The following is a 226,161-nucleotide window of genomic DNA, read 5'->3' on the forward strand; positions in this document are numbered from 1 at the left end:
CTGCCCGACGATCCACCCGGGCGGCGCCGGGTGGCGATGCTGCGCGACTGGCTGGACGCCGAGCTCTCCGAAGCCAGCGTGAACATCCTCGAAGCGGGTAGTCCCGACCTGACGGTGGCGACCTCGAAGACTTTCCGCTCGCTGGCGCGGCTCACCGGTGCGGCGCCGTCGGGCGCTGGACCAAGGGTCAAGAGGACGCTCACAGCAAACGGCCTCAGGCAACTCATATCTTTCATCTCTAGGATGACGACCGCTGACCGGGCAGAACTGGAAGGAGTGAGCGCCGAGCGGGCACCGCAGATCGTTGCGGGTGCTCTGGTGGCGGAGGCAAGCATGAGAGCGCTGTCGATCGAATCGGTGGATATTTGCCCGTGGGCATTACGGGAAGGTCTCATCTTGCGCAAACTCGACAGCGAAGCCGACGGATCGGCCCTCATGGAGCCTTCGGTGCGTAATGCTGGAGGTCAGGTAGTTGATCGGAATCAGAACCGATCGAGAGGCGACAAACCATGACCGGACCGCACTCCGAGACCGAGAGCCCCGGCACTCGGCCCATCTCGGTTGCCGAATTGCTGGCCAGAAACGGAACCATCGGCGCCCCCGCGGTCACCCGGCGGCGTCGCCGCCGGCGCGGCGACAGCGACTCGGTGACCGTCGCCGAGCTGACCGGCGACCTGCCGGTGATCCGCGATGACGACGACGAACCCGGACGCAACGCCAACGAAGCCACGGACACGATCGACGCAGTCGACGCGGCCCCGCCCGCCGAGCCTGCCGCCCGGGAGGCTGCCGCCGAACCGGTGACCAAAGCCCAGCCCAATGCGCCCTACTGGTCCGAGCCCGAGCCGCGCTGGCCCAAGTCACCGCCGCAGCCCAAACGCGCGGCGGGGCCCGAGCGCAGCGAATACCCGCGGCCGTTGCCCGACGCCGGCCCGTCGGGCGCGTCCGCTAATGGCACCGGCCAGGCCGGCTCCGGGGCCGAGGACATGAGCTTCGACCCGCTGGACCACTACGCCGACGTCCCGGTGGATGTCATGGACTCCGAAGTGCGCGAGGCCGAACCGGCGCTGGAGGACTCCGCCTACGTGCGCTCCTTCCTGCGATCCGGGGATGCCGAGGACGACGAGGACGGCTCGGGGCCGCTGCCGGCCCGCGTGCTCGGCGACGACGAGCACCTCGAGCTCGAGGACCGGCACGCGGACGCCGCCGCGGACGCTCACCCGGAGCAGGGCAGATTCGACGCGGTGTGGCGCGGCGGCGTGGTCGTGCTGCAGTCGATGCTGGCCGTCGCGTTCGGCGGTGGGCTGTTCGTGGCCTTCGACCAGCTGTGGCGCTGGAACAGCCTGGTGGCGTTGGTGCTATCGGTGCTGGTCATCCTCGGTCTGGTGGCCGGGGTGCGGGTGGTCCGCAAGACCGAGGACATCGCCAGCACGTTGATCGCGGTCGCGGTGGGTGCGCTGATCACCCTGGGACCCTTGGCGCTCTCGTTGCAATCGGGCTAAGCGGCACCGTAGACAGTGCGCCCCGCCATCAAAGTCGGCCTTTCCACGGCTTCGGTGTACCCCTTGCGGGCCGAGGCCGCCTTCGAGTACGCGGCCCGGCTCGGCTACGACGGTGTCGAGCTGATGGTGTGGGCCGAATCGGTCAGCCAGGACGTCGCCGCGGTCAAGAAGCTGTCGCGGCACTACCGCGTCCCGGTGTTGTCGGTGCACGCGCCCTGCCTGCTGATCTCGCAGCGGGTGTGGGGCGCCAACCCGGTGCCCAAGCTGGATCGCAGCGTGCGTGCCGCCGAGCAGCTGGGCGCGCAGACCGTGGTGGTGCACCCGCCGTTTCGCTGGCAGCGGCGCTACGCCGAGGGTTTCTCCGAGCAGGTGGCGAAGCTGGAAGCGTCCAGCGACGTGATGGTCGCGGTGGAGAACATGTTCCCGTTCCGGGCGGACCGCCTCTTCGGAGCCGGCCAGTCGCTGGAACGGATGCGCAAACGCGGGGGCGGGCCCGGCGCGGCGATCTCGGCGTTCGCGCCCTCCTATGACCCGCTCGACGGCAATCACGCGCACTACACGCTGGACCTGTCCCACACCGCGACCGCGGGCACCGACTCGTTGGACATGGCACAGCGGATGGGGTCGGGGCTGGTGCACTTGCACCTGTGCGACGGCAACGGCCTGCCCGCCGACGAGCACCTGGTGCCGGGCCGCGGCACGCAGCCGACCGCCGAGGTGTGCCAGATGCTGGCCGGCAGCCATTTCGCCGGGCACGTCATCCTGGAGGTGTCGACGTCCAGCGCACGTTCCGCCAACGAGCGCGAGGCCATGCTCGCCGAATCGCTGCAGTTTGCCCGCACGCATCTGCTGCGCTGACCAAGCCAGGAGAAATCCAGACAACATGACTGCGTTATTCACCACCGCGATGACGTTGCGGGAGGTCGGTTCGGGCGTCTTTGAGGGCGAGCTCGACAAGCGCTGGACCATCGGCCCGAAGGTGCACGGCGGCGCGATGCTGGCGCTGTGCGCCAACGCCGCCCGTACCGCCTGCGGTGGCCACCCGGACGGCCCGGAATCGGTCCAGCAACCCGTCGCGGTGTCGGCCAGCTATCTTTGGGCGCCCGATCCGGGGCAGGTCCAATTGGTGACGTCGATCCGCAAGCGGGGGCGCCGGATCAGCGTCGTCGACGTCGAGCTCAACCAGGGCAACCGCACCGCGGTGCACGCCGTGGTGAACCTCGGCGAGCCCGAGCACTTTCCACCCGACGGTGCGGTCAAGCCCTTGCTGTCGGCCAATCCGGTGGCCGGCCTGATGGCGCCCGAGCCCCCCGACGACATCGAGCCGATCGGGCCGGGTCATCCGCTGGCCGGCCTCGTGCACCTGGGGGAGGGCTGCGACGTGCGGCCGGTGCTGTCGACGATGGCGCTGCGCAGCGACGGGCGGCCGCCGGTGATCCAGATGTGGGCGCGCCCCCGTGGGGTGGCCCCGGATGCGCTGTTTGCGCTCATGTGCGGCGATCTGTCGGCGCCGGTGACCTTCGCCGTGGACCGCACCGGCTGGGCGCCCACAATCCAGCTCACGGCGTTCCTGCGGGGCCTGCCGGCCGACGGCTGGCTGCGCATCGTCGCGACCTGTACCGAGATCGGGCAGGACTGGTTCGACGAGGACCACACCGTCGTCGACAGCCTGGGCCGCCTGGTGGTGCAGGCCCGCCAATTGGCATTGGTCCCTGCCGCTCGCTAGAGCGCGGTGTCTGCGATGCTGTCCGGCATGGCAAGAATCGCGATCATCGGTGGCGGCAGCATCGGGGAGGCACTGCTGTCGGGTCTGCTGCGGGCGGGCCGGCAGGTCAAGGACCTGGTGGTGGTCGAGCGGGTTCCCGAGCGCGCCAAGTACCTGGCGGACACCTATTCGGTGCTGATCAGCTCGGTGTCCGACGCGGTGGAGAACGCGTCCTTCGTCGTGGTCGCGGTCAAACCCGCCGACGTCGAGTCAGTGATGGGGGAGATCGCCCGGGCGGCAGGCGCCGCCGAGAGCGACACCGCCGAGCAGGTGTTCGTCACCGTCGCGGCCGGGATCACCATCACCTACTTCGAGGCCAAACTTCCCGCCGGGACGCCGGTGGTGCGGGCCATGCCGAACGCGGCGGCCCTGGTCGGCGCCGGGGTCACGGCCCTGGCCAAGGGCCGGTTCGTCACCGCGCCGCAGCTCGAGGGCGTCTCGGCCCTGTTTGACTCCGTAGGCGGCGTGCTGAGCGTCCCGGAGGCCCAGATGGACGCCGTCACCGCGCTGTCGGGCTCCGGACCGGCGTATTTCTTCCTGCTGGTCGAGGCCCTGATCGACGCCGGCGTCGCGGCGGGTCTGAGCCGTGAGGTGGCCGCGGACCTGACCGCGCAGACCATGGCCGGCTCGGCCGCGATGCTGCTCGAGCGCATGGACGCCGATCGGCAGCTGGGCGAGGCCGAGGCTCCGGGGCTGCGGGTGGACGCCACTGCGACGCAGCTGAGGGCGACGGTGACCTCGCCTGGCGGTACCACCGCGGCGGGCCTGCGTGAGCTGGAACGGGCGGGCCTGCGAGCGGCCGTCGACGCCGCCGTTCAGGCCGCCAAAAAGCGCTCTGAGCAGCTAAGAATTACATCAGAGTAATCCAAGTTTTTTGAACTGATTGTCCCCCACCAGTACCAGTAACCCCATTAGTCCCGCTATTCTCCTTGTGTAAGCACGTGTGGGTGCCAGCGGAGGGGAAGCCGCTGGCATGCGCGTGCCTGACACGATTGGGTTGCGATGACGTCTAGTAACGGGCCATCAGCGCGAGATGCTGCAGGTAAGCCACGGGACGCCAGTTCCGTTGATCAGGGCAGGACGCAGTTTCTCACCGTCGCTGAGGTAGCGGCGTTGATGCGGGTCTCCAAGATGACGGTGTATCGGCTTGTGCACAACGGCGAGCTGCCCGCGGTCCGGGTGGGCCGGTCCTTCCGGGTGCACGCCAAGGCCGTCCACGACATGCTGGAGACGTCATACTTCGACGCCGGCTGACCTGAAGCGCGGCCGCTCGCGGGCGGCACCCAGGCTCCGCGGTTGCGTGGCGATCGGCCGACGCCGTTTGGTGTTCGGTGCGTTCCGCCAGGTAAAGTGTCCGGGTCCAATCTTTGAAGCAGATCACGGTCAGATAGCGGAGTTCATGGGTTCAGTAATCAAGAAGCGGCGCAAGCGTATGTCGAAGAAGAAGCACCGCAAGCTGCTGCGTCGCACCCGGGTGCAGCGCAGAAAACTCGGTAAGTAACCCCGTCCGCGGCATAGTGCCGCCGTCTCGCCTGGCCGCTAGGCTGTTCGGGTGGATCCGTCGAATGGGGAGAACGCCGGGCCGGGTGACACCCCAGGCAACACGGTGCATTACCCGAAAATCGTGCTGGTCACTGGTGCCTGCCGGTTCCTGGGCGGCTACCTGACGGCTCGGCTCGCGCAGAACCCGATGATCAAAGGGGTCATCGCGGTCGATGCGATAGCGCCGAGCAAGGACATGCTGCGCCGGATGGGGCGCGCCGAGTTCGTCCGGGCCGACATCCGTAATCCCTTCATAGCCAAGGTGATTCGCAACGGCGATGTCGACACCGTGGTGCACGCGGCGGCCGCGTCGTATGCGCCGCGATCCGGCGGCACCGCGGCGTTGAAAGAGATCAACGTGATGGGCGCGATGCAGCTGTTCGCGGCCTGCCAGAAGGCGCCCTCGGTGCGCCGGGTGGTACTCAAGTCGACGTCCGAGGTGTACGGCTCGAGCGCTCACGATCCGGTGATGTTCACCGAGGACAGCACCAGCCGCCGACCGTTCCGCAACGGTTTCGCCAAGGACAGCCTCGACATCGAGGCGTACGCGCGCGGTTTGGGACGGCGCCGGCCGGACATCGCCGTGACGATCCTGCGGCTGGCCAACATGATCGGCCCGGCGATGGACACCACGCTGTCCCGTTATCTGGCCGGGCCTTTGGTGCCGACCATGTTCGGCCGAGACGCACGCCTGCAACTGCTGCACGAGCAGGATGCGCTGGGCGCATTGGAGCGTGCGGCGATGGCCGGCAAGGCGGGAACGTTCAACATCGGCGCCGAAGGCATCATCATGCTGTCGCAGGCGATTCGGCGGGCAGGCCGGATTCCTTTGCCAGTACCGGGTTTCGGCGTGTGGGCCTTGGATTCGTTACGGCGCGCAAACCGTTACAACGAGATCAGTCGTGATCAGTTTGATTACTTGAGTTATGGCCGAGTCATGGATACCAGTCGAATGCGATCAGAACTTGGCTATCAGCCGAAATGGTCGACGGCAGAGGCCTTCGACGATTACGTTCGCGGCCGAAGCCTAACTCCCATTATCGATCCACATCGGGTACGCTCCTGGGAGGGTCGCGCCATATCCCTGGCTCAGCGCTGGGGTAGCCGAAATCCAATTCCGTGGGGTGGGGTCAGGTAGGTATCGTGGCGGGTGAAACCAGAGCGAATGTCATTCCACTGCATACGAATCGGGGTCGGGTAGCTGCGCGTCGGCGAGCCGATCAAAGAGCAGAGTCATCGCGCCAGCATCCGTCGTTACTGTCTGATCCGAACGGCCGTGGCTCGGCCGAGCAGATCGCCGCGGTGGTCCGCGAAATCGACGAGCACCGCCGTGCCGCGGGATCGACGCCCGCCGACGCACCACTGAACGACCTGGCGCAGCGCGTCGCCTCGGTGGCCGGATTCCTGCGCCAGCGGATCACCGGCGACTACAGCGTCGACGAGTTCGGCTTCGACCCGCACTTCAACAGCGCGATCGTTCGGCCGTTGCTGCGGCTGTTCTTCCGGTCCTGGTTCCGGGTCGAGGTGAGCGGGATCGAAAACCTGCCGGCCGACGGCGCCGCGCTGGTGGTCGCCAACCACGCCGGTGTGTTGCCGTTCGACGGGTTGATGCTGTCGGTGGCGGTCCACGACGAGCACCCCGCGCACCGCGAGCTGCGACTGCTCGCCGCCGACATGGTGTTCGACCTGCCGGTGGTGGGCGAGGCGGCGCGCAAGGCCGGCCACACCATGGCCTGCACGACGGACGCGCACCGGTTGCTCGCCGCCGGCGAGCTCACCGCCGTATTCCCGGAGGGCTACAAGGGCCTGGGTAAGCGGTTCGAGGACCGCTACCGGCTGCAGCGGTTCGGCCGTGGCGGATTCGTCACCGCGGCGCTGCGGACCAAGGCGCCGATCATTCCCTGCTCGATCATCGGGTCCGAGGAGATCTACCCGATGCTGACCGACGTCAAGCTGCTGGCGCGGCTGTTCGGGCTGCCGTACTTCCCGATCACGCCCCTGTTCCCGCTGGCCGGTCCCGTGGGCCTGGTACCGCTGCCGTCGAAATGGCACATCGCGTTCGGTGAGCCGATCTACACCGACGACTACGCCGCCTCCGACGCCGACGACCCGATGGTCACCTTCGAGGTGACCGACCAGGTGCGCGAGACCATCCAGCAGACGCTGTACCGGCTGCTCGCCGGACGCCGCAACATCTTCTTCGGCTGAGCCGCGCAAAAGGAAACGCCACCGCGGATTTCCGCGGTGGCGTTGACCCTTCGAAAGCCGACTACTTGACCATCGTGAATTGGCAGACGTTGGTGTAGCCGTCCCGGAACAGGTCCGAGCAGCCACGCAAGTACTTCAAGTAGATGTCGTAGGTCTCCTGCCCCTTCAGGGCGATCGCCTCGTCCTTGTGCGCCTCGAGGGCATCCCCCCAAGCCGTCAGCGTCGGCACGTAGTTCTTGCCGATGAAGTGGTGCCGCTCGATCTTGAAACCCGCGTCGGTCGCGTACTTATCGACCAGGTCGACCTGGGGCAACTTTCCGCCCGGGTAGATCTCCTTCAAGATGAAACTGATGAACCGCAGCAGCGTCATGTTGATCTGCAACCCGAGCTTCTTGCCCTCCTCGGCACTGGGCACCACGATCGAGTGCAGCAGCATGCGGCCGTCGTCGGGCAGCAGGTCGTAGTACTTCTTGAAGAAGGTGGCGTAACGCTCGTACCCGGCGTCACCGGCGCCGTCGGCGAAGTGCTCGAACGCGCCCAGCGACACGATGCGGTCGATCGGTACGTCGCCCGGGAACTCCTCCCAGCCCTGGATCCGCACCTCCTTGCGGCGGGGGCTGTCCATCTTGTCGAACTCGGCCACGCAGTGGGCGTACTGGTTCTCGCTGAGCGTCAGGCCGATGACATTGACGTCGTACTCGGCGACGGCATGCCGCATGGTCGAGCCCCAGCCGCTGCCGATGTCCAGCAGCGTCATGCCCGGCTCGAGGTTCAGCTTGTCCAAGGCGAGCTTGCGCTTGGCGTACTGCGCCTCTTCTAGCGTCTTGGTCAGATTCTGCGGGTCTGGGTTTTCGTCGAAGTAACCGCAGCTGTAGGTCATCGACGGGTCAAGCCAGAGCTTGAAGAACTCGTTCGATTTGTCGTAGTGCGACCGGACTTTCTCGACCGGCGGCTTCAGCTGCGTGCTTGCCGTTTCCCCGTGTGCAGACATTTACAACGCCCCTAACTTCCCTGCGGATATGGATGCGACGGCCGCCGCGGTAGCTTCAACGTCCGCTTGGTTTGACGACTCTCCCAACATCGTGACGACACTCGTGACGATCGGCTTTCCATCGGCATCGGTCACTTCGCTGCGGATCTCTGCCAGCACGGTGCCGTGGGACTCAATCACCGAATCGAGATATGTGTCGAAGTACAGCCTATCGTGGGCCAGGATCGGCCGGTGGAACTTGAATTTCTGGTCGCGGTGAATGACCCGGGCGATGTTGATCGGGATGCTGAACTTGGTGAAGATCTCCAGCTGCACGCGGCGCCCTGCGATCGCGAGGAACGTCAGCGGCGCCACCATGTCCGAGTACCCAGCATTTTGGGATTCACGCTCGTCGAAGTGGGCCGGGTGGTCGTCCTTGATCGCCAGCGCGAACTCACGGATCTTCTCGCGACCGACCTCGAAGTAGTCCGGTGCGCGGTAATGGCTGCCGATGAGTCCTTCGGCTTCCTTGGGGACTGTCATGGCGTATGCCCTCCGGTCAAATGTGTCTCAGCGGCGCAGCCTATCAGCGTGATTGCCGCCGAGAGGCCAGCGCCGCCAGCGCACCGCCGGCCGCGCCCAGCGCCAACGCCGACGGCACCCCGATCCGAGCCGCTTTACGAGCGGTGCGGAAATCGCGAATTTCCCAGCCTCGCTCCCGCGCCAGGGCGCGCAGGCGGGCGTCGGGGTTGATGGCGACCGCCGTACCGACCAGCGACAGCATGGGGACGTCGTTGAAGCTGTCCGAGTAAGCGGTGCAGCGTTTCAGGTTGAGCCCCTCGCGAATTGCCAGCGACCGCACGGCGTGCGCCTTGCCGGTGCCGTGCAAGATATCGCCGACCAGCCTGCCGGTGAACACGCCGTCGACCGATTCCGCGACCGTGCCCAGCGCGCCGGTCAGGCCCAGCCGTCGCGCGATGGTCGCGGCGAGTTCGTAGGGCGTGGCGGTGATGAGCCACACCTGCTGGCCGGCGTCCAGATGCATCTGCGTGAGCTCGCGGGTGCCCGGCCAGATCTTGTCGGCGATGATCTCGTCGTAGATCTCCTCGCCCAGGGTGATCAGTTGTTCAACCGATCGGCCCTCGATGAAGGCGAGCGCCTTGCGCCGGCCGGCGGCGACGTCGTTGCTGTTTTCCGTCCCGAGAATCTGGAATTTGGCCTGCGCGTAGATGAATCCGACCACGTCGCGATAGGTGAAGTAGTTGCGCGTGGCCAGACCGCGCCCGAAATGCACCGCCGACGAGCCCTGCACGAGCGTGTTGTCCACGTCGAAGAAGGCGGCGGCGGTCAGGTCGACGGGGGGCTGCGGGCGGTCTTCCGAGGCGGCGGCTTCCTGCATGCCCTCGATCGCGCGGGCGGCGCTGGCGTCCGCGGCCAGCGACTCCAGGTCGACGTAACCGGATTGGTCCGCGTTGACCGGGTCAGAGGAAGTCATCGTCAAACCTCCTAGATCGCTGTGTTGCCTGGCGACCCAGCGGGTGCCCGATCTCCAACCCTATCGGGCAGATGGCGTGCGGGCGTTGACGTGTCCCGGGCTGGAGCAGGCCGGAGCTTTTGGTGCAGGCGCGATCGCCTAATCGCCTCGGATATTGATTGTGAACCAGTCCGCCGGAATCCCGTCGCGAAGGACGGAGTCAAGTTGCTCGAAGCTAAGGACTAAGACATGAGAAGCTGCGGGAGCGTCAGTCTCGCCCATCCAACCTCGATCTATAGGTTCTTGATCCACTCTCAAACTGACTCGTCCGGGAAAATTTACCGGGTCCGGGTTGGTCAAGGTGACCCGCGGATTTAACCCTTCTTGATACCAGCGGTAAGCGGGGCTGTCGGTGTATTGACCCGGGCGAGCGGCCTGACTTATCAGAAACAAGAGGTATTTTTCAGCATCTTCGAAACGCCTGAACATCCAGTACCTGTCTCGTGAACCGCGTTCCTGGGAATCAATGAAGAAGCTATCGTCTTCGCATACCAAATAAAAGGAAACATCCGCGTCGTCAATAAGAGCTAGTTCGTGTCTGGCGGTCATTTCGGGTGGGCGGCGGCCCCAATAGACTTGCTCGCGAGTCTCGCCGAGTTTCGGCTCACGGTGAGCCTGGCCAGGAATCCGGTTGCGGCCGCGAAGGTAAACCTCCTGCCACACGTACCAGGATTTAACAATACGATGGAGGAATACAGGAAAAGGGGTGAGGTCGAGATGGTAATCGGTCATATGACTCCTCATGCTATTAAGGCGGATTAAGGAAATGTCTGTCAATCAAGGCCTGAACACTGGGCCGCACACCGTTAGGGGCCAGTAGGAGGAATTGCGGTTCACCGCCCGGATGGCCGAACCAAGGCGCCGCTCTTGAAAATTCTATTTTCCAACCAGGAGGAAGTCCTGCCGACACGTCAACTTTGTAGGCGTTATACGGTTCGTCGAGACTAGTGTGAGGAAGCGAACGCCCTTCGAATGGTGTCCCTTCGAAAGCGAGCCACCTTCCGCGCGTACTGCCGATGCGATCTAGCCATTGGCCGTTCAACGACGCAATATCGTCAGCCGTATAAATTCGGACTGTACCCGGAATAGCGTATGGCTTCGCAGGGTCATCCATATCAGGGTATCTGAGTTGGCCATTTTGGTCTTCAAAGAGCTCTCGGTACTGTTCTTCGGAGAGCTCACCAAATTCTTTTGCGTCAGGGAAAACGTCTCTCGCCTTGGGAGGCCCGTTAGCGCTGCCGTCGCCGTGGTGGTGATCACCGGGTGTGTCACCGCCATCGCCAGGGTGGGGCTCGTGCGGCCCGTTGCCGTCGCCAGCGGGATGGCTGTCACCTGGCTGGTGCGGTCCGTTTCCATCGCCGGGAGGAGGACTGTCACCGGGTGGATGTGGACCGCCGTCGCCAGGCGGGTGGGGATCCCCGCCGTGCGGCTCGCCAGGATGGGCGCCCGGTTCACCGCCGTGGGGAACCTCACCCATTCCGGGAGGTGCTTCGGCGGGGATCCCGCCGGCCATGGGGGCAGACGGCGGCGTCGGCAGGTGCGGAGCCGCCGGAGTCGCGGGTGCGGACCCCGGTGCCGGACCGGCGTGGGGCGTCGGCGCGGCCGGGGGCTCGCCGGGAGATGCCGGCGCGTGGAAGGGGACCTGCTCGTGCGGCTGGGGATGGGGTGGTGTGCCTTCCGCGGGGGCCGACACCGGTGGCTTGGCCCCCGATTCCGGCGAGACCCCAATTGGTTTCGGTTCGCCGCTGCGGGGCGCCCCGCCGACCGGCGGTGGCTTGGATTCGGTGGGGCTGTGCGGCAGCGGACCGTCCGCGGGCCCCGGCGCCGGCTTGCCGGAGGGTGCCGGCTTGCCCGGGGGCGCTGGTGCCGGTTGGCCCGATTCCGGCGGCTTGGGCGCGACCGGGGGCGGCTCCGCCGGAGGCTTGACCGACGGTGGCTTCGGAATTTCGGGCGGCTTCTTCAAACCTTTCAGCACATCGGCTGCCCGGCTCCCCGCCTTGCCGACCTTGGAGAGTGGGCCGCCCGGCAACGCCAAGGTCGCCACGTCGAAAATGGATTTGCCGAGGGCCTCGGCGGGATTGGTGCCCCACTCGTCCCAGTGAGTGACGTCTTTGCCCAATGCCTTCCATGACTCGGCGACTCCAGGCCCACCGTCGGGGCCCAATCCGACGAGAGGCAACTCCCCGGAGACCATGTCGGCCACGTCCTTGGCGTAGCCCAACGGGTCGCTTTGGAGCCGGCTTGGGCTGAATTTCGCGAGCATCTCAAGGAAATCCCAGCCCTCGACGCCGACGCCTTTGACGGTCTGGCCCACCTGATTGAGGGCCCTGCCGACCGGCGTTCCGTGCAAAAAGTGGTCCCACTCTTTATCCGCCCAGTGCGCCATATCCTTTGCGGCGGTGGCCGCCTCGGACATGGTGGTCTTGATCTGGCCGGCAAGCGTTTCGGCTTCCTGGGAGAAGTTGTCGACCACCGTTTTGATGTCGTCGGCGATTCTTTTGATCTCGTCTTCGTCTTCGTCGGTCAGGAGATCCCAGACCTCTTTGATCCCGGTCAGCGGATCGCAGATGCGGGACAACAGATCCAGGATCGCCGCGTGGACCTTGTCGATCTTGGCTGCGTAGCTGTTCAGTTGCGCAGCGATCGTTTGGCATTGCCGCGCAACGGTGGTCGTGGCGCAGGACCCATCAGCCAACGCTTTGTTGATGGCCGCGGCCTCGGGAATCTGCTGCCCGGCAATGCCGGCCATCGTGGCGCCGCCGGCCGCGATCTCGGTCGTCATGAAGTTGACACCCGCGGTCGTCCACGCCGCCGCGGCGGCGCGCAGCTTCGCCGAATCGCCAGTGGGCCAGATCATTCCGATATACGGCGCGACCCAGCTCCAGCCCGCCGGGGCGCTACTACCGGCACCGACGGCCGACGGCGGCGAAGCCTTGCCGGTCAACGGCGCGGTGACCGGCGGTGTCGGCAGACTCCCGGCCCGGCCCGCGACATCCGACATCGCCTCGGCGAGTGCGTAGTTGTGTGCCGACATCCGCACGCCGTCGCCGATGCTGCACAACCCGTTGCGGGTTTTGGTCATCGCTTCGATCACCTTGGCCGCTGCGCCGTCATATGCGCGGCCGAGCGCCGCTCCCACCGGATCGTCACCTGCCATGCGCGCACTGCCGGCCAGTGCCGTGGTCAGGGCCGAAATCACCGATCCCAGCGAAACGCCGGTGGCCAGCACGGTGGCACCGGCGCGGTCTAGGGCAGTCGGGTCACACGCCAGCGGCGCCATGTATTCACGACCACATGCCGAGATTCGTCGACACCGCGCCGGTGTAGTTGCCGTGCGCGGTCGTGGCCACCTTCTGCAGTTGCGCCAGCGCTTCGCGCATCATCGCCTCGCCGCGAACCCAGTGCTGATGTGCCTCGGCATGAGCCGCCGCGGCAGCACCGGTCCACGATGCGTGCAGACGCGTTACGCGAGAATCGATTTCGGCGATCATGTCTTCGGCATAGCGTTGAAACGCCACCATCCGCTGCACCGCGTCGGCCAACGCCTGCGGATCAACCCGAAACGCCTCAGCCACCGCGCACCGCCCGCTCCGCCTGCGCTGACCCGGCCTCGTTGCTCTGATACGCCCCGCCTGCCTGGTCGACCAGATGCGCCAGCATCGACAACCCAAGCTCCACCTCGCGGGCACCCTTATGCCACAGCTCCCACGCGGATCCGTACGCGGTGCCCGCCGCACCCTGCCAACCGCCCAACATCTGACCCACCTGATCGTCGAGCTGGGACAGCTGGGCCGAGAGCTGCTCGGCCGCACCGCTGAGCGAGACGGCAGCGCCCTGCATGACGACGGGATCGACCCGCAGCGTTTCGTCGGCCATAGTCGGAACATAACGCCTGGTAGATGGCCCCACAAGTCACCGATGACACACTGGGGCCATGACTGAGGCGACCGACCTGCCCCAGGTGGAGCTGTTAACCCGCGACGGGTGCACCATCTGTGAGCGCGTGCATGCCCGGTTGGTCGAACTGGCCGGTGAACTGGGCTTCGAGTTGTCGACGACGGACGTCGACGCCGCGGCCTCGGCGGGCAACACCGCGCTGCGGGCCGAGTTCGGCGACCGGCTGCCGGTGGTCCTGCTCGACGGCCGCGAACACAGTTACTGGGAGATCGACGAGCCCCGGCTGCGGGCCGATCTCGGCCGCTGACCAGTGCGGCGGCGCCCAGCCGCCCAGCGCGGGGCAATTATTTGGTAGCCCAGCTGATAAACGTTTACCGTGGACAGCAGTTCAGTTACTGGAGGAAGCAAGGGAGCTGGCCAGGTGATGCTGCCGTGAGCGTCTTGCTCTTCGGGGTTTCGCACCGTAGTGCGCCGGTCTCCGTCCTGGAACAACTCAGCATCGACGAGTCCGATCAGGGCAAGATCGTCGACCGGGTGTTGCAGTCGCCACTGGTGACCGAGGCGATGGTGCTGTCGACATGCAACCGGGTCGAGGTCTACGCGGTGGTGGACGCGTTCCACGGCGGGTTAGCGGTGATCGGGCAGGTGCTGTCCGAACAGTCCGGGATGTCGATGACCGACCTCACCAAATACGCGTACGTCCGGTACAGCGAAGCCGCCGTCGAGCACCTGTTCGCGGTCGCCAGCGGGCTGGATTCCGCGGTGATCGGTGAGCAGCAGGTGCTCGGTCAGGTCCGCCGCGCCTACGCCAACGCCGAGACCAACCGCACAGTCGGCCGGATACTGCACGAGCTGGCCCAGCGGGCCCTGTCGGTGGGCAAGCGGGTGCATTCCGAAACCGCCATCGACGCCGCCGGCGCCTCGGTGGTGTCCGTCGCCCTGAACATGGCAGAACGCCGCCTGGGCAGCCTGTCGGGCAAGACCGCCGTCGTGGTCGGCGCCGGAGCGATGGGCGCCCTGGCCGCGGCACACCTTTCTCGTGCCGGCATCGGGCAGGTGCACGTGGTCAACCGGTCGTTGTCCCGGGGCCAGCGCCTGGTCCGCAAGATCCGCGACGCCGGCGTGCCGGCCGACGCCGTGCCCCTGGAGCGCTTGGCCGACACCTTGGCGGGCGCCGATGTCGTCGTCAGCTGTACCGGCGCGGTGACCCCGGTGGTCTCGCTGGCCGACGTGCACCACGCGCTGGCCGCCGCGTACCGCGACGAAGAGAAGAACCCGCTGGTGATCTGCGACCTGGGCATGCCGCGCGACGTCGACCCGGCGGTGGCGGGCCTGCCCGGCGTCTGGGTCGTCGATGTGGACCGTGTGCAGCATGAGCCCTCGGCCCACGCCGCGGCCGCGGATGTCGACGCCGCCCGCACCATCGTCGCCACCGAAGTTGCCGCCTATCTGGCCGGACAGAAGATGGCCGAGGTCACGCCGACGGTCACCGCGCTACGCCAGCGCGCTGCCGATGTGGTCGAAGCGGAACTGCTGCGCCTCGACAACCGGCTGCCCGGGCTCGAGAGCGCCCAGCGCGAAGAGGTGGCCCGCACCGTGCGACGGGTGGTGGACAAGCTGCTGCACGCACCGACCGTGCGGATCAAACAGCTCGCCAGCGCGCCCGGCGGCGACAGCTACGCAGAGGCGTTGCGCGAACTCTTCGAACTCGACCAGACCGCCGTCGACGCCGTGGCCGCGGGCGAATTGCCAGTCATTGCAAACGCATTCGACGCGGGTACCCCGCAGCAAAACGCCGAGTAGGCGATTGGCGAACGTGATCCGGATAGGCACCCGGGGCAGCCTGCTGGCCACTACCCAGGCCGGGTTAGTAAGAGACGCTTTGATCGCGCTGGGACACCCGGCGGAGCTGGTGATCATCAGCACGGCCGGGGACCGCTCGTCGGGCCCCATCGAGTCGCTCGGCGTGGGTGTCTTCACCACCGCACTGCGCGACGCCATGGAGGAGGGCCGAGTCGACGCTGCGGTGCACTCCCATAAGGACCTGCCGACCGCCGACGACCCGAGGTTTGCTGTGGCGGCCATACCGGTGCGCAATGATCCACGCGACGCGGTGGTCGCCCGCGACGGACTGGTGCTCGCGGAGTTGCCAGCCGGTTCGCTGGTGGGTACCTCGTCGCCGCGGCGGGCCGCGCAGCTTAGAGCATTGGGTCTCGGTTTGGAAATCCGCCCCCTACGAGGCAACCTAGATACCAGGTTGAACAGGGTAAGCAGTGGTGATCTCGACGCGATCGTGGTAGCCCGGGCGGGACTCGCCCGGATCGGTCGCCTCGACGATGTCACCGAGACGCTAGAGCCGGTGCAGATGTTGCCAGCACCGGCTCAGGGCGCGCTCGCCGTCGAATGCCGTTCCGGTGACAGCCGGTTAGCGGCAGTGCTGGCGGAACTGGACGACGCCGACACGCGTGCGTCGGTCACCGCGGAGCGAGCCCTGCTGGCCGAACTGGAGGCCGGTTGCTCCGCACCGGTGGGCGCGATCGCCGAAGTGGTCGAGTCCATCGATGAGGAAGGCCGGATCTTCGAAGAGCTGTCGCTGCGCGGTTGCGTGGCGGCGCTGGACGGGTCCGACGTGATCCGCGCGTCCGGTATCGGCAGTCCCGATCGGGCACGAGAGCTTGGGCTTTCGGTGGCCGCGGAGCTGTTCGAGCTGGGCGCCCGAGAGCTGATGAGCGAAGCGCGGCAAGACCCGGCGCGAGGAAGTTAAATGCGAATTACTGGGAGCGACAATGACGACGCGAGGGCGTAAGCCGACACCCGGCCGCATCACGTACGTGGGCTCCGGCCCGGGTGACCCGGGGTTGCTGACGACCCGGGCCGCGACGGTGCTGGCGAACGCCGCTTTGGTGTTCACCGACCCCGACGTGCCTGAGCCGGTGCTGGCCATGATCGGCAAAGACCTGCCACCGGTGTCCGGCCCGGCTCCGGCCGAGCCGGCCGCCGCCAACGGCGACGGCGATTCCGACCGGGGCAAGGCGCAGCCTGCGGTGATCTCCGGCGGTCCCGATATCCGCCCGGCGCTGGGTGACCCCGCCGAGGTGGCCAAGACGCTGACCACCGAGGCGCGGACGGGCGTCGACGTGGTGCGGCTGGTGGCCGGCGACCCGCTGACGGTCGACGCGGTCATCACCGAGGTCAATGCCATAGCCCGGAGCCACCTGCACATCGAGATCGTGCCCGGCCTGGCGCCCACCGATGCCGTCCCGACGTATGCGGGGTTGCCGCTGGGCTCCTCGCACACGGTTGCCGACGTGCGCGACCCACATGTCGATTGGGAAGCTTTGGCCGCGGCGCCCGGCCCGCTGATTCTGCAGGCCACGTCGTCGCATCTGGCCGACGCGGCGCGCACCCTGATCGAGCACGAGCTCGCCGAGAACACCCCGTGCGTGGTGACCGCGCAGGGCACCACCTGTCAGCAGCGTTCCATCGAGACCACGCTGCACGGCTTGACCGACTCGGCGGTGCTGGGCGGTACCGACCCCGCCGGCCCGCTGACCGGTCCGCTGGTGGTGACCATCGGCAAGACGGTGGCCAGCCGAGCGAAGTTGAACTGGTGGGAGAGCCGCGCGCTGTACGGCTGGACCGTGCTGGTGCCCCGCACCAAGGACCAGGCCGGCGAGATGAGCGAGCGGCTGACCTCCTACGGCGCGCTGCCGATCGAGGTGCCGACCATCGCGGTCGAGCCGCCGCGCAGCCCCGCCCAGATGGAAAGGGCCGTCAAGGGTTTGGTCGACGGCCGCTTCCAGTGGGTGGTGTTCACCTCCACCAACGCGGTGCGCGCGGTGTGGGAGAAGTTTGGCGAGTTCGGTCTGGACGCGCGTGCGTTCTCCGGAGTGAAGATCGCGTGTGTGGGAGAGTCGACCGCCGACCGGGTCCGGGCGTTCGGGATCAGCCCCGAACTGGTGCCGGCCGGCGAGCAGTCGTCACTGGGTCTGCTCGACGACTTCCCGCCCTATGACAGCATTTTCGACCCGGTCAACCGGGTGTTGCTGCCGCGCGCCGACATCGCCACCGAGACGCTGGCCGAGGGTCTGCGCGAACGTGGTTGGGAGATCGAGGATGTCACCGCCTACCGGACGGTGCGGGCCGCCCCGCCGCCGGCGGAAACGCGGGAAATGATCAAGACCGGTGGGTTCGACGCGGTGTGCTTCACATCCAGTTCCACGGTGCGAAACCTGGTCGGAATCGCCGGCAAGCCGCACGCGCGGACCATCATCGCCTGCATCGGTCCCAAGACCGCGGAGACCGCAGCCGAATTCGGTCTGCGGGTGGATGTCCAGCCCGAAACCGCCGCTGTCGGCCCGTTGGTCGACGCGCTGGCCGAACACGCCGCGCGGTTGCGTGCCGAGGGTGCGTTGCCGCCGCCGCGCAAAAAGAGCCGCAGGCGCTAGATGGCCTTCCCGCGGCAGCGTCCGCGCCGGCTCCGCACCACCCCGGCCTTGCGCCGTTTGGTGGCGCAAACGTCCTTGGAGCCAAGGCATTTGGTGCTGCCGATGTTCGTCGCCGACGGCATCGACGAACCACGGCCAATCACGTCCATGCCGGGCGTGGTGCAGCACACCCGTGATTCGTTGCGCAGCGCGGCCGCCAGTGCCGTCGCCGCCGGCGTGGGCGGGTTGATGCTGTTCGGTGTGCCCCGGGATGAGGACAAGGATTCGATCGGATCGGCCGGGACCGACCCCGATGGCATCCTCAATGTGGCCCTGCGGGATTTGGCCAAGGATCTCGGGGAGGCCACCGTGTTGATGGCCGATACCTGCCTGGACGAGTTCACCGACCACGGACACTGCGGCGTTCTCGACGCCCGGGGTCGGGTCGACAATGACGCCACCCTGGCACGGTATGTGGATCTCGCTGTGGCGCAAGCTGAATCGGGCGCTCACGTGGTGGGGCCGAGCGGCATGATGGACGGACAGGTCGGCGCCATTCGCGACGGGCTGGACGCCGCGGGCTTCACCGACGTGGCGATCCTGGCCTATGCCGCCAAGTTCGCCTCGGTGTTCTACGGCCCGTTTCGTGAGGCGGTCGGTTCCAGCCTCTCCGGCGACCGGCGCACCTATCAGCAGGAGGCGGGCAACGCCCGCGAGGCGCTGCGCGAGATCGAGCTCGACCTTGACGAAGGCGCCGACATCGTGATGATCAAGCCGGCGATGAGTTATCTCGACGTGGTCGCGGCCGCGGCGGACGTCTCACCCGTTCCCGTCGCGGCCTATCAAGTGTCGGGGGAGTACGCGATGATTTGCGCTGCAGCCGCGAACAATTGGATCGACGAACGCGCCGCGGCGCTGGAGTCGCTGACCAGCATCCGGCGCGCCGGAGCCGATATCGTCCTCACCTATTGGGCCGCGGATGCGGCAGGGTGGCTCTCGTGAGACGGGGCTTGCGATGACCACCGACGGCGACACCGAACCCAAGCGGTTGTTCTACGAACCCGGCGCCAGCTGGTGGTGGCTGGCGTGCGGTCCGGCCGCGGCGGTGGCCATGGTGCTGATCGAGATCTGGAGCGGTGCCCCGGTGTCGCTGGTGGTGCCCGCGATCTTCCTGGTACTCGTATCGGCGTTCCTCGCGATACAGGTGATGGCCGCACGGATCCACGTCTCGGTCGAGCTTACCGACGATGCCCTGCGCCAGGGCACCGAAACAATCCTGGTCCGCGAAATCGTCAAGGTGTATCCCGAGCCCGAGAACCACGAAGCGTCCGGGAAAGATCTGGCCCGCTGGCAGTCGTCCCGGGCGCTCGGCGAACTGGTCGGCGTGCCGCGCCGGCGCGTCGGCATCGGGCTCAAGCTCACCAACGATCGCACGGTCCAGGCCTGGGCGCGTCGCCATCGTCGGCTGCGCGCCGCACTGACCCCACTGGTCCAGGAGCGCGTCGATCCCACCCGATCCGACGTCATCGACGGCGAGTGGGACGACGACACCGGGATGGCGCGATGAACGCCCGCCCGCGCGCGGTGGTCGAGCTCGGTCTGGCCTGCGTCGCGTTCGTGTGTTCGGGACTGGCGTGGTTTCACTCGCATCACACGGTGATCGTGGCGCCGATCGCCGACGGCCAGCCCTCCACCACGTCGCTGTTGTACGACCCGCAGCTGCTGCTGCTGACGCTGGTGCTGTTGACGAGCGCCGGGGTACTGGCGGTCATCGGGACTGCGAGGCTGCGGCGCGTACGGTCGCGCGCTAAGTCGCCTTCTTGACGAGCGGCAGCGCCATGCGGCGGCGAAGCACGATGGCGTCGGCCCGATCCTGGAGCGCCTCGTGAACCGAGCGCATAATCGGAAAATTGGCGTCATGACCGGTGTCATCCAGCATCTGGGTCACCGCTGAGCTGGCGACCAGGGTCCAATCCACCCCGGCTGCACGACATTCGGCGTCGAACGTGTACAGCAGCGAGATGCCGGCCTCAGCAAATTCGTTGACATCGGCCACGTCGAGCACCACGGGGTTTTCTCCGAGCGTGAAGCGCGCAATGTGGTGGCTGATCCGGTCTACATTCAAGTCGTCGATTTCGCCGCGAATGTGCACCACGGTCGCCAGGTGGCGGTAGTGCGCCCGGACTTGAGCGCCGTCGCAGTCAAACACGCAATTGTCGTGGCCAGCCGGGCTGCCTGCGATCGTCATGACCCCTCAACTCTCCGTGCCGCTCGCGGGGGCGCCTTCACGCTCACCGAAGGGCACTTATGACGCTAGCCCGCAAGCCTAAGGGGACCGGAAGCCGTGTCTAACGCTTTGCTAAGAAGCGGTTGTGTGCCCACCGCGAACCGGAGGCTGAGCAAACGCTCAGCGGGCTGTCGGGCTAGCGGATTACCCCGGAACGCCGTTTGCCACACCACAACCGTCCCCGCATGCCGCCGATTGCGCTGCTAGGCTGCCAAGGCTGCCGGTTGCTGGTCGGGGGGCTTGTGAAAAGGCGAAATGTCCCGCTCAACCGAAGTAGCAGGAGAACCAAACAGCAGGATTCGGACGGGAAGAGCAGCGTGCGGGGCGGAGAGATCAGGGGCGAGATCACCGCCCTGACGGGGCTCCGCATCATCGCCGCGCTCTGGGTGGTGCTCTTCCACTTCCGGCCGATGCTCAGCGACGTGTCGCCCGACTTCCGCGACGCCCTCGCGCCGGTGCTCAACTGCGGCGCCCAAGGCGTCGACCTGTTCTTCATTCTCAGCGGGTTCGTGCTGACGTACAACTATCTCGACCGCATGGGCCGGTCCTGGTCGACCCGCGCCACCCTGCATTTTCTGTGGCTGCGCCTGGCCCGGGTATGGCCGGTGTACCTGGTCACCTTGCACCTCGCCGCACTGTGGGTGATCTTCACCCTGCACGTCGGTCATGTGCCGTCGCCGGATGCCGCCTCGCTCACCGCGATCAGCTACGTGCGCCAGATCCTGTTGGTGCAGTTGTGGTTTGTGCCGTTCTTCGACGACTCGAGTTGGGACGGCCCGGCCTGGTCGATCAGTGCCGAATGGCTGGCCTATCTGCTCTTCGCCGTCCTGGTGCTGGTCCTGTTGCGGATGAAGCAGGCGACCAGGGCGCGCAGCCTGATGGTCCTGGCCTTCGCGGCGTCGTTGCCGCCCGTGGTGATGCTGCTCGCCAGCGGCCATTTCTACACGCCGTGGAGCTGGCTGCCCCGCATTGTCACGCAATTCACGGCGGGCGCGCTGGCCTGTGCCGCGGTGCGCAGGCTGCGGCTGAGCGATCCTGGCCGCCGCGTCGCCGGATACGTCTCCCTGCTGCTCCTGGCCGCGATGGTCGGTGTGCTGTATTGGTTTGGCGCGCACCCGATATCGGGAGTGGTGGAGAACGACAGCGGCGGCGTCGTCGACGTGTTATTCGTTCCGCTGGTGATCTCGCTGGCCATCGGGCTCGGCAGCCTGCCGCGGGTGCTGTCGACGCGCGTGATGGTGTACGGCGGCAAGATCTCGTTCTGCCTGTACATGGTGCATGAGCTGGTGCACACCGCCTGGGGCTGGGCCGTGGAGCAATTCGAGCTCCCGACCCTGGACAACCCGTGGAAATGGAACATCATCGGCCTGCTCGCGATCGCCCTGGCCTTCTCCGTGCTGCTGTATCACGGTGTCGAAGAGCCCGCCCGCCGTTGGATGCGAAAGATGGTCGACGTCAGGGCCGTCAGCGCGCGAAGCGATCCCGGCGATTCAAACAGTAACTTGCATCCGATCGACCGTCCGCTGGAAGCGGTTTCGGCCCGCGCGATGTGATGGCCGTTTCAGCGGCCCACCGCGACTCACGGGGAATACTTGATGAGGACGCGGCCGCCCCCGGCGATGCCCTTGACAGTGGAGGTGAGAGTGAGTCGTCTGACCACCTTTCTCATTGGGTTGAGTTTTCTGGTCGGCGTGACCGTCACCTACCCGGCGCAGGTGCGCACCTACGAGACGTTGACGCTGGACTTCCGGCTCAATCATGTGGCGGTGGTGGGGGATTCGTATACCACCGGCACCGATGAGGGCGGCCTGGGTTCGAGATCGTGGACGTCGCGCGCCTTCCAGGTGCTCGGTTCCCGGGGGTCACGGATCTCGAGCAGCGTGGCGGCCGAGGGCAGAGCCGGTTATGCCACACCCGGCGACCACGGCAGCATCTTCGAGGACCTGACCGCCAGGGCGGTGCAGCCCGATGACGCGCTGGTGGTGTTCTTCGGTTCCCGCAACGACCAGGGTGTCGATCCCGCGACCCTGACCGTAAAGACCAACGCCGCTTTGGATGTGGCGCGCCAACTCGCGCCGGCGGCGCGGTTGTTGGTGATCGGACCGCCGTGGCCGACCGCCGACGTGCCGCCGTCGATGTATCTGATTCGCGACGTCCTCGCCGGCGCTGCCGGGGCCGCGGGGGCGACGTTCATCGACCCGATCGCCGAACACTGGTTCGTCGGCCGCCCCGACCTGATCGGTGCCGACGGGGTGCATCCGAATGACGCGGGGCATCAATACATGGCGGACAAGATCGCGCCGCTCATTCGCACGCAGCTGTCGACCTGACTCAGGTGTGGCGGGCGGCTTTCCGGGCGTGCTGAACCCGTGATGACACAGCGAGTTTGGCGTGGACGTGTGGTCTCAGTCGTTGGCGTGCCGCTCGTAGTCCCAGCGCTCCAAACGATCTTGTACGTGCAGGAAGGCGATCCCGGCGAAGGGCGCGCCTAGTGCGATACAGACCAGCAACAGCGGAGACATAACCCTAAAACCTCCAAATACCCTTCACTGATCTGACGTTGGTCAGCCATGAGAAGTTCATTCGCCACTCACCCGTTCACCAGGGCGCGGTCCGCGAGCGCACCCATCAGCGGTGCGACCAACTGCGCGTATTCGGTTGTCACATGGTTGTCGTCGCGGAATACCAGGGTGTTGCCGACAATGACGGGGCAGCGGTCGGGGGTGCAGAACATGTCGGTCAGGTCGGCGTAGTGGCCGCCGCTGCGGGCCGTCACCGCCTGCTCGGCGGCGATGCCGTCGCCGTCCACCGCCGCGGGTTTGCCTGGCGTACAGGCGTTCACGTCATCGAGGTGGGCGGACAGGCACGCCGGCGCGGACGAATGCGGGTCGGGGGCGGGCCCCAGCACCAGAACCGTCGCGCCGGTGCCGCGCAACTGCGCCACGGTGCGTCCCAGGGTGTCGATCCACGCCGGGTCGTACGAGGTGAAGCCGAAGTCCCCGCCGTAGCGCCGGCTCATGTCCAGCACGATCAGGCGTGGGTGTTCGGCGTTCATCCGGGCCACGATCTGGGCGCGCCACTGTTCGCATTCGGTGTACTCGCGGCCCAGATACGGGCTGGTGATGTGCAGGTCCTGCAGCGGGCAGGTCACCTTGGCCAGCGTCTCGAGTCGCCAGTGCCGTTGCTCGGCGAGTTGCTCGAAGGCGGGGTTCCACATGGCGGCGTGCGAGTCGCCGATCAGGGCGACGGTGGTCGGCGAGGCGGTGTCGCCCGTCGCGCATTCGCTCTGTCCGACGTCGCGCCAGGAACGTACGCAGCCGTTGACGAAGACGGCGGCCTTGTCTGCGGGCGCCTTGGCCAGCGGCGGGTCCAGGTTCGACGGGACCGCGCGCAGGCCGACGGCGGCCGCGAGCGCCACGCGCGCCTGGTCGAACCCCTGTCGAACCGCCGCCTCCTGGGGACTGACGGCGGGGACGCCGGCCGGGGGCGTCGCGATGATGTTGGCGCGCGGGGCGGCGACGCCGTGGCCGACCGGGGCCGGGATCACGTTGAGCAGCAGCATGCACGCGCACGCGGCGGCGGCGCTGGCGCCGCCCGCCACGACCAGACTGACTTTCGCCGACCGGCGCAGTGCCGCGGCGAAACGGCCCGGGTTCTCCACCAGGTGCAGGGTGATCACGGCGAGCCCGGCGGATACGGCCGTGGCGCTCAGCCTGGCCGGCAGCCCCGCCGGCTCGCCGAGCAGCGCCGGCATCAGCAGCAGCACCGGCCAATGCCACAGGTACCAGGAGTAGGAGATCCGGCCGATGGCGCGCATCGCCGGGCGGCACAGCAGGCGACCTGGTCCGAGCCCGCCGGTGACGGCGCCGCCGCCGATGATCAGCGCGGTGCCCAGCACCGGCAGCAGCGCCTCGGTGCCGGGATACGGGGTGTGGGAGTTGAGCTGGGTGCAGGTCAGCAGGATCAAGGCGAGGCCGCCCCAGCCGGCGATCGACGCGGTCCGCAGCGACAGCCGGCGCCACTGCTGCAGCGACAGGGCCACCAGGCCACCGGCGGCCAATTCCCAGGCGCGGGTGGGCAGCGAGAAGAACGCCCACGACGGCGATGTGCGGGTCAACAGTGCGCCCGCCGTCAACGACGACGCGGCGACCAGCGCGAGGACCGCCGCATACGGGGCCGCGCGCGTCGCGGTCCGGCGAAGGAGCCCGATGCGCCCGACCGACCAGGCGACGGCGATGATCAGCACCGGCCACACCAGGTAGAACTGTTCCTCCACGCCGAGCGACCAGTAGTGCTGGAAGGGCGACGGGGCGTCGGACGTCAGGTAGTCGGTGCCCCGCTGCGCGAACCGGTAGTTCCCGACGTACAGGGCGCTGGCGATGCCGTCGAGAAACACGGTGCGCGCCTGCAGCGGGGGCAGCACCGCGGCCGCACCGATTGCCGTGATGGTGCCGACGATGGCCGCGGCCGGCAGCAGCCGGCGGGCGCGCGCACCGTAAAACCGGCCGAGCCGAACGGTATTCGTGGTGCTCGCCTCGCGAAAGAGCAGCCCGGTGATGAGGAACCCGGAGATCACGAAGAAGACGTCCACACCGATGTAGCCGCCGGTGATTCCCGGGATGCCCGCGTGGTAGAGCACGACGGCGATCACCGCGACGGCGCGCAGCCCCTCGATGTCGGGCCGGAATCCGCTTCGGGAAGTCCGCCGCGCAGGTGTGTGTGGGCTGCCGGCGACTGATTCCTCCCGAAGTGTCATCTGCGTGGCTAGGTCGCCATCCAGGCCAGTTCACCGGGCAGTTGGCTGCGCCAGTAGGCGACGTCGTGTCCGCCGAGGGAGAAGCTGCCGGCCGGTTGCGTCTTCAACTGGTAGACGAATTGCTTTGTGGCGAAATAGAAGCGGTCGAAGTTGCCGCAGTCCACGCGCAGCGGAATCGCATTCAGCGCCGGCAGGCCCAGCACGCTGTTCTGCACAAAGTCGTCGTTGCTGTCGAACGCCCCCGGCGCACTCAGCGGATACGAGGTGTACAGCGCCGGGCTGATCGCGCAGATGCCGGCGGTCCGTGCCGGCCCCAGCTTGGCGCCCAGGCGAAGCGCCCCGTATCCGCCCATCGACCACCCCATGAAACCGACCCGGGAGGTGTCGAAGCCCATGGTGGACAGCATCGGCAGCAGCTCGTCGAGCACCATGGCGCCGGAGTCCTCGCCGGAGGTCCTCTTGTGCCAGTACGTGTTGCCGCCGTCGACGCCGACCACCGCGAACGGCGGCTTGCCCTCCTTGGCCAGTTGGGCCAGCCCGTCCGGGACGCCCATGTCCAGCATCTGGTTGGCGTCGCCGTCCACGCCGTGCAGGGCGATCACCGGGCGCAGCGAACCGGTCTGGCCCGGGGGCATGGCGATCACGTAGTTGGTCTTGATCCCCCCACGGGCCGCCGACACGAACGACCCGGTGAGCCGGGTCGGCAGGGTCTTGCCCGCCGTCGGAGGCTCGAACGGCGCCGGCGCCTGCGGCAGCGTCGCGGCGCCCGAAGCGGCCCCAGCCAGCAGGGAGCTGAAGGTGAGCACGCCGGCGGCTCCGAGGCTGGCACCGGCGCCCATCCGGAGCACCGCTCGGCGTGTGAGGTCAGGCATGATCGCAATAATGCCGCGCTGAGCGGGGATTACCCGCCGAGCCACGCCGTATTGGAAGCATTGTGTGATCTGGCGTGATCTTCCGGTGCCGCAGCGGTGATCTTTCGGCCGCCCTCCGGCTCCGCCGATGCCGGCGCCGAGTTGCGGCATCGCACAAGATCGTGATCATCGTAGCGCCGAATCCGCCGGTTGCCGCCGCCCGAATTATTGCGATCGTATTGCCTTCTGGGACAGCGCGAGACGCGGTCATGCCGGCAACCCACCCGGCGCCTCGCTGTCGTCGTGCGACGCGCGCGCCGCCGGCTACCGCGGTGATGGCGGTGCGCGGACGGGGATGCAATCTCGCAGGTTTCAAACCTCCCTCGCCGGCGCCGACTTCAGCAGGATGGAGTCCCTGTGCACAGGGGCGACAGCGGAGCGAAAGAGGATTGTGAATTGAGTCTCGCGTTTCATTGGTTTCTGCCGACCTACGGCGATTCGCGGAATCTGGTCGCGGGCGGACACGGCACGGCGATGTCCGGCGACCGGCCGGCGACGCTGAAGTATCTGCACCAGATCTGCACGGCCGCCGAGGACAACGGTTTCGAAGCCGTCCTCACACCCACCGGATTGTGGTGTGAGGACGCATGGTTGACGACGGCGATGCTGGTCGAATCGACCGAGACCCTAAAGTTCTTGGTTGCGTTCCGTCCCGGGATGCTGAGTCCGACCCTGGCCGCGCAGATGGCCGGCACTTTCCAGCGGCACTCGGCGGGACGGCTACTCCTCAACGTCGTCACCGGCGGCGAACCGCACGAGCAACGCGCCTACGGAGATTTTCTGGACAAGGAGGCGCGGTACGCCCGCACCGCCGAGTTTCTGCACGTGGTGCGCCAGCTATGGACCTCCAGGGAGCCGGTTAGCTTTGCGGGAGAACACATTCAGGTCGAGGGTGCACAGCTGAACAACGCGCCCGACCCGATCCCTGCGGTGTTCTTCGGCGGGTCCTCGGCGGCGGCCGGACCGGTGGCGGCCAAGCACTCCGACGTGTATCTCACCTGGGGTGAACCACTGACCGCGGTCGCCAAGAAGCTCGACTGGATCCGCGGACTGGCCGTCGATGCCGGCCGGATCCTGCAGTACGGCTTGCGGATTCACGTGATCAGCCGCGACACGGCGGCCGAGGCGTGGGCCGAGGCCGACCGGTTGCTGGCCGCGATCGATCCGGCGGACGTCGAGCGGGTGCAGGCCAGCCTGGCGCGCAGCGAATCCGAAGGCCAGCGCCGCATGCTGGACCTGCACGGCGGCAGCAGCGGCAAGCTGCTGGTCGCTCCCAACCTGTGGGCCGGGGTGGGGCTGGTTCGCGGGGGAGCGGGTACCGCCCTGGTCGGGTCGCACGCCGAGGTCGCCGAGCGGCTGGCCGAATACGCCAAGCTGGGCATCAGTCACTTCATCTTGTCGGGTTATCCGCACCTGGAGGAGGCCTACTGGTTCGGTGAGGGCGTCCTGCCGCTGCTCGAGCGGATGGGCTTGTGGCGGCACCCCAACCGCCAGTCGCACCCGGCAGCGGCGACGCCGTTCGCGGTCGCCTCGGCGCACTGACGGCCATGGCAGCGACCTTGCCCGCGTCCGCGCCCGACGCCGGGATCGCCACCCCCGCGGCCGATGCGGCGCCACCTTTCAATGAATCCGCCGAGCAGCAGCGCCGACGGTTGCGCATCGTGGTCGCGGCGAGCCTGCTGGGCACCACGGTCGAGTGGTACGACTTCTTCCTGTACGCTACCGCGGCCGGCCTGGTCTTCAACAAGGTGTTCTTCCCCAACGAGAGTTCTTTGGTGGGAACACTATTGGCGTTCGCGACCTTCGCCGTCGGGTTCGTCATGCGGCCCATCGGGGGCCTGGTATTCGGCCACATCGGCGACCGGATCGGTCGCAAGCGCAGCCTGGCGTTGACCATGCTCATCATGGGCGGCGCGACGGCGCTGATCGGGGTGCTGCCGACGGCCGCGCAGATCGGCGCGTGGGCGCCGGTGCTGTTGCTGGTCCTGCGGGTGCTGCAGGGTTTCGCACTCGGCGGTGAATGGGGTGGGGCGGTACTGCTGGCCGTCGAACACAGTCCCGGCGACCGGCGGGGACGCTTCGGGGCGATCCCGCAAATCGGTTTGGCGCTGGGCCTGGCATTGGGCACCGGCATATTCGCCTTCCTGCAAGTCGTTTTGGGGCCGGCGCGGTTCCTGTCCTACGGCTGGCGCATCGGCTTCCTGCTGAGCCTGCTGCTGGTCGTGATCGGCATCGTGGTCCGGCTGCGGGTCGACGAGACACCGGCGTTCCGCGAATTGCAGGACCTGCAGGCCGCGTCCACCGTGCCGATCCGCGACATCGTCCGCGAGCCGCGGTCGCGGCGCAACACCGTGTTGGGCCTGCTGTCGAGGTGGGCGGAGGGCTCGGCGTTCAACACCTGGGGTGTTTTCGCCATCAGTTACGCCACCGGCGCCCTGGGCCTGAATCGGGTGTCGGTGCTGGTGGTGGTGACCATCGCCGCCCTGGTGATGGCGGTGCTGCTGCCGGTATCGGGTCGACTGACCGAGCGCTTCGGTGCGCGGCGGGTATATCTGGCCGGCATCGCCTGCTACGGCCTGGCGGCGTTTCCTGCGTTCGCCCTGTTCGGCACCAGAGACCTGGTGTGGTTCGGGCTGGCGATGATCGTCGTGTTCGGAGCGGTGCACGCGCTGTTCTACGGCGCACAGGGGACGTTGTACTCCGCGCTGTATCCGACGAACACGCGCTACACGGGATTGTCGTTCGTCTACCAGGTCTCGGGCGTCTACGCCTCCGGGGTCACCCCGATGATCCTGACGGCGTTGATCGCGGCACTCGGCGGCGCGCCCTGGCTGGCGTGCGGGTATCTGGTTGCGACAGCGGTCATTAGCGTGGTCGCCACGGCCCTGATCCGCGATCGAGACCTCTACCTGTAAGTCGTTGTTGCTGCAAGCCGTGAAGCCCGATAGCGTCCGGGCATGCGGCGCACGCAACGCCAGGTGAGTTCCGGTTCTGCGGGTGACGGTCCCTGCACGCCGGATGGCGGTGTTAATCCGCAACTGCGCCAAGGACTGTCACAGCGGCAGCTCAGCATGATCGCCCTCGGTGGCGTGATCGGTGCCGGCCTGTTCGTCGGGTCCGGCGTGGTGATCAAGGACACCGGCCCGGCCGCGTTTCTCACCTACGCCCTCTGTGGCCTGCTCATCGTCCTGGTGATGCGGATGCTGGGCGAGATGGCGGCCGCCAACCCGTCGACCGGATCGTTCGCCGACTATGCGGCCAAGGCGTTGGGCGGCTGGGCGGGATTCTCGGTCGCCTGGCTGTATTGGTACTTCTGGGTGATCGTGGTGGGCTTCGAGGCGGTCGCCGGCGCAAAGGTGCTCAACTACTGGTTCCATGCGCCGCTGTGGCTGCTGTCGCTGTGCCTGATGCTGTTGATGACCGCGACCAACCTGTTCTCGGTGTCGTCCTTCGGCGAATTCGAATTCTGGTTCGCCGGAATCAAAGTCGCGACGATCGTGATCTTTCTGGCCGTGGGGACGGTGTACGTCCTGGGCTTGGTGCCAGGCCATCACGGGGGTCTGGCCAATCTGGGATCACACGGTGGTTTCTTTCCCCACGGGGTTGGCGCGGTGTTCGCCGCCATCGTGGTGGTGATCTTCTCCATGGTGGGCGCCGAGATCGTCACCGTCGCCGCCGCCGAAAGCCGCGACCCCGAGCTCGCGGTGCAGAAGGCGACCCGGTCGGTCGTGGTCCGCATCGGGATCTTCTTCGTCGGTTCGGTCTTCCTGCTTGTGGTGCTGTTGCCCTGGGACTCCGTCGAACTCGGCACCTCGCCGTACGTGGCGGCGCTCAAACACATGGGGCTTTCCGGCGCGGATCAGGTGATGAACGCCGTCGTCCTGACCGCGGTGCTGTCCTGCCTGAACTCCGGTCTCTACACCGCGTCGCGCATGCTGTTCGTGCTCGCCGAGCGGGGTGAGGCGCCGAGCCGGTTGGTCAAGCTGAGCGGGCGCGGCGTTCCCCACTTCGCGATCTTGTGTTCGTCGGCGGTCGGGTTCGGATGCGTCGTCATGGCGCGGGTCGCGCCGAACACGGTGTTCCTCTTCTTGCTCAACTCGTCGGGCGCCATCATCCTGTTCGTCTATTGGTTGATCGCCCTGTCGCAGATCATCCTTCGCCGACGCACCCCCGCAGAAAAGCTGACGGTGAAGATGTGGTTCTACCCGGTGCTGTCCATTCTCACGCTGACCGGGATCACCGTCGTGCTGGTGCAGATGGCGTTCGACCACACCGCGCGCAGCCAGCTATGGCTGAGCCTGCTGTCCTGGGCGGTGGTGATCGGGCTGTACTTCCTCGCGCGATCGCGCGGCGGTGTCCGGGAATCAGGGCCCTCTCAGAAGCGTTAGCGCCGGCGCTAGCGAATTCCGAACTCACACAACGGCTGAAGTCTCGCTACCGATGCTTGCCGGTGCGCATCCCGGCCGCCGCCATCAGCTCCATCGCCTTTCGATCGACTTGATCAGCGCGGTCAGGGTCGCGTTCACCGGTGCCGCAACACCGACCCGGGCGCCCTGGCGCGGGACGGCGCCGTTGATGACGTCGATCTCGCTGACCCGGTGCGCCTCGTGGTCCAACAGCGCCGATGGTTTGGCGTCGGGCATCTGTGCGCCGAAGGCGCGAACGTGTGCGACGGCATCGGTGACGGCAACCGCGATGCCCGATGCCCGCGCGACCGTCCACGCCTCCGTTGCGGCCGCCTGGCTGACCGGCGCCATCTCCGGGTCGTCCATCACCTGGCCCACGGTCATGCCGGTCAGCGCGCACGGTGCGCTGTAGGCGGCGTTGCAGATCAGCTTCTCCCATTGCATGGCGGCGATGTCGGTGACCGCGGCCGCATCGAATCCGGCGTCGCTCCACGCCCGCGCGATCGATTCGACCGTCGCGAGCGGCAGCGACAAATAGGCCCCGAACCGCATCGCTTTCATCGCGTTGTGACGGACATGCCCGGGGGCCAGGGTCGCCGCGCCGAATCCGCTGGCGATTCCGACCGCGACCCGCTCCTCACCGACGATGCCCGCGACGGTTTCCGCCGATCCCAGGCCGTTCTGGATGGTCAGCACCGGGGTGGTTGCACCCAGCATCGGAATCGCCCGTTGCGCACCGGTTTTCACGTCGGCCGCCTTCACGGCGAGCACGATCAGATCCATCGCCTCGTCCGGCGCGGTGGTGCTCGCCCGCAGTGGCACCACCCGGTCGTAACCCGGGCCGGTGACCCGCAGCCCGTGTTGGGCGATCTGATCGACGCCGGGCTGGTAGCGGTCGATGGCCAGCACGTCGTTGCCCGCGGCGGCCAGCCTGGCGGCATAGATGGACCCCATTGCACCGCAACCGATTACCGCGATCTTCATCCCTGCGCTCTCCCGTCGGTCAGCTCGGCGATCAGTTCGGCCAGGCCGGCCTTCTGCTCGAGCCCGAAGCCCGCGGCGTCGGTCGGCGAGATTCGGGCCGCCGACAGCGCGCAGACATCTGGGTAGCCGCCGAACGGTGCGAACACGCCGGGGTATGCCTCGCAGCCACCCAGGCCCAGCCCGGCCGCGATGTGCAGGTTGATCAGATGACCGCCGTGCGGGAACGCGAAGCGCCGATCAAAGCCATGATCTTCCAGGACGTCCAGCATCCGGATGTACTCGGTCAGCCCGTAGCTCAGGCCCGGATCCATCTGGAAGACATCATGATTGGGCCGCATGCCGCCGTGGCGCACCAGATTCGTCGCATCCGGCACCGAGAAGAGGTTTTCCCCGGTGGCCACCGCACCGTCATAGCGCTCAGCTACCGCCCGGTTCAGCGCGTAATCCAGCGGGTCGCCCGGCTCTTCGTACCAGCGCAGGCCGTAGGGGGTCAGCGCGTCCGCCCAGCGGGTGGCCTCGGCCCGGTCGAACCGGCCGTTCGCGTCGACTGCGACCCGTTTCGCGTCGCCGACGACGTCGACGACCGCCTCGATCCGCGCGAGGTCCTCGCTAGCCGCGGCGCCGCCGATCTTCATCTTGACCGCGTCATAGCCAGCCTCGAGATACCCGCGCATTTCCGCGCGCAGCGAATCGACCCCGCCGCCGGCGTAGTAGTAGCCGCCGGCGGCGTACACCGGCACCGACGCCGCGGGGTCACGCCCGGCGTGGCGGGCGATGGTGACGTAGGCCGGTTCGTCGCGCAGTTTGGCGTTCAGGTCCCAGCAGGCCAGTTCGAGCGCGGCCGCGGCCGCCGCCCGGTCGCCATGGCCGCCGGGCTTTTCATCGACGAGTGCGCACGCCAACACCGCGGCGGGATCGACGCATCCGGACTCGTCCAGCAGCGCGGCGGGGGACGCGGCCAGCACGCGCGGGATCATCCGGTCGCGCAGGATCCCACTCTGGGCGAACCGCCCGATCGAATCGAAAGCCACGCCCACTACGGGCCGTCCGTGCCGGATCACGTCGGTGATCACCGCGACCAGAGAGACGGTGTGGCGGGAGAAGTCGACCACCGCATTGGCGGGCCCGCCGCGCCGACCGCCGTCTAGGCCGACCGATCGTTCGACGATCGACGTGATCCGCATCACCCGGTGGTCAGGAAGTCCGCGTGAGCAACAACGCCTGCTCGAACGGCAGCCTCGCGAAAACTGGTCGCACCCTGCGTGTTACGTGCGTCGCGGCCTCGTCCTTGGTGACCACGCGCGGATCGGCGATGCCGAATTCCTTGCCCTTGGTGCGCAGCCGCCCGCCGCCCGCGGCTTTGAGATTCTTCAGCCAATCCCGGTCCGGGCCATAGGTCAGCAAGATGGCCACCCCGGGTTTGCCCTCGACGGTGGTGTTGAACACGTTGACTGGTGTGCGGTACGGCTTGCCCGAGCGCCGCCCGACATGCTCGACGATCCCGAACGGCGGGAGCCAACCGGCCCACATCCGCTGAATCGGGTTCGTGACGTGACGGTTGAACCGGGCAAGTCCTTGTGGGAGTTGCATACCGCTATCCAACTCGCGGCGCCGGGCCAGGACAACCCCGCTTCGTCGCCGCCAGGAAGGCAGCCGGCAGGACGCCGATTAACCCGGGCACCGCGTGCGCGCCGCCTCCCATTAGCACGATCTGCTACACCCTGTAGTGGAAAGGTCCGCGCGGGCTGGGACACTAGTGGTCATGGGAAGCAGTGATCAGGCGACCGCGCACGCCACCGGGGCCCCCAGGGCCACGGCGGCCTCAGCCCGGTTGTTCGAGGATGCCTGCGCCGTCATTCCCGGTGGGGTGAACTCGCCCGTCCGCGCGTTCAGTGCGGTGGGCGGGACGCCGCCGTTCATCACCGAGGCGCGCGGGTGCCGGCTGACCGACGCCGACGGCAACCGTTACGTGGACCTGGTCTGCTCGTGGGGCCCGATGATCCTCGGTCATGCGCACCCCGCCGTCGTCGAGGCCGTCGCCAAGGCCGCCGCTTCGGGCCTGTCCTTCGGGGCGCCCACGCCGGCCGAGAGCGAGCTGGCCGCCGAGATGATCGGGCGGGTGGCACCGGTCGAGCGGATCCGGCTGGTCAACTCCGGCACCGAGGCCACCATGAGCGCGGTCCGGCTGGCCCGCGGCTTCACCGGCCGCGCGAAGGTGATCAAGTTCTCCGGCTGCTACCACGGCCATGTCGACGCGTTGCTCGCCGACGCCGGCTCCGGGGTGGCGACGCTGGGCCTGCCGTCCTCGCCCGGCGTCACCGGCGCCACCGCGGCCGACACGATTGTGTTGCCGTACAACGACGTCGACGCCGTGCGACAGAGCTTCGCCCGGTTCGGCGACCAGATCGCGGCGGTGATCACCGAGGCCAGCCCCGGCAACATGGGCGTGGTGCCGCCCGCGGCCGGCTACAACGCGGCGCTGCGTGCGATCACCGCCGAGCACGGCGCGCTGCTGATCATCGACGAGGTGATGACCGGCTTCCGGGTCAGCCGAAGTGGTTGGTACGGAATCGATCCCGTCGACGCCGACCTGTTCACCTTCGGCAAGGTGATGAGCGGCGGCCTACCCGCCGCCGCGTTCGGCGGCCGAGCCGACGTGATGGAGCGGCTGGCCCCGCTGGGCCCGGTGTATCAGGCCGGCACGCTGTCGGGGAACCCGGTGGCGATGGCGGCCGGGCTGGCCACGCTGCGCAACGCCGACGCCGCCGCCTATGCCGCGTTGGACGCCAACGCCGATCGCCTGGCCGGGCTGTTCTCCGATGCGCTCACGAATGCCGGTGTGGCGCACCAGATTCCGCGAGCAGGCAACATGCTGAGCGTGTTCTTCTCCGAAACCCCGGTGACGGACTTCGCGTCCGCACGGGCCACCCAGACCTGGCGGTATCCCCCGTTCTTCCATGCGCTGCTGGACGCGGGCGTCTACCCGCCGTGCAGCGCCTTCGAGGCGTGGTTCGTCTCAACCGCGCTCGACGACAGCGCGTTCGACCGGATCGCCGACGCCCTGCCCGCCGCGGCCAGCGCCGCCGCGCAGGCCGAGGAGGGGAAATCCTGATGGCCGAGCACACCCGGGTGCACGTCGTGCGGCACGGCGAGGTCTACAACCCGAGCGGCATCCTCTACGGGCGGCTGCCCGGCTTTCACCTGTCCGAGAACGGCCGCGCGCAGGCGGCCGCGGTGGCCGACGCGCTGGCCGACCGCGACATCGTCGCGGTGATCGCCTCGCCGCTGCAGCGGGCGCAGGAGACCGCCGCACCCATCGCCGCCAAGCACGGCCTCGCCGTGGACACCGACCCGGACCTGATCGAATCGGCCAACTTCTTCCAGGGCAGACGGGTCAGCCCGGGCGACGGCGCCTGGCGCGACCCGCGGGTGTGGTGGCAGCTGCGCAACCCCTTCCGGCCGTCCTGGGGCGAGCCGTACGCCGAGATCGCGGCCCGGATGCAGACGGCCGTGGACAAGGCCCGCGCCCGTGGCGCCGGCCACGAGGTGGTGTGCGTCAGCCACCAACTCCCGGTGTGGACGCTGCGGCTGCACGTGACCGGCCGGCGGCTGTGGCACGACCCGCGGCGGCGGGAGTGCGGGCTGGCCTCGGTGACCACCCTGGTCTACGACGGCGACCGGCTGGCCGACGTCGAGTACTGCGAACCGGCGGCGCGTTGATCGGCTGGGGACGACGGGCGCTGGTCGGGGCCGTGCTGGCGGGGCTGCTGCCCGGCCTGGTTGGCTGCTCCTCCGGGCACGACGCCGTCGCCCAGGGCGGCACCTTCGAATTCGTCTCACCCGGCGGCAAGACCGACATCTATTACGACCCGCCGTCCAGCCGAGGCCGCCCCGGCCCGCTGGCCGGGCCCGACCTGGCCGACCCCGCGCACACGCTGTCGCTGGACGACCCGATCTTCGCCGGCCGGGTCGTGGTCATCAATATCTGGGGCCAGTGGTGCGGGCCGTGCCGCGCCGAGGTCACCCAGCTGCAGCAGGTGTATGACGCCACCCGCGGTGCCGGGGTGTCCTTCCTGGGCATCGACGTCCGGGACAACAACCGGCAGGCCGCGCTGGACTTCGTCAACGACCGCCAGGTGACGTTCCCGTCCATCTACGACCCGGCGATGCGCACGCTGATCGCGTTCGGCGGCAGATACCCCACCACCGTGATCCCGTCCACGCTGGTCCTGGACCGCCAGCACCGGGTCGCCGCGGTCTTCCTGCGCGAATTGCTGGCGACCGACCTGAAGCCGGTGGTGCAGAAGGTGGCCCAGCAGTGACGGGCTTCACCCAGATCGCCGCCGCCGGACCGCTTCTGGTGGCGCTCGGCGTGTGCCTGCTGGCGGGACTGGTGTCGTTCGCTTCGCCGTGCGTGGTGCCGCTGGTGCCCGGCTACCTGTCGTACCTGGCCGCCGTGGTCGGCGTGGACGAACAGCCGCCGGAGGGCGCAATCAAGGCCCCACCGGGCGCCCGCTGGCGGGTCGCGGGATCCGCGGCGTTGTTCGTCGCCGGGTTCACCACCGTGTTCGTGCTCGGCACCGTCGCCGTCCTCGGCATGACGACCACGCTGATCACCAACCAACTGCTGCTGCAACGGGCCGGAGGAGTGCTGACCATCGTGATGGGGCTGGTGTTCGTCGGCCTCATCCCGGCCCTGCAGCGGCAGGCCCGGTTCAGTCCGCGCCAGCTGACCACGGTCGCCGGGGCGCCGCTGCTTGGCGCGGTGTTCGCGCTGGGCTGGACGCCGTGCCTGGGGCCGACGCTGGCCGGCGTGATCACCGTCGCCTCGGCCACCGACGGCGCCAGCGTGGCGCGCGGAATCGTGCTGGTGATCGCCTACTGCCTGGGTCTGGGCATCCCGTTCGTGCTGCTGGCGTTTGGCTCGGCGGGCGCGGTAGGGGGCCTGGGCTGGCTGCGCCGGCACACCCGGGCCATCCAGGTCTTCGGCGGCGTGCTGCTGATCGGGGTCGGCGCGCTGCTGGTCACCGGGGTGTGGAACGACTTCGTCTCCTGGCTGCGCGACGCGTTCGTGTCCGACGTGAGGTTGCCGATTTGAGGCACTTATTCGCCTGGAGCCGCAACACCTGGCGCGCGCTGACCTCGATGGGCACCGCGCTGGTGCTGTTGTTCCTGCTGGCGCTGGGCGCGATACCGGGGGCGCTGCTGCCGCAGCGCAACCTCAACGCCGGCAAGGTCGACGACTACCTGAAGGCCCACCGGGTGATCGGGCCGTGGCTGGATCGGTTGCAGGCCTTCAACGTGTTCTCCAGCTTCTGGTTCACCGCCATCTACGTGCTGTTGTTCGTGTCTCTGGTCGGCTGCCTCACCCCACGGATGATCGAGCACGTCCGCAGCCTGCGGTCCACCCCGGTAGCCGCCCCGCGCAACCTGGCCCGGCTGCCCAAGTACGCCAGCCGTCGGGTCCAGGCCGGACCCGACGAGCTGAACGCCCTGGCCAACACGCTGGCCGAACGGCTGCGCGGCTGGCGCACCGCCATCCGGCACCAGGACGGCGCCGAGCCGGCCGATGCCGAAGTCGCCGAGGTGTCCGCCGAGAAGGGCTACCTGCGTGAGTTCGGCAACATCGTCTTCCACTTCTCACTGCTTGGCCTGCTGGTCGCGGTGGCCGCCGGCAAGCTGTTCGGCTACGAGGGCAACGTCATCGTCATCGCCGACGGCGGACCCGGCTTCTGCTCGGCCTCGCCGGCCGCGTTCGACTCGTTCCGGGCCGGCAACACCGTCGACGGCACCTCGCTGCACCCGCTGTGCATCCGGGTCGACGACTTCGCGGCGCACTACCTGCCGTCGGGACAGGCCACCTCGTTCGCCGCGAACATCGACTACCAGTCCGGCGAGGATCTGACCGCGAACACCTGGCGGCACTACCGGCTGGAGGTCAACCACCCGCTGCGGCTCGGCGGCGACCGCGTGTACCTGCAGGGGCACGGCTACGCGCCCACCTTCAGCGTCACCTACCCGGACGGGCAGATCCGCACCGCGACCGTGCAGTGGCGACCCGACAACCCGCAAACCCTGCTCTCGTCGGGCGTGGTGCGCATCGACCCGCCCGCCGGCAGCTATCCCAACGCCGCGGAGCGCCGCAACCACGAGATCGCCATCCAGGGCCTGCTGGCCCCGACCGAGCAGCTGGAGGGCACGCTGTTGTCCTCGCGCTTCCCGGCGCTGGACGCCCCGGCGGTGGCCGTCGACGTCTACCGCGGCGATACCGGGCTGGACACCGGGCGGCCTCAGTCGCTGTTCACCCTGGACCCCCGGCTGATCGAGCAGCACCGGTTGACCAAGGAGAAGCGGGTCAACCTGCGTGCGGGCCAATCGGTCCGGATCGACCAGGGTCCCGCGGCCGGCACCATGATCCGTTTCGACGGCGCCGTCCCGTTCGTCAACCTGCAGGTCTCGCACGACCCGGGCCAAACCTGGGTGCTGGTCTTCGCGATCACGATGATGGGCGGTCTGGTGGTGTCGCTGCTGGTGCGCCGCCGCCGGGTGTGGATCCGTCTGACGCCGGACACCGGAGGGTCGCCCGGTACGGTGAACGTCGAACTGGGCGGCTTGGCGCGCACCGACAACTCCGGTTGGGGCGACGAGTTCGAGCGACTGTCCGAGCGGCTACTGACCGGGCTTGGCGACCCGGCGGCCGTGAAGAGGAGTTCTGAGGTGGACGTCAAATGAACACGGTGCACGTCAACATCGAGCTGGCACGCTACTCCGACTGGGCGTTCACGTCGGCGGTGGTAGCCCTGGTCATCGCGCTGCTGTTGCTGGCCTTCGAGCTGGCCTACGCCGGCGGGCGCCGCGCGGATCAGCGCGCCCGGGTGCTGGCCGGTGCCGTCAGCGCCGACTCCGTCACCCCCGGGGTCGTGGAAGAGGCCACCCAGCGCCCGGTCGACGAGCGCGTCGGCAGGGCCGGGCTGTGCGTGGTGTACCTGGGCATCGGGCTGTTGCTGGCCTGCCTGGTGCTGCGCGGCCTGGCCACCCTGCGGGTGCCCTGGGGCAACATGTACGAATTCATCAACCTGACCTGCCTGTGTGGGTTGGTCGCCGGGGCGGTGGTGCTGCGCCGCCCGCAATTCCGCCCCTTGTGGGTGTTCCTGCTGCTGCCGGTGCTGATCCTGCTCACGGTGTCCGGGCGCTGGCTCTACACCAACGCGGCGCCGGTGATGCCCGCGCTGCAGTCCTACTGGCTGCCCATCCACGTGTCGGTGGTCAGCCTGGGATCGGGCGTCTTCCTGGTCGCCGGCATCGCCAGCATCCTTTTTCTGCTGCGGACGTCGCCGCTGGGCGATCCGGACCGCACCGAGCACAGCGCGCTGAGCCGGCTGGTGCAGCGGTTCCCGGACGCGCAGACCCTGGACCGCATCGCATATCGAACGACGATTTTCGCCTTTCCGGTGTTCGGTTTCGGTGTCATTTTCGGGGCCATCTGGGCCGAAGAAGCCTGGGGCCGATATTGGGGCTGGGATCCCAAGGAGACCGTGTCATTTGTCGCCTGGGTGATTTACGCCGCGTATCTGCACGCCAGGTCTACGGCGGGATGGCGGGACAGGAAAGCCGCCTGGATCAATGTCGCAGGGTTTGTGGCCATGGTCTTCAATTTGTTCTTCGTTAACCTGGTCACTGTGGGCCTGCATTCTTATGCGGGCGTCGGGTGACCGTGCACAACCGGCCCGAATAACGCACAACACCGGAAAAACGCACGACAAGGGGGAGTGCAGTGACCGAGCATCCGACGACGGGCGCGGGGGCGCCCGAACAACCGACCACGCAGATACCCCCACAGACAACATCGCCGGCGGGCCACCAGCACGAGGCAGCGGAGCCGCAGGCCCAATCGGGCGGCGACGACGCCCCCACCCGCGCCTTCGCCGGATTCCGCACCGAACGCCGCGTCCCCGCGCCGGAGCGCCAGCAGGCCGCACCGCCCGTGGCGTCGCGGCCCGGGGGGATGCCGCCGTGGGACCCCACGCCGATGACCGGCATCCCACGTGTCGACCCGACCGCGTACGGCGCCTACTACGACGGTCAGGAGGCACCCCCCACCCAGATGCAGGGGCCCCCGCAGCATCGTCCGGAGCACCTGCCGCACACGCCGTACCCGGAGCTGTCCACCGGCATGCTGCTGCGGCCGGTCGCCCCGCCGCCATCGGACGGCTGGCGGCTGCTGCTGTTCAAGTTGTCCGGCGGCCTGATCAACCTGGGCGAGAGCCCGCGGGCCACCCGGTACAACAATCTGGTCGCCCAGGTGAACCGGCCCCTGCGGGGTTCCTACCGGGTGGCGTTTCTGTCGCTCAAGGGCGGCGTCGGCAAGACCACGATCGCCGCGACGCTGGGCGCCACCTTCGCCTCCATCCGCGGTGACCGCGTGGTGGCCGTGGACGCCAACCCCGACCGCGGCACGCTGAGCCAGAAGATCCCGCTGGAGACGGCGGCCACGGTGCGCCAGCTGCTGCACGACGCCGGCACCATCGAGCGCTACAGCGACGTCCGCCGCTACACCTCCAAGGGCCCGAGCGGTCTGGAGGTGCTGGCGTCCGAAACGGATCCCGGCATCTCGGACGCGTTCGGCGCCGAGGACTACGCGCGAATCCTGGACATCCTGGAACGGTTCTACGGCCTGGTGCTCACCGACTGCGGGCCCGGCCTGCTGCACTCGGTGATGAGCTCGGTGCTGGACAAGGCCGACGCCCTCGTCGTGGTCAGCTCGGCGTCCATCGACGGCGCGCGCAGCGCCTCGGCGACCCTGGACTGGCTGGACGCGCACGGCCACGAGGACCTGGTCCGCAATTCCATCGCGGTGATCAACGGGGTGAAGCCCCGCCCGGGCAAGGTCGACATGAACAAGGTGATCGACCACTTCTCCCGGCGCTGCCGCGCGGTTCAGCTGGTGCCGTTCGACCCGCACCTGGAAGAGGGCGCCGAGATCGAGCTGGACCGGCTACGCCGCGGGACCCGCGAAGCGCTCACCGAGCTGGCCGCCATCGTCGCCGACGGGTTCCCCGGCGACCAGCACAACCCGGGAGTGCTCGGCTAGCCAGCCATCGAGCTAGCGCGGGTTGTTGTCGCCATGACCCAACCGCCGCAAGAAGTCTGGGTCGTCGTCGGGTCCGATGACGCGCGTCTTCGGCCGGTGGGCCTGCGACCGCGCCGCACGCCAGCCGACGTAGATCAGCGTCCCCAAAATCACGACGAGCAGCAGGTAGAGCACCAAACACCTCCTTGGGGCGAATATACCCGCGCCGTAGGCTCAGGCTGTGTCACAAGAAGCTAGCGACGACAGCACCGGAGACCGCGCCGCGGATGAGGGCACGGCGCAACGGACCGGAAACCACGTCGCCGTCCACGTCGCGGCGTACATGGCGGCGCGGGTGCTGCTGGCGGTGGCGCTGACCGGCGTGATCTACGGTGTCGCGCGCCTGGCGGGAATCGCGCAGTTCCCGATCGTGGTGGCCGTGCTGTTCGCCCTGATCATCGCGATGCCGCTGGGCATCTGGGTGTTCGCCCCGTTGCGCCGCCGGGCCACCGCCGCGCTCGCGATCGCCGGGGAGCGGCGGCGCAGGGAGCGCGAACTGCTCCAGGCCCGACTGCACGGGGACGCCGCCCCCGACGAGGGGGGCGAGCAAGAATCAGGGCGCGGTTAGCCGTTCGGCAGCCGCACGACCTGAGCGGCGTAGCTCAGGCCCGCGCCGTAGCCGAGCAGCAGGGCCAGGTCGCCGGCCTTGGCCGCGCCGGTCGCCAGCACTTCGGCCATCGCCAGCGGGATGGACGCCGCCGAGGTGTTTCCGGTGTGCTCGATGTCGTTGGCGACGACCGCATCCGGGCGCAGCTCGAGGCTCTTGGCCAGCACCTCGTTGATCCGGCTGTTGGCCTGGTGCGGCAGGAACACGTCGATCTCGTCGGGCCGGATGCCCGCCGCGTCCATCGCCTGCCGGCCGACCTTGCCCATCTCGAATGCCGCCCACCGGAACACCGCGCTGCCTTCGAGCCTCAGGTACGGGCGCTCGCCCGTCGGGTTCTCGGTGTAGTCGATCCACTCGATGTCCTGGCGGATGGCGGTGGCCTGCGCGCCGTCGCTGCCCCAGACGGTGGGGCCGATGCCCTGGTCGGGCGTCTCGCCCACCACCACCCCGGCGGCGCCGTCGGCGAAGATGAAGCAGTTGCTGCGGTCCTGCATGTCCACGGTGGGGGACAGCTTCTCCGAGCCGAGCACCAGCACCTTGGCGGCGGTGCCGCCGCGGACCATGTCGGCCGCCACGCCCAGCGCGTAGCCGAAGCCGGCGCACCCGGCCGACACGTCGAACGCGGGCACGCCGGTGGCGCCCACGGCCGTCGCGACCGCCGGCGCGCACGCGGGGGTCTGCAGGAAATGCGTGCTGGTGGCGACGATGACACAGTCGATGTCGGATCCCTCGAGGGAGGCCTTGGCGATCGCCTCCTGCCCGGCCGCGATCGCCATCGAACCGGCGGATTCGTCGCGCCTGGCGAATCGGCGGGTTTTGATGCCGGTTCGCGAGTAGATCCACTCGTCGGACGAGTCGATGTTCTCGCAGAGCTCGTCGTTGGTGACCACCCGCTCGGGCCGGTACGACCCGACGCTGAGCAAGCCGATGTTCTTGGGCCCGCTGGTCGCGGCAATCTGCTTCATTGCGGTCCTTCGCTATCGCCCGAGCCGACGCAAAAGTACCCCAAGCGGGGCGCCCTCGGAGGCCTTTGCCTGCACTATAGGTAACCCAACCGCGGCGTCAGGTCGCCAGCGCCAACGCCGCGGCCACCGCGACCGCCCACGCCACCATCGCCAGGCCGGTATCGCGCAGCACCGGGATCAGCTCCGGGCCGCCGCGGCCGGAGCGCACCGGTGCCGCCGCGCGCAGGGCCAGCGGCGCGGCCACCAATCCGGCGGCACACCACGGGGTCGCCAGCATCAGCACCAGGGTCAGCACCCCGGCGGTCCCCAGCAGGGCCTGGTACAGGATCCGGGTGCGGGCATCGCCCAGCCGCACCGCCAGCGTGACCTTTCCCGAGCGCGCGTCGGTCGGGATGTCCCGCAGGTTGTTGGCCACCAGCACCGACGACGACAGCGCCCCGATCGACACCGCCAGCACCAGGCCCACCCAGTCCACCCGCAGCGCCTGGGTGTACTGGGTGCCCAGCACGGCGACGAGCCCGAAGAACAGGAACACCGCGACCTCGCCAAAACCGGCGTACCCGTAGGGTTTCGACCCGCCGGTGTACAGCCAAGCGCCGGCAATACAGGCCGCTCCCACCGCGATCAGCCACGGCGCGCTGAACAGCGCCAGCGCGAGGCCGGCGAGCGCGCCGACGGTCAGGCTGGCGACCGCGGCGGCCAACACCGCCCGCGGCGCCGCCAGCCGCGAGCCGACCAGGCGCACCGGGCCGGCCCGGTCGTCGTCGGTGCCGCGGATGCCGTCCGAGTAGTCGTTGGCGTAGTTGACGCCGACGGTCAGCGCGAGCGCGACGGCCAGCGCCAGCAGCGCCTTCCACCACACCGCGGAATGCAGCCACGCGGCCGCACCGGTTCCCGCGACTACCGGTGCCACCGCGTTGGGTAACGTCCGCGGGCGCGCACCGGAAACCCACTGCCCGAAATTGGCCACACGAACATCCTGCCAGGATGCGGGCCGTCGATCTGCGGGCCCGCACCCGCGATCAGCCCGGCGTCATGCACCACAATGGTCGGATGCTCGGAGTCATCGGCGGCAGCGGCTTCTACACCTTCTTCGGATCCGACTCCCGCGACGTCGCCGTGGACACCCCGTACGGGCCGCCCAGCGCCCCGGTCACCGTCGGCGCCATCGGCGACCACGAGGTGGCGTTCCTGCCCCGCCACGGCGCCAGACACGAATTCTCCGCGCACACCGTGCCTTACCGCGCCAACATGTGGGCGCTGCGCAAGCTCGGCGTGCGGCGGGTGCTCGCGCCGTGCGCGGTCGGGAGCCTCACCCCCACACTCGGACCCGGCACCGTCGTGGTGCCCGACCAACTCGTCGACCGCACCCGGGGCCGCGCCGACACCTACTTCGACTCCGGCGGCATCCACGTCGATTTCGCCGACCCGTACTGCCCGACGCTGCGCGAGGCGGTGACCGGCCTGCCCGACGTGGTCGACGGCGGCACCATGGTGGTGATCCAGGGGCCGCGCTTTTCCACCCGCGCCGAGAGTCAGTGGTTCGCCTCCGCCGGCTTCTCGCTGGTCAACATGACCGGTTATCCGGAGGCGGCGCTCGCCCGTGAGCTTGAAATATGCTATGCGGCAATCGCTTTGGTGACCGATCTGGATGCAGGTGTGAGCGCCGGTGAGGGCGTGAAGACCGTCGACGTGTTCGCCGAATTCGAGAAGAACATCGAAGTTTTCAAAACGCTGGTCCGCGGCGCCATCGGCCGGGTCGCCGCCGACCGCACCTGCACGCACTGCCTGCCGCACGCCGGAGTCACCCTGCCCATCGAGCTGCCGTGAGGGTGCTGCTGACCGGGGCGGCCGGCTTCATCGGTTCACGGGTGGACGCCGCGCTGCGCGCCGCGGGGCACGAAGTGATCGCCCTCGACGCGTTGCTGCCCGCCGCCCACGGCCCGAACCCGTTGCTGCCGCAAGGATGTCACCACGTCGACGTGCGCGACGCCGACGCCCTGGCGCCGCTGCTGGCCGGCGTGGACGTGGTGTGCCATCAGGCGGCGATGGTGGGCGCGGGCGTGGACGCCGCCGACGCCCCCGCCTACGGCGGCCACAACGACCTGGCCACCACGGTCTTACTGGCGCAGATGTTCGCCGCCGGGGTGCGGCGCCTGGTGCTGGCCTCGTCGATGGTGGTGTACGGCCAGGGGCGCTATCACTGCGAACAACACGGATTCGTTGATCCGCTACCGCGGCGCCGCGCGGACCTCGACGCCGGAATCTTCGAGCACCGGTGCCCGTTCGGCGGGGAGGAACTGCACTGGCGCCTCGTCGGCGAGGACGCCTGCCTGCGGCCCCGGAGCCTGTACGCCGCCAGCAAGACCGCCCAGGAGCATTACGCGCTGGCCTGGTCGGAGGCCACCGGCGGTTCGGTGGTGGCGTTGCGCTACCACAACGTCTACGGCCCGGGAATGCCGCGCGACACCCCGTACTCCGGGGTGGCGGCGATCTTTCGGTCCGCGCTGGAAAAGGGTGATCCGCCAAGGGTTTTCGAGGACGGCGGGCAGATGCGAGACTTCGTCCACGTCGACGACGTGGCCGCCGCCAACGTCGCGGCGACACAATGGGACGAGGGTTTCACCGCGGTCAATGTCTGCTCGGGACAACCTATTTCGATCTCGGAGGTGGCCGGCGCGCTCTGCGACGCGCGCGGCGCTTCGTTGTCCCCGGTGGTCACCGGGCAGTACCGCAGCGGCGACGTGCGCCACATCGTCGCCGACCCGTCCCGGGCCGTCGAGGTGCTCGGTTTCCGCGCGGCCGTCGCACCGGCCGACGGGCTGCGCGAGTTCGCGTTCGCGCCCCTTCGCTAACCCTGCGGGGGCCGGTAGATCTGCGGCTTCTGCACGGGTACCTGGCGCGTGCCGGAGTCGTCGCCGCGGAAGATCCGGGGCGCGTTGGCCAGCGGCGCTATCTCCGTGGTGGGCGGTTCGTTGTCCCCGCCGGGGACGCCGGCCGGGATGCGGGTGGTCGCCGCGGCCGACGGACCCGCGCCCTGGCCCACCGGGACCCGGGTGGTCGGCGCCGCCGCATTCGCCGCCGCGGCGCGCCTGCGGGCGGCGCGACGGGCCCGCCGTCGGCCGCTCAGCTGCCCGGCGACGATGGCCGCCACCAGGATGCCCAGGGCCAGCCCGCACAGCGTCACGTCGAAGGTGCTGGTGATCTGCTGGGCCAGGTTGTTGCCGTAGACCGGATGCAGCGCAGGCGAATTGGGCGAGTCTTGGAACCGCGGCGCCAGCTCCAGGCCGACGACGACGCGGGCGACGCTGAGCGTGGCGACGAGCCCGCACAGCGACGTGACCATTCTCGGCGAGAGGGTGGCCAGCCTGCGGCGCAGCCAGATCGCCAGCACCGCGGTGGCCAGATCGAACGCCGCCAGCACGATGCTGGAGTATCGGGAGAACGGGTAGTTCAGGATCACGCCGACGACGAGGTCGGTGATCCGCATCGCCACCGATCCCACCGACCAAACGGCGATGAGCAGCAAGCCATTTCGGGTCGTCGCGCGCCACGCGGACTCCTCGGTCGGCGAAGCGTTGCGGTGACCGAACAGGGCCCGCGGCGCGAACAGCGCCGCGCCGGCCGCCCATGCCAGGTAGCCCTCGAACCCGACGCCGGCGGTGGACGTGTTCTGCGCGATGCCGTGGAACGCGTCGATGTCACGACCGGCGGGCAGGAACCACACCAGGACCCCGGCGGCCAGCGTCGACGCGCCGAGCGCGACGGTGGTCAGTCGGCTCTCCCGCGCGCTGCGCAGCAGCCACCGCGCGGCGACCAGCACCGCGACCAGCGCCACCACGCCGTACACCACCGCGGTCGCGATCACGGCGATGTTCTGCTTGCCGAATTCCTCGGCGCCGCCGGTGCTTTGCAGCGCGTATCGCACCCGCCAGTACAGGTTGAAGCCGAAGCTGAGCACCGCTGCGAGCATCGACACCGAGCCGATCACCCGCGCCGACCGGTGCCACCCAGTGGATTCGTCGCCGGCCGGAACCGGTCCGGCAAGCGCGCCGGCCGGCACCGCCTGGGCGCTCAGCAGCGAGCCGGCGATCCCGGCCCAGGCGCCCGGACCGACACCGCCCGGCACGTTGACGGTGCCACCGAAACGGACGGTCTCGTACGCGTCGAACACGACGAAGGCGAGCACCAGCAGCAGGTAGGGGACGTTTAGCGCCAGGCGAAGCCGGGCGGCTCGTCCGGGGTTGAACCGCGCGCCTGCCGACCGCCAGGAACCGGCGACCACGACGGCGACGACGGCCAGCGCCGTCACGGCGATCAGCACCCCGAACAGCGTCGTGCTGCTGTTCGGGATCCCGAGGCCGAAGTAGAGGTTCCATGGCAGGAACACCGCGAGGACCAGCAGCGCCACCGCGGTCAGGTCACCGACGACGTGGCGGTACCGCTTCATCCCGGGCGCGGCCGCGGCGCCGCCCGTCGCGTGCGGGCGGATGATGCGCGGCGCCGGTGCCTGCTGCGTCTGACCGCGGATCGGGCCGGTCGGCGTCTCGTCGCTGCTCTGGCTCACCATGCCCCCCGGGATTCAAGGACGGATATTCTTGGCGCAGCTTCGGGTGTTCGGCGAGGGACTACCCTGCCGAGGGAAACGCACTGCTTGCTTGCGAACATATTCTCCGTTCGGATGCCGTGGCAGTGGCTGTGGCCGGTTGCTGGGCGGAGATGATTCCGCGGTGAGGCGTCCTGTCGTTCGAAAAGCTGGTTACGCTGCGCTAGTAGACGAAGCTTGTTGCCTGAATGACTGATACTGGCAACGGTATCGCAAGTGTAATGATGCCGGGACATTGCTGGTTGTGGGGTAGCCGGCGCGAAGGAGAACCGGGATGGACGTCGTTTTGGGGGTTGCGGTCACCGGACCCGTCGCGCGGTTGGCCCTGGTCGGGTCGGGCGCGCAGGGGGCCGACGTGATCGACCAATCCGTCGTCGACCTTGCCGACAATCCGATCGGCACGCTGACCGAGACCGTGGTCGGAACCAACCGGCTGCTGGCCGGTGAGAATCACCGGCTGGTCGGCACCCGGCTGTGCTGGACCGACCATCCCGCCGCCGACCAGCTGCGGCGGGCGCTGGAGGACTCGGGCGTGCACAACGTCGCGGTGCTCTCGGAATCGCAGGCGGTGGCCGCCCTGATGCGCGCGGCCGGCCGGCCCGGCGCGGCGCTGGTGATGGACGACGCGACCGCGACGCTGTCGATGGTGGGTTCGGGCGACGGCGACCCCGACGCGCCGCCGACCGTGTTGGCCAGCCAGCCGCTGGCGGGTGCGTCGGGCGGCGATGCGACGGCGGCGTTCCACACCATGATGGCGAACCTGAGCGCCCACCCCGACGCCCCGCAGGATGTCTATCTGCTCGGTGCGTCGCCCGATCTGAACCGGGTCGCCGACGAGCTTCGCGACGCGTCGACCATGCGGGTGCGGGTCGCCGAGGATCCCACCTTTGCGCTCGCGCGCGGCGCTGCGATCGCCGCCGCGCCGGCGGCGGTGCTGGGAGCCGGGGGTGCGACGGCGATGGCACCGGCGCTCGGTTTGACGGGTGACGAGACCGCCATGGCCCCGGCGGCCGGGGACGCCACCGCGATGGCGCCGGCGTTCGGGGAAGCCACCGCGATGGCCCCGGCGGCGGGGCTCACCGGGGACGAGACGACCGTGGTGCCGGCATCGGAGTTCGCGGATCCGAACGCTGAAGACCACCAGCTGGCCTATTCAATGGCCGACGAGGGCGAGCAGTACCCGGGCGAATTCGACGAGTACGACCCCGAATTCGACGACTACGAGTACGGCGACGCCGACGAGGAGGCGCCGACGAAGTTGTCGCGGCGATCGCTGATGGTCGGCAACGCCGTGGTCGCCTTCGCGGTCATCGGATTGGCGTCGCTGGCCACCGCGATCGCGGTCGCCGTTGAGCCGACCGCCAGCCGGCAGCCGGTGGTGGGCGTCCAGAACGGCACCCCGGGCAAGTTCATGCCGATCCTGCCGAGCCAGCAGCAGGCGCCGCTGCCCCCGCCCCCGGCCGATGCGCCCAACGCCGGATTCCAGGGCGGCACCGTCCCGGCCCCCAACAACGTCCCGGCCCCCCAGCAGGTCGCGCCCCCGGCGGGAGGCGGCGTGCCCGCCCCCGTCCCCGAGGCCCCGGTCAACCCCGGTGTCGTGCCCAATCCCGATCCTGGTTGGGCGCCTCGCCCGAATCCCATTGTGCCGGTGCCCATTCCGATTCCCATTCCGATCCCGGGGTGGGGGCCGAACTACCCGCCGTACAACCCCCCCTACAACCCGCCTTACACGCCGCCGACGACCCCGCCTTACACGCCGCCGACCACCACGTACCAGCCGCCGACGACGACGTATTCGCCGCCGAGCACCACCCACGAGCCCCCGACGACGACGTATTCGCCTCCTACGACGACGTATTCGCCGCCGAGCACCACGCACCAGCCGCCGACGAGCACCTATTCGCCGCCGAGCACCCGGGAAACCACCCAGGCGCCGCCGCCGACGCACACCCAGCAGACCCTGCCGCCGACCCACTCGCAGCAGACCGTGCCGCCGACGCACTCGCAGCCGATATTCCCCCAGGAGCCACACCCCCACCGCGGGTTCTGAGCGTGCCCGACGCCGACGGTCTGGTGACGGTCGTCCTGCCCTGCCTCAACGAAGAGGAGTCGCTGCCCGCGGTGCTGGCCGCCATCCCGGCCGGCTACCGGGCGCTGGTGGTGGACAACAACAGCACCGACGACACCGCCGCGGTCGCGAGTCGGCACGGCGCCCGCGTCGTCGCCGAACCGCGGGCCGGATACGGCTCGGCCGTCCACGCCGGCGTGCTGGCCGCCACCACCCCGATCGTGGCGGTCATCGACGCCGACGGCTCGATGGACGGCGGCGATCTGCCCCGGCTGGTCGCCGAGCTGGAGCGGGGCGCCGACCTGGTGACCGGCCGGCGCCGGCCGGTACCCGGGCTGCACTGGCCGTGGGTGGCCCGGGTGGGCACCGTCGTCATGAGCTGGCGGTTGCGCACCCGACACGGCCTGCCGGTGCACGACATCGCGCCGATGCGAGTGGCCCGGCGCGAAGCGCTGTTGCAACTCGGCGTCGCCGACCGGCGATCGGGTTATCCGCTGGAATTGCTGGTGCGTGCCGCGGCCGCCGGCTGGCGCGTCGTCGAACTCGACGTCAGCTACGGCCCGCGGACGGGCGGCAAGTCGAAGGTCAGCGGTTCGCTGCGGGGCAGCATCACCGCGATCCTGGACTTCTGGAAGGTGATCTCGTGAGCGAGCTGCCGGTGACCCTGCTGGTGGTCGCCAAGGCGCCCGAGCCGGGCCGGGCCAAGACGCGGCTCGCGGCGACCGTCGGCGACCGGGTCGCCGCCGAAATCGCCGCCGCCGCACTGCTTGACACGCTCGACGCGGTGGCGGCCGCCCCGGTGGCCGCGCGGGTGGTGGCGTTGGCCGGCGACCTGGACGGCGCGGCGAACGCCGCCGAGATCCGGCAGCGCCTGGCGTCGTTCACGGTGGTCGCCCAGCGCGGTGCGGATTTCGCGGCCCGGCTCGCCAACGCGCACGCCGACGCGGCCACCGGGTTTCCGGTGCTGCAGATCGGCATGGACACCCCCCAGGTGAGCGCGGATCTGTTGGCCGGGTGCGCGCGCCGGCTGCTCGAGACGCAGGCGGTGCTCGGGCCGGCCCGCGACGGCGGCTGGTGGGTGCTCGGCGTGGGGGAGCCGGCGATGGCGCAATGCCTGCGTACCGTGCCGATGTCCGCGCCCGACACCGGTGATCTGACCCTGAAAGCATTGCGCGACAACGGCATTGACGTAGCGACCGTTGAAGCGCTGGCCGACGTGGACTTTATCGACGACGTCGCGGTGGTGCGCGACGCCTGCGCACCCACCAGCCGGTTCGCGTGCGTCACCCGCGCTGTCGGCCTCTAGCCGGGCTACCAGTTCGTCAGGATGATCGTGTTGAGCGCCAGCGCGCCGACGGCGTTGAGCGCCAACCAGATCCGGTGTGAACGCACCGGCAGGAGTGCGGCCGCCGCGGTGAGCCAGACGGTGAACGGCAGCCAGATGCGTTCCACCTCGGCCTTGCTGAGCATGCTCAGGTCCGCGAAAACGATGGCGGCCAGCATGCCCAACAGCAGCAGGTGAAAGCCGGAGCGGCGGCGGATGGCGGGCCAGTCGAACACCCTGCTGATTCCGGCGACGCCGCCCAACCCGATCGCGCACACGACGCACGCCAGGTTCGCCCAGCTCCAATACTGGAACGGTCGGAATTTGGCTATGCCCTGCCAATAGCGTTGCTGCACCAGGGTATAGCCGTCGAACCAGAAGAACCCCGCGACGGCGAAGGCGACCGCCACCGCGATCGCGGCCAGCGCCGCCGGGCCCAGGGCCCGCAGGATCGCCCGCCAGTCCGCCCAGCCGTTGGCCGTCCTCTGGGCCGAGGCCAGCACCGCCAACGCCGGGAACCCCATCAGCATCAGGCCGTAGTTGCAGAACACCCCCCAGCCCAGCAGCAGGCCCGCCCCCGCGGCCGTCAACGCGGGGAAGCGGACCGGGCGGTGCACCGCCACGGCCAGTAGCGCGATGCCCCACGCCGCCACCCCGGCGAAGTAGCCGTCGGCCGACACCGCCACCCAGATCGCCGTCGGCGCCAGGGCGACGAACGGGGCGGCGCGCCGCGCGGTCTGCTCGTCGGCCAGCGCGCGCACGGCGATCACCACCGCGGCGGCCGCGCTCGAGCCGGCCATTAGGCACAGCAGTCCGGCCCAGGCGCCGCCGTGCAGGCCGAGCCGGTCCAGCCAGGCGAAGGTCAGCAGCGCGCCGGGTGGATGCCCGGACACGTGGGTGGTCCACGAGTTCGGCTGGTAATCCACGATCCGGCTGGCGAACGTGCGCAGGGTCGCACCGATGTCGGTGACGCCGGGCACCTGCGACAGGTATTCGTCGCGGGTGGTCAGCCGGCCGGCGAAGCCGCGCTGCCAGCCGTCGATCATCGCCAGCGCGAATGCCCATCCGCACGCGGTGGCCCAGCTGCCCAGCGTCAACGCCCGCCACGAAAGGCGTTGCGCCAGAATCGGCCCCCACGCGACAACGGCGATTGCGAGGGCGATGGCCGGCCCGGTTCCCCAGCCGGCGTGGATCAGCCAGTCGCCGAAGATCGGCGCGGCGCCGGCGTGGGTGGCGAACTTCTCGGCGCCGACGTCCAGCCGCGGCCGCACGCCTACGTTCATCCGCGGCAGCACGAACGCCGCCGCCACCAGCACCACCCCGACCGTGACCGCTACCGCCTCGCGCACTGCCTCCCGTCGAGCGATCCTCACGGACGAACAGCCTATTGATGGCTCGGGCCGGCGAACCGGCGCACCAACGCCGTCCGGTCGACCTTGCCGATGCCGCGGCGCGGCAGGGTGTCGACGATGTGCAGCTCGCGCGGTGCGGCGGTGGCGTCCAGAGTGCGGGTCACCTGCGCGCGCAGCGCGTCCAGGGTCGGCGCGGCCGCCCCGTCGCGCAGCACGATCGCGGCGACCACCCGCTGCCCCAGCCTGTCGTCGGCCACCCCGAATACCGCGCAATCGCTCACGGCCGGATGGGTGCACAGCGCCGCCTCGACCGGCTGCGGCAACACGGTCAGCCCGCCGGTGCTGATCGCGTCGTCGGCGCGGCCCAGGACGGTCAGCACGCCCTCGTCGCTGACGGCGCCGAGGTCGTCGGTCGCAAACCAGCCCGGCTCGGCGAACGGATCGGGGTCGACCGGGTTGCGGTAGCCCTTGGCCAGCGTCGCGCCGCCGATGACGATGCGCCCGTCCACCGTGCGCAGCCGCACCCCGTCCAGCGGGACACCGTCGTACACGCAGCCCCCGGCGGTCTCGCTCATCCCGTAGGTGCGGACCACGGTGATGCCCGCCGCGGCCGCGTCGTCGAGCACCGGGCGTGGCGCGGGTCCGCCGCCGAGCAGCACGGCGTCCAGTTCGGCGAGGGCGGCCGCGGCGGCCGGGTCGCCGAGCGCCTTGGCCAGCTGCGCGGCGACCAGCGAGCTGTAGCGCCGCCCCGAGCCCAAGGCCCTTATCGCACCGGGCAATTCGGCGACGTCGAATCCGGCGGAGACGTCCATCTCGACCGGTGCCGAGCCGGCGAGCAGGCTGCGCACCAGGACCTGTATGCCGGCGATGTGGTGGGGCGGCAGGGCGAGCAGCCAGCTGCCCGGCCCGCCGAGGCGGTCATGGGTGGCCACCGCGCTGGCCGTCAGGGCGGCGGCGGTCAGCAACGCGCCCTTGGGAATTCCGGTGGTTCCCGAGGTCGCCGCGACCAGGGCGACGTCGTCGTCGATGGCCTCCCCGACGCGCAGGCCCGCCCGCAGCGCATCCGACTCACGGTTCTCGCCCGCGGGCAGGGCGACCAGTGCGGGCTCACGCCCGTCCAGTACGCGCCCGAGCGCCGGCAGCAGTGACGATGCCGCCGAACCCGGCGGGACGTACAGCGCGCGCAGTACGGCTATGCGGGGTCCCCGGCCTCGTCGGCGTCGTCGAAGGGCCAGCCTTGGGCCGCCAACCGCATCCGCACCCGCTCGACGTCGGTGGGTGACGGCAACTCATCGGTGATCTGGGTGATCAGCACGCCGATGTCGACATCGTCGAACTCCCCGCGCCGAACCAGCTCGCAGGCCACCTCCTTGGCTTCGTCGTTGGACAGCCGGCGGGCAAGCAACGCGAGCACCGGGAAGGTGTCGGTCGCCGGAACGCCTTCCGGATATCCCGCGCGGAGCCAGGAGACGATCGAGTTGAGGAATCCGTTCACGCTCTGACAACACCCCCCGGTGTTTGGCTTAGCAAATCCGTGGGCATCAATCGATGCTACTTCGCTTTGGCTCCGAGGAACGGGTAGCCGGTGTGATGCGCGACGAAGTCCCGGGAGATGTAAGCCAGCGCGAAGGCGATCACCAATAGCACCACCGCATAGATCGCGTACGCGACCGCCAGCAGCGCCGGGTTTCTCTGTGGCGAGCTGCCATCGGTGCCGGCCTGTCCGGCGCTGACCGCGTGGAATCGGAGCCCCAGGGCAAACAGTCCCGGCAATGCGGCACCGGCCAGCATGCTGAAGATCAGGATCTTGAGGGAGGCCTGGTAGTTGAACCAGTCGCTGAAGTGACTCATCAGGCGTTCGCCTTAATCGTGGGGTCGTCGGAGTCGGACCGGGGAGACGTGCCGGCGGGTGTGGGTCCGGCGCCCGAGGGCGGGTGCTGATCGTCGGCATCTTCGAGTCCAGCGGTCAGGCCGCCCTTCCATTCGGCGTTGACGTTGCGGTGGTCGACCTTGACCTTGCGCGACCGGATGTAGATGGTGGCCGAAACCGCGATCAGCAGCGCGAAGCCCACGATGGCGCCGGGGTAGCCGCCGATCAGGTGCACGATCCAGTACGTGACCGCACCGACGAGCCCGGCCAGCGGAAGCGTGACCAGCCACGCGACGCCCATGCGACCGGCGACGCCCCAGCGGACCTCGCCGCCGGGCTTGCCCAGCCCGCTGCCGAGCACCGAACCGGTGCAGACCTGGGTCGTCGACAGCGCGTAGCCGAAGTGGGTGGACAGCAAAATCACCGCGGCCGAAGAGGATTCGGCCGCCATGCCCTGCGGCGACTGGATTTCGACCAGTCCTTTGCCCAGGGTGCGGATGATCCGCCAGCCGCCAAGATAGGTGCCGAGCGCAATCGACACCGCGCAAGCGACGATGACCCAAAGCGGCGGCGTGGCCTCGTTTTTGCTGATCGAGCCGTAGGACATCAGCGCCAGGAAGATGATGCCCATCGTCTTCTGCGCGTCGCCGGTCCCGTGCGCCAGCGAAACCAGCGACGCCGAGCCCCACTGGCCATAGCGGAACCCGGCCTCGGTGCGACCGGTCTCCAGACCGCGGGTGATCCGGTAGACGAGCCAGGTCGCGATCGCCCCTACGGCGATGGCCAGGATCGCGGCCACCACGGCCGGGATGAGTACGTGGGACACCAGGCCTTTCCAGATCACCCCGTGCCCGCCGACGGCTGCGATGGTGGCGCCGACGATGCCGCCGATCAGGGCGTGCGACGAACTCGACGGGATGCCGAGGAGCCAAGTCAGCAGGTTCCACACGATGCCGCCGACGAGGCCCGCGAAAACCAGCTCCAGCGTCACGATGTGCCCGTCGATCAAGCCCTTGGCGATCGTCGCGGCGACGGCGGTGGACATGAACGCGCCCACGAGGTTCAGCACCGCGGATAGCGCGACCGCCGCTTTGGGCTTGAGCGCACCACTGGCGATCGAGGTCGCCATCGCGTTGCCCGTGTCGTGGAAGCCATTCGTGAAATCGAAAGCCAATGCCGTGATTACGACAATGATCAAGAGGAACAATTGGATGTTCACAGCGCCTGATTCTGGTGGTAGGAGGTTTCCATTGTCGAATGCTGCGGCAGCCGAAACGCGGGTGTACCTTGAACCGTCGCCATATGTTACCTGTCAGTTAACCGGCGTTTCCCTCTCGTTCACCTCGCGTGTCGCGCCGTAGCGGGTGCTCCGGCGGCACCTCGACGAAAATGAGCGTTAGGCCGTCCGGGTCGGTCACGTGCATCTCTTTCAAACCCCATGGTTCCTGGCGAGCTTCGCGCGCGATCGACACCCCGCGGTCGGCCAATTCAGCTTGGGTGGCCTCGATGTCGCGGACCTGTAGCCACAGCGCACCGGGAAAGGTCGGCTGAGAGGGGCCCGGAGCGCCGTAACCGGCCAGCTCCAGCAAGGACTGGCCCGCGAAAAACACCGTCCCAGCGCCGTAGTCGCGCCAAATAGCCAGCCCGATCTCGTCGCGGTAAAAGGCTAGCGACCGTTGATAGTCCGACGGTCGCAGCAGCATCCGGCTGGCCAGGATCTCCATGAAATCGTGTCTAGCACGTCTCTAGCCCGCCTGGGCGCATCGGCTGCGAAGCGTCGCCACGCCGGGCCCGACGAGATCGTCGCAAGCCGCGCCCCGGCCGGTCATGGCGAGCAACAATGCCAGCAGCGGGCCCTCTACCGCTTCACCCTGTCCGTGTTGCCAGTCGTCGTCGGTGGCGGACAACGCCAGACCGGCGACGCGGTTCTTGGAGCCGAGCAGCATGTTGGAGCCCTTGTAGAAGTCCACCGCTTGGCGGACGGCGCCGGGCGGATAGGCGTGGGGGATGCCCAACGGACGGCGAACGTCTGCGCCGTGCACCACCACCTCACCCAACCAGGAGGTTTTGGGGCCCGGCGGTGCGGAGGTGGAGTTCTGCAAGCCCCGGAACTCGGCCAGCGTCGCGGCCGGGTCGGCTCCCAGGTGCTTGGCGATCTGGTCGTTGGCGAACTTGTCGAAGTTGAACTTGACCTTGGCAATCCCGAAGAAGAACGTGGCCGGATTCAGCGAGGCCGTCGCCGACAGGTGCGCGACGATGTCGCGGACCGTCCAGCCCGCACAGAGCGACGGCGTATCCCATTGCGCCGGGGTGAGGCCGGCGAGGTCGTCGGCAAGCGCGCCGCGCTCGGCGGCGATGGTAGCCCACAGATCGGACATGGCAACTCCCGAAGGTTCAGCGGGTCGCAGCTCAGCTATCGCGATTGGGCTGGACGCGTTGACGCTGCATGAGTGTATTTACCCACCGCGGGCCGAAGGTGTCCAGCGCCTTGGCGGCGATCGCCATCCGCGGTGCGATGCGCACCGGGCGGGTGCGGGCGGCGGTGATCATCCACTCGCCGGCCTCCTCCGATGTCAGCGCCGGCATTCCCTCGTAGGCCTTGGTCGGGGCGATCATCGGGGTGGCCACCAGCGGGTAGTACAGCGTGGTGGAGTGCACGCCCTTGTCGCCCCACTCGGTTTCCACCACCCGGCTGACCGTCGACAGCGCGGCCTTCGAGGCGTTGTAGACCGCGAACAGCGGCGAGGCCTCCGACAGCACCCCCCACGTCGAGACGTTGATGATGTGGCCGTCGCCGCGCTCGATCATCCCCGGCGCCAGCCCGCGGATCAGCCGCAGCGGCGCGTAGTAGTTGAGCACGATGGTCCGCTCGACGTCGTGCCAGCGTTCCAGCGACTCGGCCAGCGGCCGGCGGATGGACCGGCCGGCGTTGTTGATCAGGATGTCGATTCCGCCGAGACGCTTTTCGACGTCGGCCACCAGCGCGTCGACGGCGTCCATGTCCGAGACGTCGCACGGGATCGACAGCGCTTCACCGCCGGCGCCGGTGATTCGCTCGGCCAGCGCGTCCAGCAGATCCTGGCGGCGCGCGACGACGACCACGGTGGCGCCCGCCCGGGCGAACTGTTCGGCCGCGGCCTCGCCTATCCCCGACGAGGCCCCGGTAAGCAGGATGCGCTTGCCGGTCAGCTCGATCGGCTTGATCAGCGGACGGTTGACCAATACCTGCGGCGCCATGGGGGGACGCATGGTCGCCAGCACGAACTGGTCGGCGATCCGGCGGAGGGGACTCTTGCTCACGTGACGCGAGTCTAGGCGGTGGCGCCGGCGCGCCCGCCGCTAGAAGTAGCGGGGGAACCGGCTCCAGTCCGGGTCGCGCTTCTCCAGGAAGGCGTCGCGGCCCTCGACGGCCTCATCGGTCATGTAGGCCAGCCGGGTGGCCTCGCCCGCGAACAGCTGCTGGCCCACCAGGCCGTCGTCGAGCAGGTTGAACGCGAACTTCAACATGCGTTGCGCCTGCGGCGATTTTGCGTTGATCTCGCGCGCCCACTGGATTGCCTCCGACTCCAGCGCCGCATGATCGACGACGGCGTTGACCGCACCCATGTGATGCATCTGCTCGGCGGTGTAGGGGCGGCCAAGGAAGAAGATTTCGCGGGCGAACTTCTGGCCGACCTGGCGGGCCAGGTACGCGCTGCCGTAGCCGCCGTCGAAGCTGCCGACGTCGGCGTCGGTCTGCTTGAAGCGGGCGTGCTCGCGGCTGGCCAGCGTGAGGTCGCAGACGACGTGCAGGCTGTGCCCGCCGCCGGCCGCCCACCCGTTGACCAGACAGATGACCACCTTGGGCATGAACCGGATCAGCCGCTGGACCTCGAGGATGTGTAACCGGCCGGCCCGGGCGGTGTCGACGGTGTCGGCGGTGTCGCCGCTCGCGTACTGGTAGCCGCTGCGGCCGCGGATGCGCTGGTCCCCGCCGGAGCAGAACGCCCAGCCGCCGTCCTTCGGCGATGGGCCGTTGCCGGTGAGCAATACGACGCCGACGTCGGGGGACATCCGGGCGTGGTCGAGCACTCGGTAGAGCTCGTCGACGGTGTGCGGCCGAAACGCGTTGCGGACCTCGGGCCGGTCGAACGCCACTCGCACCGTGGCATCGTCGACGTGCCGGTGATAGGTGATGTCGGTCAGGTCGCCGAACCCGTCCACGGGTCTCCAGGCCTGCGCATCAAAGGGGTTGTCACTCAATCTGTTTGAACTCCTATGCCGGGTCCAGCCGAAATACCGGACACACGCCGGCCAGCGCCTCGAACTCCTCGGGGCGACCGTCGACGACCAACCCAGAGCGTTTCATGAACCCGACGCCGGTGGGCACCTCGGTGGGGAACGCCCGCAACAACGGCCGCGCCGCGTCGGCCGACAACTCCACCATCCGCACCCGCTCGGAGTTCCGGCCGCGGGCCAGCGTCGCGTATTCGGCGGCGCGGACGTTGCGGATCCAATCCGCACCCGGGAATCCGCCCACCACATAGCGTTTGCCGTCCACCGTCATCGGTGTCACCGGCGTCGAGCGGGGTGCCCCGGACTTGCGTCCGGGCACGGTCAGCACCACCGGGCTTTCGCCGCCGAAGCTCAGCCCGAGCCGCGACATCCGGATGACGACCTTGTTCGCCGGCTTCAGCCACCACGGCGGTTTGAGGGACGGCTTGTGCCCGTCGGGCGTACCCATGCCTGACACAGTAGTCAGGTTCGGGGCGCCTCCAGGAAGGGTTCGGCACCGTGCGCCCAGGGATCGGCGCCGGGTGCGGCGACGGCCTCCAGCCGGGCGATCGCCTCGGCGCTCAGCGTGACGCCGGCCGCGCCGATGTTCTCCTCGAGGTGGGCGATCGACCGGGTGCCGGGAATCAGCAACGTGTTCGGCGCGTGCGCCAAGATCCAGGCCAGCCCGACCTGGGCGCCGGTAACGCCCAACTCGCCGGCGATGTCGACGACCACCGGGTTGTCGGCGACCTTCGGAAACCCGGGGAAGGCCGAGCCGAGCGGGAAGTACGGCACCCACGCGATCCCCTCGCCCACGCACAACTCGAGCGTGGCTTCCTGGGAGCGGTCCAGCAGGCTGTAGGCGTTCTGCACGCAGACGATGCCGGCGGGCAGCGCTCGCCGCAGCACGTCGAGCGACACACTGCTGATCCCGATCGCGCCGATCTTGCCCTCGTCGCGCAGGGCGATCATCTCGGCGAGCTGGTCGTCGAGGTCGACGATCTGATCGCCCTCGGCGGCCATACCGATCCCGGAGTCGAGCCGGCGCAGGTTGACCACCGGGACGCGGTCCAGGCCGAGCTGACGCAGGTCGTCCTCGACGGCGGCGCGCAGCTCGGCGGGCCGTTGTGCTGGAGCCAGCGGGATCGGTTGTTCGCCGGTGTAGCGCGCCCCGACCTTGCTGACGATGACGAGGTCGTCCGGGTAGGGCGCCAGCGCCGCGTGGATCCGGCGGTTCACCTCGCCGGGGCCGTAGAACGACGCGGTGTCGATGTGGTTGACGCCGAGCTCGAGGGCGCGGCGCAGCACCGCGACCGCGTCGTCGACGGTGGTTTCCTCGAACAGTTGCATGGCGCCGTAGCCCATGCGGGCGACGGGGGCCGTGCCGATCCTGCCGGTACCGCCGGGCTGTGGCTTGTCGGTCATGATGCTCCTTGGCTCGTGACACACTGGTGAAAATGCGGAGGAGCCTCCGCTTCGGTCAGCGTAGCAGAAACGGAGGAACCTCCGCTTTGGTTGGAAGGTCGGACGCGCGGCGCAATCGCGAACGGCTGCTGCAGGCGGCCACCGCGGCGTTCACCGCGCACGGCGGCTCGGCGTCGCTCGAGGCGATCGCCCGCGACGCGGGGGTGGGGATCGGCACGCTCTACCGCCATTTCCCCAACCGGGAGGCTCTCGTCGAGGCCGTCTACCGGGCCGAGCTCGCCGAGGTGGCCGCGGCGGCCGAGCAGCTGCTCAAGCGCCATCCACCGAAGACCGCCCTGCGACGCTGGATGGACCGTTACGCCGGCTTCGTGGCCGCCAAGCGCGGCATGGCCGAGTCGCTATCCGCGATCTTCGCTTCCGGCGCTCTTGCGCCCAGCCAGACGCGGGACAGCATCATCGGCGCGGTCGACATGTTGCTGCGGGCCGGCGCCGACGACGCGACCCTGCGCGCCGACGTGCAGGCCGACGACGTGGTGTCGAGCCTGATCGGAATCTTCCTGGCCAGCGGTTCACCGGAGCAGACCGGCCGCATGCTCGACCTGCTGGTCGCCGGCGTCACGGCGTAGGTGTCAGCGCCGAGTCCCATCCCCCGCCGAGTGTGAAACTAGTTTCACGTTCGGGCGCGAGTGTGCAGTTAGTTTCACGCTCGCCCGCAACCACTCAGCCCACGGAGCGGGCGGCGCCCTCCCAAAACTGCGCGCGCACGGCCTTCTTGTCCGGCTTGCCCAGCCCGGTCAACGGCAGCGAGTCGGCGAGCACCACGCGCTTGGGCGACTGCACCGAACCCTTGCGGTCCTTGACCGCGGCCTGGATCTCGGCGGTCATCTTCTCGATCGCGGCGTCGTCGCGGGGCGCGTCGGAGCGCAGCACCACGACCGCGGTGACGGCCTCGCCCCACTTCTCGTCCGGCGCCCCGACCACGCACACCTGGGCGATTGCCGGGTGCTCGGCGACGACGTCCTCGACCTCACGCGGGAAGACGTTGAAACCGCCGGTGACGATCATGTCCTTGACCCGGTCGACGATGAAGTAGAAGCCGTCCTCGTCCTCGCGGGCCATGTCGCCGGTGTGCAGCCAGCCATCCTTGAACGTCTCGGCCGTCGCCTCGGGCAGGTTCCAGTAACCGCCCGCCAAAAGCGGTCCGCTGACACAGATTTCACCCGGCTCGCCCTGCGGCACCGGCTTGCCGTCTTCGCCGAGCAGCGCCACCCGCGCGAAAAGCGTTGGGCGCCCGCAGGATGTCAGCCGCTTCTCGTCGTGCTCGCCCTTGGCCAGGTAGGTGATGGCCATCGGCGCCTCGGACTGCCCGTAGTTCTGGGCGAAGATCTGTCCGAACCGGCGGATCGCCTCGGCCAGCCGCACCGGGTTGATCGCCGACGCGCCGTAATAGACGGTCTGCAGTGACGACAGGTCGCGGGTGTGCGAATCCGGGTGGTCCATCAGCGCATATAGCATCGACGGCACCAGGAACGTGGCCGTAATCTGCTTCTCCTCAATGGTTTTCAGCACGTCGGCGGGGTCGAACTTGGGCAGCACATGCATCTCGCCGCCCTTGATCAGCGTGGGCAGGAAATACGCCGCCCCGGCGTGCGACAGCGGGGTGATCATCAGAAACCGCGGTTCCTCGGGCCACTCCCATTCGCTGAGCTGGATCTGGGTCATCGAAGAGATCGACTGTGCGGTGCCCATCACGCCCTTGGGCTTGCCGGTGGTGCCGCCGGTGTAGGTCAGGCCGATGACCTGATCGGGCGGCAGGTCCGCGGCGGTCAGCGGCTGCGGGTCGTACTTGGCCGCCTCGGCCGCCAGGTCCACCGCGACGCCGCTGAGCGCCTCGGGCACCGGGCCGATGGTGAGGATCTGCTTGAGCCCGGGCACCTTCTCCAGCAACGCCAGTGCGCGCTCGACGAACATCGGGTTGGGGTCGATGATCAGCGAGCTGATGCCTGCGTCGTTGAGCACGTAGGCGTGGTCGTCCAGCGAGCCCAGCGGGTGCAGGGCGGTGCGGCGGTAGCCACGGGTCTGCCCCGCGCCGATGATCAACAGGACCTCGGGCCGGTTGAGGGACAGCAGGCCGACCGCCACACCGGTGCCCGCGCCCAGCGCCTCGAACGCCTGGATGTACTGGCTGATCCGCTCGGCCATCTGACCACCGGTCAGCGTGGTGTCGCCGAGGAACAGCACCGGCTTGGTCTTGTGGCGCTTGAGCGCGCCGACGAGCAGGTGGCCGTTATGGGTCGGGTTGCGCAACAGATCGTCACTCATGTGGTCAGACTAGAACGTGTTGCAATTTGGGTCAGCCGCACCCTCGGCGACGCCGCCGATCATGGCCTGACCCGTGGCGACCCCACTAGGATCCCTCCCCATGGGGCTGGCAGATCTCGTCGTTACCGGAACCATCCTGACCGTCGACGAGGCGCTGCCCACGGCCGAGGCGTTTGCCGTCGCCCACGGCAAGATCATCGCCGTCGGCACCCGCGCCGAGGTCGCCGGGTTCGCCGGCCCCGACACGCAGACCGTCGACGTCGGTGACGGCTGCGTCATGCCGGGCTTCGTTGAGGCACATGGGCATCCGCTGATGGAGGCGGTCGCGCTGTCTGACCGCATCGTCGACATCCGCCCGGTCACCATGCGCGGTGCCGACGACGTCGTCGCGGCGATCCACCGCGAGGTCGCCCGGCGGGGATCCGACGGCGCCTACCTCAACGGCTGGGATCCGCTGCTGCAGAACGGCCTTCCGGAACCGACGCTGGGCTGGCTCGACGACGTCGCGCCGGACAGCCCGCTGGTCATCCTGCACAACTCCGGGCACAAGGCGTACTTCAACTCGCGCGCGGCCAAGCTGCACGGGCTGAACCGCGACACCCCCGACCCCAAGGGCGCCAGGTACGGCCGCGACGCCAACGGCGAACTCGACGGCACCGCCGAGGAGACCGGCGCGGTGTTCCCGCTGCTGGGCGGGGCCATCGATCTCGCCGACTACCCGCGGATGCTGCTCGCCGAATGCGCCCGGCTCAACCGCGCCGGCCTGACCACCTGCTCGGAGATGGCCTTCGACCCGAACTTCCGGCCGGTGGTCGAGCAACTGCGCGAGCGGCTCACGGTACGGCTGCGCACCTACGAGATCTCCAATCCGCAGATGTCCACCGCTGCCACCCCCGGGCAGGGTGACGACCTCCTGCGTCAGGTGGGCATCAAGATCTGGGTCGATGGGTCGCCCTGGATCGGCAATATCGACCTCTCGTTCCCCTACCTGGACACCGAGGCCACCCGGATCATCGGCGTGGTGCCGGGCTCCTGCGGCTGCGCCAACTACACCGCCGAGCAGCTGCATGAGATCGTCGGCGCCTACTTCCCGCTGGGCTGGCCGATGGCGTGCCACGTGCAGGGCGACGCCGGCGTGGACACCATCCTCGACGTCTACGAAGAGGCCCTCAAGCGCCATCCGCGCGACGACCATCGGCTGCGGCTCGAGCACGTCGGCGCCATCCGGCCCGAGCAGCTGCAGCGCGCCCACGACCTCGGCGTCACCTGCAGCATCTTCGTCGACCAGATCCACTACTGGGGTGATGTCATCGTCGACGGGCTGTTCGGCGAGGAACGCGGAACCCGTTGGATGCCGGCGGGATCCGCGGTGGCCACCGGGATGCGCATCTCGTTGCACAACGACCCGCCGGTGACGCCCGAGGAGCCGCTGCGCAACATCAGCGTGGCCGTGACCCGCACGGCGCCGAGCGGCCGGGTGCTGGGCCCCGAGGAGCGGCTGACCGTCGAGCAGGCGATCCGCGCGCAAACCATCGACGCAGCCTGGCAGCTGTTCTCCGACGACGTGATCGGCTCGCTGGAGGTCGGCAAGTACGCCGATCTGGTGGTGCTGTCGGCCGATCCGCGAACCGTTCCGCCCGAGCAGATCGCCGACCTCGAGGTCCGGGCGACGTATCTGGCGGGTCGCCAGGTCTACGGCGCGTGACACCGACGCTCGAGGACCTGCTCGACCGCCTGCACGTGGTGGCGCTGCCGATGCGGGTGCGGTTTCGCGGCATCACCATCCGTGAAGTCGCGCTTATCGACGGCCCGGTGGGCTGGGGCGAGTTCGGCGCGTTCGTCGAATACGAGCCACACGAGGCCGCGCACTGGCTGGCGTCGGGTATCGCGGCCGCCTACCGGGATCCACCGCCGACCCACCGCGACCGCGTGCCCATCAACGCGACCGTGCCGGCGGTGCCCGCCGCGCAGGTGGCCGAGGTGCTGGCGCGCTTCCCGGGGGCCGGCACGGCAAAGGTGAAGGTCGCCGAGCCCGGGCAGACGCTGGCCGACGACGTCGCGCGGGTCGACGCCGTGCGCGAACTGGTGCCGACCGTGCGGGTGGACGCCAACGGCGGTTGGAGCGTCGAGGAGGCGGCCGCGGCGGCCGCCGCGCTGACCGCCGACGGCCCGCTGGAATACCTCGAACAACCCTGCGCTACGGTCGCCGAGCTCGCGGCGTTGCGTCGGCGGATCGAGGTGCCGATCGCCGCCGACGAAAGCATCCGTAAGGCCGAGGACCCGCTGGCCGTGGTCCGCGCCGGCGCCGCCGACATCGCGGTGCTCAAAGTCGCTCCGCTGGGCGGGATTTCGGCCATGCTCGAAATCGCCGCGCAGATCGATATCCCGGTCGTGGTCTCCAGCGCGCTGGATTCGGCGGTGGGCATCGCCGCCGGGCTGACCGCCGCGGCGGCTTTGCCGCAACTGCGGCACGCCTGCGGGCTCGGCACCGGCGGGCTGTTCGTCGAGGACGTCGCCGAGCACGCCGCGCCCGTCGACGGCTGCCTGCCGGTGGGCCCGGTCACGCCCGATCCGGGTCGGATGTACGCGCTGCGCGCGGCGCCGGAGCGGCGGCAGTGGTGGATCGACCGGGTCAAGGCCTGCCATCGGTTGCTTGTACCGTCGACCGAGTGATCAACCTGGCTTACGACGACCGCGGCTCCGGTGAGCCCGTGGTCTTTATCGCCGGCCACGGCGGCGCCGGACGGACCTGGCACCCCTACCAAGTGCCCGCGTTCCTGGCGGCCGGATACCGCGTCATCACCTTCGACAATCGCGGGATCGGCGCCACGGAGAACGCGGACGGCTTCTCGACCCAGACCATGGTCGCCGACACCGCGGCCCTGATCGAGGGCCTGAACGCGGCCCCGGCCCGCATCGTCGGGATGTCGATGGGCGCATACATCGCCCAGGAACTCATGCTGGCCCGGCCCGAGCTGGTCAGCTCGGCGGTGCTGATGGGCACCCGGGGCCGCATGGACCGGGCCCGGCAATTCTTCCGCGACGCCGAGGCCGAGCTGGCCGACGCCGACATCGCGATGCCGCCCGCGTATGAAGCCAAAATCCGCCTGCTGGAAAACTTTTCCCGCAAGACGCTCAACGACGACACCGCCATCGCCGACTGGATCGCGATGTTCTCCACCTGGCCCGTCAAGTCCACTCCCGGCATGCGCGCCCAGCTGGATATCGCGCCGTATACCAGCCGATTGACCGCCTACCGCAGCATCGCGACCCCGGTGCTGGTGATCGGCTTCTCCGACGACGTGCTCACCCCGCCGTATCTGGGCCGCGAGGTCGCCGACGCGCTGCCGAACGGCCGCTACGTGCAGATCCCCGACACCGGCCATCTCGGTTTCTTCGAGCGGCCCGACGCGGTCAACGCCGCCATGCTCAAGTTCTTCGACGAGGCCACGGGCTGAGCTCGGTTCACCAGCTCTGAGTGCGGTTCCTGCTGCCTGTGACAGGCTGTAGGAGTGAACCCCTCGACGACACAGGCTCGCGTCGTCGTTGACGAGCTGATTCGCGGCGGCGTCCGCGATGTGGTGCTCTGCCCCGGTTCGCGAAACGCCCCGCTGGCCTTCGCGTTGCAGGACGCCGACCGCTCCGGCCGCATCCGCCTGCACGTCCGCATCGACGAGCGCACCGCCGGCTACCTGGCCATCGGCCTGGCCATCGCCGCAGGCGCGCCGGTGTGCGTGGCCATGACGTCGGGCACCGCGGTCGCCAACCTCGGCCCGGCGGTGATCGAGGCCAACTACGCCCGGGTGCCGCTGATCGTGCTCTCCGCCAACCGGCCCTACGAGCTGCTGGGCACCGGGGCCAACCAGACCATGGAGCAGCTGGGCTACTTCGGCACCCAGGTGCGGGCTACCATCAGCCTCGGCCTGGCCGAGGACGCCCCCGAGCGGCTGGATGCCCTCAACGCCACCTGGCGATCGGCCACGTGCCGGGTGCTGGTGGCCGCCACCGGCTCTCGCACCGCCAACGCCGGCCCGGTGCAGTTCGACATCCCGCTGCGCGAGCCCCTGGTGCCGGATCCCGAACCTCAAGCGCCGACGCCGCAGGGCCGCCCGGGCGGGCGGCCGTGGACCTACACGCCGCCGGTCAGCTTCGACCAGCCGCTGGACATCGACCTGTCACCCGACACGGTCGTGATCGCCGGACACGGGGCGGGTGTGCAGCCCAACCTGGCGCAGCTGCCGACCGTCGCCGAGCCGACTGCGCCCGCCCCGGCCAACCCGCTGCACCCGCTGGCGCTGCCGCTGCTGCGGCCCAAGCAGGTGATCATGCTCGGCCGCCCCACCCTGCATCGCCCGGTGTCGGCGCTGCTGGCCGATCCGCACGTGCCGGTGTTCGCGCTGACCACCGGGCCGCGCTGGCCGGACGTCTCGGGCAATTCGCAGGCCACCGGGACGCGTGCGGTCACCACCGGCACGCCAAGCCCGGCGTGGCTGCGGCGCTGCGCCGACACCAACCGGCATGCGCTGGCCGCCGTGCGCAGCCAGCTCGCGGCGCACCCGCTGACCACCGGCCTGCACGTCGCGGCGGCCGTGGCCGAAGCACTGGCGCCCGGCGATCAGCTGGTGCTCGGGGCCTCCAACCCGGTCCGCGACGCGGCGCTGGTCGGCCTGGACACCCGTGACATCCGGGTGCGGTCCAACCGCGGTGTGGCCGGGATCGACGGGACGGTCTCCACGGCCATCGGGGCGGCGCTGGCCCACGAACGCGACGGCGGCCCGGACGGTCCGGCGCGGACCGTCGCGCTGATCGGGGACCTGACGTTCGTGCACGACAGCTCCGGGTTGCTGATCGGCCCCACCGAGCCCACGCCGCGGCGGCTGACGATCGTGGTCTCCAACGACAACGGCGGCGGCATCTTCGAACTGCTCGAGCAGGGCGACCCGCGGTTCTCTGACGTGTCGTCGCGGGTGTTCGGCACACCGCACGACGTCGACGTGGGCGCGCTGTGTCGCGCCTACCATGTCGAGAGCCGCCAGATCGAGGTCGGTGAATTGCCCACGGCCCTCGACGAACCCGCGCCGGGGATGCGGGTCCTGGAGGTCAAGGCCGACCGGTCGTCGCTGCGGCAGCTGCACGCCGCCATCAAGGCCGCGCTGTGAGGCGCACCTAGATGGCGGTATCTCCAAAAGTGCTGCTGCGCATCCTGATTCATGGGCGTAGTGACGAACGGCCGAAAACACGGACTCGGATTGCGTTGCGGTGGGCCCGCATTGCGGTGCTGATCGTGGCCGGCCTGGTCACGCTGCAGTCGATGCTGCTGGTGGCCGGCGCCTGGCGCGACGACATCGCGATCACCCACAACATGGGCGTCGCGCAGGCCGAGGTGCTCAGCGCCGGGCCGCGCCGCTCCACCATCGAATTCGTCACCCCTGAGCGGGTCACCTATCGCCCCGAGCTCGGCGTGCTCTACCCGTCCCATCTGGCGACCGGGATGCGCATCTACGTCGAGTACAACAAGAACGACCCGAACCTGGTGCGCGTGCAGCACCGCAACGCCGGGCTGGCGATCATCCCGGCCGGATCCATCGCGGTGGTGGGCTGGCTGGCCGCGGCGGCGATGCTGGTCGCGCTGGCGCTGTTGGACAAGTGGCTGGACCGTCGCGACGCACCGGCGAGCCCGGCCGAAAAAAGTGTCGGACCTGCAAATTTCGCGTGACGTATACACACAGGCAACCTTGTCGACAGGCGACCCTGACACGGTAGTGATGTGCGCGTTGCCATCGTCGCGGAATCATTCCTGCCCGAAGTCAACGGTGTCAGCAACTCGGTGATCCGGGTGCTCGAGCATCTGCGCCGGACGGGTCACGAAGCCCTCGTCATCGCCCCCGACACCCCGCCCGGACAGCCCCGGGCCGATCGCATCTACGACGGGATCCGGGTTCACCGGGTGCCGTCGCGGATGTTCCCCAAGGTGACCACCCTGCCGCTCGGCGTGCCGACGCCCCGGCTGGTGAAGGTGTTGCGCGGATTCGATCCGCACGTGGTGCATCTCGCTTCGCCGGCGCTGCTGGGCTATGGCGGGGTGCGGGCGGCGCGGTGGCTGGGGGTGCCGACGGTCGCGGTGTATCAGACCGACGTCCCCGGCTTTGCGGCGAGCTACGGCATTCCGATGACGGCCCGGGCCGCCTGGGCCTGGTTCCGCCATCTGCACAATCTCGCCGACCGTACCCTGGCGCCGTCCAGTGTGACGATGGAATCGCTTGTCGCTCATCGATTTCCGCGGGTGCACCGGTGGGCGCGCGGCGTCGACGTGCTGCGGTTCGCGCCGTCCGCGCGCAACGAGGCGCTGCGCGCGCAGTGGTCGCCGCAGGGCAAGCCCATCGTCGGATTCGTGGGCCGGCTCGCGCCCGAGAAACACGTCGAGCGACTCATCGAGCTGGCCGCCGGTGGCGCGGTTCAGCTCGTCATCGTGGGCGACGGTGTCGACCGCGACAAGCTGCAATCGGCAATGCCGACAGCGGTTTTCACCGGCGCGCTATACGGCGACGAACTCGCCGCGGCGTACGCGAGCATGGACGTGTTCGTGCATCCCGGTGAGCACGAGACGTTTTGTCAGGTCGTGCAAGAAGCGCTGGCGTCGGGGTTGCCGGTGATCGCCCCCGACGCCGGCGGCCCACGTGACCTCGTCACCCCTTGGCGAACCGGTCTGCTGTTGGCCGTCAACGAGTTCGAGTCCCGGTTGCCCGACGCGGTCGCACATTTGATCGCCGAACGGTCGCGCTACGCGCTGGCCGCCCGGCGCAGCGTGGTCGGCCGGAGCTGGCCGGTCATCTGCGACGAGCTCCTCGGCCATTACGAAGCGGTGCTGTCGCCGTTCGTCCGGCGGCAACTACTGTCCACCCGTTTCGCGCAGGGGCAGTAGCGTATGAAGTATGCCGAGGCGTGGTAGCCGCAGCCGTGCTCGCGGGCGTTTCTCGGCTACACCTGTCGACGCCGCCGGGGCCGGAAGGCGTCTTTGACCTTTTCGCCGGCGTCCCTGAGATGAGCCGCCCGCTGGTCCGCCCTGCCCTCGGCTCCCAGCGCCGGATCCTGGATCACGTGTCCGGTAGCCGTTTTGATCTTGCCCGTCAGCAGCCGCAGCTTGTTTCGGGCTTTATCCGCGCCGCTCATAGCGTGTCCTTTTTTTCGTTCAACTCAACCGCAACGGCCGGTTACCCTTTTTGTCGGCGAGCCACGCGCCTGCGCGGGACTCGGCTTCACGTTGCGGGATCGAATTCGATCGGCAGGGTGGTCGGCCCGCTCAGCCCGGTGAGGGGCTTCCATGGGGCGGGCCCGGTGCGATGGGCGTTGGGCATGCGCTGCGCCATGATCGCCAAGGCTTCGGCGAGCTCGAGTCGGGCTAGGTTGGCGCCCAGGCAATAGTGCATGCCGGCGCCGAACGTCTGCATCGCCGGGGCTCCGACGCGGGTGATGTCGAGTCGGTCGGGGTCGTCATAGACGGCGGGATCGCGGTTGGCGGCGGCGGTGTTCGCGATAACCACTGTGCCCGCAGGGATTGTCACCCCGGCGATTTCGACGTCTTCGAGGGCGATGCGCAAGGTGGCGGCTGCGATCGGTGAATGCCGCATCGTCTCTTCAACCGCCCTGCTGGCGAGGTCCGGGTGCTCGGCCAGCAACTTCCACTGGTCGGGACGGTCGCACAGCGCGTGCACGGAGGCGGCCAGCTGGTTGCGGGTGGTGTCGGTGCCGGCCATCAGCAGGCCCGCGGCGAGCATGCGGAGTTCGTCGGCGCTCAGGTGATCGTCGCCATCTTCGGCACGGATCAGGTCAGAGATGAGGTCGTCGGTCAGCCTGTGGCGTCGCTGTTCGACCATGTCGTCGACGTAGGCGTCGAGCTCATCCCACGAGGCGAGAATGGTTCGCTGGTGGGCGGCGACCTCCCAGCTGAAGGCCTTGAAGATGTCATCGGTCCATTCCGAGAACAGCTTCCAGTCCTGGGCCGGGGCCCCCAACAGCGCACAGATGATCGGGATCGGATATTGACGTGCGATGTCGGTAACCACCTCGCAGCGCCCCGACGCTGTGTGGTGGTCCAGCAGTTCGGTGATCACCTCGACGATCGTCGCGTGCAGCCGGGCGGTGGCTCGTGGGGTGAAGGCTTTGGACACCAGTCGGCGCAGCCGGTGGTGCTCGGCCCCGTCGAGACTGATCAGGTTCGTGGCGACGCGCGCCCACAGTGGGCCGGTGGTGATGCCCTGGGAAGCAAGGAACATCCCTTGGGGCACGCGGAATCGCGGGTCGCGCAGCACGGTTCGAACCAGTTCGTACGTCAGCAACTCCGGCCCGTGGGGGCCGATGGCGATCGACGCCTGTTGTCGCGCCTGGCGGATGATCTGGTGGGCCTCGTCGAGGCTCTGGCAACGCTCATAATCGATCGCCGGAAGGCCGGCATCAAAGACGCTCGGGCAGGTCGACGCGTCAATCGTGATAGTCATCTTGCACCCCGAAGCTGATCGGTGAAGTACTCTCGCCGCCAAGTCTTATCGGCGCGAGGACGCAGCACATGCGTAGCCGACTACCTGTCTTGCGGCCGTCCCCACGGGGTCACTGAGCGCCCACGGGGCAGCCGGGCGTGAACCGGACCGGCATCGAGTGAATGCCGTTGATCAACGTCGGTGTCATCCGCTGACAGCCCCGGCCAAAGCCATTTCTCATCCGTGTCGACACCGAGGTGGCGATCGACCGGTCGGCGGTCGCGGCGGCCGATGAGGGTCTGCTGCTGCGCGACCTTTGGTGGTTGCGGCTGCGAGCGTTACTGGCCCGCGCCCGGGGTGACGGCGTCGCTTACACGCGATTGCGGGGTGACTACCGCAGCATGGCGAAAACGCTTGGCTACGAAGGACATATCGCGTGGGCTGAGACGTTGCGTTGACGTTACATTGTGGTGGCGCCGGGTACCAGCTGTGCGCCCAGTGGGCCGCAACGGATTTGGAAGCGTTCCCGGACTGTGTCGAGAACACGGCGCTGGCGCTGGCGTTCCCGGCGGTGCGTGAGCATGAACCGTGCCAGGCTCGGCAGGCGGCGCGGTAGTGGGTACCACTTGTCGAAATCGAGGCCGTTCTGGTTGAACACGCGACTCGGGACGTTGTCGTAGATCAGGCTGAGGTTGTGCTGGACGAGCGCGAAGAGCACGTACGGAAATGCCATCGGCGCCTTCTGCCGCAGTGCCTGCCAATCGATTTCGTACAGCGGCACCTCACTGAGCTTGCCCAAGAACATCAGGTGTCCCAGGAAATACCCCATGAACGCGGGCAAGTGCAGTATGGACGACCGCACGTTGATGGAAACGACTGCGCCACTGGGCGAAACGTACGGCTCGTACGGGTATTCATCGGGGAATTTGACGTATCCGGTGCAGTTGACGACCCAGCTGCCCGGTTGGATGGTCTTCGTCGATCCGCTCCGGAACACCAACTCGGTCGTGCCATTGCGGTCGACTGCATCCTCGAAATAGTCCATCACGAGATCGTTCAACCCGGCGGAGATCGTGCGGTTCTCGGCCTCGGACAACACTCCCAGCACAAAGTTGTCTGCCTGGGGGGTCAGGAACGTGCCATGGGTGGCGCGGAACCAATCTTGCACTTGTGATTCGTTCGTGCCGTCGTACCGGCGACTCAGCTGTGCGGCGAGGGCACTCGGCGGTGTGCCCGTCCACCACCGCCGGGCGCCGCTCGGCAACAGGGTGTCGCGGTTGGAGAAGAAGGTGCCGCGGCCGGCGACGAGGTTGACCTCGCGACCGGGGTAGGTCGTGATCAGTGCGTGTGCGGTGTCCATCGCGGTCTTCCCGCCGCCGATGATCCACACCGGCGCATCGCTTTCCTCGATGTCGCCTTCCCGAACATCGCAGTAGTCGGGCGACACCGAATGGACGCGCGTGCTGGAGATGTCGAGCGGTTCGTTGGGCGTGACTCCCAGGCCATAGGCTTTGATCAATCGCTTGGCCTCGATGACAAGCCGCCGGCCGTCGGCAGCACCAGCGGTGACCCGCACGATTCCGTTCGCTTCTTCTTCCGACTCGAAGTTCCAGCCGTAATACTCGTCGACCTGGACGCGCTCCCTCATCACGTCGAGGCAGTGCTGAAAATGGTCAAGCACCTCGCACTTGGTAGCCAGGTAGCTGCGGTCCTCGCCGAGCGTCCACTCGATGTTGCCCGCGGTGAACATGGGGTGCGGTTGGTGCAGCCGGACGTAGGAGTACACATCGACCCACATGCCGCCGACGCGTGCCCGCCGATCGATCAGAATCACCTTCTGATCCCGCGACAGGTATCGGCTGGCGGCAAATAGGGCGTTCAGCCCGGCGATGCCGGCTCCGACGATGCAAACGTCGCAGGTTTCCACGGGTCGGTGCTGGGGTGCGGACATCGGGAGCGCCTTTCCTCGCAGAGACCCAATTGTGCGTCCACACCGTGCTGCCTGGGATGAGTAATCGACTACTTCATTAATGGCGACTGATGTTCCGCGGCGGTTTGCCGACTAGACCTGTCGGCGCCGGCGGGGCCGGAATGCGTCTTTGACCTTTTCACCGGCATCTCTCAAATGGCCCGCCCGCTGGTCCGCCCTGCCCTCAGCTTCCAACGCCGGGTCGTTGGTGGCGCGGCCGGTTGCCGCCTTGAGCTTGCCCGTGACCTGCCGCATCTTGTTTCGGGCCTTATCCGCGGCGCTCATAGCGTGTCCTTCAATTCCGTTCTGGGTGGTACTACAGCGCTTACCCCTTTTCCTGCCGGGCCATGCCCCTCCTCTTCAGGCTTCGTGGTTTGCGGTGTGTCGCTGAACCCCGCCTGACCCGTCGCCTTCGAAAGTCGGTCGCGCTTTGCTGGATGGTGGTGGGCTCCTTGTGAAATCCTGTGAGCGTGTCCGCGGTACCCACCCCCTCTGGGGTGGTGACGTTCCTATTCACCGATATCGAGGGTTCGACCCGTCGGTGGGAGTCAGACGCGGACGGGATGCGTGTGGCGCTGGCAGCACACGACGAGGTGCTGCGCAATGCGATCGAGAAGCACGACGGCTTCCTGTTCAAGCACACCGGCGACGGAATGTGCGCGGCATTCGCGTCACCACGGTCGGCCGTGGATGCTGCCGTGGCTGCACAGCGGGCGCTGGAGTTGCCGGTCCGGATGGGGCTGGCGACTGGCGAAGCCGAGCTGCGCGAGGGGGATTACTTCGGTGTCGTGCTCAACCGGGCCGCGCGAGTAATGGCCGCGGGCCACGGCGGCCAGATACTGCTGGCCGAGTCCACAGCGAGCCTGCTCAGCGGAGTGGACCTTATCGAACTGGGCCTGCGGCGCCTGCGGGACGTACCAATGCCGGTTGCTCTGTTTCAACTACGAGCAGACGGACTGCGCACAGACTTCCCGCCTCTGCGGGCACTCGACACGACGCCGGGAAATCTGCGGCCCGCGACCACCAGCTTGATCGGACGCGAATCCGAGATCGGCGAGGTCGAAGCCGCAATCAAGGCCCATCGGTTGGTGACGCTGACCGGGGTTGGCGGAGTGGGCAAGACTCGGCTGGCGGTGGAGGTCGCGACGCGGCTGGCCGATGAATTCTTTGACGGTGTTTGGCTTTTCGAACTCGCGGCGGTCTCCGATCCTGCCGCGGTGCCCGCTGCGGTGGCAGCCGTGCTGGGCACGACGCAGCAACCCGGGAAGAGCATCGGGGATTCCGTGGCCGCCGCTATGGAGGGCCGAGTGCGGTTGCTGGTATTCGACAACTGCGAGCATGTGCTGGATGCTGCAGCGGATGTCATCGACGTCATCATTGCGCACTCCTCAACCGTCAAGATCCTCGCGACCAGTCGCGAAGGACTCGGATTAACCGACGAGCAACTGTGGCCGGTGCGCCCGCTGGACGTCGACGCGGGTGCCGAATCCGATGCGGTGAATCTGTTCGTCGAACGCGCGCAAACTGTTTCTCCGCGCTTTTCGATAGTCCATGCGGGTGAGGCGGGCGCGGTATTAGAGATCTGCCGCCGCCTGGATGGGATCCCGCTTGCGATCGAACTGGCCGCCCCTCGGATGGTGTCGATGACCGCCAGCGACGTGCGTGACCATCTCGATCACCGGTTCCGGTTGCTGGTCGGGCCGAGGCGCGGCCTGAAACATCACCACACGCTGCGACAGGCCGTGGCCTGGTCCTACGATCTTCTGGACGATGCAGAGAAGGCTCTGTTGGAGCGGTATTCGGTGTTCGTCGGTGGATTTGATCTCGAAAGCGCCTGCGCGGTTGGGCGATTCGAGAACCTCGACGACTACGCCATCATTGATCTGCTGGACGCCCTGGTGCGCAAATCGCTGCTGGTCGCCGATCGGTCATCCGGGCGGATCCGATACTCGATGCTGGAGACCATTCGCCAGTTCGCCGCCGAGCAACTCGCCGCGAGCGGTGCGGCGACCGAGGCCCGGATGGCACATGCGCGCCACTTCGCCGGACGCGAGGCCGATCTCCTGGCCCTGTGGGACAGTCCCCGGCAGAGGGAGGCCTATACGTGGTTCACGGCCGAGCTGGCCAACCTACGTGCGGCGTTTCAATGGGCCGCCGACCAGGGTGATCTCGACCTTGCCGCCGCCATCGCGACCTACGCGGCGTTTCTCGGCGTCTGGATCGAAAACTACGAGCCGGTCGCCTGGGCCGAACAGCTCATCGAGCCCGCCAGAGCTGTCGACCATCCCCGACTCGCTTTCCTGTACGTCCTGGCGTCGCAGTCCTTCCACCCCGGACGAGTCAAGGCGGCCGTCCGCTACAGCGACGCCGGGGGGCCGGTGATTGCCGATGGTCGCCACGAGGTGCCATTCGGCGTTGACGGCTGGCTCGGCGCTGCGTACATGGTCGCCGGCCAGCCCCAACGATATGTCGAGTGGTGCCGCGCGCAGCTCGCACGCGGTCGCGACGCCAGGGTGATCACTTGGGCAATCTTCGTGCTCGCCCTGACCGCTACCGGCCGCGGTGACGAGGCAAGGGCCGTTTCGAACGGCCTGATCGACGCCGCCGAAGCAACGCGCAACCCCTGTATGCTCTCGTACGCGCTTTGGGCCCACGGCTACGCGTTTCACGGCGCGGATCCCGTTGTAGCGCTGGAATCTCTACGCCGGGGACTGGCGATCGCCCAGGAAAGCGGCAACCGTGGCCACGAGACGACCCTGGCGGCCAGTGTGTCCCGCCTGGAGGCCGAGTATGGGGACCCGGTGGCTGCGCTCAATTACCTGATGGTGGGGATCCGCAACCTCCACGACGCGGGCAACACCACCCTGATCCACGCCACCCTGGCTATCCTCGCCGCCCTCCTCGACCGACTCGGGCGTTACGAACCAGCGGCCACCATCGCCGGCTTCGCCTTCAGCCCCATCACCGCGGCGATCTCCCCCGAGATCAATACCGCGATCGCCCACCTACGCGAAGTCCTCGGCGGTCTGGTCTACGAATCACTCGCCCGCGAGGGCGAGACGATGACCACCGCCGCGATGGCGATGTACGCCTACGACCAAATCGACCAGGCCCGGACCGAATTGGACGCCGTCGCCCAATAGCGCAGCGGGCGTTGCAGTTTCCGCCGCGAATGGTGATGGACCATCGGCGGCCCGAACGCCGTCTAGCCCTGCGCCAGCTCCGCGACGGGCTGCCATTCCTCCCAGTTGCGCAGCCGGCTCTGGTAGTCGGCCTTGGCGGTTTCCAGCGGCGAAGCGCCGAAAAAGACTCGCAGCGGCGGCTTTTCGGCGTCGATCACCTTCAGCAGCGCGGCCGCGGACGCCGACGGGTCACCCGGGCTGGCCCACCGGCGGCTGCGCTCGGCCTGGACGGCGGCGCGGACGTCGTCGTAGGCCGGGATCGGATCGGCGTGCCTGGCGGAATCCCCGGCCCAGTCGGTGTCGAAACCGCCCGGCTCGATCAGCGTGACGTGCACGCCGAACGGCGCGACCTCCTGCGCCAGCGCCTGGGAGAAGCCCTCCAGCGCCCACTTCGACGCGTGGTACATGCCGACCAACGGGAAGGCGGTGATGCCCCCGATGGAGGACACCTGGATGATGTGGCCGCTGCCCCGCTCGCGCAGATAGGGCAGCGCCGCCTGCGTGATCCACAGTGCCCCAAAGACGTTGGTCTCTATCTGGTCGCGTGCGTCCTGCTCGGAGAGCTCCTCGACGAAACCGAATTGCCCGTATCCTGCGTTGTTCACCACGATGTCGAGCCGGCCGAAGTGGTCGTGCGCCTGCTGGACCGCCGCAAAGTCGGCCGCCCGGTCGGTGACGTCGAGCCGAATGGGTAGCAGCGCGTCGCCGTACTTCTGCGCCAGGTCGTCCAGCGATGCGGTGTTGCGCGCCGTGGCGGCCACCTTGTCGCCGCGCTCCAAGGCCGCGATCGTCCACGCCCGTCCAAAACCTCGCGATGCGCCGGTGATAAACCAAACTTTTTCAGTCACGTCCTCCTACAACGCCGTCCGCGCCGCCTCATTCCCGCAGCAGGTAGCGTCTCTGTGGTGAGTCGTGCGGAGTTGGACAAGGATCCCCGGGATGTCGCGTCGATGTTCGACGGCGTCGCCCGCCGGTACGACCTGACCAACACCGTGCTCTCGATGGGCCAGGACCGGTACTGGCGCAAGGCCACCCGGTCGGCGCTGGCCGTCGGGCCCGGTCAGAAGGTGCTGGACCTCGCCGCGGGCACCGCGGTGTCCACCGTGGAGCTGGAGAAATCCGGGGCGTGGTGTGTGGCCGCCGACTTCTCCGTCGGCATGCTGGCGGCGGGTGCGGCGCGCGACGTGCCGAAGGTCGCCGGCGATGCCACCAGGCTGCCGTTCGGCGACGACGTATTCGATGCCGTGACAATCAGTTTCGGGCTGCGCAACGTCGTCGACACCCAGGCCGGGCTGCGCGAGATGGCCCGCGTCACGCGCCCGGGCGGCCGGTTGGTGGTGTGCGAGTTCTCCACGCCCAGCCACGCGCTGTTCGCCACCGTCTACAAGGAGTACTTGATGCGGGCGCTGCCGCGGGTGGCGCGGGCGGTGTCCAGCAATCCCGAGGCATACGTGTACCTCGCGGAATCGATCAGGGCGTGGCCCGATCAGGCGGCGCTGGCGCAGCAGATAACCCAGGCCGGCTGGTCCGGGGTGCGCTGGCGCAATCTGACCGGCGGCATCGTCGCGCTACACGCGGGCTACAAGCCCCTGCGCTGAGACGGTTCTAGTGATTGCCGGCGGCTTGCACGAAGCCGACCTGGTCGGGGCAGTAGTGGTCAACCGCGGCACCGAGGAACTGGAACGCCTGGCCCTGAGTGGTGCCGCGCGGCAGGTTGCGCTGGATGAACGTCGCCGACTTGTAGGCGTCGCCGTCCACGCCCCGGCCAATCCGCTCGCAGGTGATCTTGCCCAACCAGGCCAACTGGTCCTGCGGCTGGTAGATGCCGAAGCCGTTGACGGTGTTCTTGAACGGCGCGTCGTAGTCGCTCGGGGGCGACGGCGTCCGCGGGGTGGGGTACGGCGCCGTCGGCGGCGGATCCGCCTGCGCCGGCACGGAGAGCTGCGCCGGCATGGCCAGCGCGGCCAGAGCGATTGCAGCGGCGGCTCCGATAGTAGCCAGGCTCGTTCCCTTCATTAGCTGGACTATACACGCCTCGCTGTGGGTGCGCGGACGAAAGTCCATCGCCGATCGACGGCCCCGCCGGGAGCCGCGGAACCCGTCGACCTGCGACGATGGGGACGCTCGGTCAGCTGAACGGCGTGCGACGGTCGAGCAGCCGGGACAGCCGGCCGCCGCCGCGCCAGGCGCGCGCCACCCAGTCCGCGTCGTCGTCGGTGACCAGGTTGGCCATCACCCGCACGGCTATGGTCATCAGCGTCGTCGAGCGCATCGCGATCGGTCCGGTCGACGGCAGAAACCGCTGGAACGTCAGCAGCAGCGCCAGCCGGCGCGCCACCGAGAAGCCGCGACCGTAGTGCTGCTGCAGCAGCGACGGCCACACCTGCGACAGGTCGGGGCAGTCCAGTAGCGCCGCGGCCAGCCGCCCGGTCTCGAGGCCGTAGTCGATGCCTTCGCCATTGAGGGGGTTCACACAGGCCGCGGCGTCGCCGATCAGCATCCAGTTGGCGCCGGCCACCCCCGACACCGCGCCGCCCATCGGCAGCAGCGCCGAGGCCACCGCCCGCGGGTGGCCGGTGAAGCCCCACTCGTCGCGGCGCAGGTCGGTGTAGTAGTCGATCAACGGCCGCAGGGCCAGGTCGGCGGGCCGTTTCGACGTCGACAACGCACCGACGCCGATGTTCACCTCGCCGTTGCCGAGCGGGAAGATCCAGCCGTACCCGGGCAGCACTTTGTCCTTGGAGCCGTCGGGTCCGCGCAGTTCCAGATGTGACGTAAGCCAGGGGTCGTCGGCGCGCGGTGTGGTCAGATACCCGCGCGCGGCGACGCCGTACACCGTTTCCTGGTGCCAGCGCCGGCCCAGCTTGCGGCCCAGCGACGAGCGCGCGCCGTCGGCCACGATCAAGTGGCCGCAGCTCACCTCGGTGCCGTCGGCCAGCGTCACCGATGTCACCCGGCCCGATGAATCATGTTGCGCCGCAACGGCCTTGGTCCCGAGCAGCATCCGCGCCCCGGAATCCTCGGCGACTTTGCGGATCCGGTCGTCCAGCTCGAAGCGGGCCACCGCGCTGCCGGTCGACGGGAACGACGGGCCGGGCCAATCGACCTCCACCTCGCCGCCGAACCCGCTCATCCGCAGTCCCCGATGCCGGATCCGGGTGTCCAGCCAGTCGCGCAGCCCCAGCCGTTCCAGCTCGGCGACCGCGCGCGGGGTCAGCCCGTCGCCGCAGGCCTTGTCGCGGGGAAAGCTCGCCGAATCGATGACCAGGACGTCGTTGCCCGCGCGGGCGGCCCAGGCCGCCGCCGCCGAACCCGCGGGTCCTGCGCCCACGACCACCACTTGGGCCTTGAGGGCTCGGGTCGCTCCCGTCTTCATGCACACCAGTATGTTTGGTCGCGTGAGTACTCCGGCGACGGTGGTGGCGGGCGTTGACTTCGGTGACCCCGGCTTCGCGGCGACCGTACGAGACGGTGTCGGCCGCATCGAGCAGCTCATGGAAGCGGAATTTCGCAGCGCCGACGACATCATGACCGAGTCGCTGACGCACCTGTTCAAGGCCGGCGGCAAGCGGTTCCGGCCGCTGTTCACCGTGCTGTCGGCGCAGATCGGGCCCGACCCGGACAGCGTGGACGTGACCATCGCCGGCGCCGTCATCGAGCTGGTGCACCTGGCCACGCTGTACCACGACGACGTGATGGACGAGGCCGAGGTTCGCCGCGGCACCCCCACCGCCAACGTGCGCTGGGGAAACAACGTCGCGATCCTGGCCGGCGACTACCTGTTCGCCACGGCATCCCGGTTGGTCTCCCGGCTGGGGCCCGAGGCGGTGCGGCTGATCGCCGAGACGTTCGCCCAGCTGGTGACGGGGCAGATGCGCGAGACGCGCGGGTTCGTCGAGGGATCCGACCCGATCGAGCACTATCTGAAAGTGGTGTACGAGAAGACCGCGTGCCTGATCGCCGCGGCGGGCCGGTTCGGTGCGATGTTCTCGGGCGCCGACGCCGATCAGGTGGAGCGGCTGAGCAGGCTGGGCGGCATCGTGGGCACCGCGTTCCAGATCTCCGACGACATCATCGACATCGACAGCGACTCGCACGAGTCCGGCAAGCTGCCCGGTACCGACGTGCGCGAAGGCGTGCACACCTTGCCGATGGTCTACGCGTTGCGCGAACCGGGGCCCGAGGCGGCGCGGCTGCGCGAGCTGCTGGTCGGGCCCATCGACGACGAGGCGGCGGTGGCAGAGGCGCTCAGGTTGTTGCGGGCATCCCCGGGCATGACCAAGGCCAAGCATTCGCTTCAGGAGTATGCCGAGCAGGCCCGCCAGGAGCTGGCCCTGCTGCCGGATGTCCCGGGCCGGCACGCCTTGCAGACGCTGGTCGACTACACCATCAGCCGGCACGGCTAGCGCGGCCCGTAACGGCCCTGCGGAACCAACGGGGCCGTCTCGGGCGTTCAATGAGCTGTAATCGGCAATAACGCGTGCACCCGAGTGTTCGCAAGGAGGACACCGATGACCTGGCATCCGCATCACAACACGTTCAAGACGTTCGCGTTGTTGGTTGGCATGTCCGCGTTGATCGTGTTCGTTGGTTCGCTGTTCGGCAGGACCGCGATGTTCCTCGCGGTGCTGTTCGCGATCGGCATGAACGTCTACACGTACTTCAACAGCGACAAGCTGGCGCTGCGGGCGATGCGCGCGCAGCCGGTCTCGGAGGTGCAGGCGCCGGCGATGTACCGGATCGTGCGTGAGCTGGCCACCGCCGCGCACCAGCCGATGCCCCGGCTGTACATCAGCGATACCAACGCACCCAACGCGTTCGCGACCGGGCGCAACCCGCGCAACGCGGCGGTTTGCTGCACCACCGGCATTCTGGACATCCTCACCGAACGCGAGCTGCGCGCCGTGCTGGGGCACGAGCTTTCGCACGTCTACAACCGCGACATCCTGATCTCGTGCATCGCCGGCGCGCTGGCGTCCGTGATCACCGCGCTGGCCAACATGGCCATGTTCGCCGGCATGTTCGGCGGTAACAACCGCGATGGCGAGAATCCCTTTGCGCTGCTGCTGGTTTCGCTGCTCGGTCCGATCGCCGCGACCGTGGTGCGGTTGGCGGTGTCGCGGTCACGCGAATACCAGGCGGATGAATCGGGCGCGGTGCTGACCGGTGACCCGCTGGCGCTGGCGTCGGCCCTGCGCAAGATTTCCGGTGGCGTCCAGGCGGCCCCGCTGCCTCCGGAGCCCCAACTGGCCAGCCAGGCGCACCTGATGATCGCCAACCCCTTCCGGGCGGGCGAGCGGATCGGGTCGCTGTTTTCGACACACCCGCCGATCGAGGACCGTATCCGTCGGCTGGAGGAAATGGCCGGGCGCTAAACCCGCGTTCGCAAGTACCATCGAAGTTGGATGTGATTAGCGATGACTGAACAAAACTCGATGGATATCCATGAAGCCGGGCTGGCGCTGGATCTGCCCGACTTGATCTTCGAAACGCGTGCCGGTGCCGGGATGAATCAGGCGCAACTGGCCGAGGCGCTGGGCACCACCCGCGAGGCCGTCGCCGCGTGGGAGGACGGGACCGAGGTCCCCCGCGTCGATGTGCTGCAACGGCTGGCGCAGGTGTGCGGCAAGCGTCTGCACATCCGCATCGAGGTGGACTGACCGCCCGAGCCGGGTCACGCCCGAGTCCAATTACGCTGCGGCCTCGGGCCTTTGCGCTTCGACCAGTGGCTCGTGCGTGTCGCGCTGACCCGTCTCCATCATGCCCTGGATGTGAACCGTCCCGTCCGTCGCCTCATGCTGTTGCTGCCAGTCGGTAATCGCCTGGTGCGCAGCGTGATCGAGGTAGTGGACGGCAATGGCCACCGTCGCCGTCGCGCCCTGCGGAACCGACGCCAGCATCCGCGTCAGCCTCGGCAGCGCCAGGAAGGTGCAGGCCGCGCCCTGGATGCTCACCCGCCATTCGTCGTCCACCGGCGTGGCTTCGATCTTGGCCCGGATCACCCTCCAGCCGGTCAACGTGATGGCCAGCGCGAGGCCGATGATGACCCCGTGCAGCAGGTTCAGGAAGATGACGCAGGCGGCCGTCACGACGTACACCGCGAGATCGCCTTGCTTCATTGCGGTTTCAATGTGCGCAGGCTTCAGCAGCTGAATCCCGATGACGATGAGCAGACCGGCGAGGGCGGCGGTGGGGATCTCCTCGACCAGGCCGGCGAACGGGATGGTGAACAACAGGATCCAGACTCCGTGCATGATCGCCGAGGCGCGGGATTTGGCCCCTGCGTTGACATTTGTCGAGCTGCGGACGATGACCCCGGTCACCGGGAGCCCGCCGACGGCGCCCGACACGATGTTGGCGGCGCCCTGCCCCACCAGCTCGCGGTTGAAATCGGTGCGTGGCCCGTTGTGCATCCGGTCGACCGACACCGCCGACAGCAGGCTCTCGACGCTGGCGATGAGCGCCACCGTGATCACCCCGATCGCGAACGCGCCCCAGTTGCCGTGGGGAAGATCGGGCAACCGCAGCGCGTCCAGTGGTGATCCCTCGAGGTTGATCCGGCGCACGTGGAACGGAAAGACCACCGAGATCACCGTCACTGCCACGATGGCGATCAGGGGACCGGGAACGCGGCGGACCTTGGCCGGCACCCATCGCCACGCCACCAGGATGACGATCACCAGCACCCCCAGGATCACGCCCGGACGGTGCGCGCCGATGATCTGGCCGGGCAGCCCGATCAGGTTGTGCCAGGCCGTGCTCTTGGATTTCCCGCCTAGCAACACGTGCGCCTGCTGCAGGGCGATCGTAATGCCGATGCCGGCCAGCATCGCGTGCACGACCACCGGTGAGATCGCCAGGGCGGCACGCGCAACCCGGCTGAGCCCTAGCAGAACCTGCACGGCTCCGGCGGCAACGGTGATCAAGCACGTTATGCCCCAACCGAAGTCGGAAACAAGCCCGGCGACAACCACCGTCAACCCGGCCGCGGGACCACTGACCTGCAGCGGGGACCCACCCAACGCGCCGACGATGATTCCGCCGACGATCGCGGCGATCAGGCCGGCGAGCACCGGCGCGTTGGACGCGATCGCGATCCCGAGCGACAGGGGGAGCGCGACCAGGAACACCACCAGGGATGACGGCAGGTCGTGCCGGATGACGCCGCGCAGGCGATCGATACGCGGTTCGGGCCGTTCCTGTTCACGGGTTCGATCACCCGCCTGTTCAACGTTGTGCATCGGTCGCGTCCCTCGGTAGGTGTTAGCGGGGGATGTTCCGATATCCGCCCCATCGTGCGCTCATTACCTCTTCGTAACGCGCTGGCGTACAAACGATTACGACCGGACCGACCCGAAAGATCGCGCCCGGAAACCCCTGGCCGCCTGGATCGAACGTATTTTGCTGGCAAAGGCCGGTCAAGCCGACGGGCCCTGCCCATAGAGAACACAAAGATTTGAATTACCCGGCGTTAACCAACCGGGTCAGAAGCCGGAGCCGTGCACCTCATGGCCGGGGACCTCGGCGATCAGGCCCCGATAGGCCTGCTCGACGGACGAGCCGTGGTTGATCACGGCGTCGACCTCCCGGGCGATCGGCATGGTGAGGCCGAATTCGTTGGCAAACTCCATGATCACGCTGGCGGCCTTGACGCCCTCGGCGACCTGGTTCATCGAGGCGATGATCTCGTCGATCGGCTTGCCCGCCCCCAGTTGTTCACCGACGTGCCGGTTACGGCTGCGCTGGCTGGTGCAGGTGACGATGAGGTCGCCCAGGCCGGCCAGGCCCGGGAAGGTCTCGGGATTTCCGCCCAGGGCGACGCCCAGCTTGGTCATCTCGCGCAGCGCGCGGGCGATCACCAGCGCGCGAGTGTTTTCCCCGATGCCCAGCGAGTAGCCCATCCCGACCGATATGGCATAGACGTTCTTCAACGCGCCGGCCATCTCCACCCCGACGACGTCGTCGGTGGTGTACACGCGGAAGCGCCGGGTGCGGAACAGGCCCGACAGCCGGGTCGCCAGGTGCTGGTCGGGCATCGCCAGCACCGCCGCGGCCGCGTAGCCCTCGCCAACCTCGCGGGCGATGTTCGGTCCGGCCAGGATGCCCGCGGGATGCCCGGGCAGCGTCTCCTCGATGATCTGCGACATCCGCATGTTGGTGCCCTGCTCGAGCCCCTTGACCAGCGACACCACCGGCACCCACGGCCGCAGTTCCTTGGCCAGCTCGCTCAGCACGCCCCGAAAGCCGTGCGAGGGAACGCCCATCACGACGACGTCGGCGGAGTTCGCCGCCTCGGCGAAGTCGGTGGTGGCGCGCAGGGTGTCGCTCAGCACGACGTCGTTGCCGAGGTAGCGACTGTTGCGGTGATTGTCGTTGATGTCGGCGGCAGTCTCCTCGGAGCGCACCCACTGCAGCGTCGGCCCGCGACGCGCGCAGATTGAGGCCACGGTGGTGCCCCAGGAACCGCCACCGAGGACAACGACTTTGGGTTCGCGCTTCTCAGGTGCCATGGCGATCAGCGTATTGCGGACACCTGCGATTTAGTAGCAGTTCAACAACACCCGCCCGCGCTAGCCCGCCAGCGGCGCCCGGTCGTCGACCCGGCCGAACACCATCGCCTCCTCGATGCGGTCGAAGCGGTAGTCGAGGGCGTCGGCGAGGTAGTTCTGCCGCACGTTCCACGGCCGCTTGGTGCCCGACTTCGGCAGCATGTGCACCGAGCGCAGCACGTAGCCGGCGTTGATGTCCCACGACGGCTTCTCGGTCATCGGCTCGTCGCCGCGATGCGGGGCGGCGTGAGTGTAGCCGTGAGCGGCCATGTGCTCCATCAGCTTTGCCGTGGCGCGGGCGGTGATGTCGGCGCGCAGCGTCCACGACGCATTGGTGTAGCCCACGCACCAGAACAGGTTCGGCACGTCTTCGAGCATGTGCGCTTTGTAGACGAAGCGGTCGCTGGTCTTGATCTCGGTGCCGTCCAGGCTGATGGCGGCCCCGCCCAGCGCCTGCAGTTGTAGCCCGGTGGCCGTGACGATGATGTCGGCGTCGAGGTGCCCGCCGGATTTCAGCGCGATGCCGGTCGCGTCGAAATGGTCGATGTGGTCGGTGACCACCTCGGCGCCGCCCGCGGTGATGGCGTTGTACAGATCGGCGTCGGGGATCAGGCACATCCGCTGGTCCCACGGGTTGTAGCGCGGCTTGAAGTGGGTGTCGACGTCGTAGCCTGCGGGCAGGCTGCTGATCGCCTTGCGCCGCAGCAGCCATCGCACCAGCCCCGGCGCCTTGCGGGACAACGCGAAGAACACCGCCTCGGTCAGGGCGCTGTACATACGGATGACCAGATGCGCGGGCTTGCGGGGCAACAGCTTTCGAGAGATCGCGGCGACGGCGCCATACTTGGACGCCGAAATCAGATACGTCGGCGAGCGCTGCAGCATGGTGACTTTCGCGGCGCGGTCCGACAACGACGGCAGCAGCGTGACCGCGGTTGCCCCGCTGCCGATCACCACGACCCTCTTGCCGGTGTAGTCCAGGTCTTCGGGCCAGTGCTGCGGGTGCACCACGGTGCCGTCGAACTGCTCGATGCCGGGGAAGTCGGGGGTGTAGCCCTCGTCGTAGTTGTAGTAGCCGCTGCCGAAGAACAGGAAGCGGCCGCGGTACAGCATGCGTGCGCCGTCCTGCTCGACGGTGACCGTCCAGGTGTCGGTGGCGGAGTCCCAGTCGGCCGAGCGCACGTGGCTGTTGAACCGGATGTGCCGGTCGATGCCGTACTTGCGCGCGGTGGCGGCCAGGTACTCGCGGATGTGCACGCCGTCGGCGACGCCCTCTTTGCGCGTCCACGGCTCGAACGGGAAGGACAGCGTGAAGATGCTGCTGTCGGAGCGCACCCCGGGGTAGCGGAACAGGTCCCACGTCCCGCCGATCTGGGCGCGCCGCTCCAGGACGGTGTACGTCATGTGCGGATTGCGCTCGATGATCCGATAGGCCGCGTCGATGCCCGAGATGCCGGCACCGACGATGATCACGTCGGAATATCCGGCCTCGGTCGCACCGCTGTCGGCGGCTTCCTGGGGAGTCACGGGCATCGTGAACCTCGCTCAAATTGTGGGACTCGTCACCAGCCTAGAGACCCACCGGTTGGTCGGGCCAGTAACGCGCGAATCCGTGCCACACGGCCGGCCAACCGCGCCGGTCAGCGGTAGTTGACGAACTGCAGCGCGACTTCCAGGTCGGCCTGCTTGAGCAGCGCTTGGACGGCCTGCAGATCGTCGCGCTTTTTGCTGGTGACCCGGATTTCGTCGCCCTGGATCTGGGTCTTGACGGACTTGGGGCCGTCGTCGCGGACCAGCTTGGTGATCTTCTTGGCGTTCTCGCTGCTGATGCCCTGCTTGAGGGTGCCGCTGATCTTGTAGGTCTTGCCGGAGGCCTGCGGTTCGCCGGCGTCGAAGGCCTTCATCGAGATGTCACGGCGGATCAGCTTCTCCTTGAAGACGTCGACCGCGGCCTTGACGCGTTCCTCGGTGGACGACGTCAACTCGATCGCCTCGTCGCCCTTCCAGGCGATTGTGGTGTCGGTGCCGCGGAAGTCGAATCGGGTGGCCAACTCCTTGGCGGCCTGGTTGAGCGCGTTGTCGACCTCCTGGCGATCCACTTTGCTGACGATGTCGAACGATGAGTCCGCCATGCATTCGGTCCCTTCACTCGGTGATAGGCGTTTGTGCTTTGTCTACTCGCTCGTTGTAACCTGTCTGGCGGCAGGTTGCCCGAGCGGCCAATGGGAGCGGACTGTAAATCCGTCGCGAAAGCTTCACAGGTTCGAATCCTGTACCTGCCACCAAAGGTTTGTAGGCCACGGGACGTCTTCAGGTTCCGGTGCGGATGTCGTCCGCATGCTCGCCGCATCGTAGCGCTCGGTGCGTCGGTCGGTGGCCGGCCGGGCAGGGGCCCACCGACACCGCCAGCGCGCGTAAGCCTCAATGCGCCCAATCGCAGCGCCACGGTCGCCGGCACGGCAGCTGAACCCCAACCGAGGGCTGGGTGGCGGCAACGTTGTGTGCCGGGAAGCGCTCGTGGTCGCCCCGGTGCAAACGCAGGCACCTGGCTGCAACTGGACGGTGCGATCATCGCGTCGAATCATGGCCGGAACACTGCCGACGCTCGCCGGCGCGCCCTGAGGACGAAATACAAGGCGGGAAAACAGATTAGGGCTTTCGAGCTTTCTTCGGACCGACCCGGCTCCGGGACATCTGTCCGGCCGCCCTCGGGGCTTGCCGGGCGCCGCCGGAAAGCCCGGTCTAATATACGGATGTCAAACAAACCGGCTGAAACCCGCACGGCCGCAATCCTCCCCACCACGTGTTTTCGCGCGTAGCGTTGTATCTACCTGGGAAAGGTCGTTGCCCATGAGCGTCACATCTGACATCGGCAAGGCCACCGGACTGTTCCAACACGGCGTCGAGCTGATGGATTCTGTAGATAGCGTGGGCGGCCTCGAAGCCGCACGAAACACGCTGCAGGACGCTATGTTCGAACTACTAGACGTGAAAGTTGCTCTTCCGCCTAGCGATCCTATGGTGAGGCGCCTGGATGAAACCGTGCGGCGCGGGAACGACCACCTCGATCGCCTCGACATTTTCATCTCCGAAGCGACGGGCTGAGCTCTTTCGACGGGCTCCCCGACCGAGACGGCACCCCGGCGCTGACTCCTCCCAACCCAACCCAGGCGTCGGGGTGCCCCACTGTCCGAGTTACCGACACTCGTTGTGTCCGAGGCGTTCCGATCGTGGCCGCCGCAGCCGCCACCGTTGGACGCAACCGCATGCCGCGTGAATCAGCCCCACGAACCGAGCCCGTCCACCGACGCCGCCAACGCCCCGGCAACGCTGAAATCCCCGCCGTCGTTCGAGGACACGCAAACCCAGGTGCAGCCCAGGATAGCCGAAATCGCCTCGGCCACAATCAAATTGATATCCGCGATCGCCTGGGAGATACCCCACGGGGGCTACGGCCCGAATGGAATCTTCATCAAGGTGGGCTGCCGGGGCAACCTCGTCGCGTCGGGCTATACCGGCTGCGGCGCGACAAGAATTAGCTTCGGACGTCACTCGAGGCGATCGCGCCCGCCCGCGGGGCTGCCGCCCGCCCCGACGGCCGCCAGCGCGGCCTCGTCCCGGCCCGAGCACACGCTCGGTGCCTCATCCGGGGCAGCGCCATTTTCGATCGCCTGGCTGCGGCCCAGGGCGACGGTGGCCGCCGCCATCGCCGCAACCGCGACGGCAAGCATGAGCGCCGTCAGGCCGCCCACCGCCAGGTGCTCACCGAGCACGACGACCCCGAGCAGGACGGCGACCACCGGTTCACCCACCAGCATGATCGGTACCGACGCCTGCAGCGTGCCCGCGTGAAACGCGGAGTTCTGCACCACGGTCACGGTCACCGCCAGCGCCACCAGCACATACGGGGCGGGAACGGTCATGAGCGCATGCCATCCGCCGACCGAGTAGCGGTGGGTGCAGACCTTTGTGACGACCGCGATCATGCCGAGCAGGATCGCCACCGCGACACCCAGCAGCGAGGCACGCACCCGGCCCGCGGCGCGATGGGCCGCGATGACACAGGCGATCACCGATGGCACGGTGATCGCCAGCGCCAGCGTCCACGCTGGAATCGGGGGACGGCTGTGGCCCTCGCGTGGCTGGCCCACCAGCAGGAAGACCGCCAGCGCGACCGTCAGCAGCATCGCCCAGCCCCACTGGACCCGACTGATGCGCTGGTGGCATAGCGCCGCGCTCAATGGCAGCGCGAACAGCAACGACGACACCAGTAGCGGCTGGACGAGCAGCAGCGACCCGTGCGCCAGCGCCACGGCCTGAAACGTGTAGCCGGCGAACGCGGCAAACGTCCCCGCCCACCACAGCGGCTGGCGGACCAGCGTCGTAGCCATCGCCGCGGACATGGCCTCATCACCCGGAACGCGCTGGGTGGCCCGCTGGCGGACCACGATGCCCACCGCGGCCCAGAATGCGGAAAGCAAAGCCGACAAGATCGCGACCGCGTGCGTCGTCACCCACCCCATGCCCTGAGGGGTACCCCTGACCTCGGCGCGGTTAACTCGCTCTTTCGGCGCCGGCCCGTCCCGCCTTACCCTGGGTGGCCGGCGGGAAGTTCGTCCCGATCGGCCGATCGAAAGGAAACATGCTGCGTACCAAGGTAATCACCATAGTGGCAATCGTCGCTGCCATTGCGTCAGCGGCGCTGACCCAGCTGCCCTGGATCGACCTGAGCCACTTGGGTTTTCCCATCCGGTGGAATGGCCTCGGCATATACGACGGAGAGGATGCCGATCACTATGGCGCCTTGCTCAGCGGCATGGTGAACAGCGCGCCGGGTTGGATTGTGCTGGTCGCCGCGCTCGGGGCCGCCGCCGCGTTGCTGGCCGCACTGCGGGTGCGCTGGCTCGGCCTCGTCGCGTGCGGCTGTGCTGCGGTCGCATTCGTCACCGCCGTCCTGTGCTGGGTGTATCCGGCATTGCTGGTCGACGGCACCAAGCACGAGATGGGGGCGTCCGGGCTGGCGGACCGGGAGTTTGTGAACTCCGGCGCACTGCTCGCCGAGGCCGCGGTCACCGCCGTGCTGTTGGTCTGTACCGTACTCGCCGTCTTCAGAACGAAAAGCGGTGTCAGCGAGGATGATTGAGGGATCGCGTTAGGCGGGGTGCAGGCTGACGGGTATGCCGGAATAGCGCACCATGCCGGTCACCACGTCGATGTCGTCCTTGTTGGTCAGGCGGTTGACGTTGGCCACGTGGTGACCGTGCGGGATCGACACCGCGCCGCGCCGGATGGAGGCGTCGACCTTCGCGATGCCGGTCAGTTCGCCGCTGGTGCTGCGGACGGTGACCTTCTGGCCGTCGACGACTCCCGCGGCGGCGCCGTCGTCGGGATGGATGAGGATCTCGGGGGCTTCGCCGAGAAAATCGAGCTGCCCGTTGAGCTTTCGGCGCTGCCGGCGCGGCACCATCACCAGCGGCGCGGGCGGTCGTAGGGCCGCGAGCTGGTCGACCAGCAGCGGGGGCGCCAACCGCCAGCCGCCCATTCGCGCGATATGGTCGTCGACCCAGGCCGCCGGTAGTTCGCGCGGCGCCTCGGCCCAGCCCACGGCCGCCACCTCATCGAAACCCGTTCGCGCGCCGGCCAATAGGACGGACAGCACGTCGTCGTCGGTGCTGGTGTCGGGGTTGCCGAGATTGCCGAGGTCGTAACCCAGCCGGCGACCGAGTTCGGCGAACACCCACCACATCGAGCGCCGTTCGCCGACCGGCGCGACGACGGCCGGGCTGTACTGCACCGACACATGCGAACTCAGGATGTCGTGGATGGTGATGTCGGGGCGCTCCAACGGATCCTTGGTGGGCAGCACGTGCGTGGCCAGTTCCGTGGTCTCGTTATTGATGATCTCGGTGGTGGCGAACACCTCGAGGTTCTGCAGCGCCGGAATCAGCTTGGCCGTCTCGGGAAACGAGGTGACCAGGCTGCCGCCGACGTTGATCAGGGCGCGGATGTTGCCGGCGGCGATTTCGTCGGGCAGCACCGCGCACGGCCACTCGTTGATGAAGGCCTGCGCCTCGGGACGGCTGCGCGGCCCGGGGCCGAAAGCCCCCTCGATCGGCGTGACGGGCAGGAACTCGCCGAAAGTTTCCAGCTGGTAAGCGAATCCGGGATGGAACCAGGTACCGCCGGGCCGGTTCATCGCGCCGGTGAGGATCATCAGCACCCAGGCGAGCCACTGAGTGACGTTGGCGCGCTCGGCCGTCATGGTGACGCCGGTGCCGGTCTCGACCGCGACGCACTTGGCGGCGCGCACCGCCTCGCACAGCCGGACCAGGTCGACCTCGGCGACGTCGGCGAGCTGCGCGGTGTGCTCGAGTGTGAACGGTCGCACCGCGGCGACCAGCGCCTCGATGCCCTGCACCGGCACATCGGTTTTCATTCCGTCGCATAGGATTTCGCGAACCAGGTAGGCCAGCACCGCGTGGTCGGTGCTGGGTCGCGGCGCCAGATGGGCGGTGGCCAGCCGCGCGGTCTCGGTGCGGCGCGGGTCGATCACCCAAACCTGTCCGCGCCGGGCGATTTCACGCACCGTGCCGGTCGGGTTGGGCATCGAGATCGCATGGCCGTGCGACACAACGGGATTGACACCGACGAGCAATAGAAAGTCGGCGTTGTCCAGGTCGGTTCGGCCGGACAACCCCATGAATCCGCCGACCAGGTCAGAGACCAGGGGTTTGGCGGTGCCGTCGATGGTCAGCGGGCTGAACTTGGCCGGTGTGCCGATCGCGGCGTGCAGGGCCTCGGCCATCCGGAAGCCGGCGCTTTCCATGGTGGAGAAGTAGAACGCAACCGACTCGGGTCCGTGCCGGTCGATGATCTCCTTCAGCCGGACGCCCAGGTCGTCCAGGCAGGCGTCCCAGGTGGCGTCCTGCAGCCGGCCGACCACCCGCATCCGCGGACGCTCGAGCCGGTCCGGGTGATGGTGCAGCTGCGGTAACGCGCGACCCTTCGGACAGGTGTAGCCGTGCGAGAAGGGATGATCCTGATCGCCGCGGACGCGGACCACCTCGTCGCCGTCGACGTCGACGAGGATGCCGCAGACCGAGGTGCAGACGCGGCAGAAGCTACGCACCGTTTGCATACTCCGGTAACGTACTCTCGCCATTCGAGAAGGCCTATCGCATTTTCGAGAATGGCCATGTCGTTTTGGCTAATGGGGCTCTCCGAGCAGTGCCGGATGCTGCACAAGTACCTCACCCGCGCGCTGTGCTTCGTGACCATCGGCTTCGGCCTCTACATGGTTCCGCAGGCCCTCGGCTTGTTCTGAGCGCGAGCCAGCCTCAGAACCAGGGCCCGGGGTAGTGGCCGTCCTGGTCCTGCACCATGACGATCTCCTTGCACTCGCCATTGGACCCCGGTGCGGTCTCGCCGCGGCACACCAGGGTCCATCCGGAGATGCGCTCGAAGGGGCGTAGTGACCAGTTCGGTGCTACGGGATCGGTTGCGGGCAAGGCGATTACGGAGAATGTGCCGCCGGTGCCGGTGGTGTAGAGGTGGTCTTCGAAAAACGCCAGCTTGGCGATCGAGAGCTTCTTGGCGTCGTCTCGGCTCTTCTGGAAGTCCCACTGCTGGCTGCGCAGGTTCCACACGCCGAAGCCGAATTGGGAGCTGTCCGAGCCGTGGCCGTCGACGAACAGTTTCCCATCGGACAGCTCCGCGGTCAGTCCGCCGCCGGAGATCCGGTCGGAATCGCCGATCTTGATGATGGACTTGGCGTTGAGGTCGTAGAACATCGTCGACAGCACCGGGGGGCTGTAGGAATCCCAGTGCGTGATCTTCACCAGTTTGTTTGGGCCGTCGGTCAATTCGGCGTCGACGGATTGCACGTCGTTGTCCTGGTAGATCGCCTCCCCGCTGGGCCGGCGCAGCTCGGCGCCGGATGTCTTGGGAGGCTCGGTGTTGCGCGCGAACGCGAGAACGTCCTGCCAGACCCGGCCGGGCTGGGGGTCGTTCCATATCATCGACAGGTCGGCGCCGGACAGGACCACGGTGCGGGGCGGCGTCGCGGCGCCGTGGCCGTCGGTGAAGGCGTTGAGCCACGCCACCCCCGATGCGGTCGAGGCCAGCGCCCAATCCTTCGGCACGGCCGGCTTCAGGTCGGGGGCGGGCGGCACCAACTCCTTGGTGGCCACCTGCTGGCCCGACTTGGAGTCGAACAGGTAGGCGGTGGTCGCGGTGACTTCGGGGGACGGGGCCTGCGCCGGCGCGACGGTCGTGACGAGGTACACGACCTTCATCTCGTCGGCGGTGCCGGTCAGGGCGCAGATGCCGCCGGTGATGTTCTGCCCGGCCGGGATGGTGGGGATGGCGGGCGCGACGTATTGCCCGGTCTTCGGGTCGAAGATCTTCGGCCGGATGTCCTCGAGCGCCGTTTTGCCGGCCGAGAACTTCTCCGGGCAACCGAAATACGCCGTTCCGCCGTAGCTTTTCCAATCCTTCTGCAGCGGACCGGTGATCGGGTTGGGCGGGGGAGCCGCGCGGGCACTGGTTTTCGAGACCGATGTCGAGGTGGTGGCGGTGAGCGGGGGCGGCGCCGCGGTCTCCGAACAGGACGCCATGGCCAGGCAGCCGACCGACGCGACCGCGGCACGCCCGTAGGTGAACAGGCGGTGCCGGGACGCATGCACCCAGGCTGCACGCATTGAAAACCCCCGTTAAGTTCGTGTAACCAAGGAGCGTACGGCCGCCCCGATGCGACCGCGACTCGGGCGCATAGCGGCCTTTGTCACAGCAGCCGCCGGCGATACCTATCGGTCGAACTCGATGGGCAGGCTCGTCGGCCCGCTGAGGCTCACCATCGGCTTCCACGGCGCCGGCCCGGCCATGCGCGGGTTTCGCAGCCGGTTCGCGAGGACATTCAGCGATTCGGCGATCTCCCGCCTGGCCAGGTTGGCGCCCAGGCAGTAATGCACGCCGCCGCCGAAGGTCAGGATGGGCGGCGCCGCATCACGGGTGATGTCGACACGGTCGGGGTCGTCGTACACCGCCGGATCACGGTTGGCCGCAAAGGTATTCACCAACACCGCGGTGCCGGCGGGGAATGAGTAGCCGTCGAGCTCGGCATCCTCGACCACCAGCCGCAGGGTTCCGCACGCGATCGGCGAGTGCCGCATCGTCTCCTCGACGGCACGCATCGCCAGCTCGGGCCGCTGCCGCAGCAGCTCCCACTGCTCCGGATGTTCGCACAGCACCTGCACGGAGGCGGCCACCTGGTTGCGGGTGGTGTCCGTCCCCGCCAACAGCAGGCCACCGGCCAGCATGCGCAGCTCGGCGGCATCCAGGCGGTCGCCCTCGTCCTCGGCGCGAATCAGGTCGGAAAGCAGGTCTTCGGTCAGACTGTGCCGGCGGCGCTCGACCATCTCGTCGACGTAGTCGTCGAGCTCGCGCCACGCGCGCATCACGACGGGCTCGACCGCGCTGAGGTCCACGCTGAAGCTGAAGGCCTTGAACACGTCGTCGGCCCATAGGGAGAACTGTTGCCAATCCTCGCGCGGTGCGCCGAGCAGCGCGCAGATGATCGGCACGGGGTAGGGGCGCGCGATGTCGGTGACGACGTCGCAACGGCCCGCGTCGGCCACCGCATCGACCAACTCGTTCATCACGCCGGCCATGGTGTCGTGCAGGCGCGCGACCGTTCGCGGGGTGAACGCCTTGGAGCACAGGCTGCGCAGCCGATGGTGCGCGTCGCCCTCCAGGCATAGCAGGCTGTTGGTGACCTTGTCCCACAGCGGGCCCGAGTCGATGCCCTGCGCGAGCAGGTTGATGCCGGGCGGGATCTGGAACCGGGGATCGCGAAGGACGGAACGGACCAGGCGGTAGGAGAGCACCTCGGGACCGTGGGGCCCCATTGCGACGCGGGCCTGCCGCTGCGCCTCCCGCAGCCGCGGGTAGACCTGCGCGGGTGGTTCTTCGGGGTCGTACGAGAGCGTCGGCAGTTCGGCCTCGAAAACGCTTGGAGGAGCGGCACCGACGGTCATGACGGTCTCCTTGGTTCCGCAGCCGGCTGCGGACGACTTTCAGACAATGTATGGCCAGGGCTGGGGAGTGTCAACGACATCGCCCATCACTCGGCGTCGGCGCCATACACCAAATAGAAAACGCATTGCCGCGGCGGACGCACGGCGTGGCTCAATCGTGCGCGCGCAGCCGCACCATCCGCGTCGTCGACGTCTCGTCCAGCTCGACGACCTCAGAGCGCGAGCGCAGGAAGTCGCTGAATGAGCGGAATCCCAAAGACCTTTCGCTGAACGACGGGTCCATCCGTTTCATCTGCGCCTTGACGGCGGAGTTGTGCAGCCAGTCGACGTCGTCCTTCTCCAGGCCGATCTGCAGGGCCCGCGTCAGCAGCGCGGTGGCGGCGGCCTGCGGGTCGGGCTGCTCGTCGGGCTCGTCCCGCTTGGCCGACTCGGCGCGGCTGGCCCCTTTTTTCGGCTTGGTCGCGTCCGCGTCGGCCGGCTCCGGCACCGGGACCCCGGGCAGCGCGTCGTAGATGACGAAGTCGTCGCAGGCGGCCGCGAGCGCGCGGCTCGACGCGCCGGCCACCCCGATGCCCACCACGTACCGGCCGAGCCTCTTGCAGCGCTGGGCCAGCGGAATGTAGTCGGAGTCACCGGCCACGATCACCACGTGGGTCAGGTCGGGCAGCCGGAACATGTCCTCGACCGCGTCCACGGCCAACCGGATGTCGGCGCCGTTCTTGCCGTAGGCCGCCGCCGGGAACAGCTGCACCAGGTCGACCGCGCGGGCCACCAGCTGTCCGCGATACCCGGCGTTGATATCCGCCGACCAGTCGGCGTAGGCGCGGGTGAGCACCAGGGTTCCGAAGGACGAGGCGAAGTCGAGGATCGCGGCGACGTCGACCGTCGCCTGGTCCAGCCGCTCGGCGTGCTGCTCGAGCCCCTTGGCCTTGTCCCGCTGGAACGAATTCCGCCCGTGGATCTGGTCGTACCGGGAGATCACGATGTTGTCGAAGTCGAGGTAGACGGCCACTCGGGTCGAAACCGGTTCGGTCATGCCTTCGATCATTGCGGAGCGGGGCCAAAGCGGGTACCCAGACCCACATGAATGAAGTGAAGGTTCTCGAACTACACGGCGATCGCGTCGCCTACCGCGACGAAGGGGAGGGCGACGTCCTGCTGCTAATCCACGGCATGGCGGGCAGTTCGGAGACTTGGCGGTCGGTGATCCCGCCGCTGTCGAAGAAGTTCCGGGTCATCGCCCCGGACCTGCTCGGCCACGGCGACTCGGCGAAACCCCGCACGGACTACTCGCTGGGCGCGTTCGCGGTGTGGCTCCGTGATTTCCTCGACGAGCTCGGCGTCAGCCACGCCACCGTCGTCGGTCACTCGCTCGGTGGTGGGGTGGCCATGCAGTTCGTCTACCAGCACCCCGACTACGCCCAGCGGTTGATCCTGATCAGCAGCGGCGGCCTGGGTCCCGATGTCGGATGGGTGTTGCGGCTGCTCTCGGCGCCCGGGGCGGAGCTGGTGTTGCCGATCATCGCGCCGCAACCCGTCCTGTCGGTCGGCAACAAGCTCCGGTCCTGGCTGCGAAGCGCCGGCATCCAGTCGCCGCGCGGCGCCGAGCTGTGGAGCGCCTACTCGTCCCTGTCCGATGGCGAGACGCGGCAGTCGTTCCTGAAGACGCTGCGATCGGTCGTCGACTATCGCGGACAGGCCGTCAGTGCGCTCAATCGGCTGCGGCTGCGCGACCAGCTGCCGGTCATGGCGATCTGGGGGGAGCGCGATGGCATCATTCCCGTCGCGCACGCCTACGCCGCGCACGAGGCGCGCACCGATGCCAGGCTCGAGGTGCTGCCCGATGTGGGTCACTTCGCGCAGGTGGAGGCGCCCGGCCGGGTAGTGGAGTTGATCGAGGACTTCATCAACACGGGCGAGCGGCGCGATACGCAGAGCCCGCAGCCGTCCGGGCCGAGCTAACGCTCCGCCGGGCACGCCCGCCGATAGTCGACCTGCCAGTGCTTGATGCCGTTGATGAAGGATGACCGCAGCCGTTCGGGGTCACCCGCCGAGCGCAGATCGGGCATGTGGTCGGCGATCGCGTTGAACATCAGGTCGATCGTCATGCGGGCCAGGTTGGCGCCGATGCAGTAATGCGCTCCGGTGCCGCCGAATCCGACGTGCGGATTGGGGCTGCGCAGGATGTCGAATGTGAACGGGTCGTCGAAGACCTCTTCGTCGAAGTTCGCGGACCGGTAGAACAGCACCACCCGCTGGCCCTTCTCGATGTGCACGCCGCCGAGTTCGGTGTCCACCAGCGCGGTGCGCTGAAACGCCGTGATCGGGGTGGCCCAGCGGATGATCTCGTCGGCAGCGGTTTTCGGTCGCTGCGCCTTGAACAACTCCCACTGCTGCGGGTGGTCGGTGAAGGCCATCATGCCCTGGGTGATCGAGTTGCGGGTCGTCTCGTTGCCGGCCACGGCCAGCGTGACCACGAACATGCCGAACTCGGCGTCGGACAGTCGCTGCTCCTCGGAATCGGCCTCGATCAGCGTGGTGACGATGTCCCGATCTCCGGATCCCGGGTCCTCGGCCTTGCGTGCCGCTAATTGCATGGCGTACCACATCAATTCGCCCGCCGACGTCAGCGCGTCATGGCCGGCGAACTCCGGGTCGTCGCTGCCGATCATGTTGTTGGTCCAGTCGAACAGCTTGTCGTAGTCCTCCGCCGGTACGCCGAGCAGGCCCGAAATGGCTTGCAGCGGAAGCTCGCACGCCACCTGGCGGACGAAGTCTCCCGAACCGTGCGCGGCGGCGTCGGCGGTGATGCTTCGCGCGCGTTCGGTGAGTTCGGGGCGCAACCGCTCGACCGCGCGAGGCGTGAAAACACGCGAGACGATCTTGCGCAGCCGGCTGTGCTCGGGGTCGTCCATCATGATCATCGACGCCCGTCCCGCCTCGATCTGGCCCTGCGCCAAGTCTTCTCGATAGCGGGGCACGATCGACTTGGTGGCCGACGAGAAGACGTCGCTGCGCAGCGATACCTCACGGATGTCGCGGTGCTTGGTCACCACCCAGTAGCCGCCATCGCCGAAGCCCCCTTGATCGAGGGGCTGTTCATTCCACCAGATGGGTTCCGTGGTGCGCAGTTCGGCGAACTCGTGCACCGGAAGCCGATGGGCGTAGATGTCGGGGTCGGTGAAATCAAAGCCCGGCGGGAGGTTCGGTGTCGCCATGGGATTTCTCCTGACGGGCTTCAACAGATCGGTTAGGGGAGATGCTAATGCTCTGCCGAACGTGGGCATACACCTACGGTGAAATTGATCAGTCGAACTCTCGTCGGGCATTCGGTCGGGCTCCCCGCATCCCCGGCATTTCGCGTCAGGCCGAAACCGGCTAGCCTCAAGTGAGGAACGGTAGATAACCGTGCGTCGCGCTCATCAGCTTCGAGAGGTCTCATTCTGGGCCGCCTGGGTCCGCCTCGCTTTGCCCGCGGACATTAAGGCGCGCCATGGACGATGACGAGTTTGCGAACTTGCTTCGCCAAACGATGGTCGATCTCACTGAAAGATACTCCCACCCAACAGAATTGAATATCACGCTGATGGGAGTCACCAAAGCTGCGGTGCAGCTCGTTCCGGGCGTCGAATGCGCAGACATTCTGATGATCTGCGCTCCGGACGGGTTCGAGTCGCTGGCTGCGACGTCACCTTTGGCGCAGCAGATCGACGCGTTGCAGCGCGAGTTTCACGAGGGTCCCTGCGTGGACGCCGCCGATGGACAGCCGTTGGTGCGATGCGACGATCTCGAAAGCGATAGTCGGTGGACCAAGTTCGGCGGGTCGGCGGCCGCAGTTGGAGTCCACAGCATCCTGTCTTTCCAGCTCTATACGCACAATCGTGGCCGGGCCGCGTTGAATCTGATGGGGTTGCAACGAAACACGTTCACGATGGAAGCCGAAGCCATAGCCGGAGTGATCGCGACCCATGCGGCAACTGCGCTGATAGCCCACAACAAGGAGCTTCAGTTTCAGTCTGCGCTCGCCAGCCGCGATGCCATCGGCCAAGCCAAAGGCATGATCATGGAACGATTTGGCGTAGGGCCGGTCCGAGCCTTCGAGCTGATAATCCAGATTTCGCAGAATTCGAATTTGCGAGTCGTCGACGTGGCGGCAGAGATTGTGGCACAAGGCCCAGACCAATCCATCCGGGTCGGCCAACCCGACCTGACGATCCGGGGTTGCGCGGACCCCCGGAAAAGGGACTAGCCTTGTGTCAAGCGCGGGATTGGGGCAGGTTGCGTCCTCTGGACATGTCACGTTGAGTCCGCTTCCCCTGCTAGACGGCCGTTGGTGCAACTGTGGTGTTAAGCAGTCAGCACCAGGCTGGCCGCCGTCGAACTGCTGTGTGCACAAACGCAGCCCATTGGACCATTCGGCGACACCCTCGCCGATGTGCCAAAGCAACAAGACCCAGCCGGGCGGCATCGCCACCAGGTCCAACGAACAAAGGCTGTGGTCATGACGCCGCTCGGCTTCCCCCACTCCCTGCGCTTCGACTGAATATGTTGATGCGGGAGCGGCTCCTCACGGCCGTGGACGGTTACCGCGGGGTAGCGGCTGCGGACCGTTTGTGTGCGGCCTGCGCGGTGCTGCTCGAGATGGACGCCGCGGCCATTTCGCTGATCTTTGACGGCGCGCCCACCGGGACGCTCGGGTCGAGCAGTGCACTGGCTCGCACGTACGACGAGCTTCAGTTCACCCTCGGTGAGGGCCCATGCCTCGACTCCATCAGCGGGCGGATTCCTGTTCTCGCCGTCGATCTCGCCGATCCCGCCGACCGTCGCTGGCCCGCATTCGGTCCGGCGTTGCTCGCCCACCGTATCCGCGGCGTCTATGCGATCCCGGTCGTCATTGCCGGCGAATATGTCGGCGCACTAGACCTTTTCCGGCGCGCGCCCGGGCGGCTCGAGGGTGAGCACCTGTCCGGCGCCATCGTCGCGGCCGAACTCGCGTCCGTCCCCCTCCTCGACCTTCTGGACGCCGACCTGCAGGCCGCCGTCGCTGACCCGAACAGCAACGCCTGGGCCGAGTTCAATGCGCTGTCGCGCACCGAGGTCAGCCAGGCCACCGGCATGCTCGTCGCGCAGCTCGATGTCGAACCCGCCGAAGCCCTGGTCCGGCTCAGGGCCCACGCCTATGCCACCGGACGTAACGCCACCGATGTCGCGCGCGACATCCTCGCGCGCCGGCTGAAGCTGGACAGCGACTGATGCGGGTACTCGAACCCAGGACCGAACGGAGGCCAAAATGAGTGAGACCGCCCGAGAAGCCCGCGTCCTCGACGCCGTGGTCTCGCTCGTCGACAGCCTGCTCGACGATTTCGACGTCGTCGACTTGCTGACCGAGCTCACCAAGCAATGCACCGAGTTGCTGGGCGTCGCGGCCGCCGGCTTGTTGCTCGCCGACCCGCTCCAGCAGCTCCGGCTGCTGGCCGCCACCTCCAATCAAGCTCGAGATCTGGAACTTTTCCAGGTGCAGGCCGACGAAGGGCCGTGCGTCGAGTGCTACCTCACCGGCCGACCGGTTTCCATCGCCGACGTGGGCGCCGAAGCCGGCCGATGGCCCCAGTTCGCGTCCGCGGCGTCCGACGCCGGGTTCCGTTCGGTGCACGCGATGCCCATGCGTGCCGCGGGCCTCGTCCTGGGTGCGCTGGGCCTGTTCGGCGATCGCCCGGGCGCGCTGTCCGACGCCGACCTGCTTGTCGCCCAGACACTGGCACATATCGCCAGCGTCGCGATCCTGCAGGAACACCCCCCGACACCGTCGACGGTCTTGCCGCAACTTCGCACAGTCCTGGCCAGCCGCGTGACGATCGAGCAGGCCAAGGGCTTCCTTCGGGAGCGTCTCGACGTCCCGGTGGACGAGGCCTTCACGCTGATGCGGACCTACGCCCGCAAGAGCGGCGAACACCTGAGCGACGTGGCCCGTCGGTTGATCACCGAGCGTCATGGCCGTCCGAGTCTGCTCGAAGCGTTGAGCGAGCTCGCCGCGCCGTCGGAGTGACCGTCAGCGCTGCCGTGCCCGGGCGCGTCGCACGGCCTCATCCACCAGCCGCTCGGCGACGACGTTCAGCTTGAGGTTTTCCTCTTGACTGATGTGGCTGAGCCGATCGAAGGCCGCGGTCGCACTCAGACCGCTTCTGCTTCGGATGATGCCGATGGCCTGATCGATGACCGCTCGGCTCTTCAGCGCCCGCTGCAGTCGATCGGTGCGCTCTCGGGCGCTGGCCAAGAGCTGCGCGTGGTAGACCGACACCGCCGCGGGAACGGCGAATTGTGAACCCAATTGCACGGCGTGCTCGGTGAAAGCGTCGCGGCGGTGCGCGTAGGAATTGATCGCGCCGATCACCCGGTCGCCGACGGCCAGCGGCAACGCCAGCGCGGAATGCACGCCCATCCGGGCCACCCGGCCTCCGAAGTGCGGCCACCGGCTGTCGCTTCCCAGCGATCCACTGACCGCGGGCCGCCGCGAGTCCATGCAGGTGATGCACGGTCCCTCGCCGAGGTCCCGGTATTGGACGACATCGATCTCTGCGACGAATTCCGCCGTCACCGCCCAGGTTTGGACCCGCGGCACATCATCGCCAGAGCTGATCAACGTCACCCCGGCGCCGTCGGCGCCCGGTATGGCGCGCTCCGCGAATTCAGCTACCTCGGCGAGGATTTCGTCTACTTGGCGTGCGTCGGCCACGATCCCGGCCACTCCGACCAACCCGGCATGCAGATCGACCTCGTCGGCTTCCATCTGTGCGGGGGACGGTTCGGGTTGCTCCGCCGGGGTCCTGCCGGGCTGAGCGTCGTAGTTGGCCATGATCCACCCCATTCTAGGTAGCCCGGCGCGTTGAGCCGACTAGTTCACCAGTGCCAACGCAAGAGCGCGCTGCAACTTTCCGGACGGAGTCTTCGGAATCGTGCCCGGCTCAAGTACCACGACATTGCGCGGTCGCATGTTCACCTCGGCCAACACCTCGCGTGCGACCTGCCGCTGGATGCGGTGTACTTCGGGGGCTTCCTGCCAAACCTTCGACTCGACCGCCACGGCGAAGCTTTCGCGGGACAGGCCGGCGTCCAGGCGCACCGCCGCGGCGCATCCCGGCCTAACCCCGGATACCCGGACGGCGGCGCGTTCGATGTCGGTGGGGTAGATCTTGCGACCGGCCATGATGATGACGTCCTTGACCCGGCCGCACACCACGATGTTGTCTGTCTCGGTCAGGTAGCCGAGATCGCCGGTGTCGAACCAGCCTTGCTCGTCTTGTGCGGCAACGAAACCGGAATGAGCGTTATAGCCATCGGACACCGCCTGACCGCGTACCTGGATGACGCCGACGCCGCGTGCGGACAGCACGTTGCAATTTTCGTCGACAACGCGCACGTCTATGCCCCCCAGCGGCCGGCCGAGGCAGACCAGTCTCCGGGTGTGCCCCCTGCTGGCCGGGACGGCCCGGTGCAGCCCTGCGAGCAGATCGGCGTGCACCTCGTCGACGACCATGCCGTCCCCGCACTCGGTGAACGACACAGCCACCGTCGTCTCGGCCATGCCGTAGGCGGGCACCATGGCCTCCGGTTTCAACCCGAACGGCGCGCCGGCGTCGCAGAGGTCTTCCACAACGGTCGGGTCGACCGCCTCGGCCCCCGACAACGCCCACCGCAGCGAGGACAGGTCGAACTGGAGGGGCGTCGCCTGTCGGCGGAGGCGTCTGGCCAGCATGCTGTATGCGAAGTTGGGCGCAGCGGTCATGGTGGCCCGGTACTTGTCAATGAGCCTGGCCCACAACAACGTATCGCGCAGGAAGTCGGCCGGGGTGATCTTGACGAGCTCAACGCAGTAGTACATCGGCACGGTCAGGTAACCGGTCATGCCCATGTCGTGGAAACACGGCAGCCAGCTCACGATGACGTCGGAGTCGATATCAACGTTGGCGGCGGCGAACATCGCCTCGGCATTGGCGACGAGATTTGCGTGGGTGATTCGGACAGCCTTGGGCGCACCCGTCGAGCCCGAGGTCAACTGCATGAAAGCCAAGTCGTCTTCGTGTGGGTCAAGGGGGTCGATCGGGCGGCCCTCGAGCAGTTGCTCGATGGTCAGCACCCGGATGCCCCACTGGGAGAGCAATGGCACCGCGGTCATGAATGGGTCGGAGACGACGACAACGTGAGCGCCGATCATCTTGACGACGTTCGTGGTCTCCTCGGCCCACCGCTGCAGATCGGTGCGCGGGGTGGGGTGATGCAGCATCGTCAGGCTTGCGCCGCGCATCCAGATCGCCTGTGCCGTCGGAGCGATTTCGGCCGGGGCGCCGGCCAACACTGCGACTGCGTCCCTGTGGCCGATGCCCGCGGAAGCCAGCCCGCCGGCAATATGCCGGGCTCGCGCATGGATCTCGAGCCAGGTGTGCCGTACGGGAGCGCCGGGCTCACCGGTGGTTATGCCGTTGAAACTCCACTGGGCATTGGCGAACATTCCTTTGGTAAATCTGCTCACGGGAATCCCTTTGACCGACAGCGCGCCCTGTTAAGACTCCGCCGCGTACCGCGCACCACAACGTCCCAATCGACGTGACTGGGAGCAGAGGAGCCGAATCCGCAGGCGGCCGAATCCATCAGTAGGTAAGAAACCTGAATCTGTCGGCTTACGTCTGGGTAGAGGCTCGAACGGCGGGGAAGTTCAGGTCGCCGCCGCGACGTTTCCGTAAGGCTGGGAAATCAACCGCTTAGCACCCTACCTCTTGGGGGATTGGTGTGCAGTAAATCTCGCGGTCGGGCTGGGTGCCTTACGGCCGTCGCGCGCGCCGAGGTTTGTTGCCGCGGTCACGATGGCCCGCTCGATCTGGCGAAGGGCATGTACGGCGGTGAGAAAGCGGCGAGTTTCGAGCTGCGCCGGCCCGTCGCCGCCAAACTGGCGGGCGAGGGTTTCAGCGGCATCGAGCTCGTCGGTCGCCGAGACCAGGGTCGGTCCGTGGCCGCCCTCGATGGCTTCCTGCAATGCGTCGATGTTGCGTCGCGTCTGGTCCGCGGCCGCCGTAAAGGCTTGCGCCAGTTCGGAGGCCAGCGAGGTTGACCCGACCGGATCCTGATACTGCTCGGCGCTGCGCGCCAGGCTCCGGCCGTACCGGTCGCAGGCGGTGAAGATCCGCAGCGCGCGCCGGATGCTGCGCCGGCCGGCAAGTCCGGCGACGCCGGCCAGCAACGGTTTGGCGGTGACCCGGAATTGCTGCAGATCCCGATCGAGCTGACGCGCCTGCTCCGACGGGCTGGCGCCGTCCTGGGCACCGATCATGGTCGCGGTGGAGATCTCGATCAGGGCGGAAAGACTCGTCAAGAAGGCCCGGGTGTCGCTGCGGATCGCCGTTCTGGTGTTGGTCGGCAGCACCACGACCGCGACGGTCACCCCGATGACGGCACCGATCGCGGTCTCTTCGATCCGCAGCATCAGCACGCCGAACGAGAACTGGCCGAGCAGCCCGTATAACAGCGCCAGCATCGTGGTGATCCAGAAGGTCATCAGGCTGTACGTGACCGTCATGAAGTAGAAGGCGCAGAACAGGCACACGAAGATGCCGGCCAGCGCGGCGGTCTTGTGGCCGGTCAGCAGCGTCGCCACCAGCACGCCGCATGGCACGCCGAGCAGCGTCCCGAGCAGGCGTTGCCAGCCCTTGGTCAGGGTTTCGCCCCAGGAGTTGGTGCCGGCGAAGATCACGAACGCCGCGATCACCGCCCAATACCAGCGCGCCGGCGAGACCAGCTCGCCGACGACGATGGCCAGGGATGCGGCGACGGAGACCTGGACGGCCTGCCGGGTGGTCGGCCGCAGCCCGGCGGCCGGCTCTTCCTCGGCGGCCTCGTCGGGGACGGCGTCCCCGAGTGGCTGGGGGCGCTCGCCGTCGCCGTCGTCGAGGGGCCGGCCGGTCGCCACCCGGTCGACGATCGCCCGCACGTCGGACGTCGCCGACGCGGCGTTGATGATCGCCAGCGCTAGGCGGCGCACGGCCGCGCTGCCCTCGTCGTCGCCCGCGGGCTCGCGCTGCTCGTCGAGCAGCCGCTGCGCGCGGTCGGCGGCCCGGCGCAGCCCGTCGGGTTCGGGAAGCCGGATGGCCCGCGACAGTTGGGTGAGCGCGTCGACGAGCGCGACCCGGGTGGGCGCGGGCATGGAATCCGGGTCCTCGCAAGCGATGACGGCCGCCCGCCGGCCGGCGGTGGCGACCCATTCGATGGCCAGCTCCGCGTCCAGCAGCCAGGGGGCAAGTCGTTCGGCGGTGACGCCGGGCCACAGGGTGCCGGGGTCCGCGTTGTCCTCGATCTGGCTCTGCACCATCAGGGCCGTCTCGTTGAGCCGGATGGTGCGGGCCCGCATGCGGCGGCGCCGCCGTTCGTCGAGGCGGCCCGTGCGCACCGCCTCGGCGGTGACGTCCAGGACGATCGCCATGCGGGCCCGCAGCGCCCGGATGGTGGCACGCAGCACCCGCTCGGGCCGATCGGGCATTAGGTAGGCGCTCATCACGTACGTGCACACGGTGCCCACCGCGACCGCCCCGATCATCCAGGGCAGCTCCGCGAGCCGGGCCCGCAGATACAGCGTGAAGAAGTAGGACATGAACGCGACCATGCCCAGCGCCCTGCCCCGTGCACCGTAGCGCCGGATGTATGCCGCGGTGAACACGACGATCACGAAGACGACGTCGCTGGCCACCGTGTGCGGCGCCAGCACCGCGGCGGCCGTGATGGACACCGCGGCGGGCAGGGGTAGCAGGGCCATGGTGATCCGCTGCTGGCGCGGGTCGGGTTCGTTGACGGAGCGGGACGCGACCATGGTGATGACGACGCCCAGCAGAGCGACGGTCAGCGGTTGTCCCGTCGCCCGGGTGAGGATGAAGAGCGCCAGCAGGGAAAGGCCGAGCGCGGCCGTCGTCCGGGTGGCCATTCGCAGCCGAAGCAAGCCAGGGTCGGAGCCGATCACCCAGTTGCGGGCGCGCTCGTAAAGAACAGTTATCGGCAGACCGCCTTTCTTGCGCTCACTCAGACATGGTTACCCGAACCGCGACGCGGCGACCAAGCTAGTCTTCGACATCGTGACCCCGCCCACGCTCGCGAAGCTGGCTGACGGTCGTGACCTGCTGTTCTTCGCGCTGCCCGGGCACCGTCCGGCGCCGGTCGAGGACCGCAGGCCGCTGGCGGCGCGTGAGCCCTCGGCGCAGTCGCAGTTGCGGTTCGACCGGTCCACCGGGCAGTGGGTGATCATCGCAGCGCTGCGCCAGGACCGCACCTATAAGCCGCCACCGCAAGCGTGCCCGCTGTGCCCGGGCCCGACCGGGCTGACCAGCGAGGTGCCCGCCGCCGACTACGACGTCGTCGTGTTCGAGAATCGGTTCCCCAGCCTGTCCGGGGCGCTGCCGTCACTGCCCGCCTCGGCGCTCGTGCCCGCCGATGAGGGCTTCGTGACCGCGCCCGGGCACGGCCGCTGCGAGGTGATCTGTTTTTCCGCCGACCACACCGGGTCCGTGGCCCAGCTGGAGCCGGCGCACGCGCGGCTGGTGGTCGAGGCGTGGCGGCATCGCACCGCCGACCTGATGGCCAGGCCGGGCATCGAGCAGGTGTTCTGTTTCGAGAACCGCGGTGAGGAGATCGGGGTGACGTTGACCCACCCGCACGGTCAGATCTACGGCTACCCCTATCTGACGCCGCGCACGGCCACCATGCTGGAGCGGGCTCGTCAACACCGAAACCGGCACGGCGGCAATCTGTTCGGCGACCTGCTGGCCCGTGAGGTCGCCAACGGCAGCCGCATCGTCGCGCGCAACGAGCTGTTCACCGCCTTCGTGCCGTTCGCGGCGCGCTGGCCCGTCGAGGTGCACATCTACCCGAACCGGTTCGTGCACAACCTGACCGAACTCGACGAGGACGAGATGGATGCGTTCGTGGGCGTGTACCTCGACGTGCTCGGCCGGTTCGACCGGATGTATTCCACGCCGCTGCCCTACATCTCGGCACTGCACCAGTACGCCGACACCGCCGCCCAGGCCGAGGGCTACTTCCACGTCGAATTGATGTCCATCCGGCGCAGCGCCACCAAGCTCAAGTACCTGGCGGCCTCCGAGTCGGCGATGGACGCCTTCATCGGCGACGTCACACCGGAAAGCGTGGCCCAGCGGCTGCGAGAACTGCGATGAGGATCCGCTACGCCGCACCGGGGCGGATCAATTTGATCGGCGAACACACCGACTACAACCTGGGTTTCGCGCTGCCCATCGCGTTACCGCAGCGAACCATCGCGACGTTCACGCCCGCTGACGACGATGCGATCACCGTGGTCAGCGACCTCGCGGACGCCCCGGTGCGCGTCCGGCTCGGCACCGCTCCCCGTGAGGTGACCGGCTGGGCGGCCTACGTGGCCGGCGTGGTGTGGGCGCTGCGCCAGGGCGGTCACCCGGTGCCCGGCGGCACCATGTCGATCACCAGCGACGTGGAAATGGGATCGGGCCTGTCGTCCTCGGCGGCGCTGGAATGCGCGACGCTGGGCGCGATCGCCTCGGCCGCCGGCGTCCGCATCGACGTCAAGGAGCAGGCCCGCCTGGCCCAGCAGGCCGAGAACGAGTATGTGGGCGCGCCAACGGGTTTGCTCGACCAGCTCGCCGCGCTCTTCGGCCGGGACGCGACCGCGGTGCTGATCGACTTCGCCGACCTGACCGTCACGCCGGTGGTTTTCGACCCTGAGTCCGCCGGCGTCGCGTTGCTGCTGATCGACTCCCGGGAGCGGCACAGCCACGCCGGCGGCGATTACGCGGCGCGGCGCGCGTCCTGCGAGCGGGCTGCCGGCGACCTGTCGGCGCCGTCGCTGCGGGTGGTCGCCGATCGCGGGACGGCCGACCTGTCGGTCGTGCGTGACCCCGTCGACGCCCGCCGCGCCCGTCACGTGCTCAGCGAAAACCAGCGGGTCATCGACTGCGTTGCGGCGCTGAGAAATTCGGACTATCCCGAAGCCGGGCGGATTTTCACAGCCTCGCACGCCTCCATGCGCGACGATTTCGAGATCACCACCGAACGCATCGACCTGATCGCGCGCACCGCGGTGTGCGCGGGCGCGCTGGGCGCGCGGATGACCGGCGGCGGCTTCGGCGGCTGTGTGATCGCGCTGGTGCCGCTGGACCGTATCGAGAAGGTCGGCGACGCGGTGCGGCGCGCCGCGATCGACGCCGGCTTCGAGCGGCCGACCGTCACCCGGACCCGCGCGGCCGCGGGCGCGGAGCTGGTGTGAGGAGCACCCGAACTTACTTGCTCGGCAATTTCGCCATTCTGCCGATGACCACTGGTCACTAAATGTAACGTGAACCCCCATGGGGGTATCTCAGTCCTGCATGTGCAGTACGGGTTTTCCCGCCCGATCGGTAGCGATCGCTGCGCGATCGCTACCGATACCTGCCGCCCATTTCGTCGCCGTCCACGCGAAACATTCACCGTGGCTTGGGATTTAGAAGGCCAAGCCGCGGCGATCGAGCGGGGGCTGGCCGGCGCCACCCCGCAGTCTGCGGGCTGGTTCCGCTTCTACTTCGAAGGCCACCGCTGGGTGTGGTCCGACCAGGTCCAGCGCATGCACGGGTACGAGCCGGGCACCGTGACACCCACCACCGAGTTGGTGCTGTCGCACAAGCATCCGGCCGATCGTCCCCAGGTGACCGACGGGATCAATGACATGATCAGGCGCCGTCGGGCGTTCTCCACGCGGCATCGCATCGTGGACACCGGCGGGATGATTCACCACGTCCTGGTGGTGGGCGACCCGTTTTGCGATGAGAGCGGGAAAGTCGTCGGCACCCACGGCTTCTACATCGAACTCACACCGGCACCCGTCCGCGCCCGGGAGGACTCCATCAGCGCCAAGGTCGCCGAAATCGCCGGGCGCCGCGGCGTGATCGACCGCACCAAAGGCATGCTGATGCTGATCTACGGCATCGACGAGGACGCCGCGTTCAACATGCTCAAGACGCTGTCCCAGTCGGGAAACATGAAGCTGGGACTGCTCGCCCAACGGATCGCCGATGACTTCGCCGCGCTGGGCAAAGAGGTCATCACCGCGCGCTCGCGCTTCGACCAGCGGCTGCGCGAAGCGCACCTGCGGTCGCCCAGCACCGGCGGCGACGGCGGCTGAGCGGGCTCGGTTCTATTCCGCCGGACCGAGCCGGACCGCACCCAGATGCAGCCGATCGACCGCCTCGGCGAACTCATCGCGTGTCGGGATGCGCTGGTCGCGAAACTTCAGCCCGATCATGCGTTGTGCGCGCTGAACTCCGTAGAACTCGGCGCAGCGCAACAACAGGTCCGAGACCACACCCCGGTCTCGGATCAGCTCACCGCGCATCGCCGTCGCCTTGCCGTCGTACACCACCTGGACCGGCCCGCCGTCGCGGAAGTTCTGCTTCCACGGGTTGCCGGTCAGCGCGTAAAGCTGGCCGTCAATCAGGTGGGCGCTCAACGGAATTGAATACGGCCGTCCCGTCTTGCGCCCGGTGAAGCTCAACACCATGAACTGATTGCGGGCGAGCCCGGCGAGCGGACTGCGTAGCAAGAATCCCATTGCCGGGTTGACCAGACGCATCAGCGCCGACGGCGGATGCCCGGCGTCCACCGCATACGACTGCTCTGTCATGCGTTCACCGTAGAGCCAACCGGGGTCGGTGGCCTAGAAATTCAGCCGGTGATGGTGGTCTTTTCGTCGATGACGTGGGTGGCGTCCATCAACGGGAGTTGATCGGCCTCCAGCCCGTCGGCGTTGAGCTGCAACACGTAAACCGCGTCCTGGCTGGAGATCACCACCGTCTTCTGCGCGATGACGCGGGTCTGACCGCCCCGCTGGTACGTGCCGCCCACCTGCCAGGCCTGGAAACCACCGAGCGTGGACGCGGATCCGTCGCCCCCACCCCCGCCCTGGTATCCGGGCAGGTTCTGCACCTCGCCCGGCGCGTACTGGATGAGCTTGGCCGGGTCGACGTTGCCGGTCAGCCTGGAGAACAATGCCGAGACGGTGGGCGGATCCGAGGGATTAGCGGGCTGACTCTGGATGATGCCGCCGTAGGAGGTGCCCGAGTTCTGGTTGAGCTGCCAGCCCGCGGGCACCGGCAGGTCGACATTCGGGCCCGGATCGCCGTGGTGCACGGGCGTTTCGGAGATGTTGTTGTCCTTCACGTAGTCCGCGATGGTGTATTTGGCTTTCGCCGCCGGTGGCGCGCTCGTTTGCGGCGACGTTGCCGAGGTCGGCGACGTCGTCGAAGTGGACGTCGAGGTTTTATCGCCCGATTTGTGTTCATGGCCGCAACCGACGAGCGCCAAACTCAGCGCCATGGAAATGGTTGCTAGCGTCAAATGTTTCATCGACCAATCTCCCGAAAATTGGGCCGGTACCAGCGCCAGCCATGCTGGGCATGACAGTAACCGAAATAGCTCGCCACTTTGCCAGAATCTTTTGGGCTTTTTCCCGGCTCCCGGCCGGCCGCCAATCGTTATCCAATTCGTCGGCCAAAACGCCACGCGAATACGCCGTTGTGCAGTCGTTTTCCAGTATTAGACAGGTATGCGGTCGCGGCGGGCCCTCATTGCGGTAATCGCGGCGTCGGCCGTCTTCATGGTCTTCATCGCGGCGGCCCCGCCGAGGGGATACGACGGCCCGCCCGTGTTCGTGGCCAATCCCGTCGACCACGTCGTGACCCTCATCGGCACCGGGACGGGCGGCGAGACGGTGGGGGAGATCAACAACTTCCCGGGTGCCACCGTGCCGTTCGGCATGGTGCAGTACTCGCCGGACACCGTCGGCAACTACGCCGGCTACAACTACGACAACCCGCGCGCCACCGGATTCAGCATGACCCACGCCTCGGTGGGATGCGCTGCATTCGGCGACATCTCGATGCTGCCGGTCACCGGTGAAATAGGCCCGCAACCCTGGAACACCACCGAGAGGATCGCCCACGACGATACCGAGCAGGGCGTGCCCGGTTACTACACGGTGCGGTTCCCCGGCACCGGGCTAAAGGCCGAACTCACCGCCACCGCGCACACGGGTGTCGGGCGTTTCAGCTACCCGCGCAACGGACGGCCCGCGCTGTTCCAGGTGCGCTCCGGCTCGTCGCTGGCGGGCAATTCGCGCGCGACCATCCAGATCGGGGAGGACAACACCACCATCACCGGGTGGGCCACCAGCGGCGGATTCTGCGACAAGCCGAACGCCTACACCGTGTACTTCGCGATGAAGTTCAGCCAGCCCTTCACCTCGTACGGATCCTGGGACGGCAGTGCGGTTTACGCCGGCGCCCGCAGCGCGAACGCGCCGTACAGCGGCGGGTATGTCGAGTTCCCGCCCGGCTCGACGCTGCAGGTGCACACCGCGATCTCCTACGTCGGCATCGAGGGTGCGCGGGCGAACCTGGCGGCCGAGGGCGGGGCGGGCTTCGACGATGTTCGCGGGGCCGCGTCGAGGGAATGGAACGCCGCACTGTCGCGCGTGTCGGTAGCCGGCCGCAACGTCGACGATCTGACCACCTTCTACACCTCCCTGTATCGATCGTTGTTGCACCCCAACATGTTCAACGACGCCGACGGGCGCTACGTCGGGTTCGACGGCTCCATCCACACGGTGGCCGCCGGCCACACCCAGTACGCCAACTTCTCCGACTGGGACACCTACCGATGCCTGGCGGCGCTGCAGGCCTTGCTGTTCCCGGAACGGACCAGCGACATGGCCCAATCGCTGGTGAACGATGCCGACCAGAGCGGTGCGCTGCCCCGCTGGGCCTTCGCCAATGCCGCGACGGGTGAGATGAGCGGGGACAGCGTGGTACCGCTGATCGTGAACCTTAACACGTTCGGGGCCAACGACTTCGACACCAAAACGGCGCTGCGCTACATGGTGGACGGGGCGACCAAAGGCGGTGTGGGTCTGGGCGGTTACATCGAGCGCCGCGGCATCGCCACCTACCTGCGGCTCGGCTACGCCCCGTTCACGTTGGAATTCGGCCGCAACGGCTGGATCGCCGACGCGTCCATCACCCTCGAGTGGTCGATCGACGACTTCACCATTTCCCGATTCGCCGAGTCGCTGGGCGATGCCGCGACCGCCGCCGAATTCGCGAACCGGGCGCAGTATTGGCAGAACCTGTTCAACCCGACCACGCGATACGTCTTGCCGCGCAGCTGGACCGGCTTCTTTCGGCAGGGTCCGGGATTTGTGGTGGTCCCGGAAAACTTCGGTCAGGTGGGATACGACGAGGGCAACGCCGAACAGTACGTCTGGTCGGTGCCGCACAATGTCGCCGGCCTGGTAACCGCGCTCGGAGGGCGCGCGGCCGTGGCCGACCGGCTCGACCGCTTCACCGAGAAGCTCAACGTCGGGCCCAACCAGCCCTACCTGTGGGCCGGCAACGAACCGAGTTTCGGTGTGCCGTGGCTGTACAACTACATCGGCCAGCCGTGGAAGGCACAGCGCACGGTCGACCGGGTGCGCGGACTCTTCGCCCCGACCGCCGACGGCGAGCCGGGCAACGACGACCTGGGGGCCCTGGCCGGCTGGTACGTGTGGGCGGCGCTGGGCCTGTACCCGGCCACTCCCGGAACGCCGATCCTGACGGTGGGCGCGCCGTTATTCGATCGCATCGAAATCGCGCTTCCCGCAAACAAATCCATCCGTATCGCCGCCCCGGGCGCATCCGGACCGCACCACCTCAAATACATCAGCGGCCTGAAGATCGACGGCCAGGAAACCGACCGCACCTCGCTGCCCGAGTCGATCATCCGCACCGGCGGCACGCTGGGCTTCTCGCTGGCCGCCTATCCCGACAAGCACTGGGGCACAGCCGAAGCGGATGCGCCCCCGTCGTTCGGGGCGGGCAGTTCGGCGGTGGCCGTCAACGTCGATCAGCCCGTCGTCACGATCGCGCCCGGGCGCACGGGCAGTGTCACCCTCGATGCGCAACGCATGACCGACGGCGCCGACGGCTACGCCGTCACGGGCACCTCGTCGGATGCAGGGATCGGCGTGAAGCCGGTGTCGGGTCGATTCGCCGCCGACGGATCGGCCAGCGTCACCGTCCCGATCACGGTCGCGCAGTCGGTGCCCGAGGACTACTACCTGGTGTCTTTGACCACCACGGTCGGCCAAAGCGTGCGCACCTCAACGGTTCTGGTGGTCACACAGACCGAATCTGAGAGCTAGGCTTCAGACCATCTCGTTGGTGGTCAGCCACCGCATCACCGGCCAGCCGACGAACACCGGTAGCCAGCAGGTCAGCACCCGGTACAGCAGGACCGACGGCACGCCGACGGCCGCAGACACGCCGAACGCGGCCAGCCCACCGATCAGCGCCGCCTCGACCGCCCCGACACCGCCGGGCGTGGGCGCCGCGGACGCCAACGTGCCGCCGACCATGGTGACCACGGTGACGGCGACGAAAGTCGTTCCGCCACCGAAGGCCTCGATGCTGGCCCACAACGCCAGCGCCGCACCGAGCGTGGTGCCCGCACAACCCAGCAGGATCAGGGCCAACCGCCGCGGTTCGCGCGCCAGCTTGACCAGATCGGTCACCACCTCGTTCAGCTTGGGGCGCACCTCGGTCGCCAGCCACTTGCGTAGCGTGGGCACGAACAGGAAGGTGCCGACGATGCCCAGCGCGATCCCCGCGATCAGGTAGAGCAGCGTCGCGCTCGGGACGAAATGCCGCAGGTTCATCGAGGCGCCGGCCGCTGCGCTGAACAAGACCAACAGCGCCAGATGCGCGATCACCTGTACCGATTGTTGCAGCGCCACCGCCGCGGTCGCCCGCATCGCCGACAGGCCGCTCTTCTGCAAGAACCGGGTACTCAGGGCCAGCCCGCCGACGCCCGCCGGGGTGGTGGTCGCGGCAAAAGTGTTGGCCACCTGGGCGATTGACAGTGTCCAGAAGTTCACCATACCGTCGGCAGACGCCCACAGCGCGGCGGCCGCACCGACGTAGGTGAGCGCCGACACCAGCAGGCCGAGCAGCGCCCACCACCAGTTCGCGGTCCTCAGCTGGGAGAAGAACGTCGGCGCCGTGCTGATGAAGGGGTACGCCACATAGACCAGCGCGCCGAAGAGCACCAGCTGGACGAGCTGGCTGCGGGTGAATCTGGTGATGGTCTGCGGCTTGATCTGATCGGCACCGGTCTGGCGTTTGACCTCGGCCCGCGCGCCGGAGATGATGGCACCGGCGTCGGGCACCGAACGCCGAATATACCGTGGCACAGCGACTTTCGTGAGCCGACGGGATGCGCTCAGGATGGTGTCCTTGCCGAACACCTCGATCGCCGCGCGCACCGCCGACTTCGGGTCGTAGAGGGCGGAGGCGGTCACCAGCAGCTGGGCGATGTCGGATTGCAGCTGGGCGTCGGTCGCCCCGTATTCGGCGCTGCCGAACCCGCCGAACATCACGGTGTCGTCCTCCACCGTGATGTGGTGGCTGCGCAGGTCACCGTGGGCGATCTGGCGGTCGTTGAGGACTCGCAGCGATTCCCACAGCCGGGCAACGGGAGTCGTCTTCGCGCATTCGTCGACGGGCGTGCCGAGAGGGGGCCGGTGCGAGTAGAGCATCCACCCGCGGTCCAGCGGGGCGACGGCGACCGTCGCCGTGTTGGCCAGGCCCGCATCACCGATGGCGATGGCCATCAACGCGCGATGCTCCACCGCCCGCCGCATGGAGGTCACCAGGGGCGCGGTCTCGACGTCGCGCAGCCGCAGCTTTCCCCAGAGCTGGCGCAGCGCGCCGCCGCTGCGCTGATGCGGGCCGTACAGCTCGATCAGCGCCGTCTCCCCGAGGTGTTCGCCGTCGGCCGACAGAATCAGCGGGCCGCGGCCGGCCGGCCGAACCACGGTGAGCCGCGAGACGGCGAAGCCGGCCTTGGCCAGGGCACGCACCGCGGCATCCAGCGGCACCTCGAGCGCGGGAGTGCCGACCACCAGCACCACCAGCGCGCCGACGACCCACCCGACCGCCAGACCGACCAAGGAGCGCGCCGGGACGATGGCGCTGACCACCAGATGGATGGGGACAAACGCCAGCAGCAGCGCCCACCACCAGCGCCGCCAGCGCGCCGGCAACCAGGGCCCCGACACCGTCAGCACCGCCGCCAGCATCCCGATCCACCGGGGGTCGTCGAGAAATTGCGCCGGCAGAGTGGTCAGCCGGTCGAGGGCTTCGAAGTGCCACCGCGGCGCGGCGAGGCCGGTGCCGCTGATCGACAACAGCACGATCGCACTCAACCCCGCGGTGGCATAGGCGCCCAGCAGTTTCCACTGCCCGGCCACGATCAAGCCGATGAGAATCACGAACGGCAATGCGACGATGGCCAATCCGTAGATCAGGTACGCCACATCGGACTGCGTCGGCGACAAGACGCCGACGATCTGCGAAACCGATTTCTCCAGCGCGATCCATTGCGGGCGGGTGATCACCGAACCCGTGATCACCACCGCCAGGAACAGCAAGGCCAGCACCAGCCGCAGGATGTCGTTGGTCCGCCGGGTCAATGGCTGCAGCAAGTTGCCGGAGACGACGATGTCGCGCCCGTCAACTCGCATGTACATCCTTCGGATTCGCGCTGACACGGTGCCTTGGGCCTGCTGAACGGCCCGCCGACAAGTTAACTCAATACCCGGTTCGTTGACAGCTCCCACTCATCCGGCGCGCGTAGGGTCTGGTACGTAGGCGTGCTAGCGAATTGGGGAGGCATCGGCGTGGTCAGGACGGACAACGACAGCTGGGAGATCACCGAGAGTGTGGGGGCGACGGCGCTCGGTGTGGCGGCCGCCCGGGCCGCGGCGACCGAAAGCGAGAATCCGCTGATCAGCGACCCGTTCGCGCGGGTGTTCCTGCGGGCCGCCGGGGAAGGCATGTGGGACTGGTTCGCGGCCCCCGACCTGCCCGCCCAAGTCGCCGAGATCGATCCGGACCTCAGGCCGCGGATGCAGGGCATGGTCGACTACATGGCCTCGCGGACGGCCTTCTTCGACCAGTTCTTCCTCGACGCCACCGGCGCCGGCGTGCGGCAGGTGGTGATCCTGGCGGCGGGGCTGGACTCCCGGGCGTGGCGGCTGCCCTGGCCGGACGGCACCACGGTGTACGAGCTGGACCAGCCCCGGGTGCTGGACTTCAAGGCGTCGACGCTGCGCGATGAGGGCGCCCAGCCGACCTGCGAGCTGGTCAGTGTTCCCGTCGACCTGCGCCACGACTGGCCGTCCGCTTTGCAGCGGGCCGGATTTGACGCCGAAGCGCCCAGCGTGTGGTCGGCCGAGGGGCTGTTGCCGTTTCTGCCTGCGGCCGCCCAGGAACTGTTGTTCGAGCGGGTGCAGGCGCTCGGCGCGCGCGGCAGCCGGATCGCCGTGGAGGCACCGGGACCCGACTTCCTCGACGAGGACGCTCGCGAGCGGCAGCGTCAGACCATGCAGCGGGTGCGCGACCTGATGGCCGAACTGCAGCCCGACCGTGACATCCCCGACGTGCAAGACCTCTGGTACTTCGAGGAACGCGAAGACGTGGGGGACTGGCTGCGCCGGCACGGCTGGGACGTCACGGTCACCCCGGCGCCGGAACTGATGGCCGGCTACGACCGCCGACCACCGCAGGACATCGAGGGCGCCACGCCGCAGACGCTGTTCGTATCGGCAAAGCGGACGGGAAGGGACTGAGGATGGCGAGGACCGACAACGACAGCTGGGAGATCACCGAAAGCGTGGGAGCGACCGCGCTGGGGGTCGCCTCGGCCCGCGCGGCGGAGACCCGCAACGAAAACCCGTTGATCACAGACCCGTTCGCCCAGGTGTTCCTCGACGCCGCGGGCGACGGCGTGTGGAACTGGCACGCCGGCGCCCAGCTGCCGGACGAGGTGATCGAGGCCGAACCGACGTTGCCGCTGCAGATGCAGTCGATGGTCAGCTACATGGCTTCGCGCACAGCATTTTTCGACAGGTTCTTCCTCGACGCGGTCGGCGCGGGCATCCGCCAGGCGGTGATCCTGGCGGCCGGCCTGGACGCGCGATCCTGGCGGTTGCCCTGGCCGGCGGGCGTCACGGTCTACGAGCTCGACCAGACCCGGGTGCTGGATTTCAAGGCCGCCACGTTGGCCGAGCACGGGGCGCAGCCCGCGTGCAACCGGGTGGCGGTGCCGGTGGACCTGCGCCAGGATTGGCCGGCCGCGTTGCGGCAGGCGGGTTTTGACGCCTCCGCGCCCAGCGTCTGGTCGGCCGAGGGGCTGATGCCGTATCTGCCCGCTGCCGCCCAGGACCTACTGTTCGAACGCATTCAGGGACTGACCGTTCCCGGCAGCCGGGTCGCAGTGGAGGCGCTGGGTCCGACGTTCCTCGACCCGCAGTTCCGCGCCAAGCGCCGTCAGCGGATGGACCGGATCCGCGGGTTGATGGCCGGCGTGGATCCGGACCGCGAGATCCCGCGGACCGACGAGCTGTGGTATTTCGAGGAACGCGAGGACGTCGGCGAGTGGTTCGGCCGGCACGGCTGGGACGTGACGGTGACACCCGCCGACGAGCTGATGGCCGGCTACGGGCGCTCGGCGCCCGAGGAGGTCCGGGACTACGTGCCCGGGAATCTGTTTGTGGCGGCGCAACGCTCGGCGAAATAGCGACATCAAATCCCTTGTGCCGCTCAAGCTTCAGTGGCCGACGGGTGGGCGTCAGCCGGTAGTGTGAACGAATTCCTTTGTACACCAGTATGTTTGCAGTTCCGGTGGCGACTGGTCCCGTGTCGAGTTAGTTGTTTGTCGGTGGTGGTTGGGGTTGGAAAGGTGTGTACCACCACCAGTCGGCGCGCTCGCCGGTCGGTCCGGGACACGGCGGCACTGCGGGCGGGGGCCCGGTTGGTGGGCGCGCCAGCGATCCCGGGCTCAGCACTCGGCCGGTGTCGTCGGTGACCCTAAGTGCACCTGCGGATCCGGTGATATTGAGGATCCCACGATGGTGCAATCGGTGATGATAAGGGCAGAGCAGCACCAGGTTGGTTAACTCGGTGGGGCCGCCGTCTTCCCAGTGCCGAATGTGATGGGCGTGCAGACCACGGGTGGCACCACAACCGGGGACCGCGCAGGTGCCGTCGCGATGCTCCAGCGCGCGGCGCAGCCGCCGGTTGATCAGCCGCGTCGACCGGCCAGCACCGATGACCTCGCCGCGCCGCTCGAACCAGACCTCACAGGTGGCATCACAGGTCAGGTATCGGCGTTCGGCGTCACACAGCAGCGGACCCAGATGCAGTGCCGCAGCGCGCTGCTCGACGTCGAGGTGCACCACCACCGTGGTGTGCTGTCCGTGTGGCCGCCGGGCCGCCTCGGCGTCCCATCCAGCCTCGACCAGCCGCATGAACGCCTCGGCGGTGCCAGGCAACGGGGGCCGCTGCTCGGACGCGTCCGCGCCGTCGCCGTGCTCGCGCTGGTACTCGGTGATCAGCGCATCACGATGAGACGCCAACGCGGCGTCGAACTTCGCGGCATCATGGTGACCCAAACTGATCCGGTAGCAGCTGCCCCGCTCGGTGGCGGTCGCAGTGATCGAGCGCTCCAGCTCGGGCCGGGATTCGGGTCCGGGTCGGGGCTCCAGCTTGACCGCGGTGCGCAGCTGCGTGACCGTGGCACTACGCGCCAGCTGCGCATAGTGCTCATCGGACCCCTCGCCGGCCCGCGCCGCGATGATGCCGACCTGATCGGCCGACAGCCGGCCCTCCCGCAGGCCTTGGGCGCAGCGCGGGAACTCCTGCAGCCGGCTCGCAATCGTGGTGATCGTGTGCGCGTTTGCCGGCGAACAGCCGGTCTTCCAGGCCACCAACGCCGGCACCGACCGCGCGCCGGTCACCCCGCACAACTCGTCGCGCTCGATCTCGGCCACGATCTCTACGATGCGCCCATCAATCGCGTTGCGCTGACCGGTCAACTCCGCCAACTCCTCGAACAACACCTCAAGCCGCTCACTAGGACTCACCACCAACGCGCCTGCGGATGCGGTCGAAGACATAACCTCATCATCGCAGCCACCACCGACAAATCCAGGCCACCCGATCCCCAGCACACGCCGTGAGCCAAGTGAGCCGCGCGCTGCACAGTGGCCTGACGATGAACCCGGTTGAGAATGGAACAGAACGGTTTTCGGCGCCGCTAACCACCAGGGTTCGCTAGGGGGCGGCGGAATCCGACTCTGTCGAGCCGGACGCATCGTCGTGTTTCGCGTGCCCACGCCATTTCCGGTACCCGCGATGCGCGGCGAACGCGCCGACGATCGCGCTGACGCACCACACCGCTATCGCGGCATAGGCCAATGGCGAGGACCGGTTCCCGATCGAGGCGCCCAGCGCAGTGTAGGCGAACGCGCGCGGGGCCGAGCCGATGAACGCGCCAACGGCCATCTGCCACACCGGAACTCCGAACGCACCGAACGCGTACGAGGCCAGCGCATCCGAGATGCCCGGGACGAAGCGCTGCCCGACGACCGCCCACAGGCCGCCGCGTCCGATCAGCGCGTCCATGCGATCGGCCCGCGTCGCGCCCAGCAGCGCGCGTGCGCTGTCGCGGCCGGCCCGCCGGCCGACGAAACTCGCGACGATCGCGGTGCCCACCGTCGCGCCCAGTGTCACGAAAACGCCCAGCAGCGGACCGAACAGCAACCCACTGCCCGCGGCCAGAATCGAGCCCGGCACGAACAAGGCGCCCACCACCGCCGAGACCACCACGTAGGTCAGGGGCGCCGCCGGCCCGGTCGCCGACACCACGCCCCGGATCTCGTCGATGTTGATCACCCGCGCGACGGCCACCAGATAGAAGACCACGGCCAGAAACCCGGCGAACACGGCGAGCCGCACGATGTGGCCCCGTCGCGATGCCGGTGCGGGAGCGTCGTCGTCGTCCATGTTGACGGTGATTCTTCCGCACCGCCGCGCGCTGTCCCCACCCGGCTATTTCCAACACGCCGCGGTGCGCGCGCGTGATCGCCGTAGAGTACTGCATGTCAGGGAGCTGCATACCGTGAGAGGCCTTCCCCGATGACCGAGTCGGCGATCATGCACTTGAAGATGGTGATCATCGACGGGGTCGACGTCATCACCGGTTCCGCAAACTCGTCCACTGGCGGAGAATCCAAGCAGGACAACCAACTCACCGTGATGGAACCCATACGTATGCGCGGAAGCGCTCCAGGGCGGTCCCGCTACTACCTGACCGACCGCAGCCGCTGCCGCAACCCGGTGGCCCGCACCGCCCGGCGTTCGATCGCCGCGCGCACGGACGCCTCGGGGCCCACCACCCGCACCTTGGTCTTCGCTCGGGTCACCGCCGTGTAGAACAACTCCCGCGTCAGCAATCGCGAATCTTCCGGCGGTATCAACACCGTCACCTCGTCCGCCTGGCTGCCCTGGCTCTTGTGGATGGTCATGGCGTGCATCGTCTCCACCTCGCCGAGGCGGCTGGTCGCGAAGTCCAGCGGTCCGGTCGCGCCGGCGACGACCGCACGCAGGCCGTCCACACCCGCCACCGCCACGCCGGTGTCGCCGTTGTAGAGGCGCAGGCCGTAGTCGTTGGCGGTCACGAGCAGGGGACGCCCGGCGTACCACTGCGACCAGGCCGGCTGGTCCGTCGCTTCGCCAATCCACTTCTGCACCAGCGTGTTCCAGTGCGCGGCGCCGTAGGGTCCCTCGCGGTGCGCACACAACAGCCGGTGCTCGTCCAGCGTGGCCAGCGCCTCGCCGACCGCGCCAAGCAGCGCGGCCGAGCGCAGCCGCAGTGCGTGGGCAACCAGCACCTCTCGCAGCCGCTCGGCCGGGCGCTCGGCATCCACCCACTCGATGTGTTCACCGCCGGCCGTCAGCAACTGCACGACGCGGCCGGAGTCGCCGACCCGGATCGCCTCGGCCAGGGCGCCGATCGACGTGCCGAATCGGTGTGGCGTGCGCAGGGCCGCCACCCGCACGTCGCCGCGGGCGGCCAGCCCGTCCACCAGGTCGGCCAGCACCGCGCCCGCTTCCACCGAGGCCAGCTGGTCGGGGTCACCGACCAGGATCAGCCGGGTGTCCGGTCGCACTGCTTCGACCAGCCGCGCCATCATGGTCAACGACACCATCGACGTCTCGTCGACCACGATGACGTCGTGCGGCAGGCGATTGCCGCGATTGTGCTTAAACCGCACCGACGTATCCGGGCGAGGTCCGAGCAGGCGGTGCAGCGTGGTTCCCGATAGCCCGGTCAGGCGCGCCCTGTCCACCGCGGTGAGCTCCTCGCTTCCCGCGGCCACCGCCTCGGCCAGCCGCGCCGCCGCCTTGCCGGTCGGCGCGGCCAGCGCGATCCGCGGTCGCGGCAGACCGGCGCGCTCCGCCTGTTCGACCAGCAGGGCGAGCAGGCGGGCGACCGTGGTGGTCTTGCCGGTGCCGGGCCCGCCGGTCAGCACGGTCAGCGCCTGCGCCACCGCGACCTCGGCGGCGGCCCGCTGTTCCTCGTAGCCGGACGGGAAAAGCCTTTCGTAGCTGGATGATTCGACGGTCACCGGGGCCGCCGACAGGGCCAACAGGTCGGTACACACTTGCTCTTCCTCGAGCCAGTACCGATCGAAGTAGAGCAGGTCGCCCAGCAGCCGCAGCACCGGCGGCGTCCGCAGCAAGGCGCTGGCCCGCACCGCCGCCATCCAGTCGTCGGCGCCGGGCCAGGGTAGGTCGTCGTCCGCGTCGGCCTGGGCTGGCGCCGCGCGCAGGTCGACGCAGACCGAACCGCCCCGCAGCGCCCGCACCACCAGGGCGACCGCCAGCGCCACCCGCTCATCGGTTTCGCCGGTGAGCGAGGTAAGCCGTTGCGCCACATGGACATCGGCGGGCTCGAGCACACCGGCATCGCTGAACGTGCGCAGCAGTCCGGTCGCGGACATGACTTCCACCGTCACGCGGCCACCCCCTGGGCGTCGAGCAGGTCCGACAGGGCCGCGATCAGCGACCAGGGCGGTCGCCAACCGAAGACACCCGCCGGGTGGCCGTCGAGCACCGGGGTCTGCGCGCCGCACATGCCCCGCAGGAACAGGTAGAGCACGCCGCCGAGGTGCCGGCTCGGGTCGTAGTCGCGTAGCCGCCAACGCAAAAACCGATGCAGCACCGCGCAGTACAGCAACGCCTGCAGCGGATAGTCCGAGTGCAGCATCGCCTCCGCCATCCGTGACCGGTCGTAGTCGGCGGCGGTCAGCGGTCGTTCCAGGTCGCCGAGCCGGTTGGTCTTGTAGTCCACCACCACGAAGCGGTGCCCCGCGCCGTCGGGGACGCGGAGCACGGCGTCGATCGAGCCCGTGAGGTAGCCGCGCAGCGACTGATCGCCGAGCCCGTGCCCGGCCAGCCGGTCGGCATACGATGCCAGCACGTCATCGGCCGGCAGGTGCTCGCGCAACAGCGGCGCCAAATCCGCCAGCCGAACCTGCGGCGCCGTCGAACGGCGATCACCGCCGGCCAGCGGGATCTCAAAATCCAGTTCGCGCAATCGGTCTGACAATCCGATCTGGCGCAGCGTCATACCGCCCGTCAACGGGCCCAGCGGCGTGTCGTGCATCGGCACCATCGCCGCGGCCAGTTCCTCGGGGGTCGCGGCGACCGGCCACCACGCGGCATGCGCCCGGATCTGCGTCTGCAGCTCGGCGGCCAGGTCCGGGGCGAACGGGTCGGCCGTCTCGAGCACGGCGTGCACCAGCGTCCCGAACGTGGCCCCGGCCGGCAGGTCCGCCATCGGTGAGGGCACGTCCGGCCCCGATGCCGCGGATACCAACGGAATGTCGCCGGCCTCGTCGTCGAGTTCGCCGACTTCGGGTTCGCTGCCCACCCCGCTGGTCTGCGCCGCCCGGATCAGACCGGAATAGGAGGTGCGCCGCCAGCCGGTGTCGATGCCGCGATGGAAGTGGCGATTCGCCAGGCCCCCGGGCACCGGCTCGGCGGGCAGCGCCGGGGCCGGCGCCACCAGCGATTCCTCGATGACCGGCCCGCCTGCCGCCTCCCACTCGCGCAGCCGGGCCATGGCGGCGTCGTCGGAGACCTTGGCGGGTTCGCATCGGTCCGGCACCACCGGCTCGCCGGGCCGGCGGCCGCGCAGCAGCCGCGACAGGCCGCCGTTGGGTTCGTAGTACGCCGGTGACCACCACGCCACCACCTGGGCCTGCGCCCTGGTCAGTGCGACGTACGTCAGCCGGCTGTCGTCGCTGGCATCCTCTTTACGCCCCAGGCGCTCAACGGCTTTGAAGTCGGGGCTGTCCTTGCCGCCGACGTGCAGGCAACGCGTGCCGTCCTCGTCGTGGAACAGCACCACATCACTGTCCTGGGTGTTTCGGTTGAACGCGAACGGCAGATACACGATCGGATACTGCAGGCCCTTGCTGACGAACACGGTCATGATCTGCACGGCCGCGGCGTCGCTGTCGAGCCGGCGGTTGCGTTCGGGTGCGCCGCTGCGCTCGTCACGCTGCCGGCGCAGCCAATCGCGCAGCGCGGGCAGGCTGTAGTGCTCGCGGTGCGCGACATCCTGCAGCAGCTGGGTGAGGTGCGCCAGGTCGGTCATGTGCCGCTCACCGCCCCGCCAGCCGAGCACGCGATTGCCCATGCCCAGCAATTGGGCGGCCTCGAAGATGGCCGCGACACCGCGTTCGCGGGCGTGACCGGCCCACTCCCGCAGGGTCTTCGCGATCCGGTCGGTGAGCGCGTCGCCGCCGGCCGCCAGCGTTTCGGCGGTCTCGCCGAAGAACATCGTCGCCGCGGCCGCGCGCACCATCCCGGGCCGGTGCGGCTGATCGAAGGCCTCCAGCAGGCACAGCCAATCCTCGGCGGCCTCGGAGGTGAACACATCTGAGTTGCCGGTGTAGACCGCGGGCACGCCCGCGGCGCAGAGCGCCTTGAAGCACGCGTGCGCATCGCGGTGCTTCTCCACGATCACGGCGATATCCCGGGCCTGCAGCCGTCTACCGGCGAACGTCGCACCGCTGGCCAGCAGCGCGCGGATGTCCGACGCGAGGTCGGCACCGATGTGCTCGCGCACCTGGTCGATCGGCAGGTTCTGAACACCGCGGCGGCCCAACGTCTTCCGTGCGACCACCCGCAGCCGGAACGGGCCGTTGTGCGGCGCGCCGCCGAGGCGATGCCCGCGGTGGTGCGCGTCGACGTCGTTCACCACGATCGCCGGGTCACCGAGTTGGGCGCCGCGCAGCACCACCTGCAGCCGCTGCAGCAGCGCGGAGTCGCTGCGCCAGTTGGTGTCCAGCGTCTTGCGCACACCCGCCGTCTCGGCCGCGCGCAGGTAGGTCACGATGTCGCCGCCGCGGAACGCGTAGATCGCCTGCTTCGGATCGCCGATGAGAATGACGGTGGAGCGCCCACTGAACGCGCGGTCGATCACCTGCCACTGCACCGGGTCGGTGTCCTGGAACTCGTCGACCATCACGATCGGCCAGCGTTGATGCATGCGCAGCCGGGCGGGGGAGTCGTCGGTGGCCAACGCGTCGGCCAGCCGGATCAGCAGGTCGTCATAGTCGAGTACACCGAGCCGGCGTTTGCGCGTATCCAGCTCGACCAGAACATCATTGGCGAACCTGACGCTGGCGGCGGCGCGCGAGTCGGGATCCGGGTCGAGCGGGCGCAGCTGGGTCGACGGATTCTTGACGACCTCGCGGGCGAGACGCAACGCTTCGCGGTAGTGCAGCGGCGGGTCGTCGCGCTCCTGACCGAAGTGGGCCAGGTACAGATCGTCGACGATCTCGGTCACCAGGTCGTCGAGGCTGTCGAGCAGCGTCACACCGGCCGCGGTGTCTCCGGCGACGCCGAGCGAGCGCAGCACCAGCTGGCAGAACTGGTGGGTGGTGGCGATCGTCGCCGCATCGAAACCTGCCAGCGCGTCGCGAAGGCGCTGCCGGCGCGCCGCGCGCTGTTGGTCGGTGCCGCCTAGCAGGTAGGCCACCACCTGATTGTCGCCGACGGTCGACGGGTCCGCGAAAGCCTTTACGGCATCCACCATTTGGCAGCGGACGCGTTCGCGGAGCTCCTGGCTGGCCGCCCGGCCGAACGTGATGAGCAGCATCTGGTCCAGCGTCGCGGCTCCGTCGGCGATGTATCGCGTGACGAGCCCGGCCAGCGCGAAGGTCTTGCCGGTTCCCGCGCTGGCCTCCAGCACTGTGGTGGAGCGCGCGGCCGGCAGCGCACCCAACAGGTCGAAGCGTTCCATCAGACCGGCTTCCGCTCGGCGCGCAGCATCGGCAGCCAAACCCGCGCGGCGTAGGCGCCGAGCCGGTTGTCCTCGCCGTCGCACTCCTCGCCCGGGCGCACGGGCTGCATCAGCTCCTCCAGCGGCGCGCCGTTGCCCCACGCCCGCGCGTGCGCCGGCGCCTGGTCCTCGCCCGGGAAGCGGTCGCTGGATTTCCATCGGTACCGCGCCTCGGCCACCGGGTCCTCGCCGCCGTAGCGGGCGGCGGCCCAGGCGTAGGACGTCTTGATGGGCAACGGAATCGGCTCTCGCCGTCCGGCGTCGTAGATCGCGACCAGCTCGCGCAGCACCTCGACGGCCTGCTCACCGTCGTGCGGCGGACCTAGCCCCTCCGTCCGGGTGCTGGCGCCCCGGCGCATGCGGCCGATGCACACCGCCGAGAAGTCCCGGCCGGGATCGTGAGCGACCAACGCCAGCAACGGGATCCACGATTCGAGTAGATGCTTGCCGTCCAGTCGCGAATACGTCACCGACACCAGCCGGTCGTCATACACCGGCGACACCGTGCCGGTGAGGCGCCGCCCGCCGCCGAGGTCGACGTCGACGTCGTACGCGGACGCGTCGGCCGGGCGGTGCCGGTGCATGTGACGAAGCGCTTCGCTCGCCAGCAGGGCGGCCTGGTCGCGGATCTCGGTGACCTTGCGCCAGCCCAGCTGACCCGGCGGCAGCGTGCCGCGCCGCCACTCGGCTTGCCGCGCGTCGTCGGGAGTCATCCCGCGCAGGATGTCGCCCAGCATCCTGTCGCCGACGGTCCACTCCTCGAGACCGTCGATGTCGACGGGCATCGCGTCCTGCACGCCGTCGACGTCGTAGGGCAGGATGAATTCCAGTGCGCGGAAGAAGCCCTTCACCGGGTCTTTGAAGAAACCGACCAGGTCGGCAAGGATGATGTCGCCGGCCGGCGGTGGCGGCAGCGGTGCCGAGATGAATTTCGGCTGTTCGCCGTGGTCGCCGGTGGTCGCGCGCGCCGCGCGCAGCACCGTGGGGTCGAAACTGAACGGCACGTCCGGGACGAGGCCACCGGGAATGACGTTGCGAATGTCGAACGGCTGCAACGGATGTCCGACGACGATGCTGTCCCGCACCTCGGCCATGGTGGTGGCGTCGAGGGTGTCCAGCAGTTCGGCCAGCGGCACCGCCGGCGGGCGCGGCTGCCCCGAATACTCGTTGGCGCCGGTGTAGGTGATCACCAGCTTTTCGGTGGCGGCGCCGATCGCGTCGAGAAGCAATTGCCGGTCCTCGGAACGGATGTCGCGTTCCCCGGTCATCGGGCACCGGGCCAGCGCGTCGTCACCGTCGACGATGCCGAGCCGTGGGAACAGCCCGTCGTCGAGGCCGACCAGGCAGACCACCCGGTGCGGCACCGAGCGCATCGGCACCATGGTGCACACCGTCAGGGTGCCGGTGCGGAAGTTGGCCCGCGTCGGGCGACCGGCGAGGCGCTGGGTGAGCAGCGCGCGAATGTCGGGCAGCCGCAACGCGATATCACCGCGGGGCCCGGCCTGGCCCAGCGTCTGAGTGAACTCGCGTTGCATCTGACCGGTCTGCCATTCGTCCGCATCGCGGACCCGCGTCAGCAGCGCGATGCCCTCGGTGAGGGCGGCCAGCCACTCGGTCAGTGGTCTGGTCCCGGTGAGCGAGTCGAGGGTGTGCTGCAGCCGGGCGACGAATTCGGCGAACTGGCCGGCCAATTCGACTCGGTTGCTGCTGACGTCGTCGAGCGGCAGTGTCGCGTCTATCCATGCGTTCGAATCGTCGGACATCGCGACGCCGGCGAGTATCCGGTCGATGCCGAAACGCCATGTGTTGTGCACGAAGTCGACGTGGTAGGGCCGCCGATGCTCCTGGTCCAGGCCCCACCGGATGTTCGCCTGCCGGACCCAGCGGGTGATGGCCTCCAGATCGTCGTCGGTGAATCCGAACCGGGCGCGCACCGGCGGGGCCTGGGCCAGGTTGAGCACTTCGCTCGCCGTCACCCGACCCGCCGCCAGGGCCAGCAGTTGCGTGGCCACACCCAGCAGCGGATTGGTCTGGATCGGCGAGCGGTCCGCCAGCCGCACTCGCAGCTGGTGTGCGGGATGGGCGCCGTGCACGACGTCGCCCAGGCCGAAGTCGGCCATGATCAGCGGCGCATAGGTCTCGATGTCCGGGCACATCACCAGGATGTCGCGCGGCTCGAGCGTCGGGTCGTCCTGCAACAACCCGAGCAGCACCTCGCGCAGCACGTCGACCTGGCGGGCCGGGCCGTGGCAATTGTGGATCTGCACCGATCGGTCGCCGGCCGCCATCGTGCGGCCAAGTGGGCGAACGGCATCGGCGGCGATGTCGGACTGCAGCCAGCCGAGCAGCGTGTCCGGGCGCGCGGTACCGGCCAGATACTCGTCGGTCACCGGATCCGCCGGCAGGCCGCGTTGCAGTTCGCGCAGGTCTCGTCCGAGCGTCGCGAGCAACGGATGCGACACCGCGCGATGGCTGACGTCCTCGCGCCGGGGGATAGCGCCGCGGGTGCCGGCCAGCGCGCGCCACAGCACCTCGCTCGGGTGCGGTAGCCACAGATGCAGGTCGTGGTGGGTGGCCACCGCCTCCAACAGCTCGATATCGGTGCGGGTCAATCGGGTGTGCCCGAACAGCGACAGCCGGGGCGGCAGCTCGCTGGGCGCCTCGCGCAGCCGCGCGATGGTCTTGGCGTGGCGGACATGCGGCGGGTCCACGGCGACCCGCACGACCAGCGCCCGCCACAGCTCGGGCTGCCAGCGCAGGTCCTCGTCGAGATCACCGGGGTCGCCGTCGCCCCAATCGACGAGCAGCTGCGGGCGCTGCCGCGCATAGGAGTCGAACAGCCCGGCCAGCCGGCGCGCCACCTCGTATCGGCGGCCCTGCCGCAGCTCGGCCTCCGCGCCGGTGTGGAAGTGGCCCACATGCATGGCCAGCGCGCGGCACCACGGCTCGTCCAGCGAGCAGTCGATCGCCTCCAGCAGCGGCCAGGCCATGGCGTCAGGTGACCACGGATCGTTGTCGGCCGTGCCGGTGATCTCGGCGATCAGCGAGCCGGGGCTGCGAAACGCCACCCCGGCGCACACCCCGTCGCCGTCCCGCCCACCGAGCACATGCGACAACCGCTGGCTGAGCCAGCGTTCCACGCCGCGCGCCGGAACCACGACGAGTTCGGTGGCGAACGGGTCGGTCAGCGGGTTGGCCAGCAGAGCGCCGAGACCATCGGCCAACAGATCGGTGCGCTCGGCACGGTGCAGATGAAGCGGCATTGCGCTGTCACGATAAACCCCAGCGCCCGGGGCGCGGTGCTACTTGGCCAGCGTGAACTGGTTGACGTCGATGTATCCGACGCGGAATGCGTTGGCGCAGCCGGTCAGATACCGCATGTAGCGCTGGTAGACCTCTTCGGACTGGATCTCGACGGCCTCGCTGTGGTGCGCCTGCAGGGCCTCCGCCCAGCGGTCGAGGGTCCGGGCGTAGTGCAGCTGCAGCGACTGCCTGCGCTTGAGGTTGAAGCCCATCTTCGAGGCGTGGAACTCCACGATCTCGATGGCAGGCAACTGGCCGCCCGGGAAGATCTCGGTGGCGATGAACTCGTTGAAGCTCGTCTGCTCCTCGGTCATCGGCAGACCGCGCTCGACGATCTGCTGCGGCGTCAGCATGGTGATGGTGTGCAGCAGCATCACCCCGTCCTCGGGCAGGGTGCGGTGGGCCATCGCGAAGAAGTCGTCGTAACGGTCGTACCCGAAATGTTCGAACGCGCCGATGGACACGATCCGGTCCGCCTGTTCGTCGAACTCTTCCCAGCCATGCAGCAGCACCCGCCTGCTGCGTTCGGTGTCCATCGCGTCGAAGAGCCGCTGCACGTGCGCGGCCTGGTGTTCGGACAGGGTCAGACCGACGACGTTCACGTCGTAGTTTTCGATCGCGCGGCGCATGGTGCCGCCCCAGCCGCACCCGATGTCCAGCAGCGTCATGCCCGGCCGCAGACCCAGCTTGCCAAGCGAGAGGTCCATCTTGCGCAGCTGCGCCTCTTCCAGCGATATGTCCCGGTTGCGGTCCCAATACGCGCAGCTGTAGGTCATGGTGGGGTCGAGGAACAACCGGAAGAAGTCGTCGGACAGGTCGTAGTGGGCCTGTACCTCTTCGAAGTGCGGCGTCAGGTGCTCTGCCACGGCGGGTACCCGCCTTTCTGACTTGGGGCCATTCGGTTGTTCACGAGTGGGCCGGTCAATTGGTTCACCCCGACTTCCCGGAAAGGCGGTTGTCGAACCCAAACCGACCCGCCAGGCATTGTGTCGTCCGGCGCTGGATGGCAACCGCGGCGGTGGCCGCGCAGGGCGCGCGTGTTTAACTGTGGCCCAAGGTGTTTGGCTGCGTTGGCACCCGTCCACTCACACTTACCGGGGCTAGACTACGGGCGAACGCGCAATCGCTACCTGGGAATCCAGCCGATCCTACGCCGCTTGACCCGGGAAAACAGTCACTGGAGGGAACCAGATGGAAGCTTGGGACGCGATCTGCGCGCGTCGCAATGTGCGCGAGTACCAGCCGAAACCGATACCGGCAGACGATCTGGACCGCATTGCCGAGGCCGGCTGGCGCGCGCCGTCGGCGAAGAACCGCCAGCCATGGGACTTCGTCATCGTCACCGACCGCAACCAGTTGCAGGAGCTGTCCACGGTCTGGCGGGGTGCGGGCCACATCGCCGGAGCCGCGGCCGCAATCGCCATCGTGGTCCCGGTGCCGCCCGACGAGCGGCGGGTCATCACCGACAACTACGACGTCGGCCAAGCCACCATGGCGATGATGATCGCCGCCACGGACCTGGGCATTGGGACCGGTCACTCGTCGGTGGGGGACCAGGACAAGGCGCGCGCGATCCTCGGGGTGCCCGACGAATACCTGGTGGCCTTCTTGCTCGGCGTCGGCTATCCCGCCGATCGCCCGCTCGCCCCGATCCGCAAGCCGAACCGGCGGCCGTTCGCCGAGGTCGTGCACCACGGCCGTTGGTGATCGCCACCGCGAAAAACCTTCGGCGACTTGTCCAGTCGTAAGGTGATGGGCGTGCATGACCATCAGGGCGATTACGGGGTCGACGGTTCCTTTCACACCGTCTCGGCACGCGCGCAGGGGATAGGCATCGGCGCTCAAGCCGCCGCCCTGGCCGTGTTCGCGGGAATCAGCTGGGCGCGCGGCAGGCGGCTTCGCGCGGCGCTGGCCGCGGTGTCCTCCGCCGGGGTCGCGGGTGCGGTGATCCTGTACGTGTACGCCACCCGGGCCGGGAAATTTGTTGTCTGGGAACGGGTTCTGCGTGACCTGCGGCTCGTGGGCGACGAAACGGTGCTCGACCTCGGCTGCGGGCGCGGCGCGGTGCTGCTGGCGGCGGCCAAGCGGTTGCCGCGCGGGCGCGCGATCGGCGTCGACCTGTGGCAGGCCGACCAGACCGACAACTCCGAGCAGGCCACGCTGGCAAACGCGGTGGCCGAGGACGTCGCCGATCGCATCGAGTTGCACACCGCCGACATGACCGCGCTGCCGCTGCCCGACGAGAGCGTCGACGTGATCGTGAGCAACCTGGCCATCCACAACATTCCAGGTCACGCCGGTCGCCGCCGCGCGCTCGACGAAGCCGTGCGCGTGCTGCGGCCGGGGGGCCGGCTCGCCATCGCCGACCTGTGGGAGACGCGTCAACACGCCGCCCGGCTGCGCGAACTCGGCTGGCGCGACGTGCGCCGGCGCAACCTCGGCTGGCGGATGTGGTACGGCGGCCCCTGGTTCTCCACGCGCCTGGTCACCGCAACCAAGCCGGAATGAGACCCGGCAGGCATGCTTGGGGCCATGAACCGAACCGAAATCACCGAACAGGTCGTCATAGCCCGGCTGCGCGAGGGGCTGACGTGGCAACAACTGGCCGATGCGATCGACAGGCCGCTGATGTGGACCACGGCGGCGCTGCTCGGCCAGCACCCGATCCCGGTGGAGCAGGCCAAGGTTCTGGCGGAGAAGTTGAAGCTGGACGACTCCGTGGTGCCGGTGCTGGCCGCCGCCCCGATGCGTGGCGGCCTACCCACCGCGGTCCCCACCGACCCCACCGTCTACCGCTTCTACGAAGCCCTGCAGGTGTACGGCGGCGCCCTCAAGGAGGTGATCGCCGAACAGTTCGGCGACGGCATCATGAGCGCCATCAACTTCAGCCTCGACGTGCAGAAGAAGCCGCACCCGTCTGGTGACCGGGTCGTGGTGATGTTCGACGGGAAATTCCTTCCCTATCAATGGGTCGAGGCGCAGGACTGAAACGAGGTCGCCCGAGTGAAGTGACGACACGGCGCGCCAGTGCCAGACTGGCCTTTGAGGAGGCGAAGGGAACGCGGTGGCGGCCAGTGGCGGCCACCGCGTTCGCCGTCTCAGTTCATCAAGACTTGCGGCGAAAGCTCCGAAGGGGGTTCATCGAGCGATACTCGTCGGGCTGCAGTGGCGCCCCGGTGATCATGTCCTCGCCGTATGCCTCGCAGTAGTCGGGCGCCGCCCAGAATTTCGCGTCGGCATAGAGGGGTTCGGTGCCATCGGGACGCTCTGCGTTGCAAGGCCATTGGATGCCGCTGGGCGCCCGCAGCTTGTTATAGGTCAGTCCCGTGGTGCGGTCTGACTTCCCGGGCAGCGGCCTGCGAAACCGGCTCGGGCGGACGCCCTCAGCGGCTCACACCCCGAATTCGGCTTCGATCCCGTCGATCCCGGCGCGGATGGCCGCCAGGCCGTCGGCGCGGGTGCGCAACTTGGTGGCGGCGTGCGCGCGCTGATGCAGGCCGGCGAACTCTCGCGCGGCCTCTTGGGCGCGGTCGACCACCACCTCCGGAAGCACGATCTCGTCGATAAAGCCTGCGGCGAGCGCGGTTTCACCGAAGAAGGTCTTGGCCAGCCCGCTGGCCTGCTGATAGGCCGACGGCGTCAAGCGCAGCTTCATGATCTCTAGGGCGGCATGGGGGATCACCATGCCGATCGCGACCTCGTTGGCCTGGATGTTGTAGGCGTGCGCGGCCACCCGGTGATCGCCCGCCGACAACAGGAACGCCCCCATCGCGATGGCATGGCCGGTGCACGCCATCACCACCGGCTTGGGGAAGGACAACAGGCGATACGCCAGCTCGAACCCGCCGCGGAGCATGTCGATCGCGGGCTGCACCTCACCGGAGGTCAGGATCTTCAGGTCGAAGCCGCCGCTGAACACCCGATCGTTACCGGTGATCACCAGCGCACCGGCGTTGTCCGCCTCGGCCGTGTCGATCGCGTCGTTCAGGGCCTGCTGCATGGTGGGGCCCAGCGCATTGACCTTGCCGTCGTCCATCTTGATGACGGCTATGGAGTCCTTGATGCTGTAGTGGACCGGGGCGCTCATCGGTTGCTCCTTGCCGTCAGGCGGGCTGGCTGTGGTGTTTACCCAGGTCGTCTTCGGCGTTACTCCAGCGCAGGCTCACATCGGTGGGTTCGTCGAGTTCGCGGGTGCGCCATCTGTCTTGGGTCTCCCGGACCGCGGCGTTGATCCGTTCGATCTCGCTGCGGAACACCTCGGGGCGGGTTTCCTTGCTGGCGTAGTGGAAATAGGTCAGCAGGCCGCGCAGCAGCTCCAGCTTCTCCTTCTCCCGCTTCGCCAGGTCATGGGTGGTCATCAACTCGATGCGCTGTACGGGCGGCAGGGCGTCCCAGTCCAGCACGACGTCGGTGTGCAGCGGGGAACGCTCGCGCTCCCAGAACCGCCGGCCGCGTGCACGATCGGGCCGGTCGTAGTAGGTCAGGGTGCCGGTGAAGCGGGATTCGATGCCGCTGCCGATCTCGGCGCGGTCGAGCGCGGAATCCCACACCATGCGCCACTCCTGGCCGGGCGCCAGCATCGGCAGCTCGCGGGGGAGCCGCAGTTCGATGACGTCGGCGTAGCCGTCGCTGGCGTTCTCGTATTCGGCCACCGTGGGGGGATTGGCGAAGGAGAAGCCGATGTCGTAGGCCGCGGTGCGGCCGAAGTTCCGGACGACGAGTTCGATCACATGCCAGTCGGCGGAATGCGGCTCCATGAACATCGCGACCTGTGGGCGCGTCTGCTCGGCCGCCGCGCGGCGATTCCGGTTGATCTGGCTGTTGGTGAAGACCAACGTGACGATCGCCAGGACGATTGCCGCCCACGCTGCCCACGCTATCCAGGTGCCGGACCCGACGTGCGTGACATCATGCCAGCTGTCCTGGACCCAACCCATGGAATCCACCCTCCGCTTATATCACAGGGCGGTCGCCGGAGGGTGGTGACCGAGCGATCGCTGGGGAGCTCAGCCGCCCATCAGCATCCGCCATTGATCGAGGTCCGAGGCCCGGTACACGTAGTTGGAACGCTTGACCTCCGAGAGCGAGGCGCTGGGCTCCGCCGAATACCAGTGGCCGGGAAAAACCGTCGGGTCACCGGGCAGGGTGGCGAGCCGCTGCAGGCTGCGGTACATCTCGTCGGAGTCGCCGCCGGGGAAATCGGTGCGCCCGCAGCCCTCCAGGAACAGCGTGTCACCGGCGACAAGGCGCCCGTCGAGCAGAAAGCACTGGCTGCCCGGCGTGTGGCCCGGGGTGTGCAGCAACTCGATCTCGATGTCGCCGATGCTGACCTTGTCATGGTTCTCATGCGAGGTCAGGTCGCCCAGGCTTATCCCGGTGACGCGCGAAACCCACAGTGCCTCATGGGTGTTGACGTGGACCGGCACCGGCGCCCGCTCCAGCAGTTCGGCCAGGCCCGCCAGCGCGAACCCCATCATCGATCCACCCACGTGGTCGGGGTGGTGGTGGGTCACCAGCACGCCGGACAGGCGCATGCCGTCGGCCTCGAGCGCGTCGAGCAGATCGCCGGCGGCGTACGCCGGGTCGACGACCACGCAGTCACCGGTTTGCCGGTCGCCGATCAGGTAGGCGAAGTTGCGCATCTGCGTCGCGAGCATGTCGCCGGCGGCGAAATCGCGGCCGGAGAGCAGTTGACGAAAGTACAGCCGATCCTCGGGCACGTGACCAGACTAGGACGCTGCCCGACACCGCCGTTTCGGGCCCGGTTCGGCCGGTATCCGGTGGGTACTGTTGGCGCATGAAGAAGAAGGTCGAAATCGAGGTCGACGTCGATCTGGTCGACGAGGCTATCCGCCGGTTTCATCTCCTCGATGCGCGCGAGGCCGTCAACCTCGCGTTGCGGACCCTGCTCAACGAGGGCGATTCCGTGGGACAGGACGATGCGTACGACGAGTTCAGTGACCTCAGCGCCTGGCAGCCGCGGCGCAACGGTGGCGGAGCTCCCTGATACCCGTTGGTTTGGTTCCGCTGCGAGCCAGGCTGTACCCTCTTTTAGGCCCGCGCGGAGGAGATCGCTTCGGGTGAACGGCCCCCTTAGCTCAGTCGGTAGAGCGTTTCCATGGTAAGGAAAAGGTCAACGGTTCGATTCCGTTAGGGGGCTCGGCGGACGCCGAGCAGGCGTGGCGGCCCCGACCCAAAATGGGGTGGCCAGAGGCGATGTAGCTCAGTCGGTTAGAGCGAACGACTCATAATCGTTAGGTCGCCGGTTCGAGTCCGGCCATCGCTACAGCACAACAGCACAACAGCACAGCTTTTTGAAGAATCGAGAGAGAACATCATGGCTTCCAGTACCGACGTACGGCCGAAGATCACCCTGGCATGCGAGGTGTGCAAGCACCGTAACTACATCACCAAGAAAAACCGCCGGAACGACCCGGACCGAATGGAGCTGAAGAAGTTCTGCCCCAACTGCGGTAAGCACCAGGCGCATCGGGAGACACGCTAGCGGCCACCCGCGAGCGTTTACTCCGATTGACTAGGTAGTTTAAGAACCGTGCCGTTAACCGAAAGCATCGTGGGGATGCACTACCGCTACCCCGATCATTACGAGGTGGAGCGGGAGAAGATCCGCGAATACGCGGTGGCCGTGCAGAACGACGATCCGTCGTTCTTCGCGGAGAAGGCGGCGGCCGAACTCGGCTACAAAGGCCTGCCCGCCCCGCTCACGTTCGTCTGTGTATTCGGCTATCAGGCGCAGACGGCATTTTTCAAGTACGCCAATGTCGCCGTCCAGGACGCACAGATCGTCCAGGTCGACCAGGTGCTGAAGTTCTTCGCGCCGCTGGTGGCCGGGGACAAGCTGTACTGCGACGTCTATGTGGACTCGGTGCGCGTATCGCACGGCACCCAGATCATTGTCACTAAGAATGTCATCACCAACGAGGCCGGTGACGTCGTGCAAGAGACCTACACGACCCTGGCGGGCCGTGCCGGTGATGATGGAGAAGAGGGATTTACTGATGCCACTGCGTGAGTTCAGCTCCGTGAAGGTGGGTGACCAACTTCCTGAGAAGACGTATCCGTTGACTCGACAGGATCTGGTGAATTACGCGGGCGTTTCCGGCGACTTGAACCCCATCCACTGGGACGACGAGATCGCCAAGGTCGTCGGCCTGGACACCGCGATCGCGCACGGCATGCTGACCATGGGTATCGGCGGTGGCTATGTCACTGCGTGGATCGGTGACCCCGGTGCGGTCACCGAGTACAACGTGCGGTTCACCGCGGTGGTGCCGGTGCCCAACGACGGCAAGGGCGCCGAGCTGGTCTTCAGCGGACGCGTGAAGTCTGCCGATCCCGAGACCAAGTCCGTGACCATCGCGCTCACGGCCACCACCGGCGGCAAGAAGATTTTCGGCAGGGCGATCGCGTCCGCGACTCTCGCGTAGGCCATGGCACTCAAAACAGATATCAGGGGAATGATCTGGCGCTACCCTGACTACTTCGTCGTGGGGCGGGAGCAATTGCGCCAGTTCGCGCTGGCCGTCAAGAACGACCACCCGGCCCACTTCGAGGAAAGCGTGGCCGCCGAGCTCGGCCACGACGCGATTGTCGCGCCGCTGACCTTCGCGACCATTCTCGCCAAGCTGGTCCAACTGGATTTCTTCCGGCACGTCGACATCGGCATGGAGACGCTGGTGATCGTTCAGGTCGACCAGCGGTTCGTGTTCTCCAAGCCGATCAAGGCCGGCGACAAGCTGTGGGCCCGGATGGACGTCTACTCGGTTGAAGAGCGCTTCGGCGCCGATATCGTCGTCACCAAGAACACCTGCACCAACGAGCAGGGGGAGGTGGTCTTGGACTCCTACACCACGTTGATGAGCCAGTACACCGACGGGTCCGCGAACCTGCGCTGGGACCCGGACTCCGGCCAGGTCGTCAGAACGGCGTAATCGGTATTGGATTTCCCGCGCTTAGGGGCAATCAAGTACACTCGGTCGTCGGGGTTTTCCCAGCATTAGCGCGCTTTCCGTGAGTCGAGCGATCGGAAGGCGCGCGTGTCATGTAGGCCCCGGTAGGTAAGCGCAGGTTGGCCTGCCAACCGCGAAGGGGCGTAGCTCAACTGGCAGAGCAGCGGTCTCCAAAACCGCAGGTTGCAGGTTCAAGTCCTGTCGCCCCTGCTGAAGACGAAGGCGTGCCATGGTGGACACTGGAAGTATGTGCCGCCACAAATGGGACGGCTTTCGGGGTACGAGCAAACAAAGGAGCATGCGGTGAGCGACGAAGGCGACGTTGCCAACGACGCCGCAAGCGACGGCACTGACAAAGAGGACGGCCGCGCGAGCGGCGGTCGGACGGCGGTGGTTACGCGACCACAGCGCCCCACGGGCAAGCGGTCCCGGCAACGGGCTGCCGAGGCCGGGGAAGACGCCGAGTCGGCGGACGCGGTCGAGGCCGCCACGCCGGACAAGGCCAAGAAGGGCGCCAAAGCCAAGAAGGCCGCAAAGCTTAAGGCCGGCGACCATCGGGCCAACCCCTTCGTGTTCGTCTACAACTACCTCAAGCAGGTCGTTGCAGAGATGCGGAAGGTCATCTGGCCCAACCGCAAGCAGATGCTCACTTACACCTCCGTTGTGCTGGCTTTCCTGGCCTTCATGGTGGCACTGGTCGGCCTGGCGGATTTCGGCCTGACCAAGCTGGTGCTGTTGGTGTTCGGCTGAGCGAGTGACAGAGAGGACTCAAACCGTGACTACCTTCGACGGTGACCCGTCCGCGGGTGAAGCGGTCGACGTGGACGAAGCCGCGCAGGCGCAGGCCACGGACACCTCCGCAGCGGCTGAGGCCACCGAGGCGACTGTGGACGAGACGGCCGAGGCCGCCGCGGCGCCCGACGATTCGGCCGAAGAGGCCGACCCGGCCGCCACGCTCAAAGCGGAGCTGCGCAGCAAGCCCGGCGACTGGTATGTCATCCACTCCTACGCCGGATACGAGAACAAGGTCAAAGCCAACCTCGAAACCCGTGTGCAGAACCTCGACGTCGGTGACTACATCTTCCAGGTGGAGGTGCCAACCGAAGAGGTCACCGAGATCAAGAACGGTCAGCGCAAGCAGGTCAACCGCAAGGTGCTGCCCGGCTACATTCTGGTGCGCATGGACCTGACCGACGACTCGTGGGCCGCGGTGCGTAACACCCCGGGCGTCACCGGGTTCGTCGGGGCGACCTCGCGTCCGTCGGCGCTGACGCTCGACGACGTGGTGAAGTTCCTGCTGCCGCGCGGCGCGACGAAGAAGGCCGCCAAGGGCGCGGCCACCACGGCCGCCGCCGCCGAGGTCGGCGGGCTGGAACGCCCGACCATCGAGGTCGACTACGAGGTCGGCGAATCGGTGACGGTCATGGACGGACCGTTCGCCACGTTGCCGGCCACCATCAACGAGGTCAACGGCGAACAGCAGAAGCTCAAGGTGCTGGTGTCGATCTTCGGCCGCGAAACCCCGGTCGAACTGACCTTCAGCCAAGTCTCCAAGCTCTAAACCGGCGCATACGCCGGGCGTAAACCCAGGAAGGAACCGCACAATCTCATGGCCCCGAAGAAGAAAGTCGTCGGGCTGATCAAGCTTCAGATCCAGGCGGGGCAGGCCAACCCGGCGCCGCCGGTCGGGCCCGCGCTCGGTCAGCACGGCGTCAACATCATGGAGTTCTGCAAGGCATACAACGCTGCCACGGAGAACCAGCGCGGCCAGGTCATCCCGGTGGAGATCACGGTCTACGAGGACCGCAGCTTCACCTTCGCGCTCAAGACCCCGCCCGCCGCCAAGCTGCTGCTCAAGGCCGCCGGCGTGGGCAAGGGATCGGCCGAGCCGCACAAGACCAAGGTCGCCAAGGTCAGCTGGGATCAGGTCAAGGAGATCGCCGAGACCAAGAAGGCCGATCTGAACGCCAACGACATCGACGCAGCGGCCAAGATCATCGCCGGCACCGCCCGGTCGATGGGTATCACCGTCGAGTAATAACCGCAAAGACCGTGGGAGGGCTGGCTTCGGCCCGAGTTAACCACGACCCAACACCCGATTGGATTGATCAATGAGCAAGAACAGCAAGGCATACCGCGCCGCCGCCGAGAAGGTGGACCGCGACAACCTGTACTCCCCGCTGGAAGCGGCCAAGCTGGCCAAGGAAACGTCGTCGAGCAAGCAGGACTCCACCGTGGAGGTCGCGATCCGGCTTGGGGTCGACCCGCGCAAGGCCGACCAGATGGTCCGCGGCACCGTCAACCTGCCGCACGGCACCGGTAAGACCGCCCGCGTCGCGGTGTTCGCCGTCGGTGACAAGGCCGAGCAGGCCCAGGCCGCCGGCGCCGACATCGTCGGCAGCGACGACCTGATCGAGAAGATCCAGGGCGGCTTCCTGGACTTCGATGCCGCGATCGCCACCCCCGACCAGATGGCCAAGGTCGGTCGCATCGCGCGCATCCTTGGCCCGCGTGGCCTGATGCCGAACCCCAAGACCGGCACCGTCACCCCCGATGTCGCCAAGGCCGTGTCCGACATCAAGGGCGGGAAGATCAACTTTCGCGTCGACAAGCAGGCCAACCTGCACTTCGTCATCGGCAAGGCCTCATTCGACGAGAAGGCCCTGGCCGAGAACTACGGCGCCGCGCTGGACGAGGTGCTGCGGCTCAAGCCGTCCGCCTCCAAGGGCCGCTACCTGAAGAAGATCGTGGTCTCGACGACGACCGGACCGGGCATCCCGGTCGACCCGGCCGTCACCCGCAACTTCTCGGAGTCCTAACCCCCGCACTCGACGATGCGCCGCCGCAGAAACGCGCGGCCGGGGTCGGATCCGTTGGACTCCAACGCCTCCCGATACCAGGGCAGCGCATCGGCGGGTCTGCCCGCGCGCCGCAGCAGGTCGGCGCGCACGGTCGCAACGAGATTGGACCGGGTCAGCCGCGGATCGTGTGCCACCGCGTCCAGGGCCGCCAGGCCGGAGTCAGGACCGTCGCGGAACCCGATCGCCAGCGCCCGGTTGGCGGCCACCACCGGTGAGCCGGTCAAACCCCACAGCCGGTCGTAGGCGACGCAGATGGTCACCCAGTCGGTCTGCTCCCAGGACGGTGCCGTGGCATGCAGCGCGGCGATCACGGCCTGGGGGAGATAGGCGCCCGTCGAGCCCTGGGCGCGACGCAACCGCTCGAGGCCGCGTGAAATGCGGTCCCGGTCCCATCGGCGCCGGTCCTGATCCTCGAGCGGCACCAGCATCCCGGTGTCGTCCACCCGGGTCGCGCGCCGCGAATCGTGCAGCAGCATCAGGGCGGACAGAGCGTGTGCCTCGGGCTCGTCGGGCAGCAGCGCGCACAGCTCCGCGCCCAGCCGGATCCCTTCGTCGCACAGGTCGTCGCGGATGGCCGACGGGCCCGCGGTCGACCAGTAGCCCTCGGTGAACACCGAATAGACGCAACCGAACACGTGCGGCGTGCGCTCGGGCAGCAACTCGGCCGGTGGCACCCGCAGCGGGATGTTGGCGTGCCGAACCTTGTTCTTGGCGCGCGTGATTCGCTGACCGATGGCCGCCTCGGTCTGTAGCAGCGCCCGCGCGATCTCGCCGACGGTCAAACCGGACACCATCCGCAGCGTGAGGGCCAACTGCGATTGCCGGTCCAGCGCCGGGTGGGCACAGGTGAACATCATCCGCAATTCGTCGTCGCGTACCGGATGCGGATCGGTGTGATCGGTGCGCGCCCTGATGTCGTTCAACACAGCCGCCAATTCCTTTCCGGGACGCACGGATTCGCGGCGCAGCCGGTCCCGGGCGCGGTTACGTCCGACCGTCACCAGCCAGCCGCCCGGGCTTTCGGGCACCCCGTCGCGCGGCCAGGTGCGCAGCGCTTCGGCGCAGGCCTCCTGGACGGCGTCCTCGGCGACGGTGAGGTCACCGGACCACCGCGCGAGCGCGGCCACGGCCGGGCCCCATTCGCGGCGGAAGACGCCGTCCAGGTCGGCCATTCGCTACAGGCCGGAGACGCCCGCCAGTTGGCGCAGCTGGACGGTCGAAGCGGGGATCATCGACGCGATCTTGATCGCCTCGTCACGGTCGGTGGCGCCCAGCAGGTAAACGCCGGTCGCGATCTCGGCACCCTCGACATAGGGGCCGTCCGTGATGAGGACCTCGCCGTCGCGCACCCGCACGGTCGTCGCGGTGGAGCGATCGTGCAATGCGGCGCCGCCGATGATGCGGTCGCCCGCGGCCGCGTGCAGGTCCGCGTGCTTGGCCGCGACCGCCTCCCACTCGGGGGTGCCCGGCGTGTGGGCGGTGGTGGGCGGTTCCAGCAGCAGCGCCAGCCAGTCGTTGCCGGTCGGCTTGCGTGCAGGCTCGATCGAGTGGACGACCGGCCACAGCTCCACCGCCCCGAACGCGGCGACGGGGACGTCGCGCGCCAGTGCCAGCGCCTCGTCCAGGTTTTCCGCTTCGAAGACGTAGTAGCCGCACGCCACCTCGGCTGACTCCGCGAAGGGCCCGTCGGTGACCGTCGGCGCGTCCGGGCCGCCGGTGATCAACGCCGCGGCCGCGGCGGGGGCCAGCGCGTCACCGGCCTTGATCGCCGATCCGGCCTTGGCGTGGAAGTTCTCCCAGGCAGCCATCGCGGTGGCGGCATCGTCGGGCGTACGGTTCTGTTCCTCGCTGATCAATAAGGCGAAGTACTGCATGTTCGTCACCTCCGGTAGTGAGCGAAGCCGTGTGCTCCACTCTCTACCTACTCGACGAACCGCGCAGCGCCAATCCGACAGACGGCGCAAAAATCAGGACCCGCTAGTTCGAGGCACCCGGCTTGAGGTAGGTCACCAGGCTGACGTCGAGCATCTCGTCGCCGAAGTAGTGCTCGCAGCCGCGCAGGTACTTGATGTAGCGGTTGTACACCTCTTCGGACGTGACCTCGATGGCCTTGTCCCGGTTCGACTCGAGCGTGTCGCTCCAGATATGCAGCGTCTTGATGTAGTGCGGCCGCAGCGAGATCGGTTCGGGCACAACAAATCCCGCCTTCTCGCCGTGATCGACCATCATCTGGGTGGATGGCAGCCGGCCGCCAGGGAAGATCTCGGTGACGATGAACTTGATGAACCGCGCCGTCTCGAAGCTCAGCTTCTTGCCGCGCGCGGCCAGGTCGTACGGGTGGTAGCTGACGCTGCTCTGCACGGTCATCCGGCCGTCGTCGGGCATGATGTCGAACGTCCGCTTGAAGAAGTCGTCGTAGTTCTCGTGGCCGAAGTGCTCGAAGGCCTCGATCGACACGATGCGGTCGACGGGCTCGTTGAAATCCTCCCAATTCTGCAGGCGGACCTGGCGCGAGCGGCTGGTGTCCATGGAATCGAGCAACGCCTCGGCGCGGGCGTGCTGATTCTTGGACAGCGTCAGGCCGATGACGTTGACGTCATACTTCTCGACGGCGCGCTTCATCGTGGTGCCCCACCCGCAGCCGATGTCCAGCAGGGTCATGCCCGGCTTGAGGTCCAGCTTGTCCAGGTTGAGGTCGATCTTGGCGTACTGGGCCTCTTCCAGGCTCATATCGTCGCGCTCGAAGTAGGCGCAGCTGTAGGTGCGGGTCGGGTCCTGAAACAGGCCGAAGAAGTCGTCGGAGACGTCGTAATGCGCCTGGATGTCCTCTGAACGCGTCCGCGTCTTCGTCGGGCCAGTCGGTTGCTCAGCCATTTTCGTCCTGTTCTCCTGGAAGAGGTTCACTTCCTACAACCCGCGCACGCATCGGAGGGGTGATGGTTGACCAGCAACGATACCCAACCTCGATGCGTGATTCGAAAAGGGTGCGGGTGCGCGTCGCGGGCCCGACTGCGATACGAAGTCTACTTTTCCAGGGTTAGCTGGTACACGTCCACCCAACCCGGCCGCTACTTGGTGAGCGTGTACTGGGCAACGTTGGCGATCGTCTTGCGGAACAGGTCCGCGCAGCCGGTCAGATAGCGCATGTAGCGGTCGTAGACCTCTTGAGACTGGATGGCGATAGCTCGTTCGCGATTGGCCTCCAGATTGGCGGCCCAGGTGTCCAGAGTTCGCGCGTAGTGCGGCTGCAGATATTGGGTTTGCTCGACCGTGAAACCGCTGTTTTGTGCATTGTCGACGATATCGGGTTCGCCGCACATTCCCCCGCCGGGGAAAATCTCCTTGCCGAGGAAGTGCAGGAAACGCAGGTCTTTCATCGTGATCGGGATGCCGTGCTCGCTCCAGTACGACTGCGGCTGCGTGAAAATGCTGTGCATCAGCATCCGGCTGTCATCGGGGAGAGTTTTGTAGGCCCAATCCCAGAACGCCGGCCAGCGGTCTTTCTTGAAGGCGTCGTAGGCCTCGAAGCTGATGATCCGATCGACTTGCTCGTCGAACTCTTCCCACCCCTGCAGCCGGGCCTCGGCGCGCCGCGTCGTGCCGATCGCGGCCAGCCTCGCTTTGGTGCGCGCGTAATGATTGCGACTCAGCGTGATGCCAACGACATTCACGTCGTATTTCTCGACCGCCCGGACCACGGCGCCGCCCCAGCCGCATCCGACGTCAAGCACCGTCATTCCCGGCTCGAGTTGCAGCTTGTCCAGCGCCAGATCGATCTTGGCGAGCTGAGCCTCTTCCAGGGTCATATCGTCGTTCTTGAAGTAGGCGCAGGTGTACACCATGTTCGGGTCGAGGAACAGCGCGAAGAAGTCGTCTGAAATGTCGTAGGTCGCCTGCGACTCTTCGTAATACGGCTTCAGGTTCGCCATTTCACACACCCACCCTTCCTCTGCTAACCGTACAGTCCTAAGACGTGGAGTAAAAATTCCGGGGAAGCGTTTCTACCGAGTACTTTTCGCTAGCCGGCCCGGCTGAAGTTCTCCGTCAGCACGCCGATCACCTGATCCCACAACTGTTGTGGAAGATCATGACCCATTCCGTCGAATGTCACCAATCGGGCGCCGTCGATCGCCCGCGCCACGGCACGCCCCCCGAAAGGCCGCATCAGCTTATCGGCCCGGCCGTGGATCACCACGGTGGGCGCGGTGGTCTGGCGGTTGTAGCGGCGCAGGCTGCCGCTACCCAGCACCGCACCGAAATGCCTCGCGACGCCCTGCGGGTAGTAGTTGCGGTCGTAGCCCTCGGCGGCCTCGGCGCGGGCCTGCTCTTCGGGCACGCGGTAGCGCGGGCTGCCGATGATGTTGCCGACGCGCACCGCGTTGTCGATGATCACCTCGCGCGGCGAGTCCGGCGGCGGGCCCTTCAGCAGCGCCAGCAGCGCGCGCGGGGCCGGCGGCGGCAGCAGCGCCGAATTGTTGCTGGAGAAGATGACCGCCAGGGTCCTGGTCCGCTCGCTGAATCGCGCGGCGAAGATCTGCGCGATCATGCCGCCCATCGACGCACCCACGATGTGGGCGCGGTCGATGCCCAGATGGTCCAGCACGGCAGCGGCGTCGTCGGCCATGTCTTCGAGCTTGTACGCCGACTGGCTGGGCAGACCCAGCCAGGACCGCAGCAGCCTGATCACCAGCGGCTGCCCCGAGCTGCGGTGCTGCGTCTTGCTGGACAGGCCGACGTCGCGGTTGTCGTAACGGATGACGCGCAGGCCGTGGCCGACCAGCTTCTCGCAGAAGGCGACCCGCCACAGCAGCAGCTGGGCTCCCAGCCCCATGATCAGCAGGACGGGAGGGTCGTCGATGTCGCCCATGTCCTCGTAGTACAGCTTCAGATCGCCAGAAATGGCATGCCCCGCGCGGACCTGCACCAGAGAGCTCCTATACCTCGACGTCGGACGAGTGCTCGCGGCTGACTTCGACCATGAAGTTCGCGAAATAGCCCGTCAGCTGCGGATCCGACATCATCTGCCACTTGGGTGCCAGCAGCTTCATGTACCGCTCGACATAGAGGAATTGCTTGCCGATCAGCACCAGCTCGCGGGGCAGCTTGACGTCGTAGGCGTCGGCCAGCGTCGACAGCTGCCGGCCGATGTCGGCGTAGGACATGTCGCCCAGCGTCGACATGGTCAGCGGGGTCGCGAACTTCTCCAGGTCCTTGGCGGCCTCGGCTTCGGGCTTCATGGTGCCGACCGCGCCCATCAGCACCACGATCTTGCCCGCCGCCGCGTGGTCCTTCTTGACCAGCAGCGCGTACACCAGCTCGCGCAGCAGCCAGCGGGTGCGCGGATCGATGCGGCCCATGATCCCGAAGTCGAAGAAGACGATGCGGCCCTGGTCGTCGACGTAGAGGTTGCCGGCGTGCAGGTCGCCGTGGAACAGCCCGTGCCGCAGCCCACCCTCGAACAGCGAGAACAGCAGCGCCTTGACCAGCTCAGTCCCGTCGAAGCCGGCCTTGCGGATGGCGGCGACGTCGTCGATCCGGATGCCGTGCACCCGCTCCATGGTCAGCACCCGGTCGCTGGTGAAGTCCCAGAACACCTGCGGTACCCGGATGTTCTTGCCCAACGGGGAGGTGTGCAGGTGCGACACCCACGCCTCCATCGACTGCGCCTCCAGCCGGAAGTTCAGCTCCTCGGCCAGGTTGTCGGAGAAGTCTGCGACCACGTCCTGCGCCGAGAGCCGGCGGCCCAGCTTGGCCAGTTCGACGGCCTGGGCGAAACGCTTGAGGATCTGCAGGTCGGCTGCGACCCGGCGCCGGATGCCCGGGCGCTGGATCTTGACGACGACCTCCTCGCCGGTGTGCAGGGTGGCGTAGTGCACCTGCGCGATGGACGCCGACGCGAACGGCGTCTCGTCCCATTCGGCGAACAGCTCCGACGGGTCACCGCCGAGGTCCTCGACGAAGAGCTTGTGCACCTCGTCGGCGTCGGCGGGCGGCACCCGGTCCAGCAGGCCGCGGAACTCCCGGGACAGCGATTCACCGAACGCGCCGGGACTGGACGCGATGATCTGGCCGAACTTGACGTACGTCGGTCCCAGGTCGGCGAAGGTCTGGGGGAGCTGCTTGATCACCTTCTGCTGCCACGGGCCCCTGCCCGGCAGCTTGGTGACGATGCGAGCGGCGGTGCGGGTGACCTGCCAACCGGTCACGGCAACCCGGGCCGCTTCGACCGGCAACGGCACCCGGTCGAGCTTGGCGCCCTCTCGATGTTTGACAGAGCTCATCTGTGCAGTGTGCCAAACCGGCACGGATGAGTCCCAATCCTCTAACTCGGGCGCCCGCCGCCGGCCCCGCGTTTCCAGGGCTGCACCCAGCCCTCGATCGCCCAGTCCTCCCGCGCGGCGATCAACTCGTACATGGTGGCGCCGTCGATCGTCTCCCGGATGATGTCGGCGTGCCCGGCATGCCGAGCGAGCTCGTTGATCACGTGCAGGATCACCCAGCGCACCGACCAGGCCTGCTGATCCTTGGGAAACCACGGGATGTCCCGCGGAACGGGCACCGCGGCGTCCAGGTCGGCGGTCTCCACCAGCCGCAGCGAGGTCGCGTTCTGCGCCTCGAACGCCCCCAGCAGCCCGGTGAGCGTCTCGTCGGGCCGCATCACGTGCTGGTCGGCGAACTCCGAGGCGATCTGCTCGAACGGGCGCGGGTCTTTCGGTGGCGCGTCCGGTGCGGCGCTGACGCGCGCCATCCAGCTGCGCTGCATCCCGGTCGCGTGCTTGACCAGCCCGCCGATGGACAGCGCGCTGACCGAGGGCGTGGACCGGGCCTGATCGTCGGTGAGGCCATGGCTGACGGCGAAATACGCGCTCTGGTGAAACGCCAGGAATTCGCGCAGGGCGTTGCGTTCGTCGGCCACCGGCGGGGCGAGGGCGGGCATTGGTCGATCCTAGGTCTTGCGCGCCGTAAGGTGCGGGGATGCAGGTGGTTTCGGCATGCGAATAACGAAGGCCGAGTCGACCGAGCTCTTCGTCGGGCCACCGGACGGGCCGCTGCAGCTGGTCCGCGTCACCGTGTCCGAGTGCGCCGCACCCACGCCGATCCGCATCGACGGCCCCGGCCTGCGCGGGCGGGCGGTCGCCGAACCCGGGCGCGAGGTCGTCGAGGTCGCGGTGCGCGTCGACGAAGCCGTCGTCGGCCAGCGCCGGGCCGCGCTGGCGCACGCCGGCGGTCAGCGGCTGCCGTTCGAGTTCACCGTGGCCGAGCCCGGCTGGACCATGTTCATGATCAGCCACTTCCACTACGACCCGGTGTGGTGGAACACCCAGGGCGCCTATACCAGCGAGTGGGCCGAGGACCCGCCGGGGCGGGCCCGGCAGACCAACGGCTTCGACCTGGTGCACGCGCATCTGGAGATGGCGCGCCGTGACCCCGAGTACAAGTTCGTGCTCGCCGAGGTCGACTACCTCAAGCCGTACTGGGACACCCGCCCCGAAGACCGGGCCGACCTGCGCCGGTTCATCGACCAGGGCCGCGTCGAGGTGATGGGCGGCACCTACAACGAACCCAACACCAACCTCACCAGCCCGGAAACGACGATTCGGAACCTGATGCACGGCATGGGGTTTCAGCGTCACATCATGGGAGCGAACCCCGCCACCGCGTGGCAGCTGGACGTGTTCGGCCACGATCCCCAATTCCCGGGGCTGGCCGCCGACGCCGGCCTGACGTCGAGTTCGTGGGCCCGGGGACCGCACCACCAGTGGGGCCCTGCGCTGGGCGGCGGCGACGTCGAGCGCATGCAGTTCGCCAGCGAGTTCGAGTGGATCTCGCCGTCGGGCCGCGGCCTGCTCACCCACTACATGCCCGCGCACTATTCGGCGGGCTGGTGGATGGACTCCGCGGCGTCGCTGGGCGAGGCCGAGGAGGCCACGTACCAGCTGTTCGATCAGCTCAAGAAGGTCGCGCTCACCCGCAACGTGCTGCTGCCCGTCGGCACCGACTACACCCCGCCCAACAAGTGGGTCACCGACATCCACCGCGACTGGGCCGCCCGCTACACCTGGCCGCGCTTCGTGTGCGCGCTGCCGTGCGAGTTCTTCGCGGCGGTGCGCGCCGAACTGGCGCAGCGCGACCGCGTGCCCTCGCCGCAGACCCGGGACATGAACCCGATCTACACCGGCAAGGACGTGTCCTACATCGACACCAAGCAGGCCAACCGGGGCGCCGAGAACGCCGTGCTGCAGGCAGAGCGTTTCGCGGTGTTCGCCGGGCTGCTGACCGGCGCCCCCTACCCGCAGGACGCCCTGGCCAAGGCCTGGGTGCAGTTGGTCTACGGCGCGCACCACGACGCCATCACCGGCTCGGAATCCGACCAGGTATACCTCGACCTGCTGACCGGCTGGCGCGACGCCTGGGAGCTGGGCCGCGCGGCCCGCGACAACTCGCTGGCGTTGCTGTCCGGCGAGGTCGGTTCCGGCGAGGGCGATGTGATCGCGTGGAATCCGCTGACCTGCAGGCGCACCGACATCGTCACCGCGCGCCTCGACCCGCCACGGGGCGCCCGGGTGCGGGTGCTCGACGCCGACGGTGCCGAGCTGGCGGCGCACGTCGAGCACGACGGCCGGTCGATCAGCTGGCTGGCGCGCGACGTGCCGTCGCTGGGTTGGCGGGCGTACCGGCTGGTGCCCGCCCCCGACCGGGACGAACCGCCCGGCTGGGAACCGGTCGCGGGATCGCGGATCGCCAACGAGCACTACCGCATCCGGGTCGACCCGGCGCGCGGCGGCGGGGTCGCCTCGCTGCTGCAGGACGGCCGCGAGCTGATCGCCGACGGCAGGGTGGGCAACGAGCTCGCCGTCTACGAGGAATACCCGGCGCACCCGAGCCAGGGTGAGGGCCCGTGGCACCTGCTGCCCAAGGGGCCGGTGGTGTGCTCGTCGGAAGGGCCCGCGCGGGTGCAGGCCTTCGCTGGGCCGCTCGGTCAGCGGGTGGTGGTGCACGGCCGGATCGGCACGCTGCTGCGCTACACCCAAACGGTGACGCTGTGGCGCGGCGTCGCGCGGGTGGACTGCCGCACCACCATCGACGAGTTCAGCGGCGCCGACGAGCTGGTGCGGCTGCGCTGGCCGTGCCCGGTGGCCGGCGCGATGCCGGTCAGCGAGGTGGGCGACGCCGTCGTCGGCCGCGGTTTTGCGCTGCTGCACACGCCCGACGGCTCCGGCGCGGTCGACACCGGCCGGCACCTGTGGACCCTGGACAACCCGGCGTACGGCTGGTTCGGCCTGTCCTCGGCGGCCCGGATCCGGGTGTCGGGCGCCGGCGTGCGGGCGGTGTCGGTCGCCGAGGTGGTGTCGCCGACCGAGGCGATGGCCGGGCCGCTGGCCCGGGAGCTGATGGTCGCGCTGGTGCGCGCCGGCGTCACGGCGACCTGCAGCGCCGCAGGCAAGCCGCGCTACGGCCACCTCGAGGTCGATTCGAACCTGCCCGACGTGCGCATCGCGCTGGGCGGGCCCGCTCGCAACGCCTTCACCGCGACCGTGCTGGCCGGCGCTCCGGCGTACGCCGACGAGCTGGAGCGCCAGTTGGCGGCGACCGGCCGGGCCCGGGTGTGGGTGCCGGCCGAGACGCCGCTGGACGCGGTGTGGGTGCCCGACGCCGACCTGCGTGCGCCGCGCGCGCTGCCGGTGCTGATCATCGACGGCCGCGACGAGGACGACCTGCGGGGCGCGATCGCGCAGGTGGCCGGCGATCTCGGCGACGCCGAGATCGCCGTGTCGCAGCAAGCACCCTCGGCGACGGACACTTTCGAAGACCGCACCGTCGCCCTGCTCAACCGCGGGGTGCCCAGCTTCGCCGTCGACACCGAGGGCACCCTGCACACCGCGCTGATGCGGTCTTGCACCGGCTGGCCGTCGGGCATCTGGATCGACGACCCGCGCCGCACCGCACCTGACGGCTCCAACTTCCAACTGCAGCACTGGACCCACGCCTTCGATTACGCGTTGGTCAGCGGGGCGGGCGACTGGCGCCAGGCGGGGATCCCCACCCGCAGCGCGCAGTTCTCCCAGCCGCTGCTCGCCGTCACGCCCAGCCGGCGACGGGGAGCGCTGCCGCCGGCCGGATCGCTGCTGCGCGTCGAGCCCGAATCGGTACAGCTGGGCGCCCTCAAGGCCGCCGGCAACCCACTGACCGAGGGCAGCGCGGCGCCGCTCGACCCGAACGCGGTGGCCCTGCGCCTGGTGGAGACCACCGGCGCCGGCACCCCGGTCTTCATCGACTCCGACGTCGCGACGGTGCGCGCCCTGCGGCGCGCCGATCTGCTGGAAACCCACCCCGAACCCGTGGCGTCGGTCGAGCTGCACGGCTACCAGGTGGCGACCGTGCTGGCCCGCGTCGACGCGCCCCGGGCCGCGCCCGGTGCCGCCGTCCTGGCCCCGCACGCCGAGGCCGCGCAGCCGCTGTACGCGCGGTATTGGCTGCACAATCGCGGCCCCGCGCCGCTCGGCGGGCTGCCGGCGGTCGCGCACCTGCACCCGCCGCAGGCGGGCGCTGAGCCCGGCGGACAGGTGACGCTGCGCCTCGCCGCGGCCAGCGACAGCACCGACGCCACGCTGCGCGGCGCGGTCGGTCTCCGGTGTCCGGACGGCTGGACGGCCAGGCCCGCCGAGTTGCCCGTCACCCTGCGCGGCGGCGAACACTTCTACGAAGACGTGGTGGTGTCGGTCCCGGCGAGGGCCGAACCCGGCCACTACCCGGTGCGCGCCGAACTCCGCATCACCGGCGACGACGTGCCGGCCTGCTGGCGACAGCCCGTCGAGGACGTCTGCGTGGTGACGGTGGGCGGGGCGACGGGCGAGCTGGTCTACCTCGCCGAGGGGCCCACCGAGGTCACGCTCGGACCCGGCGAAGCCGGCGCCCTGACCGTCACGGTCGGCAGCCACGCCGGCGCCGACCTCGCACTGGAGGCGCACCTGGTCAGCCCCTGGGGCACCTGGGAGTGGATGGGTCCGGGCGCCCTCGGCGCGGTGCTGCCCGCCGGCGGCACCGTCGACCTCAGCTTCCAGCTGACCCCGCCGGCCTGGCTGGAACCCGGCCAGTGGTGGGCCCTGGTGCGGATCGGCTGCGCCGGCCGACTGGTCTACTCGCCGGCGGTGAAGGTGACGGTGACATGAGCGTCCACCCGATTGCGACCGTTGCCGGCACGCCCGTGTGGTCGGGCGTCCTCGACGCCGCCGAGGCGCGGATGCGCGCCGCACGGGGAGCGGGCGCCCTGCCCGTCAGCGGCACCAGCGAGGGCCGCCAGCTGCGGCGGTGGCTGACCCAGCTCATCGTCACCGAGCGGGTGGTCGCCGCGGAGGCCGAGGCCCGCGGGCTGGGCGCGCGCGGCGCGCCGTCCGAGGCCGAGCTGCTGCCCGACGTGACCGCCCGGCTGGAGATCGGCAGCGTCGCCGCCGCCGTCCTGGCCGAACCGCGTGCCCGGGCGCTGTTCGCCGACGTCACCGCCGCGGTGCGGGTGGCCGACACCGAGGTGGCCGCGTATCACGCCCGCAACCCACTGCGCTTCGCCGCGCCGCAGCGGGACGAACATGGCTGGCGCACAACGGCATTGGCGGCTCCACCGTTGGACGAGGTGCGATCGGCGATCGAGGAGCACCTGCGCGGCGCCGCACGGCGGCGCGCCTTCCGGTTGTGGTTGGACGCGCGGCGTGCCGCGCTGGTGCAGCTGGCGCCCGGCTACGAGCATCCCGGCGACCCCCGCCAACCCGACAACACCCACCGGCACTGAGCGCCATGCTTACCCTCTGCCTGGACATCGGCGGAACCAAAATCGCTGCCGCGCTGGCAGATTCGGGTGGAAAGCTGGTGTACACGGCTATCCGCCCCACCCCGGTCACGTCCGCCGCCGGCGACGTGTGGGCCGTCGTCGAAGCGTTGATCGCCGACGCGCTGCGCGCGGCGGACGCTCCGGTCGGCGCGGTCGGGATCGCCTCGGCCGGGCCCATCGATCTGCGCAACGGCTCCGTCAGCCCGATCAACATCGACAGCTGGGACCGTTTCCCGTTGCGCGACAAGGTCGCCGCGGCGGTGCCGGGGCTACCGGTGGTGCTGGCCGGTGACGGCGTCTGCATGGCGTTGGGGGAGCACTGGATCGGGGCGGGGAAAAACGCGGCCCCGGAGGCACGATTCCTGCTGGGCATGGTGGTCTCCACCGGGGTGGGCGGCGGGCTGGTGTTCGATGGCGTCCCGTACTCGGGGCGCACCGGCAACGCCGGTCACGTCGGGCACGTGGTGGTCGAACTGGACGGGCGGCCCTGCACCTGCGGCGGTCACGGTTGCGTGGAGACCGTCGCGTCCGGACCGTGGATGGTGCGCCGGGCGCGGGAGAGCGGCTGGTCCGCGCCGCCCGAAGCCGGCGCCAGCGACCTGGCCGCCGCGGCGGCGGCCGGAGACCCGTTGGCCCAGCAGGCATTTCACCGGGGCGCCAACGCGCTCGCCGCGATGATCGCCTCGGTCGGCGCGGTGTGCGATCTGGATCTCGTGGTGATCGGGGGAGGCGTCGCCAGATCCGGGCCGCTGCTCTTCGACCCGCTGCGGGCAAAGCTCGCCGAATACGCCGGCCTGGACTTTCTGTCCGGGCTGCGGGTGGTGCCGGGCGAGCTCGGCGGTGCGGCCGGGCTGATCGGGGCGGCCCGGCTCGCGGGGCTCAGCTGACCCGCTGCATGTGCTTTCGGCCCCAGTCGCACAGGCTGGCCAGCACCGGCCCCAGCGTCATGCCGTATTCGGAAATCGAATAGTGCACGCACGGCGGCACCGTGCGCGCGTCGTGGCGCTCGATGATTCCGGCGTCGACCAGTTCGTGCAGGTGCCGGATGAGCATGCGTTCGGTGATGCCGGGGATGCTGCGCCGCAGCTCGGCGGTGCGCATCGGGCCGTCGCACAGCCGCCACAGGATGGTGCCCTTCCAGCGGCCGTCGATCACCGACAGCGCGGCGTCGATCGGGCAGTCGCTGAGTTCCTTCTTGGATACGGACACGAGCACCTCGCTGACTAATTTGTCAGTACCTTGATATTTGTCAGCATAACCGCCAAGGTCGTTGCCATGAACAACAGCATCGACGCGCTCGCGGTCGTGGTCACCGGACTGATGGTCGGCGTGGAGCTGGCGGTCGCGGTCTTCTTCAATCCGATCATCGCCCGGCTGCCCGACGACGGCTTCCGTGCCGCCCGCGGCGGTGCCGCCCGGGCGCTGGGCACGACGATGCCGTTCTGGTATGCCGTCACCCTGCTGCTGGTGGCCTCGCTCGCCATCCAGGAGCGCGGCGAGCAGCGCGACTGGCTCTGCGGCATCGCCGCGGGGCTGATGGCCGTGGTGATCCTGCTGACGGTTGCCCTGCTGGTGCCGATCAACAACCGCATCGCGAAATGGCCGAGCACCGGAGAGCTCTCGCGCGAGCTCGCGGTTCGCTGGGATCGACGGCACCGGGTGCGGGTGATCCTGCTGCTGGCGGTGTTCGTCCTGCTGGCCCTCGCCGTCACCTGAGGCCGTCGTTTTGGCTGATCGCGCGTGCCACGCTATTCTGTTAGCCGATCCACCGAAGACCGTCGGTCACCGAGTAATCGGTTGAAGGTCCGGGAGCATCCCGGCGGCCCACGCAGGAGGACGAGGCATCACCGCCGGCTCGCGCCGGCGTATGTTCACGCCCCGGCCGCTTCTGCGCCGGGGCGTTCGTCGTTCTTCGGGGAATCGAGACGACACGTCGCATTGACTTTCACTTCAGGAGGTAGGCATGGCCAGGGCTGACAAGGCCACCGCCGTTGCAGACATCGCCGAGCAGTTCAAGGAGTCGACCGCAACCCTGATCACGGAGTACCGCGGTCTGACTGTCGCCAACCTGGCCGAGCTTCGGCGCTCGCTCAACGGGGCGGCCACCTACTCGGTGGCCAAGAACACGCTGGTCAAGCGTGCGGCTTCGGAGGCCGGGGTCGAGGGGCTCGACGAGCTCTTCACCGGCCCGACGGCCATCGCATTCGTCACCGGCGAGGCGGTCGACGCCGCCAAGGCCATCAAGACCTTCGCCAAGGACCATAAGGCGCTGGTCATCAAGGGCGGCTACATGGACGGTCGTGCGCTCACGGTCGCCGAAGTCGAGCGTATCGCCGACCTCGAGTCGCGCGAGGTGCTGCTGGCCAAGCTGGCCGGCGCGATGAAGGGCAACCTCGCCAAGGCGGCGGGGCTGTTCAACGCTCCCGCTTCGCAGGTCGCCCGGCTCGCGGCCGCGCTGCAGGAGAAGAAGGCCGCCGAGGGTCCCGCCGCTGCTGCAGGACCCGCAGCCGCCGCTGAGCCCGCCGCGGACGCCACCCCGGAGCCCGCTTCGGAAACACCCGCTGAGGCGCCGGAAACCCCGGCCGAAGCCGAATAACAACCAAACCCGGAACCTGGAAAAAATAAGGAAGGACCCACACCCATGGCAAAGATGTCTACCGACGACCTGCTCGACGCTTTCAAGGAAATGACCCTGCTGGAGCTCTCCGACTTCGTGAAGAAGTTCGAGGAGACCTTCGAGGTCACCGCGGCCGCCCCGGTCGCCGTTGCCGCCGCCGGTGGTGGCGCCGCCGGTGCCGCGCCCGCCGAGGCCGCCGAGGAGCAATCGGAGTTCGACGTCATCCTCGAGGCCGCCGGTGACAAGAAGATCGGCGTCATCAAGGTGGTCCGCGAGATCGTCTCCGGCCTGGGCCTCAAGGAGGCCAAGGACCTGGTCGACGGCGCGCCCAAGCCGCTGCTGGAGAAGGTGGCCAAGGAGGCCGCCGACGAGGCCAAGACCAAGCTCGAGGCCGCCGGCGCCACCGTCACCGTCAAGTAAGTCGCAAGCGCGCAAACCCCCGGGATCACCGTCCCGGGGGTTTCGTGCGTTCAGTGCCTCGCCGACTCCAGCGACTGCGCCACCCGCTCGGGTGAATCCCCAAGGGCAACAAGCAAGTTCGTAGTCATCGCACCGAGCACCGGTGCGACGGCCGAGTCGTCGTCGCCGTAATAGCCGGCCAGCTCGAGCATCACGAAGCCGTGGATCAACGCCCAGAACTGGGCCGCGGTGGCCACGACGGACGCGTCGTCGACACCGTCTTTCAAAGCGCCCGCGGGTTTGATGCGGCCGGCCAGCATGCACCGGTGCACCCCGCGCACCACGTGCGCGAAGCTGGGGTAGCGCCGCTCGATCTCGGCGACCGTCAGCGTCAGCACGTTGTGGGCGGGCGCATTGATGCCGTGTGCGCTGGTGCTGCCGAACATCAGCCGGTACATGTGCGGGCGCCTGATGGCGTAGCGGCGATACGCCGCACCCGTGACGAACAAATCGGCGACCGGGTCGGCGGTCAGCGGCACCGTCAGCGCGGCGTCGAACTGGCGCAGGCCCTCCTCGGCCACCTCCGCGATCAGCCCCCGCATCCCGCCGAAGTGCGTGTACACCGCCATCGTGGAGGTGCCCGCGGCGCCGGCCACCTTGCGCGTCTGCAGGGCGTCGGGCCCGTGCTCGTCGAGCAGGCCGACCGCGGCGTGCAGCATCTCGTCGCGAACGCTGCGCTGAACCTCTGAAGTCATCGTTGCCATCTTCTCATCGGCGGCGTACCGTGCCAATAACGCTGCAATAACAATGTTATAGGAGCTCAGCGATGGTGAGCACGGCAACAGCCAAACCCGGCAACCCCTACCTTGAGGACTTCCTGGCGCCGGTGCGCGCGGAGGTCACCGCGCACGATCTGCGCGTCACCGGCCGCATTCCCGAACACCTCGACGGCCGCTACCTGCGTAACGGGCCCAACCCGGTCGCCGAGGTGGACCCGGCCGTCTACCACTGGTTCAGCGGCGACGGCATGGTGCACGGGGTGGCGCTGCGCGACGGGCAGGCCCGCTGGTACCGCAACCGCTGGGTGCGCACCGCGCACGTCTGCAGGGCATTGGCCCAGCCGGCGCCCCAGGGGCTGAACCCGCGCGCCGGGATGCTGTCCGTCGGCCCGAACACCAATGTGCTGAGCCATGCCGGGCAAACGCTCGCACTCGTCGAGGGGGGCGGGGCGAATTACCGGCTGACCGACGAGCTGGACACCGAGGGGCCGTGCGATTTCGACGGCACCCTTGTCGGGGGCTACACCGCCCATCCGCACCGTGATCCCCGCACCGGCGAATTGCACGCCGTGTCCTACGCGTTCACCCGCGGGCGGACCGTGCAGTACTCGGTGATCGATACCGCCGGCCGTGCCCGTCGCACCGTCGACATCGAGGTGGGCGGGTCGCCGATGATGCACGACTTCTCCCTGACCGACAAATACGTGGTGATCTACGACCTGCCGGTGACGTTCGATCCCGTGCAGGTGATGCCGACGAACGTGCCGCGTTGGTTGGGTTTGCCGGCGCGGCTGGTGATGCAGTCGTTGATCGGACGCGTCCGGTTCCCCGGTCCGGTGACCACGATGATCAACCGCAATCGCGAGCCGATCAATCGGATGCCCTACCGCTGGAATCCTGACTACCGGGCGCGCATCGGAGTCATGCCGCGGGAGGGCGGCAACAAAGACATCCGCTGGTTCGACATCGAACCCTGCTACGTCTACCACCCGCTCAACGCGTACTCCGAGATGCGCGGTGGCGCTGAGGTTTTGGTGCTCGATGTGGTTCGCTACTCGCGGATGTTCGACCACGACCTGCGCGGGCCCGGCGACAGCCGGCCGACTCTGGACCGCTGGACCGTCAACCTCGCGACCGGGGCGGTGGCCAGCGAACGCCGCGACGATCGCCCGCAGGAGTTTCCGCGCATCAACGAGGGTTTGCTGGGCGGGCGGCACCGATTCGGCTACACCATCGGCACCGACGGCGGCTACCTGTCGAACGGTGCGTCCGAGATGTCCACCGCGCTTTACAAACACGACTATGCGACCGGATCGAGTACCGCCGCCGCCCTCGATGCCGGCCTTTTGCTCGGCGAGATGTCCTTTGTGCCGAACCCCGCCGCGCGCGCCGAAGACGACGGCATCCTGATGGGCTTCGGCTATCACCGCGACAACGATGAGGGCCAGTTGCTCTTGCTGGACGCGCAGACGCTCGAGTGGATGGCCACCGTCCACCTGCCGCAGCGGGTGCCGATGGGCTTCCACGGCAACTGGGCGCCCACCGGCTAACGGTCGGCTAACACGTGCGTCAAATAAGTTGTGCCGTGCGGGCTTCCGGCTGATCTCAGGACGGCCAATTTTCTCCCCGCTGTCGTCCGCATCCCTGCTGCGGTGTGGCAGGCGTGCGCTACAGTGACTCATGCCACATAAAAGGGCAGGTGGCGGGCACGAGTTTCGACGGAAGGATTCCCCATGGGCGTCGCTATCGAGGTGAATGGACTTACCAAGTCCTTCGGCTCCTCGAGGATTTGGGAAGACGTGACGCTGGAAATCCCCGCCGGGGAAGTCAGCGTCCTGCTGGGGCCGTCGGGTACCGGCAAATCGGTTTTCCTGAAGTCCTTGATCGGTTTGTTGCGGCCCGAGCGCGGCTCGGTGGTCATCGACGGCACCGACATCCTGCAGTGCTCGGCAAAGGAGCTCTACGAGATCCGCACGCTGTTCGGCGTGATGTTCCAGGACGGTGCTCTGTTCGGTTCGATGAACCTGTTCGACAACGCGGCCTTCCCGCTGCGCGAGCACACCAAGAAGAAGGAAGGCGAGATCCGTGACATCGTCATGGAGAAGCTGACCCTGGTCGGACTCGGTGGCGACGAGAAGAAGTTCCCCGGCGAGATCTCCGGCGGTATGCGCAAGCGCGCCAGCCTGGCCCGTGCCCTGGTGATGGACCCGCAGATCATCCTCTGTGACGAGCCCGACTCCGGTCTGGACCCGGTCCGTACCGCTTACCTGAGCCAATTGATCCTGGACATCAACGCCCAGATCGACGCCACGGTGCTGATCGTTACCCACAACATCAACATCGCCCGCACCGTGCCGGACAACATGGGCATGCTGTTCCGCCGCAAGCTCGTCATGTTCGGTCCTCGCGAGGTTCTGCTGACCAGCGACGAGCCGGTCGTCCGGCAGTTCCTCAACGGCCGCCGGATCGGGCCGATCGGCATGTCCGAGGAAAAGGACGAGGCGACCATGGCCGAGGAGCAGGCCATGATCGACGCCGGTCACCACGCCGGTGGTGTCGAGGAGATCGAGGGGGTGCCGCCGCAGATCGTCGCGACACCGGGAATGCCCGAGCGCAAGGCCGTCGCCCGCCGCCAGGCTAGGGTGCGTGAGATTCTGCACACCCTGCCCAAGGGCGCTCAGGCCGCCATCCTCGACGACCTCGAAGGGACCCACAAGTACCGCGCCCATGAGTTCGGCGACTAGGCGGCCGGCCCGCCGTGTTTCGCGATAACTCCGCGTAACACGACGGCCCGCCCACTTGACGACGGGCCGTAAACGGGCCAGTCTGTTGGGCAGCATGTTTCCAGCGGAAAGTCGAAACGCCAGCCAGCGCCGATGTCCCTGGACTGCTGATGGTGGGAAGTTGAGGAATACGCCGTCCTGCGCTATTGTTGGACGTTGCGCTGGCTACCTCCTGCCCACCTCACCCGCCACCTGACACCGTGGTCTAAGCCTGAGCCCCCTCAAGCGGCTTAGTTCTAGTTGCGCGTGAGATCCGGACAGATCGTTCGCCGGCCGAACCAACAAAATTCGCGGCGAGCTGGCCGGTGGTCCCGGTCTTCGTGAGTCGCACGAGGTGCTGGAAGGATGCATCTTGGCAGATTTCCGCCAGAGCAAGACGGATCGCCCACAAAGTTCCTCTAACGGAAGTTCTTCAAACGGCTCCGTGCCCGGAGCCCCTAACCGAGTTTCCTTCGCCAAGCTCCGCGAACCGCTCGAGGTTCCGGGCCTGCTTGACGTGCAGATCGACGCCTTCGAGTGGTTGATCGGCGCGCCGCGGTGGCGTGAGGCCGCCGCCGCCCGTGGGGACGTGACTCCGGTGGGTGGCCTGGAAGAGGTGCTCTACGAGCTCTCGCCGATCGAGGACTTCTCGGGCTCGATGTCGCTGTCGTTCTCCGACCCGCGTTTCGACGAGGTCAAGGCGCCGGTCGACGAGTGCAAAGACAAGGACATGACGTACGCGGCCCCGCTGTTCGTCACGGCCGAGTTCATCAACAACAACACCGGCGAGATCAAGAGCCAGACGGTGTTCATGGGCGACTTCCCGATGATGACCGAGAAGGGCACCTTCATCATCAACGGGACCGAGCGTGTGGTGGTCAGCCAGCTGGTCCGCTCGCCGGGTGTGTACTTCGACGAGTCGATCGACAAGTCGACCGAGAAGCTGTTGCACAGCGTCAAGGTGATCCCGAGCCGGGGCGCCTGGCTGGAGTTCGACGTCGACAAGCGCGACACCGTCGGCGTGCGTATCGACCGCAAGCGCCGCCAGCCGGTCACCGTGCTGCTCAAGGCGCTGGGCTGGACCAACGAGCAGATCACCGAGCGGTTCGGTTTCTCCGAGATCATGATGTCGACGCTTGAGAAGGACAACACCGCCGGCACCGACGAGGCACTGCTGGACATCTACCGCAAGCTGCGTCCGGGCGAGCCGCCGACCAAGGAGTCCGCGCAGACCCTGTTGGAGAACCTGTTCTTCAAGGAGAAGCGCTACGACCTGGCCCGCGTGGGCCGCTACAAGGTCAACAAGAAGCTCGGCCTGAATGTGGGCGAGCCGATCACGTCGTCGACCCTGACCGAGGAAGACGTCGTCGCCACCATCGAATACCTGGTGCGCCTGCACGAGGGCCAGGCCACGATGACCGTCCCCGGCGGCACCGAGGTGCCGGTGGAGACCGACGACATCGACCACTTCGGCAACCGCCGGTTGCGCACCGTGGGCGAGCTGATCCAGAACCAGATCCGGGTCGGTATGTCGCGCATGGAGCGCGTGGTCCGGGAGCGGATGACCACGCAGGACGTCGAGGCCATCACGCCGCAGACCCTGATCAACATCCGGCCGGTCGTCGCCGCGATCAAGGAGTTCTTCGGCACCAGCCAGCTGTCGCAGTTCATGGACCAGAACAACCCGCTGTCCGGGCTGACCCACAAGCGTCGTCTCTCGGCGCTGGGCCCGGGCGGTCTGTCCCGTGAGCGCGCCGGCCTGGAGGTCCGTGACGTCCACCCGTCGCACTACGGCCGCATGTGCCCGATCGAGACCCCGGAAGGTCCGAACATCGGTCTGATCGGCTCGCTGGCGACTTACGCGCGGGTCAACCCGTTCGGGTTCATCGAGACGCCGTACCGCAAGGTCGTCGACGGTGTGATCAGCGACGAGATCCACTACCTGACCGCCGACGAGGAGGACCGCCACGTCGTTGCGCAGGCCAACTCGCCGATCGACGCCAAGGGCCGGTTCGAAGAGTCGCGTGTCCTGGTCCGCCGGAAGGCGGGCGAGGTCGAGTACGTGCCCTCGTCGGAGGTGGACTACATGGACGTGTCGCCGCGCCAGATGGTGTCGGTGGCCACGGCCATGATCCCGTTCCTCGAGCACGACGACGCCAACCGTGCCCTGATGGGCGCCAACATGCAGCGCCAGGCGGTTCCGCTGGTGCGCAGTGAGGCGCCCCTGGTGGGCACCGGTATGGAGCTGCGCGCGGCGATCGACGCCGGCGACGTGGTCGTGGCCGACAAGGCCGGGGTGATCGAGGAGGTGTCCGCCGACTACATCACCGTGATGGCCGACGACGGCACCCGGCACACCTACCGGATGCGCAAATTCGAGCGGTCCAACCACGGCACCTGCGCCAACCAGTCGCCGATCGTCGACGCGGGGGAGCGGGTCGAGGCCGGCCAGGTCATCGCCGACGGTCCCTGCACCGAGAACGGCGAGATGGCGCTGGGCAAGAACCTGCTCGTGGCGATCATGCCGTGGGAAGGCCACAACTACGAGGACGCGATCATCCTCTCCAACCGGCTGGTTGAGGAGGACGTGCTCACGTCGATCCACATCGAGGAGCACGAGATCGACGCTCGCGACACCAAGCTGGGCGCCGAGGAGATCACCCGGGACATCCCGAACGTCTCCGACGAGGTGCTGGCCGACCTGGACGAGCGTGGCATCGTGCGCATCGGTGCCGAGGTTCGCGACGGCGACATCCTGGTCGGCAAGGTCACCCCGAAGGGTGAAACCGAGCTGACCCCGGAGGAGCGGCTGCTGCGCGCGATCTTCGGTGAGAAGGCCCGCGAGGTTCGCGACACCTCCCTGAAGGTGCCGCACGGCGAGTCCGGCAAGGTCATCGGCATCCGGGTGTTCTCCCGCGAGGACGACGACGAGCTGCCGGCCGGCGTCAACGAGCTGGTGCGCGTCTACGTGGCCCAGAAGCGCAAGATCTCCGACGGCGACAAGCTCGCCGGACGCCACGGCAACAAGGGCGTCATCGGCAAGATCCTGCCGCAGGAGGACATGCCGTTCCTGCCGGACGGCACCCCGGTGGACATCATCCTGAACACGCACGGTGTGCCGCGACGGATGAACATCGGTCAGATCCTGGAGACCCACCTCGGGTGGGTGGCCAAGTCCGGCTGGAACATCGACGGTTCGCCCGAGTGGGCGGTCAACCTGCCCGAGCAGCTGCGGCACGCGCAGCCGGACCAGATCGTGTCCACGCCGGTGTTCGACGGCGCCAAGGAGGAGGAGCTGCAGGGCATGCTGTCCTGCACGCTGCCCAACCGCGACGGCGAGGTCATGGTCAACGGCGACGGCAAGGCGGTGCTGTTCGACGGCCGCAGTGGTGAGCCGTTCCCGTACCCGGTGACGGTCGGCTACATGTACATCATGAAGCTGCACCACTTGGTGGACGACAAGATCCACGCCCGCTCCACCGGTCCGTACTCGATGATCACGCAGCAGCCGCTGGGTGGTAAGGCGCAGTTCGGTGGGCAGCGCTTCGGTGAGATGGAGTGCTGGGCCATGCAGGCCTACGGCGCGGCGTACACGCTGCAGGAGCTGTTGACCATCAAGTCCGACGACACCGTCGGCCGGGTCAAGGTGTACGAGGCGATCGTCAAGGGCGAGAACATCCCGGAGCCGGGTATTCCCGAGTCCTTCAAGGTGTTGCTCAAGGAACTGCAGTCGCTCTGCCTCAACGTCGAGGTGCTCTCCTCGGACGGTGCGGCGATCGAGCTGCGCGAAGGCGAGGACGAGGACCTCGAGCGGGCAGCGGCGAACCTGGGAATCAACCTGTCCCGCAACGAATCTGCGTCTGTTGAGGACCTGGCTTAGCGGCAAAGCTATTGCAGCCAAGCCAGCCTCTTTTTGGTAACTAAACCCGCAAGGGGAAAGGGAGTTACGTGCTCGACGTCAACTTCTTCGATGAACTCCGTATCGGCCTGGCCACCGCGGAGGACATCAGGCAATGGTCTTACGGCGAGGTCAAGAAGCCGGAGACGATCAACTACCGCACGCTGAAGCCGGAGAAGGACGGCCTGTTCTGCGAGAAGATCTTCGGACCGACTCGCGACTGGGAGTGCTACTGCGGCAAGTATAAGCGTGTCCGGTTCAAGGGCATCATCTGTGAGCGCTGTGGCGTCGAGGTGACCCGCGCCAAGGTGCGTCGCGAGCGGATGGGTCACATCGAGTTGGCCGCGCCCGTGACGCACATCTGGTACTTCAAGGGCGTGCCGTCTCGGTTGGGTTATCTGCTCGACCTGGCGCCGAAGGATCTCGAGAAGATCATCTACTTCGCCGCCTACGTCATCACCGCGGTCGACGACGAGATGCGCCACAACGAGCTCTCCACGCTCGAGGCCGAAATGCTGGTGGAGCGCAAGGCCATTGAGGACCAGCGCGACGCCGATCTTGAGGCCCGTGCCCAGAAGCTCGAGGCCGACCTGGCCGAGCTGGAGGCCGAGGGTGCCAAGGCCGACGCGCGCCGCAAGGTTCGCGACGGCGGCGAGCGCGAGATGCGCCAGCTGCGCGACCGGGCCCAGCGTGAGCTGGACCGGCTCGAGGAGATCTGGACGACCTTCACCAAGCTGGCTCCCAAGCAGCTGATCGTCGACGAGAACCTCTACCGCGAGCTGATCGACCGCTTCGGTGAGTACTTCACCGGCGCCATGGGCGCGGAGTCAATCCAGAAGCTGATCGAGAACTTCGACATCGACGCCGAAGCCGAGTCGTTGCGCGACGTCATCAAGAACGGCAAGGGGCAGAAGAAGCTTCGCGCCCTCAAGCGGCTCAAGGTGGTCGCCGCCTTCCAGCAGTCGGGCAACTCGCCGATGGGCATGGTGCTCGACGCCGTCCCGGTGATCCCGCCGGAACTGCGCCCGATGGTGCAGCTGGACGGTGGCCGGTTCGCCACGTCGGACCTCAACGACCTGTACCGCCGCGTGATCAACCGCAACAACCGGCTCAAGCGACTGATCGACCTCGGCGCGCCCGAGATCATCGTCAACAACGAGAAGCGGATGCTTCAGGAGTCGGTGGACGCGCTGTTCGACAACGGCCGTCGCGGCCGCCCGGTCACCGGGCCGGGTAACCGCCCGCTCAAGTCGCTGTCCGATCTGCTCAAGGGCAAGCAGGGCCGGTTCCGTCAGAACCTGCTCGGTAAGCGCGTCGACTACTCGGGCCGTTCGGTCATCGTGGTCGGTCCGCAGCTCAAGCTGCACCAGTGCGGCCTGCCCAAGCTGATGGCGCTGGAGCTGTTCAAGCCGTTCGTGATGAAGCGACTGGTCGACCTGAACCACGCGCAGAACATCAAGAGCGCCAAGCGCATGGTGGAGCGTCAGCGTCCCCAGGTGTGGGATGTCCTCGAAGAGGTCATCGCCGAGCACCCGGTGCTGCTGAACCGCGCACCCACCCTGCACCGGCTGGGTATCCAGGCCTTCGAGCCAATGTTGGTGGAAGGCAAGGCGATCCAGCTGCACCCGCTGGTGTGTGAGGCGTTCAACGCCGACTTCGACGGTGACCAGATGGCGGTGCACCTGCCGCTGAGCGCCGAGGCGCAGGCCGAGGCACGCATCCTGATGCTGTCGAGTAACAACATCCTGTCGCCCGCGTCGGGCCGCCCGCTGGCCATGCCGCGTCTGGACATGGTGACCGGTCTGTACTTCCTGACCACCGAGGTCGACGGCGACAAGGGCGAATTCAAGGCGGCCGCCAAGGATGAGCCCGAGGTCGGGGTGTACTCCTCGCCGGCCGAGGCGATCATGGCGTCCGACCGTGGCGTGCTGTCGGTGCGGGCCAAGATCAAGGTGCGGCTGACCCAGCTGCGGCCGCCGGCCGAGATCGAGGCCGAGTTGTTCGGCGCCAACGGCTGGCAGCCGGGCGACGCGTGGATGGCCGAGACCACTTTGGGCCGGGTGCTTTTCAACGAGCTGCTGCCGGTGGGCTACCCGTTCGTGAACAAGCAGATGCACAAGAAGGTGCAGGCGTCGATCATCAACGATCTGGCCGAGCGCTACCCGATGATCGTGGTCGCGCAGACCGTGGACAAGCTCAAGGACGCCGGTTTCTACTGGGCGACCCGCAGCGGTGTCACGGTCTCGATGGCCGACGTGCTCGTCCCGCCGCGCAAGAAGGAGATCCTCGACCAGTACGAGGAGCGGGCCGAGAAGGTCGAAAAGCAGTTCCAGCGTGGTGCTTTGAACCACGACGAGCGCAACGAGGCGCTGGTGGAGATCTGGAAGGAAGCCACCGACGAGGTCGGTCAGGCGCTGCGTGAGCACTACCCGGCGGACAACCCGATCATCACGATCGTGGACTCGGGCGCCACGGGTAACTTCACCCAGACGCGAACGCTGGCCGGCATGAAGGGTCTGGTGACCAACCCGAAGGGTGAGTTCATCCCGCGTCCGGTCAAGTCCTCGTTCCGTGAGGGCCTGACCGTGCTGGAGTACTTCATCAACACGCACGGCGCTCGAAAGGGCTTGGCGGACACCGCGTTGCGTACCGCTGACTCGGGTTACCTGACCCGTCGTCTGGTGGACGTGAGCCAGGACGTCATCGTCCGAGAGCACGACTGCGAGACCGAGCGGGGCATCCTCGTCGAGCTGGCTGAACGTCAGCCCGACGGCAGCCTGATCCGCGACCCGTACATCGAAACCTCGGCGTACGCGCGGACTCTGGGTGCCGACGCGGTCGACGAGGCCGGCAACGTCGTCGTCGCGCGCGGCGAGGACCTGGGTGACCCGTCGATCGAGGCCCTGTTGGCCGCGGGCATCACCCAGATCAAGGTGCGTTCGGTGCTGACCTGCACCACCGGAACCGGTGTGTGTGCGACCTGTTACGGGCGGTCCATGGCGACCGGCAAGCTGGTCGACATCGGTGAGGCCGTCGGTATCGTCGCCGCGCAGTCCATCGGTGAGCCCGGCACGCAGCTGACCATGCGTACCTTCCACCAGGGTGGCGTCGGTGAGGACATCACCGGCGGTCTGCCCCGTGTGCAGGAGCTGTTCGAGGCCCGCATCCCGCGCGGTAAGGCGCCGATCGCCGACGTCACCGGGCGGGTCCATCTCGAGGACGGTGAGCGCTTCTACAAGATCACCATCGTTCCCGACGACGGCAGCGAAGAGGTCGTGTACGACAAGCTCTCCAAGCGGCAGCGGCTGCGTGTGTTCAAGCACGAAGACGGTTCCGAGCGGGTGCTGTCCGACGGCGACCACGTCGAGGTGGGCCAGCAGCTGATGGAAGGCTCGGCCGACCCGCACGAGGTGCTGCGCGTGCAGGGCCCCCGCGAGGTGCAGATCCACCTGGTCCGCGAGGTCCAGGAGGTGTACCGCGCACAGGGTGTGTCGATCCACGACAAGCACATCGAGGTGATCGTCCGCCAGATGCTGCGCCGCGTCACCATCATCGACTCGGGCTCGACGGAGTTCCTGCCCGGCTCGCTGATCGACCGTGCGGAGTTCGAGGCGGAGAACCGCCGGGTGGTGGCCGAGGGCGGCGAGCCCGCCGCCGGCCGTCCGGTGCTGATGGGTATCACGAAGGCGTCGCTGGCCACCGACTCGTGGCTGAGTGCGGCGTCGTTCCAGGAGACCACGCGAGTGCTGACCGATGCGGCGATCAACTGCCGCAGCGACAAGCTCAACGGTCTGAAGGAGAACGTGATCATCGGAAAGCTGATCCCGGCAGGCACCGGTATCAACCGGTATCGCAACATCCAGGTGCAGCCGACCGAGGAGGCCCGGGCCGCCGCGTACACGATCCCGTCCTACGAGGATCAGTACTACAGCCCGGACTTCGGCCAGGCCACCGGTGCCGCGGTGCCGCTGGACGACTACGGCTACAGCGACTACCGCTAGTCAACAACGAAAAAGCCCCGGGTTCGCCCCGGGGCTTTTTCGTTGCGCGGGGCCGTCGCGGCCGTCGGGGCCCGTCACTAGACTGGCCGACGTGCTCATCGGTTCACACGTCCGCAACGACGACCCGCTGGCCGCCGCGCAGACCGACGGCGCCGACGTGGTGCAGTTCTTCCTCGGCAACCCACAGAGCTGGAAGAAACCGAAACCCCGCGACGACGCCGAGGCGCTCAAAGCGTCGAGCGTGCCGCTTTACGTCCATGCGCCCTACCTCATCAACGTCGCATCGGCGAACAACCGCATCCGGATCCCGTCGCGCAAGATTTTGCAGGACACGTGCGACGCCGCCTCGGAAATCAACGCGACGGCGGTCATCGTGCACGGCGGCCACGCCGACGACGACGACATGGAGGCCGGCTTCGAGCGGTGGGTCAAAGCACTGGACTATCTGGAAACAGACGTGCAGGTGTATCTGGAAAACACCGCAGGCGGCGACCACGCGATGGCCCGCCATTTCGACATCATCGGCAAACTGTGGGATCGCATCGGCGACAAGGGGATTGGCTTCTGCCTGGACACCTGCCACGCCTGGGCCGCCGGTGAGGCCCTGATCGATGCGGTCGACAGGATCAGGGCCATCACCGGACGCATCGATCTGGTGCACTGCAACGACTCGAGGGACGCGGCGGGTTCGGGTGCCGACCGGCACGCCAACTTCGGCACCGGCCAGATCGATCCGCAGCTGCTCGTCGCGGTGGTCGAGGCCGCCGACGCGCCGGTGATCTGCGAGACCGCGGACGAGGGCCGCAAGGACGACATCGCGTTCCTGCGGGAGCACACCGCGAGCTGACCGCCGGCCCGGACTGTTACACCTCTTGTGCAACTGTCGGGAAAATGTAACATTGGTGGCATGTCGGACACTCATGTCGTCACCAATCAGGTCCCGCCCCTGGAAAACCACAACCCGGCCAGTTCCGCGGTGCTCATCGAGGCCCTGATCCGCGAGGGCGGGCAGTGGGGCCTGGACGAGGTGAACGAAGTGGGTGCGCTGTCGGCTACCCATCAGGCGCAGCGGTGGGGTGAGCTCGCGGACCGCAACCGGCCCGTCCTGCACACCCACGACCGCAACGGTCACCGCGTCGACGAGGTCGAATACGACCCCGCCTACCACGAACTCATGCGCGCGGCGGTCGCCCACGGCATGCACGCCGCGCCCTGGGCCGACGAGCGCCCCGGCGCGCACGTCGTCCGCGCCGCCAAAACGTCGGTGTGGACGGTCGAGCCGGGCCACATCTGCCCGATCTCGATGACGTACGCCGTCGTTCCGGCGCTGCGCTTCAACCCCGAGCTGGCCAAGGTGTACGAGCCGCTGCTGACCAGTCGCGAATACGACCCCGAGCTCCGGCTGGCCACCACCAAGCCGGGCATCACCGCGGGCATGTCGATGACCGAGAAGCAGGGCGGCTCCGACGTGCGCGCCGGCACCACCGAGGCGACGCCCAACGCCGACGGCACCTACCGCCTGACCGGTCACAAGTGGTTCACCTCAGCGCCGATGTGCGACATCTTCCTGGTGCTGGCGCAGGCGCCGGGCGGGCTGTCCTGCTTCATGCTGCCCCGGGTCCTGCCCGACGGCACCCGCAACCGAATGTTCCTGCAGCGCCTCAAGGACAAGCTCGGCAACCACGCCAACGCATCGAGTGAGGTCGAATACGACGGCGCGATCGCGTGGCTGGTGGGGGAGGAAGGGCGCGGCGTACCCACCATCATCGAGATGGTCAACCTCACCCGGCTGGATTGCACGCTGGGCAGCGCCACCAGCATGCGCACCGGTCTGACCCGGGCGATCTACCACGCGCAACACCGAAAGGCCTTCGGCGCCTATCTGATCGACCAGCCGCTGATGCGCAACGTGCTGGCCGACCTCGCCGTCGAGGCGGAGGCGGCCACCATGGTCGCGATGCGGATGGCCGGCGCCACCGACAAGGCCGTGCGCGGCGACCAGCGGGAGGCGCTGCTGCGCCGCATCGGCCTGGCGGCCAGCAAGTACTGGGTATGCAAGCGCTCCACGCCGCACGCCGCCGAGGCGCTGGAATGCCTGGGTGGCAACGGCTATGTCGAGGATTCCGGTATGCCGCGGCTGTACCGGGAGGCGCCGCTGATGGGCATCTGGGAGGGCTCGGGCAACGTCAGCGCGCTGGACACGTTGCGCGCCATGGCAACTCGCCCTGAGTGCGTCGAGGTGCTGTTCGACGAGCTCGCCGACGGTGCGGGTCAGGACCCGCGCCTGGCCAACCACGTCGCGCGGGTGCGCGATCAGCTGGGCGACCTGGAGACCATCCAGTACCGCGGCCGCAAGGTGGCCGAAGACATCTGCCTGGCGCTGCAGGGCTCGCTGCTGGTGCGGCACGGCCACCCGGCCGTCGCCGAAGCGTTCCTGACCACCCGCCTCGACCGACAGTGGGGTGGTGCCTTCGGCACCATGCCGGACGGGCTCGACCTCGCACCGATCCTGGAGCGGGCGCTGGTAAAGGGCTGAGCGCCAATGACTCACGCGATCAGGCCGGTCGACTTCGACAACCTCAAAACGATGACCTACGAGGTCACCGATCGGGTTGCGCGCATCACGTTCAACCGGCCGGACAAGGGCAACGCGATCGTCGCGGACACCCCGCTGGAACTCTCGGCGTTGGTGGAGCGCGCCGACCTCGACCCGAACGTGCACGTCATCTTGGTGTCCGGTCGCGGCGAGGGCTTCTGCGCGGGCTTCGACCTGAGTGCCTACGCCGATCGCACCGGCTCGGCCGGTGGCACCGGCGCGTACCAGGGCACCGTGCTGGACGGAAAGACCCAGGCGGTCAACCATTTGGCCGATCAGCCGTGGGATCCGATGATCGACTATCAGATGATGAGTCGCTTTGTGCGGGGCTTTTCCAGCCTTTTGCACGCCGACAAGCCGACGGTGGTCAAGATCCACGGCTACTGCGTGGCGGGCGGCACCGACATCGCACTGCACGCCGATCAGGTGATCGCCGCCGCCGACGCCAAGATCGGCTACCCGCCGACCCGGGTATGGGGCGTCCCGGCGGCCGGCCTGTGGGCGCACCGCCTGGGTGATCAGCGCGCGAAAAGGCTGTTGTTCACCGGTGATTGCATCACCGGCGCGCAGGCCGCCGAGTGGGGATGGGCCGTCGAGGCGCCGGATCCGGCGGACCTCGACGAGCGCACCGAGCGGCTGGTCGAGCGGATCGCGGCGGTGCCCGTCAACCAGCTGATCATGGTCAAGCTCGCGCTGAATTCCGCTCTGCTGCAACAGGGCGTGGCGACCAGCCGGATGGTCAGCACGGTTTTCGACGGCGTCGCCCGGCACACACCCGAGGGGCATGCCTTCGTCGCCGACGCCGTCGAGCACGGGTTCCGCGAGGCGGTACGGCACCGCGACGAACCGTTCGGCGACCACGGCCGCCGCGCGTCCGGAGTGTAGCCATGCCGGACATGACGGCGCGGTCGGTGGTGCTCAGCGTGCTGCTCGGCGCTCACCCGGCGCACGCCCGGGCCAGCGAATTGGTCAGGCTCACCTCCGATTTCGGCATCAAGGAGTCGACGCTTCGGGTGGCGCTGACCCGCATGGTCGGTGCCGGCGACCTGATCCGCTCCGCCGACGGCTATCGGCTCTCCGATCGCCTGCTGGCCCGTCAGAAGCGCCAGGACGACGCCATCGACCCGCGGGTGCATCCCTGGAACGGCGAGTGGGTCACGCTGATCGTGACGAGCGTCGGAAATGACGCGCGCACCCGCGCGGCGCTGCGAACCACCTTGCACGACAAGCGCTTCGGTGAGCTTCGCGAAGGGGTGTGGATGCGGCCCGACAACATCGAGTCGGAGCCCGGGCCCGAGATCATCGCCCAGGCGAGGGTGCTGCGGGCGCGTGACGACGACCCCGCCGAGTTGGCCGCGCAGCTGTGGGACCTGCCCGACTGGGCCCAGACCGGCCATCAGCTGCTCGACGAGATGGCCACCGCACCAGACATTCCCGGCCGTTTTCTGGTGGCCGCGGCGACCGTGCGCCACCTTCTCGCCGACCCCGTGCTGCCCGACGAACTGCTGCCGGCCGACTGGCCCGGCGCCCGGTTGCGGGCGGCCTACCACGACTTCGCCGCTGAGCTGCTGCGGCGGCGTGAACCACTATTTGCGGAGGCGACATGAGTGAACCCGTGCGGATCGAGCGCAACGGCCCGGTGACCACGGTGATCATCGACCGGCCTGCGGCGCGTAACGCGGTCAACGGCCCGACGGCCGCCGCGCTGTATTCAGCGTTCGAGGAGTTCGACCGCGACGACACCGCGTCGGTGGCCGTGCTGTGGGGCGACAATGGAACCTTCTGCGCCGGAGCCGATTTGAAGGCGTTCGGTACGACCGATGCCAACGCCGTGCACCGCACCGGCCCGGGCCCGATGGGCCCGACGCGGATGGTGCTGTCCAAACCCGTCATCGCCGCGGTCAGCGGCTACGCAGTCGCCGGCGGCCTGGAACTGGCCATCTGGTGTGACCTGCGGGTGGCCGAGGAGGACGCGGTGTTCGGCGTGTTCTGCCGGCGCTGGGGCGTCCCCCTGATCGACGGGGGCACCGTCCGGCTGCCCCGGCTGATCGGGCACAGCCGCGCGATGGACATGATCCTCACCGGCCGCGCGGTGGCCGCCGACGAGGCCCTGACCATCGGATTGGCGAATCGGGTTGTGCCCAAGGGGCAGTCGCGCCAGGCCGCCGAGGAACTGGCGGCGCAACTGGCGGCGCTGCCGCAGCAGTGCCTGCGCTCCGACCGGCTCTCGGCGCTACACCAGTGGGGCGCAACCGAATCCGATGCGATCGACTTCGAATTCGCCAGCATCTCGCGGGTCGCCGCGGAAGCGAACGAAGGGGCAGGGCGCTTCGCGGCGGGCGCGGGACGGCACGGGGCGCCGGCCGGCTGACGGTCAGCTGCCCTTGTTGATCGTGTTGCTCTGGCCGATCTTGTCGACCTTGGGGTCACCGTCTTTGTAGGTGATGGTGTTGTTCATCCCCAGCACGGTGATGCGGGTGTTGACCTTGTCGAAGGTGATCTTGTTGTTGGTGCCGGTGACGGTGGCCGTCTCGCAGGTGCCGGTGATGGTCAGGGTGTTGTCCGAGCCGCCGACGTTCAGCGACTTTCCGCTGGCGCAGTCCAGGGTGGTGGTGGTGCCCATCGATCCGTAGTTGATCGTGTTGCCGATCTCGATGGACGCGGTGGTGCTCGCCCCGCTCGTTCCCGTCGTCGGCGCGGCGCCGGCACTGGTCGTCGCGCTGCTCTTCGTGGTGGTCGTCGAGGACCCCGCCGGCGGGTTGGCCGTCGAACTGCAGCCGGCCAGCACCAGGGCCGCGGTGGCCGGTGTCATGGCGAGCACGGCCAGGCGCAGCGAGCGGTCACGGATGTTGGCGGGCATGGTTCCTCGATTCTTGATCGGATGTTGTTGTGGTGCCGCGGTTTAGCCCGGCACCTGCTGGAGCCGGTTGGTCATGCCCAGTTCGCGGCCACGGTCCCACAGGGCGGGCTGACCGCTCTTGTAGAACACCGTCTGGTTGTAGCCGTACACGGTGATGTCGTGCGAGACCGAGTCGGCGATGACGGTGTTCGACGAACCCATCACCGTCACGGCGTAGCAGTTGCCCAGCGCGGTGACGTTGATGCCGGAGCCGTTGACCATGAGCGTGGCGTCGTTGCAGTCGATCGTCTGCTCGATGTCCTGCCCGATGACGTGGGTGTCACCGTTCTTGGCCTGCGCGACCCGCGGCGGGGTGGCGGCGCCGGCGACGACGGCGATGACACAGGTGGCCAGCGACCCGGCGACAGTCGTCCACTTCACTGCGGGCCCCCTCTTGGACGGGTCGGCTGCTCGAAACGAGGCAAGCATGACATTACGTGCATTTGCCTGCCCGATGGCAGACTTTATTTTCCTTTGCCGGGCGCTCGTATCCCCTCCGGGGAGCTTAAGGTCTGAACGGGCGTCAACTAGAGTCATTAGTTAACCGCAACCCGTGCACGCAATCGAAGGGCGACCGCCATGGCAGCTCCACCGGATCCGCCGTCGGTGGCCGGACGCCAGCGCGCGGGGCGCCCCGCCTCCCGTCCGGCCAAGCTCAGCCGGGAAGGGATCATCGACGGCGCCCTGACGTTCCTGGACCGCGAGGGCTGGGACGCGCTGACCATCAACGCGCTGGCGATGCAGTTGGGCACCAAGGGGCCGTCGCTGTACAACCACGTCGACAGCCTGGAAGACCTGCGGCGCGCGGTGCGGATCCGGGTCATCGACGACATCATCACGATGCTCAACCGGGTCGGCGAGGGCCGCGCCCGCGACGACGCGGTGCTGGTGATGGCCGGGGCCTACCGCAGCTACGCCCACCACCACCCGGGCCGCTACTCGGCCTTCACGCGGATGCCGTTCGGCGGTGACGATCCCGAGTACACCGCCGCCACCCGCGGCGCGGCCGCGCCGGTGATCGCGGTGCTGTCCTCGTACGGTCTGGACGGTGAGGCGGCCTTCCACGCGTCGCTGGAGTTCTGGTCGGCGCTGCATGGTTTTGTGTTGCTGGAGATGACGGGCGTGATGGACGAGATCGACACCGACGCGCTGTTCTCCGACATGGTGCTGCGGCTGGCGGCCGGCCTGGAAAGGCGCACCGCCACCGATGGCGCACGCTACTAGCCCGCCGTCGCTTTGACCTGCGAGACCGGCGGCGGGTATTGTGGTCCCTCGTGCCTGGCGGCTTACGGCGCCTAACCGTAAGGGAGTGAATGCCGGGCGAATTCGCGTGTCCACGGAGCATCGGACCAAGTCCGGTGCGCAGCGCATGCGACACACCCGGACGCGGGGTGATGCGGCCGGACATAACTGCAGTACACAGACTTGAAGACGCTAAGAAGTATGCCGAACACGAACACAGAAAGCCGGTAGATGCCAACCATTCAGCAGCTGGTCCGCAAGGGTCGCCGCGACAAGGTCGCCAAGGTCAAGACCGCGGCCCTGAAGGGCAGCCCGCAGCGCCGTGGCGTATGCACCCGCGTGTACACCACCACCCCGAAGAAGCCGAACTCGGCGCTTCGGAAGGTCGCCCGCGTGAAGCTGACGAGTCAGGTTGAGGTCACCGCCTACATCCCCGGCGAAGGCCACAACCTGCAGGAGCACTCGATGGTGCTGGTGCGCGGTGGTCGTGTGAAGGACCTGCCCGGTGTCCGGTACAAGATCATCCGCGGTTCGCTCGACACCCAGGGTGTCAAGAACCGCAAGCAGGCTCGCAGCCGTTACGGCGCCAAGAAGGAGAAGAGCTGATGCCGCGCAAGGGGCCCGCGCCGAAGCGTCCGTTGGTCAATGACCCGGTCTACGGGTCACAGCTGGTGACGCAGCTGGTGAACAAGGTTCTGCTGGACGGGAAGAAATCGCTGGCCGAACGCATTGTTTATGGTGCGCTCGAGAATGCCCGGGAAAAGACAGGTACCGACCCGGTGATCACGCTCAAGCGCGCGATGGACAACGTCAAGCCCTCCCTCGAGGTGCGCAGCCGCCGCGTCGGTGGTGCTACGTACCAGGTCCCCGTCGAGGTGCGTCCGGATCGTTCCGTGACGCTGGCACTGCGTTGGTTGGTCAGCTTCTCCAAGCAACGCCGCGAGAAGACCATGGTCGAGCGGCTGGCCAACGAGATCCTGGATGCCAGCAATGGCCTCGGTGCCGCCGTCAAGCGGCGCGAGGACACCCACAAGATGGCCGAGGCCAACCGCGCCTTCGCGCACTATCGCTGGTAGGGACTCCAACCGCGTCAAGGCAGGGTGGCCGGGCGCAAAGCGACAGCGAATAACCAAGCAATCGAAAGAGTGGGAAGACTTCTGTGGCACAGAAGGACGTGCTGACCGACCTCACCAAGGTCCGCAACATCGGCATCATGGCACACATCGACGCCGGCAAGACGACGACGACCGAGCGCATCCTCTACTACACCGGTATCAGCTACAAGATCGGTGAGGTGCACGACGGCGCCGCCACCATGGACTGGATGGAGCAGGAGCAGGAGCGGGGGATCACCATCACCTCCGCGGCTACCACCTGCTTCTGGAAAGACAACCAGATCAACATCATCGACACCCCCGGGCACGTCGACTTCACCGTCGAGGTGGAGCGCAGCCTGCGCGTGCTCGACGGTGCCGTGGCCGTCTTCGACGGCAAGGAGGGTGTCGAGCCGCAGTCCGAGCAGGTCTGGCGGCAGGCCGACAAGTACGACGTCCCGCGCATCTGCTTCGTCAACAAGATGGACAAGATCGGCGCCGACTTCTACTTCTCGGTGAAGACCATGGAGGAGCGCCTCGGCGCCAACGTGATCCCGATTCAGCTGCCCGTCGGCTCCGAGGGTGACTTCGAAGGCATCGTCGACCTGGTCGAGATGAACGCCAAGGTGTGGCGCGGTGAGACGAAGCTGGGCGAGACCTACGACACCATCGAGATCCCGGCCGAACTGGCCGAGAAGGCCGAGGAGTACCGCACCAAGCTGCTCGAGGCCGTCGCCGAGACGGACGAGGCGCTGCTGGAGAAGTACCTCGGCGGCGAAGAGCTCACGGTCGAAGAGATCAAGGGCGCCATCCGCAAGCTGACCATCAGCTCGGAGGCCTACCCGGTGCTGTGCGGCAGCGCGTTCAAGAACAAGGGTGTGCAGCCGATGCTGGACGCCGTCATCGACTACCTGCCCTCGCCGTTGGACGTGCCGCCGGCCGTGGGCCACGCGCCGGGCAAGGAGGACGAAGAGGTCACCCGCAACCCGTCGACCGACGAGCCGTTCTCCGCGCTGGCGTTCAAGGTCGCGACGCACCCGTTCTTCGGCAAGCTGACCTACGTCCGGGTGTACTCGGGCAAGGTCGACTCCGGCAGCCAGGTCATCAACGCCACCAAGGGCAAGAAGGAGCGGCTGGGCAAGCTGTTCCAGATGCACTCCAACAAGGAGAACCCGGTGGAGACGGCGTCGGCGGGTCACATCTATGCGGTGATCGGGCTGAAGGACACCACCACCGGTGACACCCTGAGCGACGCGAACCAGCAGGTCGTGCTGGAGTCGATGACGTTCCCCGACCCGGTGATCGAGGTGGCCATCGAGCCCAAGACCAAGAGCGACCAGGAGAAGCTGAGCCTGTCGATCCAGAAGCTCGCCGAGGAAGACCCGACCTTCAAGGTTCACCAGGACACAGAGACCGGCCAGACCGTGATCGGCGGGATGGGCGAGTTGCACCTGGACATCCTGGTGGACCGGATGCGCCGCGAGTTCAAGGTCGAGGCGAACGTCGGCAAGCCGCAGGTCGCCTACAAGGAGACCATCAAGCGGACGGTGGAAAAGGTCGAGTTCACCCACAAGAAGCAGACCGGCGGTTCCGGCCAGTTCGCCAAGGTGCTGATCAGCCTCGAACCGTTCCACGGCGAAGACGGTGCGACCTACGAGTTCGAGAACAAGGTCACCGGTGGACGTATCCCGCGTGAGTACATCCCGTCGGTGGACGCCGGCGCCCAGGACGCCATGCAGTACGGCGTGCTGGCCGGTTACCCGCTGGTCAACTTGAAGGTCACCCTGCTCGACGGAGCTTTCCACGAGGTCGACTCGTCGGAGATGGCGTTCAAGATCGCAGGTTCGCAGGTGCTGAAAAAGGCTGCGCAGCAAGCGCAGCCGGTCATCCTGGAACCGATCATGGCCGTCGAGGTCACCACGCCCGAGGACTACATGGGCGACGTGATCGGCGACCTGAACTCCCGCCGTGGCCAGATCCAGGCTATGGAGGAGCGGAGCGGTGCACGCGTCGTCAAGGCGCACGTGCCGCTGTCGGAGATGTTCGGCTACGTCGGCGACCTGCGGTCCAAGACCCAAGGCCGGGCGAACTACTCCATGGTCTTCGACTCGTACGCCGAAGTGCCGGCGAACGTGTCGAAGGAGATCATCGCGAAGGCGACGGGCCAGTAACGGCCAGCGGAGTAATCTTGCCGGGTCATTGGAATGCCTTGGGCGCGGCACAACTGAAAACACCAACACTGCTTTAACGAGCACCAACTAGTCCAGGAGGACACAGAAGTGGCGAAGGCGAAGTTCGAGCGGACGAAGCCGCACGTCAACATCGGGACCATCGGTCACGTTGACCACGGCAAGACCACGCTGACCGCGGCTATCACCAAGGTTCTGCATGACAAGTACCCCAACCTGAACGAGTCCCGCGCGTTCGACCAGATCGACAACGCCCCCGAGGAGCGTCAGCGCGGTATCACCATCAACATCTCCCACGTGGAGTACCAGACGGAGAAGCGTCACTACGCCCACGTCGACGCCCCGGGTCACGCCGACTACATCAAGAACATGATCACCGGTGCGGCCCAGATGGACGGCGCCATCCTGGTGGTGGCCGCCACCGACGGCCCGATGCCGCAGACGCGTGAGCACGTGCTGCTGGCCCGTCAGGTCGGCGTGCCCTACATCCTGGTCGCGCTGAACAAGGCCGACATGGTCGACGACGAGGAGCTGCTCGAGCTCGTCGAGCTGGAGGTCCGCGAACTGCTGGCCGCTCAGGAGTTCGACGAGGGGGCCCCGGTCATCCGAGTGTCGGCGCTGAAGGCGCTCGAGGGCGACGCCAAGTGGGTCGAGTCCGTCGAGCAGCTGATGGCTGCAGTCGACGAGTCGATCCCGGACCCGGTCCGCGAGACGGAGAAGCCGTTCCTGATGCCTGTCGAGGACGTCTTCACCATCACCGGTCGTGGCACGGTGGTCACCGGTCGTGTCGAGCGGGGCATCATCAACGTCAACGAAGAGGTCGAGATCGTCGGCATCAAGCCGACCAGCACCAAGACCACCGTCACCGGTGTGGAGATGTTCCGCAAGCTGCTCGACCAGGGTCAGGCCGGCGACAACGTCGGGCTGCTGCTCCGCGGTATCAAGCGTGAGGACGTCGAGCGCGGTCAGGTCGTGACCAAGCCCGGCACCACCACCCCGCACACCGAGTTCGAGGGCCAGGTCTACATCCTGTCCAAGGACGAGGGCGGCCGGCACACGCCGTTCTTCAACAACTACCGTCCGCAGTTCTACTTCCGCACCACCGACGTGACCGGTGTGGTGACGCTGCCGGAGGGCACCGAAATGGTGATGCCCGGTGACAACACCAACATCTCGGTGAAGCTGATCCAGCCCGTCGCCATGGACGACGGTCTGCGGTTCGCGATCCGTGAGGGTGGCCGCACCGTCGGCGCCGGCCGGGTCGTCAAGATCATCAAGTAGTTTCGACCACCGCAAAGCCCGGATTGCCGCTTCGGCAATCCGGGCTTTGTGCTTTCGGGCCGAACGTCGCCCGGAGCAACGCGGGAGAAATCATGCGGCAACCGCGGCGCCGGGTTTAGGATTTGCTCATAATTCTCCTGACCGTAGCGTTGCGGGGAGGTGCCGATGTCGTTCGTTCAGGCGACGCCCGAATTCATGGCGGCCGCTGCCGGGGATTTGGCCAGGATCGGGTCGACGATCAGCTCTGCCAACACCGCCGCGTTCGGTCCGACGTCGGACGTGCTGGCCCCCGGCGCCGACGAGGTGTCGGCGAGCATTGCCGCGCTGTTCGATGCGCACTCCCAGGTCTATCAGGCGCTCAGCGCCCAGGCGGCCGCGTTCCACAGCCAGTTCGTTCAGCTGATGAACGGCGGTGCGGCGCAGTACGCCTTCGCCGAGGCCGCCAACACCTCGCCCTTGCAGACCGCGGCGGGCCCGGCGTCGGTAGCCGCTCAGGTGCCGGCGGTGAGCGCCGGCGCCGTGGGTACGGCCGCGCCGACCGCGCCCGCGGGGCCCCTGGCCGCTGCGGTGGCGCCGGCTGCTGCCGCGGTGACGCCCGCACCGGCCGGCACGCCGGTCGCGGCGGCCCCGGCGGGGTCGGCGACGCTGGCCTCGGCCACCACGCCGGCCGGCGCGACGCGGGTGGTGACGCCGGCCTACGCGCCGGCAAGCTCGCCAGCCCCTGTGCAGCCGGCGGCCTCTGTCGCGACGCCGGCCGGAACCCCCGCCGCGGCGATGCAGACCGCGGTGCCGCCGCAGACCTCGCCGGCCTCCACGATGCCGGTGTCGGCGCGTACCGCTCCGCCCGCGCCGGCCGCGCAGCCGGCGCACCCGGCGCAACCGGCGGGCGCACCGGTCAAGCGGGTGCCGATCGTGCCCACCGAGTCGGTGTAGGCGACCGGGCGCGGTTTGCGCGTATCGCATTCGTCGCGGCACCCTTAGCGCTAATCTGACACGGATTCCCCAGTAAGCCGAGGAGGAGCATGTGTTAGCGCGCTACCTGAAGGCACAGTTGGTGGTTTTGTTGTGCGGCGGCCTGGTCGGACCGATCTTCCTGGTCGTGTACTTCACCCTCGGGCTCGACAGCCTGCTGCAGTGGATGTTCTACGTCGGCCTGCTGATCACCGTCGCCGACGTGCTGATCGCGATCGCCCTGGCGAACTACGGGGCCAAGTCGTCGGCCAAGGTGGCCGCGCTCGAGCAGAACGGGGTGCTGGCGCTCGCCCAGATCACCGGGATCACCGAGACAGGAACGTGGGTCAACAACCAGCAGGTCGTCAAGGTGCACCTGCACATCGCCGGCCCCGGACTCCTGCCGTTCGACAGCGAGGACCGGGTCATCGCCAGCGTCACCAGGCTCGGCAACCTCAACGCCCGCAAGGTGGTGGTGCTGGTCAACCCCACCACCAGCGAGTACCGAATCGACTGGGAGCGAAGCGCTTTGGTCAACGGCCTGGTGCCCGCCCAGTTCACCGTGGCCGAGGACAACAAAACCTACGACCTGAGCGGGCAGGCCGGCCCGTTGATGGAGATCCTGCAGATCCTCAAGGCCAACAACGTTGCGCTCAACCAGATGGTGGACATCCGGTCGAACCCGGCCCTGCGCGCCCAGATCCAGGCGGTGGTGCGCCGCGCGGTCGAACAGCAGGCCCCTGCGCCGCAGCCGGCGCCGGCCGCGGCGCCCGCGGCCGCGGCGGTCCTCACACCGCCCGAGCCGTCGATCGCCGCACGGCTGCAGGAGCTGCAGGATCTGCACGCCGGCGGGGCGCTGACCGACGCCGAATACACCAGCCGGCGCGCAGCGATCATCTCCGAAATCTGACCGCTCGCCCGGCACCGGCGGGTGAATTAGAACACGTTTCAGTTGCGCTGCTAGCCTGGCTTGGTCTATCGGCGGTCGAAGGGGTTACACGTGGCTGGACAGGCCGGATCACTGCAGGGGCGGGTCGCGTTCATCACCGGGGCCGCCCGCGGGCAGGGGCGCTCGCACGCGGTGCGGCTGGCCCGCGAGGGCGCCGACATCATCGCGCTGGACATCTGCGCGGCGGCATCCGCCAGCGTGACGTACACGCCGGCCACCCACGAAGACCTCGGCGAGACCGCACGACTGGTGGAGAACGAGGGCCGCAAGAGCCTGACCCGCGAGGTCGACGTCCGCGACGATGCCGCGCTGCGGGAGCTGGTGGCCGACGGGATCGAGCAGTTCGGCCGGCTCGACATCGTGGTGGCCAACGCCGGAGTGCTGAGCTGGGGCCGCATTTGGGAACTCACCGACGAGCAGTGGGACACCGTCATCGGCGTCAACCTGACCGGCACCTGGCGCACGCTGCGCGCCACCGTGCCCGCCATGATCGAGGCTGGAAACGGCGGATCCATCGTCGTGGTCAGCTCGTCGGCGGGCATCAAGGCCACTCCGGGCAACGGCCACTATTCGGCCAGCAAGCACGGGCTCACGGCGCTGACCAACACGCTGGCGATCGAGCTCGGCGAATTCGGCATCCGGGTCAACTCCATCCACCCGTACTCGGTGGACACCCCGATGATCGAACCCGAGGCGATGATGGAGATATTCGCCAAGCATCCCACGTTCGTGCACAGCTTTCCGCCAATGCCGGTGCAGCCCAACGGCTTCATGGCGGCTGACGAAGTGGCCGACGTGGTGGCCTGGCTCGCCGGCGACGGCTCGGGCACACTCACGGGCACCCAGATCCCCGTGGATAAGGGTGCCCTAAAGTACTGACCCCCCATCGTGCTAAGAACTCCACGTGAGTAGTGACGCAAGCGCGAACAACGGAATCGTGATCGTCGGCGGCGGATTGGCCGCCGCCCGCACCGCCGAGCAGCTGCGGCGCTCGGAGTATTCCGGGCCCATCACGATCGTCAGCGACGAGGTGCATCTGCCCTACGACCGCCCGCCGCTGTCCAAAGAGGTGCTGCGCAAAGAGGTCGACGACACCGCGCTCAAACCGCGCGAGTGGTACGACGAGAACGGCATCACCCTGCGACTGGGGTCGGCCGCGAGCAGCCTGGACACCGCGGCGCAGACCGTGACTCTCGACGACGGCACCGCGCTGCGCTACGACGAACTCGTGATCGCCACAGGCCTGGTGCCCCGGCGCATCCCGGCGATCCCGGACCTCGAGGGCATCCGCGTGCTGCGGACCTTCGACGAAAGCATGGCGCTGCGCAAGCATGCGTCCGCGGCCCAGCGCGCCGTCGTCATCGGCGCCGGGTTCATCGGCTGCGAGGTGGCGGCCAGCCTGCGCAGCCTGGGCGTGGACGTGGCGCTGGTTGAGCCGCAGCCGACGCCGCTGGCCGCGGTGCTCGGAGAGCAAATCGGCGAGCTGGTGGCCCGGCTGCACCGTGCCGAAGGCGTCGACGTTCGCCTCGGGGTCGGGGTGACGGAGGTGCGCGGCGACTCACGCGTCGAGGCGGTGGTCCTGAGCGACGGCACCGAACTGCCGGCCGACATCGTGGTCGTGGGCATCGGGTCACGCCCGGCGACCGAATGGCTCGAGGGCAGTGGGGTCCAGGTCGACAACGGCGTCATCTGCGACGAGGCCGGCCGCACCAGCGCACCGAATGTGTGGGCACTCGGCGACGTCGCCTCATGGCGTGACGCGACGGGACATCAAGGGCGCGTGGAACATTGGAGCAACGTCGCCGATCAGGCCCGCGCCGTCGTGCCCGCGATGCTCGGCGAGGACGTGGCGCCGATCGTCGTCGTCCCGTACTTCTGGAGCGACCAGTACGACGTCAAGATCCAGTGCCTGGGCGAGCCGGAGGCCGACGACATCGTCCACGTCGTCGAGGACGACGGCCGCAAGTTCCTGGCCTACTACGAACGCGACGGCGCCCTGGTCGGGGTGGTCGGCGGCGGGATGCCCGGCAAGGTCATGAAGGCCCGCGCCAAGATCGCCGCGGCCGTGCCCATCACCGAAATGCTGGGCTGAGCAATATCTTTCGCATCCGGGCTAGCCGACGGCGGCGGCGTACCGCTCGCTGGGGAGCTCGGTGTTGCGGATCACCGTGGCGAGCTGCTCGGCGATACCCGGCGCGGTGACGATCGTCGACGCGGAGCTGTGGGTGTGCGGGTTCCCCTGCGCGTCGGTGAGCTGCGCTCCGGCCTCGAGGGCGATCAGCGTCCCCGCGGCGGTGTCCCATGGTTTGTTGGACATCATCACGCAGGCGTCCAGCGCGCCCTCGGCGACGAAGGCGAGGTCGAGCGTCGCTGCCCCGATCATCCGGATGCGCTCGACGCGGGGCACCAGCTCGGTGGTGAGCGCCAGCCGGTGCTGATTGAGCCGGCCGGCGTCGTGGCCGACGGCGTAGTCGCCGAGGGACACGATGGCTTCGCTGAGGCTCTGGGTGGCACTGGCGGTGATCCGCTGCCCATTCATGAACGCGCCTTTGCCCTCGATGGCGTGGTAGGTCTTGCCGATCAGGGGAGCGTGGGTGACGGCCACCACGGCGCGACCGGCGTGCAGCAGGGCCAGCGATACCGCGCACAGCGGCAGGCCGTGGACGAAGTTGGACGTCCCGTCGATGGGGTCGAGAACCCAGAGCCACTCGGACGTTTCGATCTCCGGCTGCTGCTCGGACTCCTCGGCCAGTAGCGCGATATCGGGTGTGGTCTGGGCGAGGTAGGCGGCGATGTCGCGCTGGATTGTGAGGTCGACATCGGTGACCGTGTCGCGGTCACCCTTGTGCTGCACCGAGCTCGGTTGCGACTTCTTCAGCGTGGTGGCACCGATTTGTGTTGCCTGCCAAGCTATTTCGAAAAGTTCTTGCATTGTCTTCATGGGACAGGTCTGCCTCGCTTCCGGTATTGGCGTGCGTTCGGCGTTTGTCGAGCATAAGGGATCGGCGAATTCGCGTAGCGCGCGCCCCGTTGAACGTCCGCGCGCCCCGTTGAACACGGGGAGATCGAAAGCACTTAGACCACCGAGATTTTCGCTCGGTTACCCCGTCCGCCTGGTGGTTCGGCGCGAATTGGTCATACGCCACAGCCCAATTCGATGGTGACACACCTCACTGGACGCATCTGTCCGGAAAGGTCATCGTGCGCAACGTCCAGCGCTGTAGTCGGTGTCACAAAATTGCCATCACCAGCAACGCCAAACGCATTGTGCTGGAAACTCGTAACTCCGAGCGATGACGAATTTTGCTGTGCCGACATGTATCGCCGCGCTCGGTGCACCGCTTGCCGAGCTTGGCTACTGTCTGCAGGCGAGCGATGTTGGGACCTTTTCACAACGCAGTGGGTTGGCTGAACCGCCCGGCCTGCGGGCCGCCGCTGATCATCGTTCCTTTCCCAGATAACCCAGTAACCAACTTGAGCAGGCAGGTGATTGGCAAGTGACAGTGATTGATGAGATATACAGCTCGCCCAGCGCGATTCCGACCGTCGCTCTCAATGACGAGGCGAAGATGCCCGTACTTGGCTTGGGGGTAGCCAAGTTGTCGGACGAGGAGACGGAAAGCTCGGTACTCGCGGCGCTGGAGGCCGGCTGTCGCCTCATCGACACCGCCGCCTCGTACGGCAACGAGGAAGCCGTGGGGCGCGCTATCGCCGCCTCGGGCATTGCCCGTGAGGAGTTGTTCGTCGCCACCAAGCTGGGCACCTCGAAGCAGGGCTTCCACACGGCTCAGGAATCGTGCAAGGCGAGCCTGGACCGGCTCGGGCTGGATTACCTCGACCTCTACCTGATTCACTGGCCGGCGCCGAAGCTGGGCAAGTACGTGGAGAGCTTCGAGGGCATGAAGGTGGCGCGCGAAGAGGGCCATGTCCGCTCGATCGGCGTCTGCAACTTCACCGAGGAACTGCTGGCGACGGTCATCGAGGAAACCGACGAGGTGCCCGCCGTGAACCAGGTCGAGCTGCACCCGCGGCTGAACCAGGCCGAGCTGCGCCAGGCGCACGCCCAGCACGATGTGACCACGCAGTCCTACAGCCCGCTGGGCGTCGGGCGGCTGATCGAGGAGCCGGTGGTGACGTCGATCGCCGCCGAGTACGGCCGCACCCCCGCCCAGGTGCTGGTCCGGTGGAACCTGCAGTTGGACAACGTCGTGGTCTCGCGGTCGTCGAAACCCGAACGCGTCGCCCAGAACTTGGAGGTGTTCGACTTCACCCTCGACCCCGAGCACATGGAGGCCATCGAGGGATTGCATGACGGCACCCGCGTGCTGCACGACCCGATGACCTTCATGGGGACCTAGTCACTGCCAGTCCACCGGCGGGCCGTGCGGATGGCATTCGCCCAGCGTCTGCACGTCGCCGGTTGGCCAGCTGCGGGCCCGCACCACGAACCTGATCGGTGCGCCCGGGCCGTCGCGCGCGGGCTCCATCGTGAGGTGGGCGAACGGCGAGCGGGCCTCTGCCCGGGCCGCCAGCGCGTCCACGTGCTCGCGCACCGCGGCGCGCTCGTCGGTGGACAGGTACTGCCAGGTGATCGAATGCCACAACACGGTCAGCGCACCGTCGGCCAGCGTCAGGCCGGCGACCGCTTCGGCCGCGGTCATGCGCTCGAGTGTCGCCGGCACGCGGCGGGCGACCTCGATGGCGCCGCGCAGCCGCGCCAGCCGGGCGGCCTGGTCCGGCCAGACATAGCTCAGCACGGTCAGTTCCCCGTCGGGGGCGCCGACGTCGATGGGCGCGATGTCGTAGCCGTGCCGTGCGACGATCCGCACATCGCGCCGGGGTGGGAGCGCGCCGCGCCACGCGTCGTCGATGGTGACCGGTGAGTCGTCCGGCCCCCACCGGCCACCGGCGAAGCCGTAGCAGTAGTGGTCCGCGCGCAGGTTCAGCCCCGCGCTGGAGCCGATCTCGAAAAGCCGTATGGGCAACCCGAATTCGTGGTTGATGTGCAGTAGTCCGCCGATCAGGGCCGCCGATCGGCCCACCTCGTTGGTCTGCGGCGGCCGGCTCAGCGCCGCGCGCAGCGCGTCGAGGTGACCGGCCGCGGTGTCCAGGATCTCCGGCCAGGCGGCTCTGGCGTCCCATCCGCCCCCGGTGCTGGGGTAGAAACGTCGCAGCCGCGCCGCCCGGCCGTCGAGCACCAGCCGGTGCAGCCCGCCGAGCAGCCGCAGCGGCACCGCGTCGCGGGACGGGGCGTCCTCGCGCCCGGACAAGACGGTCGCGAAGACGCCACCGGCTTCGACGTCGCCGGCGACCAGTTCGGACAGATCGCCATACATCGGCGAGCCCGACGAGGCGCAGAACCTGCCCTGTGACCGCAGGGTGTGCACCAGGTGCTCGGCCGTCACCCGTCCAGCCCGTCCAACCCGGCGCCGACCACGTCGAAGGCGTTGCCCAGGGCGACCGGCAGCGGGACGGATTCATCGCTCAGCCAGTGCTCGTAGGCCGACAACGCCACCCCGAGCATCGTCCAGGCGACGGTCTGGGGCAGCAGGTCCGTGGTCTTGCAGTCAAGACGACGCGCCACGAACCCCGCGATCACCTCACGCCAGCCGGCATACATCGTCATCGAATACGCTTGCAGCTCAGCGGTTTGCAGGATCACCCTCATGCGCTGGCGGTGGCGGGCCGTCTCGGATTCGTCAAAGGTGTTGAACGCCAACAGCGCAGCGCGCAACGCGTCACCCAGGCGCACGCCAGGATCGACGTTGTCGAGCAGATCGCGCAGGTGTGCAAGGTGATTGTCGAAGTCGCCCCAGGGGATCGCGTTCTTGGATGCGTAATAGCGGAACAGGGTGCGGCGTGAGATGCCGGCGGCCTGGGCGACATCATCGACGCTCACCTCGGCGAAACCGCGGGCAGTGAACATGTCGTTGGCGACGTCGGTGATGTGGTGCGGAGTGGTCGAACGGCGCCTGCCCACCCGCGGCTGCGGCATCATCGGACCCCGCCCTTCCATTTCGGCACTCGATGCCATATTCTGGCGGCGAGTGTGACTCAGACCCCATCGTTGTCAAGACCGGACGAAAGGCAAGACCCCGTGGACCACGAGACCGAAACTGACACCCAACTCGTCGCCGAGACCCTGGTCGAAGAGGTGTCCATCGACGGCATGTGCGGGGTCTACTGACCGTGCCCGCGTCCGCGCAGGCCCGGACGGCGACCTCGTTCGATCCTGATCGCGGCTGGCGATTGCACCCGCAGGTGGCGGTCCGGCCGGAACCGTTCGGCGCGCTGCTCTACCACTTCGGTACCCGCAAGCTGTCGTTTCTGAAGAACCGCACCATTCTCACCGTGGTGCAGTCGCTCGCCGACCATCCCGACATCCGGTCCGCCTGCCGCGCGGCGGGAGTGGACGACAACGCGCAGGCGCCGTATCTGCATGCGCTGGGTGTACTCGTCGAGTCCAACATGCTGGTGCCCCGGAAGGACCATCAATGACAACAGCGGCCCCCGTCCCCCGGCTGATCGAGCAGTTCGAGCACGGCCTCGACGCGCCCATCTGCCTCACCTGGGAGCTGACGTACGCATGCAACCTGGCCTGCGTGCACTGCCTGTCGTCGTCGGGCAAGCCGGACCCGCGCGAGCTGTCCACCCGTCAATGCATGGACATCATCGATGAGCTGGAACGCATGCAGGTGTTCTACGTCAACATCGGTGGCGGGGAACCCACTGTGCGCCCGGACTTTTGGGAACTGGTCGACTACGCGACCGAGCACCACGTCGGCGTGAAGTTCTCCACCAACGGTGTCCGGATCACGCCCGAGGTCGCCGCGCGGCTGGCGGCCAGCGACTACGTCGACGTCCAGATCTCGCTGGACGGCGCGACCGCGGAGGTCAACGACGCGGTCCGCGGACCCGGCTCGTTCGACATGGCGGTGCGCGCGCTTCAGAATCTGGCGGCGGCCGGCTTCAAAGACGCAAAGATCTCCGTGGTCGTCACCCGGCACAACGTCGACCAGCTCGACGAATTCGCGGCGCTGGCAAGCCGTTACGGCGCCACGCTGCGGATCACCCGGCTCCGCCCGTCCGGGCGCGGCGCCGATGTCTGGGAAGAGCTGCACCCCACCGCCGACCAGCAGGTCCAGCTGTATGAATGGCTGGTCGCCAAGGGTGAACGGGTGCTCACCGGCGATTCCTTCTTCCACCTCGCCCCGCTCGGCCAATCCGGCGCCCTGGCCGGTCTGAACATGTGCGGCGCGGGCCGCGTCGTGTGCCTGATCGACCCGGTCGGCGACGTGTACGCCTGCCCATTCGCCATCCACGACCGCTTCCTGGCCGGAAACGTGTTGACGGACACCGGTTTTGGAGCCGGCTTCGCCAACGTCTGGAAGAACGCCCCGCTGTTCCGCGAGCTGCGCGAGCCGCAGTCCGCGGGCGCGTGCGGCAGCTGCGGTCACTACGACAGCTGCCGGGGCGGATGCATGGCCGCCAAATTCTTCACCGGCCTGCCGCTCGACGGGCCGGATCCCGAATGCGTGCAGGGCCACAGTGCGATGGCGCTGGCGCACGACCGCGAGACGCCGCGCCCCCGGGCCGATCACTCCCGCGGCAAGCGCATCCGCCAGCCGGTGCCGCTGACGCTGTCGCTGCGACCGCCGGCGATCACGCCGGAGACGCCGCCGGCCCGCATGTGTAACGAAAGCCCGGTGTGACAATGGCCGACGCATGGTTTGAGACCGTCGCCATCGCGCAGCAACGCGCCAAACGCAGGCTGCCGAAATCGGCCTACTCGTCGCTGATTTCGGCCAGCGAAAAGGGAGTTACGGTCTCCGACAACGTGACAGCGTTCAGCGAGCTAGGATTCGCGCCGCACGTCATCGGTGCGCAGGAAAAGCGCGAGTTGTCGACCAACGTTATGGGACAAGAGATTTCGCTGCCGGTGCTGATCTCGCCGACGGGCGTGCAGGCGGTGCACCCCGAGGGTGAGGTCGCGGTGGCGCGGGCAGCCGCCGCCCGTGGCACCGCCATGGGGCTGTCCTCGTTCGCCAGCAAGCCGATCGAAGAGGTCGTCGCGGCCAACCCCAAGGTGTTCTTCCAGGTGTACTGGCTGGGTGACCGCGACGCGATCGCGGCCCGGGTCGAGCGCGCCCGCGCGGCCGGGGCGGTCGGGCTGATCGTCACCACCGACTGGAGCTTCTCGCACGGCCGGGACTGGGGCAGCCCGTCGATCCCGGAGAAGATGGACCTCAAGACCATCGTCAAGATGAGCCCGGAGGTCATCACCAAGCCGCGGTGGTTCCTGCAGTGGGCGAAGACCATGCGGCCGCCGGAGCTGCGCGTGCCCAACCAGGGCCGCCGCGGCGAGCCCGGGCCGCCCTTCTTCCAGGCGTACGGGGAGTGGATGGGCACGCCGCCGCCGACCTGGGAGGACATCGCCTGGCTCCGCGAACTGTGGGGCGGGCCGTTCATGCTCAAGGGCGTGATGCGCGTCGACGACGCCAAAAGGGCGGTGGACGCGGGGGTTTCGGCCATTTCGGTGTCGAACCACGGCGGTAACAACCTGGACGGCACGCCGGCCTCGATCCGCGCGCTGCCCGCGGTAGCCGCGGCCGTCGGCGATCAGATCGAGGTGCTCCTCGACGGCGGGGTGCGGCGCGGAAGCGACGTCGTCAAGGCCGTGGCGCTGGGAGCGCGCGCGGTGATGATCGGCCGGGCCTACCTGTGGGGGCTGGCCGCGGCCGGTCAACCGGGTGTGGAGAACGTGCTCGACATTCTGCGCGGCGGCATCGACTCGGCGCTGATGGGTCTCGGGCTCTCATCGGTTCACGACCTCGGACCGGACCACATTCTGGTGCCGCCCGGATTCACCCGGGCATTGGGCGTGCCCTCGGGTGGTGCGTAGCAAAAGCCCGAGTATTCAGGGCAGACCTATCCGGATTAAGTGACGTTTGCGCAAATCGTGATACGGGCGGGGTAACCGTGACGGACGAGCCCACAATTCGAACGCCCAGTGAACGACCCGGAAAAAAAGTTTTTTTCGCTCTTCAACAATTGGTGCACGCCAGGTGAATTCGTCCTACCATCACCGAGTGTCCGTACTCGGCGAATTGGGAACCGCGACGTCGAGCCAGCTATCAAGCACGCCGGCGTCGGTATTGGTTCCGCTGGGGTCGACCGAACAACACGGCCCGCACCTGCCGCTGGACACCGACACGCGGATCGCGGCGGCGGTCGCCGACGGCGCCCAACCCCGCCTCGGGCACGAGTGGCTGGTGGCGCCGGCCGTCGCCTACGGCGCCAGCGGCGAGCACCAGAGTTTCGCCGGGACGATCTCGCTGGGCACCGAGGCGCTGACGCTGCTGCTGGTCGAGTACGGCAGGTCAGCGGCCGGCTGGGCCCGGCGCCTCGTCTTCGTCAACGGTCACGGCGGCAACGTCGAGGCGCTGAGCAGCGCGGTGGCCCTGTTGCGCACCGAGGGCCGCGAGGTCGGCTGGTGCCCCTGCCTGACCGCCGGCGGTGACGCCCACGCCGGCCATACCGAAACGTCGGTGTTGCTGCACATCTCGCCGGCCGTGGTCCGCGCCGAGCAGTCGGTGGCCGGCAACACCGCGCCCCTGCCCGAGTTGCTCGGGTCGATGCGGCGCGGGGGAGTCGCGGCGGTCAGCCCGGTCGGGGTGCTGGGCGACCCGACCACCGCCACCGCCGTTGAGGGCGAGCGGATCTTCACCGAGATGGTCGACGGCTGTGTTCGCCGGGTCTCCCGGTGGCGGCCCGGGCCCGACGGGATGCTGACATGAACGCGCCCCGGCTGCCGAACGGGTTCGCCGTCCAGGTCGACCGCCGCGTGCGGGTGCTCGGCGACGGCTCGGCACTGCTGGGCGGTTCGCCGACCCGGCTGCTGAAGTTGGCGCCCGCCGCGCAGGACATGCTCGCGGATGGCCGGCTGAAGGTGCGAGACGACCTGTCCGCCCAACTCGCCCGCACCCTGCTGGACGCCACGGTGGCCCACCCCCGGCCCGCGGGCGGCCCGTCGCACCATGACGTGACGGTGGTAATTCCAGTGCGGAACAACCTTTCTGGGGTGCGGCGCTTGGTGAGCTCCCTGCGCGGCCTGCGGGTAATCGTGGTGGACGACGGCTCGTTCCCCCCGATCGAGCCGGAAGACTTCGTCGGCGCGCACTGCGACATCGAGGTGCTGCGCCACCACCGCAGCAAGGGCCCGGCGGCAGCCCGCAACACCGGCCTGCGGGTCTGCCGGACGGACTTCGTCGCCTTCCTGGACTCCGACGTCGCACCGCGGCGGGGCTGGCTGGAGGCGCTGCTCGGTCACTTCTGCGATCCCACGGTCGGCCTGGTCGCGCCCCGCATCGTCGGCCTGTCGCACAGCGAGAACGTGGTGGCGCGCTACGAGGCGGTGCACTCCTCGCTCGACCTCGGCGAGCGCGAGGCGCCGGTGCTGCCGCACAGCACGGTGTCCTACGTGCCCAGCGCGGCGATCATCTGCCGGTGCTCGGCGATCCGGGAGGTCGGCGGGTTCGACGAGACCCTGCAGTCCGGCGAGGACGTCGACCTGTGCTGGCGGCTGATCGAGTTGGGCACCCGGCTGCGCTACGAGCCGATCGCGCTGGTCGCCCACGACCACCGCACCGAATTGCGGGGTTGGCTTGCGCGCAAAGCGTTTTACGGTGGTTCGGCTGCTCCGCTGTCGGTGCGCCACCCGGACAAGACGGCGCCGGTGGTGATTTCCGGCTGGGCGCTGATGACCTGGATCCTGATGGCGTTCGGCTCCACCCTGTCGCGGCTGGCGTCCATCGTCCTGGCCGTGCTGACCGGTCGCCGGATCGCCCGGGCGATGCGCAGCGCCGAGACGTCGATGACCGATGTCGCGATGATCGCGGGCCGCGGACTGTGGTCGGCGGCGCTGCAACTGGCGTCCGCGCTGTGCCGGCACTACTGGCCGCTGGCGCTGGTGGCCGCGACCATGTCGCGCCATTTCCGCCGGGTGGTCCTGGTCGCGGCCGTGATGGACGGGGTGGTCGACTGGGTTCGCCGCCGCGACGCGATCGGTGACGATGTCGAACCGATCGGACTGCCGACCTACCTGGTGCTCAAGCGCGTCGACGACCTGGCGTACGGGCTGGGGTTGTGGTGGGGTGTGGTACGGGAACGCAACGTGCGCGCCCTGAAACCCCAGATCCGGAGTTAACCACCACCTTGACCACAGCCGCCTCGCACAGCGATGTGCTGATCGTCGGCGCCGGCAGTGCAGGATCGGTTGTTGCGGAACGTCTTTCCGCCGATCCGCAGTGCGCGGTGACCGTCCTCGAGGCGGGGCCGGCGCTCGACGACCCAGGACTGCTCGCCCAGACCGCCAACGGGTTGCAGTTGCCGATAGGCGTCGGCAGTCCGCTGGTGCAGCGCTATCAAACCCGCCTCACCGACGAACCCGCCCGCCAGCATCCCCTCGTGCGCGGGGCGACGGTGGGCGGATCGGGTGCGATCAACGGCGGCTACTTCTGCCGCGGGTTGCCGCGCGACTTCGATCGCATCGCCATCCCGGGCTGGAGCTGGGCCGACGTGCTGGACAGCTTCCGTGCCATCGAGACCGACCTGGACTTCGACGGTCCCGCACACGGCGACAGCGGCCCCATCCGGGTGCGCCGCACACACGAGATGACCGGGACCACCGAGCGATTCATCGCCGCCGCCGAGCGCGCCGGATTCGGCTGGATCGCCGACCTCAATGATGCGGCGCCCGATCAGGTTTCGGGAATCGGGGCCGTCCCGCTCAACATCGTCGACGGCGTGCGGCGGGGCTCCGGCGCGGGTTACCTGATTCCAGCGCTGGCCCGGCCGAACCTGAACCTGCACGCGCGGACCCGGGTGGCCCGGCTGCGTTTCGCCGGTGCCGTCGCGGTGGGCGTCGACGCGGTCGGCCCGCACGGCCGAATGACCCTGACCGCCGACCGAGTTGTATTGTGCGCCGGCGCGATTGAGACGGCGCGGCTGCTGATGCTTTCGGGTTTCGGAGACGAAAAAATGTTGCGTGGCGCCGGCGTGCCGGTGTTCGCGCCGCTGCCTGTCGGCATGTCGTTCAGCGATCATGCCGAGTGGGTGCTGCCCACCGATTGGACGGTGGCGCCCGGACGGCCGGTGCTCGAAGTGGTGCTCAGCACGGCCGACGACCTCGAGATCAGGCCCTACACGGGCGGATTCGTGGCGATGACCGGCGACGGCACCGCCGGGCACGCCGACTGGCCACACATCGGGGTGGCGCTGATGCAGCCGCAATCCCGGGGGCGCATCACGCTGGTCTCGGCCGACCCCGACGTGGCGCCGCGAATCGAGCACCGCTACGACAGCGAGCCCGACGATGTCGCGGCGCTGCGCCGGGGCAGCGAGCTGGCCCGCGAATTGGTCGGCGGCACAATCGATGCCGCCGCGGCCGTCTGGTCGACCTCGCAGCATCTGTGCGGCACCGCACCAATGGGCACCGACGGCGACCCGCACGCCGTCGTCGACCCCCGGTGCCGGGTGCTCGGCGTCGACAACCTGTGGGTGATCGACGGCTCGATCCTGCCCGCGATCACCAGCCGCGGCCCGCACGCCACGATCGTGATGATGGGCCACCGCGCCGCGGAGTTCGTTCAGTGAAGCGACAGCATTCGGCGCACCGGGCGTAGCTGGCGGCCGTCGCGGCCGGGCGCCCACACCCCGATCGCCACGGCGGCGACGGCGACTATCGCGGCCATCGTGATGGTCGAGGCGTGCAGGGCCGCCAGGAACGCGGACTTGCTGATGTCGGCCAGCTGTCGGCCCTGGGGCCCGAGCCGGTCGGCGATCTCGACGGCCTTGGCCAGCGAATCGGTCGCCTGACCGCGGACCGGCGCGGGAAATTCCGCCAGCCTGGGCGCAAGCTCGTGCGAGTAGCGGCCGGCCAGGATGGAACCGGCCACCGCGATGCCCAGCGCGCCGCCCATCTCGCGCGACGTGTCGTTCACGGCGGAGGCCACCCCCTGCTTCTCGTCGGGAACCGCGCCCATGATCGCCGAAGTCGTCGGCGCCGTGCAGATTCCGATTCCGGTGGCGAGAATCAAAGTGGGCCAGGCGAAGTCGAAGTACGTCGGGTGCAGATCCAGCCCGTACATGCACCCGAATCCGAGCGCCATCAGCAGTGTGCCGACGAACAACACCAGCCGCAGCCCCAGCTTGGGCACGTACCAGAACGACAGGGCCGAGAAGATGCCCAGCGGCACCATGAACGGCCCGAAGGCGATCGCCGTCGCCAGCGCGGAGTAGCCCATGATCTGCTGCACGTACTGCATGCCGATGTAGAAGAAGCCGAAGGTGGCGCCGAACAGGATGACGATGGCGGTCACCCCGGTGGCGAAATTGGGGTCGGCGAACAGCCGGACGTCCAGCAGTGGTTGCCTGCCGCGCAGGGCCAGGCGCAACTCGAGGGCACCGAACGCAGCCGCGATCACCGCGCCGACGACGAGCCCGCCCCACACCACCGGGTCGCTCCAGCCGCGCCCGGGCGCTTCCAGGATTGCGGCCACCGCGATGGCGACCGCCGCGCCGATCAGGACCGCGCCCAGCGCATCGACCCGGGGGGCGCCCGCGTCGCGCGACGACGCGACGGTGCAGGCCAGTGCGAAGATCACCAGCCCGGCGATGCCCAACGACCAGAAGATGGCGTGCCAGTCCCAAAAGCGAAGCAGCAGGCCGGAACCCAGAATGCCTAGGACGCCGCCGGAGCCGGCCGTCCCGGCCCAGATGCCAACGGCCTTGGTGCGGTCCTCTTTTGGATAGGCCACCGTCAGCAGCGACAGCGTGGCGGGCATCACGAAGGCGGCGCCGATCCCGGCCACCGCCCGGCCCGCGATGATCTGGTCCGGGTTGTGCAGCAGCGCCGGGGCCACCGACCCGAGCGCGAACACCAGCAGTCCGGTCAGCAGCGCACCGCGCCGGCCGTAGCGGTCACCGATCGCGCCGGCCGGCAGCAGCAGGCAGGCAAGGGCCACGGTGTAGCCGTCGACGACCCAGTTCAGCTGCGACGCGGTGGCCGAGGTGGCCACCGCGAGGTCGCCGAGCGCGGTGTTCAGGGCCGTCATCGACGCCACCACCAGGGCCACGGCCATGCAGGCGACGGCCAGCGTCCAGTTTCGGGCCCGGAAGCTATCGCCGATGCCGATCCCGTCAGTACGCTGGTCAGACCGGACGAGGGTTTCGACCATGCGGTGCGCCTCCTTGGCAGCGTGTGAAGTTTCGAGACCAATAGTCTTGTAGGTAGACCGATAGTCTCGTTCTCAAACAGGGAGGTGGGTGACAATCGCCACCGGGACGTCCGACCCGCGGCCGGCGAGGTCGCGGGCCAGGCTGCTGGATGCCGCCGTCACGCTGTTGCGTGCCGGGGGTCCCAGCGCGGTGACGGTCGACGCGGTCACCCGCACCGCCAACGTGGCCCGGGCGACCCTGTATCGCCACTTCCCGAGCGGAAACGACCTATTGGCAGCGGCTTTCAACAGCCTGATTCCGCCGTCGCCCACCCCGCCCGCGGAGGGTTCGCTGCGCGACCGGCTGGTCGCGGTGGTGCTGGCCCAGGCCGAATCCGTCGCCCAGGCGCCCACCATGATGACCGCCATGTCCTGGCTTGCGCTGGGCCGCGACCTGGAGGGCCTGCCTGAGCCGCGGCACAGCCACAACGCCGACAGCGCGGCGATCACCACCCTGCGCGAGCGCATCGCCCAGCAGTACGCCGAGCCCTTCGACGCCATCTTCGACAGCCCGGAGGCCGCCTTGTTGGGGGAGGTGGATCGGTCGCGGGCGATCGCCCTGCTCATCGGACCGCTGGTGCTGGGCCGCCTGTCCACGCTGCCCGATTTCGACTATCACCAGTGCGCGCTGGCGGCCGTCGACGGATTCTTACATGTGCAATGCGGCAGGGCCGCCGCGACGAACATCGAATCGGCGGGCGCCTGACGGCCCGGCGTTCCCGATCCTGAGTTCGCTGACCTGCGCTTTTGCGCCCCGATGCCACCGTCCTCGAGTCGGGTGTGGCGGATTCGGCCCGAGATTGCGGCCGAATTTTGTTCGGGCCAGGATCTGAGGCATACTGTTCAGGTTGCCTTGAGCCGGGTTTGCGCCTGGTCGGGCATACGACCAGCGTCCAAACGGGCGCGTCCGGTCCCATCCTTTGAGAGCGACGAATTTCGATCGCGGATGAGGCTGCGTGAGGGTGACACACCCGACCGCGGGGGCCGGTGGACCACGACAGGTAAACAGCGGCGCAATATCCGGCGCAACGCTCGATCGGCCCAGAGTTGGCCGGCCCGATCGGCGCGCCGGTGGCACTGAGGACTATGTGAGCCCGAATACCGGGCCCCAACAGGAGTGAGGGTAGGAGAAGCGTGGCGGGACAGAAGATCCGCATCAGGCTTAAGGCCTACGACCATGAGGCTATTGACGCGTCGGCGCGCAAGATCGTCGAGACCGTCGTCCGCACGGGTGCCAGCGTTGTAGGTCCGGTGCCGCTGCCGACTGAGAAGAACGTGTATTGCGTCATCCGCTCACCGCACAAGTACAAGGACTCGCGGGAGCACTTCGAGATGCGCACGCACAAGCGGCTGATCGACATCCTCGACCCGACGCCGAAGACCGTCGACGCGCTGATGCGCATCGACCTTCCGGCCAGTGTCGACGTCAACATCCAGTAGGAGATCCAGACTCATGGCAAGAAAAGGCATTCTGGGTACCAAGCTGGGCATGACGCAGGTGTTCGACGAGAACAACAGGATTGTGCCGGTGACGGTCGTCAAGGCCGGCCCGAACGTGGTGACCCGGATCCGTACCCCCGAGCAGGACGGCTACAGCGCCGTGCAGCTGGCCTACGGCGAGATCAGTCCCCGCAAGGTCAACAAGCCGGTGACCGGTCAGTACGCCGCCGCGGGCGTGAACCCGCGCCGGTTCCTGGCCGAGCTGCGGCTGGAGAATCCCGAGGCGGCCGCCGAATACGAGGTCGGCCAGGAGCTGACGGCGGAGATCTTCGCCGACGGCGCCTACGTCGACGTCACCGGCACCTCCAAGGGAAAGGGCTTCGCCGGCACCATGAAGCGCCACGGCTTCAGTGGTCAGGGCGCCAGCCACGGTGCCCAGGCGGTGCACCGTCGCCCGGGTTCGATCGGTGGCTGCGCCACCCCCGCCCGGGTGTTCAAAGGCACCCGGATGTCGGGCCGGATGGGTAGCGATCGCGTGACCGTCCAGAACCTGTTGGTGCACAAGGTCGATACCGAGAACGGCGTGCTGCTGATCAAGGGCGCGGTCCCCGGCCGCACCGGTGGACTCGTCGTGGTCCGCAGCGCGGTCAAACGAGGTGAGAAGTGATGGCAGAAGGCTCCAAGACGCTCAAGATTGACGTCAAGACGCCGGGCGGCAAGGTCGAGGGCTCGATCGAGCTGCCGGCCGAATTGTTCGACGCCCCGGCCAATATCGCGCTGATGCACCAGGTCGTCACCGCGCAGCGGGCGGCGGCGCGTCAGGGCACGCACTCGACCAAGACCCGCGGAGACGTCAGCGGCGGTGGCCGTAAGCCGTACCGGCAGAAGGGAACCGGCCGGGCCCGACAGGGTTCGACGCGTGCCCCGCAGTTCACCGGCGGTGGCGTCGTGCACGGCCCCAAGCCCCGCGACTACAGCCAGCGCACCCCCAAGAAGATGATCGCCGCGGCGTTGCGCGGCGCACTGTCCGACCGGGCGCGCAACGGCCGCATCCACGCGATCACCGAAATCGTCGCCGGCCAAACCCCTTCGACAAAGAGCGCCGCGGCGTTCCTGGGCACGCTGACCGACCGCAGGCGGCTGCTGGTCGTGATCGGTCGCAGCGACGAGGCCGGCGCCAAGAGCGTGCGCAACCTACCCGGTGTGCACATCCTGACCCCCGACCAGCTCAACACCTATGACGTGCTGCGCTCCGACGACGTGGTGTTCAGCGTTGAGGCGCTCAACGCCTACATCGCCGGGGCCACCGGCGGTGCCGCCGACAAGGATGTGGAGGTAACGGCGTAGATGGCGACCATCACTGACCCCCGCGACATCATTCTCGGCCCGGTCATCTCGGAGAAGTCCTATTCGCTGCTCGACGACAACGTGTACACGTTTGTGGTGCACCCCGATTCGAACAAGACGCAGATCAAGATCGCTATCGAGAAGATCTTCTCCGTCAAGGTCGCATCGGTGAACACCGCGAACCGGCAAGGTAAGCGGAAGCGCACCAGGACCGGATTCGGCAAGCGCAAGAGCACCAAGCGGGCCATCGTCACGCTGGCGCCGGGTAGCAAGCCGATCGATCTGTTCGGGGCACCGGCGTAGCCGCCGCGAGAGGAAACCTGATTAGACATGGCAATTCGTAAGTACAAGCCGACGAGCCCCGGCCGTCGCGGCTCGAGCGTGTCCGATTTCTCCGAGGTCACTCGTACCACCCCGGAGAAGTCGCTGGTGCGCCCGCTGCACGGTCGCGGTGGGCGAAACGCGCACGGCCGCATCACCACCCGTCACAAGGGCGGTGGCCACAAGCGCGCCTACCGGGTGATCGACTTCCGTCGCAACGACAAGGACGGCGTCGACGCCAAGGTCGCGCACATCGAGTACGACCCCAACCGCACCGCGAACATCGCGCTGCTGCACTTCCTGGACGGCGAGAAGCGCTACATCATTGCGCCGCAGGGCCTGTCGCAGGGCGACGTGGTGGAGTGTGGCCCGAACGCGGACATCAAGCCGGGCAACAACCTGCCGTTGCGCAACATCCCGGCCGGTACCGTGGTGCACGCCGTGGAGCTGCGTCCGGGCGGTGGCGCCAAGCTGGCGCGGTCGGCCGGATCCAGCATCCAGTTGCTCGGTAAAGAGGGCACCTACGCGTCGCTGCGGATGCCCAGCGGTGAGATCCGCCGCGTCGACGTGCGCTGCCGCGCCACGGTCGGCGAGGTCGGCAACGCCGAGCAAGCGAACATCAACTGGGGCAAGGCCGGCCGGATGCGGTGGAAGGGCAAGCGCCCTTCGGTCCGTGGTGTCGTCATGAACCCGGTGGACCACCCGCACGGTGGTGGTGAGGGTAAGACCTCCGGTGGTCGCCACCCGGTGAGCCCGTGGGGCAAGCCGGAGGGTCGCACCCGCCACCCGAACAAGGCCAGTAACAAGCTCATTGTCCGACGCCGGCGCACCGGCAAGAAGCACGGTCGCTAGGAAGTCAGGAGTAGCACATGCCACGCAGCCTGAAGAAGGGCCCGTTCGTCGATGGCCACCTGCTCAAGAAGGTGGACACGCAGAACGAGAAGAACACCAAACAGGTAATCAAGACATGGTCGCGTCGTTCGACGATCATTCCTGACTTCATCGGCCACACCTTCGCCGTCCACGACGGACGCAAGCACGTCCCGGTGTTCGTCACCGAGGCGATGGTCGGCCACAAGCTTGGTGAATTCGCGCCCACCCGCACCTTCAAGGGACACATCAAGGACGACCGGAAGGCCAAACGGCGATGACCACAACGGAATTCCCATCGGCGGTGGCCAAAGCACGTTTCGTGCGGGTGTCGCCGAGAAAGGCGCGCCGGGTGATCGACCTGGTGCGGGGCCGCTCGGTGGCCGACGCGCTGGACATCCTGCGCTGGGCGCCGCAGGCCGCGAGTGAGCCGGTGGCCAAGGTGATCGCCAGTGCCGCGGCCAACGCGCAGAACAACAACGGGCTGGACCCGGCGACCCTGGTAGTCGCCACCGTCTACGCCGACGAGGGCCCCACCGCCAAGCGCATCCGTCCGCGCGCCCAGGGCCGCGCGTTCCGGATCCGCAAGCGCACCAGCCACATCACGGTCGTGGTGGAAAGCAGGCCGGGCAAGGACCAGGGATCGGCGAAGTCGACCCGGACCCGTCGCGCCGAGGCCAGCAAGGCCGCCGCGAAGGCCCCCGCCAAGAAAGCGCCGGCCAACAAGGCACCCGCCAAAAAGGCCGCGAGCAAGGCGCCCGCGAAGAAGGCCTCAACCAAAACCGAGGCGAAAGCCGAAGCCAAGACGTCTGAGACTTCTGACGCGAAGGGAGGCTCAGACTAGTGGGCCAGAAGATCAATCCGCACGGGTTCCGGCTGGGTATCACCACCGACTGGAAGTCACGCTGGTACGCCGACAAGCAGTACGCGGACTACGTCAAGGAAGACGTCGCGATCCGGCGGCTGCTCTCGACCGGCCTGGAGCGCGCCGGCATCGCCGACGTGGAGATCGAGCGGACCCGCGACCGGGTCCGGGTGGACATCCACACCGCGCGTCCCGGCATCGTCATCGGCCGCCGCGGCACCGAGGCCGACCGGATCCGTGCCGACCTGGAGAAGCTGACCGGCAAGCAGGTGCAGCTCAACATCCTCGAGGTCCGAAACCCGGAGTCGCAGGCACAATTGGTGGCCCAGGGCGTCGCCGAGCAGCTGAGCAACCGCGTGGCGTTCCGCCGCGCGATGCGTAAGGCAATCCAGTCGGCGATGCGTCAGCCCAACGTCAAAGGCATCCGGGTGCAGTGCTCCGGCCGCCTCGGTGGCGCCGAGATGAGCCGCTCGGAGTTCTACCGCGAGGGCCGGGTGCCGCTGCACACGCTGCGCGCCGACATCGACTACGGCCTGTACGAAGCCAAGACCACCTTCGGCCGGATCGGCGTGAAGGTGTGGATCTACAAGGGCGACGTCGTCGGTGGGAAGCGCGAATTGGCCGCCGCCGCTCCGGCGGGCGCCGAGCGTCCGCGCCGCGAGCGTCCGTCGGGCACCCGCCCGCGCCGCAGTGGCGCGTCGGGCACCACGGCCACCAGCACCGAGGCAGGCCGCGCGGCCGCCAGCGCCGAAGAGGGCGCAGCAGCCGCCGCGACCCAGTCCGCACCCGCTGCAGAATCACAAAGCACGGAGAGCTGAATCATGTTGATTCCCCGCAGGGTTAAACACCGTAAGCAGCACCACCCCCGCCAGCGCGGCATCGCCAGTGGCGGCACGGCGGTGAACTTCGGTGACTACGGCATCCAGGCTCTGGAGCACGCCTACGTCACCAACCGGCAGATCGAGTCCGCTCGTATCGCCATCAACCGGCACATCAAGCGCGGCGGCAAGGTGTGGATCAACGTCTTCCCCGACCGCCCGCTGACCAAGAAGCCCGCCGAAACCCGCATGGGTTCGGGTAAGGGTTCGCCGGAGTGGTGGGTCGTCAACGTCAAGCCGGGCCGGGTGCTGTTCGAACTCAGCTACCCCAACGAGCAGACCGCCAGGGCGGCGCTGACCCGCGCAATCCACAAGCTGCCGATCAAGGCTCGCATCGTGACTCGAGAGGATCAGTTCTGATGGCCGTGGGAATTTCGCCTGGCGAACTGCGTGAGCTCACCGAAGATGAGCTGGCCGAGCGGTTGCGCGAATCCAAGGAAGAGCTTTTCAATCTGCGTTTCCAGATGGCGACCGGACAGCTCACCAACAACCGCCGGCTCCGCACGGTGCGTCAGGAGATCGCGCGCGTCTACACCGTGCTGCGCGAACGAGAACTGGGCTTGGCTTCCGGGCCCGACGGTAAGGAATCGTGATGGCAGAAGCCAAGAAGGCTGCCCCCAAGAAGGCCGCCAAAACCGAGGCCGCGTCGAAGGACAAGGGCCCCAAGAACACTCCGGCCAACCCGAAGGTGCGGGGCCGCCGCAAGGTGCGCATCGGCTACGTGGTGAGCGACAAGATGCAGAAGACCATCGTGGTCGAACTCGAAGACCGCGTGCGTCACCCGCTATACGGCAAGATCATCCGGACCACCACGAAGGTCAAGGCGCACGACGAGAACAGCACCGCCGGGATCGGCGACCGCGTCTCGTTGATGGAGACCCGCCCGACGTCGGCGACCAAGCGTTGGCGGCTCGTCGAAATTCTGGAAAAGGCGAAGTAAGGCCTTTTCGTACCACCACCGCAGCGCCCTGTCCCGGGTGTAGTCTTCACGCACGTTCGGCAAGTCCGCGACGAGAGTGAGGCTGACGATGGTGGCTGGGTCGGAGTCCGCGGAATCCGCGGGATTTGGCGGCAAGATCGAGCTCGACATCCGGGATTCCGAACCGGACTGGGGGCCCTACGCCGCGCCGACCGCGCCTGCGAACGCGCCCAACGTGCTGTACCTGGTGTGGGACGACACGGGCATTGCGACCTGGGACTGCTTCGGCGGCCTGGTGGAGATGCCCGCCATGTCGCGCATCGCCGAGCGCGGCATTCGTCTCTCGCAATTCCACACCACCGCGCTGTGCTCGCCGACCCGGGCGTCGTTGCTGACAGGCCGCAACGCCACGACCGTCGGCATGGCCACCATCGAGGAGTTCACCGAGGGCTTCCCCAACTCCAACGGCCGCATCCCGTTCGAAACCGGCCTGCTGTCGGAGGCTCTCGCCGAACGGGGATACAACACCTACTGCGTGGGCAAGTGGCATCTGACCCCCCTCGAGGAATCGAATCTCGCCTCCACGAAGCGGCACTGGCCGACCTCGCGCGGCTTCGAACGGTTCTACGGATTCCTGGGCGGGGAGACCGACCAGTGGTACCCGGACCTGGTGTACGACAACCATCCGGTCACTCCGCCGGGCACCCCGGAGGACGGCTACCACCTGTCGAAGGACATCGCCGACAAGACGATCGAATTCATCCGCGACGCCAAAGTGATTGCGCCCGAGAAGCCTTGGTTCTCCTACGTGTGCCCCGGCGCCGGGCACGCGCCGCATCACGTCTTCTCCGAGTGGGCGGACCGCTACGCGGGCAAGTTCGACATGGGCTACGAACGCTACCGCGAGGTGGTGCTGGAGCGGCAGAAGTCGCTGGGGATCGTGCCGCCCGACACCGAACTGTCGCCGGTGAACCCGTATCTCGACGTGAAGGGGCCGGCCGGCGAACCGTGGCCGCTGCAGGACACGGTGCGGCCATGGGAATCGCTCAACGACGAAGAGAAGAGGCTGTTCTCCCGGATGGCGGAGGTGTTCGCCGGGTTCCTGAGCTACACCGACGCCCAGATCGGCCGGGTTCTGGACTATCTCGAGGAATCGGGTCAGCTGGACAACACCATCATCGTGGTCATCTCCGACAACGGCGCCAGCGGCGAGGGCGGCCCGAACGGATCGGTCAACGAGGGCAAGTTCTTCAACGGCTACATCGACACCGTCGAAGAAAGCATGAAGCTGTTCGAACACCTCGGCGGCCCGCAGACCTACAACCATTACCCGATCGGATGGGCGATGGCGTTCAACACGCCCTACAAGCTGTACAAGCGCTACGCCTCGCATGAGGGCGGCATCGCCGACACGGCAATCATCTCGTGGCCCAACGGAATTGCCGCACACGGGGAAGTCCGCGACAACTACGTCAACGTCTGCGACATCACCCCGACGGTCTACGACCTGCTGGGCATGACACCGCCGGAAACGGTCAAGGGCATCCGCCAGAAGCCGCTCGACGGCGTGAGTTTCACAGCGGCCCTTTCCGATTCGGGCGCCGACACCGGCAAGAGCACCCAGTTCTACACCATGCTGGGCACCCGCGGTATCTGGCATCAGGGCTGGTTCGCCAACACCGTGCACGCGGCGACACCGGCCGGCTGGTCGCACTTCGACGCCGACCGCTGGGAACTGTTCCACATCGAGGCCGACCGCAGCCAGTGCCACGACCTGGCGGCCGAAAAACCGGCCAAACTCGAAGAACTCAAAGCGCTGTGGTTCGCCGAGGCGGCCAAATACAACGGGCTGCCGCTATCGGACCTGAACATCCTCGAGACACTGGGGCGGTCGCGGCCGTATCTGGTCAGCGACCGCAACAGCTACATCTACTATCCCGACTGCGCCGACGTCAGCATCGGTGCCGCCGCCGAACTCCGCGGCCGGTCTTTCTCGGTGCTGGCCGAGGTGACCGTGGACACCACCGGCGCCGAGGGGGTGCTGTTCAAGCAGGGCGGGGCGCACGGTGGCCATGTGCTGTTCATTCAGGACGGGCGGCTGCACTACGTGTACAACTTCCTCGGCGAGCGCCAGCAGGAGGTGTCCTCGTCCGACGCCGTGCCCCTGGGCAGGCACCTGTTCGGGGCCAGCTATTCACGCACCGGAACGGTCGAGAACAGTCACACGCCGATGGGCGACGTCACGCTGTTCATCGACGACAAGGTCGTCGGCACGCTGGCCGGGGTGACCACCCACCCCGGCACCTTCGGGCTGGCCGGTGCGGGTATCACGGTCGGGCGCAACGGCGGATCGGCGGTGTCCAGCCGCTATAAGGCACCCTTCACGTTCAGCGGCGGCACCATCACCCAGGTCACCGTCGACCTGTCCGGGCGGCCCTACGTGGATGTGGAAACCGAGATCGCGCTTGCCTTTTCGCGGGACTGATGGCTACCCCGACGACCGCCGGGCCGCCGGCACCGACCGCTGCAAAAGGGCGGCAATTCGCGATCGCGTTCGGGATCGTCGCCTCCCTCATCGTTATCTACCTGCTGTCACTGATCGCGGTGCACCTGCTGGCCAAATCGGCGCCCCCGCTGCCCGCGGTGGACCTGAGCAAGGTCGAGGCCGAGGACAGCGTCGTACAGGTGCGGCTGGAGAAACTGGACACCGTCGCGAACCGGTTGACAGTCAATGTGCTGGTGTATCCCAAAGACACGTTGTACGACAAGAACTTCGGCGTGCTGACGACCGACGCGGCGGTGCGGCTGTATCCCGACAACGACCTGGGTGACCTGCAGTACCCGGTCGGCAAGGCGCCCGCACAGGTGACCACGACCATCGAGGCGCACGGCGATCCCGCGAACTGGCCCTTCGATTCGTACCGAACCGGGGTCATCTCGGCCGACGTGTTCACCGGCTCCGGCGCCAACAAGGAGAAGACCGCCGCCCGCGTCGAAGCCACCGGTGGGCTGGACGGGTGGGATGCCACCGTCACCCGCGTCCACGACGCCGAAGACAACAACCCAGATCTCAAGGACGACTTGGTCATTACGCTGCACCGGACCAAGGGGCAGCTGATCTTCGACGTAGGCATCTGCCTGGTGTTGATCTCGCTGCCCGTCTTGGCGCTCTGGGTCGCCATTCCCGTGGCGCTGGGCAGGACGTCGTTCCTGCCGCCGCTCACCACGTGGTACGGCGCAATGCTTTTCGCCATCGTCCCGCTACGTAACATCCTGCCGGGCAGCCCACCGTACGGCTCGTGGGTCGACCAGGCCATCGTGTTGTGGGTGTTGATCGGGCTGGTCGGCGCGCTGACGCTGTTCCTGGTCGGCTGGTGGCGACAACGTGATCGAAAAACGCCTACCAAGACCTGAATTCGCTCATTCGGGCTTCGGTGCGTCCGCCGAGCTGATCGCGTCCACCGCGCTGGAGACCCGCGCCTGGAAGTCGGCCGACAACGGGATGTAACCGTTTCTGGCCAGCTCGATCTGACCGGGGCCGATGGCCGCCTGCAGAAAAGCCTTGACCGCCTTGGCCACATCGTAGGTCGGGTACCTCGAGCAGACGATCTCGTAGGTGGCCAACACGATCGGGTAGACGTCGGGCTGGGCGGGGTTGTAGAACGACGACAGGTCGAGCACCAGATCGTTGCCCGCGCCGGTGATCTTGGTGCCCTTGATGGTTTTGCCCACCGTGTCGGTGCCGATCCGGACCGGGCGCAACGACCTGCGACTGGCCGGAGTCTTGATCTCGGCGGCGAACAGGCCTTGCTGGAGCGCGAACGAGAGTTCGTTGTAGCCGATCGCCCCCTCGGTGCTCTTCACGGCGGCCGCGATGCCGGCGTTGCCGACGGCGCCGGTGCCCACACCACCGTTGAAGGTCTTGCCCGCACCCTTGCCCCAGGCCCCGCCGGCCGCGGACTGCAGGTAGGCCTGGAAGTTGTCGGTGGTGCCCGAGTCGTCGCTGCGGTAGATGACGTGAATGTCCTCGGTCGGCATGGAGGCGTTGAGCGATGCCAGCGCCGGGTCGTCCCACCGCGTGATGGTGCCGTTGAAGATCTTGGCCAGCGTGGGCGCGTCCAGCACCAGGGAGTCGACGGTGGCGAGGTTGTAGGTGATGGCCAGCGGGCCGAACACCACCGGCAGGTTCCAGGCGTCGGCGCCGCCGCACCGCCGTTTGGCGGCGGCGTATTGGTCTCCCGACAGCGGTGTGTCCGATCCGGCGAAATCGGTTTTGCCGGCAAGGAAGTCGTTGATGCCGTTGCCGGACCCGTTGGCGGTGTAGTTGAGTGTCTGCGATGAGCAGGCCTGGCGATAGGCGTCGATGAATTTGGTCATCGCGTTGGCTTGCGCGGTCGAGCCGCTGGCCGCCAGGGTCTGCTTGCCGCCACAGTCGACCTTGGCCCCAGCGGTGTACGACAGGCTCGCGGGGGAGTTGCTGCAGGCGGAGACCAACATGGTGCCGGCCGCCAGGGCGCCGAAGACCGAACGATTGTGCTTCACCGTTCGACAATTACCGCTGTGGATTAACAGGCAAACAAAATCGGGATGAACTGGAGCGCCGACCGGCGGTCTGCCCGAGGTTTGCACGGCCGCGCCTGCGGCCGCCGCCGAGCCAACATATCCGTTTCGCTGGGGTTGCCGCTGGGGCATGCCGGATCGGCGAAAATTACCTACGCATGACGAATTTTCCAACTCGCCCCGCCGCGAGCCGTAGTTCGCTAGCATCCGTCTTCGAGTGCTCGAATCCCCCACGGAGGTATTCACCGATGACCCATCAAGCACCACCCTCGCCACCGGCTGCAGCGCCGTCGGAGCAATCACCCGCGGCACCTGCGCCCGCGGCCGCGTCCGACCGGCGCAAACGGCGCAGGGTCATCGTCGTGGCGGCCGTCGCGGGCTTCGTCGCGGTCTACGTCCTGTCGCTGTTCGGCGTGCATCTGCTGGCCCAGACCGCGGGGCCGCTCAAGCCGCCGGACCTCAACGCGACCAATGACACCGTCGTGCTGGTGCGGCTGGAAAAGCTGGACACCGCCGCCAACCGCCTCACGGTCAAGGTGCTGGTGATCCCCGAGGAGTCGATGTTCGACAAACGCCTCGAAGTGCTCAAGACCGACACCGCGGTGCGCATGGACCCGCCGAATGACTTGGGGGACTTGCAGTACCCGGCCGGTAAGTCACCGGCGCAAGTCGCGACGACCATTGAGGCACATGGCAACCCGAACAACTGGCCGTTCGACTCCTACCGCACCGATGCCCTCTCCGCCGATGTGCTTGTCGGCCAGGGCGATGCTCGTCGCTACATACCCGCGCGGGTAGAGGTCACCGGCGGTTTGGACGGCTGGGACGTCGGCGTCCAGCGCGTCGGCGAGGCCAGCCAGGACTCGGATCGCGCCGACAACGTCATCATCACCCTGCACCGGGCCAAGGGGCCGTTGATCTTCGACTTGGGCATCTGCCTGGTGCTCTTCGCGCTGCCCGCCTTGGCGTTTGCCGTGGTGATTCAAATCGCCTTGGGACGAAGGAAATTCGTGCCGCCCTTCGTGACGTGGTTCGCCGCCCTGCTGTTCGCCGTCATTCCCATCCGTAACTTCCTTCCGGGCGCGCCACCACCAGGCGCGTGGATCGACCAAGTCCTGGTGCTCTGGGTGCTGATCGGTCTCGTCGCGGCGATGGCTCTGTACATGCTCACCTGGTACCGGCAATCGGATTAAGGGGTCATCTATACCCTGAAGGGGTGTTGAGCGAGCTGGTCGACCTCCCGGGCGGGTCATTCCGCATGGGATCGACCAGCTTCTATCCCGAGGAGGCACCGATCCACACCGTGACGGTGGGGCCGATCGCGGTGGAACGGCACCCGGTGACCAACACGCAGTTCGCCGAATTCGTCGACGCCACCGGATATGTCACAGTGGCAGAGCAGCCGATCGATCCGGCGCTCTACCCGGGGGCGAACGCGGACGATTTGTGCCCGGGCGCAATGGTTTTCCGGCCGACGCCGGGGCCGGTCGACCTGCGCGACTGGCGGCAGTGGTGGCAGTGGGTGCCGGGGGCGAGCTGGCGTCATCCGTTCGGGCCCGACAGCGATGTCGCGGGTCGCGGCGATCATCCGGTGGTGCAGGTGGCGTATCCGGACGCGGCGGCCTATGCGCGCTGGGCCGGGCGGCGCCTGCCGACCGAAGCCGAGTGGGAGTATGCGGCCCGGGCCGGATCGACGACGACGTACTCGTGGGGTGACGAGGCCACGAGCGGCGGGCGGTTGATGGCCAACACCTGGCAGGGCAGCTTCCCGTACCGCAATGACGGCGCGCTCGGCTGGGTGGGAACGTCACCCGTTGGCACGTTCGCCCCCAACGCTTTTGGGCTGGTCGACATGATCGGCAACGTGTGGGAGTGGACGGCCACCGAGTTCGCCGCCCACCACCGGCTCGACCAGCCGCCCAAATCCTGCTGCACGCCGTCGGGCCCGGCCGATCCGTCCGTCAACCAGACGTTGAAGGGCGGCAGCCACCTGTGCGCGCCCGAGTATTGCCACCGCTATCGTCCGGCGGCCCGGTCACCGCAGTCGCAGGACTCCGCGACGACGCACATCGGGTTTCGCTGCGTGGCCGACTCGTCATCGGGCTAGCAAATCCGTAGCACCGCACCGGACGGTTGCGCCCGGGACGTGTCGGCCGGTGAAGTTAACGGTGCGTGTCCGCAGGGTGTCTGGCGCCTGTTATCTTTCTGGACAGGGGATTTCGCCGCGCGTCAGGTTCCGTCATTGGCTAACATCTGACGACGTGTCACCCCGCTCCAGCCGGATGTCGTCAGCGGTGCCGGCGTGGCCCCAGCAAGCCTTGCGGTGCACGCGGTCCGCCATTGCTCGCGACGGCCGCCGATGACCACGGAGGCTCCGACCCCGGTCGCGGCGGCTCCGGCACCGCGCGCGACGAAAAAGCGCGAGGCGCCGCGGATCGCGATCGGCGTGTGCATTCTCGCGGCGGTCATCATCGTCTACGTCCTGTCGCTTTTCGGTGTGCATTTTCTGCAGCGGTCGGAGGGGCCCCTGCCCCCGCTGGACCTGAGCCAGGGCGGCGGCGACGCCACGATCGTGCAGCTGCGTCTCGAGGAGCTGAAGCCGGTCGCCAACCGCCTGTCCGTCGAGGTGCTCGCCTATCCCGGAGTTGCCCAGTACGACAACCGTTTTGACGTGCTGGCCAGCGATGTCGCGGTACGCCTATATCCCACAAGCGATCTGGGCGATCTGCAGTACCCGAAGGGCAAGGCGCCGGCCCAGCTCAGCACCACCATCGAGGCGCACGGCGACCCGGGTAACTGGCCGTTCGACTCCTACCGAACCGAGCCGATCGCGGCCGACGCGTTCGTCGGGACCGGTGACAACCGCAAGAAGGTGCCCGCCCGCGTCGAAGTGACCGGCGCGCTCGACGGTTGGGAGATCAGCGTCAACCGGGTGCACGACCGGAGCGCGCTGCCCACCTCCCGCGCGACCGACAACGGCAACGTGGTGATCACGCTGAAGCGGGCCAAGGGTCCGCTGATCTTCGACCTCGGGATCTGCCTGGTGCTGATCAGCCTGCCCACCCTGGCCCTGCTGGTCGCCATTCCGATGGCACTGGGCAGGAGGAAGTTTCTGCCGCCGTTCGCCACCTGGTACGCCGCCAACCTTTTCGCGATCGTCCCGCTGCGCAACATTCTGCCCGGGGCGCCGCCGCCCGGTTCGTGGATCGACCAGGCGATCGTGCAGTGGGTCCTCATCGCGCTGGTGACGGCCATGACCCTGTACATCGTCGCGTGGATCCGGCAGGGCGACTGACCGTACCTTTCGGTGGCCCAAACTCGAGTCCTGACCCGATGACGAGGTCGCGCAGCGTGCTGGACACCCCTTTGCGCGCGTGCAGGGGCTGTGAGGTACGTCACACCGGGTGGCCGTGTTGTCACATGGCGCAAACGAGCTGCGTCTAAGGGCCATCAACGAGTTCGGCGAAGTACGCCGCCGCGCGTTGGTTGGCGATGGCCGCCATCCCTGGTTTAGGCAAACGCCACCACAGCGAAGGAACCCCATGACCACCAGCCAGCCGCTTCTTCTCCTGCACGGTCTGATGATGTCCGCGAGTGTGTGGGCCGACGTCTTCCCGCTGCTGGCCGATCGCCATGACGTCATGGCACCCACCGCCATCGGCCATCGCGGCGGGCCAAAGCTCACCGGCAAAGCCACCGTTGCGGCCCTCACCGATGAAATGGAGCGCCTCCTGGATGCCCGAGGACTCGATCGCATTCACATCGCCGGCAATTCGATGGGTGGGTGGATGGCCATCGAACTGGCCCGCCGAGGCCGTGCACTTACCGTCTGCGCCTTCTCACCGGCAGGGTTCTGGACGCACGGTAAAAGCGACGAAACTCGTGCCAGCGACAAGCTTCGGCGCACCAGACGCCGGGTGCATCTAGTTCGGCCGGTAGCACCGGCGTTGCTCCGCTTCGCATGTCTTCGTCGACTGGCGACGCAGGATGCCGCCGATCACGGTGAACGACTCACACCCGCCCATGCCCTCGATGCCCTTCTCGACATTGCAAGATGCACCGCCGCCGAAGACATGCTGCGACCATCCGAGAGCGTCGAACCTCTCGATCCGCTGCCCTGCCCAATGACCCTGGCATGGTCGGGCAACGACCGCATTCTTCCGCCGCACGTCTACGGCACCACCGCCCGAGAACGGCTCCCTGGAGCCCAGTACTTGCTACTCCCCGACGTCGGTCACGTCCCGATGATCGACAATCCGCGCCTATGCGCCGACACGATCCTCGCAACCACACGGGCGCTTCCGGCGCGCTGACGCCGAACCCGACCGTCACGACCGGATCGTCGTCACCCAGCAGCAAGCAAGCGCCGGGCCGTTCGGTGGGCTCTACACGGCTGTCCACCTGGGGCACCGGCGAGGATCCACCACCGTTTTAGGTGCAGAACTGACCGATCTCGATCGCCTGGGCGCAGAATTTGGCTCTGAGCTGGTCGTCCCCTAGACTCTAGGGGTTGCCTTGGGCAGACCTCGGCCGGTGTGAATCGGCCCCGCGTGCCCTTCGGTGACAAAGACCGCGCACGTCAGGTTTTTGGTGGGTCATGTCCGCCGATGCCCACCCCGGTGGGTTCTCCTGCCGTGCACACGCAACCCAGGTCAGGAGATCGAGTGATTCAGCAGGAATCGCGACTGAAGGTCGCCGACAACACCGGCGCCAAGGAGATCTTGTGCATCCGTGTGCTCGGCGGTTCGTCGCGACGCTACGCCGGCATCGGTGATGTCATCGTCGCCACCGTCAAGGACGCCATCCCCGGCGGCAACGTCAAGCGCGGAGACGTCGTCAAGGCCGTCGTGGTGCGCACGGTCAAGGAGCGCCGCCGGCCCGACGGCAGCTACATCAAGTTCGACGAGAACGCCGCGGTGATCATCAAGCCCGACAACGACCCGCGAGGGACGCGCATCTTCGGGCCGGTGGGCCGCGAACTGCGCGAGAAGCGTTTCATGAAGATCATCTCGCTGGCCCCGGAGGTTTTGTAAATGAAGGTCAAGAAGGACGACACCGTCCTGGTGATCGCCGGTAAGGACAAGGGCGCCAAAGGCAAGGTGTTGAAGGTCTACCCGGACCGCGAGCGCGTGCTGGTCGAGGGCGTCAACGCGATCAAGAAGCACACCGCGGTTTCGACCAACCAGCGCGGCGCGCAGTCGGGCGGGATCGTCACCCAGGAAGCGCCGATCCACATCTCCAACGTGATGGTGGTCGACTCGGACGGTAAGCCCACCCGGGTCGGTTACCGGGTCGACGAGGAGACCGGCAAGCGGGTTCGTATCTCCAAGCGCAACGGCAAGGACATCTGATGAGTACTGCAGAAAAGGTTCAGCCGCGCCTGAAAGAGCGCTACCGCAGCGAGATTCGCGATTCGCTGCAGCAGCAGTTCGGCTACGCCAACGTCATGCAGATCCCGACGGTGACCAAAGTCGTCGTCAACATGGGTGTCGGCGATGCGGCGCGGGACGCGAAACTGATCAACGGCGCGGTCAACGACCTGGGCCTGATCACCGGGCAGCGCCCCGAGATCCGTCGCGCGCGCAAGTCCATCGCGCAGTTCAAACTGCGTGAGGGCATGCCGATCGGTGCGCGGGTCACCCTGCGCGGGGATCGGATGTGGGAGTTCCTGGACCGGCTCACCTCCATCGCGCTGCCCCGTATCCGCGACTTCCGCGGGCTTTCGCCCAAGCAGTTCGACGGAGTCGGCAACTACACGTTCGGGCTCGCCGAGCAGTCGGTGTTCCACGAGATCGACGTGGACAAGATCGACCGGGTCCGCGGCATGGACATCAACGTCGTCACCTCGGCGACGAATGACGACGAAGGACGAGCGCTGTTGCGGGCCCTCGGCTTTCCCTTCAAGGAGAACTGAGTAGATGGCAAAGAAGGCACTGGTCAACAAGGCCGCACGCAAGCCGAAGTTCGCGGTGCGCGGCTACACGCGTTGCAACAGGTGCGGCCGCCCGCGCGCGGTCTTCCGCAAATTCGGCCTGTGCCGGATCTGCCTGCGCGAGATGGCGCACGCGGGCGAGCTGCCCGGCGTGCAGAAGAGCAGCTGGTAACAGCCCTAACCCCCAAGACCAACCGAGAAAAGGTGCGCGACAGGCCCGGACCGGGAACCATCGCGAGGAAGGTACCAACGCTGTCATGACGATGACGGACCCGATCGCAGACTTCTTGACACGTCTGCGCAACGCCAATTCGGCGTATCACGACGAGGTGACGTTGCCGCACTCGAAGCTGAAGGCAAACATCGCCCAGATCCTCAAGAGCGAGGGCTACATCACCGATTACCGGACCGAGGATGCTCGGGTCGGCAAGTCGCTGATCGTCCAGCTCAAGTACGGGCCGAGCCGGGAGCGAAGCATCGCCGGCCTACGCCGCGTGTCCAAGCCCGGTCTGCGGGTGTACGCGAAATCCACCAATCTGCCGCGCGTGCTCGGTGGCCTGGGTGTGGCGATCATCTCCACCTCCTCTGGCCTGCTGACCGACCGCCAGGCAGCCCGACAGGGCGTGGGCGGCGAAGTCCTCGCGTACGTCTGGTAAGGGCGGGGAGGTAACGAAAGACTATGTCTCGCATTGGTAAGCAGCCGGTTCCGGTCCCGTCCGGAGTTGACGTGACGATCGATGGCCAGAAGGTGTCGGTGAAGGGGCCCAAGGGCGTCCTGGATCTGACGGTGGCCGAGCCGATCACCGTGTCGCGCAGCGAGGATGGCGCGATCGTGGTCGCCCGTCCCAACGACGAGCGGCGCAACCGCTCGCTGCACGGACTGTCGCGCACCCTGGTGTCCAACCTGGTCACCGGCGTGACGCAGGGCTACACGGTGAAGATGGAGATCTTCGGTGTCGGTTACCGGGTGCAGCTCAAGGGCTCCAACCTCGAGTTCGCGCTCGGCTACAGCCACCCCGTGGTGATCGAGGCTCCGGACGGCATCACGTTCGCCGTCCAGTCGCCGACGAAGTTCTCCGTCACCGGGATCGACAAGCAGAAGGTCGGCCAGATCTCGGCGAACATCCGCCGTCTGCGCCGCCCCGACCCGTACAAGGGCAAGGGCGTGCGCTACGAGGGTGAACAGATCCGCCGCAAGGTCGGAAAGACAGGTAAGTAATCATGGCGCAAACAAAAGCTGACACCGCCACGCGAAAGCCGGTGGGGCAGAGCGTTTCCGCGACTCGACGCGTCTCTCGGCTGCGGAGGCACGCACGTCTGCGCAAGAAGATCGCCGGCAACGCGCAGCGTCCGCGGCTGGTGATCAACCGGTCCGCGCGGCACATTCACGTGCAACTGGTCAACGACGAGAACGGGACCACAGTGGCCGCCGCGTCGTCGATCGAGGACGACGTGCGCAGCCTGCAGGGCGACAAGAAAGCCCGCAGCGTGCGGGTGGGCCAGCTGATTGCCGAGCGCGCCAAGGCCGTCGGCATCGACAGCGTGGTCTTCGACCGTGGCGGATACACCTACGGCGGACGGATCGCGGCGCTGGCCGATGCCGCACGCGAGAACGGATTGAGTTTCTGATGACGAAGAGCTTGAACACGACTGGAAGGACCGCATAATGGCGGAGCAGCCGGCCGGCGGACAAGGCGCCGGCGACAGCCGTGACTCGCGCGGTGACCGCGACAGCCGCGGTCGTCGTGGCGACGGCGGCCGTGGCGGCCGCGACCGCGACGGCGACAAGAGCAACTACCTGGAGCGGGTTGTCGCGATCAACCGTGTCTCCAAGGTGGTCAAGGGTGGTCGGCGATTCAGCTTCACCGCGTTGGTGATCGTCGGCGACGGCAACGGCATGGTCGGTGTCGGCTACGGCAAGGCCAAGGAAGTTCCCGCGGCCATCGCCAAGGGCGTCGAGGAGGCCCGCAAGAGCTTCTTCCGGGTGCCCCTGATCCGCGGCACCGTCACGCACCCGGTGCAGGGTGAGGCGGCCGCCGGTGTGGTGCTGCTGCGCCCGGCCAGCCCCGGTACCGGTGTGATCGCCGGTGGCGCCGCCCGTGCGGTGCTGGAATGCGCCGGCGTGCACGACATCCTGGCCAAGTCGCTGGGTAGCGACAACGCGATCAACGTGGTGCACGCGACCGTCGCCGCGCTCAAGCTGCTGCAGCGCCCCGAGGAGGTGGCCGCTCGGCGCGGCCTGCCCATCGAGGACGTTGCGCCGGCCGGAATGCTCAAGGCGCGCCGCGAAAGTGACGCGATGGCCAGTGCGGCGGCACGAGACGCCCAGACGCCGGGGACACAACCATGAGTAGTCAACTGAAGATCACCCAGGTACGCAGCACCATCGGGACCCGCTGGAAGCAGCGCGAGTCCCTGCGCACCCTGGGCCTGCGAAAGATCCGCCACTCGGTGATCCGCGAGGACAACGCGCAGACCCGCGGCCTGATCGCGGTGGTCAGCCACCTCGTCGAGGTGGAGCCGGCCGAGGCGACGACCACGGGCACCGGAGGTAGCAAGAAATGACGATCAAGCTGCACGATCTCAAGCCGGCTCGCGGGTCGAAGACCGCCCGCACCCGGGTCGGTCGCGGTGAGGGCTCCAAGGGTAAGACCGCCGGTCGCGGTACCAAGGGCACCAAGGCACGCAAGAACGTGCCGGCGACCTTCGAGGGTGGCCAGATGCCGCTCCACATGCGGCTGCCCAAGCTCAAGGGCTTCAAGAACCGGTTCCGCACCGAGTACGAGATCGTCAACGTCGGCGACCTCAATCGGCTTTTCCCGCAGGGCGGTTCGATCGGCGTGGACGAGCTGGTGGCCAAGGGTGCGGTTCGCCGCAACTCGCTGGTCAAGGTCCTCGGCGACGGCAAGCTGACGGTCAAGGTCGAGGTGACCGCGCACAAGTTCAGCGGCAGCGCACGCGAGAAGATCACCGCCGCAGGCGGTTCCGCGACCGAGCTGTCCTAGCTAGCTCAGCTGCGGAATCACTTCTGCGGCAAGGCGTTCCATCTGCTCATGGTTCTCTGCCGTGTCGACGCCGACGGGGTTCAGTAGCACCATCTGCGCCCCGGCGTCGATGACCTCACGCAACCCGCGCGCCACGTCGTCGGGTGTGCCGGACACCGGTACGTCTTGTACGCCGGGCATCTTTCCGTAGATGCGGTCCAGCCCGGCGAGCACGCGCTCGCGGGCCCTGGCGGCGTCGTCGTCGACCATCAGGTACACCCGTTTGCCGATGGTGAAATTCGCGGGGTCCTTCCCTTGCTCGTCGAGCTCGCGGCGCACCACGGTCACGGCCCCGGCGAACGCCTCGGTGGTCGACGAACCGGCGCCCAAAAACGAGTCGCCGTGCCGCACCGCGCGGGCCAGCGCCTTGGGCGCGAGGCCGCCGAACCAGATCGGCGGATGCGGCCGCTGCACCGGCTTGGGTTGGATCGGCAGGTCATCGACGTCGCGGAACCGGCCGTGAAACGTCACCCGCGGCTCGTCGGACCAGGCCGCCTTCATCAGCTCCAGGCCCTCGGTGAAATACGAGATGAAGGTGTCCTTGTCCACGCCGAAGGCCGCGAATTTCCGCCTGCCGCCGCCCGGCGCGACGCCGATGTCCAGCCGGCCATGGCTGAGCCGGTCGACGGCGGTGGCGGCCGAGGCCAACTGCAGCGGGTCGTGCAACGACGTCACCAGGACCGCGACGCCCAGGCGCAGCCGTTCGGTGCAGGCCGCGCAGTACGCCAGCAGCTCCAGCGGGGCCAGCAGCGGTGCGGGCCCGATGATCTGCTCGAGCAGCCAGCCGCCCTCGAACCCGAGCTCTTCGGCGCGCGCGAGAAATGCGCGCAGGCCGGCTGCGTCGAAGCCGTCGTAGTCGAACTGCGGGATCGCGATGGAGAACCTCACCCGACCACCGTACGGTCGTGCATCGGTAGTCTGCAGACATGTTCGGTTTCCTGCCTTCGATCCCCGGCGTCGGTGAGGTTCTTGCCCTCGCCGGGCGGGTCGACACCGCCCGCCATCACGGCGTGCCCAACGGTTGCGTGCTCGAATTGGACCTGCGTTCGATGCCGCCGGAGACGTCGGGCTTCGACCCGTTGGCCATCCTCAGCGGGGGAAACCGGCCGGTCCCGCTGCGCGAGATGGTGGACGCCGTCTACCGGGCGGCCGAGGACCCGCGGGTGGCCGGGCTGATCGCCCGGGTTCAACTCGGCGCGTCGCCGTCGGCCGCGGTGCAGGAGTTGCGCGAGGCCATCGTCGCGTTCACCGCCGCCAAGCCGTCGCTGGCCTGGGCCGAGACCTACCCTGGCACGCTGTCGTACTACCTGGCCTCGGCGTTCGGTGAGGTCTGGATGCAGCCCGCCGGAAGCGTCGGGCTGATCGGCTTCGCCAGCAATGCCACCTTCCTGCGCGACGCGTTCGACAAGGCCGGCATCGAAGCCCAATTCGTCGCGCGCGGCGAATACAAGTCGGCCGCAAACCGTTTCACCGAGTACGGCTTCACCGAGGCACACCGCGAGGCCGTCACCCGGATGCTGGAAAGCCTGCAGGAGCAGGTGTGGGAAGCGGTGGCGCGCTCGCGCAAGCTCGACGCCGGTGTGCTCGATGCGCTGGCCGACCGCGCCCCGCTGCTGCGCGAGGAGGCCGTCTCGTCGGGACTGGTCGACCGGATCGGGTTCCGGGACGAGGCCTACGACCACATCGCGGAACTGGTTGGCGTGCAAGATGTTGCCGAGGAGAACACGCCACCGCGGCTGTACCTGTCGCGCTACGCCGGCGCGTCCAGGTCCCGGCTGACCCCGCCGGTGCCCTCGGTTCCCGGACGCCGCCCCAAGCCGAAGGTGGCCGTCATCAACATCGACGGCACGATCGTCGACGGGCGTGGGGGACCGCAGTTCCTGCCGTTCGGCGCCTCCACCGTCGGAAGCGACACCATCGCCCCGGCGCTGCGGGAAGCCGCCGCCGATGACTCGGTGTCCGCGATCGTGCTGCGGGTGAACAGCCCCGGGGGTTCGGTGACCGCATCGGAAACCCTTTGGCGCGAAGTGAAAAGGGCTCGCAAACGCGGCAAGCCGGTGGTGGCGTCGATGGGCGCGGTCGCCGCGTCCGGCGGCTACTACATAGCGGTGGCCGCCGACGCGATCGTCGCCAGTCCCGCGACCATCACCGGTTCGATCGGCGTGATCACCGGCAAGCTGGTGATTCGCGATCTGCTGGAGCGCCTCGGCGTCGGGCTGGACAGTGTGCGCACCAACGCCAATGCCGATGCCTGGTCTATCGAGACGCCGTTCACCCCGGAGCAACGCGCCCACCGGGAGGCCGAGGCCGACCTGGTGTACGCCGACTTCCTGGAGCGGGTCGCCGACGGCCGCAACCTGACCACCGAGGCCGTCGATCGCGTCGCCCGGGGCCGGGTGTGGACCGGCGCCGACGCGCGCGAGCGAGGCCTGGTCGACGAACTGGGCGGCTTGCGCACCGCGCTGCGCCGGGCGAAAATCCTTGCCGGACTTGACGAGGACACCGACGTGCGCGTCGTGACCTACCCGGGTGGCTCGCTGCTGGACATGCTGCGGCCACGGGCCTCCTCGCAACCGGCCGCCGCGTCGGTGCCCGACGCGCTGGGCGCGCTGCTGGGCCGCACCATCGGCGGCATCCTGGACAACGTGGAACGGTCCTACACCGGTGCCAGCGCGTTGTGGCCGGGAGCCTGGCGGCTCTAGCCTGATGGTGGCGACCCGCTGCGCCCGGCTACGCCGCGCTTGCGATCGCCACTAGCCTGATGGTGGCGACCCGCTGCGCCCGGCTACGCCGCGCTTGCGATCGCCACTAGCCTGATGGTGGCGACCCGCTGCGCCCGGCTACGCCGCGCTTGCGATCGCCACTAGCCCACCAGCTTGGCGCTGATGAAGATGATCTCGCCGAGCGGGTCGTCGTTCTCCGGGGCGGGCGGCTCGATGCCGTTACGCTCGAACAGTTCCGTTCGGGTGATGCCCTCGGGCCGCCACCCGATGCTGGACAGGTAGTCGACGACGTGGTTGCGTTCGCCGGCGTAGACCAGCGAAGCCATGTCGATGTCGACGCCGTGCTCCCGGAATGACCCGGACATCTGGCGCACCCGTTCCGCATCGAAATTAACGATGCCGGGCACGAATTCGGTGGCGATGGTGCTGCCCGGCGCGCTGAGCGCGGTGATGTTGTCGAACAGCCGATCCTGGGCATCCGGCGGCAGGTAGATCAGCAGACCCTCGGCCAGCCAGGCCGTCGGCGCCGTCGTGTCGAACCCGGCCGCCTTCAGTGCGGCGGGCCAGTCCGCGCGCAGATCGATGGGAATGGTGCGCCGCGACGCGGTCGGCTCGGCGCCGACATCGGCCAGGGTGGTGCTCTTGAACTCGATCACCCTGGGCTGGTCGATCTCGTAGACCACCGTGCCGGCCGGCCAGGGTAACCGGTAGGCGCGCGAGTCCAAGCCGGAGGCCAAGATCACCACCTGCCGCCCCCCGCCGCCCGTGGCGGCGACGAAATAGTCGTCAAAGTACTTGGTGCGCACGGCCATTCCGTCGACCATCGACTGGATACGCACCGGCGAGGCATTCTCGATCGCGTCCAGATCGAGCTCGCCGTCCATCATCTTGGTGAAGAAGTCCACTCCGACCGCGCGCACCAGCGGCTCGGCGAAGGGATCGTTGATCAAACCGCGGGGATCCTTGGTCGCCATCGCACGCCCGGCCGCGACCATGGTCGCGGTCGCGCCGACGCTGGACGCCAGATCCCACTCATCGTCGTGAGAGCGTGACATGGTTGGAACCCTACTTGAACGTCGCGGCGACGTAACTCAGGTCGCCGAAGGCCTCGACCACTTCTTCGGGGAACTCGAAGCCGTTGTGCGCGTATAGTTCCCTGACCGCGCGGGCCGTCACATCCCATCCGTGCCCGCTCAGGTAGTCAACAACAACGCTGCGCTCGCCCCGGTAGAACAGCTCACCCGCATCGAGGTTGAACCCGGCACTCCGCCACCGCTCGGTGATGCGTTGCACGCGCTCGTCGGTGAAGGAATTGGGATCCGGCACGTGTTCGGTCGCCAGCCGACTACCCGGCGCGCTGAGCGAGGCGATGTGGTCGAACAAGCGGTCCTGGGCCTCGGGCGGCAGATAGGGCAGTAGTCCTTCGGCGCTCCACGCGGTCGGCTGGGTGACGTCAAAACCGCTCTCCCGCAATGCGGCGGGCCAGTCATCTCGCAGGTCGATGCCTACGGTTCGACGTTCGGCGGTCGGAGCGGCGCCGAGATCGGCCAGCGTATTGGTCTTGAACGCGATGACCTGTGGCTGGTCGACCTCGTAAACCACCGTGCCCGCGGGCCACGGCAGGCGGTAAGCCCTGGTGTCCAGGCCGGAAGCGAGGATCACCGCTTGGCGCACAACGTCTTTGGTGGCATTGATGAAGAAGTCGTCGAAGAACCTTGTCCGCACCGTCATCTGCTCGGCCCTGGTCTTGCGGTCCATCAGCGGGTCGTCGGCGAAGTCGATCTCACCGTCGATGATCCGGATGAAAGGGTCCAGCCCCACGGCGCGCACCAGCGGATCGGCCAGTTGATCGTCCAGCAGCTGGTTTGGTCCCTGCGAGGCCACGGCGCGGGCGGCGGCGACCATCGTGGCCGTCGCTCCCACGCTGGACGCTAGGTCCCAGCTGTCGCCCTCGGTTCTTCCCGTGTCAGCGGTCATTGCGGATGGCTCCTACTTCTCGAGGGTTCCGCTGGTGTACACCATCTCGCCCATGCGCACGTCGTCGTCGGTGAGCGGGTCAAGTCCGTTGGCCGCGAACAGTTCTGCGATGCTGGCGCTGTTGAGCCGCCAACCGCGATCGGCCAGGTATGGAGCCGCCTCGTTGCGATCGCCGAAGTAGACCAGCCCGGCCATGTCCAGCTCGAAACCGTGCGCACGCCAGCGCTCGGAGATCGTCTGCATGCGCTCCTTCATCTTGTCCTCGTCGCCAGGCTCGGGGTTGGGGGCGCTTTCGGTGGCCAGCCGGCTGCCCGGCGCGCTGAGCTCGGTGATGGTGTCCAGCAGGCGATCCTGCGCCTCGGGCGGCAGGTAGCCGAGCAGGCCCTCGGCGCTCCACGCGGTGGGCTGGGACGGGTCGAAGCCGGCGTTGCGCAGCGCGGTGGGCCAGTCGTCACGCAGATCGACGGCCACCACCCGTCGCTCGGCGGTGGGGGCGGCCCCCAGATCGGCCAGCGAGCGGGTCTTGAATTCGATGACCTGCGGTTGATCCACCTCGTAGACCACCGTCCCGGCCGGCCACGCCAACCGGTAGGGGCGGGCGTCCAGACCGGAGGCCAGGATCACCGCCTGCTTGACACCCGAGTTGGTCGCGTCCAGGAAGAACTCGTCGAAGAACTTGGTGCGGACCGCCATGTTGTCGGCCATCCGCGACATCGCCCCGGCGGACCCCGCGGCACCGTCGTGCACGTCGTTCAACTCGGCGGGATCCAGCTCACCGCTGGCCAGCTGGGAGAGCAGGTCCACGCCGACCAGCTTGACCAGCGGCTCGGCGAACGGGTCGTTGATCAGCGGGTTGTCGGCGCGGGTGGCCATGGCGCGGGCCGCCGCGACCATCGTCGCGGTCACGCCGACGCTGGATGCCAGGTCCCAGGTGTCGCCTTCATACCTGGTGGAAGTCATGTTTGTGCCCCTATCGGAGGTAGTCAATCTAATATTTAGCCGATATAACAAGCTGCTCCCACTGTACGCTTCCCGCGATTCGCGGCAACCTTGACTGATGGCGTACGCGGAGGCTGGTAAACGGGTGCTCATCACGGGTGCCTCGTCGGGATTGGGCGCGGCCCTGGCGCGGCAGCTGGCCGCCCACAGCGCGGTAGTGGGGCTGGTCGCGCGCCGCCGGGATCGGCTGGCCGAGGTGCTGGCCGACTGCCGGAACACCTCACCCGGATCGGCCATGTTCGTGGCCGACCTGGCCGACGCGTCGGCGCTGGGCGACCTGGCGCTGCGGGCCTGGGATGCGCTCGGCGGCATCGACGTGCTGATCAACAACGCCGCGATGCCGAAGCGGCGCAGCGTCATCGCACTGGACCCGGACGAGGCCGAAGACGTCATGCGGGTCAACTTCTTCGCCCCGATGCGCCTGACGCTGGCGCTGTTACCACGGATGCTGGCGCGCGGATCTGGCATGATCGTCAACGTGTCCAGCGTCGGCGGCCGGCTCGGCATAGTGCACGAATCCGCCTACTGTGCAAGCAAATTCGCGCTGTGCGGCTGGAGCGAGGCGATGGCCGTGGATCTGCACGACACGCCGATCTCGGTGAAGCTGATCGAGCCGGGCCCGGTCGACACCGAGATTTGGGACCACTCGGGCAGCGAGGAACCGCTCTACCAGGGACCCAAGGTGGCCGCGGACGTGGTGGCCGACGGCGTCATCGCGGCCCTGGGCAGTGAGCGCTTCGAGCACTACTTACCCGACATGAAGGCCGTCATCGACGCGAAAAACGCTGACCTGGATGCGTTCATCGCCGGGGCGGCTGGGATGGCGTCCTCATGAAGGCGCTCGTCTACGGCGTGCCGCCGGAGCCTTTCGAGGTTCCCGGCGACGCGAACCCGTTGACCCAGAACCTGGCGCAAACCCCGACCGCCCTGCGCGAATGGCCGGATCCGGAACTGCCGCATGAGGACTGGGTGATCACCCGTCCGCGGCTGACCGGCATCTGCGGGTCGGATTCCAAGCAGATTTTGATGGATTTCGGCGAGGGCGACGTCGACAATGCTATGGCGGCGTTCTGTTCGTTCCCGCAAGTCATGGGCCACGAGGTGGTCGCCGACGTGGTGGAGCTGGGGCCCAAGGCACGGGGGCTGCAGGTGGGGGAGCGGGTGGTGCTCAATCCGTGGCTGTCTTGCGGGCCGCGTGGCATCCAACCGCCCTGTCCCGCATGCGAAGCCGGTGACTACAGCCTGTGCTGGAGCTTCACCGACGGCGACATCAAGCCCGGCATCCACACGGGGGTGTCGGCCGATGTGACGGGCGGCTACGCCGAGCTGATGCCCGCTCACGACAGCATGCTGTTCGCCGTGCCGGATTCGATTCCCGACGAGGTGGCCGTGTTCGCCGACCCGTTCTCGGTGTCGCTGCACGCGATCACCCGACACCCGCCGCCCCGCTCCGGCGCCGCACTGGTGTACGGGGCCGGCTCGCTGGGGTTGTGTGCGGTCGCGATCCTGCGGGCGCTGTATCCCGACGTGGCCGTCGCGGTGGTGGCGCGCTTCGCCGCGCAGGCCGAGCTGGCCCGCCGGTTCGGCGTCGCGAAAACCCTTGCGCACGAACCGCGAACGGCCATCATCGAAGAGACCGTCGCCTGGGGCGGTGGCCGGCTGCGTCAGCCGCTGCAGGGACTGCCGATGGCTCACCCCGGCGCCGTCGACGTCGTCTACGACACCGTCGGTAAGCCCGAGACTTTCGAGGTCGGCGTCCGGGTGCTGCGGTCGCGAGGGACGTTGGTGAAGGCCGGCGTCCACGCCCCCGGGCGGTGGGAGGACAGCCCGCTCTACTTCAAGGAGATCTCGTTCGTCGGCTCGAATGCCTTCGGCGTCGAAGAGGTGGACGGGCAGCGCAAGCACGCCATCGCCCACTACCTCGACCTGAGCGCCGCTCACCGGGTAAACCTGCGTCCCATGCTGACCCACACGTTTGGGCTAGAGCATTGGCGGGACGCATTTTTGGCGATTGCCAACCAGGACGACAGCGGCGCGGTGAAGGTGGGGATCGACCAGCGCTAGGCGAGTGCCCCGCGGGACCCGGTGAGCGGCAAGTCGATCGGGGTGATGACACCCGGCCGCGCGTCACAAACGAACGGAATGGCGTTGACCGCCGCGACGGCGGTGCTGTCCATCAACACGGTCATCACGTCCTCCCCGGGTTTGCCGAACCGGATGGTCGCGTCGACGCGTGGTTCACCTTCGATTACCACACTGAATCCCTTGGGGTCGGGCCATTTCGGGTCGAGCGCGTCGTCGCTCATAGTCCAGCAGATGGCGAGCTCGACCACCGGGCGGCCGCCTCGATAGCCGCGATAGGTGCGGCGCTGGCCCCCGGAGGTGCCGGCGGCATAGTCCACCCAGCCCAGATCGAGGTACCTTGTCAGCACCGCGGGCTCGACGAATGCCTCCTTGGAGTCGAGCTCGGTGCCCAGCATGGCGGCGATCATGTCCAGCGTTTCGAAGTAGCCGAGGCCGTATCGCTGCGTCTCCGGGTCGAGGTGCGTCACCCGCGCACGGGGAGGTTTGCCGAAGCCGAGCACCTTCCACACGTCCTGTACGGGATAGGTTGTGCAGTCCAATGTTTCGACGAGCTTGACGCTGTGCACCCGTCGGCATGCGCCGGTGAGGAATCCGGCAACGACGTTGATGAAGCCCGGCTCGAATCCCGTGCCCAGGAAGGTTGCGCGCCCCTGTTGTGCCGCCTCCTCGAGCGCCGGGAGCTCGACGGGGTGATGGGTGCCGGTCAGGAAATCTCCGGTAGTGACGACGTTGATGCCGGAGCACAGCATCCTGATTACCAGCTCGTAGTCGATGACGCGGGGCATGTAGTTGACATAGTCCGGCCGAAGCTCGATCAACGCATCGGCGTCGGCGGTTGCGGGCACCCCGATCGGGGGGCGGCCGGCCAACACGCCCGCATCGCGGCCCACCTTGTCCGAACCGAATGCGTGGACGCCCACCACGTCGAGGTCGTCACGGTCCAACAGGACGCCGAGCGCTCGACTGCCGATGTTGCCGGTTGACCACTGGACTACGCGGTAGGGCGCCATGTTTGACATCGTAGGCGAACATTGTTCTAATCTGAATACTGTTCGAATTCGTACATCGTTCGGAAGTGGGGGCGTGTGGCGGCCGTGGCCAAGGCGCCGGTGCTGCGCTATGGGGCGCTGGACCGAGCGCACCTGACAAAGCACTTGTTGCGACTGGCCAAGCGCGTGGGCGTCAGCCGGGTCACGATGCGCGAGCTGGCGGCAGAGGCGGGCACGGCGGCCTCGTCGGTCTACTACCACGTCCGCGACAAGCGGGAACTGCTCGACCTGCTGATCGAATCGGTACTTGCACAGATCGAGGTTCCGCAGGAGGGCGACTGGGAGACTCGTCTGGTCGCTCTGTACCTGGCTGCCTGGAAGGTGCTGGTGGACGTGCCCGGCATCGCGGCGCTGCTGCAGGAGCACCCGCACACGGCCGCGGCGACCGAGATGGACCGCGCCTCTCGCGCGATCCTGCGCGAATCCGGCTTGGACGCCGAACATTTCGATGCCGCTCACGCCGCGTTGTATATCCACCTACTGGGTTCCGTGCAGCTCGAACACACGCGCCGCGCCGGTGGCCCGAGCGACAAAGCATTCGCGTACGGCTTGCGCCTGATCCTTCACGGTCTGCGCGGCGAAGTGAAGCACGCTCGAGGCGTGTCATGACGGAGACGGCGATCGATCTCGCCGAGCCGGCGATCTGGGCCACGCGATTTCCCGACAACCTCTTCGCCGAGCTGCGCGCCCACACACCGGTGTTCCACCAGCAACTCACCCCTGACGTGAGATCAACTGTGGGCCGCGAATTCTGGGTGTGCACCAAGCATGCCGATGTCGCGCGAGTCCATCGCGATCACGAGTCGTTCACGGCGACCGGGGGACCGCTGATCCAGGATGTGCCGATGTTCGACGCATACCCGGCCATCGTGAGTATGGACCCACCGGATCACACGATTCGCCGCAAAGTCATCGCTCGCGCTTTCACGCGACGCGCGGTGGCCAAGCTGGAGGATGGCATCCGAAATCGGGCCCAGGCGATGGCCGCCGCTCTACTGGAATCCGGTGGTGGTGAGTTCGTCGATCTGGCTGCGGGACTGCCGATCTCGGTGATCGGTGACATCGTCGGGATTCCGGACGCCGACCGCCCGCACGTGTTCGGCCTGATCGACCGGGTGTTGAAGGTCGCCGGCGCGCAGCTGTCGCTTCCCGATGGTGATGACCTGTTGCCCTTCATGGAGTTGTTCGAGTACGCCAGCACATTGACCGCGTACAAGCGTGAGCACCCGGACGACGACATCTGGAGCGCGTTGTGCACCACGGAGATCACGGCGGAATCGGGGGAGACCTTCTTGCTGCCCTCCAACGAACTCGAGATCTTCTTCTTCATCCTCGGATTGGCCGGCGCTGACACGACTCGAAATGCGTTATGCGACGGGATCAGGGCCTTCGCGGCCAATCCGGAACAGATTGCGGTCTATCGATCCGACCAGGACGCGCGGCGCACCGCGGTAGAGGAGGTGATCCGCTATTCCACGCCGATCATGTTCTGGGTGCGCGGAGCGGCCAAGGACGTGATCCTCGGCGACGTGCCGATCCCCGAGGGTGCGCGCGTGGTGACGATGCTGCGTTCGGCCAATCGCGACGAAGACGTCTTCGAGGATCCGCACCGCTTCTACATTCGCCGCGACCCCAACCCCCACCAGTCCTTCGGGGGTGGTGGGGCCCACCACTGTTTGGGCGCAATGCTGGCGCGGGCGGAAGTCAGGGCGGCCCTCGACGAGATCTTGCTGAGTACGGTCGGCATCGAGGTCGGTGATCCGAAGATGACGCTTCCCGACCTGTGCAACAACATGACCGTGTACGAGTCACTACCGGTCCGCCTCGAGCGGCGCTAGGCGGGGCGCGTCGCGCGATAGTAGTTGAGTCGTCCAACCATGCGCTGCGGGTGCGTGGCGACCTCACTGCAGTCGAAACCGGCCCTGCTCAGCAGGCGCGGAATCGCGTCGCCGAGGTTGCCTGCGGCGTGCTGGTTGCGCCTGATCAGCCGCGCCGCCAGGCCGTGCTGGGTCGTCGTGTCGCCGCCGATGTCGACCAGGTGCAGCCTGCCGCCGGGGCGCAGGACCCGGAACACCTCGGCCGCCGCGGCGGTTTTCGCGTCATCGGCGATGTGGTGCAGCATCATCGAAGACAGCACCCGGTCGAATTCGCCGTCGGCGTATGGCAGCCGCTCGGCGTAACCGTGTTCGAACCGAATACCGTTCAGCCCGTGCCCTTTCCGCCGTGCCCGGTCCAGCGCGCGGGGGTCGGGGTCGCATCCAGTCACTTCCACGGCGGGATATGACCGCTTGACCCGGGTGGTGAGATTGCCCGTGCCGCAGCCGATTTCCAGCACGCGCTGGCCGTCGGCCAGCTCCGCCTGCGTGATCAAAGTCTCATAGACCCGGTTCATGCCCAACAAGCGGCTGATCACGTCGTAGCAGGGAAGTAGCGCATCGTGGCCGGCGGCGGGCAGGTAATCATGTGGATGATGTTTGGTCACAGAGTCCATGGTGAACCGCTGCATCCCCGCAGAATTGGGTGATCCTTGGTAAAAATAGGACTATCTTTGGTGTATGACGCGGCCCGCTCGGTTGGTTCGGCAGCGCGCGGGCGTGCCGATTTACGAGTACCGCACCGATCCGGAAACGCCCCCGGTGTCGGTGGTGCGGTCGGGTCCCGAGGATTTCATCGAGCGCGGTCGCCACATTCACGACTTCCCTGCGCTCTGGTACCTGCCCGCGGCTGGTCTGGTCTACGTGGCGGCCGCGGGCCAGGTGCTCGACCCCGAGCGCCTGGATCGTTGTGACGCCGGGGTGGCTGTGTTCTTCGACCCGGCCGCGCTCGGGGAGGACGCGCGATCGCCGTGGCCGGCGTGGCGAGCGCACCCGCTGCTGTTCCCGTTTCTGCACGGACAGGCCGGCGGCATCCTGCGCCTCGACGTGCCCGCGGTGCGACGGACGGCGTGGGACGCCGCGATCGGTTCGATCGAAATGGAACTGCGCGCGCGCCAGGATGGTTATCGACAGGCGACGCTGGCGCACCTGACCCTGTTATTGATCGACCTTGCGCGGTTGGCGGGGCCGGTGGTGGCCGAGCTGCGGCGCAGCGGGGAACCGCTGCTGGCAGATGTCTTCGAGGTGATCGACCGGCGTCACGCCGGGCCATTGTCGCTGCGCGAGGTGGCCGGCGAGCTCGGCTTGACCTCGGGCCACCTGACCACGGTGGTGCGGCGCCGCACCGGACGCACTGTCGGGGAGTGGATCACCGACCGCCGGATGACCGCGGCCCGCGTGCTGCTGGCCGAAACCGACGTGTCGGTCGCGGAGGTGGCCAGGCGGGTCGGGATATCCGATCCCGGCTATTTCAGCCGGCTATTCGCCCGCGCGCACGGGGCCTCGCCCCGCGAATGGCGTCAGAGGGATTCGATGTCCAGCCACTGGTCAACGTCGAATCGGTCCTCGCCCGCGCGAAGGGTCGCGCCACCTCGACCGGGGTAGCGCGCGGGGCTCATGGCGGCCTTGGCTTGCTCGGCCTCGCTGGCGCGGCCCAACTGGATCGAGCCCGTCACGCGTTCGCCCGCAGATAGCCGTAGACCGAGGCGAAGTTTCGGTTGACGTCCTCGGGAATCGGCACCGGACCACCCAGTGCTCTTGCGCCCCAGACGATTTGGGCGGTCCGCTCGACCAGGGCGGTGATATGCAGGACCTTGTCGGGCCGTGGACCCACCGCCACCAGGCCATGGTTGGCGATCAGCGCTGCGCCGCGGCCCTCGAGCGCCCGCACGGCGTTGGCGCCGACATCCGGCGTGCCGGACGCGGCATAGTCGGTGCACCGGACGTCGCCGCCGCAGTACACCGCGAACTCGTCGATGCACGCCGGGATCGATTCGTGGGCGATGGCGAACATGGTGGCCCACACCGGATGGCTGTGAATGACGCTGCCGACGTCGTCGAAGGCCCGGTAGCAGGCCAGGTGCAGCTGCATCTCCGACGACGGTGAGCGACCCTCGGCCGCCTGCAGGACCGAGCCGTCCGCGTCGACGAGCACCAGATCGTCGAGCTGCATGTCGCGGTAGTCCACCGACGACGGGGTGATGACGACGTTGCCGTCGGCGCGGCGCGCCGAGATGTTGCCGGCCGTGCCCTCCACCAGGCCGCGGCGCAGCATGTCCTTGGCGGCGTCCAGCACCGCGGTCTCCGGGTTGTCAACGAACTTCATGGCCCAGCACCTCCGGGTTGACGATGTGAGCGGGCGCGTTGCCGGCCAGCAGCGCCTCCAGGTCGTCGGCGACCATCTGCGCCTGCCGCGCCTCGGTGTCGAAGGTGGCGCCGCCGATGTGCGGCGTCAGCACGACGTTTCCCATCCCCACCAGCGGGTGATCGGCCGGCAGCCATTCGCCGGCGAAGTGGTCCAGGCCCGCGGCGCCCACCTTGCCCGCGACCAGGGCGTCGACCAGGGCGTCGGTGTCGTGCAGCTGGGCGCGGGCGGTGTTGAGGAAGACCACGCCGTCGCGCATGGCCGCGAACTCCCGCGCGCCGATCATGCCGGCCGTGTCGTCGGTGACCGGGGCGTGCAGCGAGACCACGTCGGCCTCGCTCAGCAGCTCGTCGAGGCTGTGCCGGGCGTCGGGGTTGTAGGGATCGTGCGCGATGACCCGCAGCCCCAGCCCGGACAACCGCCACTGCGTCGCACGGCCGACGGCGCCGAGGCCGACCAGCCCGGCGGTGAGCCCCGCGATCTCGGCGGCGCGGAACCGCTGATACGGGATGCTGCCGTCGCGAAAGATGTTGCCGCTGCGCACATCCGCGTCCGCAGTCAGCACGTGACGGGTAGCGGCGAGCAGTAGGGCCACCGTCATCTCGGCGACCGCATCGGCGTTGCGGGCCGGGGTGTTCAGCACCGGGATGCCGGCCGCGGTGGCCCCGGCGATGTCGACGTTGTTGGGGTCGCCGCGGGTGGACGCGATCACCCGCACGCCCTGCTCGAACACCGGGCCGCGCACGGAATCGCTTTCCACCACCACGATTTCGGCGGATTCGCCGGCGATCCGCTCGGCCAGCTGCTCGGGGCTGTAGATGCGCAGCGGGGTCTGCTCGATCCAGGGGTCGTATACGACGTCGGCCAGCTGCCGCAGTTTGGCGAACCCCGGCCCCCGCATCGGGGCCGTCACCAAGGCGCGTGGTTTGGACGTCACGAGTGCCAATGCTGGCGTACGGTGACGCCCGTGTCACGCAAAGACGTCACAATCGGCATCGACGTCGGCAGCACCGCGGTCAAGGCGATATGCGCCGACGCCGAGGGCAACGTGACGGCCCGCGTCCGGATCCCCCATGAGCTGCGGGTGCCGGCGCCCGACCGGCTGGAGCACGACGCCGAGGCGGCGTGGCGGCGTGGGCCGGTGGCGGCGTGCAACCAACTGATCCACCAACCCGGCATCGCCGCGGCGGCCGTCTCGGCGATGGTGCCGTCGATGACCGCCGTCGACGACACCGGCGCGCCCATCACCCCGGGGCTGCTCTACGGCGACGGCCGGGGCCGCACACCCGGCGGGGACGCGCAGCCGCTGCCCGCGCTCGGCGAGGCCGCCGAATTCCTGCGCTGGACCGCCGCGCAGGCGCCGGGCGCCGCCGGGTACTGTCCCGCGCCCGCGGTGGCCAACCACGCG

The 226,161-nt window shown here is 68.0% G+C and carries 224 protein-coding genes, 4 tRNA genes and 1 pseudogene (2 of these 229 cut by a window edge); 143 read left to right on the forward strand and 86 right to left on the reverse strand.

Annotation, left to right across the window (positions count from 1 at the left end):
- From ACZYVJ_RS18000 to ACZYVJ_RS18040, 9 genes are all read left to right on the forward strand, one after another.
- Window positions 1-513, forward strand: the 3' portion of a protein-coding gene (locus ACZYVJ_RS18000; RefSeq protein ID WP_463832264.1) for a Ppx/GppA family phosphatase. It extends 504 nt beyond the left edge of the window; only the last 513 of its 1,017 coding nucleotides appear in the window; the start codon falls outside the window, past its left edge; its stop codon occupies window positions 511-513.
- The gene (locus ACZYVJ_RS18005; RefSeq protein WP_463832265.1) at window positions 510-1,502 is read left to right on the forward strand and encodes a hypothetical protein; all 993 of its coding nucleotides are present in this window, start codon (window positions 510-512) and stop codon (window positions 1,500-1,502) included. Before ACZYVJ_RS18000 ends, ACZYVJ_RS18005 begins: the two co-directional genes overlap by 4 nt.
- A gap of 15 nt (window positions 1,503-1,517) precedes the next feature.
- Window positions 1,518-2,360, forward strand: a complete 843-nt coding sequence (locus ACZYVJ_RS18010; protein ID WP_463832266.1) for a sugar phosphate isomerase/epimerase family protein — start codon at window positions 1,518-1,520, stop codon at window positions 2,358-2,360.
- A 25-nt stretch (window positions 2,361-2,385) separates the two neighbouring features.
- Entirely contained in the window at window positions 2,386-3,228 is an 843-nt protein-coding gene (locus ACZYVJ_RS18015) for a thioesterase family protein (RefSeq protein ID WP_463832267.1), read from the forward strand.
- Between the two features lie 27 nt (window positions 3,229-3,255).
- Window positions 3,256-4,131 carry a pyrroline-5-carboxylate reductase gene (gene proC / locus ACZYVJ_RS18020; protein ID WP_463832268.1) on the forward strand — a complete coding sequence of 292 codons (876 nt, stop codon included), beginning with the start codon at window positions 3,256-3,258 and terminating at the stop codon, window positions 4,129-4,131.
- Window positions 4,132-4,269: 138 nt separating this feature from the next.
- A complete protein-coding gene (locus ACZYVJ_RS18025; RefSeq protein WP_066992137.1) occupies window positions 4,270-4,521 on the forward strand; it encodes a cell division/environmental response transcriptional regulator in 252 nt (83 codons plus the stop codon).
- A gap of 145 nt (window positions 4,522-4,666) precedes the next feature.
- Complete coding sequence (locus ACZYVJ_RS18030) at window positions 4,667-4,768, forward strand: 30S ribosomal protein bS22 (RefSeq protein ID WP_003402602.1); 102 nt, start codon at window positions 4,667-4,669, stop codon at window positions 4,766-4,768.
- Between the two features lie 51 nt (window positions 4,769-4,819).
- On the forward strand, window positions 4,820-5,947 hold the full coding sequence (locus tag ACZYVJ_RS18035) for an SDR family oxidoreductase (protein WP_463832269.1): 1,128 nt from the start codon (window positions 4,820-4,822) through the stop codon (window positions 5,945-5,947).
- A complete protein-coding gene (locus ACZYVJ_RS18040) occupies window positions 5,929-7,017 on the forward strand; it encodes a lysophospholipid acyltransferase family protein (protein ID WP_463832270.1) in 1,089 nt (362 codons plus the stop codon). Before ACZYVJ_RS18035 ends, ACZYVJ_RS18040 begins: the two co-directional genes overlap by 19 nt.
- A 61-nt stretch (window positions 7,018-7,078) precedes the next feature.
- Here ACZYVJ_RS18040 and ACZYVJ_RS18045 read toward each other — a convergent pair whose 3' ends face one another.
- The 7 genes from ACZYVJ_RS18045 to ACZYVJ_RS18075 form a co-directional block, all read right to left on the reverse strand.
- A complete protein-coding gene (locus ACZYVJ_RS18045) occupies window positions 7,079-8,008 on the reverse strand; it encodes a cyclopropane mycolic acid synthase family methyltransferase (protein WP_463832271.1) in 930 nt (309 codons plus the stop codon).
- A complete protein-coding gene (locus ACZYVJ_RS18050; protein WP_463832272.1) occupies window positions 8,009-8,530 on the reverse strand; it encodes an FAS1-like dehydratase domain-containing protein in 522 nt (173 codons plus the stop codon).
- 43 nt (window positions 8,531-8,573) lie between these two features.
- Window positions 8,574-9,482: an HAD family hydrolase gene (locus ACZYVJ_RS18055; protein ID WP_463832273.1), complete on the reverse strand. Its 909-nt coding sequence runs from the start codon at window positions 9,480-9,482 to the stop codon at window positions 8,574-8,576.
- A 138-nt stretch (window positions 9,483-9,620) separates the two neighbouring features.
- Complete coding sequence (locus ACZYVJ_RS18060; protein WP_463832274.1) at window positions 9,621-10,253, reverse strand: hypothetical protein; 633 nt, start codon at window positions 10,251-10,253, stop codon at window positions 9,621-9,623.
- Window positions 10,254-10,269: 16 nt separating this feature from the next.
- Window positions 10,270-12,801 carry a TNT domain-containing protein gene (locus ACZYVJ_RS18065; protein ID WP_463832275.1) on the reverse strand — a complete coding sequence of 844 codons (2,532 nt, stop codon included), beginning with the start codon at window positions 12,799-12,801 and terminating at the stop codon, window positions 10,270-10,272.
- A 4-nt stretch (window positions 12,802-12,805) separates the two neighbouring features.
- Window positions 12,806-13,096, reverse strand: coding sequence for a WXG100 family type VII secretion target (locus ACZYVJ_RS18070; protein ID WP_463832276.1), 291 nt, complete (start codon window positions 13,094-13,096; stop codon window positions 12,806-12,808).
- Window positions 13,089-13,397 carry a WXG100 family type VII secretion target gene (locus tag ACZYVJ_RS18075; protein ID WP_463832277.1) on the reverse strand — a complete coding sequence of 103 codons (309 nt, stop codon included), beginning with the start codon at window positions 13,395-13,397 and terminating at the stop codon, window positions 13,089-13,091. The genes ACZYVJ_RS18070 and ACZYVJ_RS18075 overlap by 8 nt, the downstream gene beginning before the upstream one ends.
- Window positions 13,398-13,455: 58 nt before the next feature.
- Here ACZYVJ_RS18075 and ACZYVJ_RS18080 point away from each other — a divergent pair, with 58 nt between their 5' ends.
- The 7 genes from ACZYVJ_RS18080 (at window position 13,456) to ACZYVJ_RS18110 (ending at window position 19,669) form a co-directional block, all read left to right on the forward strand.
- Window positions 13,456-13,725, forward strand: a complete 270-nt coding sequence (locus ACZYVJ_RS18080; RefSeq protein ID WP_463832278.1) for a glutaredoxin family protein — start codon at window positions 13,456-13,458, stop codon at window positions 13,723-13,725.
- 125 nt (window positions 13,726-13,850) lie between these two features.
- Window positions 13,851-15,221, forward strand: a complete 1,371-nt coding sequence (locus ACZYVJ_RS18085) for a glutamyl-tRNA reductase (RefSeq protein WP_463832279.1) — start codon at window positions 13,851-13,853, stop codon at window positions 15,219-15,221.
- Window positions 15,222-15,234: 13 nt separating this feature from the next.
- Window positions 15,235-16,182 carry a hydroxymethylbilane synthase gene (gene hemC, locus ACZYVJ_RS18090; RefSeq protein WP_463832280.1) on the forward strand — a complete coding sequence of 316 codons (948 nt, stop codon included), beginning with the start codon at window positions 15,235-15,237 and terminating at the stop codon, window positions 16,180-16,182.
- Between the two features lie 22 nt (window positions 16,183-16,204).
- Window positions 16,205-17,866 (forward strand): bifunctional uroporphyrinogen-III C-methyltransferase/uroporphyrinogen-III synthase, encoded by a 1,662-nt coding sequence (locus ACZYVJ_RS18095; protein ID WP_463832281.1) that lies wholly within the window; start codon window positions 16,205-16,207, stop codon window positions 17,864-17,866.
- The gene (gene hemB / locus ACZYVJ_RS18100; protein ID WP_463832282.1) at window positions 17,867-18,847 is read left to right on the forward strand and encodes a porphobilinogen synthase; all 981 of its coding nucleotides are present in this window, start codon (window positions 17,867-17,869) and stop codon (window positions 18,845-18,847) included.
- A gap of 13 nt (window positions 18,848-18,860) precedes the next feature.
- The gene (locus ACZYVJ_RS18105) at window positions 18,861-19,412 is read left to right on the forward strand and encodes a DUF3093 domain-containing protein (protein WP_463832283.1); all 552 of its coding nucleotides are present in this window, start codon (window positions 18,861-18,863) and stop codon (window positions 19,410-19,412) included.
- Window positions 19,409-19,669, forward strand: coding sequence for a hypothetical protein (locus tag ACZYVJ_RS18110; protein ID WP_463832284.1), 261 nt, complete (start codon window positions 19,409-19,411; stop codon window positions 19,667-19,669). The genes ACZYVJ_RS18105 and ACZYVJ_RS18110 overlap by 4 nt, the downstream gene beginning before the upstream one ends.
- Here ACZYVJ_RS18110 and ACZYVJ_RS18115 read toward each other — a convergent pair.
- Entirely contained in the window at window positions 19,653-20,093 is a 441-nt protein-coding gene (locus ACZYVJ_RS18115; protein ID WP_463832285.1) for an STAS domain-containing protein, read from the reverse strand. The two genes, ACZYVJ_RS18110 and ACZYVJ_RS18115, sit on opposite strands and share 17 nt — an antisense overlap.
- A 356-nt stretch (window positions 20,094-20,449) precedes the next feature.
- On the opposite strand from ACZYVJ_RS18115, the gene ACZYVJ_RS18120 reads away from it, so the two are divergent.
- Window positions 20,450-21,685 (forward strand): acyltransferase family protein, encoded by a 1,236-nt coding sequence (locus tag ACZYVJ_RS18120; protein ID WP_463832286.1) that lies wholly within the window; start codon window positions 20,450-20,452, stop codon window positions 21,683-21,685.
- 90 nt (window positions 21,686-21,775) lie between these two features.
- Entirely contained in the window at window positions 21,776-22,462 is a 687-nt protein-coding gene (locus tag ACZYVJ_RS18125) for an Rv0518 family GDSL lipase (RefSeq protein ID WP_463832287.1), read from the forward strand.
- Window positions 22,463-22,722: 260 nt separating this feature from the next.
- On the opposite strand, the gene ACZYVJ_RS18130 is transcribed toward ACZYVJ_RS18125, so the two are convergent.
- Complete coding sequence (locus ACZYVJ_RS18130) at window positions 22,723-24,888, reverse strand: acyltransferase family protein (RefSeq protein WP_463832288.1); 2,166 nt, start codon at window positions 24,886-24,888, stop codon at window positions 22,723-22,725.
- Window positions 24,889-24,896: 8 nt separating this feature from the next.
- On the reverse strand, window positions 24,897-25,760 hold the full coding sequence (locus ACZYVJ_RS18135) for an alpha/beta hydrolase (protein WP_463832289.1): 864 nt from the start codon (window positions 25,758-25,760) through the stop codon (window positions 24,897-24,899).
- A 435-nt stretch (window positions 25,761-26,195) separates the two neighbouring features.
- Between ACZYVJ_RS18135 and ACZYVJ_RS18140 the strand changes: the two genes are divergently transcribed.
- Genes ACZYVJ_RS18140 through ACZYVJ_RS18150 form a run of 3 tightly spaced genes read left to right on the forward strand, consistent with a single transcriptional unit; the run spans window position 26,196 to window position 30,187 of the window.
- Window positions 26,196-27,341: an LLM class flavin-dependent oxidoreductase gene (locus tag ACZYVJ_RS18140; RefSeq protein WP_463832290.1), complete on the forward strand. Its 1,146-nt coding sequence runs from the start codon at window positions 26,196-26,198 to the stop codon at window positions 27,339-27,341.
- A 5-nt stretch (window positions 27,342-27,346) separates the two neighbouring features.
- Window positions 27,347-28,714, forward strand: a complete 1,368-nt coding sequence (locus ACZYVJ_RS18145) for an MFS transporter (RefSeq protein WP_463832291.1) — start codon at window positions 27,347-27,349, stop codon at window positions 28,712-28,714.
- A gap of 42 nt (window positions 28,715-28,756) precedes the next feature.
- Complete coding sequence (locus ACZYVJ_RS18150) at window positions 28,757-30,187, forward strand: amino acid permease (protein WP_463832292.1); 1,431 nt, start codon at window positions 28,757-28,759, stop codon at window positions 30,185-30,187.
- Window positions 30,188-30,271: 84 nt separating this feature from the next.
- Here the strand turns inward: ACZYVJ_RS18150 and ACZYVJ_RS18155 are convergent, their stop codons facing one another.
- The 3 genes from ACZYVJ_RS18155 to ACZYVJ_RS18165 are packed head-to-tail and all read right to left on the reverse strand — an operon-like array spanning window position 30,272 to window position 32,779.
- The gene (locus ACZYVJ_RS18155) at window positions 30,272-31,303 is read right to left on the reverse strand and encodes a ketopantoate reductase family protein (protein WP_463833048.1); all 1,032 of its coding nucleotides are present in this window, start codon (window positions 31,301-31,303) and stop codon (window positions 30,272-30,274) included.
- Window positions 31,186-32,373, reverse strand: a complete 1,188-nt coding sequence (locus ACZYVJ_RS18160; RefSeq protein WP_463832293.1) for an enolase C-terminal domain-like protein — start codon at window positions 32,371-32,373, stop codon at window positions 31,186-31,188. The genes ACZYVJ_RS18155 and ACZYVJ_RS18160 overlap by 118 nt, the downstream gene beginning before the upstream one ends.
- Before the next feature lie 10 nt (window positions 32,374-32,383).
- On the reverse strand, window positions 32,384-32,779 hold the full coding sequence (locus tag ACZYVJ_RS18165) for a nitroreductase family deazaflavin-dependent oxidoreductase (RefSeq protein ID WP_463832294.1): 396 nt from the start codon (window positions 32,777-32,779) through the stop codon (window positions 32,384-32,386).
- A gap of 172 nt (window positions 32,780-32,951) precedes the next feature.
- Between ACZYVJ_RS18165 and hemL the strand changes: the two genes are divergently transcribed.
- From hemL to ACZYVJ_RS18200, 7 genes are all read left to right on the forward strand, one after another.
- Window positions 32,952-34,301: a glutamate-1-semialdehyde 2,1-aminomutase gene (hemL, locus tag ACZYVJ_RS18170; protein ID WP_463832295.1), complete on the forward strand. Its 1,350-nt coding sequence runs from the start codon at window positions 32,952-32,954 to the stop codon at window positions 34,299-34,301.
- Window positions 34,301-34,909: a histidine phosphatase family protein gene (locus tag ACZYVJ_RS18175; protein ID WP_463832296.1), complete on the forward strand. Its 609-nt coding sequence runs from the start codon at window positions 34,301-34,303 to the stop codon at window positions 34,907-34,909. The genes hemL and ACZYVJ_RS18175 overlap by 1 nt, the downstream gene beginning before the upstream one ends.
- Window positions 34,910-34,929: 20 nt before the next feature.
- Window positions 34,930-35,511, forward strand: a complete 582-nt coding sequence (locus tag ACZYVJ_RS18180) for a TlpA disulfide reductase family protein (RefSeq protein WP_463833049.1) — start codon at window positions 34,930-34,932, stop codon at window positions 35,509-35,511.
- Window positions 35,508-36,287 (forward strand): cytochrome c biogenesis CcdA family protein, encoded by a 780-nt coding sequence (locus ACZYVJ_RS18185; protein WP_463832297.1) that lies wholly within the window; start codon window positions 35,508-35,510, stop codon window positions 36,285-36,287. Before ACZYVJ_RS18180 ends, ACZYVJ_RS18185 begins: the two co-directional genes overlap by 4 nt.
- A gap of 47 nt (window positions 36,288-36,334) precedes the next feature.
- Window positions 36,335-37,921, forward strand: coding sequence for a cytochrome c biogenesis protein ResB (locus tag ACZYVJ_RS18190; RefSeq protein WP_463833050.1), 1,587 nt, complete (start codon window positions 36,335-36,337; stop codon window positions 37,919-37,921).
- Window positions 37,918-38,901 carry a c-type cytochrome biogenesis protein CcsB gene (ccsB, locus tag ACZYVJ_RS18195; protein ID WP_463832298.1) on the forward strand — a complete coding sequence of 328 codons (984 nt, stop codon included), beginning with the start codon at window positions 37,918-37,920 and terminating at the stop codon, window positions 38,899-38,901. The genes ACZYVJ_RS18190 and ccsB overlap by 4 nt, the downstream gene beginning before the upstream one ends.
- Window positions 38,902-38,963: 62 nt before the next feature.
- Window positions 38,964-40,280: a MinD/ParA family ATP-binding protein gene (locus tag ACZYVJ_RS18200; protein ID WP_463832299.1), complete on the forward strand. Its 1,317-nt coding sequence runs from the start codon at window positions 38,964-38,966 to the stop codon at window positions 40,278-40,280.
- Between the two features lie 12 nt (window positions 40,281-40,292).
- Here the strand turns inward: ACZYVJ_RS18200 and ACZYVJ_RS18205 are convergent, their stop codons facing one another.
- A complete protein-coding gene (locus ACZYVJ_RS18205) occupies window positions 40,293-40,454 on the reverse strand; it encodes a hypothetical protein (RefSeq protein WP_085977768.1) in 162 nt (53 codons plus the stop codon).
- Window positions 40,455-40,500: 46 nt separating this feature from the next.
- Between ACZYVJ_RS18205 and ACZYVJ_RS18210 the strand changes: the two genes are divergently transcribed.
- Window positions 40,501-40,887 carry a DUF4229 domain-containing protein gene (locus ACZYVJ_RS18210; protein ID WP_463832300.1) on the forward strand — a complete coding sequence of 129 codons (387 nt, stop codon included), beginning with the start codon at window positions 40,501-40,503 and terminating at the stop codon, window positions 40,885-40,887.
- Here ACZYVJ_RS18210 and ACZYVJ_RS18215 read toward each other — a convergent pair.
- Window positions 40,884-41,891, reverse strand: coding sequence for a beta-ketoacyl-ACP synthase III (locus ACZYVJ_RS18215; protein WP_463832301.1), 1,008 nt, complete (start codon window positions 41,889-41,891; stop codon window positions 40,884-40,886). The two genes, ACZYVJ_RS18210 and ACZYVJ_RS18215, sit on opposite strands and share 4 nt — an antisense overlap.
- A 97-nt stretch (window positions 41,892-41,988) precedes the next feature.
- The gene (locus ACZYVJ_RS18220) at window positions 41,989-42,861 is read right to left on the reverse strand and encodes a 1,4-dihydroxy-2-naphthoate polyprenyltransferase (protein WP_463832302.1); all 873 of its coding nucleotides are present in this window, start codon (window positions 42,859-42,861) and stop codon (window positions 41,989-41,991) included.
- An 83-nt stretch (window positions 42,862-42,944) separates the two neighbouring features.
- Here ACZYVJ_RS18220 and ACZYVJ_RS18225 point away from each other — a divergent pair, with 83 nt between their 5' ends.
- A complete protein-coding gene (locus ACZYVJ_RS18225) occupies window positions 42,945-43,721 on the forward strand; it encodes an S-methyl-5'-thioadenosine phosphorylase (protein WP_463833051.1) in 777 nt (258 codons plus the stop codon).
- A complete protein-coding gene (locus ACZYVJ_RS18230; RefSeq protein WP_463832303.1) occupies window positions 43,718-44,746 on the forward strand; it encodes an NAD-dependent epimerase/dehydratase family protein in 1,029 nt (342 codons plus the stop codon). Before ACZYVJ_RS18225 ends, ACZYVJ_RS18230 begins: the two co-directional genes overlap by 4 nt.
- On the opposite strand, the gene ACZYVJ_RS18235 is transcribed toward ACZYVJ_RS18230, so the two are convergent.
- Entirely contained in the window at window positions 44,743-46,461 is a 1,719-nt protein-coding gene (locus tag ACZYVJ_RS18235) for a DUF7937 domain-containing protein (protein ID WP_463832304.1), read from the reverse strand. The two genes, ACZYVJ_RS18230 and ACZYVJ_RS18235, sit on opposite strands and share 4 nt — an antisense overlap.
- A 310-nt stretch (window positions 46,462-46,771) precedes the next feature.
- Between ACZYVJ_RS18235 and ACZYVJ_RS18240 the strand changes: the two genes are divergently transcribed.
- From ACZYVJ_RS18240 to ACZYVJ_RS18250, 3 genes are read left to right on the forward strand one after another with little or no spacing between them, the layout of a single operon-like run.
- Window positions 46,772-48,547, forward strand: coding sequence for a DUF7159 family protein (locus ACZYVJ_RS18240; protein ID WP_463832305.1), 1,776 nt, complete (start codon window positions 46,772-46,774; stop codon window positions 48,545-48,547).
- Between the two features lie 2 nt (window positions 48,548-48,549).
- Entirely contained in the window at window positions 48,550-49,212 is a 663-nt protein-coding gene (locus tag ACZYVJ_RS18245; protein ID WP_463832306.1) for a glycosyltransferase family 2 protein, read from the forward strand.
- Window positions 49,209-49,871, forward strand: coding sequence for a TIGR04282 family arsenosugar biosynthesis glycosyltransferase (locus tag ACZYVJ_RS18250; RefSeq protein WP_463832307.1), 663 nt, complete (start codon window positions 49,209-49,211; stop codon window positions 49,869-49,871). Before ACZYVJ_RS18245 ends, ACZYVJ_RS18250 begins: the two co-directional genes overlap by 4 nt.
- 5 nt (window positions 49,872-49,876) lie before the next feature.
- Here the strand turns inward: ACZYVJ_RS18250 and ACZYVJ_RS18255 are convergent, their stop codons facing one another.
- From ACZYVJ_RS18255 to ACZYVJ_RS18305, 11 genes are all read right to left on the reverse strand, one after another.
- The gene (locus ACZYVJ_RS18255; protein WP_463833052.1) at window positions 49,877-51,238 is read right to left on the reverse strand and encodes a hypothetical protein; all 1,362 of its coding nucleotides are present in this window, start codon (window positions 51,236-51,238) and stop codon (window positions 49,877-49,879) included.
- A 35-nt stretch (window positions 51,239-51,273) separates the two neighbouring features.
- On the reverse strand, window positions 51,274-52,383 hold the full coding sequence (gene menE / locus ACZYVJ_RS18260) for an o-succinylbenzoate--CoA ligase (RefSeq protein ID WP_463833053.1): 1,110 nt from the start codon (window positions 52,381-52,383) through the stop codon (window positions 51,274-51,276).
- A gap of 50 nt (window positions 52,384-52,433) precedes the next feature.
- Complete coding sequence (locus ACZYVJ_RS18265; protein ID WP_463832308.1) at window positions 52,434-52,736, reverse strand: DUF3349 domain-containing protein; 303 nt, start codon at window positions 52,734-52,736, stop codon at window positions 52,434-52,436.
- 56 nt (window positions 52,737-52,792) lie between these two features.
- A complete protein-coding gene (locus tag ACZYVJ_RS18270) occupies window positions 52,793-53,092 on the reverse strand; it encodes a hypothetical protein (RefSeq protein WP_463832309.1) in 300 nt (99 codons plus the stop codon).
- A complete protein-coding gene (locus tag ACZYVJ_RS18275) occupies window positions 53,092-54,330 on the reverse strand; it encodes an anion permease (RefSeq protein WP_463832310.1) in 1,239 nt (412 codons plus the stop codon). The genes ACZYVJ_RS18270 and ACZYVJ_RS18275 overlap by 1 nt, the downstream gene beginning before the upstream one ends.
- Before the next feature lie 97 nt (window positions 54,331-54,427).
- A complete protein-coding gene (locus ACZYVJ_RS18280; RefSeq protein WP_463832311.1) occupies window positions 54,428-54,835 on the reverse strand; it encodes a VOC family protein in 408 nt (135 codons plus the stop codon).
- A 21-nt stretch (window positions 54,836-54,856) separates the two neighbouring features.
- Window positions 54,857-55,489, reverse strand: coding sequence for a maleylpyruvate isomerase family mycothiol-dependent enzyme (locus ACZYVJ_RS18285; RefSeq protein ID WP_463832312.1), 633 nt, complete (start codon window positions 55,487-55,489; stop codon window positions 54,857-54,859).
- 31 nt (window positions 55,490-55,520) lie between these two features.
- The gene (locus tag ACZYVJ_RS18290) at window positions 55,521-56,411 is read right to left on the reverse strand and encodes an SDR family oxidoreductase (RefSeq protein ID WP_463832313.1); all 891 of its coding nucleotides are present in this window, start codon (window positions 56,409-56,411) and stop codon (window positions 55,521-55,523) included.
- A gap of 39 nt (window positions 56,412-56,450) precedes the next feature.
- A complete protein-coding gene (locus tag ACZYVJ_RS18295; RefSeq protein WP_463832314.1) occupies window positions 56,451-57,353 on the reverse strand; it encodes a 1,4-dihydroxy-2-naphthoyl-CoA synthase in 903 nt (300 codons plus the stop codon).
- Window positions 57,354-57,366: 13 nt separating this feature from the next.
- Window positions 57,367-57,834, reverse strand: a complete 468-nt coding sequence (locus ACZYVJ_RS18300; RefSeq protein WP_463832315.1) for a nitroreductase family deazaflavin-dependent oxidoreductase — start codon at window positions 57,832-57,834, stop codon at window positions 57,367-57,369.
- A gap of 14 nt (window positions 57,835-57,848) precedes the next feature.
- Window positions 57,849-58,790: an aldo/keto reductase gene (locus tag ACZYVJ_RS18305; RefSeq protein ID WP_463832316.1), complete on the reverse strand. Its 942-nt coding sequence runs from the start codon at window positions 58,788-58,790 to the stop codon at window positions 57,849-57,851.
- 86 nt (window positions 58,791-58,876) lie between these two features.
- Here ACZYVJ_RS18305 and ACZYVJ_RS18310 point away from each other — a divergent pair, with 86 nt between their 5' ends.
- The gene (locus ACZYVJ_RS18310) at window positions 58,877-59,416 is read left to right on the forward strand and encodes a TetR/AcrR family transcriptional regulator (protein ID WP_463832317.1); all 540 of its coding nucleotides are present in this window, start codon (window positions 58,877-58,879) and stop codon (window positions 59,414-59,416) included.
- A 94-nt stretch (window positions 59,417-59,510) separates the two neighbouring features.
- Here the strand turns inward: ACZYVJ_RS18310 and fadD8 are convergent, their stop codons facing one another.
- A complete protein-coding gene (gene fadD8 / locus ACZYVJ_RS18315) occupies window positions 59,511-61,112 on the reverse strand; it encodes a fatty-acid--CoA ligase FadD8 (RefSeq protein ID WP_463832318.1) in 1,602 nt (533 codons plus the stop codon).
- Window positions 61,113-61,212: 100 nt separating this feature from the next.
- On the opposite strand from fadD8, the gene ACZYVJ_RS18320 reads away from it, so the two are divergent.
- The 6 genes from ACZYVJ_RS18320 to ACZYVJ_RS18345 are packed head-to-tail and all read left to right on the forward strand — an operon-like array spanning window position 61,213 to window position 68,034.
- The gene (locus ACZYVJ_RS18320) at window positions 61,213-62,817 is read left to right on the forward strand and encodes an amidohydrolase (RefSeq protein WP_463832319.1); all 1,605 of its coding nucleotides are present in this window, start codon (window positions 61,213-61,215) and stop codon (window positions 62,815-62,817) included.
- 50 nt (window positions 62,818-62,867) lie between these two features.
- Entirely contained in the window at window positions 62,868-63,785 is a 918-nt protein-coding gene (locus ACZYVJ_RS18325) for an o-succinylbenzoate synthase (RefSeq protein ID WP_463833054.1), read from the forward strand.
- The gene (locus tag ACZYVJ_RS18330; RefSeq protein ID WP_463832320.1) at window positions 63,782-64,570 is read left to right on the forward strand and encodes an alpha/beta fold hydrolase; all 789 of its coding nucleotides are present in this window, start codon (window positions 63,782-63,784) and stop codon (window positions 64,568-64,570) included. Before ACZYVJ_RS18325 ends, ACZYVJ_RS18330 begins: the two co-directional genes overlap by 4 nt.
- Before the next feature lie 54 nt (window positions 64,571-64,624).
- A complete protein-coding gene (menD, locus tag ACZYVJ_RS18335; RefSeq protein WP_463832321.1) occupies window positions 64,625-66,271 on the forward strand; it encodes a 2-succinyl-5-enolpyruvyl-6-hydroxy-3-cyclohexene-1-carboxylic-acid synthase in 1,647 nt (548 codons plus the stop codon).
- Window positions 66,272-66,282: 11 nt separating this feature from the next.
- A complete protein-coding gene (locus tag ACZYVJ_RS18340) occupies window positions 66,283-66,828 on the forward strand; it encodes a DUF3592 domain-containing protein (RefSeq protein ID WP_463832322.1) in 546 nt (181 codons plus the stop codon).
- A 51-nt stretch (window positions 66,829-66,879) separates the two neighbouring features.
- On the forward strand, window positions 66,880-68,034 hold the full coding sequence (locus tag ACZYVJ_RS18345; RefSeq protein WP_463832323.1) for a glycosyltransferase family 4 protein: 1,155 nt from the start codon (window positions 66,880-66,882) through the stop codon (window positions 68,032-68,034).
- A 56-nt stretch (window positions 68,035-68,090) separates the two neighbouring features.
- Here the strand turns inward: ACZYVJ_RS18345 and ACZYVJ_RS18350 are convergent, their stop codons facing one another.
- Together ACZYVJ_RS18350 and ACZYVJ_RS18355 are read right to left on the reverse strand one after the other, a co-directional pair.
- Window positions 68,091-68,282, reverse strand: a complete 192-nt coding sequence (locus ACZYVJ_RS18350; RefSeq protein WP_463832324.1) for a CsbD family protein — start codon at window positions 68,280-68,282, stop codon at window positions 68,091-68,093.
- Window positions 68,283-68,368: 86 nt separating this feature from the next.
- Entirely contained in the window at window positions 68,369-69,607 is a 1,239-nt protein-coding gene (locus ACZYVJ_RS18355) for a cytochrome P450 (RefSeq protein ID WP_463832325.1), read from the reverse strand.
- Window positions 69,608-69,843: 236 nt separating this feature from the next.
- Here ACZYVJ_RS18355 and ACZYVJ_RS18360 point away from each other — a divergent pair, with 236 nt between their 5' ends.
- Window positions 69,844-70,044: a hypothetical protein gene (locus ACZYVJ_RS18360; protein WP_463832326.1), complete on the forward strand. Its 201-nt coding sequence runs from the start codon at window positions 69,844-69,846 to the stop codon at window positions 70,042-70,044.
- A gap of 2 nt (window positions 70,045-70,046) precedes the next feature.
- On the opposite strand, the gene ACZYVJ_RS18365 is transcribed toward ACZYVJ_RS18360, so the two are convergent.
- Together ACZYVJ_RS18365 and ACZYVJ_RS18370 are read right to left on the reverse strand one after the other, a co-directional pair.
- Window positions 70,047-71,537: an FAD-dependent oxidoreductase gene (locus tag ACZYVJ_RS18365; protein WP_463832327.1), complete on the reverse strand. Its 1,491-nt coding sequence runs from the start codon at window positions 71,535-71,537 to the stop codon at window positions 70,047-70,049.
- Window positions 71,538-71,648: 111 nt separating this feature from the next.
- A complete protein-coding gene (locus ACZYVJ_RS18370) occupies window positions 71,649-71,840 on the reverse strand; it encodes a CsbD family protein (RefSeq protein ID WP_463832328.1) in 192 nt (63 codons plus the stop codon).
- Window positions 71,841-72,025: 185 nt separating this feature from the next.
- Between ACZYVJ_RS18370 and ACZYVJ_RS18375 the strand changes: the two genes are divergently transcribed.
- Complete coding sequence (locus ACZYVJ_RS18375) at window positions 72,026-74,698, forward strand: ATP-binding protein (protein ID WP_463832329.1); 2,673 nt, start codon at window positions 72,026-72,028, stop codon at window positions 74,696-74,698.
- Between the two features lie 62 nt (window positions 74,699-74,760).
- On the opposite strand, the gene ACZYVJ_RS18380 is transcribed toward ACZYVJ_RS18375, so the two are convergent.
- Entirely contained in the window at window positions 74,761-75,585 is an 825-nt protein-coding gene (locus ACZYVJ_RS18380) for an SDR family oxidoreductase (protein WP_463832330.1), read from the reverse strand.
- A 57-nt stretch (window positions 75,586-75,642) separates the two neighbouring features.
- Between ACZYVJ_RS18380 and ACZYVJ_RS18385 the strand changes: the two genes are divergently transcribed.
- A complete protein-coding gene (locus ACZYVJ_RS18385) occupies window positions 75,643-76,335 on the forward strand; it encodes a demethylmenaquinone methyltransferase (RefSeq protein ID WP_463832331.1) in 693 nt (230 codons plus the stop codon).
- Window positions 76,336-76,342: 7 nt separating this feature from the next.
- On the opposite strand, the gene ACZYVJ_RS18390 is transcribed toward ACZYVJ_RS18385, so the two are convergent.
- The gene (locus ACZYVJ_RS18390; protein WP_007768077.1) at window positions 76,343-76,753 is read right to left on the reverse strand and encodes a DUF732 domain-containing protein; all 411 of its coding nucleotides are present in this window, start codon (window positions 76,751-76,753) and stop codon (window positions 76,343-76,345) included.
- Between the two features lie 112 nt (window positions 76,754-76,865).
- Window positions 76,866-78,113 (reverse strand): menaquinone reductase, encoded by a 1,248-nt coding sequence (gene menJ, locus ACZYVJ_RS18395; RefSeq protein ID WP_463832332.1) that lies wholly within the window; start codon window positions 78,111-78,113, stop codon window positions 76,866-76,868.
- 22 nt (window positions 78,114-78,135) lie between these two features.
- Between menJ and grcC1 the strand changes: the two genes are divergently transcribed.
- The 3 genes from grcC1 to ACZYVJ_RS18410 all read left to right on the forward strand — a co-directional run bounded on the left by grcC1 (window position 78,136) and on the right by ACZYVJ_RS18410 (window position 80,397).
- Window positions 78,136-79,143: a nonaprenyl/(2E,6E)-farnesyl/geranylgeranyl diphosphat synthase gene (gene grcC1 / locus ACZYVJ_RS18400; RefSeq protein WP_463832333.1), complete on the forward strand. Its 1,008-nt coding sequence runs from the start codon at window positions 78,136-78,138 to the stop codon at window positions 79,141-79,143.
- Between the two features lie 105 nt (window positions 79,144-79,248).
- Window positions 79,249-80,112, forward strand: coding sequence for a zinc metalloprotease HtpX (gene htpX / locus ACZYVJ_RS18405; protein ID WP_463832334.1), 864 nt, complete (start codon window positions 79,249-79,251; stop codon window positions 80,110-80,112).
- Between the two features lie 42 nt (window positions 80,113-80,154).
- Window positions 80,155-80,397 (forward strand): helix-turn-helix transcriptional regulator, encoded by a 243-nt coding sequence (locus ACZYVJ_RS18410; RefSeq protein WP_463832335.1) that lies wholly within the window; start codon window positions 80,155-80,157, stop codon window positions 80,395-80,397.
- A gap of 30 nt (window positions 80,398-80,427) precedes the next feature.
- Here ACZYVJ_RS18410 and ACZYVJ_RS18415 read toward each other — a convergent pair whose 3' ends face one another.
- The 4 genes from ACZYVJ_RS18415 to ACZYVJ_RS18430 form a co-directional block, all read right to left on the reverse strand.
- A complete protein-coding gene (locus ACZYVJ_RS18415; protein ID WP_463832336.1) occupies window positions 80,428-81,978 on the reverse strand; it encodes a SulP family inorganic anion transporter in 1,551 nt (516 codons plus the stop codon).
- Between the two features lie 243 nt (window positions 81,979-82,221).
- The gene (locus tag ACZYVJ_RS18420; protein WP_463832337.1) at window positions 82,222-83,247 is read right to left on the reverse strand and encodes an NAD(P)H-dependent glycerol-3-phosphate dehydrogenase; all 1,026 of its coding nucleotides are present in this window, start codon (window positions 83,245-83,247) and stop codon (window positions 82,222-82,224) included.
- 60 nt (window positions 83,248-83,307) lie between these two features.
- A complete protein-coding gene (locus ACZYVJ_RS18425) occupies window positions 83,308-84,819 on the reverse strand; it encodes a flavin-containing monooxygenase (RefSeq protein ID WP_463832338.1) in 1,512 nt (503 codons plus the stop codon).
- A 107-nt stretch (window positions 84,820-84,926) separates the two neighbouring features.
- On the reverse strand, window positions 84,927-85,418 hold the full coding sequence (locus ACZYVJ_RS18430; protein WP_463832339.1) for a YajQ family cyclic di-GMP-binding protein: 492 nt from the start codon (window positions 85,416-85,418) through the stop codon (window positions 84,927-84,929).
- 69 nt (window positions 85,419-85,487) lie between these two features.
- Here ACZYVJ_RS18430 and ACZYVJ_RS18435 point away from each other — a divergent pair.
- Together ACZYVJ_RS18435 and ACZYVJ_RS18440 are read left to right on the forward strand one after the other, a co-directional pair.
- Window positions 85,488-85,571, forward strand: a tRNA-Tyr gene (locus tag ACZYVJ_RS18435).
- Window positions 85,572-86,136: 565 nt separating this feature from the next.
- Window positions 86,137-86,391, forward strand: coding sequence for a hypothetical protein (locus tag ACZYVJ_RS18440; RefSeq protein ID WP_463832340.1), 255 nt, complete (start codon window positions 86,137-86,139; stop codon window positions 86,389-86,391).
- A gap of 443 nt (window positions 86,392-86,834) precedes the next feature.
- Here the strand turns inward: ACZYVJ_RS18440 and ACZYVJ_RS18445 are convergent, their stop codons facing one another.
- Window positions 86,835-87,809 carry a DMT family transporter gene (locus ACZYVJ_RS18445; protein WP_463832341.1) on the reverse strand — a complete coding sequence of 325 codons (975 nt, stop codon included), beginning with the start codon at window positions 87,807-87,809 and terminating at the stop codon, window positions 86,835-86,837.
- 119 nt (window positions 87,810-87,928) lie between these two features.
- On the opposite strand from ACZYVJ_RS18445, the gene ACZYVJ_RS18450 reads away from it, so the two are divergent.
- Entirely contained in the window at window positions 87,929-88,429 is a 501-nt protein-coding gene (locus tag ACZYVJ_RS18450) for a hypothetical protein (protein WP_463832342.1), read from the forward strand.
- Between the two features lie 9 nt (window positions 88,430-88,438).
- Here the strand turns inward: ACZYVJ_RS18450 and ACZYVJ_RS18455 are convergent, their stop codons facing one another.
- Entirely contained in the window at window positions 88,439-90,424 is a 1,986-nt protein-coding gene (locus tag ACZYVJ_RS18455) for a molybdopterin-containing oxidoreductase family protein (RefSeq protein WP_463832343.1), read from the reverse strand.
- A 57-nt stretch (window positions 90,425-90,481) separates the two neighbouring features.
- Here ACZYVJ_RS18455 and ACZYVJ_RS18460 point away from each other — a divergent pair, with 57 nt between their 5' ends.
- On the forward strand, window positions 90,482-90,610 hold the full coding sequence (locus ACZYVJ_RS18460; RefSeq protein ID WP_463833094.1) for a hypothetical protein: 129 nt from the start codon (window positions 90,482-90,484) through the stop codon (window positions 90,608-90,610).
- Between the two features lie 13 nt (window positions 90,611-90,623).
- Here ACZYVJ_RS18460 and ACZYVJ_RS18465 read toward each other — a convergent pair whose 3' ends face one another.
- From ACZYVJ_RS18465 to ACZYVJ_RS18475, 3 genes are all read right to left on the reverse strand, one after another.
- Window positions 90,624-91,985 carry a hypothetical protein gene (locus tag ACZYVJ_RS18465; protein ID WP_463832344.1) on the reverse strand — a complete coding sequence of 454 codons (1,362 nt, stop codon included), beginning with the start codon at window positions 91,983-91,985 and terminating at the stop codon, window positions 90,624-90,626.
- 105 nt (window positions 91,986-92,090) lie between these two features.
- On the reverse strand, window positions 92,091-93,320 hold the full coding sequence (locus tag ACZYVJ_RS18470; RefSeq protein ID WP_463832345.1) for a cytochrome P450: 1,230 nt from the start codon (window positions 93,318-93,320) through the stop codon (window positions 92,091-92,093).
- Between the two features lie 151 nt (window positions 93,321-93,471).
- Window positions 93,472-94,368 (reverse strand): NYN domain-containing protein, encoded by an 897-nt coding sequence (locus tag ACZYVJ_RS18475; protein ID WP_463832346.1) that lies wholly within the window; start codon window positions 94,366-94,368, stop codon window positions 93,472-93,474.
- Between the two features lie 35 nt (window positions 94,369-94,403).
- Between ACZYVJ_RS18475 and ACZYVJ_RS18480 the strand changes: the two genes are divergently transcribed.
- Window positions 94,404-95,282: an alpha/beta fold hydrolase gene (locus ACZYVJ_RS18480; RefSeq protein ID WP_463832347.1), complete on the forward strand. Its 879-nt coding sequence runs from the start codon at window positions 94,404-94,406 to the stop codon at window positions 95,280-95,282.
- On the opposite strand, the gene ACZYVJ_RS18485 is transcribed toward ACZYVJ_RS18480, so the two are convergent.
- Window positions 95,279-96,538: a cytochrome P450 gene (locus ACZYVJ_RS18485; RefSeq protein ID WP_463832348.1), complete on the reverse strand. Its 1,260-nt coding sequence runs from the start codon at window positions 96,536-96,538 to the stop codon at window positions 95,279-95,281. The two genes, ACZYVJ_RS18480 and ACZYVJ_RS18485, sit on opposite strands and share 4 nt — an antisense overlap.
- Window positions 96,539-96,813: 275 nt before the next feature.
- Here ACZYVJ_RS18485 and ACZYVJ_RS18490 point away from each other — a divergent pair, with 275 nt between their 5' ends.
- The 3 genes from ACZYVJ_RS18490 (at window position 96,814) to ACZYVJ_RS18500 (ending at window position 99,366) form a co-directional block, all read left to right on the forward strand.
- A complete protein-coding gene (locus tag ACZYVJ_RS18490) occupies window positions 96,814-97,569 on the forward strand; it encodes a GAF and ANTAR domain-containing protein (RefSeq protein ID WP_463832349.1) in 756 nt (251 codons plus the stop codon).
- A gap of 296 nt (window positions 97,570-97,865) precedes the next feature.
- A complete protein-coding gene (locus ACZYVJ_RS18495; protein ID WP_463832350.1) occupies window positions 97,866-98,573 on the forward strand; it encodes a GAF and ANTAR domain-containing protein in 708 nt (235 codons plus the stop codon).
- 37 nt (window positions 98,574-98,610) lie between these two features.
- Complete coding sequence (locus ACZYVJ_RS18500; protein WP_463832351.1) at window positions 98,611-99,366, forward strand: GAF and ANTAR domain-containing protein; 756 nt, start codon at window positions 98,611-98,613, stop codon at window positions 99,364-99,366.
- Window positions 99,367-99,369: 3 nt separating this feature from the next.
- Here the strand turns inward: ACZYVJ_RS18500 and ACZYVJ_RS18505 are convergent, their stop codons facing one another.
- From ACZYVJ_RS18505 to ACZYVJ_RS18515, 3 genes are all read right to left on the reverse strand, one after another.
- Window positions 99,370-100,173 (reverse strand): GAF and ANTAR domain-containing protein, encoded by an 804-nt coding sequence (locus ACZYVJ_RS18505; RefSeq protein WP_463832352.1) that lies wholly within the window; start codon window positions 100,171-100,173, stop codon window positions 99,370-99,372.
- A 39-nt stretch (window positions 100,174-100,212) separates the two neighbouring features.
- Complete coding sequence (locus tag ACZYVJ_RS18510; protein ID WP_463832353.1) at window positions 100,213-101,847, reverse strand: fatty acyl-AMP ligase; 1,635 nt, start codon at window positions 101,845-101,847, stop codon at window positions 100,213-100,215.
- A gap of 237 nt (window positions 101,848-102,084) precedes the next feature.
- A complete protein-coding gene (locus tag ACZYVJ_RS18515) occupies window positions 102,085-104,319 on the reverse strand; it encodes an FUSC family protein (protein WP_463832354.1) in 2,235 nt (744 codons plus the stop codon).
- 112 nt (window positions 104,320-104,431) lie between these two features.
- Between ACZYVJ_RS18515 and galT the strand changes: the two genes are divergently transcribed.
- From galT to ACZYVJ_RS18530, 3 genes are all read left to right on the forward strand, one after another.
- Entirely contained in the window at window positions 104,432-105,529 is a 1,098-nt protein-coding gene (gene galT, locus ACZYVJ_RS18520; protein ID WP_463832355.1) for a galactose-1-phosphate uridylyltransferase, read from the forward strand.
- Window positions 105,526-106,614: a galactokinase gene (locus ACZYVJ_RS18525; protein WP_463832356.1), complete on the forward strand. Its 1,089-nt coding sequence runs from the start codon at window positions 105,526-105,528 to the stop codon at window positions 106,612-106,614. The genes galT and ACZYVJ_RS18525 overlap by 4 nt, the downstream gene beginning before the upstream one ends.
- Before the next feature lie 201 nt (window positions 106,615-106,815).
- Window positions 106,816-107,505 (forward strand): PAS and ANTAR domain-containing protein, encoded by a 690-nt coding sequence (locus tag ACZYVJ_RS18530; protein WP_463832357.1) that lies wholly within the window; start codon window positions 106,816-106,818, stop codon window positions 107,503-107,505.
- A gap of 12 nt (window positions 107,506-107,517) precedes the next feature.
- Here ACZYVJ_RS18530 and ACZYVJ_RS18535 read toward each other — a convergent pair whose 3' ends face one another.
- Window positions 107,518-108,003, reverse strand: a complete 486-nt coding sequence (locus ACZYVJ_RS18535; RefSeq protein ID WP_463832358.1) for a hypothetical protein — start codon at window positions 108,001-108,003, stop codon at window positions 107,518-107,520.
- A 41-nt stretch (window positions 108,004-108,044) separates the two neighbouring features.
- Window positions 108,045-108,725 (reverse strand): envelope biogenesis lipoprotein LpqN, encoded by a 681-nt coding sequence (gene lpqN, locus ACZYVJ_RS18540; RefSeq protein ID WP_463832359.1) that lies wholly within the window; start codon window positions 108,723-108,725, stop codon window positions 108,045-108,047.
- Window positions 108,726-108,924: 199 nt separating this feature from the next.
- Between lpqN and ACZYVJ_RS18545 the strand changes: the two genes are divergently transcribed.
- Window positions 108,925-111,558, forward strand: a complete 2,634-nt coding sequence (locus tag ACZYVJ_RS18545; RefSeq protein ID WP_463832360.1) for a GH92 family glycosyl hydrolase — start codon at window positions 108,925-108,927, stop codon at window positions 111,556-111,558.
- 3 nt (window positions 111,559-111,561) lie between these two features.
- Here the strand turns inward: ACZYVJ_RS18545 and ACZYVJ_RS18550 are convergent, their stop codons facing one another.
- Window positions 111,562-113,937 (reverse strand): lysylphosphatidylglycerol synthase domain-containing protein, encoded by a 2,376-nt coding sequence (locus ACZYVJ_RS18550; protein WP_463832361.1) that lies wholly within the window; start codon window positions 113,935-113,937, stop codon window positions 111,562-111,564.
- 156 nt (window positions 113,938-114,093) lie between these two features.
- On the opposite strand from ACZYVJ_RS18550, the gene ACZYVJ_RS18555 reads away from it, so the two are divergent.
- Window positions 114,094-115,044: a class I SAM-dependent methyltransferase gene (locus ACZYVJ_RS18555; protein WP_463832362.1), complete on the forward strand. Its 951-nt coding sequence runs from the start codon at window positions 114,094-114,096 to the stop codon at window positions 115,042-115,044.
- Window positions 115,045-115,046: 2 nt separating this feature from the next.
- Window positions 115,047-115,994 carry a class I SAM-dependent methyltransferase gene (locus ACZYVJ_RS18560; protein ID WP_463832363.1) on the forward strand — a complete coding sequence of 316 codons (948 nt, stop codon included), beginning with the start codon at window positions 115,047-115,049 and terminating at the stop codon, window positions 115,992-115,994.
- A 127-nt stretch (window positions 115,995-116,121) separates the two neighbouring features.
- Here the strand turns inward: ACZYVJ_RS18560 and ACZYVJ_RS18565 are convergent, their stop codons facing one another.
- From ACZYVJ_RS18565 to ACZYVJ_RS18590, 6 genes are all read right to left on the reverse strand, one after another.
- Window positions 116,122-117,372 carry an HNH endonuclease signature motif containing protein gene (locus ACZYVJ_RS18565; RefSeq protein ID WP_463832364.1) on the reverse strand — a complete coding sequence of 417 codons (1,251 nt, stop codon included), beginning with the start codon at window positions 117,370-117,372 and terminating at the stop codon, window positions 116,122-116,124.
- 157 nt (window positions 117,373-117,529) lie between these two features.
- Entirely contained in the window at window positions 117,530-118,261 is a 732-nt protein-coding gene (locus ACZYVJ_RS18570; protein WP_463832365.1) for a TVP38/TMEM64 family protein, read from the reverse strand.
- Between the two features lie 299 nt (window positions 118,262-118,560).
- Window positions 118,561-120,261: an exodeoxyribonuclease V subunit alpha gene (gene recD, locus ACZYVJ_RS18575; RefSeq protein WP_463833055.1), complete on the reverse strand. Its 1,701-nt coding sequence runs from the start codon at window positions 120,259-120,261 to the stop codon at window positions 118,561-118,563.
- Window positions 120,262-120,272: 11 nt separating this feature from the next.
- Window positions 120,273-123,575 (reverse strand): exodeoxyribonuclease V subunit beta, encoded by a 3,303-nt coding sequence (recB, locus tag ACZYVJ_RS18580; protein ID WP_463832366.1) that lies wholly within the window; start codon window positions 123,573-123,575, stop codon window positions 120,273-120,275.
- The gene (recC, locus tag ACZYVJ_RS18585) at window positions 123,575-126,877 is read right to left on the reverse strand and encodes an exodeoxyribonuclease V subunit gamma (RefSeq protein WP_463832367.1); all 3,303 of its coding nucleotides are present in this window, start codon (window positions 126,875-126,877) and stop codon (window positions 123,575-123,577) included. Before recC ends, recB begins: the two co-directional genes overlap by 1 nt.
- Before the next feature lie 39 nt (window positions 126,878-126,916).
- Window positions 126,917-127,783 (reverse strand): cyclopropane mycolic acid synthase family methyltransferase, encoded by an 867-nt coding sequence (locus ACZYVJ_RS18590; RefSeq protein WP_463832368.1) that lies wholly within the window; start codon window positions 127,781-127,783, stop codon window positions 126,917-126,919.
- Window positions 127,784-128,108: 325 nt separating this feature from the next.
- Here ACZYVJ_RS18590 and ACZYVJ_RS18595 point away from each other — a divergent pair, with 325 nt between their 5' ends.
- From ACZYVJ_RS18595 to cynS, 3 genes are read left to right on the forward strand one after another with little or no spacing between them, the layout of a single operon-like run.
- A complete protein-coding gene (locus ACZYVJ_RS18595; protein ID WP_463832369.1) occupies window positions 128,109-128,624 on the forward strand; it encodes a nitroreductase family protein in 516 nt (171 codons plus the stop codon).
- Between the two features lie 51 nt (window positions 128,625-128,675).
- Window positions 128,676-129,425, forward strand: coding sequence for a class I SAM-dependent methyltransferase (locus ACZYVJ_RS18600; RefSeq protein ID WP_463832370.1), 750 nt, complete (start codon window positions 128,676-128,678; stop codon window positions 129,423-129,425).
- A gap of 24 nt (window positions 129,426-129,449) precedes the next feature.
- Window positions 129,450-129,905 (forward strand): cyanase, encoded by a 456-nt coding sequence (gene cynS / locus ACZYVJ_RS18605; protein ID WP_463832371.1) that lies wholly within the window; start codon window positions 129,450-129,452, stop codon window positions 129,903-129,905.
- A gap of 145 nt (window positions 129,906-130,050) precedes the next feature.
- Here cynS and ACZYVJ_RS18610 read toward each other — a convergent pair.
- The 4 genes and pseudogenes from ACZYVJ_RS18610 to ACZYVJ_RS18625 all read right to left on the reverse strand — a co-directional run.
- Window positions 130,051-130,245: pseudogene (locus tag ACZYVJ_RS18610) on the reverse strand (hypothetical protein); the annotation flags it as partial.
- A gap of 63 nt (window positions 130,246-130,308) precedes the next feature.
- Window positions 130,309-131,004, reverse strand: a complete 696-nt coding sequence (locus ACZYVJ_RS18615) for a crotonase/enoyl-CoA hydratase family protein (protein ID WP_463832372.1) — start codon at window positions 131,002-131,004, stop codon at window positions 130,309-130,311.
- Between the two features lie 16 nt (window positions 131,005-131,020).
- Window positions 131,021-131,854, reverse strand: a complete 834-nt coding sequence (locus ACZYVJ_RS18620) for a hypothetical protein (RefSeq protein ID WP_463832373.1) — start codon at window positions 131,852-131,854, stop codon at window positions 131,021-131,023.
- A 69-nt stretch (window positions 131,855-131,923) separates the two neighbouring features.
- On the reverse strand, window positions 131,924-132,637 hold the full coding sequence (locus tag ACZYVJ_RS18625) for an MBL fold metallo-hydrolase (protein ID WP_463832374.1): 714 nt from the start codon (window positions 132,635-132,637) through the stop codon (window positions 131,924-131,926).
- A 77-nt stretch (window positions 132,638-132,714) separates the two neighbouring features.
- On the opposite strand from ACZYVJ_RS18625, the gene ACZYVJ_RS18630 reads away from it, so the two are divergent.
- The 12 genes from ACZYVJ_RS18630 (at window position 132,715) to rplA (ending at window position 137,706) form a co-directional block, all read left to right on the forward strand.
- On the forward strand, window positions 132,715-132,924 hold the full coding sequence (locus ACZYVJ_RS18630) for a type II toxin-antitoxin system VapB family antitoxin (RefSeq protein ID WP_463832375.1): 210 nt from the start codon (window positions 132,715-132,717) through the stop codon (window positions 132,922-132,924).
- A gap of 80 nt (window positions 132,925-133,004) precedes the next feature.
- A tRNA-Thr gene (locus ACZYVJ_RS18635) sits at window positions 133,005-133,077 on the forward strand.
- Window positions 133,078-133,129: 52 nt separating this feature from the next.
- Window positions 133,130-133,203 (forward strand) — tRNA-Met (locus ACZYVJ_RS18640).
- A gap of 51 nt (window positions 133,204-133,254) precedes the next feature.
- Window positions 133,255-133,422 carry a 50S ribosomal protein L33 gene (rpmG, locus tag ACZYVJ_RS18645; protein WP_007167776.1) on the forward strand — a complete coding sequence of 56 codons (168 nt, stop codon included), beginning with the start codon at window positions 133,255-133,257 and terminating at the stop codon, window positions 133,420-133,422.
- Between the two features lie 75 nt (window positions 133,423-133,497).
- A complete protein-coding gene (hadA, locus tag ACZYVJ_RS18650) occupies window positions 133,498-133,950 on the forward strand; it encodes a (3R)-hydroxyacyl-ACP dehydratase subunit HadA (RefSeq protein WP_463833056.1) in 453 nt (150 codons plus the stop codon).
- Window positions 133,937-134,365, forward strand: coding sequence for a (3R)-hydroxyacyl-ACP dehydratase subunit HadB (hadB, locus tag ACZYVJ_RS18655; protein WP_067122372.1), 429 nt, complete (start codon window positions 133,937-133,939; stop codon window positions 134,363-134,365). Before hadA ends, hadB begins: the two co-directional genes overlap by 14 nt.
- 3 nt (window positions 134,366-134,368) lie before the next feature.
- Window positions 134,369-134,869, forward strand: a complete 501-nt coding sequence (gene hadC, locus ACZYVJ_RS18660) for a (3R)-hydroxyacyl-ACP dehydratase subunit HadC (RefSeq protein WP_463832376.1) — start codon at window positions 134,369-134,371, stop codon at window positions 134,867-134,869.
- A 155-nt stretch (window positions 134,870-135,024) separates the two neighbouring features.
- A tRNA-Trp gene (locus tag ACZYVJ_RS18665) sits at window positions 135,025-135,097 on the forward strand.
- Window positions 135,098-135,190: 93 nt separating this feature from the next.
- Window positions 135,191-135,637, forward strand: coding sequence for a preprotein translocase subunit SecE (secE, locus tag ACZYVJ_RS18670; RefSeq protein ID WP_463832377.1), 447 nt, complete (start codon window positions 135,191-135,193; stop codon window positions 135,635-135,637).
- A gap of 136 nt (window positions 135,638-135,773) precedes the next feature.
- Window positions 135,774-136,448, forward strand: a complete 675-nt coding sequence (gene nusG / locus ACZYVJ_RS18675) for a transcription termination/antitermination protein NusG (RefSeq protein ID WP_463833057.1) — start codon at window positions 135,774-135,776, stop codon at window positions 136,446-136,448.
- A 48-nt stretch (window positions 136,449-136,496) separates the two neighbouring features.
- Window positions 136,497-136,925: a 50S ribosomal protein L11 gene (gene rplK / locus ACZYVJ_RS18680; protein WP_007767860.1), complete on the forward strand. Its 429-nt coding sequence runs from the start codon at window positions 136,497-136,499 to the stop codon at window positions 136,923-136,925.
- Between the two features lie 73 nt (window positions 136,926-136,998).
- Window positions 136,999-137,706: a 50S ribosomal protein L1 gene (gene rplA, locus ACZYVJ_RS18685; RefSeq protein WP_463832378.1), complete on the forward strand. Its 708-nt coding sequence runs from the start codon at window positions 136,999-137,001 to the stop codon at window positions 137,704-137,706.
- On the opposite strand, the gene ACZYVJ_RS18690 is transcribed toward rplA, so the two are convergent.
- The 7 genes from ACZYVJ_RS18690 to ACZYVJ_RS18720 all read right to left on the reverse strand — a co-directional run bounded on the left by ACZYVJ_RS18690 (window position 137,703) and on the right by ACZYVJ_RS18720 (window position 144,664).
- A complete protein-coding gene (locus tag ACZYVJ_RS18690) occupies window positions 137,703-138,920 on the reverse strand; it encodes an RNA polymerase sigma factor (RefSeq protein ID WP_463832379.1) in 1,218 nt (405 codons plus the stop codon). The two genes, rplA and ACZYVJ_RS18690, sit on opposite strands and share 4 nt — an antisense overlap.
- Before the next feature lie 3 nt (window positions 138,921-138,923).
- Window positions 138,924-139,622 (reverse strand): YciI family protein, encoded by a 699-nt coding sequence (locus ACZYVJ_RS18695; RefSeq protein WP_463833058.1) that lies wholly within the window; start codon window positions 139,620-139,622, stop codon window positions 138,924-138,926.
- A 103-nt stretch (window positions 139,623-139,725) separates the two neighbouring features.
- Window positions 139,726-140,622, reverse strand: coding sequence for a hydroxymycolate synthase MmaA4 (gene mmaA4, locus ACZYVJ_RS18700; protein WP_463832380.1), 897 nt, complete (start codon window positions 140,620-140,622; stop codon window positions 139,726-139,728).
- A 194-nt stretch (window positions 140,623-140,816) separates the two neighbouring features.
- On the reverse strand, window positions 140,817-141,677 hold the full coding sequence (locus tag ACZYVJ_RS18705) for a cyclopropane mycolic acid synthase family methyltransferase (protein WP_463832381.1): 861 nt from the start codon (window positions 141,675-141,677) through the stop codon (window positions 140,817-140,819).
- Window positions 141,678-141,766: 89 nt separating this feature from the next.
- Window positions 141,767-142,615, reverse strand: a complete 849-nt coding sequence (locus ACZYVJ_RS18710; protein ID WP_463833059.1) for an alpha/beta fold hydrolase — start codon at window positions 142,613-142,615, stop codon at window positions 141,767-141,769.
- 67 nt (window positions 142,616-142,682) lie between these two features.
- On the reverse strand, window positions 142,683-144,029 hold the full coding sequence (locus tag ACZYVJ_RS18715; protein WP_463832382.1) for an ABC1 kinase family protein: 1,347 nt from the start codon (window positions 144,027-144,029) through the stop codon (window positions 142,683-142,685).
- Between the two features lie 41 nt (window positions 144,030-144,070).
- A complete protein-coding gene (locus ACZYVJ_RS18720; RefSeq protein WP_463833060.1) occupies window positions 144,071-144,664 on the reverse strand; it encodes a DinB family protein in 594 nt (197 codons plus the stop codon).
- 76 nt (window positions 144,665-144,740) lie between these two features.
- Between ACZYVJ_RS18720 and ACZYVJ_RS18725 the strand changes: the two genes are divergently transcribed.
- From ACZYVJ_RS18725 to ACZYVJ_RS18735, 3 genes are read left to right on the forward strand one after another with little or no spacing between them, the layout of a single operon-like run.
- Window positions 144,741-148,919 carry a glycoside hydrolase family 38 N-terminal domain-containing protein gene (locus ACZYVJ_RS18725; protein WP_463832383.1) on the forward strand — a complete coding sequence of 1,393 codons (4,179 nt, stop codon included), beginning with the start codon at window positions 144,741-144,743 and terminating at the stop codon, window positions 148,917-148,919.
- Complete coding sequence (locus ACZYVJ_RS18730) at window positions 148,916-149,533, forward strand: DUF7158 domain-containing protein (protein WP_463832384.1); 618 nt, start codon at window positions 148,916-148,918, stop codon at window positions 149,531-149,533. Before ACZYVJ_RS18725 ends, ACZYVJ_RS18730 begins: the two co-directional genes overlap by 4 nt.
- Before the next feature lie 5 nt (window positions 149,534-149,538).
- Window positions 149,539-150,459 carry an ROK family protein gene (locus tag ACZYVJ_RS18735; RefSeq protein WP_463832385.1) on the forward strand — a complete coding sequence of 307 codons (921 nt, stop codon included), beginning with the start codon at window positions 149,539-149,541 and terminating at the stop codon, window positions 150,457-150,459.
- On the opposite strand, the gene ACZYVJ_RS18740 is transcribed toward ACZYVJ_RS18735, so the two are convergent.
- Window positions 150,452-150,781 (reverse strand): winged helix-turn-helix transcriptional regulator, encoded by a 330-nt coding sequence (locus ACZYVJ_RS18740; RefSeq protein WP_064883957.1) that lies wholly within the window; start codon window positions 150,779-150,781, stop codon window positions 150,452-150,454. The genes ACZYVJ_RS18735 and ACZYVJ_RS18740 overlap by 8 nt on opposite strands.
- Window positions 150,782-150,847: 66 nt before the next feature.
- Here ACZYVJ_RS18740 and ACZYVJ_RS18745 point away from each other — a divergent pair, with 66 nt between their 5' ends.
- The 3 genes from ACZYVJ_RS18745 (at window position 150,848) to rplL (ending at window position 152,609) form a co-directional block, all read left to right on the forward strand.
- Complete coding sequence (locus ACZYVJ_RS18745) at window positions 150,848-151,288, forward strand: anthrone oxygenase family protein (RefSeq protein ID WP_463832386.1); 441 nt, start codon at window positions 150,848-150,850, stop codon at window positions 151,286-151,288.
- A gap of 247 nt (window positions 151,289-151,535) precedes the next feature.
- Window positions 151,536-152,168, forward strand: a complete 633-nt coding sequence (gene rplJ, locus ACZYVJ_RS18750) for a 50S ribosomal protein L10 (RefSeq protein WP_463832387.1) — start codon at window positions 151,536-151,538, stop codon at window positions 152,166-152,168.
- Window positions 152,169-152,213: 45 nt separating this feature from the next.
- Window positions 152,214-152,609, forward strand: a complete 396-nt coding sequence (gene rplL / locus ACZYVJ_RS18755) for a 50S ribosomal protein L7/L12 (RefSeq protein ID WP_463832388.1) — start codon at window positions 152,214-152,216, stop codon at window positions 152,607-152,609.
- Window positions 152,610-152,659: 50 nt separating this feature from the next.
- Here rplL and ACZYVJ_RS18760 read toward each other — a convergent pair whose 3' ends face one another.
- Complete coding sequence (locus ACZYVJ_RS18760; RefSeq protein WP_463832389.1) at window positions 152,660-153,343, reverse strand: TetR/AcrR family transcriptional regulator; 684 nt, start codon at window positions 153,341-153,343, stop codon at window positions 152,660-152,662.
- 71 nt (window positions 153,344-153,414) lie between these two features.
- On the opposite strand from ACZYVJ_RS18760, the gene ACZYVJ_RS18765 reads away from it, so the two are divergent.
- The 9 genes from ACZYVJ_RS18765 to ACZYVJ_RS18805 all read left to right on the forward strand — a co-directional run bounded on the left by ACZYVJ_RS18765 (window position 153,415) and on the right by ACZYVJ_RS18805 (window position 168,995).
- Window positions 153,415-154,917, forward strand: coding sequence for a carotenoid oxygenase family protein (locus tag ACZYVJ_RS18765; RefSeq protein ID WP_463832390.1), 1,503 nt, complete (start codon window positions 153,415-153,417; stop codon window positions 154,915-154,917).
- Between the two features lie 183 nt (window positions 154,918-155,100).
- Entirely contained in the window at window positions 155,101-156,111 is a 1,011-nt protein-coding gene (locus ACZYVJ_RS18770) for an ABC transporter ATP-binding protein (RefSeq protein WP_221044462.1), read from the forward strand.
- Window positions 156,112-156,502: 391 nt separating this feature from the next.
- The gene (gene rpoB, locus ACZYVJ_RS18775; RefSeq protein WP_463832391.1) at window positions 156,503-160,009 is read left to right on the forward strand and encodes a DNA-directed RNA polymerase subunit beta; all 3,507 of its coding nucleotides are present in this window, start codon (window positions 156,503-156,505) and stop codon (window positions 160,007-160,009) included.
- A 68-nt stretch (window positions 160,010-160,077) separates the two neighbouring features.
- Window positions 160,078-164,028 (forward strand): DNA-directed RNA polymerase subunit beta', encoded by a 3,951-nt coding sequence (locus ACZYVJ_RS18780; protein ID WP_463832393.1) that lies wholly within the window; start codon window positions 160,078-160,080, stop codon window positions 164,026-164,028.
- A gap of 91 nt (window positions 164,029-164,119) precedes the next feature.
- Window positions 164,120-164,875 carry a deoxyribonuclease IV gene (locus ACZYVJ_RS18785; protein ID WP_463832394.1) on the forward strand — a complete coding sequence of 252 codons (756 nt, stop codon included), beginning with the start codon at window positions 164,120-164,122 and terminating at the stop codon, window positions 164,873-164,875.
- A gap of 60 nt (window positions 164,876-164,935) precedes the next feature.
- Complete coding sequence (locus ACZYVJ_RS18790) at window positions 164,936-166,564, forward strand: acyl-CoA dehydrogenase family protein (protein WP_463832395.1); 1,629 nt, start codon at window positions 164,936-164,938, stop codon at window positions 166,562-166,564.
- 6 nt (window positions 166,565-166,570) lie between these two features.
- Window positions 166,571-167,509: a crotonase/enoyl-CoA hydratase family protein gene (locus ACZYVJ_RS18795; RefSeq protein WP_463832396.1), complete on the forward strand. Its 939-nt coding sequence runs from the start codon at window positions 166,571-166,573 to the stop codon at window positions 167,507-167,509.
- A 2-nt stretch (window positions 167,510-167,511) separates the two neighbouring features.
- A complete protein-coding gene (locus tag ACZYVJ_RS18800) occupies window positions 167,512-168,231 on the forward strand; it encodes a PaaX family transcriptional regulator C-terminal domain-containing protein (RefSeq protein WP_463832397.1) in 720 nt (239 codons plus the stop codon).
- Window positions 168,228-168,995 (forward strand): crotonase/enoyl-CoA hydratase family protein, encoded by a 768-nt coding sequence (locus tag ACZYVJ_RS18805; protein ID WP_463832398.1) that lies wholly within the window; start codon window positions 168,228-168,230, stop codon window positions 168,993-168,995. Before ACZYVJ_RS18800 ends, ACZYVJ_RS18805 begins: the two co-directional genes overlap by 4 nt.
- A 3-nt stretch (window positions 168,996-168,998) precedes the next feature.
- Here the strand turns inward: ACZYVJ_RS18805 and ACZYVJ_RS18810 are convergent, their stop codons facing one another.
- Both ACZYVJ_RS18810 and ACZYVJ_RS18815 read right to left on the reverse strand, forming a co-directional pair.
- Window positions 168,999-169,484, reverse strand: coding sequence for a DUF3060 domain-containing protein (locus ACZYVJ_RS18810; protein ID WP_463832399.1), 486 nt, complete (start codon window positions 169,482-169,484; stop codon window positions 168,999-169,001).
- A gap of 42 nt (window positions 169,485-169,526) precedes the next feature.
- The gene (locus ACZYVJ_RS18815; RefSeq protein ID WP_463832400.1) at window positions 169,527-169,904 is read right to left on the reverse strand and encodes a DUF3060 domain-containing protein; all 378 of its coding nucleotides are present in this window, start codon (window positions 169,902-169,904) and stop codon (window positions 169,527-169,529) included.
- Window positions 169,905-170,102: 198 nt separating this feature from the next.
- Here ACZYVJ_RS18815 and ACZYVJ_RS18820 point away from each other — a divergent pair, with 198 nt between their 5' ends.
- The 9 genes from ACZYVJ_RS18820 to ACZYVJ_RS18860 all read left to right on the forward strand — a co-directional run bounded on the left by ACZYVJ_RS18820 (window position 170,103) and on the right by ACZYVJ_RS18860 (window position 179,321).
- Window positions 170,103-170,747, forward strand: coding sequence for a TetR/AcrR family transcriptional regulator (locus ACZYVJ_RS18820; RefSeq protein WP_463832401.1), 645 nt, complete (start codon window positions 170,103-170,105; stop codon window positions 170,745-170,747).
- Window positions 170,748-170,996: 249 nt separating this feature from the next.
- A complete protein-coding gene (gene rpsL, locus ACZYVJ_RS18825; RefSeq protein ID WP_007767794.1) occupies window positions 170,997-171,371 on the forward strand; it encodes a 30S ribosomal protein S12 in 375 nt (124 codons plus the stop codon).
- Window positions 171,371-171,841, forward strand: a complete 471-nt coding sequence (rpsG, locus tag ACZYVJ_RS18830) for a 30S ribosomal protein S7 (RefSeq protein WP_007767793.1) — start codon at window positions 171,371-171,373, stop codon at window positions 171,839-171,841. The genes rpsL and rpsG overlap by 1 nt, the downstream gene beginning before the upstream one ends.
- A gap of 83 nt (window positions 171,842-171,924) precedes the next feature.
- Window positions 171,925-174,030, forward strand: a complete 2,106-nt coding sequence (gene fusA, locus ACZYVJ_RS18835; RefSeq protein WP_463832403.1) for an elongation factor G — start codon at window positions 171,925-171,927, stop codon at window positions 174,028-174,030.
- Between the two features lie 108 nt (window positions 174,031-174,138).
- Entirely contained in the window at window positions 174,139-175,329 is a 1,191-nt protein-coding gene (gene tuf / locus ACZYVJ_RS18840; protein WP_463832404.1) for an elongation factor Tu, read from the forward strand.
- 165 nt (window positions 175,330-175,494) lie between these two features.
- Window positions 175,495-176,262, forward strand: coding sequence for a PE family protein (locus ACZYVJ_RS18845; RefSeq protein WP_463832405.1), 768 nt, complete (start codon window positions 175,495-175,497; stop codon window positions 176,260-176,262).
- Between the two features lie 91 nt (window positions 176,263-176,353).
- Window positions 176,354-177,190 (forward strand): SHOCT domain-containing protein, encoded by an 837-nt coding sequence (locus ACZYVJ_RS18850; RefSeq protein WP_463832406.1) that lies wholly within the window; start codon window positions 176,354-176,356, stop codon window positions 177,188-177,190.
- A 90-nt stretch (window positions 177,191-177,280) separates the two neighbouring features.
- A complete protein-coding gene (locus ACZYVJ_RS18855) occupies window positions 177,281-178,108 on the forward strand; it encodes a mycofactocin-coupled SDR family oxidoreductase (RefSeq protein ID WP_463832408.1) in 828 nt (275 codons plus the stop codon).
- Between the two features lie 25 nt (window positions 178,109-178,133).
- Complete coding sequence (locus ACZYVJ_RS18860; protein ID WP_463832409.1) at window positions 178,134-179,321, forward strand: NAD(P)/FAD-dependent oxidoreductase; 1,188 nt, start codon at window positions 178,134-178,136, stop codon at window positions 179,319-179,321.
- A gap of 21 nt (window positions 179,322-179,342) precedes the next feature.
- On the opposite strand, the gene ACZYVJ_RS18865 is transcribed toward ACZYVJ_RS18860, so the two are convergent.
- On the reverse strand, window positions 179,343-180,170 hold the full coding sequence (locus tag ACZYVJ_RS18865; RefSeq protein WP_463832410.1) for an inositol monophosphatase family protein: 828 nt from the start codon (window positions 180,168-180,170) through the stop codon (window positions 179,343-179,345).
- A gap of 556 nt (window positions 180,171-180,726) precedes the next feature.
- Between ACZYVJ_RS18865 and ACZYVJ_RS18870 the strand changes: the two genes are divergently transcribed.
- Window positions 180,727-181,587 (forward strand): aldo/keto reductase, encoded by an 861-nt coding sequence (locus tag ACZYVJ_RS18870; protein ID WP_463832411.1) that lies wholly within the window; start codon window positions 180,727-180,729, stop codon window positions 181,585-181,587.
- Here ACZYVJ_RS18870 and ACZYVJ_RS18875 read toward each other — a convergent pair whose 3' ends face one another.
- Both ACZYVJ_RS18875 and mftR read right to left on the reverse strand, forming a co-directional pair.
- Window positions 181,588-182,634, reverse strand: a complete 1,047-nt coding sequence (locus tag ACZYVJ_RS18875) for a DUF2332 domain-containing protein (RefSeq protein ID WP_463832412.1) — start codon at window positions 182,632-182,634, stop codon at window positions 181,588-181,590.
- Window positions 182,631-183,227 carry a mycofactocin system transcriptional regulator gene (mftR, locus tag ACZYVJ_RS18880; RefSeq protein ID WP_463832413.1) on the reverse strand — a complete coding sequence of 199 codons (597 nt, stop codon included), beginning with the start codon at window positions 183,225-183,227 and terminating at the stop codon, window positions 182,631-182,633. Before mftR ends, ACZYVJ_RS18875 begins: the two co-directional genes overlap by 4 nt.
- A gap of 99 nt (window positions 183,228-183,326) precedes the next feature.
- Here mftR and mftA point away from each other — a divergent pair, with 99 nt between their 5' ends.
- From mftA to mftG, 7 genes are all read left to right on the forward strand, one after another.
- Window positions 183,327-183,416, forward strand: a complete 90-nt coding sequence (gene mftA, locus ACZYVJ_RS18885; RefSeq protein WP_463832414.1) for a mycofactocin precursor MftA — start codon at window positions 183,327-183,329, stop codon at window positions 183,414-183,416.
- The gene (mftB, locus tag ACZYVJ_RS18890) at window positions 183,401-183,727 is read left to right on the forward strand and encodes a mycofactocin biosynthesis chaperone MftB (RefSeq protein WP_463832415.1); all 327 of its coding nucleotides are present in this window, start codon (window positions 183,401-183,403) and stop codon (window positions 183,725-183,727) included. The genes mftA and mftB overlap by 16 nt, the downstream gene beginning before the upstream one ends.
- Window positions 183,724-184,941: a mycofactocin radical SAM maturase gene (mftC, locus tag ACZYVJ_RS18895; protein WP_463832416.1), complete on the forward strand. Its 1,218-nt coding sequence runs from the start codon at window positions 183,724-183,726 to the stop codon at window positions 184,939-184,941. The genes mftB and mftC overlap by 4 nt, the downstream gene beginning before the upstream one ends.
- Before the next feature lie 2 nt (window positions 184,942-184,943).
- On the forward strand, window positions 184,944-186,131 hold the full coding sequence (mftD, locus tag ACZYVJ_RS18900; protein WP_463832417.1) for a pre-mycofactocin synthase MftD: 1,188 nt from the start codon (window positions 184,944-184,946) through the stop codon (window positions 186,129-186,131).
- A 163-nt stretch (window positions 186,132-186,294) separates the two neighbouring features.
- Window positions 186,295-187,026, forward strand: coding sequence for a mycofactocin biosynthesis peptidyl-dipeptidase MftE (gene mftE / locus ACZYVJ_RS18905; protein WP_463832418.1), 732 nt, complete (start codon window positions 186,295-186,297; stop codon window positions 187,024-187,026).
- Window positions 187,023-188,435, forward strand: a complete 1,413-nt coding sequence (mftF, locus tag ACZYVJ_RS18910) for a mycofactocin biosynthesis glycosyltransferase MftF (protein ID WP_463832419.1) — start codon at window positions 187,023-187,025, stop codon at window positions 188,433-188,435. The genes mftE and mftF overlap by 4 nt, the downstream gene beginning before the upstream one ends.
- 8 nt (window positions 188,436-188,443) lie before the next feature.
- Window positions 188,444-189,883, forward strand: a complete 1,440-nt coding sequence (gene mftG / locus ACZYVJ_RS18915) for a mycofactocin dehydrogenase MftG (RefSeq protein ID WP_463832420.1) — start codon at window positions 188,444-188,446, stop codon at window positions 189,881-189,883.
- Here the strand turns inward: mftG and ACZYVJ_RS18920 are convergent.
- Window positions 189,877-191,466, reverse strand: coding sequence for an MFS transporter (locus ACZYVJ_RS18920; protein ID WP_463832421.1), 1,590 nt, complete (start codon window positions 191,464-191,466; stop codon window positions 189,877-189,879). The genes mftG and ACZYVJ_RS18920 overlap by 7 nt on opposite strands.
- A 145-nt stretch (window positions 191,467-191,611) precedes the next feature.
- Here ACZYVJ_RS18920 and ACZYVJ_RS18925 point away from each other — a divergent pair, with 145 nt between their 5' ends.
- From ACZYVJ_RS18925 to ACZYVJ_RS18990, 14 genes are all read left to right on the forward strand, one after another.
- A complete protein-coding gene (locus tag ACZYVJ_RS18925) occupies window positions 191,612-192,211 on the forward strand; it encodes a TetR/AcrR family transcriptional regulator (protein WP_463833061.1) in 600 nt (199 codons plus the stop codon).
- 428 nt (window positions 192,212-192,639) lie between these two features.
- Window positions 192,640-192,945: a 30S ribosomal protein S10 gene (gene rpsJ, locus ACZYVJ_RS18930; protein WP_003873519.1), complete on the forward strand. Its 306-nt coding sequence runs from the start codon at window positions 192,640-192,642 to the stop codon at window positions 192,943-192,945.
- A gap of 13 nt (window positions 192,946-192,958) precedes the next feature.
- Window positions 192,959-193,612: a 50S ribosomal protein L3 gene (gene rplC / locus ACZYVJ_RS18935; protein ID WP_463832422.1), complete on the forward strand. Its 654-nt coding sequence runs from the start codon at window positions 192,959-192,961 to the stop codon at window positions 193,610-193,612.
- On the forward strand, window positions 193,612-194,292 hold the full coding sequence (rplD, locus tag ACZYVJ_RS18940; RefSeq protein WP_463832423.1) for a 50S ribosomal protein L4: 681 nt from the start codon (window positions 193,612-193,614) through the stop codon (window positions 194,290-194,292). Before rplC ends, rplD begins: the two co-directional genes overlap by 1 nt.
- Window positions 194,293-194,595, forward strand: a complete 303-nt coding sequence (gene rplW / locus ACZYVJ_RS18945; RefSeq protein WP_007773589.1) for a 50S ribosomal protein L23 — start codon at window positions 194,293-194,295, stop codon at window positions 194,593-194,595.
- Between the two features lie 27 nt (window positions 194,596-194,622).
- Window positions 194,623-195,465, forward strand: coding sequence for a 50S ribosomal protein L2 (rplB, locus tag ACZYVJ_RS18950; protein ID WP_463832424.1), 843 nt, complete (start codon window positions 194,623-194,625; stop codon window positions 195,463-195,465).
- Window positions 195,466-195,482: 17 nt separating this feature from the next.
- Window positions 195,483-195,764, forward strand: coding sequence for a 30S ribosomal protein S19 (gene rpsS, locus ACZYVJ_RS18955; protein ID WP_007773585.1), 282 nt, complete (start codon window positions 195,483-195,485; stop codon window positions 195,762-195,764).
- Window positions 195,761-196,327 (forward strand): 50S ribosomal protein L22, encoded by a 567-nt coding sequence (gene rplV / locus ACZYVJ_RS18960; RefSeq protein ID WP_463832425.1) that lies wholly within the window; start codon window positions 195,761-195,763, stop codon window positions 196,325-196,327. Before rpsS ends, rplV begins: the two co-directional genes overlap by 4 nt.
- A complete protein-coding gene (gene rpsC / locus ACZYVJ_RS18965; RefSeq protein ID WP_463832426.1) occupies window positions 196,327-197,166 on the forward strand; it encodes a 30S ribosomal protein S3 in 840 nt (279 codons plus the stop codon). Before rplV ends, rpsC begins: the two co-directional genes overlap by 1 nt.
- A gap of 3 nt (window positions 197,167-197,169) precedes the next feature.
- Window positions 197,170-197,586 (forward strand): 50S ribosomal protein L16, encoded by a 417-nt coding sequence (gene rplP, locus ACZYVJ_RS18970; RefSeq protein WP_007773582.1) that lies wholly within the window; start codon window positions 197,170-197,172, stop codon window positions 197,584-197,586.
- Window positions 197,586-197,819, forward strand: a complete 234-nt coding sequence (rpmC, locus tag ACZYVJ_RS18975; protein ID WP_463832427.1) for a 50S ribosomal protein L29 — start codon at window positions 197,586-197,588, stop codon at window positions 197,817-197,819. Before rplP ends, rpmC begins: the two co-directional genes overlap by 1 nt.
- Window positions 197,819-198,166, forward strand: coding sequence for a 30S ribosomal protein S17 (gene rpsQ, locus ACZYVJ_RS18980; RefSeq protein WP_065056821.1), 348 nt, complete (start codon window positions 197,819-197,821; stop codon window positions 198,164-198,166). The genes rpmC and rpsQ overlap by 1 nt, the downstream gene beginning before the upstream one ends.
- A gap of 88 nt (window positions 198,167-198,254) precedes the next feature.
- Window positions 198,255-200,630, forward strand: coding sequence for an arylsulfatase (locus ACZYVJ_RS18985; protein ID WP_463832428.1), 2,376 nt, complete (start codon window positions 198,255-198,257; stop codon window positions 200,628-200,630).
- On the forward strand, window positions 200,630-201,559 hold the full coding sequence (locus ACZYVJ_RS18990; protein WP_463832429.1) for a DUF4436 domain-containing protein: 930 nt from the start codon (window positions 200,630-200,632) through the stop codon (window positions 201,557-201,559). Before ACZYVJ_RS18985 ends, ACZYVJ_RS18990 begins: the two co-directional genes overlap by 1 nt.
- 6 nt (window positions 201,560-201,565) lie before the next feature.
- Here the strand turns inward: ACZYVJ_RS18990 and pstS are convergent, their stop codons facing one another.
- Window positions 201,566-202,687, reverse strand: a complete 1,122-nt coding sequence (gene pstS / locus ACZYVJ_RS18995) for a phosphate ABC transporter substrate-binding protein PstS (protein ID WP_463832430.1) — start codon at window positions 202,685-202,687, stop codon at window positions 201,566-201,568.
- Between the two features lie 266 nt (window positions 202,688-202,953).
- Between pstS and ACZYVJ_RS19000 the strand changes: the two genes are divergently transcribed.
- From ACZYVJ_RS19000 to rplO, 14 genes are all read left to right on the forward strand, one after another.
- Window positions 202,954-203,898: a DUF4436 domain-containing protein gene (locus ACZYVJ_RS19000; RefSeq protein ID WP_463832432.1), complete on the forward strand. Its 945-nt coding sequence runs from the start codon at window positions 202,954-202,956 to the stop codon at window positions 203,896-203,898.
- Window positions 203,899-203,921: 23 nt separating this feature from the next.
- Entirely contained in the window at window positions 203,922-204,812 is an 891-nt protein-coding gene (locus tag ACZYVJ_RS19005; RefSeq protein ID WP_463832433.1) for a formylglycine-generating enzyme family protein, read from the forward strand.
- 252 nt (window positions 204,813-205,064) lie between these two features.
- Window positions 205,065-206,000, forward strand: a complete 936-nt coding sequence (locus ACZYVJ_RS19010; RefSeq protein WP_463832434.1) for a DUF4436 domain-containing protein — start codon at window positions 205,065-205,067, stop codon at window positions 205,998-206,000.
- Between the two features lie 247 nt (window positions 206,001-206,247).
- Entirely contained in the window at window positions 206,248-207,018 is a 771-nt protein-coding gene (locus ACZYVJ_RS19015; RefSeq protein WP_463832435.1) for an alpha/beta fold hydrolase, read from the forward strand.
- Window positions 207,019-207,369: 351 nt separating this feature from the next.
- Window positions 207,370-207,738, forward strand: coding sequence for a 50S ribosomal protein L14 (gene rplN / locus ACZYVJ_RS19020; protein WP_003403649.1), 369 nt, complete (start codon window positions 207,370-207,372; stop codon window positions 207,736-207,738).
- Window positions 207,739-208,056: a 50S ribosomal protein L24 gene (rplX, locus tag ACZYVJ_RS19025; RefSeq protein ID WP_007773561.1), complete on the forward strand. Its 318-nt coding sequence runs from the start codon at window positions 207,739-207,741 to the stop codon at window positions 208,054-208,056.
- A complete protein-coding gene (gene rplE, locus ACZYVJ_RS19030; protein ID WP_064950238.1) occupies window positions 208,056-208,619 on the forward strand; it encodes a 50S ribosomal protein L5 in 564 nt (187 codons plus the stop codon). Before rplX ends, rplE begins: the two co-directional genes overlap by 1 nt.
- A 4-nt stretch (window positions 208,620-208,623) precedes the next feature.
- The gene (locus tag ACZYVJ_RS19035; RefSeq protein ID WP_007167851.1) at window positions 208,624-208,809 is read left to right on the forward strand and encodes a type Z 30S ribosomal protein S14; all 186 of its coding nucleotides are present in this window, start codon (window positions 208,624-208,626) and stop codon (window positions 208,807-208,809) included.
- An 85-nt stretch (window positions 208,810-208,894) separates the two neighbouring features.
- Window positions 208,895-209,293: a 30S ribosomal protein S8 gene (gene rpsH / locus ACZYVJ_RS19040; RefSeq protein WP_007773558.1), complete on the forward strand. Its 399-nt coding sequence runs from the start codon at window positions 208,895-208,897 to the stop codon at window positions 209,291-209,293.
- 23 nt (window positions 209,294-209,316) lie between these two features.
- Window positions 209,317-209,856 carry a 50S ribosomal protein L6 gene (rplF, locus tag ACZYVJ_RS19045; RefSeq protein WP_064950239.1) on the forward strand — a complete coding sequence of 180 codons (540 nt, stop codon included), beginning with the start codon at window positions 209,317-209,319 and terminating at the stop codon, window positions 209,854-209,856.
- Between the two features lie 41 nt (window positions 209,857-209,897).
- Window positions 209,898-210,266, forward strand: a complete 369-nt coding sequence (gene rplR / locus ACZYVJ_RS19050; protein ID WP_463833062.1) for a 50S ribosomal protein L18 — start codon at window positions 209,898-209,900, stop codon at window positions 210,264-210,266.
- A gap of 37 nt (window positions 210,267-210,303) precedes the next feature.
- Entirely contained in the window at window positions 210,304-210,987 is a 684-nt protein-coding gene (gene rpsE, locus ACZYVJ_RS19055; RefSeq protein ID WP_463832436.1) for a 30S ribosomal protein S5, read from the forward strand.
- Complete coding sequence (rpmD, locus tag ACZYVJ_RS19060; RefSeq protein ID WP_463832438.1) at window positions 210,984-211,202, forward strand: 50S ribosomal protein L30; 219 nt, start codon at window positions 210,984-210,986, stop codon at window positions 211,200-211,202. The genes rpsE and rpmD overlap by 4 nt, the downstream gene beginning before the upstream one ends.
- Entirely contained in the window at window positions 211,199-211,642 is a 444-nt protein-coding gene (gene rplO, locus ACZYVJ_RS19065; RefSeq protein WP_463832439.1) for a 50S ribosomal protein L15, read from the forward strand. Before rpmD ends, rplO begins: the two co-directional genes overlap by 4 nt.
- On the opposite strand, the gene ACZYVJ_RS19070 is transcribed toward rplO, so the two are convergent.
- Complete coding sequence (locus ACZYVJ_RS19070; protein ID WP_463832440.1) at window positions 211,643-212,569, reverse strand: LLM class flavin-dependent oxidoreductase; 927 nt, start codon at window positions 212,567-212,569, stop codon at window positions 211,643-211,645. It lies immediately after the preceding gene.
- Between the two features lie 38 nt (window positions 212,570-212,607).
- Between ACZYVJ_RS19070 and sppA the strand changes: the two genes are divergently transcribed.
- On the forward strand, window positions 212,608-214,383 hold the full coding sequence (sppA, locus tag ACZYVJ_RS19075; protein ID WP_463832441.1) for a signal peptide peptidase SppA: 1,776 nt from the start codon (window positions 212,608-212,610) through the stop codon (window positions 214,381-214,383).
- 161 nt (window positions 214,384-214,544) lie between these two features.
- Here the strand turns inward: sppA and ACZYVJ_RS19080 are convergent, their stop codons facing one another.
- The 3 genes from ACZYVJ_RS19080 to ACZYVJ_RS19090 are packed head-to-tail and all read right to left on the reverse strand — an operon-like array spanning window position 214,545 to window position 217,341.
- Entirely contained in the window at window positions 214,545-215,459 is a 915-nt protein-coding gene (locus ACZYVJ_RS19080) for a class I SAM-dependent methyltransferase (RefSeq protein ID WP_463832442.1), read from the reverse strand.
- A gap of 10 nt (window positions 215,460-215,469) precedes the next feature.
- Window positions 215,470-216,381, reverse strand: coding sequence for a class I SAM-dependent methyltransferase (locus ACZYVJ_RS19085; protein ID WP_463832443.1), 912 nt, complete (start codon window positions 216,379-216,381; stop codon window positions 215,470-215,472).
- Between the two features lie 12 nt (window positions 216,382-216,393).
- Window positions 216,394-217,341, reverse strand: coding sequence for a class I SAM-dependent methyltransferase (locus ACZYVJ_RS19090; protein WP_463832444.1), 948 nt, complete (start codon window positions 217,339-217,341; stop codon window positions 216,394-216,396).
- A 97-nt stretch (window positions 217,342-217,438) separates the two neighbouring features.
- Here ACZYVJ_RS19090 and ACZYVJ_RS19095 point away from each other — a divergent pair, with 97 nt between their 5' ends.
- Together ACZYVJ_RS19095 and ACZYVJ_RS19100 are read left to right on the forward strand one after the other, a co-directional pair.
- Entirely contained in the window at window positions 217,439-218,215 is a 777-nt protein-coding gene (locus ACZYVJ_RS19095) for an SDR family NAD(P)-dependent oxidoreductase (protein WP_463832445.1), read from the forward strand.
- The gene (locus ACZYVJ_RS19100; protein WP_463832446.1) at window positions 218,212-219,444 is read left to right on the forward strand and encodes a zinc-dependent alcohol dehydrogenase; all 1,233 of its coding nucleotides are present in this window, start codon (window positions 218,212-218,214) and stop codon (window positions 219,442-219,444) included. The genes ACZYVJ_RS19095 and ACZYVJ_RS19100 overlap by 4 nt, the downstream gene beginning before the upstream one ends.
- Here ACZYVJ_RS19100 and ACZYVJ_RS19105 read toward each other — a convergent pair.
- Entirely contained in the window at window positions 219,441-220,475 is a 1,035-nt protein-coding gene (locus ACZYVJ_RS19105; protein WP_463832447.1) for an NAD(P)H-dependent amine dehydrogenase family protein, read from the reverse strand. The genes ACZYVJ_RS19100 and ACZYVJ_RS19105 overlap by 4 nt on opposite strands.
- Before the next feature lie 75 nt (window positions 220,476-220,550).
- On the opposite strand from ACZYVJ_RS19105, the gene ACZYVJ_RS19110 reads away from it, so the two are divergent.
- Window positions 220,551-221,123, forward strand: a complete 573-nt coding sequence (locus tag ACZYVJ_RS19110) for a TetR/AcrR family transcriptional regulator (protein ID WP_463832448.1) — start codon at window positions 220,551-220,553, stop codon at window positions 221,121-221,123.
- The gene (locus ACZYVJ_RS19115; protein WP_463832449.1) at window positions 221,120-222,352 is read left to right on the forward strand and encodes a cytochrome P450; all 1,233 of its coding nucleotides are present in this window, start codon (window positions 221,120-221,122) and stop codon (window positions 222,350-222,352) included. The genes ACZYVJ_RS19110 and ACZYVJ_RS19115 overlap by 4 nt, the downstream gene beginning before the upstream one ends.
- On the opposite strand, the gene ACZYVJ_RS19120 is transcribed toward ACZYVJ_RS19115, so the two are convergent.
- On the reverse strand, window positions 222,349-222,996 hold the full coding sequence (locus ACZYVJ_RS19120; protein ID WP_463832450.1) for a class I SAM-dependent methyltransferase: 648 nt from the start codon (window positions 222,994-222,996) through the stop codon (window positions 222,349-222,351). The genes ACZYVJ_RS19115 and ACZYVJ_RS19120 overlap by 4 nt on opposite strands.
- A 73-nt stretch (window positions 222,997-223,069) precedes the next feature.
- Between ACZYVJ_RS19120 and ACZYVJ_RS19125 the strand changes: the two genes are divergently transcribed.
- Window positions 223,070-223,993, forward strand: a complete 924-nt coding sequence (locus ACZYVJ_RS19125; RefSeq protein WP_463832451.1) for a helix-turn-helix transcriptional regulator — start codon at window positions 223,070-223,072, stop codon at window positions 223,991-223,993.
- 67 nt (window positions 223,994-224,060) lie between these two features.
- Here ACZYVJ_RS19125 and ACZYVJ_RS19130 read toward each other — a convergent pair whose 3' ends face one another.
- Both ACZYVJ_RS19130 and ACZYVJ_RS19135 read right to left on the reverse strand, forming a co-directional pair.
- Window positions 224,061-224,714 (reverse strand): L-fuculose-phosphate aldolase, encoded by a 654-nt coding sequence (locus ACZYVJ_RS19130; RefSeq protein WP_463832452.1) that lies wholly within the window; start codon window positions 224,712-224,714, stop codon window positions 224,061-224,063.
- The gene (locus ACZYVJ_RS19135) at window positions 224,701-225,690 is read right to left on the reverse strand and encodes an NAD(P)-dependent oxidoreductase (RefSeq protein ID WP_463832453.1); all 990 of its coding nucleotides are present in this window, start codon (window positions 225,688-225,690) and stop codon (window positions 224,701-224,703) included. The genes ACZYVJ_RS19130 and ACZYVJ_RS19135 overlap by 14 nt, the downstream gene beginning before the upstream one ends.
- 30 nt (window positions 225,691-225,720) lie before the next feature.
- Here ACZYVJ_RS19135 and ACZYVJ_RS19140 point away from each other — a divergent pair, with 30 nt between their 5' ends.
- Window positions 225,721-226,161 carry the 5' end (the start) of a xylulokinase gene (locus ACZYVJ_RS19140; protein WP_463832454.1) on the forward strand. The gene runs 921 nt beyond the window's last position, so the window shows 441 of its 1,362 coding nt (coding positions 1-441); its start codon is at window positions 225,721-225,723; its stop codon lies off the right edge, out of view.

The sequence above is a fragment of the Mycobacterium sp. IDUB_3 genome (assembly GCF_055419585.1).

Bases quoted from the DNA above. Each gene is read 5' to 3' on its own strand.
- ACZYVJ_RS18005 (WP_463832265.1), top strand. From the start codon at position 510: ATGACCGGACCGCACTCCGAGACCGAGAGCCCCGGCACTCGGCCCATC.
- ACZYVJ_RS18015 (WP_463832267.1), top strand. From the start codon at position 2,386: ATGACTGCGTTATTCACCACCGCGATGACGTTGCGGGAGGTCGGTTCG.
- proC (WP_463832268.1), top strand. From the start codon at position 3,256: ATGGCAAGAATCGCGATCATCGGTGGCGGCAGCATCGGGGAGGCACTG.
- ACZYVJ_RS18025 (WP_066992137.1), top strand. From the start codon at position 4,270: ATGACGTCTAGTAACGGGCCATCAGCGCGAGATGCTGCAGGTAAGCCA.
- ACZYVJ_RS18030 (WP_003402602.1), top strand. From the start codon at position 4,667: ATGGGTTCAGTAATCAAGAAGCGGCGCAAGCGTATGTCGAAGAAGAAG.
- ACZYVJ_RS18045 (WP_463832271.1), bottom strand. From the start codon at position 8,008: ATGTCTGCACACGGGGAAACGGCAAGCACGCAGCTGAAGCCGCCGGTC.
- ACZYVJ_RS18050 (WP_463832272.1), bottom strand. From the start codon at position 8,530: ATGACAGTCCCCAAGGAAGCCGAAGGACTCATCGGCAGCCATTACCGC.
- ACZYVJ_RS18055 (WP_463832273.1), bottom strand. From the start codon at position 9,482: ATGACTTCCTCTGACCCGGTCAACGCGGACCAATCCGGTTACGTCGAC.
- ACZYVJ_RS18060 (WP_463832274.1), bottom strand. From the start codon at position 10,253: ATGACCGATTACCATCTCGACCTCACCCCTTTTCCTGTATTCCTCCAT.
- ACZYVJ_RS18065 (WP_463832275.1), bottom strand. From the start codon at position 12,801: ATGGCGCCGCTGGCGTGTGACCCGACTGCCCTAGACCGCGCCGGTGCC.
- ACZYVJ_RS18075 (WP_463832277.1), bottom strand. From the start codon at position 13,397: ATGGCCGACGAAACGCTGCGGGTCGATCCCGTCGTCATGCAGGGCGCT.
- ACZYVJ_RS18080 (WP_463832278.1), top strand. From the start codon at position 13,456: ATGACTGAGGCGACCGACCTGCCCCAGGTGGAGCTGTTAACCCGCGAC.
- ACZYVJ_RS18095 (WP_463832281.1), top strand. From the start codon at position 16,205: ATGACGACGCGAGGGCGTAAGCCGACACCCGGCCGCATCACGTACGTG.
- hemB (WP_463832282.1), top strand. From the start codon at position 17,867: ATGGCCTTCCCGCGGCAGCGTCCGCGCCGGCTCCGCACCACCCCGGCC.
- ACZYVJ_RS18105 (WP_463832283.1), top strand. From the start codon at position 18,861: ATGACCACCGACGGCGACACCGAACCCAAGCGGTTGTTCTACGAACCC.
- ACZYVJ_RS18110 (WP_463832284.1), top strand. From the start codon at position 19,409: ATGAACGCCCGCCCGCGCGCGGTGGTCGAGCTCGGTCTGGCCTGCGTC.
- ACZYVJ_RS18115 (WP_463832285.1), bottom strand. From the start codon at position 20,093: ATGACGATCGCAGGCAGCCCGGCTGGCCACGACAATTGCGTGTTTGAC.
- ACZYVJ_RS18130 (WP_463832288.1), bottom strand. From the start codon at position 24,888: ATGACACTTCGGGAGGAATCAGTCGCCGGCAGCCCACACACACCTGCG.
- ACZYVJ_RS18135 (WP_463832289.1), bottom strand. From the start codon at position 25,760: ATGCCTGACCTCACACGCCGAGCGGTGCTCCGGATGGGCGCCGGTGCC.
- ACZYVJ_RS18145 (WP_463832291.1), top strand. From the start codon at position 27,347: ATGGCAGCGACCTTGCCCGCGTCCGCGCCCGACGCCGGGATCGCCACC.
- ACZYVJ_RS18150 (WP_463832292.1), top strand. From the start codon at position 28,757: ATGCGGCGCACGCAACGCCAGGTGAGTTCCGGTTCTGCGGGTGACGGT.
- ACZYVJ_RS18160 (WP_463832293.1), bottom strand. From the start codon at position 32,373: ATGCGGATCACGTCGATCGTCGAACGATCGGTCGGCCTAGACGGCGGT.
- ACZYVJ_RS18165 (WP_463832294.1), bottom strand. From the start codon at position 32,779: ATGCAACTCCCACAAGGACTTGCCCGGTTCAACCGTCACGTCACGAAC.
- hemL (WP_463832295.1), top strand. From the start codon at position 32,952: ATGGGAAGCAGTGATCAGGCGACCGCGCACGCCACCGGGGCCCCCAGG.
- ACZYVJ_RS18175 (WP_463832296.1), top strand. From the start codon at position 34,301: ATGGCCGAGCACACCCGGGTGCACGTCGTGCGGCACGGCGAGGTCTAC.
- ACZYVJ_RS18190 (WP_463833050.1), top strand. From the start codon at position 36,335: ATGGGCACCGCGCTGGTGCTGTTGTTCCTGCTGGCGCTGGGCGCGATA.
- ccsB (WP_463832298.1), top strand. From the start codon at position 37,918: ATGAACACGGTGCACGTCAACATCGAGCTGGCACGCTACTCCGACTGG.
- ACZYVJ_RS18215 (WP_463832301.1), bottom strand. From the start codon at position 41,891: ATGAAGCAGATTGCCGCGACCAGCGGGCCCAAGAACATCGGCTTGCTC.
- ACZYVJ_RS18225 (WP_463833051.1), top strand. From the start codon at position 42,945: ATGCTCGGAGTCATCGGCGGCAGCGGCTTCTACACCTTCTTCGGATCC.
- ACZYVJ_RS18235 (WP_463832304.1), bottom strand. From the start codon at position 46,461: ATGGTGAGCCAGAGCAGCGACGAGACGCCGACCGGCCCGATCCGCGGT.
- ACZYVJ_RS18240 (WP_463832305.1), top strand. From the start codon at position 46,772: ATGGACGTCGTTTTGGGGGTTGCGGTCACCGGACCCGTCGCGCGGTTG.
- ACZYVJ_RS18270 (WP_463832309.1), bottom strand. From the start codon at position 53,092: ATGAGTCACTTCAGCGACTGGTTCAACTACCAGGCCTCCCTCAAGATC.
- ACZYVJ_RS18280 (WP_463832311.1), bottom strand. From the start codon at position 54,835: ATGGAGATCCTGGCCAGCCGGATGCTGCTGCGACCGTCGGACTATCAA.
- ACZYVJ_RS18285 (WP_463832312.1), bottom strand. From the start codon at position 55,489: ATGTCCGATCTGTGGGCTACCATCGCCGCCGAGCGCGGCGCGCTTGCC.
- ACZYVJ_RS18300 (WP_463832315.1), bottom strand. From the start codon at position 57,834: ATGGGTACGCCCGACGGGCACAAGCCGTCCCTCAAACCGCCGTGGTGG.
- ACZYVJ_RS18305 (WP_463832316.1), bottom strand. From the start codon at position 58,790: ATGACCGACAAGCCACAGCCCGGCGGTACCGGCAGGATCGGCACGGCC.
- fadD8 (WP_463832318.1), bottom strand. From the start codon at position 61,112: ATGAGTGACGATCTGTTGCGCAACCCGACCCATAACGGCCACCTGCTC.
- ACZYVJ_RS18320 (WP_463832319.1), top strand. From the start codon at position 61,213: ATGGGGCTGGCAGATCTCGTCGTTACCGGAACCATCCTGACCGTCGAC.
- ACZYVJ_RS18325 (WP_463833054.1), top strand. From the start codon at position 62,868: ATGCGGGTGCGGTTTCGCGGCATCACCATCCGTGAAGTCGCGCTTATC.
- ACZYVJ_RS18340 (WP_463832322.1), top strand. From the start codon at position 66,283: ATGGCGGTATCTCCAAAAGTGCTGCTGCGCATCCTGATTCATGGGCGT.
- ACZYVJ_RS18350 (WP_463832324.1), bottom strand. From the start codon at position 68,282: ATGAGCGGCGCGGATAAAGCCCGAAACAAGCTGCGGCTGCTGACGGGC.
- ACZYVJ_RS18355 (WP_463832325.1), bottom strand. From the start codon at position 69,607: ATGACTATCACGATTGACGCGTCGACCTGCCCGAGCGTCTTTGATGCC.
- ACZYVJ_RS18365 (WP_463832327.1), bottom strand. From the start codon at position 71,537: ATGTCCGCACCCCAGCACCGACCCGTGGAAACCTGCGACGTTTGCATC.
- ACZYVJ_RS18370 (WP_463832328.1), bottom strand. From the start codon at position 71,840: ATGAGCGCCGCGGATAAGGCCCGAAACAAGATGCGGCAGGTCACGGGC.
- ACZYVJ_RS18390 (WP_007768077.1), bottom strand. From the start codon at position 76,753: ATGAAGGGAACGAGCCTGGCTACTATCGGAGCCGCCGCTGCAATCGCT.
- menJ (WP_463832332.1), bottom strand. From the start codon at position 78,113: ATGAAGACGGGAGCGACCCGAGCCCTCAAGGCCCAAGTGGTGGTCGTG.
- htpX (WP_463832334.1), top strand. From the start codon at position 79,249: ATGACCTGGCATCCGCATCACAACACGTTCAAGACGTTCGCGTTGTTG.
- ACZYVJ_RS18410 (WP_463832335.1), top strand. From the start codon at position 80,155: ATGACTGAACAAAACTCGATGGATATCCATGAAGCCGGGCTGGCGCTG.
- ACZYVJ_RS18415 (WP_463832336.1), bottom strand. From the start codon at position 81,978: ATGCACAACGTTGAACAGGCGGGTGATCGAACCCGTGAACAGGAACGG.
- ACZYVJ_RS18420 (WP_463832337.1), bottom strand. From the start codon at position 83,247: ATGGCACCTGAGAAGCGCGAACCCAAAGTCGTTGTCCTCGGTGGCGGT.
- ACZYVJ_RS18425 (WP_463832338.1), bottom strand. From the start codon at position 84,819: ATGCCCGTGACTCCCCAGGAAGCCGCCGACAGCGGTGCGACCGAGGCC.
- ACZYVJ_RS18430 (WP_463832339.1), bottom strand. From the start codon at position 85,418: ATGGCGGACTCATCGTTCGACATCGTCAGCAAAGTGGATCGCCAGGAG.
- ACZYVJ_RS18440 (WP_463832340.1), top strand. From the start codon at position 86,137: ATGAGCGTCACATCTGACATCGGCAAGGCCACCGGACTGTTCCAACAC.
- ACZYVJ_RS18445 (WP_463832341.1), bottom strand. From the start codon at position 87,809: ATGGGGTGGGTGACGACGCACGCGGTCGCGATCTTGTCGGCTTTGCTT.
- ACZYVJ_RS18450 (WP_463832342.1), top strand. From the start codon at position 87,929: ATGCTGCGTACCAAGGTAATCACCATAGTGGCAATCGTCGCTGCCATT.
- ACZYVJ_RS18455 (WP_463832343.1), bottom strand. From the start codon at position 90,424: ATGCAAACGGTGCGTAGCTTCTGCCGCGTCTGCACCTCGGTCTGCGGC.
- ACZYVJ_RS18460 (WP_463833094.1), top strand. From the start codon at position 90,482: ATGTCGTTTTGGCTAATGGGGCTCTCCGAGCAGTGCCGGATGCTGCAC.
- ACZYVJ_RS18465 (WP_463832344.1), bottom strand. From the start codon at position 91,985: ATGCGTGCAGCCTGGGTGCATGCGTCCCGGCACCGCCTGTTCACCTAC.
- ACZYVJ_RS18470 (WP_463832345.1), bottom strand. From the start codon at position 93,320: ATGACCGTCGGTGCCGCTCCTCCAAGCGTTTTCGAGGCCGAACTGCCG.
- ACZYVJ_RS18475 (WP_463832346.1), bottom strand. From the start codon at position 94,368: ATGATCGAAGGCATGACCGAACCGGTTTCGACCCGAGTGGCCGTCTAC.
- ACZYVJ_RS18480 (WP_463832347.1), top strand. From the start codon at position 94,404: ATGAATGAAGTGAAGGTTCTCGAACTACACGGCGATCGCGTCGCCTAC.
- ACZYVJ_RS18485 (WP_463832348.1), bottom strand. From the start codon at position 96,538: ATGGCGACACCGAACCTCCCGCCGGGCTTTGATTTCACCGACCCCGAC.
- ACZYVJ_RS18490 (WP_463832349.1), top strand. From the start codon at position 96,814: ATGGACGATGACGAGTTTGCGAACTTGCTTCGCCAAACGATGGTCGAT.
- ACZYVJ_RS18495 (WP_463832350.1), top strand. From the start codon at position 97,866: ATGTTGATGCGGGAGCGGCTCCTCACGGCCGTGGACGGTTACCGCGGG.
- ACZYVJ_RS18500 (WP_463832351.1), top strand. From the start codon at position 98,611: ATGAGTGAGACCGCCCGAGAAGCCCGCGTCCTCGACGCCGTGGTCTCG.
- ACZYVJ_RS18505 (WP_463832352.1), bottom strand. From the start codon at position 100,173: ATGGCCAACTACGACGCTCAGCCCGGCAGGACCCCGGCGGAGCAACCC.
- ACZYVJ_RS18525 (WP_463832356.1), top strand. From the start codon at position 105,526: ATGAGGATCCGCTACGCCGCACCGGGGCGGATCAATTTGATCGGCGAA.
- ACZYVJ_RS18535 (WP_463832358.1), bottom strand. From the start codon at position 108,003: ATGACAGAGCAGTCGTATGCGGTGGACGCCGGGCATCCGCCGTCGGCG.
- lpqN (WP_463832359.1), bottom strand. From the start codon at position 108,725: ATGAAACATTTGACGCTAGCAACCATTTCCATGGCGCTGAGTTTGGCG.
- ACZYVJ_RS18545 (WP_463832360.1), top strand. From the start codon at position 108,925: ATGCGGTCGCGGCGGGCCCTCATTGCGGTAATCGCGGCGTCGGCCGTC.
- ACZYVJ_RS18550 (WP_463832361.1), bottom strand. From the start codon at position 113,937: ATGCGAGTTGACGGGCGCGACATCGTCGTCTCCGGCAACTTGCTGCAG.
- ACZYVJ_RS18560 (WP_463832363.1), top strand. From the start codon at position 115,047: ATGGCGAGGACCGACAACGACAGCTGGGAGATCACCGAAAGCGTGGGA.
- ACZYVJ_RS18565 (WP_463832364.1), bottom strand. From the start codon at position 117,372: ATGTCTTCGACCGCATCCGCAGGCGCGTTGGTGGTGAGTCCTAGTGAG.
- ACZYVJ_RS18570 (WP_463832365.1), bottom strand. From the start codon at position 118,261: ATGGACGACGACGACGCTCCCGCACCGGCATCGCGACGGGGCCACATC.
- recD (WP_463833055.1), bottom strand. From the start codon at position 120,261: ATGTCCGCGACCGGACTGCTGCGCACGTTCAGCGATGCCGGTGTGCTC.
- recB (WP_463832366.1), bottom strand. From the start codon at position 123,575: ATGGAACGCTTCGACCTGTTGGGTGCGCTGCCGGCCGCGCGCTCCACC.
- recC (WP_463832367.1), bottom strand. From the start codon at position 126,877: ATGCCGCTTCATCTGCACCGTGCCGAGCGCACCGATCTGTTGGCCGAT.
- ACZYVJ_RS18595 (WP_463832369.1), top strand. From the start codon at position 128,109: ATGGAAGCTTGGGACGCGATCTGCGCGCGTCGCAATGTGCGCGAGTAC.
- cynS (WP_463832371.1), top strand. From the start codon at position 129,450: ATGAACCGAACCGAAATCACCGAACAGGTCGTCATAGCCCGGCTGCGC.
- ACZYVJ_RS18615 (WP_463832372.1), bottom strand. From the start codon at position 131,004: ATGAGCGCCCCGGTCCACTACAGCATCAAGGACTCCATAGCCGTCATC.
- ACZYVJ_RS18620 (WP_463832373.1), bottom strand. From the start codon at position 131,854: ATGGGTTGGGTCCAGGACAGCTGGCATGATGTCACGCACGTCGGGTCC.
- ACZYVJ_RS18630 (WP_463832375.1), top strand. From the start codon at position 132,715: ATGAAGAAGAAGGTCGAAATCGAGGTCGACGTCGATCTGGTCGACGAG.
- rpmG (WP_007167776.1), top strand. From the start codon at position 133,255: ATGGCTTCCAGTACCGACGTACGGCCGAAGATCACCCTGGCATGCGAG.
- hadA (WP_463833056.1), top strand. From the start codon at position 133,498: ATGCACTACCGCTACCCCGATCATTACGAGGTGGAGCGGGAGAAGATC.
- hadB (WP_067122372.1), top strand. From the start codon at position 133,937: ATGCCACTGCGTGAGTTCAGCTCCGTGAAGGTGGGTGACCAACTTCCT.
- hadC (WP_463832376.1), top strand. From the start codon at position 134,369: ATGGCACTCAAAACAGATATCAGGGGAATGATCTGGCGCTACCCTGAC.
- rplK (WP_007767860.1), top strand. From the start codon at position 136,497: ATGGCCCCGAAGAAGAAAGTCGTCGGGCTGATCAAGCTTCAGATCCAG.
- rplA (WP_463832378.1), top strand. From the start codon at position 136,999: ATGAGCAAGAACAGCAAGGCATACCGCGCCGCCGCCGAGAAGGTGGAC.
- ACZYVJ_RS18690 (WP_463832379.1), bottom strand. From the start codon at position 138,920: ATGGCCGACCTGGACGGCGTCTTCCGCCGCGAATGGGGCCCGGCCGTG.
- ACZYVJ_RS18695 (WP_463833058.1), bottom strand. From the start codon at position 139,622: ATGCAGTACTTCGCCTTATTGATCAGCGAGGAACAGAACCGTACGCCC.
- mmaA4 (WP_463832380.1), bottom strand. From the start codon at position 140,622: ATGGCTGAGCAACCGACTGGCCCGACGAAGACGCGGACGCGTTCAGAG.
- ACZYVJ_RS18705 (WP_463832381.1), bottom strand. From the start codon at position 141,677: ATGGCGAACCTGAAGCCGTATTACGAAGAGTCGCAGGCGACCTACGAC.
- ACZYVJ_RS18710 (WP_463833059.1), bottom strand. From the start codon at position 142,615: ATGGGCGACATCGACGACCCTCCCGTCCTGCTGATCATGGGGCTGGGA.
- ACZYVJ_RS18715 (WP_463832382.1), bottom strand. From the start codon at position 144,029: ATGAGCTCTGTCAAACATCGAGAGGGCGCCAAGCTCGACCGGGTGCCG.
- ACZYVJ_RS18725 (WP_463832383.1), top strand. From the start codon at position 144,741: ATGCGAATAACGAAGGCCGAGTCGACCGAGCTCTTCGTCGGGCCACCG.
- ACZYVJ_RS18730 (WP_463832384.1), top strand. From the start codon at position 148,916: ATGAGCGTCCACCCGATTGCGACCGTTGCCGGCACGCCCGTGTGGTCG.
- ACZYVJ_RS18735 (WP_463832385.1), top strand. From the start codon at position 149,539: ATGCTTACCCTCTGCCTGGACATCGGCGGAACCAAAATCGCTGCCGCG.
- ACZYVJ_RS18745 (WP_463832386.1), top strand. From the start codon at position 150,848: ATGAACAACAGCATCGACGCGCTCGCGGTCGTGGTCACCGGACTGATG.
- rplJ (WP_463832387.1), top strand. From the start codon at position 151,536: ATGGCCAGGGCTGACAAGGCCACCGCCGTTGCAGACATCGCCGAGCAG.
- rplL (WP_463832388.1), top strand. From the start codon at position 152,214: ATGGCAAAGATGTCTACCGACGACCTGCTCGACGCTTTCAAGGAAATG.
- ACZYVJ_RS18760 (WP_463832389.1), bottom strand. From the start codon at position 153,343: ATGACTTCAGAGGTTCAGCGCAGCGTTCGCGACGAGATGCTGCACGCC.
- ACZYVJ_RS18765 (WP_463832390.1), top strand. From the start codon at position 153,415: ATGGTGAGCACGGCAACAGCCAAACCCGGCAACCCCTACCTTGAGGAC.
- ACZYVJ_RS18770 (WP_221044462.1), top strand. From the start codon at position 155,101: ATGGGCGTCGCTATCGAGGTGAATGGACTTACCAAGTCCTTCGGCTCC.
- ACZYVJ_RS18790 (WP_463832395.1), top strand. From the start codon at position 164,936: ATGTCGGACACTCATGTCGTCACCAATCAGGTCCCGCCCCTGGAAAAC.
- ACZYVJ_RS18795 (WP_463832396.1), top strand. From the start codon at position 166,571: ATGACTCACGCGATCAGGCCGGTCGACTTCGACAACCTCAAAACGATG.
- ACZYVJ_RS18800 (WP_463832397.1), top strand. From the start codon at position 167,512: ATGCCGGACATGACGGCGCGGTCGGTGGTGCTCAGCGTGCTGCTCGGC.
- ACZYVJ_RS18805 (WP_463832398.1), top strand. From the start codon at position 168,228: ATGAGTGAACCCGTGCGGATCGAGCGCAACGGCCCGGTGACCACGGTG.
- ACZYVJ_RS18810 (WP_463832399.1), bottom strand. From the start codon at position 169,484: ATGCCCGCCAACATCCGTGACCGCTCGCTGCGCCTGGCCGTGCTCGCC.
- ACZYVJ_RS18820 (WP_463832401.1), top strand. From the start codon at position 170,103: ATGGCAGCTCCACCGGATCCGCCGTCGGTGGCCGGACGCCAGCGCGCG.
- rpsL (WP_007767794.1), top strand. From the start codon at position 170,997: ATGCCAACCATTCAGCAGCTGGTCCGCAAGGGTCGCCGCGACAAGGTC.
- rpsG (WP_007767793.1), top strand. From the start codon at position 171,371: ATGCCGCGCAAGGGGCCCGCGCCGAAGCGTCCGTTGGTCAATGACCCG.
- ACZYVJ_RS18845 (WP_463832405.1), top strand. From the start codon at position 175,495: ATGTCGTTCGTTCAGGCGACGCCCGAATTCATGGCGGCCGCTGCCGGG.
- ACZYVJ_RS18865 (WP_463832410.1), bottom strand. From the start codon at position 180,170: ATGAAGACAATGCAAGAACTTTTCGAAATAGCTTGGCAGGCAACACAA.
- mftR (WP_463832413.1), bottom strand. From the start codon at position 183,227: ATGATGCCGCAGCCGCGGGTGGGCAGGCGCCGTTCGACCACTCCGCAC.
- mftC (WP_463832416.1), top strand. From the start codon at position 183,724: ATGACAACAGCGGCCCCCGTCCCCCGGCTGATCGAGCAGTTCGAGCAC.
- mftD (WP_463832417.1), top strand. From the start codon at position 184,944: ATGGCCGACGCATGGTTTGAGACCGTCGCCATCGCGCAGCAACGCGCC.
- mftF (WP_463832419.1), top strand. From the start codon at position 187,023: ATGAACGCGCCCCGGCTGCCGAACGGGTTCGCCGTCCAGGTCGACCGC.
- ACZYVJ_RS18920 (WP_463832421.1), bottom strand. From the start codon at position 191,466: ATGGTCGAAACCCTCGTCCGGTCTGACCAGCGTACTGACGGGATCGGC.
- rplC (WP_463832422.1), top strand. From the start codon at position 192,959: ATGGCAAGAAAAGGCATTCTGGGTACCAAGCTGGGCATGACGCAGGTG.
- rplD (WP_463832423.1), top strand. From the start codon at position 193,612: ATGGCAGAAGGCTCCAAGACGCTCAAGATTGACGTCAAGACGCCGGGC.
- rplW (WP_007773589.1), top strand. From the start codon at position 194,293: ATGGCGACCATCACTGACCCCCGCGACATCATTCTCGGCCCGGTCATC.
- rplB (WP_463832424.1), top strand. From the start codon at position 194,623: ATGGCAATTCGTAAGTACAAGCCGACGAGCCCCGGCCGTCGCGGCTCG.
- rpsS (WP_007773585.1), top strand. From the start codon at position 195,483: ATGCCACGCAGCCTGAAGAAGGGCCCGTTCGTCGATGGCCACCTGCTC.
- rplV (WP_463832425.1), top strand. From the start codon at position 195,761: ATGACCACAACGGAATTCCCATCGGCGGTGGCCAAAGCACGTTTCGTG.
- rplP (WP_007773582.1), top strand. From the start codon at position 197,170: ATGTTGATTCCCCGCAGGGTTAAACACCGTAAGCAGCACCACCCCCGC.
- rpmC (WP_463832427.1), top strand. From the start codon at position 197,586: ATGGCCGTGGGAATTTCGCCTGGCGAACTGCGTGAGCTCACCGAAGAT.
- rpsQ (WP_065056821.1), top strand. From the start codon at position 197,819: ATGGCAGAAGCCAAGAAGGCTGCCCCCAAGAAGGCCGCCAAAACCGAG.
- ACZYVJ_RS18985 (WP_463832428.1), top strand. From the start codon at position 198,255: ATGGTGGCTGGGTCGGAGTCCGCGGAATCCGCGGGATTTGGCGGCAAG.
- ACZYVJ_RS18990 (WP_463832429.1), top strand. From the start codon at position 200,630: ATGGCTACCCCGACGACCGCCGGGCCGCCGGCACCGACCGCTGCAAAA.
- ACZYVJ_RS19000 (WP_463832432.1), top strand. From the start codon at position 202,954: ATGACCCATCAAGCACCACCCTCGCCACCGGCTGCAGCGCCGTCGGAG.
- ACZYVJ_RS19010 (WP_463832434.1), top strand. From the start codon at position 205,065: ATGACCACGGAGGCTCCGACCCCGGTCGCGGCGGCTCCGGCACCGCGC.
- ACZYVJ_RS19015 (WP_463832435.1), top strand. From the start codon at position 206,248: ATGACCACCAGCCAGCCGCTTCTTCTCCTGCACGGTCTGATGATGTCC.
- rplX (WP_007773561.1), top strand. From the start codon at position 207,739: ATGAAGGTCAAGAAGGACGACACCGTCCTGGTGATCGCCGGTAAGGAC.
- rplE (WP_064950238.1), top strand. From the start codon at position 208,056: ATGAGTACTGCAGAAAAGGTTCAGCCGCGCCTGAAAGAGCGCTACCGC.
- ACZYVJ_RS19035 (WP_007167851.1), top strand. From the start codon at position 208,624: ATGGCAAAGAAGGCACTGGTCAACAAGGCCGCACGCAAGCCGAAGTTC.
- rpsH (WP_007773558.1), top strand. From the start codon at position 208,895: ATGACGATGACGGACCCGATCGCAGACTTCTTGACACGTCTGCGCAAC.
- rplF (WP_064950239.1), top strand. From the start codon at position 209,317: ATGTCTCGCATTGGTAAGCAGCCGGTTCCGGTCCCGTCCGGAGTTGAC.
- rpsE (WP_463832436.1), top strand. From the start codon at position 210,304: ATGGCGGAGCAGCCGGCCGGCGGACAAGGCGCCGGCGACAGCCGTGAC.
- rpmD (WP_463832438.1), top strand. From the start codon at position 210,984: ATGAGTAGTCAACTGAAGATCACCCAGGTACGCAGCACCATCGGGACC.
- rplO (WP_463832439.1), top strand. From the start codon at position 211,199: ATGACGATCAAGCTGCACGATCTCAAGCCGGCTCGCGGGTCGAAGACC.
- sppA (WP_463832441.1), top strand. From the start codon at position 212,608: ATGTTCGGTTTCCTGCCTTCGATCCCCGGCGTCGGTGAGGTTCTTGCC.
- ACZYVJ_RS19080 (WP_463832442.1), bottom strand. From the start codon at position 215,459: ATGTCACGCTCTCACGACGATGAGTGGGATCTGGCGTCCAGCGTCGGC.
- ACZYVJ_RS19085 (WP_463832443.1), bottom strand. From the start codon at position 216,381: ATGACCGCTGACACGGGAAGAACCGAGGGCGACAGCTGGGACCTAGCG.
- ACZYVJ_RS19090 (WP_463832444.1), bottom strand. From the start codon at position 217,341: ATGACTTCCACCAGGTATGAAGGCGACACCTGGGACCTGGCATCCAGC.
- ACZYVJ_RS19095 (WP_463832445.1), top strand. From the start codon at position 217,439: ATGGCGTACGCGGAGGCTGGTAAACGGGTGCTCATCACGGGTGCCTCG.
- ACZYVJ_RS19100 (WP_463832446.1), top strand. From the start codon at position 218,212: ATGAAGGCGCTCGTCTACGGCGTGCCGCCGGAGCCTTTCGAGGTTCCC.
- ACZYVJ_RS19105 (WP_463832447.1), bottom strand. From the start codon at position 220,475: ATGGCGCCCTACCGCGTAGTCCAGTGGTCAACCGGCAACATCGGCAGT.
- ACZYVJ_RS19115 (WP_463832449.1), top strand. From the start codon at position 221,120: ATGACGGAGACGGCGATCGATCTCGCCGAGCCGGCGATCTGGGCCACG.
- ACZYVJ_RS19125 (WP_463832451.1), top strand. From the start codon at position 223,070: ATGACGCGGCCCGCTCGGTTGGTTCGGCAGCGCGCGGGCGTGCCGATT.
- ACZYVJ_RS19130 (WP_463832452.1), bottom strand. From the start codon at position 224,714: ATGAAGTTCGTTGACAACCCGGAGACCGCGGTGCTGGACGCCGCCAAG.